The organism is Sphingopyxis sp. H053 (assembly GCF_001468225.1).
Classification (GTDB): domain Bacteria; phylum Pseudomonadota; class Alphaproteobacteria; order Sphingomonadales; family Sphingomonadaceae; genus Sphingopyxis.
The window spans coordinates 171134-401819 of sequence record NZ_LNRU01000003.1 but is presented as its reverse complement, the minus strand read 5'-3'; the positions used below and the strand labels follow the sequence as shown (position 1 = coordinate 401819).

Genomic DNA, 230686 nt, shown 5'->3' with positions numbered 1-230686 from the left:
TGCGCAAATTGCTCGCCGACATTGCCGCAAAGCAGGCCGAAATGCTGCCGCAGTCGCGCTGGGTGGGGCGCGAGTTCGCCGATGCGGCGCGCGCGATGCACGAAGGACGCGCGGCCGAAGACCTGATCCACGGCCAGGCCTCGCCCGAAGAGGCGCGATCGCTGCACGACGACGGGATCGCCGCGATGCCCCTGCTCGTACCGATCGTTCCGCCCGAGGCGGCCAATTGATCCATCCCGATTGACGCTTTGCGCGCTGCACCGCTACACGAGCGGCGGCGCACCCGTAGCTCAGCAGGATAGAGCATCAGATTCCTAATCTGGGGGCCACTGGTTCGAATCCAGTCGGGTGCACCACTTTCGGCCTGCCCGAATTCGATCCCCGTCAGCAGCGCTACCGACGCTTCGAAACGCGTTGCTGGCCTGCACCGGCCTGCCAGCACCTCTCCGAATGTGCCCCACGCGGCCGGCAAGGCCCGCATTTCGCCATCGAGCGAGGCGGTCAGGTCGATCGCGCCGCGCATCGGCGCTTCCGCCTCTTTCGTTCCGCCCGTCAGGTAGAGGATGTTGGATCCCAATGCGAAGGGGTGATCGGTCTCGCGCGAGATCGATCACCCTCCAAGCGCGAATGCCTACATCTTGAAGCTGGCGCGGACGTAATAATAGCGTCCGGGCAAGTCATAGGCGGTCGGATCGAAATTGTTGATGTCGCAGCTGATGCACCCCGGCGCCTTGACGTTGAACAGATTGTTCACGCCGAGCGCGAAGCCGAAGGCCTCGGGGTCCTCCGCCGGGAACCAGCGCAGCTGGAAGTCGGTGTAGAAGCGCGCCTTCAACTTGTTGTCGTTGGCCAGCGGTTCGCGGATCGCCGAAACATAACGGCCGGTCAGCGTCGCGCCGATCGATGCGCCGTCCCAGTCGAGGATCCCGACCGACTTCCATTTGGGGAAGGCCTGGCTGGGACTGCCCTGTTCGGTCCCCTCGCGGCTGACGACCAGCGAGCCGTCGGCGGTCGGCACGATCACGTCATATTGGGTGAGGAAGGTGTTGTTCCAGGTGAAGCCGAACCGCCCGGCGGACGTTTTCTGTGTCCGGTAGGTCAGGTTGGCGTCGATCCCCTTGGTACGGATGCCGGCGATATTCTGGAGCAGCCCTTCGACGAAGGTCAGCTGTCCGCCGCCCGCGCGGGTGACAAGCGCGCAGGCGTCGGCATCATTCTGTCCGGCACACTGCGCCAGCGTGATCTCGGCATTCACCGCCTGGATCGCGCCCTTGATCTTGATGTCGTAATAATTGGCCTCGATCGACAGGCCGGGGATGAAACCGGGACTGTAAACGCCGCCGAAAATCCAGCTCTTCGAACTTTCGGCGGCCAGATCCTGATTGCCGCCGACGAGCACCGAAATCTGTGGATTGGCCTGCGCATAGCCGGCGGCCGGAACCCCCTGGGCAATGCAATTGGTCCGAACGGTTGTGTTATTGTTCCAGTTCTGGCCCGTGGTCGTCGAGGTCGAGCAGGGATCGTTGATCTGCTGGTCGAAGCGCGACTGGGTGCCGAACAATTCGCCGATCGACGGCGCTCGGAAGCCTTCGGCATAGGAGGCGCGGAGGCGCAGGTCCTGGATCGGTTTCCAGTTGACCCCGCCCTTCAGCGTCGTCGTCGAGCCCGAGGTCGAATAGTCCGACCAGCGCACCGCGCCGGTGAATTCGAGCAGGTCGAAGAAGGGGGTGTCGGACAGCACCGGAGCGCTGAGTTCGACATAGGCTTCCTTGACGTCATAGCTGCCGCGCGTCGGCAGCGCCGGGATGTCCGAACTGAAGCCCGCGGCGACAATCGGGTCAGGATCGAAGCTGCCCTTGAGCTTTCGATATTCGGCCCCGATGGCGATACCGAGCGGCCCGCCCGGCAGGTCGAAAAGGCTGCCTGTGATGTTGGCCGAGGCGCTGAAGGTCGACTGGCGGCTGCGGTCGCGCTGGGTGAACATGACATAGTCCATCATCGGCTGGGTGATCGAACCGACCCCGCCGAAGATGTTGAACGGCACGCATTCGCCGGTGCAGGCGGCGACCGGGCCGAGCGCGCGGCGCAGGCGATCCGAATTGATGTTGCCGAACATCGTCTGCTTGGCCTTGTTGCGGCCATAGGCGGCGTTGACGTCCCAATACCATTTGCGCCCGCCGCCGATGTCGAAGCTGCCGTCGAGCGTCGCGACGCCATAGAGGGTGGTCACGGTCTGGTTGAAGCGGCGCGGGCCGCCCTCGACGAAGCGGCGATAGACCAGATCGGTGTTGCTCGCGTCGAGCGTTACCCCGAACGGATTGAAGGGGTTGGTCGCATCGACGGTGATCGCGTCGAGCACCGGCGTCAGCCCCGCGGCCGGGCCGAAACCAAAGGGCAGCGGCGCGGCCTGGTTCTTCGATTTGCGCTGGTTCCAGATCCCGCGAACCGAGAAATTGATGCTGTCGGAGATTTCCTGGCGGGCGTTGACGAAGGCGCCATAGCGCTCGACCGGGATCTGGAGATAGTTGAACGGGCCGAAATTGAAGCGGTCGGCGTTGCCAAAGGCCTTGAAATCGCTTGCCGGATCGGTTGGATTGCCCGCGTTGTACACGGGGTTGCGGCCGATTACCGGGCCGCGCAGGGTCAAATCATTTCTTACTATCTGGCCTTGCGCATCGGGCGTCCCGAACACGATAAAGCGTCCGAGCGGCACGAAGCCCGAACAGCCGCCATCGAGGCAGGTGTTCGAATAGGGCGCCGGGAAACGCGAGATTGCGCGGCTGCCCGCGAGGACGCCGTCCTGCTGGACATAGTTGGCGCCGACGACGATCTGCGTCGGGCCGCGGCCGTTGCCCCAGCTCACCTGCGCGCTCTTGGTAAAGCCGTCGCCCTGGCCATAACCGCCGACCTGCGCGCTGGCACGCAGCCCCTCCTGGCTTTTCTTGGTGATGATGTTGACGACGCCCGCGATCGCGTCCGAACCGTAAATCGCCGAGGCACCGTCCTGCAGCACCTCGATGCGCTCGATCGCGCTTTCGGGGATCGAGTTGAGGTCGGTCGATCCGGGGACGCCGCTTGCCGAAGCCCCGTTCACATAGCGGATGCCATCGACGAGCACGAGGACGCGGCGTGAGCCGAGGTAGCGCAGGTCGATTTCGGCCGCGCCCGCGCCGACGCCGCCGCCGTCGGGCGGGTTGCCGAGGTTGCCGCTGTTGTTGAACTTGCTGTTGAGACCGCCGCCCGAACTGGGCAGCCGCTGAAGCACGTCGTTGACCGAATTGAGACCGGTCTTCGCGATATCCTCCTGACCGATGAACGCGATCGGGGCTTCCTGATCCAGCGGGTCGCGGCGGATGCGCGAACCGGTGACGACAATGGTTTCCCCCGATGTTTCGGCCGTGCTGTCCTGCCGAAGCGGTTCCGATTGCTGTGCGTTGCCGGGGGCGGCGCTTGCCAGAGCTGCCGCGACGGCGATGACGGCTGTTCCCGACCGAGCAAATTGCTGGAATTGGGTCATTATCCTCTCCTCCTGTTGTTTTCAGGCATATGTGTGCGGTCGCCGAAATCCGGCAGCCGCGTCAGCAACGCTCGGGAAAAGGGTTAGGATGAACGCGAAGCTCCCGCCGGATACGAATCATGCGGCGCTGTGGCCCTACGGCCACAGTCCGGATGGAGCGCGAAATCCTTACGTGATTGGGCCGCCGCGCTCACAATTTCCGAAGTGAAAGCTGACAGGCCGCTACCGGCCAGAACGCCTCCATGCATACGCGCTCAAGTCGTCGGTTGCCAATTTGATCATACTTATATTATAAATAATGATCAGAGCGATGAGGAGAGGTGCATGCTTTTTTCGGGTTCGGCCAACCGTCTTGCGCGCCGTTTCGTCCGGCGGGTCGCGTGGGGTGTTGCTGTCGCGGCAATCGGCGGTCTCGCATTGCCTGCGGCGGCTGAGGAGGCGGGTGTCGCCACCTTCGCCAACCCGCTGCTTCCCTCGGGTCCCGATCCGTGGATCCTGCAGGTCGGCGGATATTATTATTACACCCATACGCTCGGCGACCGGATCGCGCTGTGGCGGACCGACAATGTCGCGAGGCTGGGCGAGGTCGCGCCGGTGACCGTGTGGACGCCACCGAAGGAGGGGGCGAACGCGCATTCGATATGGGCACCCGAACTGCACCGGATCGATGGCAAATGGTTCCTCTATTATTCCGCGACCGCCAGCGGGTTCACCGACGACGATCATCGCGCGGTCTTTGTCCTGGAAAATGCGGGCGCCGATCCGTTGCGCGGAAAATGGATCGACCGCGGCCGCGTCAATACGGCGCACGCCGGGATCGACGGCACCGTCTTCGATCACGGCGGCAAACGCTATTTTGTCTATTCGCCCTATATCGGGCCCGACAGCGCGATCGCGATTGCCGAGATGGAGAGTCCCTGGACCCTGAAAGGACGCGAGGCGGTGATCGCGCGGCCCGACCATGTCTGGGAACGGCAGGGCGGGCGGCAGATTGTCGAGGGGCCCGAATTTCTGCCCGGCCCGAAGGGTGATCTTTTCCTGACCTATTCGGCCAGTGCCTGCTGGTCCGACGATTATTCGCTGGGGCTGCTCCGCGCGCCGCCGGGCGCCGATCCGCTCGACGCCGCCGCGTGGAACAAGTCGCCGCAGCCCGTCTTCAAAAGCGCCAACGGCGTTTATGCGACCGGGCACAACGGCTTTTTCCGGTCGCCCGACGGCCGGGAGAACTGGATCATCTATCATGCCAATCCGGCCGCGGGCATGGGCTGCACGGCGAAACGGGCGCCGCATATCCAGCGTTTTGGATGGACTGGCGCGGGCTGGCCGGATTTCGGCGCGCCCGTCGCTATCGGAAAAAGGCTTCCGGTGCCGTCGGGTGGCCGCGAGCGCTAGGCGCGTCCGGCACTGGCTTCATTCCAGAAGCCCGCGGGCGGCGGCAAAGGCCAGAAGCAGATCGGGCCAGCGCGACGCGGGGCTCGCGGCGGGCAAGTTCGGGCCGAAGCCATGCCCGCCGGTTTCGAACAGGTGCATCGATACGCTGCGCCCTCGCGCGAGCATCGCCCGATAGGCGAGGATGCTGTTTTCGACCGGCACGATGTCGTCATCGCCCGCCGCGACGAGGAACATCGGTGGGGTATCGTCGGCAATGCAGCGGTCGACCGAATATCGGTCGACAAGCGACGGACGCGCGTCCGCGCCGATCAGCGCCGCGCGTGAGCCGGAATGCGTGATCTCCGCCTGCATCGAGATGACGGGATAGAGCAACGCTGCCAGATCGGGCCGCGCCGATTGTCGGTCGGCGGCATCGACAGGGGAATAGACGTCTTCGCCGAAACGCGTTGCGAGCGATCCCGCGAGGTGGCCGCCCGCGGACGAGCCGAGGAGCATGATACGGTCGGACGCAATGCGATAATCGTCGGCGCACGCGCGGATCAGCCGCAGCGCCCGCTGCGCATCCTGCAACGGAACGTCCGAATGCCGGACCCAGCCTTCGCCGGGCAGGCGATAGACCAGGATGAAAGCGGTAATGCCCCGGGCCGTCCAATAGTCGGCCTCGCGCAGGCCGTCGTTGTCGACATATTCGACCCCATAACCGCCGCCGGGCATCAGCAATATCGCCGTGCCATTCGGTCTGGCGGGACGGCAGACGATCATCGCGGGATCCGCGATCCCGCTCACGACGCGGTTGAGGAAGGTCGGGGTGCCGCGGTCCTCGATCTTGAACGGCGGCAGGCGCGCGGGCGTGCCCGGTGCCGCGCCGGGCCAGAGCCGGACAAGTTCGCGGCCCGGCCAGATTTGCGCGACATCGGTCGGCGCGGGACTCGCAGCGAGCGCGGGGGACGCTCCCATCGCCAGCGCCGTTCCGCTGGCCAGCCGGAGGAGGGTTCGGCGGTCGAGGGCTTCGCTATCGTTCCGCATCACGAGCTCTCCTGCCGGTTTCCTCTCAAAATTCAAACGGCGGCGCGCTGCGGCGCGTGCCGAGGTCATAGGCTTGTTCGACGAGTTCGAGCGGAGCGGTGTCGGCGTCGATTTCGGCGGCTTCGACCAGCGCGTGGAAGCGATCATAGAGGCGGGGATATTCGCAATTTTCGCCGCTATGCGGCGCGGCGCCGGGCAGCTCGATCGTCGCGCCGCCGTCGCGCAGGATCAATCGCCCGGCATCGGTCGCAACTTCGATGTCCCAGCTTGGCGCGCCGGCGAACAGGAAATCGAGATCGGCTTCGATCTGATAGCCTTCGGCGCTGCGCAGAGTGCAGGCGGCGGCGATCGCGGCCGACCGGTTGCTTGGAATGTCGAGGGTGGCGGCTTCGACGTCGAAGCGTGCCGGGAGGATGCGGGTCAGGATCGAGAGCGCGTTGATCGCGGGATCGAAGACGCCCATGCCCGCGCGCTCGAGGATCCACTCCTGCCCGGGATGCCACTGGCGGATATCCTCCTTCCATATGACCCGCCCGCCGGTGACGTCGCGACCCGACAGCCAGTCGCGCGCGGTGTCGACCGCGGCGGCTTCGCGCGAGTGCCAGGAGGCGAACAGCGTGACGCTCTTTGCCGCGGCATAACGCGCGAGCGCGCGGACCTCCTCGGCGGTTACTCCCGGCGGCTTTTCGAGCATGACGTGCAGACCGGCATCGATCGCGCGGCGCGCGATATCGGCGCGCCCTTCGGGCGGCGTACACAGCGACACGGCGTCGAGCGGCAGGCCGGAAGCAAGCAACTCGTCGATGTTGCGATAGCCCGGCACGCCGTCGACCGAATCGTTGCGGCTTGCCGTTGCGGCCAGCCGGTAGCGCCGATCGGCCGCGATCGCCGGCAGGTGCTGGTCACGCGCGATCTTGCCGATGCCGACCAGCGCAAGGCGGATTTCCGCGCCTTCGCTCGCTCCCGAAAAATCTTTCTTCTCGCCCATCGCGTCCTCTTTATTTATCATATATATCTGCTTATACGAGATCGAAGCATATGCAAGGGGCCGCGCAAGGTCCGCAGAGGGGAGAGTTTATGCCGCTTCGCAGATTGTCGATGGCTTGCCTTGCATTCGCCGCGCTGATCGCGCCCGCACTGGCGCAGGATAACACGCAGCCTTCCTCGGCGCCCGACACCTATGTCCATCCCGACAAAGCCTATCTGTTCGCGCATATGAAGACGGGGCATTACGGCATCCTCTATTATTCGGTCAGCCGCGACGGCCTCTACTGGACTGAGCTCAATGGCGGAAAGCCTGTGTCGAAGGATTATCACGGCCACGCTTCGATCGCACAGGGTCCCGACGGGCGCTATTATCTGGTCGGCAACAAGAGCGACGAGGATCCGCTGATCCGTTTCTGGGTGTCGGACGATCTGGTCAACTGGGCGCCCTATGGCACCTATCAGCCCGACCTGCAGTCGGCGGTCGGTCTCGCCAATCCGCTGCAGCGCATCGGCGCGCCCAAGCTTTATTTCGACAAGCCGTCGAAGCGCTTCCTGCTGAGCTGGCATACACCGACCGTGCCGGGATCGGCGAGCGACCCCGAGCGCTATTGGGAAAGCCAGCGCACGCTTTATGTCCTGTCGCCCGACCTCAAAAGCTTTGCCGCGCCGCCGCGGCGGCTGTTCGAATGGGAGATGGCGACGATCGACACGGTCATCCAGCCGAACCCCGAGGGCGGCTATTGCGCGATCCTCAAGGACGAGCGTTACCCCTCCTATGCCTGGACGACGGGCAAGACCGTCCGCATCACCTGCGCGAAGGACCTGACCGGTCCCTATCCAACGCCCGGCCCGGCGCTCAGCCCCAATTTCCGCGAGGCGCCGACGATCATCCGCGCGCCGAACGGCGCCGACTGGCTGCTCTATTATGAGCAATATGCCGGCACCAGCTATGGTCTGTCGAAGGCGCCGCGGCTGCAGGGGCCGTGGTTCCAGATGTCGGGGAACAGCGGGGTGACCGAATGGAACCGCTACGCAGTGCCCGCCGGCGCGCGGCACGGATCGATGATCGAGATCAGCAAGGCGCAGTATGACCGGCTGGTCGCGGCCTTCAAATGACATTGAACCAAGTCAGGAAATGAAGTGACGGACGACAAGCACGACGGCGGATCGAAGCGGCCGGCCCTGAGGTCGCGATCGTGGTTCGACAATCCCGACAATCCCGACATGACCGCGCTCTATGTCGAGCGCTATCTGAACTATGGCCTGTCGCTCGAGGAGTTGCAGTCGAACCGTCCGATCATCGGGATCGCGCAGACGGGCAGCGATCTGGTGCCGTGCAATCGCCACCACATCATTCTCGCCGATCGGGTGAAGCAGGGGATTCGCGATGCGGGCGGCATCCCGATCGAATTTCCGGTGCACCCCATTCAGGAAACGGGCAAGCGGCCGACGGCGGGGCTCGACCGCAACCTCGCCTATCTCGGGCTCGTCGAGACGCTCTATGGTTATCCGCTCGACGGCGTCGTGCTCACCATCGGCTGCGACAAGACGACCCCCGCGTGCCTGATGGCCGCGGCGACGGTGAACATCCCCGCGGCCGCGCTGTCGGTGGGGCCGATGATCAACGGCTGGTACAAGGGGCAGCGCACCGGGTCGGGGACGATCGTGTGGAAAGCGCGCGAGATGCTCGCGGCGGGCGAAATCGACTATAAGGGCTTTGTCGAGCTCGTCGCCTCCTCGGCGCCGTCGACCGGCTATTGCAACACGATGGGCACCGCGACGACGATGAACAGCCTGGCCGAGGCGCTGGGCATGGCGTTGCCGGGATCGGCGGCGATCCCTGCGCCCTATCGCGACCGCCAGGAATGCGCGTGGCAGACCGGCCGCACGATCGTCGAGATGGTCCATGCCGATCGCAAGCCCTCCGACATCCTGACCCGCGCCGCGTTCCTGAATGCGATCAAGGTCAATGCCGCGCTCGGCGGGTCGACGAATGCGCCGATCCATCTCAATGCGATCGCGCGTCATATCGGCGTCGAACTGACGATGGACGACTGGCAGCGCGAGGGCGAGGATGTTCCGCTGCTCGTCAATCTGCAGCCCGCGGGCGAATATCTGGGCGAGGATTTCTATCGCGCCGGCGGCGTCCCGGCGGTGATCGGCGAACTGCTGCGCCAGGGGCTGCTTGACGGGACTGTGCTGACCGCCAACGGCCGCACGCTCGCCGAAAATTGCGGCGAAGCCGTGACGCAGGACGCGGCGGTGATCCGGCCCTTTGCGTCGCCGCTTCGCGAGGATGCGGGGTTGATGGTGCTCAGCGGCAATCTGTTCGATTCGGCGGTGATGAAGGCGAGCGTGATCTCCGACGCCTTTCGCGCGCGCTATCTGTCGGACCCCGATCGGCCGAATGTCTTTGAAGGCCGTGCAATCGTCTTTGACGGCCCCGAAGATTATCACGCGCGCATCGACGATCCGGCGCTCGGCATCGACGAGGATTGCATTCTTGTCATCCGCGGCGCCGGACCGATCGGCTATCCGGGCGGCGCCGAAGTCGTGAACATGCAGCCTCCCGTCGCACTCATCAAGCGGGGAATCCATACATTGCCCTGCATCGGCGACGGGCGGCAGTCGGGGACGTCGGGCAGTCCTTCGATTCTGAACGCATCGCCCGAGGCCGCCGCCGGCGGCGGGCTGGCGCTGCTGGCGACGGGCGACATCATTCGCGTCGATCTGGTCCGCCGGACCGCCGACATGCTGGTCGACGACGCCGAGCTTGCGGTACGCCGCGCCCGGCTTGAGCAAGCGGGCGGTTATGCCTATCCAGCTTCGCAGACCCCTTGGCAGGAAATCCAGCGCCAATTGGTCGGTCAGTTCGATAGCGGCGCCGCGCTGGAGGACGCGACCAGATTTCAGCGCCTCGCCCAAAATGCCGGCCTGCCGAGGGATAGCCATTGAGCGCATTCGAGATCGTCGAGCGCGGCACGCGCGACCGGCTGGGCGAGGGGCCTTTGTGGTCGCCGCGCGACAATGCGCTGTACTGGGTCGACATCCTCGGCTGCGCGCTCAATCGCCTCGACCTCGCGGGCGAGGAAGTGACCCGCTGGACGCTCGCCGAGCCGATCGGCTGGGTGATCGAACGCGCGTCGGGTGATGGTTTCATCGCCGGTTTGCAAAGCGGTTTCGCCGAACTGCGGCTCGATCCCTTCACCGTGACGCCGTTCCACGACCCCGAGCCCGACCTGCCCGTCAACCGGATGAACGACGCCAAGGCCGACGACGCGGGGCGCATCTGGGCGGGGACGATGCCGTTCGATTGCGAGGGTGCGAGCGGAAGCCTCTATCGGCTCGACCCCGACCGCCGCGTCACCCGCGTCGATACCGGCTATACGATCGCGAACGGCCCCGCGCTGATGCCCGGCGGCGAGCATCTGTTCCACACAGACAGCAAGCTGGGGCAAGTCTATCGCTATCGCATCGCCGACGACGGCCGTCTGTACGATCGCAGCATTTTTCTCGATTTTTCGGATGGCGACGGCACTCCCGACGGCATGACCTTCGATGCCGAGGGCGGGCTGTGGATCGCGCTCTGGGGTGCGGGGCGCATCGAACGCTATGCCCCCGACGCCAGCCTCGACCGCAGCATTGCGCTGCCCGCGGCACAACTCACCAGCTGCGCCTTCGCGGGCCCCGATCTGGACCGCCTGTTTGTCACCTCTGCCGCCGAAGACGACACCGCGTCGCTGCACGCCGGTGCCTTGTTCGAGGTCGATGCCGGCGTCCGGGGATTCGCTCCACGCCAATTCGCAAGTTAATTATCATATTAAACGGCTTTACTCGCAAAAGGGTGCGTGATAGACCATGAAAAGGGAGAGATCATCATGAAGGCGAAGCTTGCGGCATCGCTCGCAATCGGGGCGGCCGGCTGGGCGCTGGCCCTTGCCCCCGCGGGCGCGGCGGAAATCCAGCGCAAGCCTTTTGGCGCCCTCCCCGACGGGCGGCAGGTCGAGGCGGTGGCGCTGACCAACGCCAAAGGCGTTTCGGCGACGATCATCAACTGGGGCGCCGCGATCCAGTCGCTGATGATGCCCGACAAGCAGGGCAAGGTCGCCGACGTCCAGCTCGGTTATCCCTCGATCGACGGCTATCTCGCCAAGTCCGAATATTTCGGTGCGACCGTCGGCCGCTTCGCCAACCGCATCGCGAAGGGCAAGTTCAGCCTCGACGGCAAGCAATATCAGACGCCGGTCAACAACATCGGCAATTCGCTCCATGGCGGCACCGCGGGTTTCGACAAGGTGTTGTGGGAGGTTGTCGAGGTCAAGAAGGGCGACACGGCGTCGGTCACGCTGCGCTATGTCAGCCCCGACGGCGACCAAGGCTATCCGGGCAAGCTCACCGTGCTGGCGACCTATTCGCTCAACGAGCAGAATGAGCTCGGCATCGAATATCGCGCGACGACCGACAAGCCGACGATCGTCAACATCACCAACCACGGCTATTGGAATCTTGCCGGCGAGGGGTCGGGGCAGGGGGCGATGGGGCATGTGCTGACCATTCCCGCAGCGGCTTATACCCCGGTCGACGAAACGCTGATTCCGACCGGTGTGTTCCAGCCCGTCGCGGGCACGGTGTTCGATTTCAACACGCCGCACGCGGTTGGCGAGCGGGTGCGCGACGCGAGCGATCCGCAGATCGTGATCGGCAAGGGCTATGACCATAATTTCGTCGTCGCGAAGACCGTGTCGAAGGCGCTGCGCCAGCTCGCGCGGGTCGAGGAACCGGTTTCGGGCCGCGGCTTCGAGCTCTGGTCGAACCAGCCCGGGGTGCAATTTTATTCGGGCAACTTCCTCGACGGCACCGTCGTCGGCAAGGCGGGCAGGCTCTATCGTCAGGGCGATGCGATCGTCCTCGAGCCCCAGATTTTCCCCGACACGCCGAACCAGCCCGCGCTCGGTTCGGCCCGGCTGGCCCCGGGCGAAACCTATATAAACAAGATGGTTTACCGTCTCTTTTTCGGAGAGTGAGATGCTTCGCACATTGATGGCGCTCGTCTGCGCCGCGCTGTTCCTGATATCGCCCGCGCATGCCGCCGAACGCTGGACCAAGGCGCAGGCGCACAGCTGGTACGAGGCGCAGCCGTGGCTCGTCGGGGCCAATTACAACCCCGCGACCGCGATCAACCAGTTCGAGATGTGGCAGGCGGAAACCTTCGATCCCGCAACGATCGACAAGGAACTCGGCTGGGCGTCGGCGATGGGCATGAACACGATGCGCGTCTATCTGCACAATCTGCTCTGGGAAAATGATCCCGAGGGGCTGAAGCAGCGGATGGACCAGTTCCTCGCCATCGCGGCGAAGCACAAGATCAAGCCGATGTTCGTGCTCTTCGACAGCTGCTGGGATCCGGACCCCGTTGCGGGCCCGCAGCATCCGCCGATCCCCGGCGTCCACAACAGCGGCTGGATGCAGGCGCCGGGCGCCGCGCGGCTTGCCGACAAATCGCAGCATGGCAAGCTTGAAGCCTATGTGAAGGACGTCGTCGGCCGTTTCGCGAACGATGATCGCGTCCTCGCCTGGGACGTCTGGAACGAGCCGAACAACGACGGCGGCGGCAATTACAAACCGACGCCGAACAAGAAGGCGATGGTCGCCGGACTGCTCGGTCAGGTCTTCGATTGGGCGCGCAGTGCAAAGCCGAAACAGCCGCTGACCAGCGGGCTGTGGATCGGCGACGACTGGTCGGACATGAAAAAGCTCGATGCGGTCGAGAAGATCCAGGTCGCGCAGTCGGACGTCATTTCCTTCCACGATTATAATTGGCCGGAAACTTTCGAAGGCCGCGTCAAGCAGCTGCAAGTCTATGGCCGGCCGCTGCTGTGCACCGAATATATGGCGCGCGGCAATGGATCGACCTTCGACGGCTCGCTGCCGCTGGGCAAGAAATATGGCGTCGCGATGATCAACTGGGGCTTCGTCGACGGCAAATCGCAGACGCGGCTGCCGTGGGATAGCTGGAAAAAGCCCTACACCGGCGATGAGCCGACGATCTGGTTTCACGAGGTTCTGCGCAGCGACGGCACGCCGTATCGCCAGGCGGAAGTCGACCTGATCAAGCGCCTGACCGCCGCGCCGAAGGGTGTCGTGCCGACGAAATAACGCCCTTCCAATCCTTCAAATTTTTGTGCCTGAATAATTTGTATTACAAATAAGATATTTAAAATCAACAAGATCGGGTGAACACCACCTGGCAGCTCTATGGGGAGACGACCGATGAAGACCAGATTGTTCATGTTTACGAGTGCGTCGATGGCGGCCTTGCTCGCATCGGCGTCCGCCGCGGCGCAGACGGCGGACGAGCAAGTCGAAACCGGCAGCGTGGCCAGCGAAGGCACCGCGCCGACCGATCGCGAAATCGTCGTGACCGGCCAGCGTGCCAGCCTGCAGGCCGCCCGCAACATCAAACGCAATTCGGACCAGGTGGTCGAGGTCATCGTCGCCGACGACATCGGCAAATTCCCCGATTCGACGGTCGCCGCGGCGCTGCAGCGCGTGCCCGGCATCCAGACCGTCAACGGCTTCAACAACGAGGTCGTCAGCCCGCTGGTGCGCGGCATCGGCGATATCCTGACGACGCTCGACGGACGCGAGATTTTCACCGGCGTCGGCCGCGGCTTCGCCTTTCAGGACCTGCCCGCCGAGGCGCTGGCGGGTGCGGAAGTCTACAAGTCCAACTCGGCCAACCTGCTCGAAGGCGGAGTGGCCGGGGTCATCAACCTCAAGCTGCAAAAGCCGTTCAATTTCAAGGAAGGCGTCAGCGTCGCGCTCAACGCGCGCGGCACTTATGGCAAGGAAGTCGACAAGTTCAGCTATACGCTCGGCGGGTTGATCAGCGGCCGCTGGAACGTCGGCGACGGCGAATTCGGCGCGCTCCTCAACATTTCCTACTCGGATCAGAATTTCAACCGGCCGATCTCGTTCAACTGCGATCCGCGCTCGGGCTCCAACGGGCCTCCGGGCGCCGCGGGGATCGTGCTGCCGACGTGCGTCGGCGGGTTGACCGACACCGGCAGCTACAGCCGTCCGCAGGCCAATCTCGCGCTCCAGTGGAAACCGACCCCCGAACTCGAGCTGTATGTCGACGGTCTCTACAGCGGCTATCGCTCGCGTTTCGCCACCAATTTCATCTTCTCCGACATTTTCGCGGCGCAAAGCATCACCAATGCCGTGGCGGGCGACGAATGTTTCACGGCGCAGGTCGACGGCGGCGGCTTCCCGACCAGAAACGGCGGGACCACGCAGAATCTGTGCCTCGGCGAAAGCGCGACCTTCAACAATGTCCCCGGCCTCACCAGTACGCAGGCGAAGCGCGACAAGACCGACCAATGGCTGATCGCGGGCGGCATGCGGTACGATAACGACCGCATCCATTTCGAAACCGATCTTTCCTATTTTGACACGACGTTCAAGGCGCGCAACATCATCGTCGATATCGGCAAGACGATCCCCGCGGTGAATGTCATCATCAACGACAACGGCCATGGGACGACCGTGATGACGGGCGATCCGCTCAGCGATCCGAATGATTTCCGCTTTGCGAACAGTCTGTTTCAGGACATCAACACATCGAAAAGCTCGCTGAAGGCGTGGCGGACCGACTTCAGCTACGACGTCGAAAGCTTCATCGACCAGATCCAGCTCGGCTTTCGCTATGCGGACCGCAAGGCGTCGTTCGAAGGCTTCGCCGGCGGCCCCGCCGCGCCCGGCGGCAACCGCGTCACGCAGGTCAATTCGGTCGGGCTGCCGTCGGATTTCCTGATCCTGTCGCCGGCGTCGATCCCGTTCATCAACAACGGGGCGAACTGGTACACCCCCGATCCTGACTTCCTGCGCGAAAACACCGACCTCCTGCGCCAGCTCTATGGCGCGCCGACGGGCGACCCGGCGCCCGATCCGTCGCGCAGCTACCGTGCGAACGAAAAGACGATGTCGGGCTATGTGCAGGTCAAATATGCCGCCGATCTTGGCGGCGACATGCTGGTCGACGGCCTTGTCGGCGTGCGCTGGGTAACGAACGACCGTGACCTGCAAGGGACGGGCCGGGTGAGCGGCGTGCTGACGCCCGTGCGGCGGTCGAGCACCGAAACCGACTTCCTGCCGAACGCCAGCGTCCGGCTGAAGCTGACGCCCGAACTCCAGCTGCGTGCCAGCTATGCCAAGACGCTGTCGCGCCCGGCGTTCGGCGACCTTAATCCCGGCCTTTTCTATCAAGTGCCGAACAACGCGAATATCCGCCCCAATGGCAATGGCGGCAATCCGGATTTGCGGTCGCAGAAATCGGAAGCATGGGATGCGACGGCGGAATATTATTTCGGCCCGTCGAGCTATGTGTCGGCCGCGGTCTATTATCGCGAGATCAAGGATCGCGTGGCGATCGGCGTCGAGCCCGAGGTTATCGACGGCATCACCTATAATATCTCGCGTCCGCGCAACCTGGGCGGCGCGCAGCTGAAGGGCGTCGAGGTCAGCGGCCAGATGTTCTTCGATTTCCTGCCCGAAGGGCTCGACGGCCTCGGCATGTTTGGAAACTTCACCTTCGCCGACAGCAAGATCAAGACCCCGACCGATCCGCTCGTCGGCGAACCGCTGCTCGGCGTGTCGAAATACAGCTATAATATCGGCGGGCTGTACGAGAAATACGGCTTCACCGCGCGCGTCGTTTATACCTGGCGCGGCAAGTTTAACGAGGGTCTGTTCGGCGGCGGCCTGCTGGTGCCGGGTGACGGCGCGAAGTTCAATCGCGTCAAGGCGAACGGCCGGCTCGATTTCTCGGTCAGCTATGACATCAACGAGAATCTGGCGCTCAGCGTCGACGGCGTGAACGTCCTCAAGAGCAAATATTACAGCTATTTCCACACGCCCGCCTTCCCGCACGACATTCGCGTCGACGACAGCTTCTATGGAGCGAGCCTGCGCGCGCGCTTCTGATGATATCCTCCCGCCCTCGGTGGGCGTGGGCGGCCGCGGCAGCGATGATGCTGCCCGGCCCGATCACGCCCGCCGCGGTTTCCGGGACGGAATCGATTGTCGGGGCCGACCCGCATGCGATGGCGATCGGCGACGAACTATGGGTCTATCCGACCGGCGGCGGAGATCGGCTGTCGGCGTGGACGACGCGCGATTTGCGGCACTGGCGGTTTCGCGGCGTCATCCTGCGTCGTGACGCGATCGGCTGGATCGACGATGACGGCGCTCCTCGCCACTATCTGTGGGCACCGGCGCTGATCGCGGCGAACGGTCGCTACTATCTCTTTTATTCGGTCGGTCCGCAAAATCCCACGCCCAGCCGGATCGGCGTCGCGGTCGCCGATCGGCCGCAGGGCCCGTTCGCGGACTCCGGCCGCCCGCTGCTCACTGGCGGTGAGGGTTTCGAGGCAATCGACCCGATGGCATTTCGCGATCCCGCGAGCGGCCGTTTTTACCTCTACGCCGGTGGCAGCGCCGGATCGCGCCTTCGCATCTATCGGCTGACGGATGATCTGCTGTCGATCGCCGACGAGGTCGCCACCGAACAGCCGCCCCATTTTACCGAGGGCGCCTTCATGCACGAACGCGGCGGGGTCTATTATCTTTCCTACAGTCACGGCGGATGGAACAGCGCCGGTTATTCGGTTCATTATGCGACCGGCCCGTCGTCCGTCGGCCCCTGGCGCTATCGCGGGGTGCTGCTGCAGTCCGATGCGGACCATCAGGGTCCGGGACATCACAGCTTCGTGCGCGACCCCGCAAGCGGCGACTGGCTGATCGTCTATCACCGCTGGCCGACACGCGACAAAAGCGCGCCGTTGCAGGGCAAACGCCGCATAGCGGTCGAGCGCGTCGGCTACGCGCCCGACGGTGCGATCCTGCCGATCGCCATGACCGACTAGGTTTCGCTCGTTTCGATGAGGTCGAGGACGTCGCCGATGATCTTCTTCATCGCCTTACGCGCGCGGTCGGGGTTGCGGCGCGCGATCGCCTCGCTGACCGCGGCATGATCGGGAACGCTCGCCGACCGTCCCTTGATGCGGTTCGTGAAGCGGATCGAACTGCGCAGCGCGGTCGTCACCACGTCGCGAAACTGGACGAAGAACGGGTTGCCCGACGCGCGCAGGATCGCGACGTGAAAGGCGATGTCGGCGTCGAGCGGGTCGTCGAACCCGCGTTCGGCCGCTTCCATGCGCTTCAGGCCGGCGAAGATCGGTTCGAGATCGGCGTCGCTCGCATTGACGGCGGCGAGCGCGGCCGCCTCGGGCTCGATCGCGACGCGCAGCTGGTTGAACTGGCGCAGCAGGTCGACCGAGAATTTGCGTTCGAGAAGCCAGCGCAGCACGTCGGTGTCGAACAGGTTCCACGTCGTCGCGGGCTGGACGATAGTCCCTTGGCGCGGGCGCGCGCTGAGCAGCCCCTTGGCGGTCAGCATCTTCACCGCCTCGCGCGTCACCTGCCGGCTGACGCCATGCTGCTTCGCCAGCTCGGCCTCGGTCGGAAAGGGCTGGTCTTCATAAGCGCCGATGACGATCGCGCGGCCCAGCGAATCAAGGAGGCCATAGGTCAGGTTGCGCCCCAATCGGGTTCGCAGTTCCGCCGGATCACCTGGTTGCACGCTCTTCCCTCTCTTGTCCGCTATGCCAAATCGGGCATTTTACAGCATCCTGCCGCGCGCGGCTCCCTCGCGCTTCGTATCGCTCGCAGCTAGGCTCTAGACAAGTGGCATAGATCATATAAATATAAAGCCTATAAATCGTATAAATAGACGATCGCGCGTTTTTCGGCGCGGCGTTTGCGGGACACCGCGGGAAAGGGGATGCCGAATATGACGCTGACGACTCTCGATGTGGCGGTGATCGTCGCTTATGCGATCGGGATTTTCGGGCTCGCGCAGTGGGTCAGCCGCGAAAAGGGCGGCAAGGCCAAGGACAGCGCCGACTATTTCCTCGCGTCGAAGAATCTGCCCTGGTGGGCGATCGGCGCGTCGCTGATCGCCGCCAATATTTCGGCCGAGCAGATCGTCGGCATGTCGGGATCGGGCTATGCGATCGGTCTGGCGATCGCCTCCTACGAATGGATGGCGGCGCTCACGCTGCTGATCGTCGGCAAATTTTTCCTGCCGATCTTCATCCGCAACGAGATCTTCACGATGCCGCAGTTCCTCGAACAGCGCTACGGCACCAACATCCGCACGCTGATGGCGATCTTCTGGCTCGCGCTCTATATCTTCGTAAACCTCACCTCGATCGTGTGGCTCGGTTCGATCGCGGTCAACAAGGTCGCGGGGGTCGATCAGGATGTCGCGCTGTTCGCGCTCGGCGGCTTTGCGCTGCTCTACCAGCTTTACGGCGGGTTGAAGGCGGTCGCGCTCACCGACATCGTCCAGGTCACGTTGCTCGTTCTGGGCGGTCTGCTCATCTCGGGCATCACGCTCAGCGAAATCGGCGGTGACGCGGGCATCATCGGGGGCTTCAGCCGCCTGGCCAGCGAACTGCCGGGGCATTTCGACATGATCCTGACTGCCGACAACCCCTTCTACAAGGATCTGCCCGGCATCTCGGTGCTGATCGGCGGCATGTGGATCGCGAACCTGTCCTATTGGGGGTTCAACCAATATATCATCCAGCGCGCGCTCGCGGCGAAAAGCCTGGCCGAAGCGCAGAAGGGCATCGTGTTCGCCGCCTTTCTCAAGCTGCTGATGCCGGTGATTGTCGTGCTGCCGGGCATCGCCGCGGTGATGCTTGCGCCCGACCTCGCGAAACCCGACGAAGCCTATCCGACGATGATGCGGCTGCTGCCCGCGGGGATATTGGGCCTTGTCTTTGCCGCGTTGATGGCCGCGGTGGTGGCGTCGACCGCGTCGAAGATCAATTCGATCGCGACGATCTTCACGCTCGACCTCTATGCCAAATTCTCGCCCGCGCATGCCGGCGAACGGAGCGAGGCGGGCGAGAAGAAGCTGGTGCTCGTCGGGCGCATCGTCGCGGTGGTCGCGACTTTGCTCGCGCTGGTCACGGCGCGTCCCTTGCTCGGCGGTTCCGACCAGGCTTTCCAGTTCATCCAGGAATTTTCGGGCTTCTTCACGCCGGGTATCACGGTGATCTTCCTGCTCGGCCTGTTCTGGAAGCGCGCGAGCGAGGCGGGCGCGATCGCCGCGGCGGTAGCGTCGGTCGGTTTCTCCTATCTGTTCAAGGTGCTCGCGCCTTCGATCCCGTTCATGGACCGCATGGGGATTGTGTTCCTGATCGCGCTCGCGCTGGCGATCGGCCTGTCGCTGCTGATGCCCGCGACCGCCGACAAGGACCGCATCACCGCCGAAGGCGTCAGCTTTCGCACCACGACCGGTTTCAACGTGGCAAGCGGCGCGGTGATCGCGATACTGATCGCGCTCTATGCGACCTGGTGGTAGGTCGGACGGCGCATGGACGGACATTTTCTCGCCGTAGACTGGGGCACCACCAACCGCCGCGTGTACAGCATCGACGCGGGCGGTGCGGTGATCGAAACCGAACGTGACGACCGCGGCGTGCTGGCGATTGCGCCGGGCAGTTTCGATGCCGAGGCGGCGGGCATTCGTGCGCGCTTTGGCGATGCCCCGATGCTGTGCGCCGGCATGGTCGGGTCGAAGCGCGGCTGGCACGAAATTCCCTATGTGCCGGCGCCCGCCGATTTTGCCGCCATCGCGCGCGGCACGCAGTGGATCGAGGCGCGGCGCACCGCGATCGTCCCCGGCGTGTGCCGCCTCGACGACAGCCGCGCCGACGTGATGCGCGGCGAGGAAGTGCAGTTTCTCGGCGCGCTCGAGGCGGGGCTGGTGCCCGATGGGGCGATGCTCTGTCAGCCCGGCACTCATTGCAAATGGGCGCGGGTCGCGGACGGCCGGCTTGTCGATTTCACCACGACGATGACCGGTGAATTATTCGCGCTACTCAAGCAGCACAGCCTGCTCGCCGATCTGCTCGACGGCGATGTTGGACCGAACGAAGGGTTTCTGGCGGGCGTCCGCCAGGCGCAGGGGCAGGATCTGCTGTCGCTGCTCTTCTCCGTCCGCGCGGCCCGCCTGCTTGGTTCGCTGCCGCTCGAACAAAGCGCGTCCTTCACCAGCGGGTTGCTTATTGGCAGCGACGTCCGCGCGCGCCTCACCGACCCGTCGGAGCCGGTACATGTGCTTGCCGACGCCCATCTTGGCGGGCTTTACCGCTGCGCGATCGAGGAACTCGGCGGCTCGGCGATCCTTGTCGACAGCCATGCCGCCTTTGTCGCCGGCATCACCCGAATCTGGAAGGAGCTATGATGGATTTCGCTGCGGCGCTGGCGCAATGCCCGCTTATCGCCATTCTCAGGGGCATCCGGCCGGAAGAGGCGGCGGCGGCGGGCGAGGTGCTCGTCGATGCGGGGTTTACCCTCATCGAAGTCCCGCTGAATTCGCCCGACCCGCTGCGCAGCATCGCGATTCTGGCCGACGCGGTCGGCGATCGTGCGGTCGTCGGCGCGGGGACGGTGTTGTCGTGCAGCCAGGTGGCCGATGTCGCCGCGGCGGGCGGGCGGCTCGTCGTGTCACCCAACACCGACCCCGCCGTGATCGCCGCGACAGTGGAAGCGGGCCTCGCGTCGGTCCCGGGCTTCCTGACCCCGTCGGAGGCGTTCGCGGCGCATGCGGCCGGGGCGACGGCGCTGAAATATTTCCCCGCCGAAGCCTCGTCTCCGCCTATCTTGAAAGCGTTGAAAACGGTCTTGCCTTCCGGTGTCCCCGTGATCGTCACGGGGGGCATCACCCCCGATAAACTGGCGCTGTGGAGAGCGTCGGGCGCGTCCGGGTTCGGGCTGGGCGGCGCGCTCTATCGCCCCGGCATCGCGCTCGGCGAGCTGAAACGGCATGCCGGCGATTTCGTCTTGGCGAGCCGGTAAGCACAGACTTCGACGACACCCTGTCAATGGGCCGCGCCGAAACATCGATACCAATGATCGCGGCAAGCCCATTTCACTCTCCGCGTTACGCCGCGATATTGGCGATCGCGGCGTCTTCCTCGACGCAGAACAGGGCTCGCGCTTTCCCTCCGGCCTTCGCGCGATAGAGCGCGGCATCGGCGCACGAGAGGAGCCGTTCCAGTTCGACGCCGAGTTTCGGGGCGGTGGCGATCCCGACACTGACCGATACCGACATCGATATATCGTCCACGAGATAGGGTTTGCTGATCTCGCGGATGATCCGGCGGGCCAGGAGTTCGGCTTCGCTTTCGTCGCTCAGGTCGACCTGCAGCACAACGAATTCGTCGCCGCCGAGCCGGGCGACGACATCGTCGCTGCGCACCATCCCTTCGAGCCGCCGCGCGACCTGTTCGAGCAGCGCATCGCCCGCCGGGTGGCCGTAGCGATCGTTGATCGCCTTAAAGCCGTCGAGATCGAGAAAATGCAGCGCGACGAGATTCTTCGCGCGCATCGCCGTCGCGGCGCGATCCTGGAAAAGTTCGCGCAGCAGCAGGCGGTTCGACAGGCCGGTGAGGGCATCGGTCCGGGCGAGCTTCGCCATGTCGTGCCGCGCCGTGTGGTGCTCGACCGCAGAGCGATAGAGGTGGGCAACGGTCTGGAGGCTGAGCCCGGTTATCATGGCGACGATGAAGGCCTCGATCAGAAACAGCTCGGCATGGAGGGGCATCGCATGCGGCTGCATCGGGTGCCAGGCCAGCGCGGCGACGGTCGGCACGGTCGCGATCAGCAGGCTGGTTACGCAGATTTTCGGCCGGATCGAGGTCCGCGAAACGATGCCCGCACCAAAGCCGAAGACGAGGCTGACGGTGATGAGGTGGAGCAAGGGATAATGAGCGGCGATGGCTACCAGATTGAGGAGCGCAAGCAGCACGGCCGACGCATAATTGCCGATCGCATAGCGGCGCTCCCAGCGCCTCAGCTCGTCGAAATCGCGGACCGGACGAGCCCGGGAATAAGCGCGAAGCGTGGCGAGCCGCAGAAACGTCGTCAGCATCCCCAGCGCTCCGAGGACGAGAAGAAAGTTGCTGCCTAGCTCGCGGCCGACAAGGATGCACACACCGACGAACACCGCGCCGAGGCCGAATATGGGAAGCCGCATGCTGAACAGCATGTCGACGAAGTCGCGATAGACCGATAGCGGAAGAGTCGCCGGGCTTGGGAAAATCCGCAAGCGCCACGGCGACTCGATCGGTATGGGGGTGTCCGATCGTTTCATGTCGAGATCATGTCCCAATATCGTTAACGTCTCGTAATTCGAGACTTCCTCATAGGTTGCGTTTGGCCGCCGAACGGCGGCGGGGCTTGCGGCGCTCGACTGGCTTTGCGACCGCCAGACGGGCGCGGGCGGATGGTTCCGCCCGGCGGGGTCCGAGGGTTTCGGTCTCGCCGGCGAAACCTTGCCCTTCGACCAGCAGCCGCTCGAGGCGTGGGCGACGATTGCCGCTTGCGGCGAGGCTTTCGTCTCGACCGGGCTGCCGCGCTGGAGTGCGCGCGCCGATTTGGCCTGGCGCTGGTTCCACGGTGACAACGACCGGTCGCTCGCGCTCGCGAACGCCGCGACCGGGCGCTGCTGCGACGGACTGACCCCGCGGGGCGTCAATACGAATGTCGGCGCCGAGTCGGTGCTGGCATTTCACCTTGCCTATCACGCGATGGACGACCTATTCTGGCAGGCAGGGATCACAGAAAAGGCGGGCCTTATCGATGCTGATCTGCAGACCCGACCAGTCGCCGCTGCACATACTCAATGAAAAGCTCAGCGCCGATCCCGCGCGGGTCGTCTTGCGACCCTTCCACCTCGCATGGGCGTCGAATGTATCCGAACCGCCGCGCGCCGCGCAACTCGTCGCCGACGTCGTCGCGCTCGACGAGGACCAGGCGGAGCTCGAGCTTGGGCTGATCTGGAAGGATTTTTCCGAGCGGCACTGGCAGATCGGCCGCATTTTCGACGAACGCTTCGCCGAGATCGCCGAGGATCTGGCGCTTGCCGTCAGCAGCGTCTCGCCGGTCAAGCGGCGCCTGATTGGTGCCTATTTCTGCCACGAATATAGTTACGCCGCGGCGGCGCTGATGAACCCGAGCGTCGTGCCGCATCCCGACCAGACGGGGCTCGCCGCGCACCAGCAGCGCTTTCTGATGTCGATGCGCGCGGTGGGCGAGGGGCATATCAGCTCGGTCGCCTTTCGAGAGGGCATCATCGGCCCCGGCGGCGATTTCCATCTCTGGCCGCAATCGGGGCCGGCGATGGCGGCGGTTGCCGACGACCGCCATCATATCGGTCCCGACGATGCCGTGACCGTGCACCGCCAGCCCGACAGCGCGATCTCGAACAGCGTCCTCTTTCCCGTGACCGAGGCGCAGCGTAACGGGCTCGAGGATCTCCGCCTCGTGCGCTTCGTTCACGACGATGGCAGCACCGAATATATCGGAACCTACACCGCCTATTCGGGGCAGGCGATCCGCTCCGAACTGCTGCGCACCCGCGACTTCACAAGCTTCAGCCTCGCCCCGCTCACCGGACGGGCCGCGCGGCACAAGGGCATGGCGCTGTTCCCGCGCAAGATCGACGGACGCTATCTGATGATCGGGCGGCAGGACGGCAAGAATATCACCCTGCTCGCGTCCGATACGCTAACGCGCTGGGACGAGGAAGGGTCGATCCTGATGCGCCCAGAATTTCCCTGGGAATTCATCCAGATGGGAAATTGCGGCAGCCCGATCGAGTGCGATGCGGGTTGGCTCCTCCTCACCCATGGCGTCGGGGCGATGCGCAAATACAGCCTGGGGGCGGCGCTCCTCGATCGCGACGACCCATCGCGCGTCCTCGCGCGCACGTCCTGCCCGATCCTCGCCGCCGCCGAGAGCGATCGCGAAGGCTATGTGCCCAATGTCGTCTATACCTGCGGCGCGATGCGCGTCGGCGACGAGCTTTTCATTCCGTTCGGCATATCGGACAGCGCGATCGGCTTCGCGACTGCCTCGATCGACGACCTACTTCGCCACCTCGCCTGAGGGGCGGGCGTTCCCGGATCCGTAAGTTGCCGGCGGGTCGCTCGCCGGAAAGGACTCATCGATTGCCTGATCGATCGCCTCCCATGGCCGGCGGATCCCGTCGCGCATCGCGTCGGGGCCGGCCGATCGTGTCTGATCGAAGTTTTCAGCATCGGTCTCGCGGTCGCGAAAAGCGGCCGAATGGCGGTCGGCCTTCGCCGGCCGGGCCCGCTGGCGTATCGCGCGTGCTGCGAACCACGCGAGCGCGATGCCGCCGAGCATTCGGGCGAAGCCCCGAAGCCGGGGTGCGCCCGGATGCGATTCCGCCACCTTTGGCATATGTTTTTCCTCTCGAAGAATGCAACGGCGCGACGCGGCGATAGTTGCAGGCCGGTGATGGTGTCCGGACTTTTTCGATGCCAGCCCGACCGTCGCACCTCAGGCGGCGAAAATCGCCTTCGGAATATGGGTAATGCGGCAGGCGAGGTCGGCTTCACCCGAGGCGACGACATAATGGTCGCCTCCGTCGGCGATCCCCGTCGTGAACACAACGTCGCGGACGTAGAGCCGGTCTTCCAGCGGGCGCGTGAGCTCGGCATTGGCTTCGATCAACGGCCGGTCGCCGGTTCGCAGGATTTTGGACGGATGGCGCCGGTCGAGCAGCGACCAATAGGTGCGGTAGATACCGACAATTTCCTTGGGTTCGACCCCGTGCCAGAGCGTCAGCCAGCCATCATCGGTGAGGATCGGCGGGGTGCCGCCGCCGATCCGCGCGGTTGCGAGCGTATCGGCATGCGGACGGATGCCCGGCGCGAGATGCGGTTTCCAGTGAAGGGCGTCGGGCGAGGTCGCCAGGTTGATCGACGGCCCCGCGCGCCACTCCGAGCCCGGCGGATAGGCGAAATAGAGGTCACCCAGCGGGCGCGTCTGTGCCCAGTAGCGCCCGTCGATGCGGCCTTCGAAAATGAGCATGTCCTTGTTCTGGTGATCGAGGACGATGTCCTCGAAGCGCCAGTCGATCCCGTTCGTTGAGCTGTAGAGTGTTGTCGAATGCCGTTCGGGGCTTACCGAGCAGGTCGTCATCAGCCAGCGGCCATCCACCCGCGAAATGCGGGCATCCTCGACGCCATAGCATTGGTAGCTGCCTTGCGGCGCCACCGCCTTGTCATAGTGGATCGCGACGCGCTCGAGCCCGTCGGGCGAAAGTTCGACGGGGAGGAGCCAGGAGAGCGAGGTCAGCGCCATCACCCGCCACGCGCCGCCGTGCACCATGAATTTGCGCGGATCGGCGGTATCGCAAAGATCGAGCGGCCAGGCGTCGAGCCGATAGCCGCCCTCGGTCCAGCGGATGGCGCGCACATGGCCATCGGCGATCGGATCGCGCAATGCTTCGGCGACGCGCACCATCATCAGCAGATTGCCGTTTTCGAGCCGGGTAAGGCCGGGGTTGAAGGCGCCGAGCGCATAGGTTTCGGCATCGAACGCGCCGGCGAGCGGCGAGCGTCCGAGATCGACGTCGTCGGGGCCGAAGATGAGGTGATCTATCGCAAAGTCCATATGGCGGCGCTCCGGTCTGCTACACCGCGCGCTCCGGGGTCTGTGGCGCGCTGGCGCGGGTGACAATCTCGCTATGCTGCTGATGCCGGATGACCCAATAGTTGCCAGCGCCCAGGTTTTCGCGCCCGAGCAGGCAGATCGGCCGACCGTCCGCGCTGAGTTCCGCCCAGCGTCCCTCTGCCTCGCCTTGCGCGATCAACAACGCCTGCGCCGGCGTATCGGCCTCGAATTCGACCCGTTTTTCGATGCCGATCCCGTCGTCCTCGTAACGAAGCGCATAGGTAATCACGTCGACTCCTTTCGCGTCCCATCGTTCACGCAATGAGCAACGAACGGCGCGCCGCGAGGTTTCCGTGACGGCAGGTGGGGCCGGCAATTTTCATCGAGAATTGTGTCCGTCGGCGGTTGCAGGCGGCGGAACAAAGCAGTTTCGATTACGAACGGCGCCGACCTGCAACCCGGCGGCAATGCGGACGTTGAGTTCATGTCACGAAAAGGAGATCCACGATGTCGCACGGCAACCTCGACCATGCAGCGACCGCTCCCGTCGAGCGTGTCGCGCGCGCGCTCGCCGGTCATGCACTGAGCAAAAATGCTGAAGGCGAACTAACGTCGGCGGGTCCGGCGGTCGATGCATTATGGCCCGACTATACCGATGCCGCACTCGCCGCGCTCCGTACACCGCGTGAGCCGAGCGGGCGGATGCTCGCGGTCGGCGACGCCGATGTCTGGGACCGGATGATCCGTGCGGCGATCGAGGATGAAACGATCTCGGAATTTTGATCGAATAGCGCCGCGGGCGCCAGTCTGTCCGGAAGATGGACTCCCCGCTCGATGGATCGTTTGTATTTACGATGCGTTGAACCGAAATGGCGAGCGTCCCCGAAGCCACGCCGCAGGAACGGCTGTTGCGCTATAATAATGGCGCGGTTCTCCTGCATTGGCTGATGGCGCTGATCATTGTGGCGCAGGTGGTCGTCGGCTTCACCTTTTCCGGCATGGACCGCGGCCCGGCGCGCGGCGACCTCTTCACCGTGCACAAGACGCTCGGGGCAACAATCCTCTTGCTTGCGCTTGTCCGCCTTGCCTGGCGCATCCGCCGCCGCCCTTTCCGGTCGAACTGCCGCGCTGGGAACGTCTGGCGAGCGTCTGGACGCATCGGGCATTTTACGTGCTTCTAATCGCCCTGCCGCTTACCGGCCTGATGGCCGTGTCGGGCGGTGCGAGCGCGGAGGGCAAATCGGTGACGCCGATGCTTGGCGGCATACCGCTCCCGCTGATCCCCGGAATTTCCGAAGAAGCCGGCGAACGGCTTGGCGGCGTTCACGAACTCTTGGTGTTCGTCACGCTCGCACTCCTCGTCCTGCATGTCGCGGCCGCGTTCAAGCACCAGATCGTGCGCCATCGAGCGGCGGGCCGGATGCCGCCTTTTCAAGCGGCGGGCGAACACCCCGTCGCTTCGCCCTGACAATTTTCTGTCGCGTCAGCGCGGGCGCGGCTTGCCCGACGGGTACGGTCATCGCCGCCCATATCGCGGGCATGCAGACACGCCCCACGATATGGGCGCGCTCGAATCGTCGTTCGGGCACGGCGGCATCGAAACGAGCGAGCCGGCGCGAATTGCGATGAACGGTGGAACATGCGGTATCGCGCTCCGTTGATCGGGAAGTGGGAGGGCACGGCCGATCCCGATCGGCCGTGTGCGCAGCCTCAATGGATCAAGGAGAGATTGTCATGGCCGACACCCTCGAAACAAACGAAACGCATCGTCTCATCGCTTCGGACAAGGTCGAAGGGACGAAAGTCTATAACCCGGAAGGCGAGAAGCTGGGAACGGTGGCAAATGTCATGATCGACAAAAGATCGGGCAAAAGCGAATATGCGGTGCTGGAGTTCGGCGGCCTGTTCGGGCTCGGCAGCGACCATTATCCGCTGCCATGGGACATGCTGACCTATGATATCGACCAGGGCGGCTATGTGGTCGACGTCGCCAAGGAACAGCTCGTCGATGCGCCGCGCTATGGCACCGACAATGTGCCCGAATATACCGACGACTACGGCCGCGGCGTCTATGGCTATTATGGCGTGACCTATCCGTTTATTTGACAGCTGATAGAAATGAGGGCCGGGACCGGGCGAGGCGCTTGTTCCCGGCCTTCATCAGCATTCACCGGTCTGATCGATGGTCAGCATCTGCTTTCGCTATCGGTGCCCAGAAGCGTTCACGCTGGATGCACCATCATTTGAGTTCGAAGAGCGTCGGTTCGTCGGGCGACGGTGTTTCGATGACCAGCAGGCCCAGGTGCATGGCCTGGGTTATCAGATGCGCGCGGTTGCGCGCATTGAGTTTCAGCCGCACATTTTCGATGTGCCGTTCGACGGTTCGTGGAGCGATGTTGATCTCGATCGCGATCTGCTTGGCCGAGCAGCCGACGGCGACCAGTTCGAGTATCTGATGCTCGCGAAAGGTCAAATGCGGTTCGACGTTCAAAGCGTTTTGATGCACGGCGCAATCCCCTGACACCCAAGGCGTAGACACAGTGCGACCGACGAGCATCTTTTGCGCGGCAATTGCCGCAACCCACCTGCTCTGCCTTCGATGATATATGTTTGTGCGCTGTTTATCAATTAACCGAAGCTAATTAAGCATATAACGGCACGGCGCATGTCAATATAGCTATGATACTGAAATTCAGCCTTAATATATCCTGAAATGCTAAGGAAATTTACGTAAGTGATTTTCCTAGGCTGTTCATACACACGAATTCCTTGGTTTTTATGCGGATGGATTCAGCACCCGCAAAGGCAGATGAGACTCGCAAACGGGGTCGCCGCAAATACCAATTCCAGATTGGAGACGTGGCGTGCAAGGTCTGTCGGCAGAATTTCAACGCGGGGCGATTCCGCAGGACACCATCCTAAAATTCCGGAAAGGCGAGATTATTTTCTCGCAGGGTGATCCCGGCGATTGCTGGTTCGAAGTCATCTCGGGCACCGTCAGGACCTGTCATTTCCATGTCGACGGGCACCGTCAGCTGACGGGGTTTTTCTATCAGGGCGATGTGTTCGGCGTCGGATATGGCGCGCGCGACGCGGCGGCCGAAGCGGTCACCAACACGATCCTGACCCGCCGCCCGGCGCTCAATGGCGATCCCGATTCGCTCGGGCAGAACCGCGCGCTCGAACGCGCGCTGGACAGCGCGAACCAATGTATATTCCTGCTCGGCCGCCGCAACGCCAATGAACGCGTCGCGGCGTTCCTGTTGATCGCGGCGAAGCGGCTGTCGGCGCTCGGCAGCATTCCCTTGCCGATGACGCGCGGCGATATTGCCGACCATCTGGGCCTGACGATCCATACGGTCAGCCGGACGATCTCGGGCTTTGTTCGCCAGGGCCTGATCGAACTTGAAGGGCCGCAATTGTGCCGGCTGGTCGACCTCGACGGGCTGCGCGCCATTGCCGGCGAAGAAATGGGCGTCGCGATCGACAATATGCGCGCGATGCAGCCGCGGCGAACCTTCACCGGGCAGGGGGCAGGCGCATGACCAATCTGTCAGCGCCGCCCGTGCTGCGCCATATGGGTGTGGCAGCCGTTGGCCTGTCGGCCGTTTTTGCGCCCTCGCAAGCGAAGGCGTATGAAGCGCCGCCGCTCGAATGTCTGTGCGATGCGCTTCCCTTTCTCGATACCGCGCCGACGTGGAACGCGGCGGCTGCAGCCCCGGACGGCGCCCCCGAAAACCCGCCCGCCGCGAGCGTCGAGAACGAGATCGACGCGCAGCGCCGGATCATCGCCGAGCAGCGCGCGCTGATCGACCAGCAGAATGTGATGCTCGCCGAGCAGCGGCAGCATATCGTGAAGATGCAGGGACAGCTTATCACCCAGCAGGCGCAGATCGACCGGCTCTCGTCCTTCGCGCTCGCCGAGGCGCCGCTCGACATGTTCCGCGGGACCGGCATGGGGCAGGGCATTGCCGGCCCCGCGCTTCCGGGCCCTGGCAGCGACGCGGTCGCGCTGCCCGATGCGCCGGTCGGCGAGGCGCCGCCGCCGAGCGAGTCGACCGCGGAACGCGTCGCCGCGGTTCCCGAAGGACAGGGCGTGCTGACGCGCGCCGGCAACCTCATTTTCGAACCCTCGTTCGAATATACGCGTTCGTCGACCAATCGTCTCGTCTTTCGCGGGATCGAGCTGATCCCGGGGATCCAGATCGGGCTGATCGAGGCGACCGACGCCGACCGCGACACGCTCGTCGGCACGGCCTCGCTGCGCTACGGCATCAGCGACCGGCTCGAGGCCGAGGTGCGCATTCCCTATCTCTATCGCAACGACCGGATCGAGGTCGTCCAGCAGCGCGACGAAGGCATCGTCCGGTCGATCGCGCTGCGCGAGGACGGGGTCGGTGACGCCGAATTCTCGCTGCGCTATCAATTCAATCGCCCGGTCGGGCAAAAGCCGATCTTCGTCGGGACGCTGCGTGTAAAGTCGGACACGGGCAAGGGGCCGTTCGAGGTCGGCTACGACGAATTCGGTGTCGCGACGGGACTCGCCACCGGGTCGGGTTTCTGGGCGGTGCAGCCGGGGCTCAATTTCCTGATGCCGTCGGATCCTGCGGTAATCTATGGCGGCGTGGCCTATCTCTATCATATCCCGCGCGACGTGAACAAACTGGTCGGCGAGGTGCTGATCGGGCGCGTCGATCCGGGTGACGCGGTTTCGGCCAATATCGGCTTCGGTTTCGCGCTCAACCCGCGCTTCTCCTTCTCGCTGGGTTACCGGCACAATTATATCTTCCCGACCAAGACCGAGATCGGCGATACGAACCAGAAATCCAACTATATCCATGTCGGTTCGCTCAATTTCGGCATGTCGTACCGCCTGACCGAGCGCGACGTTCTGAACATGGGTTTCGAGATCGGCGTGACCGAGGATGCGCCCGACGTGTCGATCACGCTGCGCATGCCGTTCGGCGGGAAACTATGATCCGGGCGGCCGAGCCCAACCCGATAAGAACCACATAAAGAAGCCCCGCCAAAAGAGGCGGGGCGAGGTGAACCGTCCCTGTCGAAACAGGGGCGGGGGGTCGTTCAGTTGCCGAGCGCGCCGACCGTCTGCGCGCCCATCACAGCGCCGATCGCATCGCTCATCCGCGTCGACGCCAGCGCGTCGCGGAACCCTTCATAGCCGCTGATGTCGAGCACGGCGTCGACCTGCTGGTTCAGCGAGACGTTGCTGGCGGTGTTGATCAGGACATTCTGGATCGCGTCGGTGCGCTGGATCAGCGCGGTCTGGCCATTGTTCGCGAGGAATACCGGTTCATCGCCGACGCGCATGGTGATGCCGCCGCTGGTCAAGATGCCGCCCTGAATCTGCGCCGCGTCGACCGCGGTCAGCGCCGGCGACACGAAGCGCTCGATCGAGGACCCCTGGGGGGTCCAGCTGACGATCGTGCGGAGCGCAAGTTCGTCGTTCACGAAGCTGCGAATATCCGCACCGAAGGCGATCACCATGCCCTGAAAGGCAAAACCGCCGCGCTGCGTCGCAAGCACCTCGTCCGATACCGTCTCGGCGTCCACAAGCGGATCGTCGGCCGCGGGCTCGCTCGCCGCGAGGAGCACGGGCGCGAAGGCGAGCAGGAGGATGCGGGGGGACATCGTCGGCCTCATTTCACGGTGCCGACGCGCACGTCGAGCAGGATCTGCGGCGTCAGCTGATATTGCGGGGGAAGGTTGGTCGTCAGATCGCTGATCGAAACGCGAAGCGCGCCCTCATCTTCGAGCGGCGCCTGCGACCAGGGGCCCCAGTCGCCGGCAAGGTTGAAGGAAGGACGCTTTTGTCCGCCCTCGACGATCGCCAGCGCGATGCCGTTCCAATGCTTCTCGAAATCGCTGAGCGAATATTCGTTGAGGCCGAGGACCGAATCGCCGGTGAGCACGCGGTCGCCGCGGACGCCTTTGACGACCACGAAATGCTTGAAGCCCTTGAGGTCCATCAGAACGATCGTCGGGCGCTTCACCTGCTTCAATTGCTCGGCGGTGATCCGGAAGCCCTCGGCGCGAAAGCCACGCGAGGCGAGATAGTTTTTCATGTCGAGCATCGAGAAGCCGACCTTGCGGATCGCCTCGCGGTCGCCTGTTTTCCACATCGCGCGGAAAGGCATCGCCTCCGATGTCGGCGCGCCATAATGATAGGTGAGCAAGGTCGCGATCGCGGCGGAACCGCAGCTGAAATCATAGCGCTGGCGAACGACCGAGCGGAAAGGAATATCCCACCAGGTCATCACCTGAAGCTGGTAATTGCCGCCCGTTTCGGGTCCGGTCAGCCGGACCTCGGCGGCGGCGGGCGCCGCAGCAAGGGCGCAGAGCATGCCCGCGATCAAGGCGCGCATGGGCCGCATGGCGAATTCAATCGCCGAGGTTGATGGTCAGGTTCATGCCGCTCTGGGCACTGACCTGCGCACCGGTGTTGATCAGCAGATTGCCGACACCGTTGAAATTGGAAAGCGCGAAATCGCTCAGCGTGACGGCACCCGCGGTATAGTCGCCCTTGAGGACGTTGCCGCTGACGATCGAGTCCATCGTCTGATTGGTGATGACGAGCGACTGGCCGCCGCGCAGCGTGTCGAGCTCTTTGTCTTTCAGCATCGGCGATTTGCGTTCGGACCGCACCGCGATCGCCGGGGCTGCATAGGCTTCGGCCGGGACGGCCTCGACCACGTGCGGGGCCGCAGCTTCGGGCGGGGGCAGCTGCGCCGATACGGGCACGGACAGGCCTGCCAGGACCAGCAGGGCCGGGACGATCGGGGGTTTCATGACGCGGGCGCTCCTTGAAAGCGAAAATTTGGGAAATGGCCGGCCCGCCAGTGGTGCCGGGCCGGCCATCCGGGGGGACTCTTAGTCGCCGCCAGCGCCGCCGCCGGCACCACCGTTGCCGCCGCTGTCGCCGAAGCTGACAGTGCCGCTCGCCGCGATGTTGGTCGCTGCTTGGGTGTTGGCGTTGATGCCCGTGTTCCAGGCGGCGTTCAGAATGCCGGCATAGGCCGCGAAGGCGCTGCCGGTCACCGAGTTGTTGCCGCTCTGATAGCCGACATTCGTGTCGCTGTCGTCTTCACCATCCATGTCGACGACTTCGTCGAGATTCTGGTTGGTGTTGGTCGCGCTCAATGACTGGGTCGCAACAACGAAGCTGTTGCCGTTGAACGAACCATTGCCGTCATTGTCCTGATCGTCATCCGAGAAGGTGTCGGCGGCATTGTCCTGGACGAACAGGTCGATCAGGTCGTTGACGACGACGGTGTCGCTGTTGTTGCCAGAGGCACCGGTCGTGGTGTTGTCATTGTCCTGGTCTTGACCCTGCGCGATCGCAGGTGCGGCCGAGACGGCAAGCGCCAGCGTCGACACCGCCAGCATGACTTTCTTGATCATGGCTACTCTCCTTACAAAAGGGGATGGCGCGCGATGCCGATCGGCATGGCTGATGCGGATCCTCCCCGACTCCGTCCGCATCGGTGCGAACAAGGCGATCATGGTCCGCCGCGGCATGACCCGCTTTGCGAATTGGCAATGTCGGGGGCGGAGAAATACCCAGATGATCTCGGTGGGTGGATTTGCTTGGGCCGGGTCCCGCTATGCGACGTCGGCACGCATCGTCGTGCGTCCCGCCGCGTCGCGTGCCCACAATCGCGTCGCATCGCCATCGCGGGCGAGGCAGAGGTCGAAGGGCGCGCCGTCGATCAGCGGTGCCTCGGCGCGGAAGCTGAAACGGCGGGGGTTCGCACCGGGCGCGGTGCGCAGGAAGTGATCCATCAGCAAGGTTGCGATCAGCGGGCCGTGGACGACGAGCCCCGCATAGCCCTCGACACGCTGCGCATAGTCGCGGTCGTAGTGGATGCGGTGGGCGTTGAAGGTGAGCGCCGAATAGCGGAACAGGAGTACCGGATCGGGCGATAGGCTGCGCACCGCGTCGGCGGGCTCGGGTTCGATTGCTGCGGCCGGCGTGGGCGCGGGCGCTGTTGTCGCGGGTTCGCGAAAGACGATGTCCTGCTCCTCGCGGATCGCGGCGACGCCATCCGCTGCGATGTCGTGGCGCAGCGTCACGAAGAGCAGGTCGCCGCTCGCGCCGCGCTTGGGCTTGATCGCGTCGATCGTGGTGACACGGGTCAGCGCCGCACCGACCGCGATCGGTGCGAGGAACTCGATGCGGCTGCCCGCCCACATGCGGCGCGGGAGCGGGACGGGCGGGAGCAGGCCCGCGCCGTCGCGGCGCGGGTGACCGTCGTCGCCGATCGCCGACTGGCGCGCGGTGGGCAGGAAATAGAGCCAATGGGCCAGCGGTGGCACGGTGCCGGGCGCCCAAGGTGAAATGTCATGGTCGAGCAATGCGGCAAGGCCGGCGAGCGGTGCCGCAGCCGCGACATCCTCGCGCGTTTCGCTGCGGCCGACCCAGGCGGAATAATCGTCCACCGGCTCAGAAGCTCTTGGGCAGGCCGAGCGCGTGCGTCGCGACATGGCTCAGGATCAAATTCGTGCTGATCGGTGCGACCTGATAGAGCCGCGTCTCGCGGAATTTGCGCTCGATGTCATATTCCTCGGCAAAGCCGAAGCCGCCGTGCGTCTGCACGCACATGTCGGCGGCATACCAGCTCGCCTCGGACGCCAGCATCTTGGCCATATTCGCCTCGGTCCCGCCATCCTGCCCGGCGTCGAACAGGCGCGCGGCCTTGTCGACCATCTCGGCGGCGGCGGCGATCTGCACATAAGCGCGCGCGATCGGGAACTGGATGCCCTGATTGGTGCCAATCGCGCGGCCGAAGACCTCGCGGTCCTTGGCATAGGCGGTCGCGCGGTCGATGAAGAAGCGCCCGTCGCCGATGCATTCGGAGGCGATGAGGATGCGTTCGGCGTTCATGCCCGAGAGGATGTAGCGAAAGCCGTTGCCCTCCTCGCCGATGAGGTTCGCGGCGGGGACCTCGAGGTCGTCGAAGAACAGCTCGGTCGTCGCATGGTTGAGCATCGTGCGCACCGGGCGGATCGTCAGGCCGTTGCCCTGCGCTTCGCGCATGTCGACGAGGAGGACGCTCATCCCGTCGGAGGGCTTGGCGCATTCCTCGCGCGGCGTGGTGCGGCAGAGCAGGACCATCAGGTCCGAATGCTCGGCGCGGCTGATCCAGATCTTCTGTCCGTTGACGATATATTTGTCGCCGACCTTACGCGCGAAGGTGCGGATGCGCGTCGTGTCGGTGCCCGCGGTCGGTTCGGTGACACCGAACGCCTGCAGGCGGAGCTCGCCGCGGGCGATGGCGGGCAGATAGGCCTGTTTCTGCGCCTCCGACCCGTGTTTCAGCAAGGTGCCCATCGTGTACATCTGCGCGTGGCAAGCGCCGCCGTTGCAGCCCGAACGGTGGATTTCCTCGAGCACTGCGGTCGCCGCGCCGAGGCCGAGGCCCGACCCGCCATAGGCTTCGGGGATCAGGACCGACAGGAAACCCGCCTCGGTGAGCGTGCGGACGAACTCGGTCGGATAGATGCGGTCGCGGTCGAGCCTTTGCCAATATTCGCCGGGAAAATCGGCGCACAGGCGGCGCACCGCGTCGCGGATTTCGGGATGGCTCTGCGGCTGGGCTTCGGACATCGGCGTCTGGCTCTCCCCTGATCGTCGGGGAGAGCCTTAGGATGCGAAGCTGTTTCGGTGCAACTGAAACAAGCGCTAGATGCTCGGCAGGTCGAGACCCTTCTCGCGCGCGCAGTCGATCGCGATGTCGTAACCCGCGTCGGCGTGGCGCATCACGCCGGTGCCCGGGTCGTTCCACAGCACGCGCTCGAGGCGTTTCGCCGCTTCGGGGGTGCCGTCGGCGACGATTACCATGCCGCTATGCTGCGAATAGCCCATGCCGACGCCGCCGCCGTGGTGCAGCGACACCCAAGTCGCGCCCGACGCGGTGTTGAGGAGGGCGTTGAGCAGCGGCCAATCCGAAACCGCATCCGATCCGTCGCGCATCGCTTCGGTCTCGCGGTTGGGCGAGGCGACTGAACCTGAATCGAGATGGTCGCGGCCGATCACGATGGGGGCTTTCAATTCGCCCGACGCCACCATCTCGTTGAACGCGAGACCAAGCCGGTGGCGATCGCCGAGCCCGACCCAGCAGATGCGCGCGGGCAGGCCCTGAAACTGAATCTTCTCGCGCGCCATGTCGAGCCAGTTGTGGAGATGCTTGTTGTCGGGAAGCAGTTCCTTCACCTTGGCGTCGGTCTTGTAGATGTCCTCGGGATCGCCCGACAGTGCGACCCAGCGGAAGGGGCCGATACCGCGGCAGAAGAGAGGACGGACATAAGCGGGGACGAACCCCGGGAAGTCGAACGCATTTTCGACGCCCTCGTCCTTCGCCACCTGGCGGATATTATTGCCATAGTCGGTGGTCGGCACGCCCGCCGCCTGCAGGTCGAGCATCGCCTGGACGTGCACTGCCATCGACGCCTTTGCGGCCTTGGCGACCGCAGCGGGGTCGCTCTCGCGCTTCGAAAACCATTCGTCGAGGGTCCAGCCCGCGGGGAGATAGCCGTTGACCGGATCATGCGCCGAGGTCTGGTCGGTGAGCAAGTCGGGGCGGATGCCGCGGCGGACGATCTCGGGCAGGATTTCGGCGGCGTTGCCGAGCAGGCCGACCGATACGGGTTTGCCCTCGGCATGGCTCGCCTCGATCATCGCGATCGCCTCCTCGATGCTCGATGCCTGCTTGTCGAGGTAGCCGGTGCGCAGGCGCATCTCGATGCGGCTCGGCTGGCATTCGATCGCGAGGCAGCTCGCCCCCGCCATCACCGCCGCGAGCGGCTGCGCGCCGCCCATGCCGCCGAGCCCGGCGGTGAGCAGCCAGCGGCCGGCAAGGCTGCCGCCATAATGCTGGCGGCCCATTTCGACGAAGGTTTCGTAAGTTCCCTGAACGATGCCCTGGCTGCCGATGTAGATCCAGCTGCCCGCGGTCATCTGGCCGTACATCATCAGGCCCTTTTTATCGAGCTCGTGGAAATGGTCCCAGTTCGCCCATTCGGGGACGAGGTTCGAATTGGCGAGCAGCACGCGCGGCGCATTCTCGTGCGTGCGGAAAACGCCGACGGGCTTGCCCGACTGGATGAGCAGGGTTTCGTCGCCTTCGAGCCGCTTCAGCGTCTCGACGATCCGGTCATAGCTTTCCCAATCGCGCGCGGCGCGGCCGATGCCGCCATAGACGACGAGTTCGTGCGGCGCCTCGGCGACGTCGGGGTGGAGATTGTTCATCAGCATCCGCATCGGCGCTTCGGTGAGCCAGCTTTTCGCGCTGATCTCGGTGCCCGTCGCTGGGCGGATCACGCGGCTGTTGTCGAGCCTCTGATTGAGGGGGCGGGTGGTCATGCTTTTCCTTTCGCAAAATCGAGGGTCGCGGCGATCACTTGCTCCAGAACGGGCCGGATCGCGGGATTGGAGTCGAGAGGGGACGGCCAGTTGGCGTGGGTGATTTCGGCGGGCTCGGCCATGTAACCGCGCTGCGCCAGCTCCATCTGGATCGCGTGGATGCCGTCGTCGGGCTGGCCGTAATGGCGTGTCGTCCAGCCGCCCTTGAAGCGGCCGTTGACGACATGGCTCTTGCCGCTCGCGGCGCAGATATTCGCGACGATGGTTTCGAGTTCGGGGGCTGAGGTCGCACCGCCGTTGGTGCCGATGTTGAACTGCGGCAGCTCGCCGTCGAACAGGCGCGGGACGTGGCTACGGATCGAATGCGCGTCGTAGAGGACGACTTTACCGTGCGCCGATTTCAGGCGGTCGAGTTCTTCGGCCAGTGCCTCGTGATAGGGCCGGTGGTAAGAGTTCAGCCGTTGCAAGATCTCGGCCTCGTCCGGTACATCAAAGCGATAGAGCGGATCGCCGTCGAAGGTCGTCGTCGGGCACAGCTCGGTCGTCGCCTGCCCCGGATAGAGCGAGGCGCCCGACGGATCGCGGTTCATGTCGATCACGCTGCGCGAGATATCGGTCGCAACCAGCGTCGCGCCTCGATCGGCAGCGAAGGCGTAAAGTTCGGCGATCCACCAGTCGGTGTCGATCTGCGCATGCCAAGGCGAGACGAACTGCTCATCGAGCCCCGCGAGGTCGGTGCCGCCGTGTGGGAACGCGATGACGAGCGGCGCGTCGCCGCGATGGACGCGCAGCCAGTCCATCAGCCGACACCCGGCAGGGTGGCGGGAACCGCGGTGACGAGGCTGCCCGTGCGGACCAGCGCGGTCGCGGCCTCCATGTCGGGGTGGAAATGGCGGTCGTCTTCGAGCGTGGGCACCTCCGCGCGCAGATGCTTGTGCGCCGCCTCCAGCGCGTCGCTCGATGTCAGCGGCTTGTGGAAGTCGATGCCCTGACACGCGGCGAGCAGTTCGATCCCGATCACCGCGCTGACATTGTCGGCCATTTCGAGCAGGCGGCGCGCACCATGCGCGGCCATCGAGACATGGTCCTCCTGATTGGCCGAGGTCGGGATCGAATCGACGCTTGCGGGATAGGCGCGCTGCTTGTTCTCGCTGACCAGCGCGGCGGCGGTGACCTGCGGGATCATGAAGCCCGAGTTGAGCCCGGGGCGCGGCGTGAGAAAGGCCGGCAGGCCCGAGAGCGCGGGGTCGACGAGCATCGCGATGCGGCGCTCCGAAATCGAACCGATCTCGCACAAGGCCATCGCGATCATGTCGGCGGCGAAGGCGACGGGCTCGGCGTGGAAATTGCCCCCCGACAGCGCCTCGTCGGTGTCGGCGAAGATCAGCGGATTGTCCGAGACGCCATTCGCCTCGATGCCGAGCGTCGTCGCGGCCTGACGCAGCAGGTCGAGCACCGCGCCCATCACCTGCGGCTGGCAGCGGAGGCAGTATGGGTCCTGCACGCGCGGATCGTCGACCGCGTGCGAGGCGCGGATCGCCGATCCCGCCATCAGATTGCGCAGCGTATCGCCGACCTCGCGCTGGCCCGCATGGCCGCGCAGCGCATGGATGCGCGCATCGAACGGCGCGTCCGAGCCTTTGGCGGCCTCGGTCGAGAGCGCGCCGGTGATCAATGCCGAGCGGAAGACGGTTTCGGCGCGGAACAGGCCCGCGAGCGCATTGGCGGTGGAGAATTGTGTGCCGTTGAGGAGCGCGAGGCCTTCCTTGGGGCCGAGATCGAGCGGGGTGAGGCCGGCCTGTGCGAGCGCGTCGGCTGCCGGAACCACCTTGCCGCCGACCTCGATCGCGCCGACGCCGATCATCGCCGCCGCCATATGCGATAGCGGCGCAAGGTCGCCGCTGGCGCCGACCGAGCCCTGCGACGGGACGACCGGAGTCAGCCCCTTCGCGAGCATCGCTTCGAGCATTGCGACGGTCTCGCGCTTCACGCCCGACGCGCCCATGCCGAAGCTCGCGAGCTTCAATGCCATCATCAACCGCACGATCGGGGCGGGCGACGGCGCGCCGGTGCCCGCGGCGTGGCTGAGCACGATATTGCGCTGGAGGATCGAAAGCTCGTCGTCGGCAATGCGCACGCTCGCGAGCTTTCCGAAGCCGGTGTTGATGCCATAGACGGGCGCACCCTTGGCGACGATGCGCGCGACCGCGGCGGTGCTCGCGTCGATCGCATCCCATGCATCGGCACTCAGTTCGGCGCTCGCGCCCTCATAGATTTCGCGCCAGTCTGCGAGCGTCATGGCGCCTGGGGTGATGATCATTGTCCGTCCTTGATGCGTTGGTGAAGCGGGTTGAAGCCGATGCGGTAGACGAGCTCGGCGGGGTCGGTGACGTCCCAGATCGCGAGGTCGCACGCCTTCCCTGCTTCGAGTGTGCCGACCTCGGCGGACAGGCCGAGCGCGGCGGCGGCATTGACCGTGACGCCGCGCAGCGCTTCGACCACCGTCAGCCCGAACAAAGTCGCGCCCATGTTGAGCATCAGCAGCAGCGAGGTGGTCGGCGAGGTGCCGGGGTTGTTGTCGGTCGCGAGCGCGATGCGCGTGCCGTGGCGGCGCATTGCCTCGACCGGCGGCAATTTGGTTTCGCGCATGAAATAATAGGCGCCGGGAAGCAGCACCGCAACGGTGCCCGCCGCGGCCATCGCGCGGACATCGTCGTCGGTCGCATGTTCGAGATGGTCGGCCGAGAGCGCGCCGTGCTGCGCGGCGAGCGCGCTGCCGTGGAGCGCCGACAATTGTTCGGCGTGGAGCTTGACTGCGAGGCCGTGGGCCTTCGCGGTTTCGATCACGCGCGTGCATTGCTCGGGCGAGAAGCCGATGCCCTCGCAAAAGGCGTCGACTGCGGTCGCGAGCGGCGCGGCGGCGGGGATCATCTCGCCCACGACGAGGTCGATATAGGCGTTGCTGTCGCCCTTATATTCGGGAGGGAGCGCGTGCGCGCCGAGGAAGGTCGGCTCGACGCGAATGTTGCGGTGCTCGGCAAGTGCACGCGCGGCGCGCAGCATCTTGAGTTCGTCTTCTGTCGACAGGCCGTAACCCGACTTGATCTCGATCGTCGTCACGCCCTCCGCGATCAGCGCGTCGAGACGGGGCAGCGCGCTCGCGACCAGTTCAGCCTCGCTCGCTTCGCGCGTCGCGCGCATCGTCGAGACGATGCCGCCGCCCGCGCGGGCAATCTCTTCATAGCTCGCACCGGCCAATCGCATCGCCCATTCATTGGCGCGGTTGCCGCCGTGCACGAGGTGGGTGTGGCAGTCGATCAGGCCGGGGGTGATTAGCCGGCCCTTGCAATCGGTGACCTTCTGCGCGGGCGCAGGAGCGCCATCGGCCGGTCCAGCATAGACGATCCGGCCGTCCTTCGCCGCGACGACGCCATTGTCGATCAGGCCGAGGGTATCATCGGCCATCGTTGCGATTCGGGCGTTCGTCCAGAGCTGCTCCATCTGGACAGTCTCGCGCCGATGCGCCATTATGTCTAGACATAATATGAGGACGGATGATGACTTCTCTCTGGTTCGAACGCGCATGGATCGAAAATCACTGGGAAAAGGACGTGCGGGTGCGCCTGGTCGACGGCCGGATCGCGTCGATCGAAACCGGCGTCGCGGCCGAACGTGAGGACGATCGTCACCGCGTCGGCTTGCCGGGTCTCTGCAACGTCCATAGCCACGGGTTCCAGCGCGGCATGGCGGGGCTGTCGGAGCGGCGCAGCCGGCCCGACGACAATTTCTGGAGCTGGCGCGAGATCATGTACCGCTTCCTCGACCGGCTGACCCCCGAGGATGTCGCGGCGATCACCGCGCAGGCCTATGCGGAGATGCTCGAAACGGGTTTCACCCGCGTCGGCGAGTTTCACTATCTGCACCATGACCCGGCAGGCGCGGCCTATGCCGATCGCGCCGAGATGGCGGGTGCGATTGCGCAGGCGACTGCGGCGACCGGCATCGGTTTGACGCTGCTCCCGGTTTTCTACGCGCACGGCAATTTCGGTGCCGCTGCGCCGAGCCCGGGGCAGCGGCGCTTCCTCAACGACGTCGACGGCTTTGCGGCGCTGCTCGACGCATCGCGGCCCAAGCTCTCGGGCGACGCCAATATCGGCGTTGCGCCGCATTCGCTGCGCGCGGTGACGCCTGACGAACTCGCGGCGCTGCTGGCGCTCTCGCCGACGGGTCCGGTGCATATCCACGCCGCCGAACAGGTGAAGGAGGTTGCCGACTGCGTCGCGTGGAGCGGCGCAAGACCGGTCGAATGGCTGCTCGACAACGCCAACGTCGACGAACGCTGGTGCCTGATCCATTCGACCCACCTCGACGCGAATGAAGTCCAGCGGCTCGCCGCGAGCGGCGCGGTCGCGGGGCTGTGCCCGATCACCGAGGGCAATCTGGGCGACGGCATTTTCCCCGCGGTCGATTACCTCGCCGCGGGCGGTCGCTTCGGGATCGGCACCGATAGCAATATCCTCGTCGATGCGGCGCAGGAGCTCCGCGCGCTCGAATATTCGCAGCGTTTGGCGCAGCGGGCGCGGGCGTTGCTGGCGGACGAGGCCGCGCCCTTCGTCGGCGCGAATCTGTTTGCACGCGCGGTGCAGGGCGGAGCGCAGGCGCTGGGTGTATCGGCGGGGCTGGCCGTCGGCCACGCCGCCGACATCGTCTCGCTCGACCTCGATCACCCTGCCTTTGCCGGAACCGACGATGCGACGCTGCTCGACCGCTGGATCTTCGCTGCACGCGCGGGCGCGATCGACAGCGTCTGGCGCGCCGGGGTCAAGCGCGTCGCGAACGGACGCCATGTCGACGCCGATGTCATTGCCGCCGCCTATCGCACCTGCGTCGCGCGGCTGCTCGCGTGAACCCCGCACGGCGCATCCGCGAAGAAATCGCCGCCTCGATCCAGTCGGGCGAATGGCGTCCCGGCGACCGCGTGCCGACCGAACAGGAACTCGCGGCCCGCTACGGCTGCGCGCGCGCGACGGTGAGCAAGGCGCTCGGCGAACTCGCCGCATCGGGGCTGGTCGAACGCCGCCGCAAGGCGGGGACGTTCGTTGCGCATCCGCCGGTTCATTCGGCGGTGATGACCGTGCCCGACCTTGCCGAACTGATCGCAGCGCGCGGCGAGGCCTATCGCTGGGAGCTGGCGTCGCTCGAAACCGCGGACGCGGGCGACGACCTTGCGGGACCGGCGCTGCGCATCGAGGGCGTGCATATGGCGGCGGGCGAAGCCTTTGCGCTCGAGCGCCGCTTCATCGCGCTCGGCGAGGTGCCCGAGGCGGCGGACGCGGACTTTGCCAGGGTGGCGCCGGGAACGTGGCTGCTCGGCCATATCCCGTGGACCCAGGCGCGCCATGTGATCCGCGCTGTGAACCCGACGCGCAAGGAGGCGGCGCTATTGACGACCGGTGTGGGCGCCGCCTGCCTCGAACTCGATCGCACGACATGGCGCGCGGGTCGCGTCGTGACGCATGTGCGGCAGCTGTTTCGCGGCGACCGCTTCGACCTGGTGGCGGAATTCAACGCCGGCCCGTGACCGTTACGCGGCGCGGGTTGAGGGGGCGCCATCGTCCATCCAGGGGGCAAGTCGCTGCCGTCGGACCTGATGCGCGGCCATTCGCTCGCTGACCGTTGCGTATCGATTGTCATCGACCAGCACTTCGGGCGCGATCGCCCGGCAATTATACGTCGATGCCATCGACGCGCCATAAGCGCCGGCGGTCTGGAACATCGCAAGATCGCCCTCCTGGACCCGATCAATCTCGCGCTCTCGCGCAAATGTGTCGCCGCTTTCGCAGATCGGCCCGACGATATTGGCCACGAACTTTTCGCCGCTGGGGCTGACCGCCGCGAACTCGTGCCACGCGTCATACATCGCGGGACGCGCGAGGTCGTTCATCGCCGCATCGACGACGACAAAGGGGTGGCGGGCAGGCGTGCCGACCGCCGCGGCAATCGAGGCGAGGGGAACCGCCTCGGCATGCATTTCGCCGCCGAGCAAATGGAAAGACGACATGAAGCTAATCCTTGGATGGTGAGGGGTCAGGGTTCCTCCCGACGAGCCCGGCGCGAGGCGCGGATCGCGCCCGGCAGTTCGCGGTGGCGGCTCCGCTCGACGCGCAGCGCGAGCACGGCCTTCTTTCCCGCGAGCACGAGAAGCAGGCCGGCTGCGGCGACGAGGAGGCCGGTGATGCCGACAAGGTCGGCGCCGGCCTCGGTGGCGAGACGCGTCAGGACATAGCCCGCGCCGATGAGGGCGGCCCCGGCGGTGCGCCAGAAGAGGTCGCGATGGGTCATTATCCGTGCTCCGGTTTCGCCGTGCGGTCCCACAGGACGGTGTCGGCCGCGGTCCGGGCCAGCGCTTTTAGCTCGCGTGCGCCGGTATCGGACGCCGGGCAGAGCAGCAGGTCGGCCGGATATTCGGCCTCTTCGCGCATCGCTTCGTCCGGGTCGCCCTGTTCGAAGACGAGGCCGATGGCCGGATCGCCCTGCTGCGCGGCGGCGCGGCGCGCGCTGGCGATCAGGCGCGGATCGGCGTCGATGCCCCGGCCTTCGATCGCGACGAAACCCATCTCGCGCGCGCGCCGGACGGCGTGGATCAGCAGCTCGCCGGCGCCGCAATCGGCATCGACGATGCGGATGCTGCGGCGCCCGCGCTTGCGCAGATCCTTGAGCTTGCGCAGCATCGCGGGCCAGCGTCGGTCCTTCTCGGCGCGGTCTTGCGCGCCTTGCACCAGCGCTCCCCACCCGCTTGTGGCGGGTGCCATCCAGACGATGCCGGCAGGGGCGCTATAGGAATAATGCATGACGAGCCTCCTCAAGCCGCGCGGTCGATCGCACATTCGTCGGGCCGCAAAGGCTCGAACGAGACGGTGGAAACCAGCGGACGCAGCGCGTGGACTATCCGCGCACCCGGAAGGCCGCGGCACTCGGCGCGGGCAAAAGCCCAGGCGGCGTCGCGGGAAATGCAACGGCCTTCAAGCTGTCCTTTACAGCCCTGAACGAGCCAGTGGCCGGCCGCGTCGCGGCCAACGAATACTATCGACCCGGCTGGGTCGGGCTCCGCGGAAATCGCAGAAATCATGGTGAGATGCTCCTTGGCTACTCAATCGATGCCCGAAGATCGGAACTCGATGCCCGCAATATATTGGGAGGCGCATAGGGATTCGAGATCGAGGAAGGGCGCCGCCCATTGTATTTTCATTTGTTTTCGCGGCCCGCGCTCACCGGCCAGAAAATCTGCAAAATCATATGAGAATACTATGCGAGCCGCACTTTCGGTCTCTCGCATTCAAACGCGTGCCTCACCTATTTGGGAGTCCGCAGACGACTCGTGCCACCTCCCGTGGCCGGCGCCTTGCTGGAGCAAACCCATGCAGGATCTAATCTGGGTCGGCATCATCCTCGCCCTGCTCGCCGCGAGCCTCGGCTACGCGCGCCTGTGCGACGACGCATAAGGAATGATGTCCATGACTCTCGACCTCTGGCTCGCGGGCGCCACCGCGCTCGGCCTTCTCATCTATCTCGTCGCCGTGCTCGCACGGCCCGAACGCTTCTAAGGGAGGCGAACCCATGACCTTTCAGGGATGGTTTCTCATCATCGCGTTCATCGCTATCCTGCTCCTGCTCTGCAAGCCGATGGGCCAGTGGCTCTTCGCGCTCTACGAAGGGCGGCGGACGCCGCTCCATCGCATACTCGGCCCGGTCGAGGCCGGCTTTTACCGCCTGTCGGGGATCGACCCGACCGAAGAGCAGGGCTGGCGCCGTTACGCGGTCCACATGCTGATCTTCAACGCGGCGCTCGCGCTCTTCACCTATGCGATCCTGCGCCTGCAGGGCGTGCTGCCGCTCAATCCGCTCGGTTATGACGGGACGAGCGCGGATCTCGCGTTCAACACGACGATCAGCTTCACCGCCAACACCAACTGGCAAAGCTATGGCGGCGAATCGACGATGTCGAACCTCAGCCAGATGCTGGGCCTGACCATCCACAACTTTCTGTCGGCGGCGACGGGCATCGCGCTCGCTTTCGCACTGTTCCGCGGTTTCGCGCGGCGCGAGATGAAGACGATCGGCAACTTCTGGGCCGATATGACGCGCGTGACGCTCTATCTGCTGCTCCCGCTCTGCGTCGCCATCGCGATCTTCTATATCGCGAGCGGCGTGCCGCAGACGCTGGCGGGATCGGTCGACGTGACGACGCTCGAGGGGGTCAAGCAGACGCTGGCATTGGGTCCGGTTGCTTCGCAGGAAGCGATCAAGCTGCTCGGCACCAACGGCGGCGGCTTCTTCAACGCGAACAGCGCGCACCCGTTCGAGAATCCCACCGCGCTCACCAACCTCGTCCAGATGCTGTCGATCTTCGCGATCGGCGTCGGGCTCACCTGGACCTTCGGCAAGGCCGTCGGAAATCAGCGCCAGGGCTGGGCGATCCTTGCCGCGATGATGACGCTGTTCGTTGCGGGCACCGCCATCACCTATTGGCAGGAAGCTGCGGGCAATCCGATCCTCCACAACCTTGGCGCCATGGGCGGCAATATGGAAGGCAAGGAGGTTCGCTTCGGCATCGCGCAGACGGCGCTGTTCGCGGTCGTCACTACCGCCGCCTCGTGCGGGGCGGTCAACGGCATGCACGACAGCTTTACCGCGCTTGGCGGGATGATCCCGCTGTTTAACATGCAGCTCGGCGAAGTCGTGATCGGCGGCGTCGGCGCGGGCATCTATGGCTTCCTGCTCTTCGCGATCCTCGCGATCTTCGTCGCGGGGCTGATGGTCGGGCGCACCCCCGAATATGTCGGCAAGAAGATCGAGGCGCGCGAGGTCAAGCTCGCGGTGCTCGCGATCGCGGTCTTGCCGCTGATCATCCTTGGCATGACGGCGATCGCGTCGGTCACCGAGGCGGGGTTGGCGGGGCCGCTCAACAAGGGGCCGCATGGTTTCTCGGAAATCCTCTACGCCTTCACCAGCGCCGTCGCGAACAACGGGTCGGCCTTTGCGGGCCTCACCGCCAACACGCCTTTCTATAATGGCATGCTGGGCGCCGCGATGTGGATCGGCCGTTTCTTCATCATCATCCCCATGCTGGCCATCGCGGGCGGCCTGGCGGCGAAGAAATATACGCCGGAGTCGGCGGGCAGCTTCCCGACGACGGGGCCGCTGTGGACGGGCTTGCTCGTCGGCATCGTGCTGATCGTCGGCGGCCTGACCTTCCTTCCCAGCCTCGCGCTCGGTCCCATCGCCGATCATCTCGCGATGATCAACGGCCAGCTCTTTTAAGGATCCATGCAAATGGCTCGGTCCGAAACCAAATCCCTGTTCACGGCAGAGCTGATCGTTCCGGCGATCGGCGACGCCTTCCGCAAACTCAACCCCAGGGAGCTGATCCGTAACCCGGTGATGTTCACCACCGCGGTCGTGGCGGCCTTGCTGACGGTGCTGCTCGTCGTCGGTCAGGACAGCCTCGCGACGGGCTTCAAGCTGCAGCTTGTGATCTGGCTCTGGCTGACGGTGCTTTTCGGCACCTTCGCCGAAGCGCTCGCCGAAGGGCGCGGCAAGGCGCAAGCCGCCTCGCTGCGCGCCACCAAGGCCGAACTTACCGCCAAGAAGCTGAAGGGCGAAGGGAAGGCGTATGAAAGCGTTCCCGCCAGCGCGCTACGGGTCGGCGACATCGTGCTCGTCGAGACGGGCGACCTAATCCCATCGGACGGCGAAGTCGTCGGCGGTGTCGCGTCGGTGAACGAAGCGGCGATCACCGGCGAAAGCGCGCCGGTGATCCGCGAGGCTGGCGGCGACCGCTCGGCGGTCACCGCGGGCACGCGCGTCATCTCCGACGAAATCCGCGTCCAGGTGACGGTCAATCCGGGGCAGGGCTTCCTCGACCGGATGATCGCGCTTGTCGAGGGCGCCGAGCGGCAGAAGACGCCGAACGAAATCGCGCTGACCCTGCTACTCGTCGGCCTCACGATCATCTTCCTGATCGCGGTCGGCACGATCCCCAGCTTTGCAAGCTATGCGGGCGGCAGCATTCCCGTTGCGATCCTCGCGGCGCTGCTGATCACGCTGATCCCGACAACGATCGCGGCTTTGCTCTCCGCCATCGGCATCGCCGGCATGGACCGTCTCGTGCGCTTCAACGTGCTCGCGAAGTCGGGCCGTGCGGTGGAGGCGGCGGGCGATATCGACGTCCTGCTGCTCGACAAGACCGGCACGATCACCGTCGGCGACCGTCAGGCGACCGAGTTCCGCCCGGTGGGCGGCCAGTCGATGACGGTGCTTTCGGAGGCCGCGTTGCTGGCGAGCCTCGCCGACGAAACCCCCGAGGGCCGCTCGATCGTCGCTCTGGCGCGCGAGAAATTCGGTCAGACGATGACCGATCTGCCTGCCGGGGCCGAGATCATTCCCTTCACCGCGCAGACCCGCATCTCGGGAATCAAGCTCGCGGGCAGCGTGATCCAGAAGGGCGCGGTGGACTCGGTGCTCAAGGCCAATCCGGGTGCGGAAGCGACCGCCGCCGCGACCGAACTGCGCCGCATCACCGACGAGATCGCGCGCGCCGGCGGCACGCCGCTTGCGGTCGCGAAGGACGGGCAATTGCTCGGCGCGATCTTCCTCAAGGACATCGTCAAGGCGGGCATCCGCGAACGTTTCGGCGAACTGCGCGCGATGGGTATCCGCACGGTGATGATCACCGGCGACAATCCGCTCACCGCCGCGGCGATCGCCGCCGAGGCCGGAGTCGATGATTTCCTCGCGCAGGCGACGCCCGAGGACAAGCTCGAACTGATCCGCAAGGAACAGGCGGGCGGGCGGCTTGTCGCGATGTGCGGCGACGGCACCAACGACGCCCCGGCGCTCGCGCAGGCCGACGTCGGCGTCGCGATGAACACCGGCACGCAGGCGGCGCGCGAGGCGGGCAATATGGTCGATCTCGACAGCGATCCGACCAAGCTGATCGAGGTCGTCGGCCTCGGCAAGCAGCTGTTGATGACGCGCGGGGCGCTGACGACTTTCTCGGTCGCCAACGACGTCGCCAAATATTTCGCGATCATCCCGGCGATGTTCATCACACTCTATCCGGGGCTGGGCGTGCTCAACGTGATGGGGCTGACCAGCCCCGAGAGCGCGATCCTGTCGGCGATCATCTTCAACGCGCTGATCATCCCGCTGCTCGTGCCGCTTGCGCTCAAGGGCGTTACCTATCGTCCGATGGGCGCGGGGCCGCTGCTCGCCCGCAACCTCGCCGTCTATGGCCTTGGCGGCCTGGTGGCACCTTTTGTCGGCATCAAGCTGATCGACCTCGCGGTCGGCGGCCTGGGTCTCGTCTGAGGAAATGACAATGAACAAGGATCTCATCAGCGCGCTGCGTCCGGCGCTCGTCATGACGCTGCTTTTCGCGCTGCTTCTCGGGCTCGCTTACCCGCTGGCGCTCACCGGCATCGGGCAGGCGCTTTTCCCGAGCCAGGCGAACGGCAGCCTCGTCGAGGAGAATGGCCGGGTTATCGGTTCGACCGTGGTCGGCCAGGCCTTCTCGTCGGAACGCTATTTCAACACGCGTCCTTCGGCGGCGGGCAAAGGCTATGACGGGCTCGCCTCGTCGGGGTCGAACCTCGGCCCGACGTCGCAGGCGCTCGTCGACCGGGTGAAGGGCGATGTCGGGAAATTGAAGACCGCCGAACCCGGCAAGGCCGTGCCGTCGGACATGGTGACCGCCTCGGGTTCGGGGCTCGACCCCGATATCACGCCGGAGGCCGCGCTCTATCAGGTCGACCGCGTCGCAAAGGCGCGCGGGCTCGATGCGGCGGCGGTTCGCGGGCTCGTCGAACAGAGCGTCGACCAGCCGCTGCTCGGCTTTCTTGGCGAGCCGCGCGTCAATGTGTTCAAGCTCAATCGACGGCTCGATGCTTTTGGGGCTAAACCCGCCGCGTGACAGGAAATGATCGACCATCTCCCGAAGCCTTCCTGCGTCAGGCGGCGCAGGAAGGCCGCGGCCGTCTGAAAGTGTTTCTCGGCGCGGCGCCCGGTGTCGGCAAGACGTGGGAGATGCTCACCGACGGACGGCAACGGCGCGAGGCGGGGGTCGATGTCGTGATCGGGGTGGTCGAGACGCACGGCCGGCGCGAGACCGAGGCGCTGGTCCACGGCCACGAGATCATCCCGCGCCGCGACGTCGACCACCAGGGCCATAGTCTGGGCGAAATGGACATCGACGCGATTCTCGAACGCCGCCCCGCGCTCGTGCTCGTCGACGAGCTTGCGCATACCAACGCGCCCGGCAGCCGTCACCCCAAGCGGTATCAGGATGTCGAGGAACTGCTCGATGCGGGGATCGACGTCTATTCGACAATCAATATCCAGCATGTCGAGAGCCTCAACGACGTCGTCGCCTCCTTCACCCGCGTCCGCGTCCGCGAAACCGTGCCCGACTCGATCCTTGAAAATGCCGAGATCGAGGTCGTCGACATCCCGCCCGACGAGTTGATCGAGCGGCTGCGCGAGGGCAAGGTCTATATCCCGCAGGAAGCGACGCGCGCGCTCACCCATTTCTTCTCCAAATCGAACCTGACCGCGCTGCGCGAACTCGCGCTCCGCCGCGCCGCGCAGGCGGTCGACGCGCAGATGCTCGAACATGTGCGCAGCCATGCCCTCGCCGGCAGCTTCGCGGTCGGCGAGCGGATCGTCGTTGCGGTCAGCGAACTGCCCGTCGCGGCCGAGCTTGTCCGCGCGGGCAAGCGGCTCGCCGATGCACTGAGGGCGCCGTGGAGCGCGGTCTATATCGAGACGCGGCGCAGTCAGGGCATGACCGACGACGATCGCCGCCAGCTCGCCGACACGCTCGCGCTCGCCTCGCGGCTCGGTGCCTCGACCGCCACCGTCCCCGCGGCGAGTGTCGTCGAAGGGCTGCGCGCCTTTGCCGGCGACGCGCGCGCGACGCAGATCGTCATCGGCAAGTCGAGCCGTCCCTGGTGGTTCGAGATGCGTTACGGATCGGTCGTCGACCAGCTGGTGCGGACGATCGACGATGTCGCGGTGCATGTGCTGCCCGGCGAGCCCGCCGCAAAGCCCGGCGGGCCGCGCAACCGGATCGTCGCCCCCGGACGCTGGGGCCGCCCGGCCGACTATATCTGGTCGCTGGCCATGGTCGCCGCGATAACATTACTCGCGCGCCTGCTCCTCGCCGCGATCGACCTAGGCAATATCGCCTTGCTCTTTCTGGTGCCGGTCATGTTCGCCGCGGCGACCTTCGGGCTGCGCGCGGGCCTGTTCGCGGGCCTGGCGTCGAGCCTCGCCTATAATTTCTTCTTCCTGCCGCCGACCGGCACGCTGACCGTCAACAATCCCGAAAATGTCGTCAGCATCCTCGTGCTGCTCGGGGTCGCCGTCGTGACCAGCCAGTTTGCCGCGCGCGTGCGGGCGCAGGCCGACCTTGCCCAAACGAGCGCGCGGCAGAACGCCGCGCTCGCCAGCTTCTCGCGGCTGCTGACCGCGGCGCCCGACCAGGACACGCTGATGCACGCCATCTGCGCCGAGGTCGGGCGCCTTCTCGATGTCCGCACCGCGCTGCTGCTGCCGTCGGCCGACGGCCCGATGCTGCGCGCCGCGGTTCCGCCCGAAGACCGGCTCGAGCAAATCGAGCGCGCGGCGGCGCAGTGGGCGATGGACAATGAACAGCCCGCCGGGCGCGGATCGTCGACCCTCACCGCGTCGGACTGGCTGTTCCATCCCTTGCGCACGACGCGCGGCGTGCTCGGCGTGCTCGGCATGACGCGCGACGACGCGCGCGAGCCGGTGCGCTCGGATCAGGTGCCGCTGCTCATGAGCCTCCTCGACCAGGCGTCGATCGCGCTCGACCGCATGGAGCTTGAGGAAGAATCGCTTCGCACGCGGCAGGTCGACGAACGCGATCGCCTGCGCTCGGCGCTGCTGTCGTCGGTCAGCCACGACCTTCGGACCCCGCTCACCACGATCCTCTCAGCCGCGCAGGAAATCCGGCGCAATCCCTCGGCGTTGCTGGCCGAGACGATCGAGACCGAAGCGCTTCGCCTCAACCGTTTCGTGTCGAACCTGCTCGACATGGCGCGGGTCGAAGCGGGTGCGCTGCCGATGAAGGTCGAGGCGACCGACCTGTTCGATGCCGCCGCCAGCGCGGCGCACGATACGCGGGCGTCGCTGCTGGGGCATGAGGTCAAGGTCGATATTTCGCCCAATATCCCGCTGGTGCGGGTCGATCCGGTGCTGCTCCACCATTGCCTGATCAATCTGCTCGACAATGCCGGGCGCTATGCCGACCCCGGCACTCCGATCGTCATTCGCGCCCGCCGTGCGGCCGATGCCATATCGATGTCGATCATCGATCAGGGGCCGGGGATCGCGCACGGGAACGAGAAGCGCGTCTTCGAAACCTTCACTCGGCTCGAGGGCAGCGATCGCGCGAAGCACGGCACCGGCCTCGGGCTCGCCATCGTCAAGGGATTTGCCGAGGCGATGGGCCTGTCGGTCGAGGCGAGCAACAATGACGATCCGCACGGCGCCTGCTTCACCATTCGCATCCCCGAGCGGCTGATCATCACGCATCTGGACGACAAGGAACAGCCATGAAAGTGCGTCACAAGGTATTGGTCGTGGACGACGAGCTGCACATCCGCCGCCTGATCCATGCCGCGCTGGCGCGCGCCGACTATACGATCGTCGAAGCCGAGAGCGCCCGCGAAGCGCTCGAAATGCTTCGCGACGAGCGCCCCGATATCGTGCTGCTCGATCTGGGGCTGCCCGATCGCGACGGACTGGAACTCGTGCCGCTCGTCAAGCAACAGTCGGACACGACCTTGATCGTCGTCTCGGCGCGCGACGCGACCGACCAGAAGGTTGCCGCGCTCGATCTGGGCGCCGACGACTATCTGACCAAACCCTTCGACACCGACGAATTGCTCGCGCGCGTGCGGGTCGCCCTGCGCAACCGCATGACCCGCGACGGCGGAATGCTGGCAGTGACCGCGGGCGACGTGACGATCGACCTGATCGCACGCACCGTCGTCAAGGCGGGCCGCGAGGTCCATCTGACGCCGAAGGAATATGCGGTGCTGGCGCAGCTCGCGCGGCACCCGGGGCGCGTCATCACGCACAAGCAGATCATGGCAGAGGTCTGGCCGCACGAGGTCGAGCATCATGTCGAATATCTGCGCGTCCTCGTCCGCACCCTGCGCCAGAAGCTGGAGAGCGATCCGCAACAGCCGCAGATCATCAGCAACGAACTCGGAATCGGCTATCGCCTGCGGTCGGTCAGCGACGCGCCGGGCGACGAAGCCGAGCAGAGGCAATAATCGCGCAAATTCTATGCCGATCATATGGACTTGGGGCTGACCTGCTCTCGATTTCAAATGGCGTGAGCGCCTATCTAGTTCCGATGACAAGCGACGATTTCAAACGGCCGTCTGATGCTTCGCGGCCGTCGCGGCACGACCGGGTCATCGACTGGCTGGGCGCGCAAGGGCCCTCGGCACTCACAATCTATATGTGCGCGACGGTGGCTCTGGTCGCCTTTCTTGCCGACAAGTTGAGCTGAGCCTGGCTCGCCCAAATTATACGCAATCTCAATGCACCGCGCCGTTTCCCGATCTCGAATTCATACGCGATGATGCGTAATTGGTCGGCCTCCCTGCTGGAGGTTGCACGATGAAGAAATGGCATGAAAACCGAGCCGCCGATATCGGCCTGCGCGCCGGGGGCGCCGCCTTGCTCGGCATCGGCTGGCTGCTTGCCCTGAGGCTCCATCATATGGCCCAGACGATCGGACCGCGCGATGCGAGTTCGCTGATGATCCTGTTGTCGGCGGTGACCTTCCTCTGCGCGAGCGCCGGAAGCGCCCTGCTGTTCGTCGGCGCGGGCCTTTGGGAGAGTGTCGAGGTTTCGGCGCGATGGAAACGCGTGCCTCCGCTCGCTTCCAATGCGTCGTTTTCCGTCGAACGCGATCCGGGGAATGACGCCGAGCCGGCGATGCACAGTCGATCCGCCGCATAACGAAAACACTATGCAATTGATCGCCCGCCACTCTCGATTTCCAATGCCGCGCTGATCTAGTTGGGCGTCCTCGCCAGCCTCCCCACTCCGGAAAGAGGCCAGTTCAAGAGGACAATATGAAGACCATTATCTCAGCCGCCGCGCTTCTCGCGGGACTTTCTCCGGCCGCCGCTTTCGCACAAGATGAAGAAGCAAAATCCGTCACGATCACGGGATCCGCGACCATCGCGTCCGATTACCGTTTCCGCGGTGTGTCGCAGTCCGACGAGGAAATGGCCGTTCAGGGCGGCCTGACGCTGACCCATCAAAGCGGCCTTTATGCGGGCGTCTGGGCGTCCAACCTCGGCGGCTGGGGCACTTTCAGCGGCGCGAACATGGAACTCGACCTGATCGGCGGTTATAAATTGCCGCTGAGCGACAAGGCCGCGCTCGATGTCGGCCTCGTCTGGTACATGTACCCGGGCGGCGCCGATGAATCGGATTTCGCCGAGCCTTATGTGAAACTGTCGGGAACGGCCGGACCGGCGACTTTGACCGCCGGCGCCGCCTATGCGCCCAAGCAACATGCGCTCGCCAATGTTTCGAACGCGCCGAACAGCCGCGGGCAGAGCGACGATAACCTCTATCTGTGGGGCGACGGCGCGGTCGCGATTCCCGGCACGCCCTTCACCGCAAAGGCGCATATCGGCCATTCGGACGGCAATCCCGGCCTCGGCCCCAACGGCACCAGCGTCGCCCCGACGGGGAGCTACTGGGACTGGTCGCTCGGCATGGACGCCAGCTGGCGCAACCTGACGCTGGGCGTGTCTTATATCGATACCGACATCAGCAAGTCGGAGGCGGCGCGCCTGCAGCCCAATTTCAGCAAGGGCGGTGACGGGACCGGTTCGATTGCCGACGCCGCGGTGGTGGCCAGCCTGACCGCAGCCTTCTGATATGCGAATGGCTCGGGCGGCCGCGCTGCCCGAGCCGTTTTGCTCGCACGGACCATATCGCACGGATCATCTTGTATCCGGCACGTGCCCGCGCGGCCCGCTTGTATTCCCTGGCGTCCAAGACATGTTGCATTGCAACAATATAGCCAACCCCAGGGAGCTCCCCATCCCATGACCAAGATCGACTTGGCGCTCCAAGGCGCACCCATTCGAACGCCGCTCGCGAAGGCGGCGCGGCGCGATGCCAAGATATGGCTCTGTTTGGGACTGATCGCCTTGGACGCGGCGGCGCTCGCGGTGGGCTTCGCCGTGACGTTGATGATCGAGCAGCCCCGGATCATTTCGGAAGGATTGTTGACTGCGATGCTGGGCGCACTGTTCGTCCATTTCGCGATCGCCTTTCAGAATCAGGCCTATAATCCGCGCTGTCTGACCCGTCCGGTCAAAAGCGTTCGCCAGACATTGCTGTCGTTCGCGACGACCCTGTTCGTCTTCCTGCTCGTCGCTTTCTCGCTGCGGATCACCGGCAAGGTGCCGCGTTTGGCGATCGGCATGGGCATGGTGACCGCGGTGACGCTATTGGTGGCGCAGCGGCTTTTGATCTGCCGCATCGTGCGCCGGGCTTTCGGCGACATGACCGCCGAACTGGTCATTGTCGACGATGCGAACCTGCCCGCGTCCTACCTCGATCGCGAGATCATCGACGCGCGCGAGTCGGGGCTCCGTACCGATCTCGACGACCCCTATATGCTCGATCGCCTCGGCACCGTGCTGCAGGATTACGACCGGGTGACGATCGTTTGCGCGCCCGGGCGTAAGGTCGAATGGGCCCGCGCGCTGAAAGGCGTCAACATCGTCGGCGAGATCGTGATGCCCGAGATTGCCGAGCTGGGGCCGCTCACAACGCGCCAGCGCGGCGGGGTGACGACGCTGGTTGTGTCCTGGGGGCCGCTCAACCGCGCCAACCGGGTGAAGAAGCGTGCGCTCGACCTCGCGGTGACGATTCCGGCGCTGATCCTGCTGTCGCCGCTGCTGTTGATTGTGGCGCTGGCGATCAAGCTCGATTCGCCGGGGCCGGTCTTTTTCCGGCAGGAGCGGATGGGGCGCGGCAACCGCATCTTTCGCATCCTGAAATTCCGCAGCATGCGCGCCGAGACGACCGACGCGAATGGCGCGCGTTCGGCGAGCCGCGACGACGACCGGATCACGCGCGTCGGCCGCTTCATCCGCGCGACGAGCATCGACGAGCTGCCGCAGCTGATCAACGTGCTGTCGGGCGAAATGAGCCTCGTCGGGCCGCGCCCGCATGCGCTGGGCTCGACCGCCGGGAACGAGCTGTTCTGGCGCGTCGACCGGCAATATTGGCACCGTCACGCGCTCAAGCCCGGGATTACGGGCCTCGCCCAGATCCGCGGGTTTCGCGGGGCGACCAACACCAAGCGCGATATTCTGGACCGGCTCGAATCCGATCTGGAATATCAACACGGCTGGTCGCTGCTGCGCGACGTTTCGATTTTGGCGCGCACCGCGCAGGTGCTCGTGCACCGCAACGCCTATTGAGCGGCGCCCTTTGGACGGCGCTTAGCCGTCCACGATCTGCGGGGCGCGGCAGGCCAGCGCGGTGTCGAAGGCTTCGGCGCGGTGCGTCGCGCGCATCAGCCCCGCATAATCGCCCGTCCATTGATCGGCGAAGCCCGCGACCTTGCCATAGCTGTTGTCGAGCAGCACGTGCGGGATGTCGAGCAGCAGCGAGAGAATGTGCGCGTGCAGCCGGTCGGTGACGACCAGCTCGCCGGTGGACAGCATCGCAAGGCCGCGCTGGAATCGCCAGTCGGCCAGACGCTGCTGCCGCGCGGCGCGCTGCGCCATCGGATCGCGGGTTAGGAGGCGGCCGAGCCCCAGCGACAGGCGCAGGCGGCGTTTCTGGCCGGCATCCTCTTCGAGCCAGTCGTCGGCGACGACCCCCGCGGGCAGCGCGGCATCGCCGGCGGCGCGTTCATGATCGGTGCGGAGCAGCGCGAAGACCGGCGCGGTGGCGGGGTCGCGGCGCTGGCGGCCGAGCATCAGCGCGGCATCGGGGCAAAGCCGGATATCGCAATCGAAATGCTGCTCGGCAAAGGCGAGCGAGCGCGCATCGCGGACGAGCAGGGTGAATTGCCCGTGCGCGCGGATCGCCTCGGCCATTTCGGCCGCGGCGGCGGGATCGGCATAGTGGAGCGACTGCGGCATCTGGACGATCGGGTGGCCGCGATGCGTGCGAAGCAGGTGCAGCCGGAATGCTTCATGCTTGGGCCAGAGCGTCCCCATATTGCCGCCGCCGTGGATCAGGATCGGCCCGTCACCGATCGCCGCGCGGCACGCCGCGTCGTCGAAATCGGCGATCGCCGAATAATAGGCGGGAAGGCGGCCGGACTTGCGCAGATACGCCATTTCGCCGAGCCAGATCGCCGAATCGCCGACATTGGAGTGGTCGGGGAAGTCGACCAGCGCGAGCGGGCCCGGGGGGATCACAGCATCGAGCGTGCGCGTGAAACGCTGGGCGAGTTCGCCGACGAGCTGGTCGGCGGTCTTCTTGGTCATATCGGGCTCTTTCTGAAGCGTTTGAACAGGAACAGGAAACGGCCGCGCCACGCGCCCGAGATGGCGAGCAGCGCGATCGCGTAGAAGAGCGCGCCGATCGCGGTGAGCAGCAGCAGCGATTGCCAGCCCGCCAGATGCGTATCGAGCAGCCGCATCGCGATCGCGAGCGCGACGCCCATCACCGACGAGGCGATGAGCGGCGCGCCGACCGCGCGCAAGCTGTCGACCGGACGGATGCCCGAGGCGCGGCGGAGCAGCCAGATCTGCAATGGCAAGGTGAGATAGGCGCGCCCGACGTAAGAGACGGCGACCGCGAAAAGCCCGTAAGGGAGCGCCGCGAGCGTCAGGATCACGCCGAGGACCAGCTGCGTCGTCGAGAGCGAGATCAGGCTGCGCGACGCGCCGAGCACGCTGAGCGAGGGCGAGGCGAAGAAGTTGAGCGTGAAGGGCACGGCCATGAAGGCGAAGATCTGGGCGAGCTGGCCGGCTTCGGCCCATTTGGCGCCGAACACGGTGGGGATCGCGACCGGCGCGAGGGCGCCGAAGCCGACAAGCGCCGGGAAGGAGAGCGCCGACGCGCGCGCAATCATCCAGCGATAGGCTTTGCGCAGTTCGGCGGGGTCGTCCTTGACCCGCGCGAGCGTCTGCACCGCGACCTGCGTGAAGGGCTGGATCGCGCCGCGGCCGATCAGCTCGACGGTGCGCCAAGCGGTGCGATAGACGCCCACCGCGGCGAGCCCGATCCCGGCGCCGATCGCCATCTCCTGCACGCGCACCGTAGCGAGAAATGCGAGCTGGACATAAATCAGGCTGGCGTTGAGCATGATGTTGCCGCGCAGGATAACCCAGTCGAATTGCCAGCCCGGTTTCCAGTCATAGGAGGCGCGCGAGAGCACGACCCCGACGATCTCGGTCACGAGGCGCTGGATGACGAGGCTCCAGAGGCCGAGCCCGGCAAAGGCCGCGGCGACCGCGCAGGTGCCGCCGATCAGCCCGCCGACCACCGAGCGCAGCGCGGTGGTGCGATGCCCGAACTCGCGCAGGCGCAGCGCCATATGGGTAGCGCCGAAGGAGGAGATCGGCAGCGCGAGGCTCATCACCGCGAGCGGCAGCGCGATATCGGGCGCGCCCATCCAGTTCGCGATCGGCTGCGCCAGCGCCATGATCAAGAGGGCGGAGAGGAAAGAGAAAGCCTGCTGCGACCGATAGATGGTGTCGAGGAAGGCGGGAGTGATCTCGCGCTTGCGGGCGATCGTCTGCACGAGGCCCGCGGTCGCGATGATACGGAAGGCTTCGGCGGTCACCGCCATCACCGCAAAGGCGCCGATGTCGGCGCGCGTGAGCAGGCGCGCGAGGATCACGAAGACGACGAACGAGAAGATCTGGTCCGACAGGAAACGCGTGATCGTCCAGCCGATCGAGCTGCGGCTGCGTGCGCGTAACCCGTCGTCGAAGCGGGCAGGAAGATCAGCGCTCAAGCAGGCGTCTCGCTTTCAGCATCCGCATGCGTGCGCGTTCGAGAGCGCGCCAGGCCTTTTGCCTTATCGAATGATAGAGCGGATCGGCCTTCGGCCCGAAGCGCGAATTTCCAATGTCCGAGACGATCGCGGCTTCGAGGATCGGCGCGGGATAGAGCGCGAGATTGGGCAGGCCGTGCGCCCACGACCGATCCATTTCGTCATCGATCGGGCGGCGGACGATGCGGCAATGCCCGGCGAGCCGCCGCGCCCCTTCGAGCGTGATCGCATAGCCCTGCGTGCCATAGGCGAGCCCGACCAGCTCGACGATCGCGCGCGAATGCTGGAGGAAGTCGCGCCGCACGACGCGCTGCCACGTCGGGCGCTTGGCGTAGAGCCGAAGATAATCGATGCCCTCGGCGTGAAGATCGGTGCGCGCGAGCGGTTCGAGATAGGCCCAGTCGACCACCGTATCATCCTCGAGGACGATCGCCTGCCGCACGCCGCGTGCGACCATGTCCTGCCAGATCGAGAAATGGCTGGCGTAGCAGCCGATCTCGCCCTTGCTCATTGGCCGGCCCTTGTTGCTGCGGATCGCAGGCTCGTCGATCGTCATCCCCGGCGCCGGGCCGGTGCAGGCATCGAAGAAACGCCACGCAAGCGAGGTGTCTGCCGCGCGCGCGGCAAAGGCCGCGCGGCGCGCCGAGGCTGATTCGAGGGACACCACCAGGACTTCGGTGGTTTTGCCCGATTCGGGTAGGGAATCACCCACTTGGATCGCCTTTTTGCTTGCGGTTGCGCATGGCTGCGCGGTTCAGAACCAACGACGGGCCGACGCGATCCTTGGTAGCGGGCAATTATTTGAGAGCGAAGGCACCGGCGCTCCGGTCGTCCGGTCAACGGGGCAACTCGTCTTCGCAGGTGCAGCATATTGTTGACCGGCATGCCGTCGGCAGCCGATTGGACCGTCGCGGGGGCACTGGACAGGCGTATCTATGTTTCAAGTCGCAGTCGTCATACCCGTATGGAACGGCGAAGCCGTGCTGGGCCGCTGTCTCGCCGCGCTCGCGCGCCAGACGCTCCCACGCGCGGCCTATCAGGTCATCGTCGTCGACAACGGATCGAGTGACGCAACGCGCGAGATTGCGCGTAGCTACCTGGGTGTCGAGCTGCTCGAAGAGCGCCGCCCGGGCTCCTATGCGGCGCGCAACCTCGCAATCGGGCGCGTCCGCGCGCCGATCATCGCGTTTACCGACGCCGATTGCGAACCCGCGCCCGACTGGCTCGAGCAAGTGCTGCGCGCGGCGGCCGCCAATCCGGGGTTCGGCGTGCTCGCCGGCAAGATCGAGCTGTTCGACGAAATCGCGCAGGAGCGCGAAGTGTTCGGCGATTACGAGCGGCTGTTCAGCTTTCCGCAGGCGCACGCCGCGCGCGGCAATTGCGCGACCGCCAATTGGGCGAGCGAGACGGCGTTGCTGAAGGCGCTCGGCGGGTTCGACGCGGCGCTCAAATCGGGCGGCGACCGCCAGATGGCGCTGCGCATTCGCGAAAGCGGTCATCCGCTTGTCTATGTGCCCGCGATGGTGGTGCGCCATCCGGTGCGCGCGAGCCGCGCCGAGCTGGTGCGCAAGCGGCAGCGATTGAGCGGTGGGCGCTGGGATCGCACCCGGCGGCGCCCGCGCCTTGCCCATGTGCTCGGGATTACGGCGGTCGATACAATCCGGCGGCTGCGCCGCGCGGCGATCTCACGCGAATTGTCGTTCCGGCGCCGGCTGGCCGTGATGTGGCTGACATTGGAACTCGCCGGGGTGGCGGTGAGCGAATATCTCAATCTGGCGGGGGGACGAAAGGCAGCACGCGACTGATGACTCCTCCCCATGACGCTCCACGATTTTCCGTGGTGATGCCGCTCTATAATAAGGCCGCGCATGTGCGCGCCGCGATCGAGAGCGTATTTGCCCAAACGTTTCCGCCGCACGAAATATTGGTCGTCGACAATCGTTCGACCGACAGCGGGCGCGAGATCGTCGCCGCGATCGGCGACGCGCGGATCCAGCTGCTCGACCTCTCGACGCCGGGGCCGGGCGGCTATGCCGGACGCAACATCGGCATCCGCGCGGCGCGCGGCGACTGGATCGCTTTTCTCGACGCCGACGACTTGTGGCAGCCCGACCATCTTGCGGTGCTGGCCGAGGGCATAGGCGCCGACCCGAGCGCGCGTGCGGCGGCGACGCGGTTCGATCATGTGTTCGAGAATCGTTCGCAGCCGCAGCGGATCGCGCCGGAACTGGAGCGGCCGCAAAGCTTGGACCTAGCCGGCTTTCTTGCCGCCTGGCTGGCAGTGCGCGAATGCCCGATGTGGACCGGCGCGATCGCGATCCGGCGCGATACTTTGTTCGAGGCAGGGCTGTTCCCCGAAGGGCGCGCGGTGCGCGGCGGCGACAAGGATTTGTGGTTGCGTGTGCTCGCCAAGGGAGCGCTGCGATACGATCCGCGCGTCACCGCGGTCTTTCACCGCGACAGCGACAACAAGGTCAGCAAGTCGACGACGACGCTCGACGTACCCTGCCTGGTCGAGACTGCGCGCGGGATGCTTGCCGGCGCGACGACGCGCGAGACGGCGTTGCTGCGGCGGCTCGTGAACCAGGAAATCGCGCATTATGCGCGTTATGCGATGAAATATCCGGGCCGCACGGCGATCCGGGTGGGCGATCTGTATCTGCCCGAGGGGGCTGGCACCGCGGCGCTGCTGCTTGCGGCGAAGCTGATCCCCGCATCGGTCCGGCAATCGAGCTATGCCCTGCGCAACCGGCTGCGCGCCCGCGCGTGAAGCTGGTACGCATCTTTGGCACCCTGCTGGCCGGCGGGGCGAGCCTCGCCGCGTGGCTGTCGCTCGCTTGCGGGTTGCTACCGATGCTCGATGTGCTGGCGTCGTTCCTGCCGCTATTTGGCGTGGCGGTGCTGGTAGGATTGCTGCTCGCCCGGCCGCGCCTGCGCAGGGCTGTCGTCGCAGCCCTGGTTGGCCTCACGCCGGTCGCGATTGGCGTGATGCCCGAACTGACGCGCGCGATTCCGGCCGCGCAAAAGAGCACGACCCGGATCCGGCTGCTCACCCACAATGTCTGGCAGAGCAATCGCGATCCCGCCGATACCGCGCAGGCGATCATCGACGCCAAGCCCGATGTCGTGATGCTGCAGGAGGTGGATGGCAGTTTCCGCCCGATGCTAGCGGCGCTGGATCAGCATTTCGCTTTTTCCACCAAATGCCCGCCGGGCTGCGACCTCGCGATCTTCTCGCGCTGGCCGATCGTGGACAGCGATTATTTCCTGAAGGATCCGGGGGGGCGCAAATTCGGTCCCGCGATGCTCTGGGCGCGGGTAACGGAGCCCGGCGGCGATCCGTTCACCGTGGTGACGCTCCACTATCCCCGCCCGACATCGCGCGATCAGACGGTGCGCAGGCGCGATGTAGCGCGTGCATTGGCACGGATCGAACGCGGGTCCTTGATCGTTGGAGGCGACATGAACCTGACCCCTTGGGCCGCGGCGATGCGTGAGCAGGACCGCGCCTTCGCTCCGCTCACCCGCATGACGCGCGCGCTGCCTAGCTGGCCGCGCGCCTTTCCCGTGCTGCCGATCGACCAGCTTTATGCCGGACCCGACTGGGGACTGGTGTCGGCGCGGCGGTTTCCCGCCACCGGATCGGACCATCTGCCGCTGCTCGTAACGCTGGCCCGCCGATGAAGCGCGCGATCACCTTTGCGCTGCTCGGCAGCTGCGGTTTCGCGGTGCCTGCGCTCGCCCAGCAATCGGATGCGACCGACGGGCTCGGATCGGTTTCGAGCGAGAACAGCTTCGGGCGCGACCGCAATATCGGTGTGCTCGAACGCCGCCGGCCCGATTATACGCCCGAACCGATCCAGCTCGGCGTCCTCGAACTGATGCCGCGCATGGCGATCGGTGCCGGCTATGACGACAATCTCTATGCGCAGGAGAATGACCGCATCGGCGACGCCTATCTGCGCATTCGCCCGCGCGTCTCGCTGGTGCGGCCTTCGCCGACGCTCAAGCTGTCGCTCGACGGCGAGCTCGACCTCTTGCGCTACGCCGACCGCGCAAGCGAGAACGCCACGCAATATTCGGTGAATGCGGGCGCGCTCTACACGATCAGCAAGTCGGACACGCTGAACCTGACGCTGCGCAACGGGCGCTACAGCCAGGAACGCGTCTCGCCCGATAGTCCGACGCAGGCGTCGCGGCCGGTCCGCTTCACGCTGAGCGGGGGGACGGCGACCTATACGCATGTCTTCAACCGCCTGCGTGTGCGCGGCGTGGTCGATGTCGAGAACCGCAATTACAGCAACAGCGTGACGCCGCTCGGCGATCCGATCGACCAGGATTTTCGCGACCACACGACTTACACCGGCACGGCGGTCGGCGAATATGCACTGAGCCCGAGTATCGCGCTGTTCGTCGCGGGCTCGCTCAACAAGCGCGATTATCGCGAGCGCATCGGGCCGGTGGCGGCGCGCGATTCCAAGGGTTTCGAGCTTGCCGGCGGCGCGAGTTTCGAACTGGGCCGCAAGGCGCGCGGGGCGCTGCGGCTCGGCTATTTCCAGCAGGATTACCGGCCGGTCGAGTTCGAGGACGTCTCGGGCCTCCTCGTGCGCGGCGAGCTGGCCTATTTCCTGACGCCGCTGGTGACGATCACCGGCACGGTCGACCGCGGCATCAAGGAAACCGGCGTCAATGGCGCGACGGGGTATCTCGCGACCAACATGACGCTGCGCGCCGATTATGAGTTGCTGCGCAACCTGATCATCAGCGCGGGCGGCGAACTCGAGAAGCGCGACTTCAACAATATCGACCGGCGCGACGACCGCTGGACCTGGCGCGGCAGCGCGTCGTACCTCGTGAGCAAGCGGATGGCGCTGCGCTTCGACGTCCAGCGGCGCACCCAGTCGAGCTGGGGCGCGACGGCGGGCCGCGAATTCACGGACAATCGCGTTTCGGTGGGGCTGACCTTCTCGGGCCTGTAAGGCCCGGTCAGCCGGGCTTTGTCCGCGATCCGTAAAGCGCACCCTCGCACGCTGCGAGCAGTTCGGGCGGCGCGAGGCGGTTGATATAGCCGTCGGACCCCTGGTCGGAGAGCAGCTTCGCGGGGATGCCGCCGACGACGCCGCGCGCGGGTACGTCTTTCGTCACCACGGCGTTGGCGCCGATCGCGGCCTCGGCGCCGACATGAATGCCGCCGATTACCTTGGCGCCCGACCCCAGAAAGGTGCGATCGCCGATCACCGGTGCACCGCGCCGGCTGCCGCGGTTCATATAGCCGAGCACGACGCCGTGGGTGATGTTGACGTTGCTGCCGAGCACCGTGTCGCCGTGGAAATAGAAGCCGCCGAAACGGTTGAGGAACAGGCCGGGCCCGATCTCCATATATTCGGGGATCGCGAAGCCATATTTATAGCGCGCGCGCAGCAGCAGCCATTTGGCAAAGGGATAGAGGCCGAACGCCTTGGAGGGCTTGAGCTTGAGCCAGCCCGTCGTGCGCATCAGCACCGTATATTTATAGCCCGGGGTGAAGGCATAATGCTTCGCGAAGGCGCCGAAGCTGACGCGTCCCGCATAGCGATAAAGATCGGCGGCGAGCAGTGCCTTGAGCTTAGCGAAGCTCACCGGACAGCCGCGAAGATGCGGCTTTCCCGTCTCGTCGGACACGGGTTCTTCGAACGCCGGAACGGGCGTCAGCGATGCGGTCGCCATATCCATCAGAAATAGCGTTCGCCGAAGCGGATCGTATCGCCGGGAAGCACCGCGAAATCGGCGCTCATCGGATATTCCTGCTCGCCGGCCTCGCCCGCGCGCTTCAGGAAGACGCGCTTTTCGTTCGCACGATAGGTGAAGCCGTCGGCCTTCGCGACCGCGCCGCGGATGGTGAGGCCCTGCGTATAGGGATATTCGCCGGGCTTGTTCACTTCGCCGAGGATGTAGACGGGGCGGAAATTGGCGACCTGGACCGAAACCTGCGGCTCAAGCAGATAGCCGTCGCCGAGCTTTGCCTCGATCGCTTTGGACAGTTCTTCGGTCTGGAGCCCCGCGGCCTTGACCTCACCGATCAGTGGGAAGGCGATCGTGCCGGCGGGCGAAACCTCGAAATCGCCGGTCAGCTTCTCTTCGCCATAGGTTGCGACCTTGATCTTGTCGCCCGGCGAAAGGACGAAAGCCGTCGCGGGGGGTGGCGCGGCGCCGCTGCCCGCGAGCGGGGTTTGCCCGGCGCATCCGCCAAGAGCGATCAGCGCCCCCGCCAGTGCGATCTGCATGTGCCATTTCATGAACTTACTCCCGGACGATAGGCTGATATGTCTTCGATTTCGGACGCGGCGGACAGCGCGCGCAGCGCCGCCTCGATCCGCGCCCAGTAATTTGCCGCCGCCTGTTCGACGCCATAAGCCAGCGAGCGCTCGCGCGCCTTCGCGCCGCAGGCGCTGCGGCGCGGCTCGGCGAGCACGTCGACCAATGCCGCGGCAAAGGCTTCCACGTCATCGGTCGGCACCAACGCACCGGCATCGACATCGATCCGGCCGCTGATCGCATCGCGCGACCGGCCGGCCAGAATTTCGGATGGACCCGACGCGCAATTCGTCGCGACGACGGGGATGCCGCACGCCATCGCCTCGACCAGTCCGTTGGGGAAGCCCTCGGCGTTGGAGGGCAACGCGTAAGCTTGCGCGCGCGCAACCACTGCGAAGGGGTTGGCGACGAAGCCGGGCATGTCGACCCGGTCGGCGATTCCAAGCGAGGCGGCGAGTGCTTGAAGCGCGCCGCGCTCGGGCCCTTCGCCGAGTATGACGAGACGTTCGCGCGGCGAAGCCTGCGCATAGGCGCGCAGAAGGAGCGGAAAATTCTTGTTCGGCATAAGCCGCCCGGCCGAGACGATATAGGGATCGGCAGGCACGAAGGCGGGCGGCTCGGCCGCCAGTTCGGCGATGCGCCGATGGTCGACCGGATTGGCGATCGCGGACATGCGTACGCGCGCGACGCCGAAATTGGCGGCGAGATCGTCGACCACGCCCTCGGACACCGCGATGACATGCGCGGCGCGCGGATAGACGATGCGGACCATCGCCTTGGCGGCGCGCGCGTCGCCCAGATGGGCGCTGGTGTTGACCCGCTCGCTGATCAGCCACGGCCGGCCGCGCCCCGCCATCGCCCAGGCGTTGGCGATATTGGCGCGGGTCAGGAAGCTGAGCGTCGCATCGGGCGATACGCGTCCAACGAGCGCGCGCAGCTGCGTCAGGCTCGGCAGCAATTTGTGCCGGGCATCCAGCTGATGAACCTCGACCCATTCTGGTACGTCATAGGCGCGCGGTTCGTCGTCGAGCAGCGCGAGATGGATGTCGTAGCGCGCGCGCCAGGGAACGGATCCGGCCAGCAGCGTGGCGAGGACGCGCTCGGCGCCGCCCCCCGCGAGCGAGTTGATCGCGAATAAAATCCGCTTTCGGTGCAGCATGGTTCCTCGCTGGAGTTTCGGGCGGAATTCGCCTCGGGAGAACGCTTACCACGGGCATTTGTTGCAGTGCACACAGGTCCGCCCGCTTCATCGTCTCGCAGGGGCAACTGGCCGATTTAAAGGGGTTTCACGCCGCGAGGCGTCTATCAGGCGAGCATCGACGGACGATCTTGCGGAGGTATTTAATGGACATTCGGCGAGTCGAGTGTCTGGACGGCCTGCGCGGCGTCGCGGCCCTCTGGGTGCTCATCGGGCATATGATGATCCTGACCGGTTTCCGCTTGCCGCTGATCGGCAAGCCGGATCTGGGGGTGGACCTTTTCATCCTGCTCTCGGGCTTCCTGATGATGTACCAGTACCGGCTGCGCGCGGGCAGCGAAGACTGGGATGCGCCCGGCACCTGGGCGGTGTTCTGGACGCGCCGCTTTTTCCGGCTGGCGCCGCTTTTCTATGTGACGCTCGCGGCGGCGCTGATCGCGGGGCCGTCGATCTATGCCGACCGCGTCGCGATCGACAGCTTCCTCGGGCAAGCGCTTCAGCCGGCCGAGCGCTATACCGACGCGAGCCTCACCAATATCGTGATGCATCTGACCTTCCTGTTCGGATTGCTGCCCGAATACGCCTTTCGCACCCCGTTGCCCGACTGGAGCCTCGGGCTCGAAATGCAATTCTATCTGCTCTTTCCCTTCCTCATCCTGCTCGGGCGGCGGATCGGCTGGATCCCCGCGGCGCTGGTCGCGGCGGGGGGCGGTGTGGCCATCGCCCTGCTCGCCGGAGCAGCCGGGCTCGACTATCCGATGCCGTCCTTCCTGCCGTTGAAGCTCCAGCTTTTCCTTGCTGGCATGCTGATCGCCGCCGATCCGGGGGAGAGCCGCGCGCGGCTATGGTGGCGGCTTGGCGCCGCGATGCTGCTCGCCGCGATCCCGATCGGGGGCGACCAGGATTTGCTCCATTTCGCGGTGCGCGAACTGCTCGTGTTCGGCTTTTTCGCGCTGGTTCATTGGCGTTCGCTCGGGGTGATCGGCTGGGTCTCGCGCCTGCTCGGCAGCCGCCCCTTCTATTGGCTGGGCGAGCTTTCCTATGGCACCTATCTGATCCACCTGCTGATCCTGCAGCCGGTCGCGGCGGCGGTCATCGGGCAGTTCGGCATCGGGCTCGGCGCCGCCGGGCGGTTCGCGCTGACCGGAGCGGTCGTGGTGCCGGTGACCTATGCCCTTGCTTTTGTGACCTATAGACTGGTCGAGCTGCCCGGGCAGCGGCTGGGCAAGGCGATGATCAAGCGCGTGGCCGGGGGCAGCACGTCGCGCGCGCTTCAGACCGCGCCCGAAAAGATCGCGGCGCCCTAGCTATAGGATATGGAAATGGATCGACGAACGCTTCTGACTTCGATCGCGGCCGCGGCCGCCGGCAGCGCATGCACCGCAAAGGACGACGGGTCCGGGTCCGAAAAGGCCGGGCGGCCAACGCTCGCGATCGATTCTGACGGGCCGGGGCGTTGGCGAATTCGCAGCTGGGAGTGGCGGGAGAATGTGTGGCGCCCGCGGATCGCGCGGGCGACGCGGACCGGTGCGGGTATCGAAGTCAGTGGGCCGATCGATGCGGCGGACCGGGCGAAAGTCGTCGCCCGGCTCGGCGCCTAAGCTTCCACCGCGTCGGAATAATTGGACGTGCGCGGCGCCGTCCGGCCCTGCGCGAGCGTGGCGCGATAGACGTCGAGCGTATCCTCCGCCGCCTTGTCCCAGCTGAAGCGCGCGCGCACGGCGTCGCGATCGACCTGAAAATCCGCGCAATCGGCGTTCAGCCGCTCGGTGAGCGCCGCGACATCGCCGACCGGGAAATAATTCTGCCGGTCGAGCGCGATGTCGAGATTGGCGGGGATGTCGCTCAGCAGCATCCGCGCGCCGCAACTCGCCGCCTCTAGCGCCGCGATCGGCAGGCCTTCGTGATAGGAGGGCATCACGAACAGCGCGCAATGCTCGTAGAGACACTTCAGCGTCGCGCGTGACTGGACGCCGGCGAAGATCACGCGGTCGCTGGCGCGTGCGAGCAGTTCGCGCGCATATTCGCTCTCGTGATCGGCCGAACCGGCGATCACCAGCTTGGCGGTGCAATTCGAGCGCTCATAGGCGTCGATCAGGTCGTGCAGGCCCTTCTCCGGGACGAGTCGGCCCACGGCGAGGAGGAAATCATTATCCTTGAGGCCCAACCGTTCGAGCACGAGCGTCGGGTCGGCATCGCCGGGCAGGTCCGATGTGCCGTTGGGAATATAGGAGATCGCGTGCGCGCGTTTCGGAAAGCTCTGCCGCAGCTGCGCGGCGAGCGAGGGCGAGACGGCGATGACGCGATTGGCGAAGCTCAGCGCCAGCCACTCGCCGGCGCGCAGCGCGGTGCGCGCGACGAGGCCCCATTTCGCGCGGTGATAATCGGTGCCATGGTGCGTCACGATCACCTTCAGACCGAGCAGCCGGGCGAGTGGCGCGAGCAAACCGGGGCCGATGGCATGGATATGGATCAGCCCGGCGCCGCGCTTGCGGGCGGAAAGGACCGCGAGCAGGGTCGACACCACCGCTTCGAGATTTTGCGAGCGCGGGCAGGGGATGCCGACAATCTCGACCCCGCGATGCTCGCCCACCGGCTCGGGCAGATAGGGTGCGCGGCCGAGCACCACCGAACGGTGATCGGGCCAGATCGCCTTGATGCGCGGGAGAAGCTCCTCGCAGTGGCTTTCGATGCCACCCATCACATGCGGGAAACCGCGGAGGCCGGTCACGCAGATGATGGGCGCGCCCGCGGGGGCGCTGGAAGACAGACTTGTCCGTTGCAGCATTGTTAAACTCCATTAGCGCCCGGCCGGATTTTCCGGCTCAGGCCACCGCTGCCATCGGCCCTCTTCCACCATTTTCTATTTCGCCCAGATACCAGTCGACGAACCGCTCGATCCCCCGCGCAAGCGGGACCTTGGGGCTGTATCCGGTGAGCGCGTTGATCGCCGAGATGTCGGCGTAGGTCGCGGTCACGTCGCCCGGCTGCATCGGCCGCATCAGCTTGATCGCTGGCCGGCCGAGCGCGCGTTCGAGCACCGCGATCATGTCCATCAGCCCGACGGGATTGCAGTCGCCGATGTTGAGCAGCCGGTTTTCACCGCCCGCCGGCGGCCGGTCGAGCACACCGACCACGCCGTCGACGATGTCGTCGATATAGGTGAAATCGCGCGCCATCCGGCCTTCGCCGTAGACCTCGATCGGCTGGCCGAGCAGGATCTTCTGCGCGAAACCATAATAGGCCATATCGGGCCGGCCCCAGGGGCCATAGACGGTGAAGAAGCGCAGCCCGCTGAGCGGCAGATGATAGAGTTTGGCATAGCTTTCGCTCATCAGCTCGCAGCTGCGCTTGGTCGCGGCATAGAGCGAGACCGGCGCGGTGCAGGGCTCGTCCTCGCGAAAGCCGGTGCCGCCGAGCGGGCGGTCGCCATAGACCGAACTCGACGAGGCATAGACAAGATGTTCGATATTGCCCGCGTGGCGCGCCGCCTCGAGCACCGCGAGATGCCCTTTGAGGTTGCTGTGCTCATAAGCGAAGGGGTTTTCGAGGCTGTAGCGAACCCCCGCCTGCGCGGCGAGATGGACTATCCGGCGGATGCCGTTCGCTTCTACCAGTTCGCTGATTAGCCCGGGGCTCGCGATGTCGCCGTCGATCAGCCGGAAGTTGAAATTGTCCGTCAGCCGCGCGAGGCGCGCCTTCTTGAGCGCGACGTCGTAATAGTCGGTGAAATTGTCGAGCCCGAGCACGCGTTCGCCGCGCGCGAGGAGCCGTTCGGACACCGCATGGCCGATGAAGCCCGCGGCGCCGGTTACCAGGATGGGGCTCTCGTCGGTCACGCGGCGTGCCTTTCGTTCGCGGCTGCGGCATCGTCCGCGGGCTGGCCCGGCCGACCGATGCCGACGTAGCGCAGGCCCGCTTCCTCGGCCCGCGCGGGCGGATAGATGTTGCGCAGGTCCACGAGGACCGGGTCGGCCATTGCGGCCTTGAGGCGCTTAAGGTCGAGCGCGCGGAACGCGTCCCATTCGGTGACGATCACCGTCGCCGCCGCGCCTTCGGCGGCGGCATAGGCGGACGATACATATTCGACGTCGCTCAGCACCGCTTTGGCCGCGTCCATGCCCTCGGGATCATAGGCGCGGATCTTGGCGCCGGCATCCTGCAGCGTCTGGATGATCGCGATCGACGGCGCGTCGCGCATGTCGTCGGTGTTGGGTTTGAAGGTCAGGCCGAGCACCGCGACGGTACGGCCGCGCACCTGTCCGTTCATCGCGGCGATAACCTTGCGGCCCATCGCGCGCTTGCGCTGATCGTTCACCGCGACGGTCGCCTCGATCAGCCGCAGCGGCGCGTCATGATCCTGCGCCGTCTTCATCAGCGCGAGCGTGTCCTTGGGGAAGCAGGAGCCGCCATAGCCGGGGCCGGCGTTCAGGAATTTGGCCCCGATCCGGTTGTCGAGCCCGATGCCGCTGGCGACCTCCTGGACGTCGGCACCGACCTGTTCGCACAGGTCAGCCATCTCGTTGATGTAAGTGATCTTCATCGCGAGGAAGGCGTTGGCGGCATATTTGATCAGCTCGCTGGTGCGACGGCTGGTGAAGACGATCGGCGCCTTGTTGAGCGAAAGCGGGCGATAAACCTCTTTCATGGGCGCGCGCGCGCGTTCGTCCTCAATGCCGATCACGACGCGGTCGGGGCGCTTGAAATCCTCAATCGCGGCGCCTTCGCGCAGGAATTCGGGGTTGGAGGCGACGGCGAATTCGGCGGCGGGGTTGCACTCGCGGACGATGCGCTCGACCTCGTCGCCGGTGCCGACGGGCACGGTCGATTTGGTGACGATCACGGTGAAGCCGGAGAGTGCTCCGGCGATCTCGCGCGCCGCGTCATGGACATAAGACAGGTCGGCATGGCCGTCGCCGCGGCGGCTGGGGGTGCCGACCGCGATGAACACGACATCGGCGGCGCCGACGGCCTCGGACAGCTCGGTGGTGAAGGCGAGATTGCCCGCCGCGACGTTGCGCGCGACCAGGTCGTCGAGACCGGGCTCATAGATGGGAATGCCGCCGGCCTGAAGACGGGCGATCTTGTTCGCGTCCTTGTCGACGCAGGTCACATGATGGCCGAAATCGGCAAAACACGCGCCCGAAACGAGACCGACATAGCCGGACCCGATCATTACGATACGCATTACGCGTTGCTCCCTTTTTATATGAAGTCGGCTTTTTGCTGCACATGCGAACAATCGCGTCGCAACGGTTAACGGTCAACTTGCCAGCTTTGAGCGGAGGCAATTGAAAGGCGAAATGATCGTTCCCAAAATCCCGACCCAGAACGGGACAGGGTAAAAAAATGCGATATATTAGAAGTGGATAATTCGGGGCTTTGCCTAAACGACGGCCGGGCGAATTGGCTGCAATGCGACGAAACGCTTCGACTTGAACTTGCCACGGCTCGGCGTCGGAGTAGAAGCTGGACAGGATAAAATGCGGGGAAGGGTGAGATGCTGGAAGCGCAACGTGGGGCATTTTTCGCCGACTTGCCGGTGTCGTTGGCCATTCGCCGCGACCGGCTGCGGCGCGCGGTGCTGATGATCGAAAAAAACGCCGACGCGCTCTGCAACGCGCTCGCCGCCGACCAGCCGAATCAGGATTCGGACTCCGCCAGGCTTATCGAAGTGGTGCCGGCGCTGGCGGCGCTGCGGGCATCGATCGGCGGGGTGGGGCGCTGGATGCGCGCCGAAAGCAGGGGCGGACTGCTCGCGCGGCTGCGCGGGGATAGCGACTATGTGGAATATCAGCCGGTCGGGGTGATCGGCATAGCGGCGCCGGCGTCGTTGCCGCTGCTCCGGACGGCGGGCATCCTCGCGGGTGCACTTGCCGCGGGCAACCGGGTGACGCTGAAATTCGACGCGGCCTCGGTGCAGCTGGGCCGGCTGATCGGCGAACTCGCACCCGACTTTTTCGATCCGCTCGAACTGGCGGTGGCGTCCGACGGTGACTTTGCACGGCAGGCGTTCGACCTGCTGGTGACCAGCGAACCGCAGGAAGGCGATGCGGCGATGCTTGCGCGTTCGGACAAGTCGCCGGTCATCCTGGGGCGCTCGGCCGATTTTGCCAAGGCCGCCGACAATGTGATCGCACGCAAGCGCCTCAAGGGCGGACGCGCACCGCTCGCGCCCGACTATCTTCTCGTGCCCGAAGAGCAGGAAGAGGCGATCGCTTCCTGGCTGTGGCGCGCGGCGATGCAGCCCGGGGCGAACGAAGCGGCGCTGCCCGACGCCGAACAGCAACGGCTGACGCGGCTATTGGATGACGCGCGCGCGCGCGGAGGCGAGGTGATAACGGCGGAGCCGCGCGGGACGCGAGTGCCGATCCACATCATTCGACACGCCAGCGAGGACATGCTGGTGATGCAGGAAGAGTTTCGGGGGCCGATCCTGCCGCTGCGCAATTATGCGCGGATCGAGGATGCGATCGCCACGATTCACCGGCGACCGCCGCCGCTCGCCATCACTTATTTCGGCCGCAATGCCGCCGAGCGCCGCCACGTGCTCGAACACACGCTGTCTTCGGCGATTGCGATCGACGGGCGCATTCCGTCGGCGACGAAGGCCGATGCGGGCATGACGCTCAACATCGACCATGGCGAAGCCGGCTTCCGCCGGTTCAGCCGGACGAGGCACGTCTGTCGTCAGCCTTTGGCCGGCTTCGCGCGGGCATCCGCGCGCGACGGTGGCGACGATTTGGGGGGAGCTGCGCCCGCGCTGCACTGACCCCGGACGCGCCACGCCGCGCCGCATCGCGCTGGCCTTGATCGCTGCGCGCCGATTAGCGCGGCCGCATGGACGATCCATCCTCTCGCTTCGCCGCCAAGCCGGTTCAGATCAATGCAGGGGGCGAGCCGGTCTATTTCGTGGAGTCGGGCGCCGTTTATCGCGGCGTGCGCGCGCGCGATGTCGGCAACGGCCTGTTCGTGATTCGCGAGCCGGTTCGCAATGTGCAGATCGCCAATATCCGGGTCGAGGGCGGCTACCGGGTGATCGAGAACAAGGCGGCACCCGAACTGGCAGGGGCGGGCAGCGTCGGGCTCCGCGTGCGCGGGGCCAACGCGACCAATCTCGAACGCAGCTTCGCCCGCATCCGGTATGACAGCCATGACGGGGTGATCGAGGATGTCAGCGCGAGCGGCATGCTGACCACAGGCGCGACCGACCTGCCGGTCGGCATCGCCTTCGACGGCACCGCGCACGACTTTCGGATCGAGCGCTGCTCGATGCGCGGCTTTCAATGGCAGCGCAAAGCCAGGCAATATTGGAACGGCGACGGTTTTTCGACCGAGCGGGGCAATGCGCGGATGCTGTTTCGCCAATGCGCCGCGTGGGACAATAGCGACGGCGGATTCGACCTGAAGTCGACCGAGACTTTGCTCGACGATTGCGTCAGCGGCCGCAACGCGCGCAACTTCCGGCTGTGGTCGAGCATCCGCGCGACGCGGCTCACCAGCCTCGATCCGGTCAAGATCGGCGGGATCGGCGACACCAACCATTTCACGATCATGGCGGCGAAAGGCGCAAGTGAGCCGGTGGTCATCCATATCGAGCATCTGACGGTAAAGAGCGACCGGGGCTGGCCGATCTTCGACGTGCATCACGGGCCGGCGAAAATCATCATCGGTTCGCACGATATCCAGGTGCCGCCGGGCACACCGCTGGTCCGCCCGCGTGGCGGCGGATCGGTGCCGGGCGGAGTGTCCTTTGCCGGGACACCGCCCAAGCTCTGAATGGCTTGGCGCACTTTGGACACGTTTCGACGCCGGGCTCTTGCTGCAATGCAGCGTAAAGGCGCAGGTCGCTCCTCGGCAGCACGCGGCGATCGTGCCCGCCGATCCAATGCTGGTTAATTGGGGGGGGAACCCAGCGACCAGAAAAGGGTGAAAAGATGCGAAAAATACGCAAGGCCGTGTTCCCCATCGGCGGCCTTGGAACCCGGTTCCTTCCGGCGACCAAGTCGATGCCCAAGGAAATGCTGCCGGTCGTCGATCGGCCGCTCATCCAATATGCGGTCGATGAGGCCCGCGAGGCGGGCATCGAGCAGTTCATTTTCGTCACCAGCCGCGGCAAGAGCCTGATCGAGGATCATTTCGATCATGCCTTCGAGCTTGAGGAAGCGATGGCCCGGCGCGGCAAGTCGCTCGCCGCGCTGGACGGCACCCGCCCCCCGCCGGGCGACATCAACATCGTGCGGCAGCAGGAGCCCCTCGGGCTGGGCCATGCCGTATGGTGCGCCCGCCGCCTCGTCGGCGACGAGCCCTTCGCGGTGCTGCTGCCCGACGATCTGATGGTCGGCGAACCCGGCTGCCTCAAGCAGATGGTCGAGGCCTATGCCGACCTCGGCGGCAATCTGATCTGCACCGAGGAAGTCGCGGCGGAGGACACGCATAAATATGGCATCGTCACGCCGGGCACGAGCTCGGGGGCGATCACCGAGGTCCGGGGGCTGGTCGAGAAGCCGGCGCCGGACGTCGCGCCGTCGCGGCTTGCCGTCATCGGCCGCTACATCCTCCAGCCCGAGGTGATGAACGTCCTCAGCAATCAGGAGGAAGGCGCGGGCGGCGAGATCCAGCTCACCGATGCGCTGGCGCGGATGATCGGCCAGCAGCCGTTCCACGGCGTCACCTTTCAGGGCAAGCGCTATGATTGCGGCGACAAGAGCGGCTTTGTGACCGCGACGCTCGCGCTCGCGCTCGCCCGTCCCGACATCGCGCCCGCGGTGCGCGCGTTCCTGGCTGCCGCATAATATGGACGCAGTGTCACGGCACATACCGCGCGGCCGGGAAGCGGACCCTGAGGTCGATCGCGGCGCACTGATCGACCTGCGCCGGGTCGGCGGCGTGCTGCGCCGGCGATGGATGATCTTATGTGCGGCGATGGCCGCGGCGATCGTCATCGCCGCGGCCGCCTATCTCGCCGCCGAACCGCGCTACCTCGCCACCGCGCAGGTCGCGCTTGAGCGGACGGCCGAGCAGGTGATCAAGGTCGATTCGGTGATCCCGACGACCGATCCCGATTCGGCGGCGGTCGATACCGAGGTGCAGGTCTTGCGCTCGCCCGAACTCATCGGGCGGGTGGTCGATCGGCTGAAGCTCGAACGCGACCCGGCGTTCAACGAGGCGGCCGGACAGGGCCAGCCGACGGCGCAGCCCGACCTGATCGGGCGCCAGCGCGCGATCGGTACGCTGCTGAACGGGCTGACGGTGAAGCGCGACGGGCTCTCTTATGCGATCAGCGTCTCGTTCGAGGGCGCCACGCCGGTGCAGTCGGCGCAGATCGCCAATGCGCTGGTCGACGATTATGTATCGGGGCAAGTCGGATCGAAGACCGAGGCGACGCATCGCGCGCGCGGGTTTCTTGAGCAACGGCTTCAGGATCTTCGCGCGCAGGTGGTCGGTGCCGAGCGCGCAGTCGCTGATTATCGCGCCGCGCACAATCTTTTCGCGGTCTCCGAAGCGAGCAGCGTGACGCAGCAAGAGCTGTCGGGGCTGTCGACCCAGCTTGCCCAAGCCAAGGCCGAGAATGCCGCGGCGCAGGCGCGCCTTTCGGCCGCGCGCGCGCAGCTGAGCGACGGCCGGACCGGCGAGGAGCTTGGCGATTCGCTCGATTCACCGGTGGTCAGCCAGCTGCGCGCCCAGCGCGCCGAGGTGGCGCGCGAGGTTGGGGCGCTCGAAAAACGCTATGGCCCACGGCATCCCGATCTCGTCCGCGCGCAGAGCCAGCTCCGCGTCGCCGATCAGCAGATCGCGGCCGAGGTGCAGCGCATCGTCTCCAACGTTGCGATCCAGGCGAGCATCGCCAACCAGCGCGCGGGATCGCTCGCGGGTTCGGTGGCGCAGTCCGAGGGCAAGCTCGCCAGCGACAATGCGGCGTCGGTGCGGCTGAACGAGCTGGAGCGTAACGCCGAATCGGCGCGGACGCTCTATCAGGCGTTCCTCGATCGCTATCGCCAGACGGTCGCGCAATCGGGGCTGGAGCGCAGCGATGCCTATATCGTCAGCCGCGCGCGCGTTCCCGGCGCGCCGAGTTCGCCCAACATGCTGATCTATGCGGCGATGGCCGTGGTCGGCGGGCTGGGTATCGGCGTGCTGCTCGTTGTCCTGCTCCAGCTGCTCGAACGCGGCATCGAGACGAGCGATGCGATCGAGGAGTCGCTGGGGCTGTCGACGCTGGCGTTGATCCCCGACGCGAACACGCTGCCCGGCTATCGCAAGCTGGGCCCGCCGGCGCCGCCGGCGGAACTCCTGCTCAAGCGGCCGCAATCGACCTATGCCGAAGCCTTCCGCACGCTCCGCACGTCGATCCAGTTCGCCGAGGCGGCGGGCCCGATCCGCGTCGTCGCGATCACCTCGGCGGTGCCGGGCGAGGGCAAGACCACGACCGCGATGGGGCTGGCCCGTGCGGTCGCGGCGGCGGGCGGCAAGGTGCTGCTGATCGACGCCGACGCACGGCGGCGCGCATCCAGCCGGCAGTTCGCCGACGGTGTAAAGCTGGGGCTCGACGAAGTGCTGGCGGGGCAGGCGACGCTGGAGCAGGCGATCGTCAAGGACAGCATGTCGGGCGCCTTCCTGTTGCCGCAGCGGCTCGATTCCAAGGGTGTCGGGCTGACCGAGAGTCCGCGGCTCGCCGAGCTGATCGAGGAAGTGCGCGGGCGTTACGACCTCGTGATCCTCGACACGCCGCCGGTGCTGCCGGTCGACGAGGCGCGCGTGATCGCGAGCATGGCCGACGGTGTGGTGTTCCTCGTGCGCTGGCGCAAGACGCCGACCAAGGCGGCGTCGGTCGCGCTGCGACGGCTATACGACGTCCATGCCGAAATGCTGGGCGCGGTGCTGACGCTGGTCGACGTGGGCGAGCAGGAGCGGGCTGGCTATGAAGATGGCGGCACCTTCCTGAAGGCGTACCGTCCTTATTATGCGGATTGATCAGGCGGCGCCGTGACCGCGCAGGCGCTACCTTACGGCCCGGCGTTCGGGCTCGGCATCCTGTTGCCGGTGACGGCGGTGCTGCTCGTTGCGCTCGTCATCGCGGCGCGGCGGGCGGGCAGCGTCGCGGGTGCGTTCGTCGTGGTGGCGCTGTGGATGCGCTACACGGCGGGCGCCTATCATCTCTATATGTTCCAGCCGCTCGCGGGCGGGCTTTCGGGCAATGCCCTGCTGTCGATCGGGGTGACCGGGTTCGGGCTGCTCTTTGTGGTGCGGCCCGCCAATCTGGCGCTCAAATGGCTGCTGCCCGTCTACGCGCTGGTCGGGCTTGCGCTGTTCAGCGCCGCGCTCAATGGCGATGCGGCCGGCGGGATCAACGTGGCGGTCAAATATGCCTATATGATCGTGATCATGATCGCGGTGTTCCAGGCGCTGCGCAGCGATCCCGACGCGCGGTTCCTGAGCTGGGCGATGGTTTCGTTCCTGCCGCTGCTCGTGTTTCAGGCGCTGTCGCTCGCGCTCAATCTGCCCAAAGGGTCGGAGGATGGCGACGGGCTGGTGTGGATCGGCGGCTATAATCACGAAGCGGCCTTCTCGGTCGCGATGATGACGGGGTTCCTGGTCGGTTGCTTCGCCAAATCGGCGCCGCGTGCGGTGCGCGTGGCCTTCCTGCTCGCGACATTGATCGGCATCCTGCTCGCGGGTTATCGCACGACGATCCTCGCGTTCGCACCGCTTGCGCTGGCCGCCTTCCTGAGCGGGCTGACGCTGAGCGTGCGGCGCGACCAGCGCGCATCGATGGCGGTGACCGCGATGGTTGCGGGCGTGCTGCTCGTCTCGGTCGCGGCCTTGTCGTACAGCGCGAGTTTCGCGGACCTCGCCGCCTTCCTCGCGGACCCTGCTGGGCTGATCAAACCACCGCGCGATTTCGACCTGCTCGAACGGCAGGTGATGTCCGGCCGGCCGCTGATCTGGAGCAGCTATATCTATGCCTGGGCCGCGGGCACGCCGCTCCAGCATCTGTTCGGCCTCGGGCCGGAGAGCTGGGAGGGCGTGTTCAAAGTCTATCCGCACAACACGCTGATCGCGACGCTCTACGAACTCGGCTGGTTCGGCGTGGCCGCGATGATCGCGCTGTGGACGGTGATGTTCGCCGCGGCGGCTTCGGCGCACGGCGAGCGCTTCAAGCTGCTCGCGGCGCATTTCGCCTTCTTCCTGCTCAACATGGCGACGATGCCCTTCTGGCAGGTCGAGGGACTGGCGCTCTACGGGCTGCTCTGCGGCTACACCATCTATGCCGCCCGTGCGGCGCCGCGACCACGGCCGCTGCGCGCCGCCGAGGCGCGGCGGCGACTGTCGGCCGGCCCCTAAAGGCAGCGCACCTCCGCTACGTTGGAGACGTCAGGCGACCTTTATCGGCCGAACCGCGTCCGCCGGGTTTCGGAGGTTCGCTGTGCCCTTCGGGCTTTCAGGAGATCCTGCCGCGAGAGGATGCCGACGACCTTGTGCGTTTCGGGGTCGACGATCGGCACGCGCGCGACGCCCGTTTCGACGATGAGGTCGGCGATCGCGCCGCAGGGCGTCTCGGGGTAGGCGACGGTCTGGGACGCGTCGGAAAGGGTTTCGGCCAGCGTGACCTCTTCGTCGAATGCGCCGATTTTCCATCGCAGCGCGTCCGATCGCGATGCCAGCCCGACCAGCCGCCCATCGGCGTCAACGACCGGGTAACTGCGGTGGACCGCCTTTTCGGTGAAAAAGCGCAAGGCCGCCTCGACCGTCATATCCGCGGGCAAGGTTGCCGGTTCGGGCGTCATGAGTTCGCGCGCCTGCTGCGAATCGAGCGGATCGACCGTATATTCCTGCAATATATGCCGGCCGCGGCGGGCGATCTTCTCGGTGAGGATCGAACGCCGCATGCAGAGGACGCTGACCGCATAGGCCAATCCCGATGCCGCGATCACGGCGGGAAGCGCGTCGAACCGTCCGGTCAGTTCGGCCGCGAAAAATGCGCCGGTAATCGGTGCGCGCATCGCGCCGCTCATGATCCCCGCCATGCCGATCATCGCCCAGAATCCGGCCGGGCCCGGCAGCCAGAAGCCCGCGATATAGCCCGTGGCGCCGCCGAGGATGAGAAGCGGGGCAAGAACCCCGCCCGATGTTCCGGAGCCCAGGGCGACGAGCCAGACGGCCGCCTTGACGACCAGCAATATGATCGCGGCCCGCACGACCATCGTGCCATCGACGAGCGACTGGATGTTGGAATAGCCTGCGCCCAGAACCCGCGAATCGATCAGTCCGCCGACGCCGACGACGACCGCGCCGATCGCCGGCCACCACATCCAGTGGACGGGAAGGCGATGAAACAGGTCCTCGATCCGGTAGAGGAGGCTCGACAGGAGCGCCGCCTGCAATCCCACGACCACGCCGATTCCGGCGGCGGCAGCGACAGTCCACCCGGACCCGGGCAGCGGCCAGGTGGCCGGAAACATCGGGCCGTCGCCGATCAGCTCGGGTCTCCATGCCGCGGCGACCAGCACGCTGACGACGACCGGGACAAAGCTTCTTGGCTTCCATTCAAACAGGAGAATCTCGACCGCCAGCAGGATCGCCGCCATCGGCGTGCCGAATATGGCGGTCATCCCGGCGGCGGCCCCGGCCACCAGCAGCGTCTTGCGTTCCGCCGCGCTCAGCCGGAAGCATTGCGCAAACAGCGATCCGATGGCGCCGCCCGTCATGATGATCGGTCCCTCGGCCCCGAACGGCCCGCCGCTTCCGATCGAGATCGCCGCCGATACCGGTTTGAGGACCGCGACCTTCGGCGACAGCCGGCTGTCGCCGAACAAGATCGTCTCGATCGCTTCGGGAATGCCGTGTCCCCTGATCTTTTCGGAGCCGAAGCGTGCCATCACGCCGATGATCAGGCTGCCGATCACGGGTATCATCACGATCGCCAAGCCGACCGTCGAATCCGATATTTCGGTTTCCTGTGCCGAAAGGCGGCCGAACCAGAAGGCGTTTGTGGCGATCGCAATCGACTTCAGCAAAAGCCAGGCGCCGAACGCGCCGCCCGTCCCGACGACTGGCGCCATGCAGGATAGAAGGATCATTCGGCGATCGACGCTGTGGTCGGCCAGTTGATGGCCGGCGATCGCTCGTGCAGGGTGAAGGTTCACGCAATGCCTCATTCGATTGGGGATGGCCAATTATATCGTAGCGCGATATAATTCAACTCGAGGATTTCATGACGTCCGACTTGACCGACACCGACTATGCGGCGCTCGCCGAATTCCGGTTTGCGCTACGACGCTTCCAGGTTTTCAGCGAAGCGAAAGCAGCGGACGCGGGGCTGACGCCGCAACAGCATCAGGCGTTGCTGGCGATCCGCGCGGCCGATCCCGATGATGCGACGGTGGGATATGTAGCGCAGCGCCTGATCGTGAAGCCGCATACGGCGTCGGGACTGATCGATCGGCTCGAAACGCTCGGGCTGGTTCGGCGCGAGGCAGCGCCGTCGGATCGGCGGCGCGCGCTGCTCAGGCTCACGGCGCACGCAACCGGAATATTGTCCGAGCTGTCCGCGGTGCACCGCGAAGAGATTCGCCGGCTCCAGCCCTTGCTCGTCGAGCATCTCACGCGATTGACATGAGCATGGAAACGCCTGCCGATGCATGACATCGGCAGGCGTCCGGCGAATGTCCGTTCGTCAGTGCCGCCCCAGTTCCTCGCGGCCGACCACCATATAATGAACCTCGTCAGGACCGTCGGCGAAGCGCAGGTGGCGCACATCGGCGTAAAGATCGGCGAGCGGGGTCCATTGCGAGATGCCCGTCGCGCCGTGGATCTGGATCGCCTGATCGATGATCTGGCACGTCCGTTCGGGCACCATCGCCTTCGCCATGCTCACCCAGACGCGCGCTTCGCGGTTGCCAAGCAGGTCCATCGCCTTCGCCGCCTTGAGCACGATCAGGCGCATCGCCTCGATCTCGATCCGCGCGCGCGCGATCACTTCCAGATTCTTGCCGAGCTGGGAGATCTGGCGGCCAAAGGCGGTGCGTGAATTGCCGCGCTTGACCATCAGGTCGAGCGCGCGTTCGGCCTTCCCGATCGTGCGCATGCAGTGATGGATACGACCCGGCCCGAGGCGCATCTGCGAGATCTCGAACCCGCGGCCCTCGCCGAGCAGGATATTGTCCTTGGGCACGCGGACATTGTCGAAGCGCATGTGCATATGCCCCTGCGGCGCATGGTCGGCACCGAAGACGTGCATCGGGCCGAGGACCTGTACGCCGGGCGTGTCCATCGGCACGAGGATCTGCGAATGCTGCGCCTTCCGCGCCGCTTCGGGATTCGTGTTCACCATGCAGATCAATATCTTGCAGCGCGGATCGCCGGCACCGCTGATGAAATATTTCTCGCCGTTGATCACCCACTCATCACCTTCGAGGCGCGCGCGCGTTTCGAGGTTGCTGGCATCCGACGAGGCGACACCGGGTTCGGTCATCACATAGGCCGAACGGATTTCGCCGTTGAGCAGCGGTTTGAGCCACATTTCCTTCTGTTCGGGCGTGCCGACCATTTCGAGCACTTCCATATTGCCCGTGTCGGGCGCCGAGCAGTTCAATGATTCCGATGCGAGCGGCGACTTGCCGAGCTCTGCGGCAATATAGGCATAGTCGAGATTGCTGAGCGGGGTCCCCGTGTCGCCGTGCGGGAGGAAGAAATTCCACAGGCCCGCGGCCTTCGCCTTGTCCTTCGCACCTTCGAGCAGTTCGAGCTGGCCCGGCGCCCAGCTCCAGCGGTCGGCGCGGCCTTCGCCGAGGCGGAAAAATTCCTCGGTGATCGGATCGACATTCTCGGCGATGTGGCGCTTGACCGCGTCGAACAGCGGCTGCGCTTCCTTCGACATCCTGAGGTCGTTGAGTTCGGCTTCGAGTTCGATCTCGGTCATGGCAATTCTCCGCTGGGTTTCTCCCACAGCTTAGCCGCGCCATGTCATCAAGGAAAATGATAGGAACGAATATAGGATATTCGCGAAGCGAATGACTATGCGGACTGCGCCAGCTCGTCGGTGATGATCGAGCGCAGCCAGCCGAGACCCGGATCGACCTGCGCGGCCTGATGCCAGTAAAGATAGCTCCCGCCCTGTTCGACCGGCAGCGGCAGGTCGACGAGCTGCATCGGCCACATCGCGCCCAGCACTTCGGCATGCGACCGCGGTAGCGAAAACAGCATGTCGGACGATGCGACGATCTGCCACGCGGTGATCGCATGCTGGCAGCGGACCGCGACGCGCCGGGCGAGGCCCATGCGGCCGAGAGCGATGTCCTCGATCCCGGGACCATAAGGCCGCGACGTCGCGATGATATGCTCGAGCGAAAGATAGGTATCGAGATCGATCGCGCCGTCGACGCGCGGATGCCCCTTGCGCGCGACGACAACGATGGGCTCGGTCCCGAGATAATGGCGCTGGAGCCGGTCGTCGGCGGGTAGCGCGACGTCGAGCGCGAGGTCGAGATCGCCGCTCGCGAGCATCATCACGAGGTCGCGGCGGCGGAAGGTCACGCTCGCGAGTGCGACATGCGGGGCTTCGCGCCGCACGCGCGCGACGAGCGAGGAGAAGCGCGGCATCTCACCCGACAGGCGCACGCCGATGCGGAACTCGCGCGTCGCCTCGGCGGGGTCGAACGACGCGGCGGCGTCGAGCGCCGCGTCGAGCCCGCGCAATGCCTCGCGCACCGGTCCCGCGATCGCACGCGCCGCCGGGGTTGGCACCAGCCCGTTGCCCTGCCGCACGAAGAGCGGATCGTCGAACTGCGCTCGCAAACGCGTCAGGGCATGGCTGATCGCCGGCTGCGACAGGTTCAAGTGGCGCGCCGCCGCCGACACGCCGCCCTTGACGAAGATCGCGTCGAATATCCGCAGCAGGTTGAGATCGAATCTGGCGAGCTGCCGCAAGACGTCCTCCTCTGCGAAATCGGCGTGTGACGGATTATCGGCCTAATCGCTAATGATGCGGAAGTGAACCCGCGGGTGCGGCCGCCCTCCCGCTCAGGATGATGCGACCGTGATGCCTATCCGGACGCCTTCGAGGCCCAGCCATGCCGCCATCCGGTCGAGTTCGAGCCCGAGACGCTCGAGGGTTTCGGCGGGAGCGCCCGGTTCGAGGGTGATCCGGTGCGCGAGCAGGACGCCGGCCTGACGGTCGGCCTTGAGATCGACGCGGGCCACCAGCGCGTCGTCCATCAGGAAGGGCAGGACGTAATAGCCATGGGTGCGCTTGTCCTGCGGGACATAGATTTCGATGCGGTAGCGGAACCCGAACAGACGTTCGGTGCGGCTGCGCTCCCAGATCAGGGGGTCGAACGGAGCGAGCAGCGCCGCACCGTTGATGCGGCGGGGCACGCGGGCGTCGCGGTGCATCCAGACCTTCTGGCTCCAGCCTTCGATCCGCGCGGGGATAAGGACGCCCGCCTCAGCCTCGGCAGCGATCGCATGATCGGCTTCGTCGGGCTTCAGGCGATAATAGTCGCGCAAATCCGAAGCGGTCGCTACGCCGAGCGCGCGGGCGCTCCGTTCGATCAATGCGCGCTGCGCGCTTGCGGCATCGGGGGTGGGCAGGTCGAGAACCGCATTGGGCAACACGCGCTCGGGCAGGTCATAGACCCGCGCAAAGCTGCCGCGGCGCGTCGCGGTGGTGATGCTGCCCGACCAGAACAGAAATTCGAGGGCGTGCTTGGTGTGGCTCCATTCCCACCAGCCACTTTTGCTCGACCCATTCTCGAAATCGGCGGCCGTCAGCGGCCCTTCGGCGGTGATCCGGTCGAGCACGGCCTGTGCTTCGGGGCGGTGCTCGGTCGCAAAACGCTTCAAGGCCTGATAGCCGATCTCGCCCCGCTCGGCGCGCGCCATCCGCCAACGCAGCAGCGGATGAAGGTCGAGCGGAAGCAGCGAGGCCTCATGCGCCCAATATTCGAACAGGCGCCGCTGGCGGGTGGGGCCCCAGGCATCGCGCTCGAGCAAAGTCCGATCATAGCCGCCGAGCCGCGAGAAGGCGGGAAGATAGTGCGCGCGCGCCAGAACGTTGACGCTATCGATCTGGAAGAGCCCCAGGCGGCCCAGCGATTTGCGCAAATGGAGGGCCGTCGGCTGTTCGGGGCGACCGACGCCGAAACCCTGCGCGGCGAGCGCGATCCGGCGCGCTTCCTTGAGAGAGAAGGTGATCGTCACTTGCGGAGGCTTGGCGCCAGCTGCGGGGAGCGTCAACCGTCATGGATGCACAGCCGGGATGGCGACCCGACACAGATGCCCCCGACTGCGAAGCGGCTTGTGAAAGCCGGCCGTCGGGCGTTAGGGGTGCGCTATGGCTCAGCGCATCGATTCTCGCCATCCGTCACCATGCGATGCTGCGGGTGAGTAAAGGAAAGCCCAACGACGGCGCGCGGCCGACGATGGCGGATGTGGCTCGCGAGCTGGGCGTCGCGAAAATCACCGTTTCGCGTGCGCTGTCGGACCATTCGACGGTGAAGGACAGTACGCGCACGCTGATCCGCGAGACCGCCGAGCGCATGGGTTACCGGCTCAATGTGTCGGCGCGCAACCTGCGGCAACAGCGCACGCGGACGATCGCGGTCGTGATCGAAATGACGCCCTCGCACGAGCGTCTGATGAGCGAGCCCTATCCGTTGCTGCTGCTTGGCGGCATCCTCCAGGAACTGACCGCGGCCGGGCAGAATATGGTGCTCACCACCATCGACCTCTTTTCCCAGGCGCCGCCCTCGGCCGACGGCGTGATCCTGCTGGGGCAGGGGGTGCATGACGATGCCGCGGCCGTGATCGAGGCGACCGGGCTGCCCTATGTCGTGTGGGGCGCTGAACATGGGCCGCCCGAACGGATCGTCGTCGGCAGCGACAATCGCGAGGGCGGGCGCCTTGCGGCCGAATATCTGCTGGGCCGCGGATGCCGCCGCCTTCTGTTCCTCGGCGATGCCGAACATGGCGAGGCCGAGGATCGGCTGAGAGGGTTCGAAGCGGGGCTCGCGAGTTCGGACGCGATCATCGCCGGCAATATTCCCTGCGCCTTCACGCTCACGGCCGGCCGCGAGGCGGTGGCGCCGCTGCTGGACGGGCAAAGCCTCGATTTCGACGGCATCTTTGCGAGCAGCGACGCGATTGCGATGGGCGCGATCGAGGCGTTGCAGGCGCGGGGCCATGCGGTTCCCGGCGATGTGTCGGTCGTCGGATTCGACGATTCGCCGGGGGCGGCTCTTTTTTCGCCGCGCCTCACGAGCATCCGACAGGACTGGGGCGTCGGGGGCGAATTGCTGGCGCAAAAGGTTCTCGACAAAGTGGCCGGGAAGGCCGTTGCGTCGCGCGCGATGCCCGTCGCGCTGATCATCCGCGAAAGCTAGGATAACCGCGCTTCCATTGCGATACGCCGTCGGTTTCCCTCAAAATGGTATCGATATCTTGACATCGATACCATTTTGAGGGAAACCGACGATCGAGAGCGAGGGCCGAGGAGTCTTCGCCATGGGTGAGGACGGCGTGGCGACTATCGAACATTCCCCCGAAGCGATGCGGCTCGTCCGGCGCGGTGCGTCGGCGACCGGTGCGCAGGCGCATGCGCTCTTCGCGCTCGCCAACGGGCTGGTCGGCGTCGAAGGGGTGATCGACGAATGCGCGGCGATGCCCTGCGCCTATCTTCCGGGCGCCTATGTCCGCCGGCCGATCGCCTATCATGAAAGCTTTCCCGGTTACGCGACCGCGACCGATACGCGGATCGCATGCCCCAGCCCGGTGCTGCTGCGCCTCCATATCGATGGCGCGCCGGTCGATTTCGGTACGGCCGAACTCGTCGACACCGAAAGCGCGCTTGATTTCGCTTCGGGCCAGCTGCGTCGCGCGTCGCGCTGGCGCCTTGAAAATGGCCGAACCCTCGAAATCGCGGCCGATCGCATCGTCCCGCTCGCCGGCGCCGCCGCCGTCGCCTCGCGCATCCGCATCCGGCCGCTCGATTTCGGCGGCGCGTTCGAACTGTCGCTGACCTACGGTATCGAAAGCGCGGGAACGGGCGGCGCCGAAGCCGATGACCCGCGCATTTCGGCGCGGCTGCGGCCGGCTTGGCGCGCTATGCCTTCGCTGCCGGGCGACCCGCCCTCGGTCACGCGGTTCGCGCAGGATGCCGTCGAGCTCGCCTATCGCCAGCATGTCGCCTGTCCCGCCGCCGACGTTGCGGCGGTCGATATGGGGCATGAAGTGCGCGGCGCGCTGGTCGCCGGCGGCACCCTCACCATCGACCGGGTGGTTGCGCTCGCTTCGGCGCGCGGCCGCTCGGTCGAGCTGGCCGCGTTGGACAGCACGGAGGCCGATTTCGACACGATCGCCAAAGCGCAGCGCGATGCTGTTCGCGTGCTGTGGGACGGCGCTGCGTTGGCGATCGACGGCGACGAGGCGATGACCGCGGCGCTGCGGTTCGACCTGTTCCAGCTCCATCAGTCGGCGAGCCGCGATCCGGGCCATAGCATCGGCGCCAAGGGGCTGACCGGCGAGGGCTATGAGGGCCATTATTTTTGGGACGCCGAAACCTTCATGCTGCCGGTGCTCGCGCTGCAGGCGCCGGGCAAGGCGCGGACCTTGCTTGCCTATCGCATCGGCAAGCTCGACCGCGCGCGGGCGCATGCAAAGGCGCTCGGCCATGCGCGCGGCGCGCTCTATCCGTGGCGGACGATTGCGGGTGACGAATGTTCGTCGCACTATCCGACGGGATCGGCGCAATATCATATCAATGGCGACATCGCCTATGCGCTCGCGCTCTATGTCGCGGCGACCGGCGATGAGGAATTTCGCGCGCGCGCGGCCGAAATGCTGTTCGAAACCGCGCGCATGTGGATCGAGATCGGCGCGTTCGATGCGCGGCGCGGCGGCGCCTTCGGCATCCATGGCGTGACCGGGCCCGACGAATATTCGGCGCTCGTCGACAATGATTTCTACACCAACGCGATCGCGCGCCGGCACCTCGGCTATGCCGCCGAAACGGCGGACTGGCTGCGTGCGCGGGGCGATCTCGCGGCGCTGGCAGGCGCGATCGGTCTCGACGACGACGAGATCGCGACGTGGCGCAAGGCGGCGGACGCGATGTGGCTGCCGGTCGACGCGATGCTCGGGATCAATCCGCAGGACGACGCCTTTCTGGGACGCCCCGAATTGCCCGGGCTGAAAACGCGCGGTCACGACGGACCGCTGCTGATGCGATATCATCCGATGATCCTGTTCCGGCATCAGGTGGCGAAGCAGGGCAATGTCGTCCAGGCGATGGCGATGGACCTCGTGTCGATGCCGGTGTCGCGGCAGCGGCGCAACCTCGACTATTATGGCCGCGTCACGACGCATGATTCGACGCTCTCGTCGGTGTCTTTCGCGATCAGCGCGGCACGGCTCGGCGAAGAGGCGGCGGCGCTCGATTTCATGCGCGAATGCGCGTTCGTCGATCTCGAGGATCGCCACGGCAACACCTCGCACGGCCTCCATATGGCCGCGCTGGCGGGAAGTTGGCTGGTCTTGGCGCAGGGATGGGGCGGATTGCGGCTCGACGGACCGGTGCCGGCCTTCGCTCCAACGCTTCCGTCGGCCTGGAAAGGATACCGCTTCCGCCTGCAATGGCGCGGCAGCGTGATCGAGCTCGCGGTGGACGCTGCGGGCTGCACCTATCGTCTGTTGTCGGGGGCGCCGCTCGACATTCTCGATCATGGGCGCCCGCTGCGCGTCGGCGCGGCCCCCTCGACGCTGGCGCGGCCGACGGTGAAGGGTGCGATCTTCGACCTCGATGGCGTGCTGACCGACACCGCCGAGGATCATTATCAGGCGTGGCAAGCGCTCGCCGACACATATGGCTTTGCTTTCGACCGCGCGGTGAACGAGCGATTGAAAGGGGTCGACCGCGCGGGGTCGCTGCGGCTGATCCTTGATCAAGCCGGCGCCGCGGTCGACGCCGGGGCGTTCGACGCGATGCTGGCGGAAAAGAATGCGCTCTATCGTGCGCGGCTGGCCGATTATTCTCCCGCGAATCTTTTCGCGGGCGTCACCGGCCTGTTCGCCGAGCTGCGCGCCGCCGGGCTGAAAATCGGCCTTGCGTCGGCGAGCCGCAACGCCGGTGACGTCGTGCGACTGCTTGGTATTGCCGACCAGTTCGATTTTATCGCCGACGCGGGCGCGGTCGCGCACGGCAAGCCGGCGCCCGACATCTTTCTGGCCTGTGCCGACGGCATGGGCCTCGCCGCGAACCAATGCGTCGGGATCGAAGACGCCCAAGCGGGAATTTCGGCCATCCATGCGGCGGGCATGGTGGCCATTGGCATCGGGTCGGAAGAGGCGCTGCCCGATGCCGAGATCAACGTCACCGCCATAGGCGATCTGACGCCCGGCCGGATCCTGTCAGCAGAACAGGAAGCGACGGCGCGCGGACGCCTTTCAATCAGAACAGGTAAAGTGGAGGATATGCCATGTTGAAACGAACCTATTTGCTATCGTCGATTGCGCTGATCGCGCTGCCGGCCACGGCTTTCGCCCAGGAAGCGCCTCAACCCGACGACGCGGCTGCGGCCAATGAAGAGATCATCGTCACCGGCACCGCCGGCGGCGGGGTCAACCGCCAGGATGCGGCGTTCGCGATCACCAGCATCAATTCGGACGCGATCGATCGCGCCGCGCCGAACAGCACCGCCGACCTGTTCAAGGTCATCCCCGGCGTGTCGGCCGAAAGCTCGGGCGGCCAGAATGGCGCCAACATCTTCGTGCGCGGCTATCCGTCGGGTGGCGACGCCGAATTTGTCACGCTGATGGTGCAGGGCGTTCCCTTCTTCTCGCCCCCGACCTTGTCGTTCCTCGAAAACACCCAGCTGATCCGCATCGACGAGACGATCGAGCGCGTCGAGGCGGTTCGCGGCGGCACCGGCGCGCTGTTCGGCAGCGGCCAGCCCGGCCTCACCGTCAACTTCGTCCAGAAGGAAGGCGGGCGCGATTTCGAGGGGCTCGTGAAGGCGAGCATCACCGACTATGGCGACCTGCGCGGCGACATGCTGCTGTCGGGGCCGCTCGGCGAAAATACCAGCTTCATGGTCGGCGGCTATTATTCGAGTGGCGAGGGTATTCGCAGCCCGGGCTTCACCGCCGAAAAGGGCGGCCAGATCACCGGCAATATCCGCCACGATCTCGACAAGGGTTCGATCCTCGTCTTCGCGCGCTACCTCAATGATCGCGGCCAATGGCTGCTGCCGATCCCGGTGATCCGCGACGGCAACAAGGTGCGCCAGTTCGGCAATATCGATCCCGGCACCGGCGTGCTCGCGGGTCCCGAAACGCGGCTCAGCACGCTTCCCGACGGGACGCGCGCAGACCTTGCCGACGGCCGCGGCGCAAAGCTGATCAACCTCGGCACCAATTTCGATTACGAGATCGGTGAGGGTTTCCAGCTGCGCTACCGCGCGAGCTATCTGAAGGGCGATGCCGACACGACCGGCCTCGTCCCCGCCAGCACCGCGACGACGGCGAACGCCTATGCCGCCTCGCTCGGCAGCACGGTGGGCAGCCTGACCTATGTCAACGGCGGGCAGGCGGTCGCCGGCACGCAGCAGGTGATCCGCGCAGGCACGTGGATCGTGCGCAAGCAGATCGAGGATTTCACCAACGACCTCGCGGTCGAATGGGAAAGCGGCAACAACAAGTTCACCGTTGGCGCCTATTATTCGGACTTCTCGTCGGACGATCAGTGGAACCTCGGCAACGTCCACCTGCTGACCGCCGAAAATCACGGCCGTCTGCTCAACCTGACGCTCGCCAACGGCCAGGTCGCGTCGAGCAACGGCTTTACCCAAGGGTCGTTCTTCAACGTCAACGCCGCCTATGACGGCCGCGAATATGCCTTTTATGCGGTCGACGAATTCCAGATCACGCCCGAACTGCGCTTCGACGCCGGGCTGCGCTACCAGAATTACAAGGCGACGGGCACGATCGAGAACAACAGCTCGGTCGACACCGATAACAACCCCAATACGCTGTATAACAACGGCACGGCGGTGCTCAACGGCACCTTCCGCAACATCGCGTACAAGAAGGGCGCCTGGTCGTGGACCGCGGGACTCAACTATGACGTCTCGTCGTCGGTCGGCGTCTATGCCCGCTACAACCGCGGCAACACGAACCCCTTCTTCGACAATCTGCGCGACGGGATTTTCGTGTCGCCGCGCGTCGATAATTTCGAGGGCGGGGTTAAGGTCCGCACCGATCTCGTGTCGCTCTATGCCACGCTGTTCCATACCAAGTTCAAGGGGCTGGTGACGACGGTGATCCAGAATGGCGCGCCGGTTGCCGACATCGGCGGCGCGCGCAGCACCGGGGTCGAACTCGAAGGGCAGATCCGTCCGATCGACAATTTCGCCATCGCCTTCTCGGGCACCTGGCTCGATGCGAAATACCGCGATTTCTTCGCGGGCGGCGGGACGATCGACCTCAGCGGCAATCGCGTGCAACGCCAGCCGAAGTGGCAATGGCGCGTGACGCCGTCGTACGACATCGAGTTCGGCGATAATAGCAAGGTCTCGCTCTATTCGACCTTCAGCTATGTCGGCGACCGCTTCTCCGACACCGCGAACACCCAGTCGCTGCCGCATTATTTCAAGATCGATGCGGGGGTGACGGTCGACGTCAACGACGCGTTGCAGTTCGCCGTGACCGCCGACAATCTGACCGACAAGGTCGGGCTGACCGAAGGCGATCCGCGCACCCTGGGGCAGGCGGGGGGCGAAGTCGTCAACGCGCGCCCGATCCTCGGCCGGTCGTTCCGCTTCAGCGCCGCGTATAAATTCTAAAAGGATCATCCCTCCCTGGGTGGCCGCGGCCTCTTCGCGGCCACCCCCCTTTTTTCTGCTAAGGACGGCTGATGGCGCGCACTCGACTGATCGCAGCACTGATCCTGACTTACGTCGCCTTTGCGATGCTGCTCAACAGCGTCGGGACCGTGATCCTTCAGTCGATTTCCAGTTTCGATGTCACCAAGCCGCAGGCGAGCACGCTAGAGGGGTTCAAGGACATCACGATCGCGGTCGTGTCGTTCGTGACCGCGAGCTATCTGCCGCGTCTTGGCCTTCGCAACGCGCTGATCGGCGCGCTCATCCTCGCGATCGCCGGCTGTATCGTCATGCCGCTGGTCGGCAGCTTCGGCGCCGCGCAGCTCCACTTCGCGATGGTCGGCGCGGCCTTTGCGGTTGCCAAGGTCGTCGTCTACTCGATGATCGGCCTCGTCACCGACAGCCCGCGAAAGCACGCCAGCCTGACCAGCCTGATCGAAGGCATGTTCATGGTCGGCGTTCTCTCCTCCTATTGGGTGTTCAGCGCCTTCATCGACCCGACCGGCCTCCGCTGGCTGAACGCCTATTGGGTGCTTGGCGCGATTACGGCACTGGCGCTCGCGCTGTTACTCACAGCGCGGGTCGACGAACATCGCACGCATGAGGGCGAAGAAGCGGCCGCAAGCGAGGGGCCACCGTTCGTCGCGATGCTCAAGCTCGCGGCGCTGCCGCTGGTGCTGGTCTTCGTCGCCTGCGCCTTTCTGTTCGTGCTGATCGAACAGGGAATCCAGAGCTGGCTGCCGACCTTCAACAACGAGGTGCTGCACTTGCCTGCGCAGATGAGCGTGCAGGCGGCCAGCCTGTTCGCTGCGTGCCTTGCGATCGGGCGCTTCGGCGCGGGCGCGGTCATGGCGCGCTTCGACTGGTATCCGGTACTGAATGTCTGCCTCGCATCGCTTGCGGCGCTGATCATCCTCGTGCTGCCGCTTGCCGACGGCCTCGCCCCCGGGGCGATCCATAGGTGGGGCGACGCGCCGATCGCGGCCTTCCTCTTTCCGCTGATCGGCATCGCGCTGGCGCCGGTCTATCCAACGATCATCTCGGTGATGCTGAGCGCCATGCCCAATCGCCAGCACCCGTCGCTGATGGGGCTCGTCGTCGTCTTCTCGGCGCTCGGCGGGACGACCGGATCGGTCATTACCGGCGCCATCTTCGCGCATCTCGACGGGCGCACCGCGTTCACGCTGATGCTTGTCCCGACGGCGATGCTTGCTGGCGGGCTCTTTTTGCTCCGCCGCAGGATCCAGGTCATAGAAGCCTGATTCCAGAGGAAGGCGAGCCATGGTCGCCAACCGATTGGGTACACCGAGAGGGGCGGCCTGCGTTTTCCTGCGAGCGATTCCGATGTCCGCTATGCGCTCCCGGAAGTCCAGTTCGCCGGCGATCGGACCCTCTTAAAGCAGCTCGAACACATCGTAGCGTACCGCGCCGCCGATGCTGGCGCCGAGTCCGACGGCGACGATGTCGTTGAGCCATAGATAGCGCTCGTCCCCGGTCTCGAACATCGGGGTGGTGCGGAAATAGACTTCGGCCTTTTCCTCCGGCGTCCGCGGGCCGCCGTTCCGCGCATGTTTGTGCGCGGCCGACAGCGGGCGCAGCACGCCGCGATAGGAGACATAGATCAAGGCGCCATCGTGCGTTTCCATCGTGATGCGCGCGTCGAGCCGTAGCGTGTCATTGTCGTCGATCGTCGCCCAGTCGCCGCCGCTTGGCATCACGCGGCCGTGCAGCCGCTCGCCCTCGACTTCGCCGCCGGTCAGCGCGGCGATCATCCGGCGCCCGAAATGCGCCTTGCCGATCATCTGCTGCGGCTCGGTGAAGCTGGCCTTGTAGGAGCAGAGATAGCGGAAACGGGGTTCTTCCATCGGTCATCCTCTCTCTAGTGCAGGGGAGCGGGCGCGGCGGCGAAAGGGGTGCCGCCGCGCCCGCGGGTCAGATCTTGAATGCGACCGTTACGCCATAGGTGCGCGGCGGCGCGTAAGGCGTCAGAATCTGGCGGAAGGGGCCGAAATAGGTGACGTAAGTCGGCGTCAGCTCGTCGGTCAGATTCTTGCCCCACAGCGAGACTTCCCAGCGATCGCCCGGCCCCGAAAGCGAAAGGCGCGCATCCAGATTATCGTGCGAAGGCCAGAGCTGCTGCGGAATATTCGATGCCTCGAAAAACGCGTCGTCGACCCAGCTGTAATCGACGCGCAGCTTCGCCGACAGGTCGCCGACAGGGGTTTCGAACTGGCCGCCGATGTTGAACTTGTTCTTCGGCGAGCGCGGCAGCTGGTTGCCGGTATAGTTCAGACCCGGAATCGTATATTCGGTGAACTTCGCATCGAGATACGCATAGCTGCCGTCGATTTGGAATCCCTCGAACGGCCGCGCGACGGCTTCGACCTCGATCCCCTTGATCCGCGCCTTCGCCGCGTTGCTGACGACGACGCAGCACAGCGGGACGAGCTGCGAGACCTGGAGGTCCGAATAGTCGGTACGGAACGCCGCGACGTTGAGCCGCAGGCGCCGGTCGAGCCAATCGGTCTTTGCGCCGACCTCATAGCCCCAGGCGAATTCGGGATCATAAGGAGTCGAGGCGCCCGCGGCGGTGCCCGACAACCCCTGAAAGCCGCCGCTCTTGTAGCCGCGCGCGACCGAGGCATAGAGCAGCACGTCGTCGGTCGCCTTCCAGTTGAGCGCGAAACGCGGCGTGAAAGCTTTCCAGCTCTTCTTGCCGGTCACGTCATAGCCGGCGAGCGATCCGAGCGGCGGCGGCAGGCCGGGTCCGCTGTCGGCCTTGAAGCCCGCGAAACGGCCGCTCTTGCGCTCCCATGTCATGCGCGCGCCCACCGTCGCGGTCAGCGAGGGGACGATCTCGACATCGACCTGCCCGAAGATCGCGACGCTGCGCGCATTGACCGACTGCGGATAGATGCCGATCCCCGAATTGGCGGGGCTCGGGAAGTCCTGAATCTGCCCTTCGACGCGGTCGTTATTCTCCTTCAGGAAATAGACGCCCGTCTGGCCCTTCAGGCGCCCGCCCCATGCGTCGAAGGACAGGCGCAGTTCCTGGCTGAACTGGCTGTTGTCCTCTTCGCCGAAGCTCGTCGATTCGATCTGTGCCGGCGGGTTGACCGGGTTGCTGAAGAAGGGGGTGACGAAATTGAACTTCACCTTGCGGAGCGCAGTGAGCGAGGTCAGCGTCCCGAACGGCAGGTCGAGGTTAGCTTCGGCCGAATAGGTCTGGATCGTCCGTTTGACCTCGCCGTCGATATAGGCGTTCACGACGCGTGGATCGGGGTTGATGCCGACGCAATGGATGCCGCCCTGAAAGCTGGTGTCGCAATTATTGTGGCGTGGATTGCCCTTCTGGTCCTGACGCGCGATGTCGGCGCGAAGGATGATGTCGAGCGTGTCGGTGGGCACGAAACGCAGCGCAACGCGGCCCGTCGTCAGGTTGAGGTCGTTGACGTCATTGCCCGTCGTCTCATTATATTCGAAGCCGTCGCGCTGCTTGTGCGACAGCCCTGCCGACAGATACACCTTATCGGTCAGCGCCATATTGCCGCGCGCGATCACGCCGACGCGGTCGTAATTGCCGTAGGTGCCCTCGAAAAAGAAGCTTTCCTCATCGGTCGGCTTGCGGCTGATGAACTGGACGAGGCCGCCGATCGCATTCTTGCCGAACAAGGTGCCCTGCGGTCCGCGCAGCACCTCGACGCGTTCGAGGTCGAGCGCGTCGAGGTCGGGGGTGCCGCCGCGTCCCGCATAGACGCCGTCGATGAAGACGACGACCGAGGGATCGCCGCCGGCGTTCTGGCTGATGCCCGGCGCGCTGCCGATGCCGCGCATCGCGAAGTTGGTGTTGATCGGGTCGACCGCGCTGACCGCAAGGCCCGGAGTGCGGATCGCGATGTCCTGCACCGTTTCGATGCTGTTGTCACGAAGCTGCTCGGCGCCGAACGCGGTGACCGAGACCGGGACGTCCTGAAGCCGCTGTTCCTGTCGCTGCGCGGTGACGATGATGTCGCCGCTCGTGTCGTCGGTGGCGTCCTGCGCCGCAGAGGCCGCGGGCAGCGCGGCGATCGCCGCGCCGGCCAAGAAGAGGATGGACTGCTTCCTTCCGAAATTTGTCATATCGCGTCTCCCAACACGTTGTTTTTTCGTGCGTCCCGATCATGCTTGACTCGGTCGGCAATTTACTTAGTTTGCTAAGTAACTGTTTCTATATAACAGGCCGGCTTGCGGTGCAAGAGCGAGCGGCGATCGGGAGGACAGGATCGATGGCGACGGAGATCGCGACAGGCGCGCCGCAAGGCGAACTGGGCGGGGAAGCGGATGCAGAGCCGGGCTGGCCGCGCCCCGCCTATAGCTGGTACGTCGTCGGCGTCCTGCTGCTCGCCTATACGCTGTCCTTCGTCGACCGGATGATCCTCAGCCTGCTCGTCGCGCCGATCCGTGCCGCGCTGAACATTTCGGATACCGAAGTCAGCCTGCTCATCGGGCTCGCCTTCGCGCTCTTCTATACCGTGCTAGGCCTTCCGATCGCGTGGATCGCCGACCGGTGGAACCGCCGGAACCTGATTGTGTCGGGCGTGGCGCTGTGGAGCGTTATGACCGCAGCGTGCGGCTTCGCCGGAAGCTATGCGACCTTGTTTCTCACGCGCATGGGAGTCGGGGTCGGCGAAGCGGCGCTTTCGCCCGCCGCCTATTCGATGCTCAGCGACACCTTCCCGCGCGACCGGCTCGCTCGCGCGATGGCCGTCTATTCGATTGGTGTGCCGCTCGGCTCGGGAGTCGCGATGATCCTCGGCGCCTTTGTCGTCCAGGCGGTGCTCGCGGAGCCGATGATAGAGCTGCCGCTGTTCGGCCCGGTCGAGGCGTGGCGGACGATCTTCATGTGGGTCGCGGCGCCGGGACTGCTGATCTGCCTGCTGCTCCTGACGATCCGCGAGCCGCTGCGGCGGGGGCTGGTGCAGGCCGGATCGCAGGGTGCCGCGGCGCCCGGCTTCCTCGCGCATCTGAAGGCACACCGCGCCGCGCTCGGGGCGCTGTTTGCGGGCATGTCGCTGATCGGGCTCGTCATGTACGGTGTGATCGCATGGGTGCCGACCTTCTTCGCGCGCACCTATGGCATGGACGTGGCGCAAGCCGGCCTGTGGTTTGGTATCATCATGGCAACAGGCGGCGCGGCGGGGCTGGTGGCGGGTGGGACGCTCGCCGACCGGCTGTTCGCAAAAGGGGTCGCCGATGCGCATCTGCGCGTGATGCGGCTGTCGATCCTGCTTGGCGGGCCGCCCTTGCTCGCGGCGACGCTGATGCCGGATGCGACGCTTGCCTTCGTCATGCTCGCGCTCGCCTTTCCGATGCTGACGATGCACGGCGTCGGAACGGTGGCGTTGCAGTTCATCACGCCGAACGAATATCGCGCGCGCGTCACCGCGCTCTATTTCTTTGTCGTCAACCTTGTCGGGCTCGGTTTCGGGCCGATGCTGATGGCTTTGCTCACCGATCATCTGTTCGGCGACGACGGCGCACTGCGCTATTCGATTGCGCTGGTGACGGGCATCGCGCTGCCGCTCGCGGCGATCATCCTCACTGCGGGCTTTTCGGCTTTCGCGCGCGATCTCGCCAAAATGACGGACGCCGGTTGACCCTGACCGGACCGGGCTCCATGCCGCTGCGGATTGCGCGGAGATCGTGGCGGACCTTATGACAGGCCCGCCCCGCGGCCAAAAGGAAGACGACGATGGATAGCCCGTTCCTGATGATGAACCTGCTGAGCGCCGTCTACTGGTTTGACGAGGCGCTGCAGGCGGCGCTCAAGGAGGCCGGCATTCCCAACGTCAGCCGTGCGCAGTCGATGTTGATCGCGAACATATCGGCGGGCGAACATCGCGCGACGCGCATCGCCCGCAATCTCGGCGTCACACGGCAGGCGATCAGCCTGATGCTCAGCGAGCTCGAGGCGCGCGGCATCGTCGAACTCGTCCCCGATCCCGCCGACCGGCGCGCGCGGATCGTCCGTTTCGCCGAACAGGCGAACGACACCCGCCGCGCCGCCGCGAAGGCGTTGCAATATCTCGAAGTCAAACTCGTCGAACGGATCGGCCTGCCGGCCTATCACGGCCTTCGCGATGCGATGCGCATGGACTGGGGCGATCCACCGCGCGTGCCGCCCGAAGCGCTCGAAGGGCCCGAGGCGGCGACGGCCCGGCCTTCGTCAATTTAGTTAAGTTTCTTGACATTATTTCCGGGTGGCCTAATCTGGCCGCATAAGCCGATTCCGGCTGCCGGGAGAAAGGATGTCATGAATATCGCCGTTCAAACGCGCCGGGCGGAGGATGCCGCCGAGCCTTTCGCCGATCGCCGGATTCCGAAAGGCGGCGACTGGCTGTCGCGCGAAGAGCTCGCGGCGCTGACGCCCGAGGAGCTGGTGCGCCGCACCACCGCGCTCAAGCCGCTCGTCGCCGCGCACGCGCTCGAATGCGAGCAGCTGCGCCGTCCGGTCGATGCCGTGTGGGACGCGATCCGCAAGACCGGCGTCTTCTATCATTTCGTTCCCAAGCGCTATGGCGGGCTGGAATTCGACATCGACAGTTTCATCGACGCGATGCTGCCGATCGCCGAAGGGTGCGGTTCGACCGGCTGGGTCACCGCTTTCTGCGTCGAGCATAACTGGATGCTCGCGCAATTCCCCGAAAAGCTGCAGGACGAGACCTTCGGCGGCGACTTTCCCTATGTCATCGCGCCGGGCGCGACCAACCCGCCAGGTATCGCCGAGCCGGCGGACGGCGGCTATCGCCTGACGGGCCGTTGGAAATGGGGCACGGGCGTCATGCACGCCGACTGGGTGATGGTGACCGGCATGATTCCTGGCGAAAACCCGCCGCGCCAGCTTTTCCTGGCGTTGCCGGCGGACGAGGTCGAGGTGCTCGACACCTGGCATGTCGACGGGATGATCGGCACGGGCAGCAACGACATCCGCTGCGACGACATTTTCGTCCCCGAACATCGCGTGATGGACATGGGCGAAATGCGCATGGGCTGCGCGCCCGGCGCGAAGATCCACGCGCACAATCCGATCTACCGGATGCCGATGACGCCCTTCCTCGCGATTACCGCGGCGATCGGCGCGGTCGGCGTCGCCCGGTCGGCGGTCGATCATTTTCGCGAACGCATCGGGGTTCGCACCATGCTCGGCACCACGGTCAAGCAGAACGAAAAGGCCTCGGCGCATATGCGGCTCGGCGAGGCCGCGGCGAAGACGCAGACCGCCGAAATGATCCTGCGCGAGGTCGGGCGGCGCAATGTCGCACTGACCGAAGCGGCCGGAGACGGGCTGGTGAGCAACGAGGACCGCATCGCGCTCCGCGCACAGGTCGCGCTCGCGATGGATCTGTGCCGCGACGCGATCCGGCTGCTGGTCGAAGGCGCGGGGTCGAGCGCGCATATGACGAGCAGCCCGCTCCAGCGCGCGCTGCGCGACGTCAACGTGATGGCCAGCCACGTCGTCTACGACTTCGACGGCGCGACCGAACTGCTCGGACGGTCCCTGATCGGCTTGCCGCCCAACACCCCGGTTTTTTGAGATCGGCGAAAATTTGCGCAAGCAACTTGACAAATATTTTTTGCCTGCCATGATCTTAGTATACTAAGAAACTTCGGCACGACCGGCTTTGGGAGGTACGGGATGCGCGATACGGGAGAGATCGACCGGCGGACATTGCTCGCCGGGGGCGCTGCGGCCCTGGCGGCGGTGCAGGGCGCGAGCGCGACGGGGGCTGCCGCCGCCGAACGCGCCGCGCCGGTGCGGGCGGACCCGAAGCGGCGCGGCGGCCGCCCGAACATCCTCTTGGTGGTCAACGACCAGGAACGGGCGCTCGCCGACATTCCCGCCGGCCTGCCGCTGCCCGCGCACGACTGGTTGCGCGAACGCGGCATTCTCTTCGATCGCTTCCATGTGAACACGACGCCGTGCGGTCCGTCGCGCTCGAACATCTATACCGGGCTGCACACGCAGCATAGCGGCGTCTATGCCAATCCCAACTCGCCGCCGCACCCAGAGCTCAGCCCGCAGATTCCGACGGTCGGGACGATGTTGCGCCGCGCCGGTTATCGCACGACCTACAAGGGCAAATGGCATCTTTCGAACATCAACGAGGGACTGAACCTGCGCGGCGTCGCCGGCGGGATATTTCCCAACACGCGCGACATTCTCGAGCCCTTTGGTTTTTCGGGCTATAATTTCAACGGCGAGCGCGAGGGGCTTTCGTGGGAAGGCTTTATGAGCGACGGGGTGACCGCCGCCGAGGCCGCCAGCCAGCTCCGTGCCTTTGCCGACGACGATGATGCGGCGCCGTGGTTCATGGCGGTCAATTTCGTCAATCCGCACGACATCATGTTCTATGACCCGAGCGGCGAGGGCGAGGCGACGCGCGCGCGGCCGAACCTTGTCGCGCCGCTGCTCGCCGCGCCGGGCGACCCGGTTTACGGCCGCGACTGGAATTTCCCGCTGCCACGCAGCTTTTATGCCGACGACCTGTCGCGCAAACCGCGCGCCCACGCCGCGATCAACGCCAGTTCGGGCGCCTTCTACGGCCGGATGCGGCACGCGGATGAGGCGGTCTGGCGCCGCAACCAGAATTATTATTTCAACTGCATCCGCGACGTCGACCGGCACATGCAGACGGTGTTCGACGCGCTCGTCGCCTCGGGGCAATTCGACAATACGATCATCCTCTTCACCTCCGACCATGGCGAACGCGCCGGCGCGCATGGGATGCGGCAGAAGGGCGGCACGATCTATAAGGAGGATGTCGGCGTCCCGCTGATCGTCGTCCACCCCGACCTTCCCGGCGGGCGCACGACCCACGCGCTCGGCAGCGCGGTCGACCTGGTCCCGACGATGCTGGCGCTCGCCGGCGTCGACGAAGCGGCGGGTCGCGAAATGCAGCCGAAGCTGGCCGGTCACGACCTGTCGGCGGCGATCGCTGCGTCCACCGCGCGGACAAGACGTGACGAGGCCGGGATCCTCTTCAACTATGCGGTGCGCTACGGGTGGAACGCCCCCGATGTGCCGAAGGGCGTCGCCGAAACGAAGCCGCTGCCCGAAAACGACCTGATGTTGCGCCGCCTGCACCGCGGCGTCCACGACGGCCGCTACAAATTCGCACGCTATTTCGCGCCCGCGCAGCATCATTTGCCTGCGCGCTGGGACGACCTCGTCGCCCATAACGACCTCGAACTCTATGACACGGCGGCCGACCCCGACGAGATCGACAATCTCGCCTGGCGACCGGACGCCCACAAATCGCTCATCGAACGCCTGAATGCCAAGACCAACAAGCTGATCGAAGCCGAGGTTGGCGAGGACAAGGGCGCCGAATATCCGGGTCCGGCCACACAATATGAGACGCTGAAACTCGCCTGACCGTCACCTTGGGAGAGGGACTATGAAAATGAAAACACTGCTTTGCGGCGGCGCGATGACGCTCGCCCTCGGAACACCGGCCTTTGCGCAGGAGGCGGCGGCAGACGGCGCCAGCGCGCGCGATGACCAGACGATCATCGTCACCGCGACCCGCCGCGAGCAGACGCTGCAGGAAGTGCCGATATCGGTCGCGGTGGTTGGTGGTAAACAGCTCGAGGAAAAGGGCACGCTGTTGTTCGACGATGTCGCCGATAGCGTCCCCAACCTCCAGATCGACCGCACCAATGGCAATTTCGCGATCACGATGCGCGGCCTTGGCGCCGGGACGGGCAATCTGTCGTTCGAGCAGTCGGTCGGGCTGTTCATCGACGGGGTCTATCTCAGCCGTTCGCGCGCCTTCCAAAACCCGCTGCTCGATATCCAGCGCGTCGAGATCGTGCGCGGGCCGCAAGGCGCGCTGTTCGGCAAGAATACCAACGCGGGTGCGATCAGCGTCGTCACGCGCCGCCCGACGCGCGAGTTCGAGGGCTTCGCCCGCGCGAGCGGTGAGGTCGAGCAAGGCGGCTGGAACCTCGACGGCGCGGTGTCGGGACCCGTATCGGACACGATCAGTGTTCGCCTGACCGGACGCGCCGGCGCGATCGGCGACTATATGAAAAATACGCTGACCGGCCGCGACGAATTCGGATCCCGCTATGAAGCGGTGCGCGGCCAGATCCTGTGGGAGCCGAGCGACGATTTCGAGGCGCTGGTCAAGGTCGAGCATTCGTCGAACCGCGTCGATGGCGGCGCGCTGGTGTTCAATTATATCGGCGATGCGAGCTGCTTCCTTTGCAACAAGGTGCGCAATTCGGGTGCCAACGTCCCCGAATATCCGTCGTTCCGCCGCGCGTCCGCGGGGACCAATCCCGAATATGACGACACCAAAACGACGATGGCGCAGCTGACGATGAACCTCGATGCCGGCGACTGGCGCTTTACGTCGGTTACCGCCTGGCAGGAGCTGAAGGGCGGCGTGAATATGGACTATGACGGTCCGCTGACCTTTTTGGAATCGGACATCACCGAACAGTCCAATTCGCTGTTTCAGGAAGTGCGCGCGCAGCACCCGATCGGCGACGATGGCGCCTTTATCGCCGGGCTGACCTATATCGACACCGATTTGCACATCCAGCAGGCGTCGACCTTCAACGCAGCAAGCGCGGGATTTCCCGCCCCGCTCAACGGCCTGTCGCTCCGTCAGTTCAACCAGACCGGCGAATCCTGGTCGCCCTTTGTGTCGGTCGAGGTGCCGGTCAGCGAGCGGATCATGCTCAGCGGCAGCCTGCGCTATTCGAAGGAACGCCGCGTGGGCAACGCGATCTCGAGCAATATCGGCGTCTTTCCGCCGACCTATCTGCCCTATGATCTGACCGAAACGCGCAAGGAGAGCCTGTGGGACTATTCGGCGCGCATCCGGTACGAATTTTCGCGCGATGCCTATGTGTACCTCAGCTATGCGACGGGCACCAAGGGCGGCGGTTTCGTGTCGAACGATGCGCTGCTCCTTTTCAACATCCAAAGCGGCGTCGCGACCTTCCAATATGATTCCGAACGGGCGAGGTCATGGGAGCTCGGCGGGAAATTCCGTTTCCTGGGCGGCAAGGGGCAATTCAACGTCGCGCTGTTCCGCACCAATTTCGCCGACCTGCAGGTGTCCGAATATAATGGCACCGCCTTCATCACCGGCAACGCCGCGTCGGCGATCGCCCAAGGGGTCGAGATGGACGCGAATATCGGCCTCGGCGACCATTGGCGCGTCGGCGGCAGTTTTGGGTATCTGGATGCCCACTACAAGGATTATCCGGGCGGCGCCTGCCTCTATAATGCACCGGCGACGTGTAACCCGCGAACCAATAATCTGGCAGGGGTTCGCCTTGTCCGCGCGCCCGAATGGACGGGCAATGCGTTCATCGAGGCCAAATATCCGGTGTCCGGCAGCCTGTATGTGCTCGGCAATGTCTCGGCGAATTATCAGTCGCGTTCCTTCTTCCAGCCCGACATGAGTCCGCTCAACTCGCAGCCCGCTTTCACCAAATATGACGCTCGGCTGGCGGTGGGCCGCGAAGACGGCCGATGGGAACTCGCGCTGGTGGGCCGCAACCTCACCAACAAGGTCACCACCAGCCAGGGATTCAATACTCCGGTATTTGGCGGCAACAGCCACATGGCGCTCGTCGGATCGCCGCGGACGGTGACGCTGCAATTGTCGCTCGACTTCTGATTGCGCGGACGAGGCAGGATGGAGCGGCCCGAACTCTTGCTGCTCGCCGGGGGCATTCGCCCGGGCTCGCTCAACGAGAAGCTGATCGGCTGCGCGGTGCAGGCGGCGCGCGATCGCGGGCTGCCCGCGACGCGCCTGTCGCTGGCGGACTATCGCCTGCCGCTGTTCGGCGCCGAAGCGCTGTCGATCGACGAGGTGCCCGAGGCGTTGGCGCTCAAGGCGATGTTCCGGCGCCATGACGCCGTGATCATCGCGAGCCCCGAGCATAATGGCTCGGTCACCGCGATGCTGAAGAACGCGCTCGACTGGATTTCCTGTCCCGGGGAAGGCGAGGCGGCGCAGCACTATGGCGCCTTTCGCCGCAAGCCTTTCGCGCTGCTGTCGGCGTCATCGAGCCCGTTCGGAGGGTTGCGCGGCCTGTCCCAGCTTCGCCAGATTCTGACCACCGTGAACGCCTGGGTGGTGCCCGAACAGCTCAGCGTGCCGCACGCCCATCGCGCGTTCGACGCGACCGGCAAGCTCGCCGATCCCCTCCTTCGGACCCTGCTGGATGAACTGGTCGACACGGTGGCAGGTGCGGTCCGCCACGAAGCGGTCGAAGGGAAATGATGAGCGAGCGGCTGCCTGCCGGGAATTACTGGGCTTTTGATGACAGCCTCGGCTATCTCGCTCGCCTGATCTTCCGCTCCTTTTCCCGGCTACGCGAGCAGCACACCCGCGAATATGACATATCCTCGGGTCAATGGACGTTCCTCCGCCAACTTTGGAGAGACGACGGGATCAGTCAGCGCGAACTCAGCCGCCGGCTCGCGATGCGCGATGCGACGACTGCGGTTACGCTCCGGGCGCTGGAACGGGCGGGTTTGGTGCGCCGCGCCGTCAACCGCCGCGACCGGCGTGAAATACTGGTTCATCTGACTCCGCATGCCAGGCGTCTGGAAAAGCTGCTCATGCCGAGGACCGCCAAAATCCAGGCGCTTGCCACCCAAAATTTATCGGATGCCGAAGTCGAGACCCTCAGGCGGCTGCTGCTCCATGTGATCGACAATCTCGCTTCCGCCGATCCCGAGCTTCAAGACAGTCGGCGAATCATTCCTCACCCCAAGCAGATCGACAGAGGGCAATCGCGAAGTGCGCACGAAGTGACAACTTCGCGGGAAGCGCTGCCGAGTTAATCTTATTCGGCGGAACGCCCGTGCGGTGGAGGGATTGGCTTGCCGATCAATCGCTGACCTAAGCCGACAACGTCGCGCGATAGTCGTCGACGGCAAGCAAGAGCCCTTCGATCTCGGCCGGAACGATCCGGATCCGGAGGTCATCTCGGCCATTCGGCCGCCCCTTGAATTTGAGATCCCAGCCTTCCGCGCGGGTCATGGCGGCCCTGAGCTGGGTCTCGTCGACCGAGAAGACCAGCTTCATCGTCAGCGCGCAATCGCCGTTGAAGTCGCTGTTCGGGCACATGGTGTCGTCGCCGCGCCGCGCGTGATCGAGCCGCTGTGCCACGAGGTTGCCATCGCGATCCGCGAAGTGGACCGTATCATAGAGACGCTGCGAGCCCCAATAGCGCAGGGACTGGTGCACCTCGAACCGGGTTTCGCCGGTGCGCTTGTCGACATGGGCTTCGACATGGCTGTCGAACGAGGTCGAGCCATTCAAGCGCCGTTCTTTGCGAAAACCGTTACGGGTCGAGATAATTGTTGCGAACTCCAGATCGTCGTCGTCGATCGTGGCTTTGGAGCGGAACGCTTCCGCATCCATCTTCGCGAGCTGTCTCGGCACCGCGGGCGCGTTCGCCACCGCGGGCGAAGCCAGGACAACTGCGACCACGCCAAGGGTCAGGCTGGAAAAACGCACGAGTGAAACTCCTTGAAAACCATGAAACCGGCGGGGGGACGCCGCCATGGCTCGAGCAAATACCGGCCGAACAATGCACTCAGGTGTCGCCAACGTAAGGAAACATTGCTGAACTGCGCGGGTGGTCTCAGCCATCAAGCAGCTCGATCGGATTTTTCCGCAGCCTCTGCTCTCCCGCTGCCGACCGTCTGTCTTGTCAACAGGCCCAAATCTCGTTGTCGCGAAGCACGGGCGCGTGCCGGGTATGTTGTAAGAAAATGTTTCTGCGCCCACGCGCGCACTGGAAGGGCGGCGCGTCGTCCCTATCTGGAGCTGGCGGGTCGCCTGACCATTTGCCCTCCGGGCTTTCATCACCAGAGACTACGAACGAACGGCGTATATTTCCCAATGACTGCCTCCACAATTTTGATCGTTGAGGACGATCCCGCCTTGCGCACGCTTACGGCTCGCGCGCTTCAGCAAAATGGCTATCAAGTCCGGCCTGCAGCTTCCGCTCCCGAAATGTGGCTGGCGCTGGATGTCGGGGCCGTCGATCTTGTGCTGCTCGACGTCATGCTGCCCGGGACCAGCGGCCTCGATCTCTGCCGTCAGCTTCGCCAGCAGAGCGAAGTGCCTATCATCTTCGTGAGCGCCAAAGGCGGCGAGACCGATCGAATCGTCGGGCTCGAACTGGGTGCCGACGATTATCTCGCCAAGCCATTCAGCACCCGCGAGCTGACCGCTCGCGTGCGTGCCGTGCTTCGCCGTGGGCGTCTGGACCGTCAGCATGGAAAAGGCGGACAGCAGGTCGCTGAATTTGCTGGCTGGATAGTCAATTTTTCGAGGCGCGAGCTGCATTCTCCGACGGGCGCGATCGTCGAGTTGACGGGTGCAGAGTTTGATCTGTTGTCTAGCTTTCTGGAGAACCCTCAACGTGTGATTGCCCGTGAACGGTTGATCGAACTGTCGCGAACGCGGCTCGGCGACGCTTCGGATCGCAGCGTCGATGTGCTGGTCAGCCGCTTGCGGCGCAAGCTTTCGCACAAGGATGCGAGCGCGCCGATCATCACTGTTCGCGGCGTCGGCTATATGTTCAACGTCGAAGTGTCGCGTCGGTGACCGACGCCATGCGGCCGTCGCTCGGGCTGGTCGGGCGGATCTTTCTGATCCTGCTATTGGCGATGACGATCGAATTCACCGTCAGCACCTTCCTTCACGAGCGAGCGGGGCAGTTGCGCGTCGAAGAGGATGAGGCGCACCGCGTGGCCGAGCATCTCGCCGCTGCCAGCCGTTTGCTGAACGCGAGCCCGCGCAGCGAACGCCCGGCCCTCGCGGCCCGCCTGTCGAGCGAAACCTTCATCGTCGAATGGCATCCTACCAGCCTCCCGCTCATGCCAATGGCGGCGCCGCTGAACGAAATGCGCATGCAGATCATCGGATGGGAGCCAGCTCTGGGGCATGAGAATTTGCGCCTGCATCTGAAGGAGCCGGGACGTAACGGCAAGGTCACCGGCCAGCTGTCGCTTGCCGACGGAAGCTCGCTGGAGTTCAAGGCGACGCAGCTCGTCGATCCCTCGCGGCTGCGGATCAACCGGTTCCTGTTGGCGCTGGTGCCCGCGATCGCGCTGATCCTCATCGGCGGACTGCTCATGCGCCGCGTGCTCTCCCCGATGCGAATGCTCGCGCGCGCCGCGGTACGGATCGGCGAAGGCGACGCCGTGGTTCTTCCCGAGGTCGGCGTATCGGAAATCCGGCGCGTGATCGCCGCCTTCAACGAAATGCAGGCGCGCATCCATCAGCTGATCACCGATCGCACGGAGGCGCTTGCCTCTGTCGGCCACGACTTGCGCACGCCGCTCGCAAGGTTGCAGCTTCGCACCGAGGCAATCGACGATCCGTTTTTGCGCCTTTCGATCGAGAAGGACGTCGGCGAAATGGAAGCGATGGTGGCTTCGCTCCTCGCTTTCTATGGCGGCGACAGCGATCCTGAAAAGCCCGTACAGACGGACATAGCGGTCTTGGCGGCGACAATCGTCGACGATGCTTCGGACATGGGCGATCTGGCGGCCTATCAAGGACCGGACCATCTCGAGATCGTTGTGCGTCCGTTGGCGCTCAAACGCGCTCTGTCCAATCTCGTTGAGAATGCGATCAAATATGCCGGCGGGGCGCAGGTCAGTATTCGAACGGAGGATGGCCGGGTCGTCCTCTGCGTCGAGGACGACGGCCCGGGCATTCCCGAAGATGAACTGGAGCATGTGCTCGAACCCTTCGTCCGGCTGGACCTTGCGCGGAGCCGCGATACGCTCGGGTTGGGATTGGGAATCCCGATCGCGCGGCGCGTTGCGCACCGGGAGGGCGGCATGCTGCGTCTGTCGAACCGGCCAACAGGCGGGCTGCGCGCCGAGATTGATATTCCGCTAGGCTGAGCGGGCGGAAACACTTCCTTACAAGCGGAAACATTTGCTTACACAATTGCTGCGTCGCAGCAAAGTTCGGGGCCTAACTCCGGGTTCGCGCCGCCTCTCCCTTCGGCGCCAATCAAGGAGTCCCCTCGGTGAACGAGCTGATCGGTCGCGTCTTTTCTTTCGAAAAGCAAACTTTTCCCAATCAAAGCACACTCTATGGACGTCTCGCCAGCGACGGACAAAGTCCGAAGGCGCTGATGATATCCTGCGCGGACTCGCGCATCGTCCCGGAGCATATCATGCAGGCCGAGCCTGGCGATCTGTTCGTGTGCCGCAACGCGGGCAACATCGTGCCTCCCTTCGCCACGCAAAATGGCGGTGTCTCTTCGACCGTCGAATATGCGGTCGCCGCGCTTGGCGTTCGAGACATCATCGTGTGCGGGCACTCGGATTGCGGCGCGATGAAGGCGCTGGCCGTCAATCAGGACCTGAGTAGCATGCCGAATGTCGCGGCATGGCTGCGTCATTCGCACGCCGCGCACAAGGTTGTGACCGATAGTTATCCGGCGATGAACGACATCCAGCGGATCCGCGCGGTCTCGCTCGAAAATGTGGTCATCCAGCTTGCCCATCTGCGCACGCATCCCGCGGTGGCGGCGGGTCTCGCGCGCGGGGAAATCGCGCTGCACGGCTGGTTCGTCGATATTCATGCCGGCTGCATACTCGGCCTGGATGGAGCGACCGGCCGTTTCATGCCGCTGCGCGAGGACGCTCCGCTGCCCGTCGCTCTGCCGCATGCCTCGCGGCGCGCCGCCGATTTCGCGGAAGCGGTGTGATGAACGTCGCCGTGCCGTCACTCGGCAAGACCTTTTCGCGCGATTTGACCGCGTCGATCGTCGTCTTTCTGGTTGCGATGCCATTGTGCATGGGGATCGCGATCGCCTCGGGAGTGCCGCCCGAGAAAGGGCTGATAACCGGAATTATCGGCGGTATTGTCGTCGGTGCGCTTGCCGGATCTCCGCTTCAGGTGAGCGGGCCGGCGGCCGGACTGGCCGTTATCGTCTTCGAAATCGTTCGTGACCAGGGGCTTTCGGCCCTTGGTCCTATCCTCGTTCTTGCTGGGCTCATCCAGATCGCGGCCGGCGTTTTCCGGCTCGGCGGCTGGTTTCGCGCAATCTCGCCCGCCGTCGTTCACGGAATGCTCGCTGGCATTGGCCTGTTGATCGTGCTCGGCCAATTCCATGTTCTGTTCGATGCCAAGCCGCTTCCCGGTGGGATCGACAATCTCGTGGCGATGCCCGGCCGCATCCTTGGGCTCACGCCCGGTGGCGGAGCGCTGGCCGCCTTCGCTGTGGGCGTGCTGACGATAGCGGCGATGCTCGGGTGGGAACGCGTGCGTCCGCAGAGCCTGCGCCTCGTGCCCGGCGCACTCATTGGCGTGGTGGCTGCCACTCTGGTCGCCTATGGTTTCGGGCTCGAAGTTATCCGCGTCGATGTTCCGCAATCGATCGTCGGCGCGATTGCTCTACCCGATGCGGGCATGCTGCAGCGTTTTGCCGAGCCCACGCTGATCGCCACGGCGGTTGCGATCGCCTTTATCGCAAGCGCCGAGACATTGCTCTCCGCAGCGGCGGTGGATCGGATGCACGACGGCGTGCGGACAAACTACAACAAGGAACTGCGCGCGCAAGGTATCGGCAATCTGCTCTGCGGCGTCGCTGGCGCGCTTCCGATGACCGGCGTGATCGTGCGCAGCTCGGCCAATGTGCAGGCTGGCGGCGTCACGCGGCTTTCGACGATCCTGCACGGTGTGTGGATCCTCGGGTTCGTCGCGCTGCTGCCCTGGCTTCTGCGCGAAATCCCGATGGCGGCGCTTGCCGGTGTCCTCGTCGTCACCGGCGTCAAGCTCGTCAGCCTCGATCATGTAAGGCATCTGTTCGACCGCTATGGCCCGCTTCCCGCGCTGATCTGGGCGGGCACGTTCCTGATGGTCGTGACGACCGATCTGCTGACCGGCGTGCTCGTGGGTCTGGCGCTGTCGACGCTCGAACTCGCGCCGCACGTCCGGAGGCTGCGGCTGCGCACCGATCAGCGGCAAGAGGGTGAGACGCGGGAGATCGTGCTCGACGGCACAGCGACCTTCGTTGCGCTGCCCAAGCTGACCGCGCTCCTGGATGACCTCCCGGCGGCGGGACGACTGAAACTCAATGTCGAACGGCTGAAGCACATCGACCATACCTGCGCCGAAATGCTCGAAGAGTGGATCAAGCGGCGGCGTAGCTCCGGCCTCATTGTCGAACTCGAGGGTGCAACGGGAAGGCTCGAACGACTGGCGGCCGCGGCATGATCGGTGCCTCGCCAGCGCGTGCCGTACCGGAGCGAGGAGGCGAGGCACCCCCTGGAAAATGGGTCGCATGCGGGAACGGGGAGGATTCGTTGCTGACTCTCCCGGTTAAGATCCGCGGCGTCGAAACGAGAGCGGTTCTTGACAGCGGCGCCACCCGCTCCGCGGTGGATGCTGGCTTTGCGGCTCGCCATCGGCTGCATGGCGTGCGGGATCATCGCGTTACGGCGCTCACACGAGAGACCGTAGCCAGAGTGACCGGACCGTTACGCATCGAGGCTGGCGCCGAGCATTTGCTCACGACGTCAGCCTTGATACTCGATCTGGCACCGATGGCGCGCGCGGCACGAATGTCGATCGAACTGGTGCTCGGGCAAGAATTCTTTGCGCGCAACATGGTCGAGATAGACCCCGATCGGGCCGCGCTCCGGTTTTGGACCAATGGCGGCGGTAACATAAATCACTGGCTGCCGGTGGTGCAGACGGCCGACGGGCTGTTCTGCACCACCATCTCGCCGAAGGAGGGTTTGGAGGCCGCAGCGATCATCGATCTGGGCTGCTCGACGCCGCTCTACGTCGACCCCGAATATGCCGAGGCAAATGATCTGTTCGGCGGCATGAGGCGAGGTTCCAGCGCAAGCCTCGGGGTCGAAGGCGTCGCTATCAGCCAGCTCGGCCGTTTGGAAAGCTTGCGTGTGGGCGACGTCGTTCTCCATGACGTGCCCTTCGCGGTTCCACCCGTCTGGCGTTTCGCTGCGCCCATGATAATGGGCCTTCCGCTTCTCATGCGCTTTCGTTGTCGTCTGGCTTTCGGGCGCGCCCGGATGCAGCTGGTTCGGGCAAGCCGATCGAAGAGGCCATTTGTGCGAGACGCGTCCGGGCTCAGCGTGCTTCACGCGGGCGATCACCTGCAAGTCATCCACGTGGCCAAAGACAGCCCGGCAGCAAAAGCAGGCCTCCATGAAGGAGACAGCATTATCGCAATCAACGACGAGCAGGTCGGCCCGGGCAGCGTCCAGAGCCACCGCAATCTCGGCAAGCGGCCGCCAGGGACACGCTATGCGCTCTCGATGCTTGCCAAAGACGACGTGGAATTGGTTCTCGAGGACTATTATTGATTGGCCGCGCCGCTTTTTTCCCGGCGGGCCGAAATCGCAGGCGCGCTGGCGGTTATGCGAAGTCGATTTTCCCTTACGGTGCGGAGGCGACCTACGATATTTTGCTCTGCGATAAGAGTTGAGGCTCTTTTCATCGCTGCCCCGGAGTACGGGGGGCTGTCGGCGAACGTCGCGCAAAGCAAGAGTGCTTTGGCGTAGGCTTTCGTATGTCTGGAAAGAAATGGCTCCCCGGGTAGGATTCGAACCTACGACCGATCGATTAACAGTCGATTGCTCTACCGCTGAGCTACCGAGGAACACGCCGCCGAAGCGGACAAGGCGGCCCCTTTGCCGCCAACCGACAACTTTATCAAGGGGCTTTTATGGCCTTTTATGACTCTCAGACGATAAATTGTTCCATCGCGATGCGTTCGTCGAGGCCCTGGTCGGGATCGAACAGCAAAGTCAGCGGCCGGCTGCGGTCGGTGGTGACCAAAACCGTCTTCACGTCGCGGATCTCGCGCTGGTCGGCAACCGCGCTGACCGGGCGCTTCGCGGCCTCGCGGACGTTGAAGCGGATGCTCGTCGATTCGGGGACGAGCGCACCGCGCCAGCGGCGGGGGCGGAAGGGGCTGATCGGCGTCAGCGCGAGCATTTCGGATTCGAGCGGCAGGATGGGGCCGTTGGCGCTGAGGTTATAGGCGGTCGATCCCGCGGGGGTCGACACGAGCACGCCGTCGCACGCCAGTTCCTCGAGCATCGTCTTTTCGTTGATCATCACCTCGAGCTTCGCCGCCTGACGCGTTTCGCGCAGCAGCGAAATCTCGTTAATCGCGGGCAGGATGTGGCGCTCGCCGCTGATCGTCGTGATGTCGCCCGACAGCGGATGGATCAGGAAGGGGCGCGCCGCGGCGAGCCGGTCGACCAGACCCTCGATCCGGAACTCGTTCATCAGGAACCCGATCGTGCCGCGGTTCATGCCGAAAACGGGCATGCTACGGCGCTGATCGAGCAACTGGTGCAGCATGTGGAGGAGGAAACCGTCGCCGCCGAGCGCGATCAGCAGGTCGGCCTCGCCCAGCTCGACGAAGTCGTAGAGCGGGCGCAGTTCGGCTTCCGCTTCCATGGCGGCGGGCGCGTTCGATGCGACGAGCGCGATCTTGCGATGCATATTGGTCCGGTTCCCCTAGCGGGCTGCCTGTCAGCCGCCCGTTGCACTCATATGACGCGCGACCGCCGGTTTGGACTTTCCATCGATATGAAAGTCATGCGCGCGGGGTTTGCCAGCCAAAGCGGCATCAATCAACCCATCGACGTCGCCGCCGTCGCGCAAGGCGGTGCGCAGGTCGACATGATCGTCCTGGCCAAGGCACATATAGACGCGCCCCTCGACGGTCAGGCGGATGCGGTTGCACGTCGCGCAGAAATTGTCGCTGAGCGGGGTGATCAGCCCGAGCGTCACCGGACTGCCCTCGACCGCGAAATAGCGCGCGGGGCCGCCTGTGCGCTTGTCGACCGGATAGATGGCGCGCGCTTCGCGAAGCGGCGCAATGAAATGGTGAAGCGGGATATAATGATCGCTGCGGTCGCCCTCGACCTCGCCGAGCGGCATCGTTTCGATCAGCGTGAGGTCGCAGCCGGTCGCGGCGCAATAATCGAGCATCGGGACGAGTTGGTCTTCGTTGAGCCCGGCGAGCGCGACCATGTTGACCTTGACCGCCAGTCCGGCGGCGCGCGCCGCATCGATCCCGCGCAGCGCGACGGCAAGGTCGCCAACGCGGGTGATATGATGAAAGGCGGCGGGGTCGAGCGTGTCGAGACTGACATTGATGCGGCGCACCCCCGCCGCGGCCAGCATCGGCGCATGCTCGGCGAGCCGCATCGCGTTGGTGGTGAGCGTCAGTTCGTCGAGGCCGTCGCCGATCATCGCCCCCAATCGCATCGCGAGCGTGTCGATCCCGCGCCGCACCAGCGGCTCGCCGCCGGTCAGGCGGATGCGGCGGATGCCCCGCGCAACGAAGCGCTCGGCGATTTCGCCCATTTCCTCTATGCTGAGCACCGCCGATTTGGGCAGGAAGGTCATGTCCTCGGCCATGCAATAACGGCAGCGCAGGTCGCAGCGATCGGTGACCGAAAGCCGTAAATAGCTGATCCGACGGCCGTGTCCGTCGATGAGCGGCGCCGCGGGCGCGGCGCTATGGGAAAATGTGGCAGCCACGTACCTATATTGATGCAAAAGGCAGGAACTTGGCAAGCAAAGCCTGCTAGAGGAATGCGATGAATCGCCTGTCCGACTCCCTTTCCGCCTGCGCCCGCAAACTCGAAGCCCTGCACACGCGCTATGATGCCGACGCGGGCGTCATCCTGGTCCAGGTCGACCAGATGGCGCGCATCAACAACAGTGCGGGCACGGCAACGGGCGATTCGGTGCTCGACGAGATCGGGCGGCGGCTCGAAAATTTCGCGAGCGACGAATTCGGGCAGGGTTCGTGCGTCGACCGGCTCGACGGCCCGCGCTTCCTGATCGTCCCGTCGACACCGATGTCGCTCGGCGCTCTCCGCGCGCAGGAGCGCGCGCTCCACGTCGCGCTGGCCGAACCGATCGTCGGCGATCCGAACGGCCGCCTGTCGATCCGCATCGCGGCGGCGCTGATCACGCGCGATGATTCGGTCGCCGAGCAATTGCGTTCTGCGTGCGATCAGCTGGCGCGGCCGGCGTCTGCCCGCGACGGCGTGATGGTCCACGCCGCGCTGTCGCAGAATGAGGTCGTGATCCATTACCAGCCGCAATATGACGTCGCGACGGGCGAGATGACCGGGGTCGAGGCGTTGCTGCGCTGGCAGCATCCCGAACTCGGCCTGCTCGGCGCCGGGCCGCTGGTGACCGCGGCGCGCGCGGCACGGCTCGAATGCGAGCTTACCGAACATGCGCACCGCGTTGCGCTCGCCGAAATGGCGGCGTGGCCCAAGGCGCTCGCGAAGCTGCGCGTGTCGCTCAACATCACCGCCGCCGATCTCGGCGACCCCGAATTTGCCGGCCGCTTCGCTGCGATGGCAAAGGCGGCGAAGATAGATCCCGACCGGCTGACGCTCGAACTGACCGAACAGGCGATGCTGAGCGACCCCGCGAGCGCCGCCGACCAGCTGGCGCAGATCCGTGCGCTGGGCGTCGCGGTCGCGATCGACGATTTCGGCACCGGCTATTCCAGCCTGTCGCTGCTCGCGCGGCTGCCGATCGATTATCTCAAGATCGACAGCGGCTTTACCCGCACGATCGACGGCAGCGACCGCGACCGCATCGTCGTGCGCGCGATCGTCGACCTTGCGCGCGCGCTGGGGCTGCTGGTGGTCGCCGAGGGGATCGAGAATGAGCGCCAGCTCGCCCGATTGACCGAGTTGGGGGTTGCGACCTGGCAGGGATTTTTGAAGTCGGGGCCGGTGCCGGCGGATCAGTTGCTGGCGTTGATGGAAGCATAGAAACACGTCGCCCCTGCGAAGGCAGGGGCCGCTACCGGCTTGGCGCAAGGTTGCCAGCGGCCCCTGCCTCCGCAGGGGCGACGATCAAGCCACTTGTCTCGCCAATTTCCCCAAACCTTTCGATAGCTGCAGCGCGCCGTTGAGGCGTGCGCCGATGCTGACCCAATCGCCGCTGATCGACAGCTTGTTGTCGGGGCGGATGCGCGCGCGGCCCTTGAGCCGTTCGACATAGGCGATCAGCCCCGGGACGTTGGCGAACTGGTCGCCGTGGAAGCTGACGAGCGCGCCCTTGGTGCCCACGTCGAGCTTGGCGATGCCCGCGAGCTTGGCGTTCGCCTTGATCTCCATCAGCTGGACGAGGTTCGCGGTCTCGGGCGGAAGCGGGCCGAAGCGATCGATCATCTCGGCCGCGAAGGCGTCGAGCGCCGGGCGATCGACGGCATCGTTGAGGCGGCGATAGAGCGCCATGCGCAGCGGCAGGTCGGGAACATAATCCTCGGGGATCAGGATCGGCGCGTCGACGGTGATCGTGGGCGACAGGGCTTCGCGCGGTGGCAGCTTGCCGGCGCCTTCGGCCTTGGCGACCAAAATCGCCTCTTCGAGCATCGACTGGTAGAGTTCGAAGCCGACCTCGCGAATATGCCCCGACTGTTCGTCGCCGACGAGATTGCCCGCGCCGCGAATGTCGAGATCGTGGCTCGCGAGCTGGAAGCCCGCGCCGAGGGTGTCGAGATCGCCGAGCAGCTTGAGCCGCTTTTCGGCGGTGTCGGTGATCGCGCCATGCTCGGGGGTCGTGAGATAGGCATAGGCGCGCGTTTTTGCCCGCCCGACACGCCCGCGCAGCTGATACAGCTGCGCGAGGCCGAAGCGGTCGGCGCGGTGGATGATCAGCGTGTTGGCGCTCGGAATGTCGAGCCCGCTTTCGACGATCGTCGTCGACAGCAGCACATCATATTTGCGGTCGTAGAAGGCGCTCATCCGGTCCTCGACCTCGGTCGGGGTCATCTGGCCGTGGGCGACGACATATTTGATTTCGGGCACCCGGTTGCGCAAAAATTCCTCGATGTCGGGCAGGTCCTTGATCCGCGGCACGACAAAGAAGCTCTGCCCGCCGCGGTCATGCTCGCGCAGCAACGCTTCGCGGAGCACCACAGCGTCCCAGGGGGCAACATAGGTGCGCACGGCGAGGCGATCGACCGGCGGCGTCTGGATCACGCTGAGTTCGCGCAAACCCGACATCGCCATCTGCAACGTGCGCGGGATCGGGGTCGCGGTGAGGGTCAGGACATGGACGTCGGTCTTGAGCTGCTTCAGCCGTTCCTTGTGAACGACGCCGAAGCGCTGTTCCTCGTCGACGATGACGAGGCCGAGATTCTTGAACTCGACCGATTTGGCGATCACCGCATGGGTGCCGACGACGATGTCGATATGACCGCTTTCGAGTCCGTCGCGCGTCTTCTGCGCTTCACCCGCCGGAACGAGGCGCGAGAGGCGGCCGATGTTGACCGGGAAGCCTTTGAAGCGCTCGGAGAAATTGGTGTAATGCTGGCGCGCGAGCAACGTCGTCGGCACGACCACCGCGACCTGCACCCCCGCCATCGCCGCGACGAACGCGGCGCGGAGCGCAACCTCGGTCTTGCCGAACCCGACATCGCCGCAGACGAGCCGGTCCATCGGGCGGCCCGACGCCATGTCGGCGAGCACGTCGCCGATCGCGCGGTCCTGATCGTCGGTTTCCTGATAGGGGAAGCGGTCGGCAAAGGCGGGATAGGCGGCGTCCTGCGCGAGCAATTCGCCCGAGCGTAGCGCGCGCTGCGCCGCGGTCGCGAGCAGCTCGCCCGCGATTTCGCGGATGCGCTCCTTCATCCGCGCCTTGCGGCGCTGCCATGCCTCGCCGCCCAGCTTGTCGAGGCCGACGCCATCGCTCTCGCCGCCGTAGCGCGAGAGGACGTCGAGATTTTCTACCGGGACGTAGAGCTTGTCGCCGCCCGAATAGGTGAGCGCGACGCAATCGTGCGGGCTGCTCCCGACGGGGATCTGGGTCAGTCCCTCGTAGCGCCCGATGCCGTGGTCGAGGTGGACGACAAGGTCGCCGACGCTGAGCGTCGCGAGTTCGGCGAGGAAGGCGTCGGCGCTCTTGCGGCGTTTCTGACGGCGGACGAGGCGTTCGCCGAGAATATCCTGTTCGGTCAGCAGGCTGACCGCGTCGCTCGCGAAGCCATGATCGAGCGGAAGGACGACCATGGCAGTCGCGCCGCCACTTTCGGCCGAGGCCGTGCCGAGCGCATCCTGCCAACTGTCCGCTGGCGCGAGCGAGGTGACGCCATGGTCACGCAGCAGCCCGGACAGACGCTCGCGCGCACCGCCCGAATAGCTCGCGATAATCGTGCGCCGGCCCTTGCGGCGTTCGTCGGACAGGTGGTCGGCGACCTTGTCGTAGACGTTGAGATCGGCGGTGCGTTCGGGCGTGAAATCGCGCGCGGCGAAGGTTTCGAGATCGACGATGGTCGCGGCAGGCGGGACGTCGAAGGGCGTGACGATATGGATCGGCCGGTCCGACGAGGCTCCAGCCCATTCCTCTTCGGTCAGATACAGCGTCTCGGGGGCTAGCGGGCGATAGCTGCCCGGCGATTCGCGCTCGGCGGCGACGCGGTTGGCGTGATAGTCGGCGATCGCGGCAAAGCGTGTTTCGGCGGTCGCCTCGGTGCGGTGGCCGCGCAGCACGGGGGTCGCGGGATCGATATGATCGAACAGCGTCGCCAGCCGTTCCTCGAACAGCGGCAGCCAATGGTCCATGCCCGCCTGCCGGCGCCCGTCGCTCACCGCCTGATAGAGCGGATCGCCCGTCGACTGCCCGCCGAACAGGTCGCGATACGCCGAGCGGAAACGCTTGATCGTCGCCTCGTCGAGCAGCGTTTCGGACGCGGGGAGCAGTTGCAGCGCCTTGGCGGGACCAAGGCTGCGCTGGTCGGCGGGGTCGAAGCGGCGGATGCTCTCGATCTCGTCGCCGAAGAAATCGACGCGCAGTCCCGTCTCCTCGCCCGCGGGGAACAGGTCGAGGATACCGCCGCGCACCGCAAACTCGCCCTGGTCGGCGACCGTGTCGACGCGGCTGAAGCCGTTCGACACGAGCAGTTCGGCGAGCGCATCGCGGTCGATCCGCTGCCCCGCGGCGAGCGTCGTCGCGAGCTGGCGGATGCGGAAAGGCGTCAGCGTGCGCTGGGTGATAGCGGCGACGGTGGTGAGGATCAGTTCGCCGCGCTTGGCGGGCTGTTGCAGCGCGGACAGCGTCGCAAGCCGGTCGGCGCTGACGCGCATCGACGGCCCCGCGCGGTCGTAGGGAAGGCAATCCCATGCCGGAAAGCGATGGACGATCAGGTCGGGCGCAAAGAAGGGCGCGGCGTCGGCGATCGCCTGCATCGCGGTATCGTCGGTCGCGACATAGACGAGCCTTTTGTCGCTCGCCCGCGCCAGATCGGCGAGCAGCAGCGGCAGGAAGCCGTCGGCCGCGCGCGCCAACGTCAGCGGCGCCGACGCCGATCCGATCGCGGCAAAAATGTCGGCGGCGGGCATCGTCATGGCAGCGGGATATAGTCCAGGCGGCGCATCGCGGCGATCATCTCCGGTCGGTCGAGATGCGCGGGCGGCTGGCCCGTGCCGAGCGCCCACGCCATGATGTCGACGTCGTCTTCCTCGACAACGGCTTCGTACCAGCTGAGTTCCGCTTCGCTCCATTCGGCCGAGTAGCGGTCGAAGAAGCCGCCGATCATATAATCGGCCTCGCGCGTGCCGCGGTGCCAGGCACGGAATTTCAGGCGTTTGAGGCGGTCTTGCATGGCGGGCCTTTTAGAACGGTCGAAAGTGGCATCAACGAACTTCATCCCGTTCCGTTCGTGTCGAGCGAAGTCGAGACACCCATCGGCCTTGCGCTACTCCGATGGGCATCTCGACTTCGCTCGATGCGAACGGAGATGAAGGGCTGGGCAAGATGAAGGGTTCAGGTTTAGACACGCCCTAGCCATGCGACCCGAGATACTCAATCCGCTCTTTGCCGCGCTCACCGACTTGAAAGGCGTCGGGCCGCAGCTTGCCAAGCCGCTGACGCGGCTGGGGCTGGAGCGCGTCGTCGATGTGCTGTTCCATTTGCCGACGGGATTGATCTCGCGCTTTCCGGTCGATCGGCTCGATCAGGCGCAGGCGGGGCAGACGATCATCGTCGAGCTGACCGCGCAGGATTACCGCGCCGGCCGTAGCCCGCGCGCGCCGTTCGGGGTCGAGGCGTTCGACGATGCGGGCGATCATGTCCGCCTCGTCTATTTCGGGCGCACGTCGGGGCTGGCGCGCAAGCTCTTTCCCCTGGGCGAGAAGCGCCGGGTGTCGGGCCGGCTCGACCTTTATGGCGAGATGCGTCAGATCGTGCATCCTGATCAGGTCGTCGAGCCGGGCGACGAGGCGGGCATCGCCGAGCACGAGCCCGTCTATCCATTGACAGAGGGCCTCACCAACGCGCGGCTGTCGCAGCTGGGGCAGGTCGCGCTCGAACGACGGCCCGAACTCGCCGAATGGATCGACACGGCCTTGCTTGCCAGCCGGAATTGGCCCGCGTGGCGAGAAGCGATGGAGCGTGCGCACGCGAGCCCGCGCGACGAGGCGGCGCGCGACCGGCTCGCCTATGACGAGATTTTCGCAAGCCAGGTCGCGCTGATGCTGATCCGCCAAGGCCTCAGGACGCGCAAAGGCCGCCCGATCGTCGGCGATGGCAGGCTGACCGATGCGCTGAAGCTGCCCTTTGGGCTCACCGGCGCGCAGGAGCGCGTCGGGCGCGAGATCGCCGGCGACATGGCGCAGGACACGCCGATGCTGCGCATGCTGCAGGGCGATGTCGGGTCGGGCAAGACGCTCGTCGCGCTGCGCGCGATGCTCGCGGCGGTCGAGGCGGGGACGCAGGCGGCGCTGCTCGCGCCGACCGAAATCCTCGCGCGCCAGCATTTTGCGACCTTGCAGCGGATGCTCGGCGGCCTGCCGGTGAATCTTGCGATCCTCACCGGGCGGGACAAGGGCAAGGCGCGAGAATCGACTTTGATGGGGCTGGCCGACGGCAGCATCGATATCCTCGTCGGCACCCACGCGATTTTCCAGCAGGCGGTGACCTACAAGGATCTCGCGCTCGTCGTCGTCGACGAGCAGCATCGTTTCGGCGTCGCGCAGCGGCTGATGCTCACCCAAAAGGCGGCGCGCCCGCCGCATCTGCTGGTAATGACCGCAACCCCGATCCCGCGCACGCTGCAGCTCGCAAATCATGGCGAGATGGACGTGTCACAGATCGACGAGATGCCGCCGGGGCGCACCCCGGTCGATACGCGCGTCATTTCGCTCGACCGGCTCGACGACGTCGTCGACGGCCTCGACCGCCATCTCGCGAGCGGCGCGCAGGCCTATTGGGTGTGTCCGCTCGTCGCCGAGAGCGAGGTCAGCGAACTCGCGGCGGCCGAGGAGCGCGCCGCCCTGCTGCGCGCGCGGCTCGGCGAGCATCGCGTCGGACTCGTCCATGGGAGGATGAAGGGGCCCGAAAAGGATGCCGTCATGGCGCGTTTCCAGGCGGGCGAGATCGGGGTGCTCGTCGCGACGACGGTGATCGAGGTGGGGGTCGATGTGCCCGCCGCCAGCCTGATGATCGTCGAGCATGCCGAGAATTTCGGGCTCGCGCAGCTCCATCAGCTGCGTGGCCGCGTCGGGCGCGGCACCGCGAAATCGGTGTGCCTGTTGCTGCGCTCGCAAAATCTGTCCGAAACCGCGCGCGAGCGGCTCGCGTTGATGCGCGATACGAACGACGGTTTCGTGATTGCCGAAAAGGATCTCGAGCTGCGCGGCGGCGGCGAACTGCTCGGGCTCAAACAGTCGGGCGATGCCGACTACCGGCTGGCAACCCCCGAACAACTGGTGCGGCTGCTGCCCGTCGCGCACGACGACGCGCGGCTGTTCGTCGAACGCGACGGCGGGATGGATGGCGCGCGCGCGGAAGCGGTGCGGCTCTGCCTCTATCTGTTCGAGCGCGACGCGGCGGTGCCGCTGCTGCGGAGTGGTTGATAGTCCCCCTCCCGCTTGCGGGAGGGGTTAGGGGAGGGCATGTCCTTCCACCGTCGGCAGTTTGCATAGACAGACCCTCCCCCGACCCCTCCCGCAAGCGGGAGGGGGGGGGAAGAACGTCCCGCTGCTTGCAATGTTCTTAGTTGACGTCGCCCCGTGCACCCATGGCGCGGATCATCGGCAGATAATCTTCGACCGAGATCGACTTGTCGAACTGCACACCGGTCTTGCCGGCGAGCGACCAGACGACCTTCGCCGAGGTGCGGCCGATGATCGGCATGCGGAAAACGACGAGATCGCCGATCTCCAGTCCGCGTTCGAAGCGCATCAGCATACCGTCGGCGCTGATGTTGACGCAGGTGCACATTTCCTGCCGTCCGTCGGGCATGACGAAGGGGAGGCGGCAATAGACGTCGCTACGCGGAGCGATCCGCTGGTCGAGGCCGACATAATGGGCCTTGCTCGTGTCAATCTTGCGCATATTCGTGGACCTTGTTGATTTGGCCATGACGATCCATCCGATTGCTGAAGAAGTCGTAAATGCGTCTGTGCGCGTTACCGGGTCACAAGGCCATGTTTTTTTGACCCGAGGCTGAGCGGAACGGGGTTCGCACCGGGCTGGATCAGGTGCTGCGGGTCGCGAACGACCGCGCCGTCAACCTTCACCGCGCCCTCGTCGAGCTTGCGGCGTGCCTCTTTGTTCGAGCCGGCGAAGCCCAGTTCGCGCAGCGCATCGACGACGCTGATCCCCTCGGCGGGCGCGACGGCTTGCGGAAGGTCGCCGCCGATCTGCCCCTTTTCAAAGGTTTGCGTCGCGGTCTCGGCGGCGGCTTTCGCGGCGTCGGCGCCGCGGCACATCGCGGTCGCTTCGTTCGCGAGGATCTTCTTGGCCTCGTTGATCTCCGCGCCCTCGAGCGCTTCGAGCCGCGCGATCTCGTCGAGCGGCAGGTCGGTGAAGAGCTTGAGGAACTTGCCGACGTCGCGGTCGTCGCAGTTGCGCCAATATTGCCAATAGTCAAAATGGGACAGCTGTTCGGGATTAAGCCACACCGCGCCGGCGGCGGTTTTGCCCATTTTGGCGCCCGCCGCGGTGGTCAGCAGCGGAGTCGTCAGGCCGTAAAGGTCGGCGCCATCCATCCGGCGGCCCAGCTCCATGCCGTTGACGATATTGCCCCACTGATCCGATCCGCCCATTTGCAGACGGACATTCATGTCCTTCGACAGGTGGCGGAAATCATAGCCCTGCAGGATCATATAGTTGAATTCGAGGAAGGTCATCGGCTGTTCGCGCTCGAGCCGTAGCTTGACCGAATCGAAGGTCATCATGCGGTTGATCGTGAAGTGTGTGCCGACTTCCTGCAGCAGCTCGATATAGCCGAGCTGGCCGAGCCAGTCCTGATTGTCGACCATCACCGCGTCGGTCGGCCCGTCGCCGAAGCTGAGGAATTGCTGAAAGATGCTGAAGATCGACGCGATGTTCGCCGCGATCGTTTCGTCCGACAGCATCTTGCGGCTTTCGTCGCGGCCCGTGGGGTCGCCGATCCGCGTCGTCCCGCCGCCCATCAGCACGACGGGCTTGTGCCCCGTCTGTTGCAGGCGGCGCAGCATCATGATCTGGACGAGGCTGCCGACATGCAGGCTGGGCGCCGTCGCGTCGAAGCCGATATATCCCGGGACGACTTGTTTGGCGGCGAGCGCATCGAGCCCTTCCGCGTCGGTCGTCTGATGGATATAGCCTCGCTCGTCGAGCAGGCGCAGCAGGTCGGATTTGTAACTGGTCATAGCGGGCGGGCGCTTAGCATGGGGTTTGATATTTGGATAGCATGCGCAGGGAATTGATCTGTCACCCCGGCACCCCGGGAAAGGCCGTGCGCGCCGTCGCGGTCGAGGTCTCGCTGTCGTTCGAGGACGGTTTTGCGCTGCGCTTCATCGTCGACGGTGCGATCGCCGCGCTGGTGCTGCCCGACGGACAGGGCGAACTCGTGATCGCCGACAGCGCGACCGATGGCCTTTGGGAAAGCACTTGCTTCGAGGCATTCCTGACCGAAGAGGGCGAGCCCGATTATACCGAGTTCAACTATTCGCCCGACGGCCGCTGGGCCTGCTACCAGTTCGACGATTATCGCTCGCTTCTCCGCACGGACGATCTCGCGCCATGGGAAATGGCGGCGGAGAAGGGCGATCAAAGCTATGCGCTGCGCGTCGAGCCCGGCATTTTTCCCGATAATGGCGCAAAATTGGCGCTGTCGGCGGTGATCGAGGAGCTCGACGGCACCAAAAGCTATTGGGCGCTCGCGCACCCGCCGGGCAAGCCCGACTTCCATCATCCCGATTGCTTTGCGCTCACGCTTGGGGCACCCGACGCGGCATGACTGTTCACTTCGGTATCGACCGCCTGCTCGCCGATCCGGCGCTTCGCAAACCGCTCGAAGGAAAGCGCGTTGCGCTGCTCGCGCACCCGGCGTCGGTCACCGCCGACCTGACGCACAGCGTCGACGCACTCGTCGCTTCGGGGCTCGACATCACCGCGGTGTTCGGGCCGCAGCATGGCGTTCGCGGCGACCTTCAGGACAATATGATGGAGTCGCCCGACTTCACCGATCCGACCTATGGCATGCCGGTGTTCAGCCTCTATGGCGAAGTGCGCCGGCCGTCGGGGCAGTCGATGCACACCTTCGACGTGATGCTGGTCGACCTGCAGGATCTCGGCTGCCGCATCTACACCTATGTCACGACCCTGCTCTACATCCTCGAGGCCGCGGCGCAGCATGGCAAGGCGGTGTGGGTGCTCGACCGGCCCAATCCGGCCGGGCGTCCGGTCGAGGGCACGCGGCTTCTGCCCGGCTGGGAAAGCTTCGTCGGCGCGGGACCGATGGTGATGCGCCACGGCCTCACGATGGGCGAGATCGGGCACTGGTTTATCCGCCACTTCGGGCTCGATGTCGATTATCGCGTGATCGAGATGGAGGGATGGGACCCGAAAGGTCCGGGCTTCGGCTGGCCGGAGGGCCGCGTGTGGATCAACCCGAGTCCGAACGCCGCGAACGTCAACATGGCGCGCGCCTATGCCGGCACGGTGATGGTCGAAGGGGCGACTTTGAGCGAGGGCCGGGGGACGACGCGTCCGCTCGAACTGTTCGGCGCGCCCGACATCGACGCCAAGGCGGTGATCGCCGAAATGCAGCGCCTCGCGCCGCAATGGCTCGGCGGGTGCAAGCTGCGCGATATCTGGTTCCAGCCGACCTTTCACAAGCATGTCGGCCACCTCAACAGCGGCGTGCATATCCATGCCGACGGGCCGTGGTACGACGATGCCGCATTCCAGCCGTGGCGCGTGCAGGCATTGGGCTTCAAGGCGATCCGCAGCCTCTATCCCGACTATCCGATCTGGCGCGGCAAGGATTTCAAATATGAGTATACCGACGATGTGCTCGCGATCGATGTGATCAACGGCGGACCGGGCCTGCGCGAGTGGGTCGACGATGCGGGTGCAGATGCGGGCGATCTCGACGCGCTGGCGCTGCCCGACGAGGCGGCGTGGCGCGCGGAAATCGCGGATTTGCTGATTTATTGAGGGGCGAACAAATGCTGACGATCTGGCGGCAAAGCTTGACGGCTGCGATCAGCATTGCCCTTGTGTTCCCGATCGCAAGCTGCGCGGCCGAGCCGTCAGCAGCATCCTTTGTCGAGCGTGAAATCATTACGCTGCCGTTCCCCGGCGGGACCGATATCGAGCGTCTGAAGCAGTCCCATCGTGATGTCGTCGGCCTGCTGCGGAAATGGGCAGCAGAAGAAGCGCGCGACAAAAAATATCAGCCTCATGTCGGCGTTTATACCGTTTTTCCTGCCAACCCTGCGCGCCCGCGGACCATCATTGGCGCCGTGACACCCCGCAAGGGTGTGTTTTACGCCGTGCCTTATGGCCATTATGTATCGCTCGACGATTACAATAATGGCCGGGTCGAGCGGAAGGACAAGATCGATGTGTGCCGAATGGAAATGCGATGGGACCGGCTTCCGGACGGGCCGATCGCGCCGGGGTTCGTCTGGGCGCGCATGTATATGCCGGACCTCGATTGCAAGCTGCCGCCGGCCGACCAGTTGGCCCTGCTGGATGAGTGGAAAAGCCGCAAGGCAAGGCCGGACTATATCGTCGAAGACAAGGTCTCGGCAGGCGAGGTCAGCGTTACGCTGATCCGGGAAGTTCGGCCGAAAGGCTCGGCATATCGGCCCTACGATGCCGTCGCGGCGTCGGCGAAGATGATGAAAGCCGGGGATGGTGTGACGTGGGCGATACCGTTGATCGAGGATAACGAGACCGCATCGGTCGTTGCTACGCGGCGCGGACGATTGTTTGCCTATTTTTCTGACGTAATTTACGCGCGGGACTTCCAAGACCTGATGTGCGTTGCTGATGGACTGTCATGGGCCGATATCGTGGCAGAGCCGGGCCTGCTCGGGACACAGACCGCCCGGCGGTTCTGCCAAGACCTGATGAGGCAATATAGTGATCGCCGCAGCGAAGAGATGCAGCGCATCAATGAAAAATTGCCGCCGCCCTTAAGTATACCCATGACGCCCCGAAACTGACGGAGAGAAAGCAATGATGCAGCGACGGCAATTTCTGGGCACCGCGGCGATCGGCGGACTGGCGGCGACTTTGCCCGCGCCGGCGTTCGCCGCCGATACCGCCGGTCTCCCCAATCTCGCCGCCAAGGCGGTGCCGATCGGCAAGGCCGAGCGCATGGCACGGATCGCCAAGGCGAAAGAGCTGATGCGCGCGAACGACATCGGCGCGCTGTTGATCGAGCCGGGGTCGAGCCTCATCTATTTCACCGGGGTCGAATGGTGGCGCAGCGAGCGGCTGACCGCTGCGGTGCTGACGCGCGAGGGTGAGGTCGCGATCGTCACGCCCTTTTTCGAAGAACCGTCGGTGCGCGAAAGCCTTGGGATCGAGGCCGAGGTGCTGACGTGGAACGAGGATGAGAATCCGCTCGCCGCGGTCGCCGCCTGGCTCGGCAAGCGCGGACTGACGAAGGGCAAGATCGGCGTCGAGGAAACGGTGCGCTATTTCGCCGTCGACGGCCTTGAGAAAGCGATGCCGCAGGCGACCGTCGTCAACGGCGCGCCCGTCGTGCGCGGGTGCCGGATGCACAAGTCGCCCGCCGAAATCGCGCTGATGCAGATCGCCGCCGACATCACGCTCGCCGCCTATCGCCACACCGCGCCGCGCGTCGAGGCGGGGATGACGCCGTCCGACATCGGGGCGATCATGAAGGCCGCGACCATCGCGCTTGGCGGCAAGAGCGAGTTCGAGCTGATCCTGCTCGGCGAGGCGAGTGCCTATCCGCACGGGTCGGGCAAGCCGCAGGCGGTGAAGAACGGCGAGGTCGTGCTGATGGACTGCGGCGCGACCGTGCACGGCTATCAATCCGACATCTCGCGCAGCTTCGTTTACGGCAAGGCGAGCGCGCGCCAGCGGCAGGTATGGGACCAGATGCGCAAGGGACAGGACGTCGCCTTCGCCGCGGCAAAGCTCGGCACGCCCGCGGGCCAGGTCGATGACGCGGTGCGCGCCTATTATGAGAGCCTCGGCTGGGGCCCCGGCTACAAGCTGCCAGGCACCTCGCACCGCACCGGCCATGGCATTGGCCTCGACGGGCACGAGCCGGTCAATCTGGTGCGCGGCGAGACGACAAAGCTCGCGCCCGGCATGTGTTTCTCGAACGAGCCCGGCATCTATATCCCCGGCGAGTTCGGCATCCGGCTCGAGGACTGTTTCTATATGACCGACAGCGGACCCAAGTGGTTCAGCGAGCCGCCGCCGTCGATCGACAAGCCGTTCGGTTAATCGGGCGCCCTCGGCCGCTGGACGAGGCTGACGAGCACGAACGAAATGATCATCAGCAGATACCAGCTGCCGAGCTTTTCGACGCCGACCATGTGCCAGCCGTCGTTCTGGCTCGGATAGGTCCAGGCGCGCGCGAAGGTGCCGATATTTTCGGCGAACCAGATGAACAAAGCGACGAGCCCCCAGCCGACGAGCAGCGGCATGCGGCGGTGGATGTGGAGCGGGCGGAACCACACCTGACAGCGCCAGAATAGCAGCGCGGTCGCGGCGAAAAGGAACCAGCGGATGTCGTATACCCAATGGTGCGCGAAGAAATTGACGTAGATCGCCGCCGCCAGCGCATAGCTCGCCCACGCGGGTGGATAGCCTGAATAGCGGAAATCGAAGATGCGCCAGACGCGCGCGATATAGCTGCCGACCGCGGCATACATGAAGCCCGAAAAGAGCGGGACGGCGCCGATGTGGAGCAGGCTCGCCTCGGGATATTGCCACGACCCCGCGGCGGTCTTGAACAATTCCATCACCGTGCCGACGATGTGGAAGATCAGGATGACGAGCGCTTCCTTCGGCGTCTCGAGCCGGAAGGCGAGCATGCCGAGCTGGATCAGCACGGCGCCGATCGTGATCGCGTCATAGCGGTGGAGCGGCGCATCGTCGGGCCAGAAAAGATGCGTGCCGAGCAGCAGCGCAAGCATCAGCGCGCCGAACAGGCATGCCCATCCCTGCTTGAAGCCGAAGACGAGAAATTCGAGAAACCAGCCGCGCGGCCCCGGTGTGACCGCCAACGCCTCCAGCCGCGCTCGTACGGCATGGAAGCGGCTGTGGCCGCGCTGCGTGTCAGACATGCACGGCGACGTAAGCGATCAGCAGCGCGGCGGGCAGCAGCAGCGCCTGTGCCAGGACCGTGCCCGCGAGGCGGCTCAGCGAGATCAGCGTGATCGCGCGGCGGAAATCGGCCTCGTCGACTTTGCCCTCGACCGCATCGTCGGTCATTACCGACAATTGCGGGTCGATGAAGGCAAACAGGAGGATCGTCGCAAAGCCGTTGATCAGCGCCGAGAGCTGCGACGCGGTGACGCGAAATTCGGGAGCGAGATAGCCGGCGTAAAGCGACGCGACGACGCCGACCGCGAGCAAGGATTGCGCGAGGCAGTTCGCGATGAGGACGCCCCAGCCAATCCCCTTGGGCATGCGCCAGCTCTTGAGGTGCGACAGGCTGGGGAGGGTCAGCGAGCGGCCCAATGTGCGCAGGCCACTCGGGCTCGCGGCCTTGAGCGCAAGCTTCGTCGTCGATCGGTTGTTCTGATACCAGCCGATCGCCGCGGCGAACATCCGCTGCCCGGTGGGCACCAGCAGGATGCCGATCAACGTCGCGACGCTCGCCGCCGCGAGCACGAGCTGCATGTCGATGAAGAGCTGGGCTCCGCTGCCGTCGTGGATGCGCGTCTCGATGCGCTTGGCGAGGAAAGGGCCGAGGAAGCTGTTCGAGGTGCGCGAGAAGAGCACGAGGATGTTGAACAGCGCGAACGACATCGCGATGCGCCGCGTGCGGACCCCGGCGATGCGCGCGGCATAGGCGAGCGCACCGATCAGGTTGATGAAGCCGGTGAGGAGCAGGATGGTGACGAGGGGGAGGTCGATCATAAAGTCACCTTAGATCGGAATTTACGGTGTGTATCTCTCAGGCGCCTAGGCGACGCTCTTCGAGACGGCCAGTATTTTCCACGGCGGCTGGTGAGTGCGACTATACGACTTCCATTTCGCCGACTTTCTCGGGGGCAAACGCCTGTGGTTTGTCCTGCCAAAACCACTGTACCTTTACGTTCACACCAAATTTGCGAGCCACTCGGGCAGTTTCTGCCCACGCCCGATCGCTGTTCAGTTGCTGAAACGATATCCCCGCTTCTGGAATAAATTTGTATCCTGGGCCATCTGAAGCATGTTGCGCTGTAGGTGTTTGCATAGAAGATGAAATTTCTCCAGCGCTAGCTCCGCCTTTTGCGGCCTCGCAAATCACAGCTTCGAGGACCGAATTCCAAAAAAAATGAGACTTAAACACCTCTCCGTTTACGGAAGCAGACTTTAACGTCGTATATTTCAAGCTAGGTGCTTTGATTGGATCAAAGGTCAAGGTGTCAGAATCTTTGAGCTTTTCTGGCGGCGCAGATATTTTTTCCAACGCGTCCAGTGCCCGCTCGACAACGTCATCGATAGAATCGACAAACGGCTTGGCATGCTCCTGAAGGCGCAGGAATGTGGCCGATGAAAAGGTGTGAGTGTGCATGATTGCCTCCTTGCACGACCGATATGCCGCTGCTGGAGGGCGCTGTCAACCCTGTAGCGCTGTAGCGCTGCAAAGCTCTTGCTAATGCTTTCGCGTCAGCTCGCGCATCGCATCGTCCAGCCCGGCGAGGCTGAGCGGGTACATGCGGTCGTTCATCAGCTGTTTGATCAGCTTCACCGACTGGGTGTAGCCCCAATGCGCCTCGGGCACCGGGTTCAGCCACACCGCGGCCGGATAGACATGGGTGATCCGCTGGAGCCAGACCGCGCCCGATTCCTCGTTGAAATGTTCGACGCTGCCGCCCGGATGGGTGATCTCATAAGCGCTCATCGACGCGTCGCCGACGAAGATCACTTTATAATCATGGCCATATTTGTGGAGGATATCCCACATCTGATGGCGTTCGGACCAGCGGCGCTTGTTATCCTTCCACACGCCTTCGTACGGGCAGTTGTGGAAATAGAAGAATTCGAGATTCTTGAATTCGGTCGTCGCGGCGCTGAACAATTCCTCGCAGAGCTTGATGAACGGGTCCATCGATCCGCCGACGTCGAGGAAGAGCAGCAGTTTGACCGCATTGCGCCGTTCGGGGCGCATCTTGATGTCGAGCCAGCCCTGCCGCGCGGTGCCGTCGATCGTGCCCGGAATGTCGAGCTCGTCGGCCGCGCCCTCGCGCGCGAACTTGCGCAGGCGGCGAAGCGCGATCTTGATGTTGCGGGTGCCGAGCTCCTTGGTGTTGTCGAGATTCTGGAACTCGCGCTTTTCCCAGACTTTGAGCGCGCGCTTGTGCTTGCTCTCGCCGCCGATCCGCACGCCCTCGGGGTTGTAACCCGAATTGCCGAAGGGCGAGGTGCCGCCGGTGCCGATCCACTTGCTGCCGCCTTCGTGGCGCTTCTGCTGTTCTTCGAGCCGCTCCTTTAGCGTCTCCATGATCTTGTCCCAGTCGCCGAGCGACTCGATCGCGGCCATTTCCTCGGGCGTCAGGAATTTCTCGGCAACCGCTTTCAGCCAGTCGGCGGGGACGTCGACGGGGTTCTGGCCATAGTCGGAGATGATGCCCTTGAAGACCTTGTTGAACACCTGATCGAAGCGGTCGAGCAGGCCCTCGTCCTTCACGTAAATCGCGCGGGACAGATAATAGAATTGCTCGGGGCTGCGGTCGATCACCTCGCGGTCGAGCGCCTCCAGCAGCATCAGATGCTCTTTCAGGCTGGCGGGAATGCCCGCGGCGCGAAGCTCGTCGAGAAAGCCGAAAAACATGGGGTAGGCGTATCGCGTTCGCGCGGCGCGTGCAATCACTTTACGTGAACGTAAAGCTGTCCCCGCCGATGAATATCGGCCCGAACCTCAATCGGGCGCGTAGGCGGCCGCATCGGCCGGCGCGATGAAGGCCGATGTCTCGGGATGCGCGACGAGGCCGTCGACCGTCGCGGCGAATGCTTCTTCGTTGGGTTTGCCAGCAAAGAAGCGGACGACGCCGCTTTCCTTCTTCGCCGACCACGACAGGCTATAAAGCGGCGCGCGCGCGGAAATCCGGCCGAATGCCTCCGCGAACAACGGTGCTATCTTTTCGTCGAGCGGATAGAGCGTCCAGCGTTTACCGCCCGCTTCGCGCGCATAAATGGGCTCCGCCGCATCGCCCAGCAACGCCTTGCCCTGACCGCTCGCGACGATCTTCGTCAGGAACATCTCTGCCATATGGTTGTTGAAGGGCATTGCCTGCTCACCGTCGCAGGCCGAACCGTTGCAGGCGCCGTTCGCGGCGAGGATCGATGCCCAGGGAAGCGCGCGGACGAAGGCGTCGATCTGGCCCTCCTCGGCGGGTACCTTCGATGCCGGGAGCGTCGCTCGCACTTTCGCGGTCCATTTCCCCAATTCGATGAAATAGAGATATTCGAGCAGGGTGTCGCCGCCGATGCCGACCTTGTAGGTGGCCTTGAAGCCCCGCAGCTTCTGCGGTGCTTCGATATCGAAGGGGCCATCGGCCCACAGAAATGTCATCACGTCGCGGCCATGGCCGAGCGAGGCAATCGCCCCCTTCAGCCGATGCTCGGCAAGATCGCCACGCTGGAACAGGAACGCCGAAATCTCGGTCGAGGCCGCTTCGCGCTTCAGCCGATAATGCAGCATGACGTCATTGCCATTGTCGACCGCCATAAGGCTGGTGCGCTGAAAGCCGTCGATGCTTTCGGAAAAGACGGTGCCCGTCGCGATATGGGTGATCGGCCCGCTCGTTTCGCTGCCCGACCAGATTGCGGGGTCCGCGGTACGGATGATGCGATGTCCGCCGACCATTTCCTGCGCCCCTGCGGGCAGCGCGGATATTGCGGCGACCGCCGCCAGAACCGGCCAAAGACGCATGATATTCCCCCCGTATTCCCCAACAGCCCGTCCGAAGGCGTAACGCGTCGCCGGGCGGTGTGCAATGCGCCTTCGATCCCGCGATCGGGCCGCGAAATTGACGCCGCGTTAACCATTGTCCGCCATATCTCCTCGATCATTCAGGGACGTGGGCAAGCCAATGAAATATGATCCGATCAATCCGGCGGCGCAGATACTCGACCAGTCGGTCGCAAGCGACTGCGGCGAGCTGGCCGTTGGGTGCAGCGACGCCGCGGGCCGCATCGAGCGGGCGACCGACCAGATGGATCGCCAGATCGCCGAACTCGGCCGGCTCGAGGAATATGTCGTCAGCCTCGAGGCCGACCAGCGCCAGATCGCCGATTCGACCGACGAGGCTAAATTGCTCTCGGCGCGCGCGTGCGAACAGCTCGACACCGGCGCCGAGCGCGTCAACGCCGCGGTCTCCGAATTCCGTTCGGTGATCGACCTTGTCGCGCGGCTTGGCACACATGTCACCAATTTCGCCGCGGTGATGGAACAGGTGCAGCAGGTCAGCCAGTCGATCGAACAGATCGCCAAGACCACGAACATGCTGGCGCTCAATGCCGCGATCGAGGCCGAGCGCGCCGGCGATGCCGGGCGCACCTTCGCCGTCGTCGCCGCCGAGGTGAAGAAACTGGCGCAGAACACGCGCGGCGCGACCGATGAAATCCGCCGTAGCATCGGCAGCCTCGCCGCCGAAGCGAGCGGGCTCGTGACCGAAATCCAGTCGGGGGTCGAACAGTCGAGCCGCGCCGAGGCCCAGTTCGAAACGATCACCGACGCGCTGCACGATGCGACGCACCTCGTCGCGCTGCTCGACGACCAGAGCGACCGTATCGCGCAATCGAGCGCGATGGTGCATGCGAATGGCGCGAAGGTGCGCGAGGCGCTCGACGGCGTCGTCACCTCGGTGCGCGATAACAGTTCGACTTTGGTCGGCACGCGCGATTCGATCCTGTCGATGGAGCATGTGTCGAACCGTATGTTCAACGCGGTGATCTCGGCGGGCGTATCCCCTCAGGATTCGGCGATCGTCGCCCTGGCGGCGAAGGTGCGCGACGAATTCGTCGGGCTGGCCGAACGCGCGGTCGCACATGGCGAACTGTCGATGGAGCAGCTGTTCGACACCGATTATGTGCGCGTGCCGAATTCGAACCCTGAACGCTTTCGCACGTCACTCTGCGACTGGGCCGACGCGCACTGGCGCCCGCTGTTCGACCGCATCGTGGCGCAGCATCCCGAGATCAAGATGTCGTCGGCGGGCGACATGAACGGCTTCCTGCCGACGCATATCACCGAATGCTCGCGCGCGCCGACCGGCGAACTTGAGCATGACACCGCGCATTGCCGCAACGGCCGCATCCTCTATGACGGGGTTGACGCCGCGGCGAAGCGCAGCACCGCGCCCTTTTTCATGACGGTCTATCGGCAGGAAGGCGACGGCATCAATTATGTGACCGTGCGCAACGTCTATATGCCCGCGATCATCAACGGCCGCCGCTGGGGCGACGTCGAGGTGGCGTATCAGCTTTAATTAGATCCTCCCTGTCGCGAAGCGATGGGGAGGGGGACCGTCCGCGAAGCGGATGGTGGAGGGGCCGCGACGGTGCGCCATTGGCCCCTCCGTCAGCGCTTCGCGCTGCCACCTCCCCATGGCTTCGCCACAGGGAGGACAAGAATCAGCTACCCTGACGGCGCGCCATAAACGCCAGCTTTTCGAACAGCATGACATCCTGCTCATTCTTGAGCAATGCGCCATGGAGCGGCGGGATCGCCTTGCCGACGTCGCGGTTCTGCAGGACCTCGAGCGGCATATCCTCGTTGAGCAGCAGCTTCAGCCAGTCGATCAGCTCGCTCGTCGACGGCTTTTTCTTGAGGCCCGGGACGTCGCGAACCTCGTAGAAGATATCCATCGCGCGGCTGACCAGCGTCTTCTGGATGCCGGGGAAATGGACTTCGACGATTTCGGCCATCGTGTCGCGGTCGGGGAATTTGATATAGTGGAAGAAACAGCGGCGCAGGAAGGCGTCGGGCAGTTCCTTTTCATTGTTCGAGGTGATGACGACGATCGGGCGTTCCTTCGCGGTCACCGTCTCGTCGGTCTCATAGACATGGAAGGCCATGCGATCGAGTTCCTGGAGCAGGTCGTTCGGGAATTCGATGTCGGCCTTGTCGATCTCGTCGATCAGCAGCACGGGGAGCTTGGGCGACGTGAATGCCTCCCACAATTTGCCCTTGCGGATATAGTTGCGGATGTCGTGGACGCGCTCTTCGCCGAGCTGGCCGTCGCGCAGGCGCGCGACCGCGTCATATTCGTACAGGCCCTGCTGCGCCTTGGTGGTCGACTTGATGTTCCAGGTGATCAGCGGCGCGTCGAAGGCCTTGGCGATTTCCTCGGCGAGCACGGTCTTGCCGGTGCCGGGTTCGCCCTTCACGAGCAAGGGGCGGCGCAGCAAGGTCGCGGCGTTGACCGCGACCTTCAGGTCGTCGGTGGCGATATAGGCGCTGGTGCCTTCGAAACGCATCGGCTCTTTCCCTTAACGTGAACGTCAAGCTGGCATAGCGGGGCGAGGGGGAGGGTGCAAGCGTGCCGGGTGTGGGGTCCTCCCTGTCGCGTAGCGATGGGGAGGTGGCAGCGCGAAGCGCTGACGGAGGGGCTATGGCGCCGGCCCCTCCACCACTCGCTTCGCGAGCGTTCCCCCTCCTCATGCCTGCGGCACAGGGAGGATCAAATTTTACGGATGCGCCCGGCTCGCGGCGCGCGCGGCCATCAGGTCCCACAGGCCGCTGTGCTGGGTGATCAGCTGCTGCGCACCGAACACCATTGCGCGCTCGACCGCTGGGGTATCGGCGACCGTGGCCGCGAGCCGCGCGGTGTCGCGGAGGTCGGGGAGGGTGCAGGTCGGTGGGCTGAGGTCGAGCCGCAGCGCGCTGATGTCGAGCAGGACGCGGATCGTCCGCCAGTCGAGCGTCAGCGCGATCGCGGCGCCCAGCGCGCAGCCGTGGCGGTCCGACTCGGCGAGCATGTCGATCGCCTTGCGCTGCGCGGCGACCGCGGCCTCGCACTGCGCCTGCCCCTGGGTGCTCGGCACCGGGCCGACCGCCGAGGCGATCTTGGTCAGGAAGGCGCGTTCCTGAACGAAAGCGTCGGCCGCTTCGCCCATCCACCGGCGCGACGCGGGGTCGACCGCCTTGCGCGCGGCATTGTCGATCACGCCCGGATAACGGCCGTGGAGCAGGCAGAGAAAATGCACCGCGTCGGCGAGGTTGCGCATCGCTTCGGGCCCGCTCGACAGTGCGCCCGAGCGGACGTGCGGATGCGCGCCGGTGCCGTCGCTGGCGACCAGCGCATCGAGCAATTCGGCGACGCCGCGCGTCTGTGCTTTGGGCTGGGGCGACTGGCTCAAGGCTTGATCCTCGCTGTGGCGGGGCGCCGGAGCCCAAGCCAATGGAATTACAGCGATCGGTCATAGATCAACGTCGTAAACGACGCGTTTATGCGCGGCGATTGATTTGCCCCCGATTTGCCCATGTCTGTTCCAGCCGGGGACAAAAGCGCTCGGGGATCAAGGCAATCGGGAACAAAAAGCAAAGGGACCGGCAAGCCCCGGGGAGAAGCTTGCCGGTCCCATCTATGGCGCCAGTGGACGCCATAAAGGACGGGGTTGGCCGGACTTGGAGGGAGAGAGCGTCCGGCCGTTCCGCTTAAGCTGCGAGGGCGAGTTCCCCGGCTTTTTCAGCCTGCGGCGCGGCGACGTCGATCGCGTTCGGCGCGGGCTGGACCGCCGCTTTGGCCGGGAAGATCAGGCGCGATGCAAGGACGACCAGGCCAAGGGCGAAATAGCCGATGAAGGTCTGGACCGGGAAGAAGAAGAGCGGCGCGACGAAGGCGAGGCGCAGCCACAGCGGGTTGAAGCCAAAATCCTGGCCAACGGCCTCGCAGATACCGAAGAAGGTATCGCGGCGGCGGAAGAGGTTGGTGGTTTCGTTTTCCATCTTTTTTGTCTTTCCCTTTGGCTGCAGGCACTGCCCCGCGCCGATGCCGAATGCATCGCAAAGGTCGTGCCAATTTTTGCGAGCCCCAGATTTCCGAGCTTTTTTATATCAGCCGCGTTGGGCGGCCTGCTCTGGATCGTGAATCAATCCCATCTTGTGGGAATGATTGCCATTTGATGGGTGGCGCCTGAACGGCTGATGAAGCCCCCGCATCGCGTAACGAGCGCTATCTGGTGGGCAAATATGAAGATTTAAAGATCAAGGAGCAAAAAAAATTGTGCAGCGCAGCATTTGGGCGTGGCTGGTCTCAACCTGAAGGGACTTATCAATCATCGTCACCCCGGACTTGATCCGGGGTCCAGCTTGAAGTCGAAGCCAGTCGATGGCTCAAAAAGCGGGATCCCGGATCAAGTCCGGGATGACGAAGGAGGTGAAGCAACGACGGCTTCCAATCTCGCAAAGGCATGGAAAAGGGGCGGCCCGTCACCGGACCGCCCCTCAAATTTCGCCGTCTTCGGCCTTACTGGTCGAGGAAGCTGCGCATCTTGCGGCTGCGCGACGGGTGCTTCAGCTTGCGGAGCGCCTTCGCCTCGATCTGGCGGATGCGTTCGCGCGTCACGCTGAACTGCTGGCCGACTTCCTCCAGCGTGTGATCGGTGTTCATCCCGATGCCGAAGCGCATGCGAAGCACGCGCTCCTCACGCGGCGTAAGCGACGCCAGAACTCGCGTGACCGTTTCCTTGAGGTTCGACTGCACCGCGGCGTCGACGGGAATGACCGCATTTTTGTCCTCGATGAAATCGCCGAGGTGGCTGTCTTCCTCGTCGCCGATCGGCGTCTCGAGGCTGATCGGCTCCTTGGCGATCTTCATCACCTTGCGGACCTTTTCGAGCGGCATCGACAGACGCTCGGCCATTTCCTCCGGGGTCGGCTCGCGGCCGCTCTCGTGGAGGAACTGGCGGCTGCACCGGACCAGCTTGTTGATCGTCTCGATCATATGGACCGGGATGCGGATCGTGCGCGCCTGGTCGGCGATCGAGCGGGTGATCGCCTGACGAATCCACCAGGTCGCATAGGTCGAGAATTTGTAGCCGCGGCGATACTCGAACTTGTCGACCGCCTTCATCAGGCCGATATTGCCTTCCTGGATCAGGTCGAGGAATTGCAGGCCGCGGTTCGTGTACTTCTTCGCGATCGAAATCACGAGGCGCAGGTTCGCCTCGACCATTTCCTTCTTGGCGATGCGCGCTTCGCGCTCGCCCTTCTGGACCATGTTCACGACGCGGCGGAATTCGGTCAGGCTCATGCCCGCGGCTTGCGCGATTTCGCTGATCTCGATGCGGATGCGGTCGACCGCACCGGCTTCATTCTCGGCGAAGGCGGCCCATTTCTTGTCGAGCCCGCTGACGCTCTCGATCCAGTTTTCTTCGAGCTCGCGCCCGACATAATTGTCGAGGAACGACTTGCGCGGCACCTTGTGGCGCTCGGCCAGGCGCAGCATCTGGCCGCCGAGTGCGGTCAGGCGGCGGTTATAGCTGTAGAGCTGGTCGACGAGATATTCGATCTTGGTGCCGTGGAACTGCACGCTCTCGACCTGCGCGGTGAGTTCCTCGCGCAGCTTGTGGTACTTCTTTTCCGACGCCGCGGGGAATTCCTCGCCGCCCGAGAGCGCTTCGAGGCGCGCTTCCTGCAGCTTCGAGAAGGCCTTGAAGCTCTTGGTGATGTTCGCGAACTTTTCGAGCGCGTCGGGCTTCAGCAGCTCTTCCATCGCCGCGAGGCTGAGAGTGTTGTCTTCCTCATCCTCTTCGAAGCTTTCGCGCTTGCCCGACGAGCCTTCGCCATCCTCGTCGTCGCCGTCGGCCGCGGGTTCTTCCTCGACCTCGTCCTCGTCCTTGAACGAAACGCCGGCGGTCTTCTCACTGATTTCGCCGTTGTCGTCGGCGCCTTCTTCCTCAAGATTCTCGGGCGCCGGGTCCTTCGACAGCATCGCTTCGAGGTCGACGATCTCGCGCAGCTGCATGTCGCCATTGTTCAGCGCGGTCGACCAGTCGATGATCGCGTTGAAGGTCAGCGGGCTTTCGCAAAGCCCGAGGATCATCGTGTCGCGGCCCGCCTCGATGCGCTTCGCGATCGCGATTTCGCCTTCGCGGCTGAGCAGCTCGACCGCGCCCATTTCGCGCAGGTACATGCGAACGGGATCGTCGGTGCGATCGACCGTTTCCTTCTTCTTTTCGATCGCGGGGTTCGAAACCGAACCGGTCCCGGCGCTGACGTCGACTTCGTCGTCGGGCTCCTGGTCGGCCTCTTCCTGCACATCCTCGTCGCTTTCGACGATGTTGATGCCCATGTCGGAGATCGCCGACATGATATCCTCGATCTGCTCGGACGACATCTCGTCCTGCGGCAGCGCCGCATTCAGCTCGTCATAGGTCAGGTAACCGCGCTTCTTGCCGCGCGCGATCAGCTTTTTGACGTCGGCCTCGTTGAGGTCGATCAGCGGGCTGTCGGTGTCGGTATCGGTGTCGGCGGTGCTTTTGGTGGCCATTCGTGGTTCCTGCCTAAGGGCGTAATCGTTCAGCTCTGGTTGCTGTCTTCGGACAGCGCAGCCAGGCGGCGGGTCAATTCTTTATCCATGGCGGACAGCTTCTGCTGCCGCGCGAATCCTTCGTCGTCCATCGTGCGCTGGAAATCCGCGGTGGCTTCGGCAAGCCGCTCCCGGATTTCGGGCTGGGTCACCAGCACGCCGATATATTCGTCAAGGTCGCGAAGCGCCGTTTCCCGCGCCGCTGCGGCCTCTTCCTTGCTTTCCAGCCTGCGATTGAACGAGAAGTGCATTCCGTCGGCTCTGAGCAATGTCATCGCCCTATTATACACTTTCATTGGCTCCAATATGGCAAGCAACCCCTCGCAATCAAGCCCTTCCTGACGCATTGCGCTGTCAAGCATTACGCCGAGCAGTTCGGCGTCGCCTGAATCGCTCACCGGCAGCCGCGTCAGCGCCTCCTCGTTGCGCCTGAGCGCTTCGGGGTAACGCAGCAATCCGCCGATCAACGCCGCGACATAAGGCGCCGAAATCCCGGCCTGTCCGATGGAACGCGTCTCGTCGGCCGGAGGTTGCAAGCGCGGGTCGGGGCCGAAGCGGCGATTGCCGCCTCCACGCGGCGGGTTCGGCGTCCACGGCTGGCGCTGCGCGCGCTCGGGCTGCTTGCGCGCGAACAGCAGATCGAGCCGCTCGCGGAACGCCTCGCGATAATGGTGGCGGACGTCGGCGTCCTCGATCGCATCGGCGTGCGCGAGGAGGCGCGTCTTGAGCGCGGCGCGTTCCTCGGGGGTCGCGAGCGGCCCCGCCGCGACCTCATGCGCCCAGAGGCGCTCGACGAGCGGCTGCGTTTCGCTCAGGATCGCGTTGAACCCCTCCGCACCGCGTGCACGGACGATATCGTCGGGATCCTGCCCCGCCGGCAGCGTTGCGAAGGCAAGGCTGAAGCCCGGGCGGAGCAGGGGCAGCGCGCGCATCGCGGCGCGCATCGCCGCCTTCTGCCCCGCGGCATCGCCGTCGAAGCATAGCACCGGCACCGGCACCATCCGCCAGATCAGCCCAAGCTGCGCTTCGGTCAGCGCGGTGCCGAGCGGCGCGACGGCGTCGGCGATCCCCGCTTCGGCGAGTGCGATCACGTCCATATAGCCTTCGACGACGATAATCCGGTTCGTCTGCCGCGACGCCGGGCTCGCTTTGTCGAGGTTGTAGAGGACGCGGCCCTTGTCGAACAAAGGCGTGTCGGGCGAGTTCAGATATTTGGGTTCGCCATCGCCCAATATGCGTCCGCCGAACGCAATCACGCGTCCGCGCGCGTCGCGGATCGGGATCATCAGCCGGCCGCGGAAGCGGTCGTAGGGTTCCTTGTCGTCGACCGCGATGAGCATCCCCGATTCGACGAGCATCGCAGTCGGGAATTTCTTGAGCGCCTCTTTCAGTGCACTCCGGCTCTCGGGGGCGAGGCCGAAGCCGAAGGCCTTGCGCGTGGCGTCCGAAATGCCGCGTTTCGTCAGATATTCACGCGCCGGCGCACCGTTGCTGCTGCCGAGCTGTTGCGTGAACCAATCGGCCGCGCCCTGTACGACATCGCGCAGGCTGGCCGCCTCTTCGGCCTTTTTCGCGGCGCGCGGATCGGCGGCGGGGACCTCCATCCCGGCCTCGGCGGCAAGCTCCTTCACCGCGTCCATGAAGCTGAGGCCGCGCTGGTCGGTCATCCAGCGGATCGCGTCGCCATGCGCGCTGCAGCCGAAGCAGTGGTAGAAGCCCTTCTCGTCGTTGATCGTGAAGCTGGGGGTCTTCTCGTTATGGAAGGGACAGCACGCCTTATACTCGCGACCCGCGCGCGTGACCTTCACCGTCCGCCCGATGAGCGTCGACAGCGTCACGCGCGAGCGCAGTTCGTCCAGCCATTGCGGGGTAAGGCTCACTTAACTCCCCTCCCGCTTGCGGGAGGGGTCGGGGGTGGGCGGCAGGGCAAGAGTGCGTTCGATCTCGCTCACGACGCCTTCGACGTTCGCCATCACGTCACTGTTCGTGAAACGAAGGACTCGAAACCCGTTTTCTGTAAGCCAATGATCCCGATGCTGGTCATAGGCTTGGCGCATGTCGTGCGAGTATCCATCGAGTTCGACTATCAGTTGCGCTTCGCGGCAAAGAAAGTCGGCGAAATAGGGTCCGACAGGCATCTGTCGGCTGAATTTCCAGCCGCCGATTTTTCGGCCGGACAGGCAGCGCCATAGTGCCCGCTCCGCCGGAGTAGCGGCATTGCGCAACTCCCTTGCACGCGACGTGTCGCGGGGCTGAAACTGTCCGTCCATCATAGGTCGGTATGCCCACCCCCGACCCCTCCCGCAAGCGGGAGGGGAGAGGTTAGATCGCGCTCGTCAATCCCCCGCCTGCTTGCGGGAGGGGTTAGGGGTGGCCAGCGCCGCTAGTTGATCAGCTCAAAGCCGCCTTAACCCACCCGCTCGCCTTGCTCATATCGAGTTGGCTCCCAAGCCGGTCCTTCACCGCCGCCATAACCTTGCCCATATCCTTCAGGCTCTCGGCACCCAGCTCCACCACGATCGCCTTGATCGCCGCCGCCGCGTCATCGTCGCTCAGCTGCGCGGGCAGGAAGTCCTCGATCACGGCGACTTCGCTCGCCTCGATGTCGGCGAGCTCCTGACGGCCGCCCTGTTCGAACATGGTGATCGATTCGCGGCGCTGCTTGACCATTTTCTGGAGCACGTCGGTGACGAGCACGTCGTCGTCGGCCGGCGCGGTGCCGGTGCGGAGCTCGATGTCCCTGTCCTTGATCTTGGCCAGCATCAGCCGGATGGTGCCGAGCCGCGCCTTGTCGCCGGCTTTCATCGCGGCGACCTGCGCAGCCTTGATGTCGTCACGAATCATGCGTGTCCCCATGCGCTGCAAATTTCGGAAAGGCCCTCTCTAGCGAGAAGTTTCCTAATCCGATAGCTTGTGAATCACTTTTTTGCCTCCTACTTGGTCGGCCGTTTAGCCCCCCGTCCGGAGCATGTTGAATGGCACCTGCCAACCCCTCTGCCGCGCCCAAAAGCCAGCCATCTGGCGCGACTGGCGTCCTCGTCCTTGCCGATGGCACGATCCTGTGGGGCGTCGGCTATGGCGCTGCGGGCGCCGCGGTGGGCGAGATTTGTTTCAACACGTCGATGACGGGCTATCAGGAAATCCTGACCGACCCCAGCTATGCGGGGCAGATCGTCACTTTCACCTTCCCGCATATCGGCAATGTCGGCGCGAACCCCGAGGATATGGAGCGCGGCGTGCACGGCGCGCTTGGCTGCATCACGCGCGAGCTGCCGACGCTGCCGAGCAACTTCCGCAGTGTGCAGACGCTCCCCGAATGGATGATCGAACAGGGCGTCATCGGGCTTGCGGGCATCGACACGCGCGCGCTGACGCGCCGCATCCGCGATGCGGGTGCGCCGAACGGCGTCATCGCGCACAGCCCCGACGGCAAGTTCGATATCGACGAGCTGCTCGCCATGGCGAGCGGCTGGGCAGGGCTCGAGGGCATGGACCTTGCGAAAACGGTCAGCCGCACCGACACCGGCGACTGGACCGGCGGCGCGTGGACGCTGGGGCATGGCTATGCGACCGAGGACGACGGCGAACGCCCGCATGTCGTCGCGATCGACTATGGCGCGAAGGACAATATATTCCGCAATCTCGTCAAAGCCGGCGCGCGCGTCACCGTGGTCCCCGCGACCGCGAGCCTCGACGAGGTGCTGGGGCACAAGCCCGCGGGCGTGTTCCTGTCGAACGGCCCCGGCGACCCCGCGGCGACGGGCGATTATGCGGTGCCGGTGATCCAGGGGCTGCTCGAGCGCGACGTGCCGATCTTCGGTATCTGCCTCGGTCACCAGATGCTGGGCATCGCGGCGGGCGCCAAGACCGTTAAGATGCATCAGGGCCACCGCGGCGCGAACCATCCGGTGCAGCGTGCCGAAGACGGCGTGGTCGAGATCACCAGCATGAACCACGGCTTCGCGGTCGACGCCTCGACGCTGCCCGCCGGCGTGGTCGAGACGCACAAGAGCCTGTTCGACGGATCGAACTGCGGCATCGCGATCACGGGCAAGAACGCATTCTCGGTGCAGTATCATCCCGAGGCGAGTCCGGGGCCGCAGGACAGCTTTTACCTGTTTGAGAAGTTCGTGGGCGGGCTGAAGTGAGGCTTATTGCTCCACTTTGCTTGCTTTTTCTCGCGGGGTGCGGGCCTGGAAGCACTTTTTCTTCCGAAGAAGAACTGCAAGCTCAGCTTGATCGAATTGAAGTCCAATGTGGCGGTCTCGATGGCTATCATTTGAAGGCTCTAAGCCCGACCGCCGCAAAAATCACCGTCGTCGGCCCAGTGCTGCTGCCACCACTCGACGAAGCAAAAGAAAAATGCGTCCGCGACGCGATAACGAAATTTGGAATTGAGCTCGTATAATGCCCAAAAGAACCGACATCCAATCCATCCTCGTCATCGGCGCCGGCCCGATCGTTATCGGTCAGGCGTGCGAGTTCGATTATTCGGGGACGCAGGCGATCAAGGCGTTGAAGGAGGAGGGCTATCGCATCGTCCTCGTCAACTCCAACCCGGCGACGATCATGACCGATCCCGACCTCGCCGACGCGACTTATGTGGAGCCGATCACGCCCGAGATCGTCGCGAAGATCATCGCGAAGGAGCGTCCCGACGCGGTGCTGCCGACGATGGGCGGGCAGACCGCGCTCAACACCGCGCTGGCGTTGTTCAACGACGGGACGCTCGAGAAATATGGCGTCGAAATGATCGGCGCCGATGCCGAGGCGATCGACAAGGCCGAGGACCGGATCAAGTTCCGCGATGCGATGGACAAGATCGGGCTGGAAAGTGCGCGCTCGGGCATTGCGCACACGCTCGACGAGGCGTTCGCGGTACTCGAACGCACCGGCCTGCCGTCGATCATCCGCCCCAGCTTTACCATGGGCGGCACCGGCGGCGGCATCGCGTATAACCGCGAGGAATTCGAACATATCGTCCGCGGCGGCCTGATCGCCTCGCCGACCACCGAAGTCCTGATCGAGGAATCGCTCCTCGGCTGGAAGGAGTTCGAGATGGAGGTGGTGCGCGACCGCAAGGACAATTGCATCATCATCTGCTCGATCGAAAATGTCGATCCGATGGGCGTCCACACGGGCGATTCGATCACCGTCGCGCCGGCGCTGACGCTGACCGACAAGGAATATCAGATCATGCGCAACGCGAGCATCGCGGTGCTGCGCGAGATCGGGGTCGAGACGGGCGGGTCGAACGTCCAGTTCGCGGTCAATCCCAAGGACGGCCGCCTGATCGTGATCGAGATGAACCCGCGCGTGTCGCGCTCGTCGGCGCTCGCGTCGAAGGCGACGGGCTTCCCGATCGCCAAGGTCGCTGCGAAGCTCGCGGTCGGATATACGCTCGACGAAATCATGAACGACATCACCGGGGTCACCCCCGCGTCGTTCGAACCGACGATCGACTATGTCGTCACCAAGATCCCGCGCTTCGCCTTTGAAAAGTTCAAGGGCGCCGAGGCGACGCTGTCGACCGCGATGAAGTCGGTCGGCGAGGTGATGGCGATCGGCCGCACGATCCATGAGTCTTTGCAAAAGGCGCTGCGCGGGCTGGAGACGGGGCTTAGCGGCTTCAACTTCGTCGACCGCCTCAAGGGCGCAACGCACGACCAGCTCCGCAGCGAACTCGCGAAGCGCACCCCCGACCGGCTGCTCAACGCCGCGCAGGCGATCCGCGAGGGGCTTCCGCTCGCCGAGATCAACCGCGTTGCGGGTTACGACATGTGGTTCCTCGAACGCATCGCCGAGATCGTTGCGGCCGAGGTGGACGTCTGCACCAACGGCCTGCCGCGCGATGCCGAAGCTCTGCGTAAATTGAAAGCGATGGGCTTCTCCGACAAGCGCCTTGCCTATCTCGCGCTCCAGTCGGCGAACCTCCATCCCGGCACGCGCCGCGCGACCGCGCGCGGCAGCGGGCTGATCCACGACGCGGTGAAGGCGATGACCGGCGGCGTCACCGAGGCCGAAGTGCGCGCGCTGCGCCACAAGCTCGGCGTGCGTCCGGTGTTCAAGACGATCGACACCTGCGCCGCCGAATTCGCTGCAAAGACGCCCTATCTTTATTCGACCTACGAAGCCCCGACCTTCGGCGAGCCCGAATGCGAGGCGAACCCGAGCGACCGCAAAAAGGTCGTCATTCTCGGCGGTGGTCCGAACCGGATCGGGCAGGGGATCGAGTTCGACTATTGCTGCTGCCACGCCTGCTTCGCGCTCGAAGAGGCGGGGTATGAAACGATCATGATCAACTGCAACCCGGAGACGGTGTCGACCGATTATGACACGTCGGACCGCCTCTATTTCGAGCCGCTGACCGCCGAGGACGTCCTCGAAATCCTCCACGTCGAAATGTCGAAGGGCGAACTCGTCGGGGTGATCGTCCAGTTCGGCGGGCAGACCCCGCTGAAGCTCGCGCAGGCGCTTTCGGACGCAGGTATCCCGATCCTCGGCACCTCGCCCGACGCGATCGACCTCGCCGAAGACCGCGAGCGGTTCGCGGCGCTGGTTAACAAGCTCGGCCTGAAACAGCCCGAAAACGGCATCGCGCGCAGCCGCGAGGAAGCCGTGGCGGTCGCGGCGCGCATCGGGTATCCGGTGCTGACGCGTCCGTCCTATGTGCTCGGCGGCCGCGCGATGGAAATCGTCGACGATCAGGCGCAGCTCGAAAATTATATCGAGACCGCGGTCCAGGTGTCGGGCGATTCCCCGGTGCTGATCGACCGCTATTTGCGCGACGCGATCGAGGTCGATGTCGACGCGCTCTGCGACGGCACCGATGTCGTCGTCGCGGGCGTGCTCCAGCATATCGAGGAAGCCGGGGTCCATTCGGGCGACAGCGCCTGCTCGATCCCGCCGTACAGCCTGTCGGCCGACATCGTCGCCGAAATCGAGCGCCAGACCGAAGCGCTCGCGCGCGCACTCGAAGTTCGCGGCCTCATGAACATCCAGTTCGCCGTGAAGGGCGACGAGGTTTATCTGATCGAGGTCAACCCGCGCGCCAGCCGCACGGTGCCCTTCGTTGCCAAGGCCGTCGGTTCGCCGATCGCCAAGATCGCCGCGCGCGTGATGGCGGGCGAAAAACTCGCCGACCTGCCGAAGATCAACCGCGACATCGCGCATGTCGCGGTGAAGGAAGCGGTCTTCCCCTTCGCGCGCTTCCCCGGCACCGATCCGGTGCTGAGCCCTGAGATGAAGTCCACTGGCGAAGTCATGGGAATCGACAGCAATTTCAACCTTGCCTTTGCCAAGGCGCAGCTCGGCGCGGGCGACCGCCTGCCGACCGAGGGCCGCGTCTTCGTGTCGGTCAAGGACAGCGACAAGCCGCGCATCATCGGCGCGGTGAAGCAGCTGACCGACTGGGGCTGGAAGGTGATCGCGACCGGCGGCACCGCCGACTATCTGATCGAGCAGGGCATCGAGGTCGAGCGCGTCAACAAGGTTGCCGAAGGCCGCCCGCATATCGTCGACCGGATCAAGGACGGCGATGTGCAGCTGATCTTCAACACGACCGAAGGCTGGCAGAGCCTGCAGGACTCGCAATCGATCCGCGCGTCGGCGTTGGCGGCCGATATCGCCTACTACACGACGGCTGCTGCGAGTGATGCATCGACGCAGGCGATCGGGGCGCTCCGCTCGCACTCTCTTGAAGTGAAGCCGCTTCAGGACTATTATTGAACCACCGCTCCACCCCCCGACATTGACGGATCAGCGGCGCAGCCGCCCGGCGAAACTTCGCTGGCGCTGGATTATTGACGAAGGACAACAGGATAATGGCAAGCGTTGAAAAGGTGCCGATGCTGGCAGAAGGCTATGAGAAGCTGAGCACGCAGCTCACCGCGCTCAAAGCCGAGCGACCGCTGATCGTCGATGCGATCGAGGAAGCGCGCGCGCATGGCGACCTTTCGGAAAATGCCGAATATCACGCCGCGAAGGAACGTCAGGGGCAGGTCGAAGCGACGATCGGCGACCTCGAAGACAAGCTTTCGCGCGCGCAGGTGATCGACCCGACGATGCTGTCGGGCGACCGCATCGTGTTCGGCGCGACCGTCACGCTCGCCGACGAGGACGACAAGCCGATCCGTTACCAGATCGTGGGTCAGGCCGAAGCCGACGCGAAGGATGGCAAGATCAGCTATAATTCGCCGCTTGGCCGCGCGCTGATCGGCCGCCGCGTCGACGACGAGATCGAAGTCACCGTGCCCGCGGGCGACAAATATTATCTGGTGAAGAAAATCGAATTCATCTGATGGGTTTTTGACGATGAAGCCGCACGAAGCGCCGCTGGTCACGGGCTATGCGCTCGTCTGCGTCATCGTCTTTGTCCTGCTGTCGATCACGGGATTTCAGGTCGACGCGATCGTGCGCGCGGGGTTTATCCCTGCGCGTTTCGGCAACGAGCTGATCCTTCCGCCGGGGACGATGGTGCCCTTCATCCTGACCCCGCTGACGTCGGCCCTGCTGCACGGCGGGGTGCTGCACATCGTCTTCAATGTCATCGTGCTACTGTTCATCGGGCGCCAGCTCGAAGCTCCGCTCGGGGCGAAGGCGATGGCGGTGGTGCTGCTCGCCGGCGCTTATGGCGGCGCGCTCGCGCAATTTCTTTCCGACCCGCAGTCGGCGGTGCCGATGATCGGCGCCAGCGGCGCGATCTCGGCGCTGATCGCGGTGTACGCGCTGATCTTCAGCCGCTCGCAGGCGCCCGCGATCGGACCGATCCCGGGGCATTGGGTGCGCGCTTTATGGCTCGCCGCGGCGTGGATCGGGCTTCAGCTGCTGCTTGGTTTCGCCGGCGGCGGCGGTTTTGGCGCGGTCGCGATCTGGGCGCATGTCGGCGGGTTCCTTGCCGGATTGCTGCTTGCGCGCCCGCTGCTCCGCTGGCGTTTCGGGGCGAGATAGCGGGTCCTAAAATTCCGCTCGCATCGAGCGAAGTCGAGATGCCCCTCGGGGTAGCGCAAGGCTGAGGGGTGTCTCGACTTCGCTCGACACGAACGGGTTAGAGGTTCCCCAGCAATCCGCCCGCCAGCAGCATCGCGACGCGTACATCGATCCCGCAGCCTTCGGCGCGCTTTGCCGCGACGAAATCGGCGACACTGTCCAGCGGGACACGGTGGACGATGATATCCTCCCCATCGACCCCGCCGCCTTCGCTTATCTTCGTCAATCCGGTCGCGATCAGCAAGGTGAAGCTTTCGCTGACCATGCCCGGCGAGCTGTAGAATTCGCCGACGACACGCCAATGGTCGGCGCGATAGCCGGTCTCTTCTTCGAGTTCGCGCTGCGCCGCGATCTCCGATGCCTCGCCGGCGGTGTCGTCGCCGACCAGCCCCGCGGGTAGCTCAAGGCAATTCACCTTCAGCGGCACGCGATATTGTTCGACCAATATGACGTGACGCCCGTCGCTATCCTCGTCGATCGCGAGGATCACCGCGGCGTGGATGCCGCGGGCGCGCGAGACATATTCCCACGTCCCCTGCTGCTTGACGGAGATGAAGCGGCCTTCCCATCGCGTCTCGATGGGGGCGTCGGGGGAGGGGCGGGTCATATCTGTCCTTATCTTCATTGTGACCCCGGCGAAGGCCGGGGGAAGCAATCCAGAGCGGCCTTGCACCGCTCTGGATTGCCACGGGCCTTCGGCCCTCACAATGACGATGGGATTAAATCTCGATCAGGCGGTCGGGAAGTTCGTTGGGATTTTCATCGCCCTTGGGGAAATGCTGCGCGAGCACGATGCCCATCTGGCGCACCGCCTCGGCCATGCCTTCGCCGGGCTTGCCGACGCGCACGCGCTCGATCAGCGCGGCCATCGCATTGCCCCAGATTTCGGGGGTGACCTTTGCGGCGATCGCTTCGTCGGCGACGATGTCGGCGCGATGCTCTTTCAGGCTGAGGTAGAGGAGGACGCCGGTGCGGCCGAGCGTCTTGGCCTCGGTCCCGACCTTGAACAGGTCGATCGCGCGGGCGCGGACGCGCTGCGCCTTGATCGCGCGAGGGGTCAGCGCCATCCGGAGCGGGCGCCACAGCAATATCAGCCACATGCCGATCCATTTGAGCACGCCCACGGCAATCACCGTTCCAAGCCACTGATTGGCGGTGAGATCGTGCCCCCAGCCGCCGGTCAGGCGGTCGTACAGGCCGCGGTAGAATTCGGGGAACAGCGCGATCACCGACATCGCGATGAACGCGATGACGCTCGCCCAGACGAGCGCGACATCGTCATAATCGTTCGACTTCGCCGCAACGACAGTGACGATCTCACCGCTGGTGTGCGCCTCGGCCGCGGCGACCGCCGCGGTCACGATGTCGTGATCGGCCTCGCTCACATGGCTGACTTTATGTGGCATATCCTGCGTCCCCTACCAGCCGCCCGAGGCGCCGCCCCAGATGATGATCGGCGCATCCCATGGCCGGCCCTTGCCCCGCTTCTTGCCCCGCCGCCCGAGGCGCGAGAGCATCGGCAGGACGAAGAAGATCAGGATGATGAAGCCGACGAAGAAAAGTCCGCCGAAATTGCCGTCGTCGGCGCGGTCGCGTTCGGCGGAATCCGCTGCTTTCGCCCGTGCCGCGGCCTCCTCGGGCGGCAGCTGGATCTGCTGCGCGATCGCATTGACGCCGTCCTGGATGCCACCCGGCATGTCGCCCGCCTTGAACTTGGGCGTCACAACGTCGCGGATGATCCGCCCCGACAGCGCGTCGGTCAGCACCGGTTCGAGCCCGAGGCCCACCGCGATATTCATCCGCCGCTCGTTCGGCGCGATCAGGAAAACGACGCCGTCGTCCTTCGCTTCGTCGCCGATCCCCCAGGCGCGGCCCAGCTTGTAGCCATATTCCGAAACATCATTGCCTTCGAGGTCGCTGACCGTCGCGACGACAAGCTGGTGCCCCGTCGTCTTCTCGAGTTCGAGGAGCTGCGTGTTGAGCGCCGCTTCCTCGGCCGCCGGGATGATGTCAGCCTGATCGACGACCGGATTGCCCGCGAGCTTGGGAAAGGTCTGCGCGGCGGCGGGTCCCGCCAGTACCAGCAGCCCGGTCAGGGCCGCTGTTACCAGTGGACGCAAAAGGGCGGTCAGGGCCACCTTATTTGCCGAAATCGACCTTCGGCGCCTGGTTGGCGTTGGGCGTGATCGCCTTGTAGGGGGTCATCGGCTGCGCGCCATGGACGATCTTGGCGCCGATGATGTCGGGGAAGGTGCGGATCGTCGTGTTATAATCCTGCACCGCGCCATTATAATCCTGAACCGACACGTTGATCCGGTTTTCGGTGCCCTCAAGCTGGGTCATCAGGTCGGCGAAGCGCGCCTGGCTCTTGAGGTCGGGGTAGGCTTCTACCGTGGCAAGAAGGCGGCCGAGCGCGCCGGACACATTGCCCTGCGCTTGCTGGAACGCCTGCACCTTCGCGGGATCTTCGAGGTCGTCGGTGCTGAGCTTGACCTGCGTCGCCGAGGCGCGCGCCTGGATCACGCCTTCGAGCGTCGACTGCTCGATCTGCGAGGCACCCTTGGCGGTTTCGACGAGATTGGGGATCAGGTCGGCGCGGCGCTGATACGCGGCTTCGACGTTCGCCCACTTGGCTTTGGCGGCTTCTTCCTTGGTGGGAACGCTGTTGATGCCGCAAGCGGACAGCGACATCGCGGCAACGGGCACAATCAACCAACGGGCGGAACGCAAAGTCATGGTCGGACACTCCCTCCGCGCGGCAGGGCGCCGCGCCAACTGGTTTAATATAGTAAGACGCTTCGCACCCCGCAATCATTGACGCGGATAATCGTGTCATGCAGTCTGGAATGACAGGCGCAGCGACCAAAGGGGTTGGTACATGATCAAGGATTTCAAGGCATTCCTGAACCAGGGCAATGTGATGGGGCTGGCCGTCGGCGTCATTATCGGCGCGGCGTTCGGGACGATCGTCAAGTCGCTGACCGACGATGTGCTGATGCCCTTCATCGGCTTCGTCACTGGCGGCGGGGTCGATTTCACCAACCAGTATCTGGTGCTGTCGGGCGGCGACAAGGTGGCCGCGGGCATGACGCTGGCCGCGGCGAAGGCGACCGGCGCGAATGTGATGGCGCTCGGCAGCTTCGTCACCGCGGTGATCAATTTCATCCTGCTCGCCTTCGTGGTGTTTCTGCTGGTGCGGCAGGCGGCCAAATTCATCAAGCCGGCCGAGGAGACGCCTGCCGGCCCGACCGAGATTGATATCCTTACCGAAATCCGCGACGAGCTGAGAAAGAAGGCGTGACCTATCCGCGATGAATTGCACGCGCGCCCTTTCCATCGGCGCGCGGGCACCCTATATCACTCGTGCCGGTTTCGGCCGGCTATGGTGATAAATGGTGTCGTGGAATAGACACAGCGGACCCGGGGGCAGTACCCGGCGGCTCCACCACAAACCCGCGTTTCTTTGATGGGCGCGCGGGTTTCTGACGGGGCCGAACCAGGATCGACGTGTGTTCAAAGACGATATTTTTGCCCGGGCTGAGTAACCCGTTCAAGGCTCAAAACCAATAGGTGCTAACGATAACGAAGCACTCGCTCTGGCTGCCTAACCGATAAGCCTCACGGCCTAAGGTTAGACAAATAGAACGCGGTTCGGACCGAACCGGGCAACAGAATCGGATACCAGCGGCTGGGGACGAGCCGGGCAACAGAATCGTCCCACCTTATTCCCCAAATCAGTGCGCGCTTTCGCAGTGGCTATGGTCGCCGAGCGCCTCGATCACGCGGCAATCGGCGGCAACACCCCCGCGGCAGCGCCCGACGATGCGCGTGAGCTCATCGCGAAGCAGCGTAAGCTGCGCGATCTTTTCCTCGACCTGTTCCAGATGCCGCGTAGCGATCCGGTCGGCCTCGCTGCAGTCGCGCGCCGGATCGTCCGACAGATCGAGGAGCGACCGGATCTCCTCGATCGTGAAGCCCAGATCGCGCGAATGGCGCACGAAGCTCAGCCGCGACCGGTGCGCATCGCCATAGCTGCGGTAATTCGCCGCGGTGCGATCCGGCGCGGGAAGCAGCCCGATGCGCTCGTAATAGCGGATGGTTTCGATATTGGTCCCGGTCGCCCGCGACAGTTCGCCGATTTTCATCGCTTGACCCTGTAGTTGCTACGGGGTGCATATAGGGTGCCGACTCGAAGATAACAGGAGCTTTCGACGTGGCCGATCAATGCTGTGCCGGCAAAAGCGGCAAGACCGCACTCAATGACCCCACATGGCGGCGTATCCTTTGGATCGCGCTCATCATCAACGCGGCGATGTTCGGCGTCGAAATCGTCGCGGGCGTCGCGGCGGATTCGCGCGCGCTGCAGGCCGATGCGCTCGATTTCCTTGGCGACAGTGCCAATTATGCGATCAGCCTCGGCGTCGCGGGCATGGCGCTCGCCTGGCGCGCGCGCGCCGCGTTGCTGAAGGCGGGGACGATGCTCGTCTTTGGCCTGTGGGTGTTCGGGTCGGCGGTCTGGGGGTTCATTACCGGATCGGCGCCGCATGCCGAGACGATGGGGCTGATCGGGGCGCTTGCGCTCGCCGCCAATGTCGCGGTCGCGCTGATGCTCTATCGCTACCGCACCGGCGATGCGAACATGCGTTCGGTGTGGATCTGCTCGCGCAACGACGCGATCGGCAATATCGCGGTGATGGGCGCCGCGCTCGGTGTGTTCGGCACGGGGCGCAGCTGGCCCGACCTCGCCGTCGCGGCGATCATGGCCGCGCTCGCGATCTGGGGCAGCGTCGAGGTGTTCCGGCAGGCGCGCGGCGAACTCGCCACCACGCCTGCCTAGAACGCTACGCGAGGCTGTTGCCGAGCCCGATCACGACGGTCGAGGTCATGAGCACCGCGATCCCCAGCCACACCAGCGCGCGCGTGCGCTGGCCCGCGGGCGCCCATTCCTTGAGCGCGAAGCCCCAGAGCGTCGAGAAAAGGATGATGCTCGCCATGTGGAGCGTCCAGCTCGAAAAGCCGAAGCGCCCCATCTGGCTTTCGCCCATCGTGTAGAAAAAGAACTGGAAATACCAGAGCGTGCCGCCGAGCGCGGCGAGGCCATAGTTGAGCGCGAGCGGCGGCCTTTCGGTCGCGCCGGGCGCGGCCTCGCCGGCGAACTGGCGCACGCTGCGGTTGCGCGCGATCAATATGCCGCACCAGATCAGGTTGGTCGTCAGCCCGCCGAGCAGCACGACGCAGAGCACGGGCAGCCCCTGCCATAGCGGATCGGTCCCGGCCTTGAGCGTCAGCTCGCGGATCGGCGCGCCGGCGTCGAGTCCCCAGGCGAAACAGCCCGACATGATGCCCGAGAAGACCGCGATCGCGAGGCCTTTGCGCAGGTTGAACTCGGACTTGTCGGCCTCGGCGATCGTCGCGCCCATCTCGCGTTCCTTGCGCCGCCCCGCCTGCGCGACAATGACAATCCCTACAAGCGTGATCGCGATGCCGAGGAACACCGTCTGCCCGCTGCTCGTCGCGAACAGCTCGCCCAAGGTGCCGCGAAAGATCGGCGGTCCCATCGTGCCGATCACCGTCGTCAGTCCGAGCGCCACAGCCATGCCGAGCGAGAGGCCGAGGTAGCGCATCGTGAGCCCGAAGGTCAGCCCGCCAAGCCCCCACATCGCGCCCCAGAACCAGCACCAGAACCAGATATCGCCGGGCGTGCGGCTGAGCACGCCGATCAGGTCATGCGTCTGGATCGACGCGAACAGCCAGGGCGCGAGGAGCCACGAGAAGATGCCGCCGGTGATCCAGAAAATCTCCCACGACCAGGCGCGGATGCGCTTGTACGGCACATAGAAGCTCGCCGACGACAGCCCGCCGAGCCAGTGAAAGAACACGCCGAGCAGCGGGTTCGCATCCATCCTCTTTCTCCCCTCGTCCTCATCAGGCGGCTAATGTCTCCGGCCCGATCCTGTCCACCCCGGTCACCCCGGTAAGCGCCATCGCGACGCGCATTTCGGCCTCGATCAGGTCGAGCACATGACGCACGCCGCGTTCGCCGTCCGCGGCCAGCGCAAACGCCCATGCGCGGCCGAGCAGCACGCCTCGCGCTCCGAGCGCGAGCATGCGCACGACGTCGAGCCCCGATCGTACCCCGCCGTCGGCCAGCACCGTCAGCCGGTCGCCGACCGCATCGGCGATCGCGGGCAGCGCACGCGCGACCGACGGCACCCCGTCGAGTTGGCGCCCGCCATGGTTCGACACGATGATCCCGTCGACCCCGGCCTCCGCAGCGCGGCGCGCGTCGTCGGCGTCGAGAATGCCCTTGACGACGATCGGCCCTTTCCAGTGCGAGCGCACGAAATCGAGGTCGGCCCACGTCACGCCCGGATCGAAATTATCCTTCATCCAGCCGAGGAAATCCTCGAGCCCCGATTTCGGCCCGAGAAGCGGCGCGACATTGCCGAGCTGGTGCGGCCGGCCGTTGAGCCCCACGTCCCATGCCCAGCCGGGGCGGGCCATGGCCTGACCGACGCGCCGCGCCTGTCCGCGCCAGTTTGCCGCGCCCGAAAGCCCCGAGCGAACGTCGCGATAGCGCGCGCCGGGGAGCGGCATATCGACGGTAAACACCAGCACCGGGCAGCACGCGGCACTCGCCTCGTCAAGCAGCGCCCGCATGAAGCCGCGGTCGCGCACCATATAGAGCTGGAACCAGAAGGGCGTCGGCGAGCCCCGCGCGACCTCGGCGAGGGAGCAGGCCGAAACGGTCGACAGCGTAAACGGCACGCCCTTCGCTGCCGCCGCGCGCGCCGCCTGCACCTCGCCGCGCCGCGCCGCCATCCCGGCGAGGCCGATCGGGCCGAGCGCAACCGGCATCGCGAGTTGCTGGCCGAACAGGCTGGTCGACAGGTCGATCGCCGAGACGTCGTTCAGCACCCGCTGGCGGAGCGAAATATCCTGCAGATCCTCGATATTCGCGCGCAAAGTGCGCTCGGCATAGGAACCGCCGTCGAAATATTCGAAGAGGAAAAGCGGCAGCCGCCGCCGCGCGGCTTCGCGATAATCGCCGATCGAAGCAGGTCTCACGCGGCTTCTTCCACCCGTTCGGCTTCGCGCCGCCAACGATCGCGATAGGGCGCGAGGTCGACGTCGAGCGGCGCCACCAGTTCGAGCGGTTCGGCCGGCGGCAGCGCGGCATCGATCAGGCGGAGCGCACCATAGGACACATCGTTGTGCGCCTTGCCGATATAGATGCGCAGGTCAGGCCGCAGCGCCGCGAGCGCGCGCACGAAAACCTGACCCTCGGCAAAGCGCCCTTCGATCAGCAGCCGTTCGCGGGTGCCGATCAGGCCCAGCGACGCGTCGGTGACCAGCGCGGCATAGAGCGACACCGCGGCGCGGCGTGCGGCGTGATCGTCGGGCCTGGCGATCCACCGCCCGCGTCCGTGCGCGAAGGGGCCGAAGCCCGGCGCGAAGGTCGGCAACACCATCGCGCCGCTTGCCAGCACGTCGGGAAGCGCCGCGAGCAGCGCGGGCTGGTCGGGCGCGATATCGATCTGCCGCGTGTCGAGCCCGATCAGCGTCTCGATCTCGCGCCCGCCCATGAAGCGCGCCGACGGGATCGGTTTGCCGAACGCATCGACATTGATCAGGCAGTCGCGCGCCTCGTCGAGGCCGCTTATATCGATCGACGCGGCGTCCTTGGGCGATCGCATCGCAACGAACCAGGTGCCCGTCGACAGCACCGTCGATTCCTCTTCGGCAATCTCGGCAAAGCCGCGCGCCGCGAGCAGCGCCGCGTTCGAATCGTGCAGCCCGCAATGGACTTCGGTATCGGCGGGAAGGCCGGTGCGCTGGACCCATGCAGGCGTCAGCGTGCCGAGCACATCGCCGGCACGGCGAAGCGGCGCGAGCCGCGCGGCCCATCCGCGGCGTTCAGCAAGCGCCGAAGCCGTGCCGGTCAGCGGGTTCCAGAGATCGGTGTGGCAGCCAAGGCTCGTCAATTCCGACGCTGCGACCCCGCTCAGCAGCCAGCTCCAATATTGCGCCCACGGCAGGATTTGCGTTGCGCGCGCAAGGTCAGGATCGAGCGCCTCGAGCCGGAAGATCTGCGCGCCGAGGTTCAGGCCATCGGGAAGGCAAGGCGAGCCGCTGTCCGAAAAGGCGTCGCGCTCGGCGTCATAGCGCGCGCGCAGGTTCGCGGGCATCGCATCTTCATAGTCGAGCGGCGGGCAGGCGAGGCGGCCGCCGCGGATGATCGCCGCCGCGGCGCCGTGCCCGACGGGGATGATCGCGCCGACATCGGCCAGCCTGGCGAAATCGCGCAGCGCCTCGGCGACCCACGCTTCGATCCCCGCGGCGTCGAGCGCGAGATAGGCGCTCGTTTCGATGCGCGCATTGGCGTGGACGCGGCGTTCGATCATCACGCCATCGGCGGACCAAAGGCTCAGCTTTGCCAAGGTTTTCCCGCTATCGAGGACTATGGTTGCGCGACCCTTCATCCCTCTCCCTTTGCTTCGTTGCGACCGAATTTGATCGAACTTTATCGAAACTGATTGCAGAGCGCCAGCGATTTCGATACACATCCTCGCATAGTCGAAACAACGAGTTTCCTTCATGCCCGATCTTATGGACGTCACGCCCCGATCCAACGCCGCCGCGCTGCTGTTCGCCATTCCGGCGAATCGCTGGTCGGACGAAGAGGCGCGGGGGAAGGCGCCCGAAGATCTGCTCCTCTATCGCTCGAACCGCCTTGGCTTGGACCTCACCGTCACCAATTTCGGCGGCGGCAACACCTCGGCCAAGCTCAAAGCGCGCGATCCGCTGACCGGCGAAACCGTCCCCGTCCTGTGGGTCAAGGGTTCGGGCGGCGATATCGGTTCGATGAAGCTCGACGGGTTTTCGACGCTCTATCAGGACAAGCTGCTCGGCCTCGAAAAACTCTATCGCGGGCTCGACCATGAGGACGAGATGGTCGGCTATCTGCCGCACTGCACCTTCGCGCTCAATCCGCGCGCGGCGTCGATCGATACGCCGCTCCACTCTTATCTGCCCTTCGCGCATGTCGACCATGTCCATCCCGACGCGATCATCGCGCTCGCCGCTTCCAGTGAGGGCGACGCCGCGACCAGGGCGATCTGGGGCGGCGCGGTCGGCTGGTTGCCCTGGCAGCGCCCGGGCTTCGATCTCGGGCTGAAACTGCGCGATTATGTCGCCGCGCATCCGGGCCTCCGCGGCGTGATGCTCGCCGGGCATGGCATCATCTGCTGGGGCGACAGCGCCAAGGCCTGCTATGACAACACCATCGCGCTGATCACCGACGCGGCGAATTATCTGAACGCAAAACTGGCCGGGGGGCCAGCGTTTGGCGGCGAGGTCGCACCGCCGCGCTCCGCCGCCGACCGCGCATCCGCCGCAGCGAAGTTGATGCCGTTGCTGCGCGGGCTGATGGGTGGCCGCCGCGTCGGGCATTTTGCCGACGATGCCGAAACGCTCGAGTTCACCGGAAGCCGCGATTTCGCGAAGCTCGCCGCGATCGGCACCTCGTGCCCCGACCATTTCCTGCGCACCAAGATCGCGCCGCTCGTGCTCGACCCGGCGCGGATCGACGACAGCGCCTATCTCGCCGAACGGATCGAGGCATATCGCGCCGACTATGCCGCCTATTACCAGCGCTGCGCGCGTCCCAATTCGCCCGCGATGCGCGATCCCAATCCCGTGGTCGTGCTCGTCCCCGGCATCGGCCGCATGACCTTTGCCGGCGACAAGACGACCGCGCGGCTCGCGGGCGAATTCTACGCGAACGCGATCAACGTGATGCGCGGCGCCGAGGCGATCGGCGCTTATGTCGGGCTCGACGAACAGGAAGCGTTCGACATCGAATATTGGCTGCTCGAGGAAGCGAAGCTCCAGCGCATGCCCGAGCCGAAGCCGCTCGCGGGGCGCATCGCGCTCGTCACCGGCGGCGCGGGTGGCATCGGCGCAGCGACCGCCGAGCGGCTTGCCGCCGATGACGCATGCGTCCTGCTCGTCGACCGCGACGCCGACGCGCTGACCAAGGCGGCGCACGAACTCGAAGGCCGCTTTGGCCGCGACCGCATCCGCTCGGCGGTGTGCGACGTGACCGATGAGGCGCAGGTGGCGGCGGCGTTCGCGGCGTGCGCGCGCGAATTTGGCGGGCTCGATATTCTCGTCGCCAATGCCGGGATCGCCTCGTCGGCGCCGATCGAGGATACGACGCTCGAGCTGTGGCAGCGCAATTACGACGTGCTCGCGCAGGGCTATTTCCTCACCGCGCGCGCGGCCTTCCCGCTGATGAAGGCGCAAGGCAGCGGGTCGATCGTCTTCATCGGGTCGAAAAACGGCATTGCCGCGGCGACCAATGCGTCGGCCTATGCTTCGGCGAAGGCGGCGGCGCTGCACCTCGCGCGCTGCCTTGCGCTCGAAGGCGCGCCGTTCGGGATCCGCGTCAACACGGTCAATCCCGACGCGGTGATCAAAGGGTCGCGCATCTGGGACGGCGACTGGCGCCGCGAACGCGCGGGCGCGCACGGGATTGATTCGGGCAGCGAGCTCGAGGAACATTATCGCAACCGGTCGATGCTCAAGCGCGACGTGCTGCCCGAGGATGTCGCCGAAGCGGTCTATTTCCTCAGCAGCGATATGTCGGCAAAGTCGACCGGCAACATGATCAACGTCGACGCGGGCAACGCGCAAGCATTCACACGCTAAGGTACGGAGAGTTTTATGGCTGGCGACCTGCCGCTCGCACAGGATGACATCGAGCGGCTGAACGCCGGTCTGACCGACGCGCTCGACGATGATTATGGCAGCCTCGGCCGCCAGCTCGGCCGCCGCGGGATCGACATCGATGGCGTGAAGGCGAAGGTCGCGGGCTTCTCGGTCGCGGTGCCGAGCTGGGGCGCGGGGCGCGGCGGCACGCGCTTCGCCAAATTCCCGATTCCGGGCGAGCCGACCAACATCCACGAAAAGCTCGAGGATTGCGCGGTGATCCAGCAGCTCGGCCGCGCCACGCCGCGCGTTAGCCCGCATTTCCCGTGGGACAAGGTCAGCGATTATCGCGGTTTGCGCGAAGAAGCCGCGGCGCTTGGCCTCGGTTTCGACGCGGTGAACAGCAATACATTCCAGGACCAGCCGGGGCAGGCGGTGAGCTATGCCACGGGCTCGCTCTCCTCGACGCGCGCCGAGGTGCGCGATCAGGCGGTCGCGCATAACATCGAATGTATCGAGATCGGCAAGCAGCTCGGCGTCACCGACCTGACGGTGTGGGTCGGCGATGGCACCAATTTCCCGGGGCAGCAGGATCTTGGCCGGAGCCTCGATCGCTATCTCGACGCCGCGGCGGAAGTCTATGCCGCGCTGCCCGCCGACTGGCGGATGCTGATCGAGCACAAGATGTTCGAACCCGCCTTCTATTCGACCGTGATTTCGGACTGGGGCAGCTCGATCCTCGTCGCGCAGGAACTTGGCGACAAGGCGAAATGCCTCGTCGATCTGGGCCATCATGCGCCGAACGTGAACATCGAGCAGATCGTCGCGCGGCTGCATCGCTTCGGCAAGCTCGGCGGATTCCACTTCAACGACAGCAAATATGGTGACGACGATCTCGACAGCGGCTCGATCAATCCGCACCAGCTGTTCCTCGTCTTCAACGAGTTGATCGAGGCCGAGATGAACCCGCGCGGCGATTTTCGCCCCGCGTACATGATCGACCAGTCGCACAATGTCACCGACCCGATTGAGAGCATGCTCTCGTCGGCCGAAGCGATCGTCGCGGCCTGTGCCAAGGCGCTGCTCGTCGACCGCGAGGCTTTGCTCGCCGCGCAGGAAGCGAATGACACGATGATGGCGTTTCAGGCGCTGCGCACGGCGTACCGCACCGACGTCACCCCGATCCTCGCGGCGGCGCGCGCCGAAGCGGGCGGGGCGATCGACACGATCGCGGCTTATCGTGCGAGCGGCTGGCGGGATCGCAAGGCGCAGGAACGGCGGGCAGCGGGGACCACGGCGGGGATTGTCTAATCATTCGATTGCAACTCGGCGCAGCTCCCGTCAAATAGAGGCATAGAGACAGGGGCCCAAATGCACGCAGCCGAACGCGAAAAAATGATCCTCGACAGCCTGGGCGAGAGCGGTTTCGTCTCGTTCCGCGATCTCGAAAGCCGCGTTGCCGCGTCACCCGCGACCATTCGCCGCGATCTCGACCGGCTCGAAGAAGCGGGTGTGATCACGCGCGTGCGCGGCGGGGCGAAGCGCATCGGAGGAGGGAGCGCTTCGCCGACTGGGTCCGAAGACGGCCTGTCGGGCATTCCCTTTCACGAAAATATCGGCCGCAATCGCGCCGCGAAGGAAGCGATCGGGCGCGCGGCAGCGGGGCTCTGCATCCCCGGCGAGGGCGTGATGATCGACGGCGGCTCGACGACGCTCCAGATGTGCCCGCATCTCGACGGCCTCGCGCTGCAGGTGCTGACCAACTCGCTGCATATCGTCAGCGCGCTGCTGCCGCAGCCGACAACGCGCATCCTCGTTCCCTCGGGGCAGGTGTTTCGCGAACAGAATATCGTCCTGTCGGCGGCCGGCGACGACGGCATGCCGCGCTTTCACGCGCCCAAGCTGTTCATGGGCGCGGCGTCGATGGGCCCCGCCGGGCTGATGCAGGCCGATGTCATTCTCGTCGCCGCCGAGCGCCGCCTGATCGAACGCGCCGACGAGATTATCGTGCTCGTCGACAGTTCCAAATTCTCGGGCCCCTCGGGCAATGTCGTTTGCTCGCTCGACGAGATCGACGTCGTCGTCACCGACTCCGGAATCGAACCGCACCATGTCGCGATGATGGAAGCCGCCGGTATCCGCGTCATCATCGCCTGAAATTCCCAAAGCCTTCGAACCAAAACCGCGGCCCGCCGTGGCGTTCGGGTTCGAATGATTGAATTTGATCGTTGACGTGATTGATAAAGACAAATAATGAGCAGTGATGCAGAAACGCTCATCGAAGCGTGGCATCGGAGGAACAAGATGGCCGGACAGGCACCTCCGTCAAAAGGGACAACTCGCGAGGGCGAGTGCAGGGAGGATGCGATGAAGGCGATGACGACGGCGGGTCTGGATTTTGCGGCGCGGCGGAACGCGTGGCGGCGGGGCATTTCGGTACTGGCGTGCGCGGGTACGCTGTTCGGCGCAGCGAGCGCCCATGCGCAGGAGGCCGATTCCGACGCTCCGGCCGATGCCGACATTGTCGTCACCGGCACCCTGCTGCGCGGCGTCGCGCCGGTCGGCACCAATGTCGTCGCGGTCAGCGAGGCCGATGTTGTCGCCTCGGGCGCCGCGTCGGCAAACGACCTGCTCGCCTCGATCCCGCAGGTTGGCAATTTCGGGACGATCCCGGCGGGGCTCGGCAATTTCGGCAACCCGATCGTGCGCCCCAATATCCGCAACCTCGGCAACAGCGGTGGTTCGACGACGCTCGTGCTCGTCGACGGCCACCGCATGGTCGGCGCGGGCATCCTGCAGACGAGCTTCGATCCCTCGGTCATCCCGCCCGACGTGATCAAGCGCGTCGATGTTATCCCCGACGGCGGTTCGTCGATCTATGGTTCCGACGCGATCGGTGGCGTGATCAACTTCATCACGCGCGATCGTTATGACGGCATCGGCGTCAACGCGCGCTATGGCTTTGCCAAAAATTACCAGACGATCGACGCGAGCGTCATCGCGGGCAAGGATTGGGGTTCGGGCTCGGCCTATATTTCCTATTCCTACGCCTGGCACGACGATCTGATCGGGCTCGACCGCGATTATGCGACCGCGAACCAGACCGACCGCGGCGGCGGCGATTTCCGCAGCACCGCCTGCGCGCTCGCCAACATCACCGTCGGCACGACGACCTATGCGCTTCCGGGCCGCGCGCCGGGGGTCAACCGCTGCGACCAGACCGATTATGCCGCCATCTATCCGCGCGAGGAACGCCACAGCGTCTTCGCCGGACTGACGCAGGATCTCAGCGATTCGGTCGCGTTCAAGCTGTCGGCCTATTGGTCGAAGCGCGACACGCTGCACCGCAGCGCGCAGAGCAGCATGAGCGGGACGATCACCGCCGCGAACCCCTTCTTCCGCCCGATCGGGACCGAGCTCGCGCACAGCGTCGCCTTCGCATTCGACGATGTCTTCGGGCCGAGCAACGACAGCCCGTCGAGCTTCACTTCCTATGGCATCACCCCCAGCTTCGATTTCGAACTCGGCGGCGGCTGGCAGCTGCGCACAATGGCCAACTTCGGACGCAGCGAGAATGAATCGACCGAGCGCTCGTTCAATTCGACCGCGGCGACGATCGCGCTCGCCGGCCGAACGACGGCCACCGCGCTCAACCCCTATAATCTCTCGGCGACGTCGCCCGCGGTGCTCGCGGCGATCGACGATTTCGTCAACTATGGCGAAGCGACGCAGGAGCTCGCCGAAGGGCGCGTCGTGCTCGACGGCCCGCTGTTCGCGATGCCCGGCGGCGACGTGCGTCTCGCGGTCGGCGGCGAATATCATTATGAGAATATCCGCTCGTTCACCGGCAGCGGCCCCGAAGCGGCGGTTACCGGCTCGAACGCCTATGCCGCGCGCAATGTGAAGTCGCTGTTCGGCGAATTGCTGATCCCGATCTTCGGCGCCGACAACCGCACGCCGGGTTTCTACAGCCTCGAGCTGTCGGGATCGGTCCGCTACGACGATTACAGCGACGTCGGCGGCACGACCAATCCCAAGATCGGCGTGACCTGGCGGCCGTTCGAGGCGCTGACGATCCGCGGCAATTACGGCACGTCGTTCCACGCGCCGAGCCTTGCCGACCTCGGCAATTCGGTCGACGCGCGCGTCCAGGTACTGCCGTTCAGCCCCTTCCGCGCGCCGAACAGCTCACCCTTCGACGCGCTGCGCCCGACGATCGCGATCGCCGGCGGCAATGCCAATCTGAAGCCCGAAACCGCCGACACCTGGTCGCTCGGCTTCGATCTCAAGCCCGCGGGGCTCGAAGGCTTCGTCGCCAGCGCGACCTATTTCAACGTGAAGTTCAAGGACGCGATCGCGGTGCCGCCGTTCACGTCGCCCTTGCTGTTCACGACGCCTGCCTATGCGGATTTCTTCATCCTCAACCCGACGCTCGCACAGGCGCAGGCGGCGGCGGGGAACCTCCGCGTCGACGGCGTGCCGAACCTCGCGACCCTGTTCGCGATCAGCTCGCCCTATGTGCTCTTCCTCGCGCAGCGTGCGAACCTCGGCGCGGTGAACGTCGATGGGATCGACTTCAACCTCGCCTATAATCGCCCTACCGGCTTCGGCTCGATCCATGCGAATTTCACCGGCAGCTATCTGCTCAATCGCGAGACGCAGGTGGTGCAGGGCGGCCCGGTCAACGACGATCTCAAGAACGGGACGGGCCGCTTCCTCTTTACCGCGGGGCTCGGCGCGACGGTCGGCGATTTCACCGCGCGCGCGTCGCTCAACCATCGCAGCGGCTATCCGATCATCGGCCTTCCGCCGCAGACGCGCATCGCGGCGTTCGATACGGTCGATCTCTTCTTCAGCTATGATCTGGGCGACATGCTCGCAAACACGCTGCTGACGCTGAACGTCGACAATGTCTTTGACCAGGATCCGCCTTACTTCAACAATGCGGCGGGCTATACCAATGGCAGCACGCTGGGCCGGCTCGTGTCGTTCGGTATCCGTACCAAATTTTAAGGGAGTAGGGTGTTGCCGCTGATCGGAAGTCTGCGAAGCCTGCTATTGGGCGTGCTCGCGGCGGCAGGTCTGGTGGCGACACCGCTCTATGCCGCCGATCAGGCGCCGGCGGAGCTGCGGACCGAATATGCCGCGGCGCCGCTGGGCCTCGACACCGCCGCGCCGCGTCTCGCGTGGCGGTCGCCGGTGGCGCGGCAGAGCGCATACCGCATCCGCGTCGCAACGTCGGAAGCCGGCCTCGAGCGCGCGCCGCTCTGGGACAGCGGTAAGGTCACCTCGGCGGACAATGTCCAGATCGCCTATGCCGGGCCTGCGCTCGCATCGCGCCAACGCTATTGGTGGCAGGTGCAGGTATGGGACGAGGGCGGCAATGCCACCGGATGGAGCATTCCCGCCTGGTGGGAAACGGGACTGCTCGGCGCGTCCGACTGGCAGGCCCAATGGATTTCGGGACCCGCACGGCGCGACCATGACTGGGGCGACCTGACGCTCGACGCCGATCTGACGCTGACCGGCAAGAGCGTCGACGTGCTGTTCCGCGCGCTGCCTAACGGCAAAACCTATGGCGACGCCTATGTCTGGACGCTCGCCGACGACAAGAACGGGCCCGAGCTGATCCAGACCGTCCGCCGCTATCCGGGCGGGATGAGTTCGGCGATCAAGATGGAGCGGCTGGGGCAGGTCAAGCTCACGGCGCCGCTGAAAGGACGACGCATCGCGCTGTCGATCCGCGCCGAGGGCGGGCATATCGTCACACGCATCGACGGCGCGGTTGTCGCGACGGTCGACAATGACGCGCACAAGCATGGCACGATAGGCTTTGCGGGCAAGGAGGCCGGCGCCGCTACAATTCACGCCGTCCGGGTATCGGGCACCCAAAGCCCCGCAGTCGCCTATGATTTCGCGGGCGGCGACAATCCCTTTTCCGGCGGCAGCGTGTCGAGGGACGGGCTCGTCGTCGCCAGCGGCGTTCCGGGGGTCGATCTCGTGCTTCCGATCGAAGCGCCCGCACCGCTCGTCCGGCGCGCCTTCCGTCTCGCCAAGCCGGTGGCCAGCGCACGGCTCTATTATGCGGGCGCGGGCATGCCGCGTCTGTCGGTCAACGGCAGTGTCGTCGGCTCGTCGCTCGGTGCGGGGTTCACCGCCTATGACAAGCGCGTTCTCGGTTATGCCCTCGACGTCACCAGCCTGCTGCGCCGCGGCGAGAATGTGCTCGGCGCCGAACTCGGGCGCGGCTGGTACGGGCTGACCGATCCGAACGAATGGTATTTCCACGCGGCGCCCTGGCACGCCGAACCCGCGCTCAAGGCGCAGCTCGAAGTCACCTACACCGACGGCACCCGCGAGACGATCGCGACCGACGGCAGCTGGCGTACCCTGTCCGGCCCGACGCTGGGTGACTCGGTCCATCGCGGCGAACGCTTTGACGCGCGACTGGTGCCGGCGGGCTGGGACCGCGCAGGCTTCCGCGACCGCAAATGGCAGGCTGCGCCGGTTGTTGCAGGACCGGCGGGGCAGCTTGTCGCCGCCAACTCCGAAGCGATCGAACCGGTCGAGAATATCGCCCCCGTGGCCGTCAAGGAAGTCGCCCCCGGCGTCCACGTCTATGACTTCGGCCGCATCGTCGCGGGCTGGCCGGTGCTCAAGGTCAGCGGTCCGCGCGGGCTCACCGTGTCGATGGTGGCGAGCGAGCGCGTCGCCGAGGACGGCAGGGTCGTCCCCGCCGCGGGCCTGATCGATGCGCAGCTCCAGACCGACCGCTACACGCTCGCGGGCAAGGGTGCCGAGCAATGGGAACCGCGCTTCGGCTACCGCGGCTTTCGCTATGTACAGGTCGACGGGTTCCCGGGCACACCGGGTGAGGGCGCGCTGACCGCCCGTATCGTCCATTCGGCGGTCGCGCACACCGGCAGCTTTGCGAGCGCCGATCCGCTGCTGAACCAGATCGATTTTGCTGCGATCGCGTCGATCCTCAACAATCTCCACGGCTTCCAGACCGACACGCCGACTTACGAGAAGAACGGCTGGAGCGGCGATGCGCAGGCGTCGGCAGGCGCCGCCGCACGCAGCCTCGACGTCGCGCGCGTGTGGACGAAGTGGCTTGCCGACTTCCGCGATGCGCAATCGGAAAAGGGTGAGGTGCCCGAGATCGCACCGACGACGCCCTTATACGGCTATGAGAATACCCCGGGGTGGAACGTGATCTGGGGGCCGACGACGCCTTGGGACGCCGCGGCGATGATCCTGCCGTGGGAGCTTTACACGACCTATGGCGACACGCGCATCCTTGCCGACAATCAGGACATGCAGCGCCGTCTCGTCGATTATACCGCGACCTTCATCAAGGCGCCCGATTTCCAGCGTTCGGCGGGGCTCTCCGAATGGGCGTCGGCGGGCGGGATGGATTACAGCAACTCGCGCGGCGGCGGGATCGACGCGGTGACCACGGCCTATTTCTTCCATCAGGCCGACCTGCTCGCCAAATCGTCGGCGATCGTCGGAAAGGCCGACGATGCGGCACGGTACACGAAGCTCGCCGAGGATATCCGCACCGCCTACAACGCGCGCTATTGGGACGCGAGGCGCGGCTGGTATCGGACCGTCGATGCCAAGGGCGCCGCGGGTCCGCCGACGCAGGTGCAGAATATCCTGCCGCTCGCGTTCGGCATGGTGCCGCCGGGCCGCGAACAGGGCGTCGCCGACACTATCGCGCGCGATGTCGACAAACAGGGGCTGCGCACCGGCGTCTATGGCGCGCGCTACCTGCTCGAAATCCTCAGCGATTATGGCCATGCGAACCTTGCGTACCGGGTCGCGACGCGCACCGACGAGCCGAGCTGGGGCTGGTGGATCAAGAACGGCCACAAGACGATGTTCGAGACGTGGAGCCTGAACAGCCGCTCGCGCGACCATCACTATTTCGCCTCGATCGCCGACTGGATGCGCCAGCGGCTCGCCGGGCTGCGGCCGGGCGCGCCGGGGTATAAGGTCGTGCTGGTCAAGCCCGCGATCCCCGATGGCCTTGCGAGCGCCGAAGCTGCGATGGACACCGCCCACGGTCGCGCCTTTTCGGGCTGGAAGGTCGATGCGGGCAAGCTGACGCTGACCGCCGAAGTGCCAGCGAACACGACGGGCGAGATCTGGGTGCCCACGCGCTTCGGAACCGTGGTTCCGCCTGCGGGCGCCCAGCGGCTGCGTGAGGACAAGGGCTATTCTCTATACCGTACCGGCCCCGGCCGTTTCACCTTCACCACCGGAGGCAAATAATGATCCGCGGCATATTGGTTTCGGCTGCACTTTTGGCTTCGCCGGTCGCTGCGCAGCAGGTGGCGATCGATGGTGGCGCCGTGGTGGGTGCGACTACCGAAGGCGTCGCGGCGTTCCAGGGCATTCCTTATGCCGCCCCGCCGGTTGGCGCCCTTCGCTGGAGCGCACCCGCGCCGGTCCAGCCGTGGAGCACACCGCGCGAGGTGGCGAGCTACGGCCCTGACTGCATGCAAAATCCGCTGCCGGGCATTCAACCCGGGTCGCGGCCGATGAGCGAGGATTGCCTGACGCTCAACGTCTGGACGCCGAAACCCGTCAAGGGCGCAAAGCTGCCGGTGATGGTCTGGATTCATGGCGGCGGCTTCGTCGGCGGATCGGGCACGCTGCCTGAAACCGACGGCAGCCTGCTCGCGAAGCGCGACGTCGTGATCGTCAGCTTCAACTACCGCCTCGGCCGCTTCGGCTTTTTTGCGCATCCCGCGCTGGGGCAGGACGGAAACTGGGGGCTGATGGACCAGATCGCTGCGCTCAAATGGGTTCAGCGCAACATCGCGGCATTCGGCGGCGATCCGGCGAAGGTCACGATCTTCGGTGAAAGCGCGGGCGGGGAGTCGGTGTCGCGCCTGATGGCGTCGCCCGCTGCAAAAGGCTTGTTCGCGCGCGCGATCGTCGCGTCGGGAGGCGGCCGCGACGACTGGCCGACGCTGGTTGATGCACAAGCGAAAGGGCAGGCATTCGGCACGCGGGCGGGCGCCGTGGACGCTGCAGCGTTACGCGCGCTGCCCGCCGACAAGGTTCTCGGCAGCCTCGCTCTGATGAGCAAGGAAGAGGATCGCTATTCGGGGCCGATGACCGACGGGACGATCGTTCCCGCAGGTGCTGAGACCATCTTCGCCGAGGGCAAGCAGGCGCGCATCCCCTATATCATCGGCAGCAACGACGACGAACTCGGCTTCATCCCCGCGCCGTTCCGCGCAATGGTCAACGGCCCGGTCGAAAAGGCGCTGGGTGCTGCTGCCGCAACCGTAAAGGCGGCTTATCCAAGCGAAGACGAGGCAAACCGGCGGCTGGGCGGCGACGCGATCTTCGCCGAACCCGCGCTCGCCTTTGGTCTGCTGCAGGCCCGCGCCGGGGTGCCGACCTTCCTCTATCGTTTCGGCTATGTCGCCGAGGGCCAGCGCGAACCCGATGTCGGCGCGGTGCATGCGTCGGATGTCGCCTTCCAGTTCGGCAACCTGCCCGCCGATGCCACCGCCGCCGACCATGCGGCGGCGAAGCAGCTCGGCGATTACTGGACCAATTTCGCGAAGACCGGCGATCCGAACGGCAGCGGGCTGCCCAATTGGTCGCGGCTCAATCCCGCGGCGCCGCAACTGCTGTCGATGGGGATCGAGACAACCGTAATGGCGCCGGCAACCACGCCCGCGCTGACCGCCATCGCCGCCGCACGGGACGGAAAATAATGAAAGTCATGACCATGCGCCTCTCCGCCGCCATCGCCGGTGCGCTTGCCATCGTCGCAATCCCCGCCTGCGCGTGGGAGGTGATCCGTCTGTCGTCGGACCCGGTGCCCGCGACCTCGAAGGAGGTGCGCGAAACAGGGCCGTTCGGCACGATCGTGCGCAACGTGTCCGACGCGACGCTCACCCCCTATGTCGCCGAAAAGCCCAACGGCACCGCGGTGATCGTCGCGCCCGGCGGCGGCTTTCACATGCTGTCGATTGACAATGAGGGCGAGGCGGTTGCCAAATGGCTGAACAGCCAGGGCGTCACCGCCTTCGTGCTCAAATATCGCCTGCTCGAAACCGGCGCCGATTTTCCGCTCCAGATGATGCGTTACCTCGCCAATCTCCCCTCCTTGCGCACCGCGGTCGAGCCGCTGCGCCCGCTCGCGACCGCCGACGGCGAGAATGCGGTGAAGTGGGTGCGCAAGAACGCCGTTCGCTATGGCATCAAGGCGAACCGAGTCGGGCTGATGGGCTTTTCGGCGGGCGGCGCGGTGACCGTGTGGACGCTGGCGGCGAACAAGCCCGCCAGCCGTCCCGATTTCGCGATCGCCATCTACCCCGGCCTGCTGCCCCACGCGATCGCGGTACCCAGGAAGGCGCCGCCGCTGTTCGTCGCGGCGGCGAAGGACGACAAGCTGGCGTATGCCGATAGCGTCCGCCTTGCGGCAGCGTGGAAGGGCGCGGGCGCGAGCAGCACGATCGTCACATACGAGAGCGGAGGCCATGGTTTCGGCATGAAGAAGAGCGGCAAACCGAGCGACGCGTGGACCGACGCGATGGCGACGTGGATGCGCGGCCAGGGACTGATCGGCAAATGAGGGCCGCATCATTCCTCCTGCTCGCTGGCGGATCGCTGCTCGCGGGCTGCACCGCGAACGAACCTGCACCGGCCCCCACGCCGGTCGCCCAAAAGGTCGGAAGCTGCGAAGCGCTGAACGGTCTTGCGCTGAAGGACGGCAAGGTCGATGCCGCGACCTCGCTTGCGGGCGGCGCGATGGTCAATTTGGAGGCCGGCAAACCCGGCCTTCCGGCCCCCGCCGCCTTCTGCCGCGTGCAGGCGACGCTGTCGCCGGTGCCCGGATCGTCGATCAAGGTCGAGGTGTGGTTGCCCGAACGCGCGGGCTGGAACGGCAAGCTGCTCGGTGCGGGCAATGGCGGCTTCGGCGCGAACATGCTGCTGCCCTCGCTGTTGATGCGCGGCGCGGTGCAGAAAGGCTATGCCGCGGTCGGCACCGACATGGGGCATGTCAGCGAGGCCGATGTCGACGCGAGCTGGGCGCTGAACGCGCCCGAAAAGATCCGCGACTATGGCTGGCGCGCCAATCATGTCGGCGCCGAGACCGCGAAACAGGTGATCGCGGCCTTTTATGAAAACCCGCTCGCCGCGAGCTATTTTCACGGCTGTTCGGACGGCGGGCGGCAGGCGCTGACCCTCGCGCAGCGTTACCCCGCCGATTATGACGCGATCATCGCGGGCGCTCCCGCAATGCCATGGACGCGCATGGCGAGCGCCTTCGCGAATAATGCGGTCGCAGCGAACAAACCCGGCGGCGACCTGTCCATGGCCAAGCTCAAGCTGCTCCAGACGGCATCGCTCGGCCAATGCGACGCGCTCGACGGCGTGAAGGACGGCGTGATCGACGATCCGCGCGTCTGTCACTTCGATCCCGCGCAGCTCGCGTGCAAGGGCGGCGATGGGGCCGATTGCCTGACGCCGGGCGAAGTCGCGACCGCGAAGCTGTTCTACGAGGGTGCGAAAAGCGCCGATGGCAAAAGCTTCTACCCGGGCTTCGCGCCGGGCGCCGAGGCCGAAGCCGGAACCTGGTCGCAATGGCTGACCGGCAAGACGTCGCAGCATGTAAAGTTCGGCACCGCCTTTTTCCGTTATTTCGTCCACGCCAATCCCGACTGGCAGCTCGCTGACTTCAATCTCGAGCGCGACTATGCGCTGGCGAAGACACGCGTCGGCGGCGATCTCGACGCCGACCGCACCGACCTCGGCGCCTTCTACAAGCGCGGCGGCAAGCTGATCCTGTACCACGGCTGGAACGACGCCGGGATTCCGGCGCAGAACACCGTCGATTATTATGAGCGTCTCGTCGCGGCGAACCCGAAGGCTGCATCGACCTCGGTGCGCCTGTTCATGGTTCCCGGCATGTCGCACTGTCTTGGCGGGCCGGGGCCAAACAACTTCGATCCGCTGGCGGCGCTCGACGGCTGGCGGCAGGGCGGTGCTGCGCCCGAACGGATCATCGCGACCAAATATGACAACGACCTGTTCGCCTATATCGGCCTCCCCGCAAAGGCAGGGCGGACGCGGCCGCTCTGTGCATTCCCCAAGGTCGCGAAATGGGACAGTAAGGGTTCGACCGACGATGCGGCGAGCTTTACATGCGAGGCACCCGGAAAATGACGAGCCATGTTCACGGAGCAACCGAACCCCCGTTGATCGAACACACAATCGGCGACGCGCTCGCGCTCGCCGCGGCGCGTTGGGGGACAAGCGACGCGCTCGTTTCGGTCACGCAGGGCATTCGCTGGAATTTCGCCGAACTGCTCGAACGATCCGACGCCTTCGCGGCGGGGCTGCTCGCGCTCGGTCTCAATCCCGGCGACCGGATCGGCATATGGGCGCCCAATTGCGTCGAATGGACGCTGACCCAGTTCGCCGCGGCGCGCGCCGGGCTGATCCTCGTCACGATCAATCCCGCCTATCGCCTCTCCGAAGTCGAATATACGATCAACAAGGTCGGGCTGTCGGCGCTGGTCGCGGCTACCAGCTTCAAGACGAGCGACTATCCGGCGATGATCGAAGAGCTCGCGCCCGAAGTTGCCGCGAGCACGCCGGGCGAGCTTCGCGCCGCGCGCCTGCCGACGCTGCGCTCGCTGATCTTGATCGGTGCGGACGCGCGTGCGGGCTGGCTGCGCTTCGACGATGCGGCGGGGCTGGCGACCGAAGCCGACCGCCAGCGCCTCGCCGCGATCGGGCCGACGCTCGACCCCAACGACGCGATCAACATCCAGTTCACCAGCGGCACCACCGGCCTGCCCAAGGGCGCGACGCTCAGCCATCGCAACATCCTCAACAACGGCTATTTCGTCGGCCGCACGCAGGGGCTGGGGCAGGGCGACCGCATCTGCATCCCGGTGCCGCTCTATCATTGCTTCGGCATGGTGATGGGCAACCTCGCCAGCATCACCCACGGCGCCGCGATGATCTATCCGTCGGAGGGTTTCGATCCCGATGCAGTGCTACGCGCGGTCGAGGCCGAACGCTGCACGGCGCTCTACGGCGTGCCGACGATGTTCATTGCGCTGCTCGCGCATCCCGATTTCGACAAATTCGACGTCTCGTCGCTGCGCACCGGCTGCATGGCGGGCGCGATCTGTCCCGAGCCGCTGATGCGGCAGGTGGTCGAACGGCTCAACATGCGCGACGTGACGATCGCCTATGGGATGACCGAAACCAGCCCGGTGAGTTTCCAGACCGCGCCCGACGATCCGTTCGAGCGCCGCGTCGGCTCGATCGGCCGCGTGCAGCCGCACCTCGAATGCAAGATCGTCGATGCGGGCGGCAACATCGTCCCCTCGGGCGAACCCGGCGAGCTCTGCACGCGCGGCTATTCGGTGATGATCGGCTATTGGGACGAGCCCGAACGCACCGCGGATTCGATCGACGCCGACGGCTGGATGCACTCGGGCGACCTCGCGACGATCGATGCCGAAGGTTATGGCAATATCGTCGGCCGCCTCAAGGATATGGTGATCCGCGGCGGCGAGAATATCTACCCGCGCGAGGTCGAGGATTATCTCTATCGCCACCCCGCGGTCGAGGACGTCGCGGTGGTCGGCATTCCCGACGAGCGCATGGGCGAAGAGCTGTGCGCATGGGTGCGTTTGAAGCCTGGGGCGGACGTCGGCGCGGACGATATACGCGAGTTCTGCCGCGGCCAGATCGCCCACTATAAAGTCCCGCGCTACGTGCGTATCGTCGGTGAATTCCCCACCACGGTGACGGGAAAAGTCCAGAAATATCTGATCAGAGAGGCGATGGTCGCCGATCTCGGAAAGGAAGAAGCACAATGAAAACTGCCATATTTGTTGCGGCGCTGATGGCCGCCGCCCCCGCTTTTGCCCAGGCGACCCCCGCGCCTGCGCCCGCAGCGCCCGCACCGGCTGCGCCAGCAAGCGACGCGAAATTCAACCTCGACACCCCGCTGCAGGACATCGTCGCCGACGAAAAGGGCAAGGCGGTGATCGAAAAGCATTTCCCCGGTATGATCGCATTGCCCGAATATGAGATGTTCAAGGCGATCAGCCTGACCCAGCTCCAGCCCTATTCGAACGGCAAGATCACCGACGAGATGCTCGCCGCGACCGCCAAGGATCTGGCGGAGATCAAGTGATGAAGAGCCGGACAGCCTATCTGGCGGCAAGTTTGCTGTCCTCCACGGTGGCGCTGTCCGGCGCACAGGCGCAGGATATGATCTACAAGGACAAATCGGCGCCGCTCGAAGCGCGCGTCGACGACCTGATGGCGCGGCTGACGCAGGACGAGAAAATCCTGCTGCTCGCGGGCGAATCGTCGATGACGCTGAACCCGATTCCACGGCTCGGCATCCCCTCGATCCGCATGACCGACGGGCCGACCGGGGTGCGCTCGCCCGAGGGCAAGCCCGCGACGGTCTTCCCCGTCGGCGTCGCGATGGCGGCGACGTGGAACCCCGATCTTACGGCGAAGGTCGGCGCGGCGATCGGCAAGGAAACGCTCGCGCATGGCGCCGACGTGCTGCTCGCGCCGACGGTCAACATCGTGCGCACCCCGCGCTGGGGCCGCAATTTCGAAACCTATTCCGAAGACCCTTATTTGGCGGGTCAGATCGGGCTCGGCTATGTGAAGGGTGCGCAAGGTGCGGGCATCGGCGTTTCGCTCAAGCATTTCGCCGCGAACAATCAGGAAACCAACCGCTTCATCGTCGACTCGGTGGTCGACCCGCGCACGCTGCGCGAAATCTACCTCCCGGCGTTCGAGACCGTGATCAAACAGGGCGATCCCTGGTCGGTGATGGCGGCGTACAACAAGATCAACGGCACCCACGCGGCCGAGAACCGCTGGCTGCTCACCGACCTGCTCAAGAGTGAATGGGGCTATAAAGGCTTTGTCGTCTCCGACTGGGGCGCGGTCCATTCGACCGCGACGACGGTCAATGCCGGCATGGATCTCGAAATGCCGGGGCCGCCGAACCATTTCGGGCCGAAGCTCAAGAAGGCGGTCGAGGAGGGCAAGGTCACGGCGGCGCAACTCGACGACAATGCGCGCCGTATGGTGCGGCTGATCGTGCGCAGCGGCGCGCTCGAACGCGGTGTCGCGCGTCCGGTCGCCGAACAGATGCCGCGCAATGCCGCGCTCGCGCAGAGCGCCGCCGAAGAGGCGATCGTCCTGCTCAAGAACAGCGGCGTCCTCCCTCTGCCGGCGTCGATCAAGTCGCTCGCTGTCATCGGCCCGAACGCCGACGTCGTACGCATCCAGGGCGGCGGCAGCTCGGCGGTGGTGCCGTTCGAGACGAGCACACCGCTCGCGGCGCTCAAGGCCGCCCTCCCGGGTGTGAGGATCGACTACGCGCGCGGCGTCGACAATGAAGAGACCCCGCCGGGCGCAAACGCCAAGCTGTTCAGCCCCGGCAACGACCGCAGCGTCACCGGCCTCGCGGCGACCTATTACGCCAACGCCGATATGAGCGGCGAGCCGGTGAAGCGCGAAACCGCGACAAGTTTTCTCAAGCGGATCAGCGGCAATATCGCCGGACCGCAGGTGACGGGTTATGCGGCGTTCCGCTGGGAAGGGCTGTTCTGGCCCGACAAGAGCGGCACCTATGAATTCAGCACGCGCGGCACCGGCAATGCGACGATCACGCTCGACGGCAAGACCGTGCTGTCGAAATCAAGCGCGTCGAAGCCCGATATCCGCGACGTGCTCGGCTTCCCGATCCCGCGCCGGACGGTGTCGGTCCAACTCGAAGCGGGGCGGAGCTATCCGATCCGGCTCGATTATGTGAACGGCCAGACACCCTATGAATATCTGAGCTTCGGCATTCGCGAGCCGCTGCCCTCGTTCGACGAGGCAGTTGCGGCGGCGCGCGGCGCGGATGCCGCGCTGGTGTTCGTCGGCTCCTCCTCGACGACCGAGGGCGAGGGCTATGACCGCACCTCGCTCGACCTGCCGGGTGAGCAGAACAAGCTCGTCGACGCGATCATCGCCGCCAATCCGAAAACCGCGGTCGTCGTCAACGCCGGCGCCGCGATGACGATGCCCTGGTCCGGCAAGGCACCGGCGATCGTCGACATGTGGTTGCCGGGCGAGGGCGGCGCGGCGGCGCTCGCGAACGTGCTGACGGGCAAGGTCAATCCGTCGGGCAAGCTGCCCGTCACCTTCCCGGCGCGGACCGAGGACGATATGATCAACCTCAAGGGCGCCAAGACGCCCTATTCCGAACGGCTGCTCGTCGGCTACCGCGGCTATGTCGCGAAGGGCGTGACGCCGCTTTTCGCCTTCGGCCACGGGCTCAGCTACAACAGCTTCGCCTATTCGGCGCTGTCGGCCCCCGCGCGCGCTAAGGGCGGCGACGCCGTTTCGGCGAAACTCACGCTGCGCAACACCGGCAAGCGCGCCGGCAAGGAAGTGGTGCAGATCTATGTCGCACCGCTCGCGCCCGGCGCCGGCGATCCGCCGATCGCGCTGCGCGGCTTTGCCAAGGTCGATCTCGCGCCCGGCGCCCGCCGGACGGTCAACGTGACGCTCGACCCCCGTGCCTTTTCGCAATTCGACGCCGAACGCGGCCAGTGGCGCGTCGTCCCCGGCCGTTACCGGATCATGGCCGGATCGTCCTCGGCCGATATTCGCCAGCAACGCGAGATCGACGTGACGGCCGATTGAGGAGATTTCCGCGGCCGGGCCATGCGGAAATCTCCCTGATGGTCAGTCCTCAACGTAGAGATATTGGGTCTGCTGGCCGTCGTTGATGTTCAGCGTGCGCTTGCCGTCCTTCGTCCCGACGAGTGCATCGACGCCGATATTGCCCGGGCCGACCGAGACGATCGACATGCTGCCGTCGGCGTTCTTGCGGGTGGCGATCGGTCCCTCGACGAAGCCCGCCTTGATCCATTTCTGGCCGTTCTTCTCGCTGACCGTGATCTGACCGACCGACGGATCGCGATAATGGCCTGCAAGATTGGCGAGCACCGCGGGATCGCCCGGATAGGTCAGCCGCTCGCGCTTCGCACTGGCCTGCGCCTTGATCCGCGTCGCCGCCGCGGTGATGTCGCGCGCCGCCTCGGGCTGGCCGTCATAGAGTATTTCGAGCAGGCGGCGGAGTGTCGGCGCCAGCATCGACGCGCCCGGATCGCTGTTGGTCAGGATCACCATGCCGACGCCCGACTCGGGAAGCGCAAACCAGGTGCTGTGATAGCCCAAAAGCGTCCCGCCATGGGTGACGACCTGCACCCCCGAAGCGTCGCGCTGGAACAGCCCCATGCCGTACCAGCTGTCGGGTCCGACCTGCACGCCCTTCTCGCGCCGCGCGAGCAGGTTGGTTTCGCTCACCACGCGCTTGCCGTCGAGCATGCCCTTGCCGAGTTCGAGCTGGACATAGCGGACCATGTCGGCGGTCGTGGAGAAGGCCGCGCCGGCAGGACGGTAAGGATAGGGCGACCAGTTGAAGTCGTTCGACATCAAAGTCACCTTGCCGTCGATGTCGAGGCCGTGCGGCGCCGCCCAGTTGCCCGCCATGCCCTCGGCATAATCGAAGCTGCTGTCCTTCATGCCGAGCGGCTTGAAGACCTTTTCTTCCATCGCGCGGTCATAGGCGGCGCCGAACTCCATCTTCGGATAGAGAATATGCCCGCCGACATAGCCCGCCGCCGAGGCGAGCTGATTGTTATACTGGAACAGGTCGCCGAACTTGCTGGTCGGCATCGTCGCGGCGAGCTGCTTGAAGGTGTCGGCGGCGGGCTGGCCCTTGTCGGCGAGGATGAAGCCGAAATCCTTGCGCGGCAGGCCGGTGCAGGCGCAGATCAGATGCTTGACGAGCACCGACTTGGTGACCTCGTCGTTGCCGAGCCGGAATTCGGGATAGAGGTCGACGACCTTCTCGTCCCATCGCAGCTTGCCCTCGTCGGCGAGCGTCGAGAGGAGTAGCGTGGTCATCCCCTTGGTGTTCGAGGCGATCATGAACTTGGTGTGCTCGTCGACCTTTTCGGGCGAGCCGAGCGCGCGGACGCCAAAGCCGCCCTGCCACAGCACTTTGCCGTCATCGATCAGCGCGAAGCCGACGCCGGGAACCTCAAGCTCCTGACGGCTCGCCTCGACAAAGTCGGTGAGCAGCTTGACGCGCTCGGGGGTGAGTTCGTGCGCGGTCTTGCCGGCGAAGCTTTCCTTCTGGAAACCCGCGGGGCGAAGCCCCTGCGAAACCACCGACATCGCGGCGGACCGCTTGGCGGCGGTGCCCGCCGACCCGTCGACGATCAGCACGGTCCAGGCACTGCCCTTGCGCAGCGCGGATGCGGAGCGCGCGGCGCGCTCGGTCGGCAGCGTTTCATAGGCGAAGCTCACGCGTTCGTCCCAGCCGTCGGCCGGGGGCGCGGCGGTGCTGGTGCGCTGCGTCGGCACGGCGCCCGGACGGATGACCGCCCACGCCTTGGCGGCCGCATCCGCGGCATCGGCGGCGGTTCCGATCTCGGCGACGACGATGCGCAGGTCACCTTCGGGCGAGGTGAAGACGAGCGCGGGGCCCTGCGTCGACGCGGTCCAGTCCTTGGGCTGGACATATTGCACGCCGCTGGCGAGCTTGCCGGGCGTATCGGCCGCGACGGTCTGCGCAAGGGCGGCGACGGGCGCGCAGGAGAGCGCGAGGGCGATCAACAGCTTCATGATGGCTTCTCCTCAGGGCTGAACGAAATGATAAAGAACATGCGGTTGCGACGTGAAGGACAGGCGCCAGCGCCCCTCGGCGCCATGGAATAGCAATTGCTCATAAGGGCCGCCGGCGCGGGCGCCGGTCGCCTGTTCGAACCGCATCGGGCCAATACGTTCCCAATAGCTGGTTTTCCCGTCGTTGGTGACGGTGACGGCATTCGGGCCCGCCCCGGCGATCTTCAGGTCGCGCTCGGGATCGGGCGCGCGCGCATAGTCGCGCCGGTTCACGCGATAGGCGCCGAGCGGCAATGTTTCGTTCGCGGGCGCAGCGACGCGCGGGGCTGGGGCGACGGGGAACAGCCGGCCGATGAGTGCCTCGGTCAGTTCGGTGCGCCCGCCATAGCTGCCCTCGCCGCCGGTTTCGGAGATGAAGAAGCCCAGCCCCGCCTCGGGCGCCAAAATCATATTCGAATGGAAATCGCCGGTGTTGCCGCCATGCCCGACCATGCGCGGGCCTTTCTCGCGGACGACGAAAAAGCCGTGCGCCATGCCGGGCAGGCCGGGGGCGTTGGCGACCGAATTGGTCATCAGATATTTGACCGAGGCGGGCTTCAGGATGCGCGCGTTGCCGAGCGCGCCGCCGTTCATCATCGCCATCATGAAGCGTGCCATGTCGGGCCCGCTGCTCGTTCCCGATCCCGCGGGCATCACCGGGCTGAACAGCTCGAACGGGTCGGCGACGAGCCGCCCGTCCTTGACCTGATAACCCGACGCCATGCGCGGCGCGAGCGCGGCGGGCAAAGGTTCGCGAAAGGTCGTCGCATTCATGCCGAGCGGCGCGAAGATGTGCTTTTCGACATAGTCGGGAAAGGCTTCGCCCGACACGCGCTCGACGATATAGCCCGCGAGAACCGAGCCATAGTTCGAATAGGAGGTCTCGGTCCCCGGGGCCCAATGGCGCACCGGAATATGTGTCTTCATCCATTCGACATAAGGCGTGATCTTGTCGGGCGTCGGCGCGGTCAGCCCGCCGACGTCGCTCATCCCGGGCGTGTGTGATAGCAGGTCACGCACGCGGATCGGCTTGCCTTCGAACTCGGGGATTTTGAAATCGAGATATTTGTTCACATCGGCGTCGAGATCGACGCGGCCCGCCTCGACCTGTTGCAGCAGCGCGCTCCAGGTGAACATCTTCGACACCGACCCCGGCCGGAACAAAGTCTGCTGCCCGTCGACCGCGATGCCCTTGTCGATATCGGCAAAGCCGTAACCGCGGGAGAAAAGGACCTTGTCGCGATAGACGACGGTGACCACCGCACCCGCGACCTCGCGCGTCGCGATCTGCTGCGCCATCACGCCATCGACGAAATCGGCGAGCCCGCTGATGCGGTCCTGCGGGATGCTGTAGCTGGTTTCGGCAGCGGCCTGCGCCACGGCGGCGGAGGGCAGGGCGATCGAGCCGAGAAGCGCGGCGGCGAATGCGGTGCGGCGCAGGGCCGGAAAACGGGTCATGCAAGTCTCCGTAAAATCGGTGGATATCGCGCCGGTCATGCGAGGCAGCTGTCGACGAGTGCGTCGAATGCGGGTCCGCCGCGGACCGGATCGGCGACCGGCAAGCCGAGCCGCACGCTCTCGCGCGCCATCAGCTCGGTTGCCGCCGCTTCGCCCAGCGCCGAGGTGTTGAAGGCAAAGCCTCCGCATCGGATCGCGGGATTGGTCCGCCGGCCGAGCAACATCGTGAGCTCGACGATCTCCTCGACGCTGGTCAGCGTATAGCCCGCGGTGCCGAGCATCTCGGTACGGCCGGGCTCGTGGCAGACGACGAAGACATCGGGCTGGCTGCCGTGGAGCAGGCCGAGCGACACCGCGGCATAGGATGGGTGGGTCAGCGCGCCCTGGCCCTCGATCACGTCCCAATGGCCCGCGGGCGCGTCGGGCGAGAGCAGTTCGGCCGCGCCCGCCTCGAAATCGGAAACGACGGCGTCCATCGCGATGCCGCCGCCCGCGATCATGATGCCCGTCTGGCCGCTCGCGCGGAAATCGCTGTCGATGCCGCGCGCCATGAAGGCGCGGGCCAGCGCCAGCGCGGTATATTTCTTGCCGAGCGCGCAGTCGGTGCCGACCGTCAGCAGCCGCTTGCCGCTGCGCTTGCGGCCCGTACCGACGGGGATCTGCGGCGGCGGCACACGCACGTCGATCAGCTGGCGGCCGAGCCGATGCGCGGCTTCGGCAAGTTCGGGGATGTCGGAAAGGCGCATGTGCATGCCCGCGATCAGGTCGAGCCCCGCCTCCAGCGCCTCGATCAGCGACGTGCGCCAGTTCGCGGGGATCACGCCGCCGAGGTTGGCGACACCGATCACCAGCGCCCGCGCGCCGCGCGCCCGTGCTTCGGCGGCGGTGAGCGCCTGCAGCCCGGTGGTGACCGTGGCGCCGGGCAGCCGCAGCTCGCCGACACATTTGTCGGGCGCCCAATCCTTCAGCCCGAAGGCGGTCTTTGCGAAACCCGGGATGGTCGTGTCACCGAGGAACAGCACATAGGGCTGCGGCAGGACGAGTGCGCCCGCGATGCGGTCGGTCATCGCGTTCATCAACCGCCCCACGTCGCGGTGAGCAGCCGCTGGAAATTGCCGCCGAGCACCGCGAGGATATTCGCGTCGGAATATTTGCGGCGCAGCAGTTCTTCGGTCAGGTCGAACATCTTGAGCGGGTGGTCGAACCCGTCGACGTCGATCTTCTCGCGAAAGGCGTAGCTGTCCTTATAGGCCCCGCGCAGCATCTTGTTCATTTCGGGCGAGGTGTCGTCATAGCCATAGAGGTCGGAATCGGTGCCGACGCCGACATGGTCGATCCCGACGAGCTTCACGACATGGTCGATATGGTCGACATAATTCACGATCGTCGTCGGATCGGTCTTGCTCACGAAGTTCCGCACCCCGGTGATGCCCATCACCCCGCCCTTGGCGGCGAGCGCCTTGATCGCCTCGTCGGTCTTGACGCGCGGATGATCGATCAGCGCGCGGCAATTGCTGTGCGTGATCGCGATCGGCTTGGGCGAAATCTCGATTGCATCCAGGGTGGTGCGGTCGCCGCTGTGCGACACATCGACCAGCATGCCGACCTCGTTCATCGCCTTGATGATCTCGACGCCGAAATCGCTGACGCCGCCATCGACACGCTCGGTCGATCCCGATCCGATGCGGTTCTGCGAATTATAGGTGAGCTGCGCACAGCGCTGGCCGATCTCGTAGAAGGTCTTGACGTCGGCGGGGCGGTTGAAATGGTCGGCGTTCTGCAATCCCATGATCACCGCGACCTTGCCGTCCTTCTTGGCGCGCAGGATGTCGGCGAACTTGTCGACCCCGGTGAAGACATGGCTGTTGCGCGCGACGAAATTGCCCCAGATCGCAAAGAAGCTGAGCGCCTGTTCCTTCGCCGTCGGGCCGCCGATGCCGACCGCGTGGTGGATGGCGTTGATGCCGCTGGCGCGAAAGTCTGCGGTTTCCTTTTCGCTCAGCGCCTTGGTGTAATAGCTGGGGTCGAAGTCGATCTTGATCGGCGCGAGCATGTCGACGACGACCGCGCGCTGGACCAGCTCGATCGCGCGCTTCGAATAGGCGCGGTTCGTCGCCGGATTGATCTGGAAATGCGCGCGCGCGACATAAGGCGCGGCGAGGGGAGTAGCGAGCGCCGCGCCCGCGGCGCAAATCGCCTGCCGTCGAGAAAATAGCATCATCATCCCCTGTCTATTTTTGATTTTCTGATTAGGACGATATTATCCTGGCAGGGCTTCGTCAATCCATCGCTTTCGAATCCTGAAAAACCTCCGCGCGTTCCAAGCGAGCGGCGAGCGCGTGCGCCATGGCCGCACCGCCGTCATCCCGATTTTCGGCCCGATTCGACACCCGAGGCCGACGGGCGTCAGGGGAGCGCATGGCAGTTATGAGCCTAATTTCTCTCAAAAGAAATATATTGTCCTAAATAGGACATTGTGGCAGCTTCCATGGGGGGAACCAAAAAAAGGCCGCCATCGAGCGGCTCAGCACAAAGGGGTGGATGAGATGCGTAAGGACAGTGATAAGCTCGGTTACCGGCTCGCGCGCGGCAGCAGCATTGCGGCGTTGGCGGCCGGATTATGGCTCGCGGTGCCGGCCGCGGCGCAAACCGTCGCCGAGACCGAGGCCACCGCCGATGAGGAAATCCTCGTCACCGGATCGCGTATCGCGCGCGCCGGTTTCGATCAGCCGACCCCCACGACGGTGATCGGCGAGGATGAATTGCGCCTCGGCGCGCGTCCGAACATCCAGCAGGTGCTGAACGACCTGCCGCAAATCCGCCCCACCACGACGCCGACCGTGTCGAACGGCAACACCTCGACCGGCACCGCGCCCGTCGACATGCGCGGCCTCGGTTCGAACCGCACGCTGGTGCTGCTCGACGGCCGCCGCTTCGTCGGCGAGGGCAATCTGAACTTCATCCCGACAAATCTGGTCGAGCGCGTCGAGGTCGTGACCGGCGGCGCCTCGGCCGCCTGGGGCTCGGGCGCGGTCGCGGGCGTCGTCAACATCCTGCTCGACAAGGATTATGACGGGCTGTCGATCGGCGGCAATGTCGGCGTTTCGTCGCGCGGCGATGGGTTCCGCTATGGTTTCGACGCGAAATTCGGCTCCGGCTTCGCCGACGGGCGCGGCCATTTCATCATCGGCGGCGAATATGTCAAAGACAGCGGTGTAATCAACCGCAGCACGCGCCCGAACCTCAACAGCCCCGATTTCATTCCGTCGGGCACGGGGTCGGAACTGGTCCGCGATGTGAACTTCGGCAATGTCACGCTGGGCGGCCTCATCACCAGCGGTGTGCTCGCGGGGCAGACGTTCAACGCCGACGGCACGCTGCGCGCTTTCGGTCGCGGTACGAGCGTCGGCGCGGGCGCTTTCCCGCTCCGGATGGTCGGCGGCGCCGACGGCATCAACCTCTATGATACGATTCCCGTCTCCTCGCCTTTCGAGCGGCTGAGCACCTACGCCCGGCTGAGCTATGAGGTCGGCGACGCGACCTTCTGGGTCGATGGCAGCTATGCGCGCTCGCTGTCGAACGCGCCCTTCTTCGGCGACTATACGGTCGGCGGGGCGCTCGGCCTGCCGTACCTCACGATCCAGGCGAACAACCCCTATCTGTCGACCGCGGTCCGCGACCGGCTCGCTGCCGCGGGCGAGACGAGCTTTACCTTCGGCCGCTATTTCAACGACATCCTTCAACTGCAGTTCCGCGGCGAGCGGGTCAGCAAGGAAGGCGCGATTGGCGTCGACGGCACGTTCGGCAACGGCTTCCGCTACAAAGCCTGGTACAGCCATGGCGAGGTCGAGAGCGAACAGTCGATGGGCAACTCGCGGCTGGTCCGGCAGTTCAGCAATGCGATCAACGCGGTGTCGAGCGGCGGGCAAATCGTCTGCGCGATCAATGCCGACGCCAACCCGGCGAATGACGATCCGGCGTGCCGCCCGCTCAACCCCTTCGGCGCCTTGAACGCGTCGCCCGAAGCGCGCGACTATGTTACGGGGGCGCAGCAATCGTTCGGCACCACCAAGCTCGATTCGGTGGGCGCCGAAGTGCAGGGTGATCTCTTCTCCTTGTGGGCCGGCCCGGTGACCGTCGCGATCGGCGCCGAGGCGCGCTGGGAAGAACAGATCTCGTCGCGCGATGATTTCACGATCGCGAACGCCAGCAACTTCGGCATTCTCGTCTTTTCGACGCCAACCTCGGGCGGGTTCAACGTCAAGGAAGCGTTCGGCGAAGTCCTGTTCCCGCTGCTCAAACTCGAAAATGCGGTCGAAATCGACCTGAGCGGTGCGGCACGCTATTCGGATTACAGCACCAGCGGCGGCATCTGGACGTGGAAAGCCGGCGGCACCGCGCGGCTGTTTGGCGACCTGCTGCTGCGCGCAACGCGCTCGCGCGACATTCGCTCGCCGGGCATCGGCGAATTGTTCGCGCTCCGCGCGATCAACATCGGGCCGCTCAACGATCAGGACAGGGCCGGGCGAGCCGCGGCCAACCCCGCCTATAATCCGCAGCCCTCGACCGTGACGACATTCACCGGCGGCAACCCCAATCTGGTGCCGGAAGTGAGCTACACGACGGCCATCGGCGCAACATATTCGCCGTCCTTCCTGCGCGGCTTCAGCGCTTCGGTCGATTACTACAAGATCAAGATCGACGGTGCGGTCACCGCGCTGAACGGATCGAACCTCACGCTCTTGTGCTCGCGCGGGGTCACATCCGCCTGCGACAGCATCACGCGTGATGCGACGGGGACGGTTACGCAGGTGGCCGCCACCCAGCAGAATATCGCGAGCTTCGAGACGAGCGGGCTCGACATGGAGGCATCCTATGTCGTCAACCTGTCGAACGTCAGTGCGGGCCTGCCGGGCAGCCTGCGCATCCGCGCGCTGGCGACCTATGTCGACAAGCTGGTGTTCGATACCGGCGTTACGCGCGTCGAGACCGCGGGCGATGTCGGCGATTCGGTGCTGCGCGCGACGCCGAAATGGCGCGGGACGCTCAGCGCGACCTATGAGGATGACAATGTCGGGTTCGACATCCGCGCGCGGTACGTCGATGGCGGCAATTTTGACCGGACGCGCACGACGCTGATCAACAACAAGATCGCCTCGCGGACCTATGTCGACCTCGGCGCGCGGTTCAAGATCGACGATCGCTTCATGCTGTTCGGCAATGTAAACAATGTGTTCGACCGCGATCCCCCGCTCATCACCGTCAACAGCACGCTGTACGACGTCGTCGGCCGCTACTTCACCGTCGGTGCGCGGGTCGATTTCTGATCGGATCCGTTTTCGGGGCAGTTCGAAGCAACGCCACGCAGTCCCGGCCTTGCTTCGACTGCCTCGAGAAGTTTCTGCGTCAGGGCCGGGCGGCGGTGACGATGATCTCCACCCGGTAGTCGGGGGTTGCCAGACGAACTTCGCCGGTCGCCCGCGTCGGCGCATTGGCGCCGCCAAGCCATTCTTCCCAAACCACGTTCATGGCGGCGAAATCGGCCATGTCGGCCAACCAGATCATGGCCGTGAGCAGGTGCGACCGGTCGGTGCCGGCCTCGGCGAGCAATTCGTCGATCGATGCGAGAATGGCGCGCGTTTGCGCGGTCGCGTCCTCGCCCGGTGCGCCAACCTGGCCGGCAAGATAAACGATGCCGCCATGGATCACGGCCTGGCTCATGCGCGGGCCCGAATGCAGGCGTTCGATGCTCATATAAATCTCCTTCGGTGGGGTCGGGTAAAATGAAATCATGGCTGTGAGGCGGCCGCCGGGAAAGTGATTCCGCGCCAGCTCGCCGAGGGGCGGATGACAGGTCAGGGCCGCTTCGGCAATTTGATCGTGCGCACGGTGCCGTCGCGTCGCGCACCGGCGGCGCCTGTACGGCGCTTCTGAAGGCACTGAAATATGCTGATGGTGCCGGCTACAGGATTCGAACCCGTGGCCCCCTGATTACAAATCAGGTGCTCTACCAACTGAGCTAAGCCGGCACGGCTGACCGCCCCTTAGCATTTTTCGGCCGGATGGAAACATCCGACGTTGGGAAAATGCGGCAAGCAGGAAATCGTCAGATGATGCCAAAGGTCCAGCCCTCGGTTCGCGCAAGGCGGTCCGTCAGCGGCGACGGCGACCAGGGGGCGGCGTCGCCGGCGATCGCGCGCAGCCAGGCGGCGGTCAGCAGCGCGTCGCTCGCATGGTCGCTGACCGGCCCTGTCAACCGGCACGGCGGCGAGCCCAGCGCCGCGAGCGCCGCATCGAGCGCCGCGCCGTCGCGGATCTTGCTGCGCCCCGGGGGCAGCCCGGCCGCGCGCGCGGCCAGGCTGGTGTAGATTTCGACCAGCATCGGTCCCGTGGCGGGCACGGGATCGCCGGGCCACAACGGGATGCGGCGCGACAGCCGGTGGAGCAGGCGCATGCCCGACAGGCTGGCCTTGCCGACCTGCGCCGCACCGACGAGGTTGAAATTGCTGACGCTCGCCGCCTGCTTCGTCGCGCGCTGGTGATGCTCGACGACGCGCAGCCGCCCGGCGCCCGCTTCGAACAGGTCGCCCGCCTCGCCGCGCTGCCGGAAATGCCGCCGCACCTCGGCGTGCGCCAGAAATCCCCCCGCTTCATAATGCGGATCGCCGCCCGCCAGCCGTTCGACGAGTGCCCACAGCATGCGCATGTCGGCGGGGCTCTCCGCCCAGCCGGGGAAATAGGCGCCATGGTCGGCAAAGGCGAAGGCGGCCGAAAAGTCGAAACCGATCAGCATATTCTCGCCCGCCGCCACAACACCCTCCAGCCATTCGAGAATTTCGCTCCGCGACCAGATATGCCCCGGCCGCACCAGCGCGGGCGCCACGTTGCCGCTCGCGACCGCCAGGGCGATCCCGCGCTGGCGCGGGCCGCGTGCGCCCGACCAGTCGAGCGCGGCAAAATGGGTGAAAGGACGCATCGCCGCGCCTTAGCGCATCCATGTCGTCTTGCACAAAGCCTCGCTCGGCCCCACATGCACCCCATGCTGATCGAAACCGAATCGACGCCCAATCCCGCGACGCTCAAATTCCTGCCCGGCCGGGCGGTGATGGAGGCCGGAACCCGCGACTTTGCCAGCCCCGAAGAGGCCGAGGCGTCGCCCCTCGCCAGCGCGCTTTTCTCGCTTGGCGACGTGACGGGGGTCTTTTTCGGCCGCGATTTCGTGTCGGTGACGATCGCGCCCGGCGCCGAATGGGCCGATGCAAAGCCCGACGTGCTCGGCATCGTGATGGATCACTTTCTCGCCGACGTGCCGCTGTTCAACGCCGCAAGCGCGGGTTTTTCGGTGCCGCCCGAGGATGAGGCCGGTTTTGCCGACGATCCCGCCGACGCCGACATCATCGAGCAGATCAAGGAACTGATCGAAACGCGCGTCCGCCCCGCGGTCGCCAACGACGGCGGCGACATCGTCTATCGCGGTTTCGACAAGGGCAATGTGTATCTGAAGATGCAGGGCGCGTGTGCGGGATGCCCATCCTCGACCGCGACGCTCAAGAATGGCATCGAGTCCCTCTTGAAACATTATGTGCCTGAGGTAACGGCAGTCCACGCCGTCTGATCAAAAATCATTTCAGGAGATGCCCCATGAGCGAGCCGCTTTCCGACAGCGCTCTCGACCAGCTGTTTCGTACCGCGCGAACCTATAACGGCTATCTCGACAAGCCCGTTTCGGAGACGCAGCTGCACGCGATCTGGGATCTGGTGAAGTTCGGCCCGACCAGCGCCAACAGCCTGCCGGCGCGGATCGTCTGGTGCGTGACCGACGAAGCGAAGGCAAAGCTCGCCGCGCACGCGATACCGGGGAACGAGGAAAAGATCCGGAAGGCGCCGGTCACCGCGATCATCGCGAGCGACAATGAATTTTACGAAAATCTGCCCGAATTCTTCCCGCATACCGACGCGCGCAGCTGGTTCGCGGGCAACGAGGCGCTGGCGCAGACGACCGCTTTCCGCAATGCCACCCTCCAGGGCGCCTATTTCATCCTCGCGGCGCGCGCGCTCGGGCTCGATACCGGGCCGATGTCGGGGTTCAACAACGCCGGGGTGGACGAGGCCTTCTTTGCCGATCAGCCGAATGTGAAGAGCAACTTCATCTCGACCCTCGGCTATGGCGATGCTGCAACGATCTTCGATCGCAGCCCGCGCCCCGATTTCGCCCGCTTCAACCGCATCGTCTGAGCGAGCATCCTGCCTCGATGCGGTATCTGGTCATCGATTCGGCGAGCGAAGCCTGTTCGGTGGCGTTGCTGGAGGCCGGGGCGGTCGTCGACCATCGTCACGAGGTGATCGGCCGCGGCCACGCCGAACGGCTGGTTCCGCTGATCGCCGAACTTGCAGGCGGCGGCCGCGCCGACGTCATCGTCGCGGGATGCGGCCCGGGCAGCTTTGCCGGGGTCCGGATCGGCGTTGCGGCGGCGCGTGCGCTGGCGCTCGGGTGGCAGGTGCCCGTGCATGGCTTTTCGACGCTCGCGCTGGTTGCGGCCGGCGCCGCCGACGAGATCGCAGCCGCCGGCGGCGCGCTGGTGGTGATGGAGGGCGGCCACGGCCAATACTTCGTCCAGCCGTTCGCGGCGGACCTGACGCCGCGCGGCGAGATTCGCTCGCTGCTGCCCGACGACGCCGTCCTGATCGGCGACGAACTGGTCGTCGGCAATCGCGCCGAGCCCTTTGTCGCGCGCCGCGGCACCGGACGCGCGCTGGCGGCGCTGCCCGACGCGCGGGCATTCCTGCGGTTGCCGCCCGCTTTGCTGATCGATGGGCCCAGCCCGATTTACGGTCGCGCGCCCGATGCCAAGCCGATGGCGCCGGCATGAGCAGCGCCATCCGCCTCGCGACCGCCCGCGTCGGCGATCTCGCCGCGGTGATGCGCGTGATGGAGGCCGCATTCGAGCCCGCTTATGGCGAAGCGTGGAGCGGCGCGCAGCTTTTGACCTTGTTCGCGCTGCCCTCGGCGCGCGTGTGCCTCGCGTGGGACGGCGATCACGCGTGCGGTTTCTCGGCGGCGCGCATCGCCGGGCCCGAAAGCGAATTATTATTGCTCGCGGTCGACCCGCAGTTTCGCGGCCGCGGTATCGGTGCATTACTGATCGACGACTGGCGGGCATGGGCCGCCGAACAGGGTGCCGAAGACTATTTTCTTGAAATGCGCGCCGATAATGACGCGGTTCATCTCTATGAGAGCGCAGGTTTTGCAGAGTGCGGCCGACGGCCGGCCTATTACCGCGGTAATGATGGGGTGGTTCGCGACGCAATTACGATGCGCCGGTCGGCACGCGGTGAAAAGGCGGACTGATCGGTCATTGCGGAATTCCATCCAAAGTGGCAGTATTCTGGCTGGCGGAAGAACAAATCCAATATTCGCCGGCATGTCTTCTGGGTAATAAGAATCAAGGAATAGTCTCATGTCCGACCAAGCCGATACCAACGAGATGCTCGTTACGCTTACCGCTGACATCGTCGCCGCACATGTCAGCAACAACAGCGTCGCGATTTCGGATCTCTCCATTTTGATAAATAATGTTCACGCCGCCTTGTCGGGTCTCGGCAGCGAACCGGTCGTCGAGGAAAAGCTGGTGCCGGCGGTGTCGATCCGTACCTCGGTCAAACCCGACTTCATCGTCTGTCTCGAGGACGGCAAAAAGCTTAAAATGCTGCGCCGCCACCTGATGACGCATTATGGCATGACCCCCGACGATTATCGCGCAAAGTGGGGCCTGCCCGCCGACTATCCGATGGTCGCGCCGAACTATGCCGAAAAGCGCCGCGCGCTGGCCAAGGAAATCGGCCTCGGCACCAAGGGCCGCGGCGGCGGGCGCAAGCGCAAGCCCAAGGTCTGAACCTTAGGGTCAGGGCCCAAGATAAATCGCTCCATCCGGAGCAGGGGAGGGCGGCGTCGTAGGGGTGCCGCCCTTGTCCTATCCGCGGGGCGTGCCTATACAGTTTGTAACAAACACAGACACGGCTGCATCTGCAGGAAAGGCAAGCATGTCCGGCAATATCGATCTCGAAGCATTGTGCCACGAAAAGGGGCTCCGCATCACCGAGCAGCGCCGCATCATTGCGCGCGTCATTTCGGATTCGGAGGATCATCCCGACGTCGAGACGCTGTATGAGCGCGCGTCAAAGGTCGACAGCGGCATCTCGATCGCCACTGTCTACCGCACCGTCCGCCTGTTCGAAGAGGCGGGCATCCTCGACCGCCACGATTTCGGCGACGGCCGCTCGCGCTACGAAGCCGCGCCCGAGGCGCATCACGATCATCTGATCGACGTCGAAACGGGCAAGGTGATCGAATTCGTCGATCCCGAGCTTGAGGCGTTGCAGAAGGTGATCGCCGAACGGCTGGGCTTCCGCCTCGTCGACCATCGCATGGAGCTTTATGGTGTCGCCATCGATCGCAAGCGCGACTGATCGCGCCTCGATCACCTGGCGGACGGTCGCCCGTCTCGCCTTGATGGTGCTGACGCTGCTTTTCCTGATCGTCCCGCACCTCCTCTACCGCGCCGCCCGTCGCCCGTCGCCGATGGTGATGGCCTTCCTCAACGCCGTGGGCTGGATCGCCGGGCTGCGCATCCGCACGACGGGCACGCGGCTCCGGCGCAACGTCCTGTTCGTGTCGAACCATGTCAGCTGGCTCGACATTCTCGCGCTCGGCGGCGCCGCGCGCTCGGCGTTCGTGTCGAAGGCCGAGGTCGGCACAACCCCGCTCGTCGGCTGGCTCGCCGACCAGAACCACACCGTCTATGTCCAGCGCGAGGCGCGGCGCGAGATCCACAATCAGGCGAACGAGCTGCGGGGTGCGCTCGCGCGCGGCCGCCCGGTGACGCTCTTCCCCGAAGGCACGACGGGGCCGGGCGACGGCCTGCTGCCCTTCCGCGCCTCGTTGTTTCAGGCGGTGATCCCGACGCCGCCGAACCTGCGCGTCCAGCCGGTGTTTCTCGATTATGGGCATGAGGCGAACGATATCGCCTGGCTCGATCCCGAATCGGGGCTCGACAATTTCAAGCGGCTGCTCGCGCGCAAGCGCCCGGTCCACCTGACGATCCACTATCTCGACCCGCTTCCTGACATCGTCGAGGCCGACCGCAAGCTGCTCGCCGAGGCCGCGCGCGCCTCGATTGCGGAGGAAATTGCGCGGTCTTCCGCCGGCGCGCCGCATCGCCTATAGCGCGCCGATGAAATCCGACTCTCCCCCAAGTCCTCAAAAGACTTTTCACGTCAAATCCTTCGGCTGCCAGATGAACGTCTATGACGGCGAGCGCATGGCCGAGATGCTGGGTGCCGAGGGCTATGTCGCCGCCGCCGACGGCGCCGACGCCGACCTCGTCGTGCTCAACACCTGCCACATCCGCGAAAAGGCGGCCGAGAAAGTCTATTCGGACATCGGCCGGCTGAAGCGCGCCGACGGCAGCCGTCCGACGATCGCGGTCGCGGGCTGCGTCGCACAGGCCGAGGGCGCCGAAATCGCGCGCCGCGCTCCGACCGTCGATGTCGTCGTCGGCCCGCAGGCATATCACCGCCTTCCCGATCTGATCGCCCGCGCCGCGCGCGGCGAAAAAGCCGTCGACCTCGACATGCCCGCCGAGAGCAAGTTCGGCGCGCTGCCCAAACGTGCGGGCGGGCAGCGCCCGACCGCCTTCCTGACGGTGCAGGAAGGCTGCGACAAATTCTGCACCTATTGCGTCGTGCCCTATACGCGCGGCGCCGAGATCAGCCGGCCCTTCGCCGACCTGATCGCCGAGGCGCGCGCGCTCGTCGCGGGCGGGGTGCGCGAAATCACCTTGCTCGGCCAGAACGTCAACGCTTGGGACGGCGAGGACGCCAAGGGCCGGGCGATCGGCCTCGACGGGCTGATCCGCGAACTCGCGCGCGAGGACGGGTTAGAGCGCATCCGCTACACGACCAGCCACCCCAACGACATGACCGACGGGCTGATCGCCGCGCATGGCGAGATCGACAAGCTGATGCCCTTCCTCCACCTGCCGGTGCAGGCGGGCAGCGACCGCATCCTCGCCGCGATGAACCGCAGCCATTCGGTCGAAAGCTATCTCAAGATCATCGAACGCGTCCGCGCCGTGCGTCCCGACATCGCGATCTCGGGCGACTTCATCGTCGGCTTCCCCGGCGAAACCGACGCCGATTTCCAGGCGACGCTCGATATCGTCCGTGCGACCAATTATGCGATGGCGTACAGCTTCAAATATTCGCGCCGCCCCGGCACCCCCGCCGCGACGATGGACGATCAGATCGACGAAGCGGTGCTCAATGAGCGCCTCCAACGCCTGCAAGCGCTGCTCAACGAACAGCAGCAGGCGTTCAACGAGGCGACCGTTGGCCGCACGACGCGCCTGCTCCTCGAACGCAAGGGCAAGCTCGACGGCCAGCTGATCGGCAAGTCGCCCTGGCTCCAGTCGGTGCACGTCATCGCGCCGGGGCTCAAGATCGGCGATATGATCGACGTGCGGATCACGTCGGCCGGTGCCAACAGCGTTGGCGCCGAAGCGCTGATGGAAGAGGTCGCCTAGTGGGCAGGACGGAAGCTGTCTCCCCGAAGACACACTCCGTCTCCTTCCGTCCTATTCGCAGTCCGCAAGTCATGGACTCCCGCCTTGACGGGGCTACAGTCATGTCGTCGATCGAAGGAGCCTTGCTTATATGTCCAAACGCCCGCTGACCGCCTCCGCCCCCGCCGAACCCGGCGACCGCGTCCGACTGACGGCGGAATTTGAGCGAACGCAGCTTTTGGGCATCCTCTTCGGCGAGTTCGACCGCAACCTCGTCGCGATCGAAAACCGCCTCGGCGTCTATATCTCGGCGCGCGGCAACCGCGTGCAGATCGAGGGCGAGGCCGAGGCCGCGGCGCGCGCGCGCGACGTGCTCACCGAACTCTACAACCGGATCGAACAGGGGCAGGAGGTCGACACCGGCCTCGTCGACGGGGTGATCGCGATGTCGGCGCAGCCGACGCTCGCGGGCATCATCCGCCACGACAAGGACGAAGCGCCGCCGATCATGATCCGCACGCGCAAAAAGACGATCGTCCCGCGCGCGCCGTCGCAGGTCCCCTATATGCAGGCGCTCGCCCGCGACGACGTGATTTTCGCGCTCGGCCCCGCGGGCACCGGCAAGACCTATCTCGCGGTTGCGCAGGCGGTTGCGCAGCTGATCACCGGCAGCGTCCAGCGCCTCATCCTCTCGCGCCCCGCGGTCGAAGCGGGCGAGAAGCTCGGCTTCCTTCCCGGCGACATGAAGGAAAAGGTCGATCCGTACCTCCGCCCGCTCTACGACGCGCTCCACGACTGCCTGCCCGCCGAGCAGGTCGAGCGCCGCATCGCGTCGGGTGAGATCGAGATCGCGCCGCTCGCCTTCATGCGCGGGCGCACGCTCGCCGACGCCTTCATCATCCTCGACGAGGCGCAGAACACGACGATCCCGCAGATGAAGATGTTCCTCACCCGCTTCGGCATGAACAGCCGCATGGTGGTCTGCGGCGACCCGAAACAGGTCGACTTGCCGATCCCCGCAACCTCGGGCCTCGCCGACGCGGTCGGCCGGCTCGAAGGGCTGGAGGGCATCAACGTCAGCTATTTCACCAGCGCCGACGTCGTCCGCCATCCGATCGTCGGGCGGATCGTCGATGCCTATGAAGGGCCGGGGGCTTAGCGCGCGGACAGCGTCGGCTTTGGGGTGGGAAGCGGACGTTACTTGATTCCCCTTCGTCCTCCCGGACTTGATCCGGGATCCCGCTTTTTTGACGCACTCACTGTCTTTGACCTCAAGCGGGACCCCGGATCAAGTCCGGGGTGACGATGAGTGATGGAGCGCTCCCGGTCGCTGCCCGCCTTTCATCATTCCGAGCTTGTTTCCGCGTTCACGGCACTTGCGGTCGGATCGTCGCGCGCTGCCACCTGCTGCTAATTTTCGAGAACGATTCTCAATAGCATATTGACCCTCTGAAATTCCCCGCCTAGACGGCCGCTATTGCGAGTCAGTCGCAATCAATCAGGGGAAGAAAATTGAACATCCGAAATTTGCCGTCGATATCCCGCCTTGCCGCAGGCAGCGCGCTGGGCCTCGCGCTCGCCGCGACCGCTTCGCCGGCCTTCGCGCAGGACAATGACGGCGAATATTGGGTGTCGCTCAAGAATCGCATCGTCGTCACCGCGACGCGCACCGCGGTGAAGGCCGAAGACGTCCCGGTCACCGTCACCGTGAAGAGCGACGAGCAGATCGCCGACGAGATGGTCACCGACATCCGCGACCTCGTCCGCTTCGAACCCGGCGTCAGCGTCCAGCGCCAGCCCGCGCGCTTCGGCGCCGCACTCGGCGCCACCGGTCGTGCGGGTAACGACAGCTTCAACATCCGCGGCATCGGCGGCAACCGCGTGCTGATCCAGGTCGACGGCGTCCGCGTTCCCGACGGCTTCAGCTTCGGCGCACAGGCATCGGGGCGCGGCGACTATGTCGACCTCGGCCTCGTCAAATCGGTCGAGATCCTGCGCGGCCCGTCGTCGGCGCTTTATGGCAGCGACGGCCTTGCCGGCGCGGTCAGCTTCATCACCTCCGACCCCGGCGATTTCCTCGAACCCGGCAAGAGCATCGGCGGCCTGCTCCGCGCCGGCTATAACAGCGCCGACGAGGAATTCAGCGAAACCGCGATCCTCGCGGGGCGCAGCGGCGACTGGTCGGTGATGGCGGCCTATACGCGCCGCGATTACAAGGAGCTGGAGAACCAGGGCAGCCTCGGCACGGCGAACGGCATCGGCGCGTCGCGCACGCGCGCCAACCCGCAGGACGGACGCTCGGACGCCGCGCTCGCGCGCATCGTCTACGACCCCGCCAACGGCCACAAGCTGCGCCTGACCGGCGAATATCTCGACACGCGCCTTTATACCAACGGGCTCAGCGGCCTCGGCCCGAACGGGCTCGGCGCGACCGTCGACCGCCTCGAAGGCTTCGACACCGGGACGCGCAAGCGCGTCTCGTTCGACTGGAGCTGGGAAGGCGAGGGGGCGATCGATTTCGCGCGCGTCGCGCTCTACTGGCAGGACGGCGAGGATCGCCAATATACCGAGGAAGACCGCACCCCGTCGGCCGACCGCACGCGCCTCAACACCTTCGAGAACCGCGTCTTTGGCGCCTCGGCCGACGCGCGCGCCGATTTCGCGACGGGTGCGATCACGCACCGTCTCGTCTTTGGCGGCGACATCAGCCAGACGCGCCAGCGCGGCCTTCGCGGCGGCACCGTCCCGCCGGCGGGCGAAACCTATCCCACCCGCGCCTTCCCGAGCACCGACTTCACCCGCGCGGGACTGTTCGTCGGCGACGAGATCGCGATCGCCGACGGCCGCTTGCTGCTCTACCCGGCGCTGCGTTTCGACTGGTACGACCTGTCGCCCGACAACGACCCGCTGCTGCCGACCTTCCGCGGCGCCAAGCAGGACGGTTCGCGCGTCTCGCCGAAGTTCGGCGCGGTGTGGAAAATTACCGACGATGTCCGGTTGTTCGCCAATTATGCGACCGGCTTCAAGGCGCCCGAGCCGGGGCAGGTGAACCAGTTCTTCGAGAATCTGACTTCGCCCTTCTTCTCGTACCGCACGCTCCCGAACCCCGACCTGGGGCCCGAGCGCAGCGAAAGTTTCGAGGGCGGCGTGCGCTTCTCCAATGACACGGTCAGCCTCGACGTCACCGGTTTTTCGGCGCGGTACAAGGACTTCATCAGCCAGGAACAGGTCGGCGGCGTCGGCACGATCGCCAACCCCATCCTCTATCAATTCGTGAATCTCGATCGCGTCCGGGTCAAAGGGGCCGAGGCGCGGTTCGAGGGGCGAGCGTCGTCCGGCCTGTATACGACGCTCGCCCTATCCTATGCGAAGGGGGACATCATCGACCCCGACGGCGTGCGTTCGCCGCTGTCGTCGATCGATCCGCTCAAGCTCGTCGCCGGCGTCGGCTATCGGGAATCGTCGGGTCGCTTCGGCGGCCAGATCATTATGACGCACGCGGGCCGCAAGGAAGCGTCGCGCACGACGGGGCTCTGCACCCCCACATGCTTCCGCCCCGATGCTTTCACGATCCTCGACGCGACGGCGTTCGTGCGGGTGATGGATGCGCTCACGCTGCGCGCGGGCGTCTTCAACATCCTCGACAAGAAATACAGCTGGTGGAGCGATGTGCGCGGCCTCGCGATGGGCGGAACGGCAACCGCGCCCACCGTCCCGGCGAGCGCCGACGCCTATACCCAGCCCGGCCGCAACGCGAGCGTGTCGCTGAGCTTCCGCTTCTAAAACAGAAAGAAGGACTGCACCGATGAAAAATTATCGCAAGATCGCCGCCAGCCTGTTGCTGCTCTCCGCCGCGCTGCCGGTCGTCGCCTCGGCGCACCCGCCGATCGCCGCCGAGGCCGCCGCCGCCAATTTCGAACAGGACCGCGCCGACATCCTCGCGATGGCGGGCAATTACCGCGTCAGCTTCAACATGCAGGAATCGACGCGCTGGGATCCGGCGTACGAGGTTCTCGAACCCAAGCGCTCGGGCGGCAACGAGGTCGTCCGCGTGATCGAGGACACGGGCCGCAAGATCAGCCTGCAGCATATGCTCGTCATCACGGGCGACGACGACAAGAGCATGATCATCAAGCATTGGCGGCAGGACTGGGAATATGAGCCCGCGAAGGTGCTCGTCTATTCGGACCGCAACGCGTGGACGTGGGAAGATGTGCCTGAAAAGATGCGCACCGGCCGCTGGTCGCAGACGGTGTATCAGGTCGACGACAGCCCGCGTTACGGCGGCTGGGGCCAGTTCGAGACGCAGGGCGGTGTCCGCCGCTGGCGCTCGAACTGGACCTGGCGCCCGCTCGCGCGCCGCGATGCGGTGCGCAATCCGGTCTATGACCGCTACCTCTCGATCAACCGCCACCAGCCCTCGCCCGATGGCTGGGTCCACTGGCAGGACAATACCAAGATGGGGACGAAGGACGGCAAGCTGGTGCCGATCGTTCAGGAATATGTCCTCAACACCTATATCAAATATGACCAATATGACGTGAAGGCGGCCGACGACTATTGGGCCGCGACCAAGGATTATTGGGCCGCCGTGCGCGCCGAGTGGGACCGCGTTGCGGCGACCAAGGGCGGCATCTCGATCGAGGAAAAGGCCGATACCGGCACCGTGATCAGCGGCCGCCTGCTCGAAATGGCCGACGACATCCAGGAAAAGAAGCTGACCACCGCCAAGGCGATTACCGAGGCGAAGAAGCTGATCGAAACGAACACACGCAAGCTTTGACGACCTTCACCATGTGAAGCCCGAAACTGGGGGCGGTCCGAAAGGGCCGCCCCCTATTTTGTTGTGTGGGCGGTGAGACAGCAAAGGGGTGGGAAGCGGACGTTGCTTCATTTTCCTTCGTCACCCCGGACTTGATCCGGGGTGACGATAAATAGGATCTGCAACTAGTGGCCGCGAGATAATGATGGAACCTCTATTTCCTCGCGCCGTCGACGCTCCAGATGCCCGCGCCGCGCGTCGCGATGAACAGGAAGATGAAGCAGTAGAGGATGATCGTCTCGCCGCCATTGACGATCGGATAAAGCCCTTGCGTTGCGTGTGCGGTCCAATAGCCGACAGCCGCCATGCCGCTCGCGATGAAGGCCGCGGGGCGGGTGAACAGGCCGATGACGATCAGGCCGCCCGCGATCAGCTCGATCGCCCCAGCGGCTTGCAGCATCGGGGTGAGTTCCATCGGGAACTTGACCGGGAAATTGAAAAATTTCTGCACGCCATGCGCCATGAACAACAGGCCCGCGACGATGCGCAGCAATGCATAGGCCTGTTCGCCGAAACCATCGAGAAACTTCATGATTTTCCCCCTCATTCCGATTGTCGAGGCGGGCAGGCTAACCGATTTTCCGTCCGGTGCGAATTTTTTTCGCATATCATGTCACACGCGCCGATCCTGTCTCGTCATGTCGGTACAACCCCTTAAAGGAGACATGACATGACCAAGGTAACCGACCCCTTCGCCGCCTCGCCGCAGCTCATGAAGCAGTGGATGGCGGTCAGCCTCGCGGCCGAAAAAAGCCTTGAGACGAGCCTGATCGAGCTGGTGAAGATCCGCTCGTCGATCCTCAACGGCTGCGCCAACTGCATCAACATGCACACCGCCGACGCGCGCGCGAAGGGCGAGACCGAGCAGCGCATCTATCTGCTCGCGGCGTGGGCCGACGCCCCGGTTTATACGCCGCGCGAGCGCGCCGCACTCGCGTGGACCGACGCCTTGACCCGTCTTTCGCAAGCACACACGCAAAAGGAAGCGCACGCGGCGCTCGACGAGCATTTCACGGCGGAGGAACAGATGAACCTGACCGTGATGATCAACGTCATCAATGGCTGGAACCGCATCGCGGTCGGCTTCGACCTCTGGTACGAAGGCGGCGCGCCCGCGAAGGCCGCCTGATGACCCCCGAAGGCATCCGCGGCGACACCGGTGCGGCGGCGGACGCGGCGGCGAGTTTCGACCCGCTGCGTCCGCTGCTCACGCGCGTCGCGTACCGCATGCTCGGCTCGGTCGCCGACGCCGAGGATGTGGTGCAGGATGCCTTCATCCGCTGGCTCGCCGCCGACCGCGATGCGGTGCGCGAGCCCGCGGCGTTCCTCCGCCGCACCGTGACGCGGCTCTGCCTCGACCAGATCAAGTCGGCGCGAAACCAGCGCGAGACCTATGTCGGCCCCTGGCTCCCCGACCCGCTGGTCGAGGAGGAGGAAGCGGACGACGTCACGCTGCCGCTGATGCTCGCGCTCGAACGGCTCTCCCCCTTGGAGCGCGCCGCCTTCCTGCTCCACGACGTCTTCGGCGTCGAGTATGACGAGGTCGCGAAGACGATCGACCGCGATCCCGCCGCGACGCGCCAGCTCGCGGCGCGCGCGCGCACCCACGTCCGCGACGCGCGCCCGCGCTACAAGCTCGAGAAAGAGCAGGGGCTGCAGATCGCCAACGCCTTTTTCGCGGCCTCGCGCAGCGGCGATATGGGCGCGCTCGGCGCGCTGCTCGCCGCCGATGTCGGCATGTGGGCCGATGGCGGCGGCAAGCGCCCCGCCGCGATGGGACCGGTAATCGGATACGACATCGTGCTGAAACTGCACCGCAGCCTTGCGGTGCTGTTCGGCAAATATGGCTCGACGCTCGTCCACGCCGGCATGATCAACGGCCTGCCGGGTTTCGTCACGCGCGAGGCCGACGGCGAGCTCCAGACCACCGCGCTCGAGATTGCCGACGGCAAGGTCACCGCCATCTATGTCATGCGCAACCCCGACAAGCTCAAACACATGCACTGACGCTCAGGCGGCGCGGCATACCCCCGCGGCGACGAACAGGATCGCGGCGGCAAAGCTCGCCGCGGTGCGCACCGAGTTCCAGAAGGTCCAGTCCTTGAGATAGCGCGTCCACAGCGCCGCGCCCTCGGGCGTGCCCACCGGCGCCCTGGCGAGCGCATTGTTGAGCGGGACGTTCAGCGCCATCGTGACCCCGTCGCAGCCGATGACATACAGCAGCGCCGCGGCGAGGATCAGCTTGCCGTCGAGCGAACCGAGCGATCCCAGCGCCATCGCCGCCGCGATCAGGCACAGCAGCCCGGTGCCGAACAATGCGGTCATGAAGCCCGGATTGATCACCGTGACGTTGATCGAATTCATCGCACTCGCGCCCTGCTCGGGCGCGAGCCGTCCAAGCCCGGCCATGATGAAGCTGGAAAAGCCGAAGAAGACCCCGCCGACCAGCGCAGCGCCGCCCGCGGCGGCGAAGCTGAGGCCGGTCAAAAGATTATCGGCCATGCTGCCCTCCCGAAATCTTCGTTGATACAATATGATAGGTGATGCGGTACAATTCCATCGATTGCGCTCCTCCGCGCTGGCTCGAAAAGGTCAGCCGATCCGGCGCCGACCAGTCGAGCATCGGGCCGTAACTATCCCTGACCGGATCGTTCACCGCGAGGGGCAATATCATTCCCGCACCGTAGCGGCCACTCTGCGATGTCGCGGCGAACAGGTCGATGCGATCGTCCTTCATGCTCGGCGCGCGCGCGAAGACCAAGGTCCGGCTGTCGGCCAGAAAGCTCGCGTCGAATTCGTCGGCGGGGGTGTTGATCGCGCCGGGCAGCGGCACGGCGGCAGCAAAATCGCGCCCTTTCGACCTTGCGGTGTAAAGGTCGTGGCGTCCGGCGCCGCCCGGCCGGTCGCTCGAAAACAGCAGCCGCCGGCCGTCGGGCGACAGCATCGGCGCATATTCGTTCGCCGCGCTATTGACCTGCGGCCCCAGATTTTCGGGCGTGCCGAACCCCGTCGCGGTCACGGCAACGCGGTAGAGGTCATCCTTGCCCATCCCGCCGGGCCGGTCCGAACAGAAATAGACGAAGCGTCCGTCGCGCGAGAAAGCGGGGTCGAAATCGCGCCCCGGCGAATTGAACGAAACCGGCGTCGCGGGCGCCCACTCGTTTCCCTCGCGGCGTGCGATCCAGATGTCGTAGCCGCCGGGCCCGCCCGGCCGGTCGCGGCTGAACCACAAGGCGGTTCGGCCATCGGGGCTGATCGTCAGGCGAATTTCCGAATGACCGGTCGAGGCGATCCCCGGCGCGAACAGCTCGGCCTCGCCGACGATTTCGACCGCGGGGCTCGCGGCGAGCAGCGAAAAGGCGAGGGCAAACGCCGTCATTTTACGCGGTCCGATCGAAATCGCTGATCCAGTTGGTCTCCCAGCTCTGGCCGCCGTCGGCCGACGATGCCTGCTCCCAGCGCGCCGAGGTCGCGGTGATGCGCGACCATAAAACGCGCGTCTTGATCGGCCGCCCCTCGAAACTGTCGTCGCCGATGAAGGTGCCGACCCCGCCCGCGAAGCCGCCGCGCACCGGCGGCGCGATGCTCGTCGGACTGCGCCCGTCGAGCCACCAGCTCAGCCATTCGCCCGTCGCCGGATCGAGCGCGCGGATGCCGACCCCGCGGAACGGCGCGCCGGGAAAGTTCATCACATTGTCGCCGACATTGCCGCGCCCGCCGAGCACGGGCCAGTTCACCAGCGTCCCGTCGAAATCGATCCAGTCGCGGCTTCCGGCGAGCCGCGTCTTCAGCTTGCGGTGCCTGACTTTCCATGCGCCGACGAGAAAAGCGAAGTCGTCCGCATTTGGCGCCTTTTCCGCGAGCAGCGGCAATGGCTTTGGCGTTGCGCCGGTGCGGGTAAAATAGTTGCGCCAGTTGATCTCCCACGTTTTGCCGCCGTCGGTCGAAAATCCCTGGTCCCAGTGCGGGCGGGCGCCGTCGATCTCGTGCCAGCGAAACCGGACCGCGATATCCTGACCCTTATATGTGTCGCGTCCGGTAAAGACGCCCTCGTCGCCGTCCAAACGTCCGATCACCGGCGGCTCGATATGCGTTGGGTTTCGCCCGTCGACCCACCAGATCGCCCATTGCTGCGCCTTGGGGTCGAAAGCCCGGATTCCGAAGCCGCGATATTCGCCGCCGGGGAGGTCGAGGATATTGTCGTCGATCGTCCCGAGCCCGCCCAGCGTCAGCCAGCACGCGCTCTTGCCGCCGAACTCGGCCCAGTCGTCGCTGCCCGCGAGCCGTTCCTTCAATCGCCGGTGCCAGACGTCCCAATTGCCGACCAGCCATTGCCAGTCGCGGTGATGCGCGTCGTGGCCCCGTGCTGGCACACCGAAGGCCGCCGCGCCACCGGCGAGGATCATCGTTTCGATCAGGCGGCGGCGGTCGAGCGAAGTGGGAAGATGGGTCATCGGGCCTCCAGCGAATGGGTGGCTTGGTCTGCCCCGCGCGCGACGCTTTGAGGATGCGAAGAATGGCTGTAGAGGCTAAGTCATATTTATGGTCCGCGCCGACAAGCTTCCGCCCTTGCCCTCGATCCGCGCTTTTGAAGCGGCGGCGCGGCTGGAGAGTTTCGCCCGCGCCGCGCACGAACTCGGCACCACCGCCGCGTCGGTCAGTTACCATGTCCGCCAGCTCGAACAGCAGACCGGGCTGCACCTGTTCGTCCGCCATCCGCACAAGGTCGTGCTGACCGCCGCCGGCGCCGCGATCGCGCGCGAGGCGACGGCCGCCTTCGCGGCGCTGCATGCGAGCTTCGTAAAGGCGCAGGACCGGGACGAGGCGCGGCTCTCGCTGACGACGCTCCCGACTTTCGGGACGAGCTGGCTGACCCCGCGGCTTGGGCTGTTCCGCGCGCGCCATCCCGACATCGCGATCGAACTCGAATTGTCAGCCGAGCCGCAGGCGCTCGGCGATGGCCGTTTCGACGCCGCGATCCGCCACGGGCTCGGCGACTGGCGCGGCCTGCGCAGCGTCCGGCTGTTCCCCGTCCTGTTCACGCCGCTTTGCGCGCCCGCACTGAAGGTCGCGGCCGCCGGGCTGGAGAATCCGGGCAAAGCGCTCGATGTCGCGCTGCTCGGCCGGCCCGACTGGTGGGGACTGTGGTATCGCGCGCTCGGTGTCGCCCCGGGGCCGCCACCCGACCGCTTCGGCACCAGCCTCGCCGCCGAGCATATGGATATCGCCGCCGCGATCGCGGGGCACGGGATCGCGATCGGCTCGCCGATCCTGTTTCGCGACGAAATCGCCGCCGGCCGCCTCGTCCCCGCGCACGAGCTCGTCGCGGGCGACGGCCGCGCCTTCTGGTTCGTCTATCCCGTCGCGCGGCTGCAGCGCCAAAAGATCGCGCACTTTCGCGATTGGCTAGCAGAAGCGGCGGCCGCCGAGGTGGCGGCTGCGCAGACCCATATCAGCGATGCAATCATCCTTGAGCCGTGACCATGAGCAAATATCGCTGTCCTACAAAATCGTGGCGCGATAGCGTGGCGGCTATGACACGCCCTTGCCCCATTCGCGCCGTTGGCGCCCCGTCTCCCGGACAATATATGCGATTCCAGTGTGAAGTTACCCAGTTTTCTGCCGATTTTTGCGCAGAGCCGATCCGATGCTGAGCGTCGAAACCCACGCCGCGACGCCCTGGCCCGATCCGCTCGACTGGGAGGTGCGGGCGGGCGAGGCGGTCGCCGCCGCGCTCGCGCTGACGCCCTATGCCGAGCTTGCCGACGCCGCGCCGCTCGTCGAGGTGTCGGTGCGGCTGACCGACGATGCGGAGGTCCACACGCTCAACCGCGATTTTCGCGGCAAGGACAAGCCGACCAACGTTCTCTCCTTTCCGCAGGTCCAGGAGGATCTGCTCGAAAGCCTCGCGAACAGCGACGATGGCGAAATCCTGCTCGGCGACATCGTGCTCGCGCGCGAAACCTGCGCGCGCGAGGCGGAGGAGAAGGGGATTTCGGTTCCCGATCACGCGACGCATCTGATCGTCCACGGCACGCTGCATCTCGTCGGTTACGACCATATGGACGATCACTCGGCCGCCGCGATGGAGGCGCTTGAGGTGAAAGCGCTTGCATCGCTGGGCATCGCCAATCCATATGCGGAACTCGACTAGCAGGGAAACGACACGCACATGCCCGACGACCAGGGATCTTCGAGCCGATCGGAAGAGGACAGTAGTAGACCCGGACTATTGTCCGGGCTGAAGAATCTGTTGTTCGGCGGCGACAAGGAACCGTCGCTGCGCGAGCAGATCGAAGAGGTCATCGACGAGGCCGAGGAAGAGGGGCAGGAACGGCGCGGCAGCAGCGTCGTCGGCGACCTGTCGCAGATCGAGCGCAAGATGCTGCGCAACCTCCTCCACTTCGGCGAACAGACCGTCGACGATGTCGCGGTGCCGCGCGCCGACATCATCGCGATCCCCGAAAGCGCGAGCTTTGCCGAGATCGTCGCGTCCTTCGCCGAAGCCGGGCACAGCCGCCTGCCGGTCTACCGCGAGAATCTCGACGAGGTCGTCGGCATGATCCACGTCAAGGACGTGTTCGCCGTGCTCGCCGAGGGGCGCACCCCGCCGCCCTTGCTCGACCTCATCCGCCAGCCGCTTTACGTCCCGCAATCGATGGGCGTGCTCGACCTGCTCGCCGAAATGCGCGCGAAACGTACGCATCTGGCGATCGTCATCGACGAATATTCGGGCACCGAGGGGCTGCTGACGATCGAGGATCTGGTCGAGGAAATCGTCGGCGAGATCGAGGACGAGCATGACGACGAGCCGACCGCGCTGTTCGCGCCCGGCGAGGGCGGTTGCTGGGAAGCCGACGCGCGCGCCGAGCTCGACGATGTCGGCGAGGCAATCGACCCGCGGCTCGCCGAGATCGAGGAAGATGTCGACACGCTGGGCGGCCTCGCCGCCGTGCTCGCGGGCCATGTCCCCGAGGTCGGCGAAATCCTCGTCCACCCGAGCGGCTGGCGCATCGAGGTCATCGAGGCCGACGAGCGCCGCGTCCACCGCCTGCGCCTCCACCCGCCGGTGGTCGTCGATCTGGAAGCGCCGTCGGAAACCGGGGACTAGGTTCTTCCGCTAATCCGGGTCGATGTTGACCACATTATATTTGAGCGCCTCTTTCCGCGTCAGGCATCGCCGTGTCGACCGGTCTTCGCCGGTCGCGATCGCTTTCTGCCGGTACATGATATCGGACAGCAGGTCGCGCGAGACATCGAGGCGGATCAGCAGATCGTTATCCTCGGTCGCCATCAGCGCCGCCTCCCGCTCGACATCGCTGATCAGCTCGGTGGTGGACTCGGCGCCCATCGCGACGCTCGACTGAATGGCGTTCTTGTCGCCGGTCATGGTGAACATATGGACCATGAAATATCCGCCCGGGTCGATCGTGCGCGCGCGGCCCCCCATGAAGACGAAATTGCACGCGCTGAAACAGGTCCACCCCGACGGAATGCGGGTCACCATCTGGCGCTCCTTGCTGAATTTGCGGATCAGCAATCCCGCGGCATTGCCGGCGCGCGCATCGCCGCCCGGCGACCGGATCCAGATTTCGCTGATCGACGGATTGTCGGTCAGCACCTTTTCAAGGCGGGCCGGAAGCTCGCTATCGACGCGGCCCTCGGCCAGCAGCACGGTTTCGCCGCTACGCTGGAACGGAGTCAGCACCATCGTCTTATAGTCCGACCAGCTGGGATTGGCGGGGCAGGTCGGATTATCGGGGTCCATGCCGGGCGGCGTCGCGGCGGTGCATACGAGCGCCCCGACAAGCGCTGTGACCGATTTGATCCAATGGTTCATACGATCATCCCCACATAAGGCGGACCCCTAACCGCAGATGCGATCATGCTATGTCATCACCACGGCCAAAACAATATCACGGCATGGGCATTTGGCGGTGTGATCCGCGTCATTGACCCCGCTTGTGAGGCCGTCCATTCGGGCTTAGCCTTGGAGACAAGGGATGGGAGTCAGATATGCGGGCAAAACTGCGATATCGGTCAGGGGTCGGCGCCATTTTTTTGGTGCTGCTGTCGAGCAGCGCTGTCGCCGCGGCCTGGCAAGGCGTGCCGAGCGAAGGCGAGAAGGCCTTTGTCCCGGCGCCGGTCGCCGAACCGGCGCTGCCCGCTCTCCCGGATCGGCCTGTGCTCGATACCCGTAGCTACCCCAAGTGCCGCGAGGATTATAAAAAGATCGACGCGCCGTTCGACAAAGCGGCTGCGATCAACCGCTGCACGGTGGCGATCGACACCTATTATACGCAAAAGATGCTTCCGTATCGCGAGGCGATGATCGTCTATCAAAACGCGTTGTCGTCGCTTTATACGGCCAGGGTCGGGGGCAATATGCGTTATTCTCCGGCGACCCAGGACCGTTTCTATAAAGCCGTGATGGCGGAACACGCCGCCTCCGATCCCGAGGGCGCGAACCTCGCCGCCTATCGCGGGCTTGAAGCGCAGTATCAGACCGATCGCGCCTACCTGGCCGACCGGTTCTGCTTCAACACCGGCTGCAACGGCTATCCGGTTCCCTCCTCGGGGGTCAAAGTCGCCTCACCCGAAGCCACAGGGACGCCGTCTAAAAAGAAAAGCGACGAAACGAAGCGCGCCAGCAGCGACGCCCCCGATCCGAAATGCAAGCGCGCGCGCAAGCGGGGCGGCGCGCTGGGCGGGCTGCTTGGCGGTGTTGCGGGCAGCGCCGTGGGGCTCAAGGGCGTGGGTACGCTCGTGTCGGGGCTGGTCGGCGCAGTGCTCGTCGCCGAAATCGCCTGCCAGCTCGACGAAAAAGAGCAGAAAGTCGCCGCCGAGGCGACCGTGGCGGTCACGAAAAAGGAAGAGGTCGGCGCGACCGCCAACTGGACGAGCCCGACGCGCGAAGGTGTGGCGGGATCATCGACGATCACCGCGCTCAACACCGAGCCCAATGGCAGCAAATGCCTGTCGATCACCGACATCGCGATTGTCGAGGGCGAAGAGACGCGCGTCTCGAAACGCATGTGCCGTTCGAAACCGGGCGAACCCTATAGCATCATGGCCTGACGGCGGCGTTGCGTTTGCACCGCAAGGGGATTAGCGCAGGCGCGATGGACGTCTCCGACCTTCGCATCGCCCTGTTCAGCGGCAATTATAATATGACCACCGACGGCGCGAACAAGGCGCTGAACCGTCTGGTCGGCTATCTTCAGGACCATGGCGCCGCAGTGCGAGTCTATTCGCCGACCGTCGCCCACCCCGCTTTCGAGCCGACGGGCGATCTGGTCAGCGTGCCGTCGATCGCGATTCCGGGCCGCAGCGAATATCGCGTTCCGGTGTCCTTCTCGTCGCGCGTCCGCGAAGACATCGTCAATTTCGCGCCCAATATCGTCCATATCTCCAGTCCCGACCGCGTCGCGCGGCAGGCGGCGGCGTGGGCGCGGCGCCGGCGACTGCCGGTCGCCTGTTCGGTGCACACGCGCTTTGAAACCTATGTCCGCTATTATAATCTGTCGTTCCTCGAACCCGTTATGGTCGCCTGGCTGCGCAAGCTTTACCGCAAATGCGATGCGCTGATCGCGCCGTCCGAAAGCTTTGCGCAGGTGCTGCGCGAACAGCGGATGAACTACGACATCGGCATCTGGACCCGCGGCGTCGAGCAGTCGGTTTTCAATCCCGCCCGCCGCGACATGGCATGGCGCCGCTCGCTCGGGATCGAAGACGATGTGCCCGCGATCGCCTTCCTCGGCAGGCTGGTGATGGAAAAAGGGCTCGACGTCTTTGCCGACGCCATCGACGTGCTTCAGCGGCGCGGCGTGCCGCACAAGGTTGTCGTGATCGGCGAGGGTCCCGCGGGCGAATGGTTCGAATCGCGCCTGCCCAACGCGAACTTCGTGGGTTTCCAAGGCGGCGCGGATCTCGCGCATGCGCTCGCCTCGTGCGACATCTTCTTCAACCCGTCGGTGACCGAGACGTTCGGCAATGTGACCCTCGAAGCGATGGCGTGCGGCCTGCCCGTCGTCGCGGCGCGCGCGACCGGCAGCGCCAGCATCGTCAAGCATGGGCAGACCGGTTACCTCGTCGCGCCCGGCTCGATCACGAGCTTCGCCGACCATCTCGAGCGCTATTGCCGCGATATCCAGCTGCGCGCCGAACATGGCGCGGCGGCGGTGCTCGAAAGCGGCTCCTATCAGTGGGATGCGATCAACCAGGCGGTCGCCGACACCTATATCCGCCTGATCCGCCAGAAACAGCGGCGCCGGAGCTGAGCGTCCGATGGCCGGGGACCTGTTCGGCGAGGATGCACCGGCGCAGCGCGAAGGCGCCGCCACCGGGCCCGTGCCGCTCGCCGAGCGACTGCGACCCCGCACGCTCGCCGATGTCGTCGGGCAGGAACATCTGACCGGTCCCGAAGGCGCGATCGGCCGTATGGTCGCGGCGGGGCAATTGTCGTCGATCATCCTTTGGGGTCCGCCGGGCACGGGTAAGACGACGATTGCGCGGCTGCTCGCCGAAGCCGTCGGTATGCGCTTTGCGCCGCTGTCGGCGGTCTTCTCGGGCGTCGCCGACCTCCGGCAAGCCTTCGCCGATGCAGAGAAGATGGCAGCGGCGGGCAAGCGCACGCTGCTGTTCGTCGACGAGATTCATCGCTTCAATCGGGCGCAACAGGACGGCTTCCTGCCCTATGTCGAACGCGGCACCGTCGTGCTCGTCGGCGCGACGACCGAGAACCCGAGCTTCGCGCTCAATGCGGCGCTGCTGTCGCGGGCGCAGGTGCTGGTGCTGGGCCGTTTGGGTGAAGAGGCGCTGGCAACGCTGGTCGAGCGCGCCGAGGCCGAGGTCAGACGCAGCCTTCCCGTCACCGACGACGCCAGAGCGGCGTTGATCTCGAGCGCCGATGGCGACGGCCGCTTCCTGCTCAACCAGGTCGAAACCTTGTTCGCGACGGCGATCGATGCGCCGCTCGACCCCGCCGAACTCGCGCAGTTCCTGCATCGCCGCATGCCCGTCTACGACAAGGATCGCGACGGCCATTATAATCTGATCTCGGCGCTGCATAAGGCGCTGCGCGGATCGGACCCGCAGGCGTCGCTCTATTGGCTCGCGCGCATGCTCGTCGCGGGCGAGGAGCCGCTTTATGTCCTGCGCCGAATCGTCCGCTTCGCGAGCGAAGATATTGGCCTCGCCGACCCGCAAGCGCTGGTACAGTGCCTCGCCGCCAAGGATGCCTATCAGTTCCTCGGCTCGCCCGAAGGCGAACTCGCGATCGTGCAGGCGTGCCTCTATTGCGCGACGGCGCCCAAGTCGAACGCCGCCTATGCGGCACAGAAAGCGGCATGGGCGGCGGCACGCGAAACCGGCAGCCTCGCGCCGCCCGCCAATATCCTCAACGCCCCGACCAAGCTGATGAAAGACTTGGGTTATGGTGAAGGCTACAGCTACGACCATGATGCGCCCGACGGCTTTTCGGGCGACAATTATTGGCCCGACGATATGGCGCCGGCCGATTTCTATCGCCCCGTCGACCGCGGTTTCGAAAAGCGGATCGCCGAACGCCTCGCCTGGTGGGACGAACGGCGCCGCGCGAAGGGCTGACGCCGGCCTTGCCTCGATGGGCGCATGAGTATAGTTTTGGGACAAGTCGGGTCGCGCCGGAACTGGGGTAGTCATCATGGCATTGGCGCTTGTCCTTGCCGCTGCAGCGACACCGATCCTGTCCTGTCCAGGCGGCACGATTGAAACCAAATGCACCGCTGCGGAGGTGACGGCGAAGATCGCGCTGACCCGCGCGCGCGTCACCAATATCGCGCAGCGATGCCTCTACGACTTCGGCGGGAAATGCAGCGTCGAAGCGAGCGGACGGATCAACGGCCGTGATCCCGGCACCAGCTTGCTCTGGCAGAAAATGCTCCTCGCGCCGCGCGACGGGCCGCAGGCGCGGATGCTTGTGCTGCTGTCGCAGGACAAGGCAGGGAAGGCGGCGCTTGCGGGGTTCGCCGAAAGCTCGGGATCGATCGGGCCGCCCGATCTGGTGGTGGACGATGGCAAGCGCCGGCTGATCCATGTCGGCGGCACGCTCGCCGGAAGCGGCGGCGGCAACGCCGATGCGCTGTTCGTCAGCGAGGCCGCTGCTCCCAGATGGCGCCGCGTCGACCTGTCCGACTGGTCGGAGCAGGGCGGCAAGCTGCTGCCGACGGGCTATTGGCTCCGCGGTCCGGCGCAATTCGCCTTCGACGAGATGTTCGCTTTGGTGCCTGTGGCGCGCGACGGCGACGGCGAGTGCTGCCCGCGCGGCGGCAACGCCTTCTACGATCTCGATATTCAGGGTGACCGGCTGGTGTTGACGCGCCTTCGCTTCCAGCCCATGCAGCCACTGGGGCGCGACATAGAGGTCACCGCCGGGACATTGGAAGACTGATCTGCACCGGGATATGGCGCTGACTTTCGACAGCTGGGACGATGTGGTCGCGTTCGCGTGCGCGCTTCCCGATGTCGAAATGCTTTCCTTTTATGGAACCCCCTGTCCGAAGCTCAACGGCAGGGCGCTCGCCTCGCCGGGGCGCGAGTCCGGCAGCTTCGCCGTGATGTGCAAGCCCGACGAAAAGGAAATCCTGCTTGAAACCGATCCCGACACCTTCTGGCAAACCCCGCACTATGAAGGCTGGCACGCGCTGCTCGTCCGCTTCGGATCGGACGATCCCGATCGCGTCGCCGATGTCATCCGCCGGGCCTGGTGGGATCGCGCAAAGAAAGCGCAGCGGCAGGCTTTCGGCGATCGCCCCTGACCTGCTGCGCGTCCTCGGCGCTGCGCTCCTTGCCGGTGCCGTGCCCGCAGCGGCGCAGGCGCCGAAACCCAATGCCGAGCTGAACCGCGCATGGGCGGCGGGCTATCGCGCGGCCTTCGTCTGCTCCTCCTTGTGGAACGGCGCGGGCAAGCCGGTCGAGGCGATCGAACGCGACGAACTCACGGGCATCTACCCCGAGATCGAGGCCGATGTCCGTGCGCTGAAGGCCGATGTCGACGCCGGGGCGAAGCGGGTGAGCGTGCGCTATCGCGACGACATGCCGCCGCGGATCGCGGAATGGAGCGGGCGCGAGGGCTGCGTCACCCTGCCGATCGGCGCGCAGCCGGCGGCGATGCCCGCCACCGACCGCCGCGCTGACCTCGACGCCCGGCCGTGGCCGATCGGCGACAAGGATGCGCGCCGGCCGGTGCCAAAGAGCAAGAGCCGGTTCGAGCAGACGGCAATGAATATCCACGGTTTCGGCGGCCGCACCAGTTCGCTGCTGATCGTCAAGAGCGGCCGGATCGCATTCGAACATTATTGGGGCGGGCACGATATCCACACCGCGCAGCGCACTTTCTCGGTCGCCAAATCGATGGCCGCGACCTTGATCGGCCATGCGGTGCAGCAAGGCTCGATCGACGTGACGAAACCCGCCTTGATCGCCGAATGGCAGTCGCCGGGAGACCCGCGCGCGGCGATCACGACCGAGCAACTCATGCGCATGGCGAGCGGCCTCATCAGCGACACCGCGGGCAACCGCAGCGATGCCATCTATATGGGCGGCGCATCGGTGCGCCAGTGGACCACGCAATGGCCGCTGCTCGATCCGCCGAACACGCATTATCGCTATGCGAACAACGACACGCTGCTCGCGACGCTGTCGCTGAAGGCGGCGCTGCAAAAGGCGGGTACGCCGCTCGACCCCGCCGCCTTCTTCGACCGGCTCGGCATGACGCGCACCTTCGTCGAACACGACAAGGATGGCGACTATATCCTGTCGAGCCAGGTGTGGACGACGGCGCGCGACCTCGCGCGGCTTGGCCTCCTCTATCAGAACGACGGGATGTGGCAGGGCGAGCGCCTGCTCCCCGCCGACTGGCGCCGCTTCGTCACGACGCCCAGCGGGCCGCAGCCCGACGGCGCGTTCGGCTATGGTGCGGGCTTCTGGCTGCTCAATAAGTCGGAGGGCATCCCCGCCGATGCCTTCGGCGGCTTTGGCAACCGCGGCCAATATGTCATCGTCATCCCGTCGCGCGAACTGGTGATCGTGCGGCAGGGTTATGACGACGACAAGAACCGGCTCGACATCGCAAAGCTCGTCAAGGCGGTCGTCGCCGCCGACAGCTGATTATTCGAAGGGCGGGTAGCGCTCGAACGCGGGCAGTTCGTTCAGCTTCTCCATCCAGCCGATGCGCTCGGCGGTCTGGATCTGCGCCTGCGCGGGGATGAGGTCGGGATCGTCGAGCGTCGCGGTCTGCACGTCGATCTGGCCCGGAAAGATCGCCTCGTTCGAATAGAAGAGCCCGGTGCCGCAATCGGCGCAGAAATGGCGGCGGCCATGCTCGGACGAGGCGTAGACCTTCGCCGTGCCATCGATCTCGATTTCATCGTTTCCGACGAGCGCCCAGCCGACGAGCGGTGCGCCCGAATGGCGGCGGCAGTCGCTGCAATGGCACAGCGCATGATGCTGGACCGCGGTGGTCATCGAATAGCGGATCGCGCCGCAATGGCATTGGCCGCTGGCACGGGGGGCTTGCTCGCTCATCACTCTCTCCTCGTGGAATCGAATGGAGAACATAACATAAACATATACGCCGTGACAATGGCGGTGCCGGCGAAAATCGGCTTAATCGCCCAGATCGACCTGATGCTGCTGCGCCCATGCCTGATACTGGCCGCGCGGGTCGGATGACGGCTGGGCCAGGATCGCCGCCATGTCGGCGCGCAGCGCGCCGAGGTCGAGCGAACGGATCATCGCCTTCACCGGGCCGACGCCGGCGGGGGTGATCGACAGGCGTTCGATGCCGACGCCGAGCAGCGCCATCGCCTCGAGCGGGCGGCCGCCCATTTCGCCGCAGACGCCGAGCGCAACCTTCGACCCCGATACCGTCCGCACGACGCGCGCGAGGTAACGCATGACCGTTGGCGACAGCCAGTCATAGCGTTCGGCGAGCCGCGGGTGCGCGCGGTCGGCGGCGAACAGGAACTGCGTCAGGTCGTTGGTGCCGACCGACAGGAAGTCGAGGTGCGGCAGCATCAGGTCGAGCGTTTCGAGCAGGCCCGGCACTTCGAGCATCGCACCATAGCGGATCGCGACCGGCAATTTCTTGTTGTGGCTCGCAAGCCACGCCCGCTGGCCGACGAACAGGTTGCGCGCGGCCTCATATTCCCACGGCTCGGACACCATCGGGAACATGACGTTGAGCGTGCGCCCCGCGGCCGCCTCCATCAGCGCGCGCGCCTGGACCTTCAGCAGTCCTTCGCGCTCGAGCGCCAGGCGCAGCGCGCGCCAGCCCATCGCCGGATTTTCTTCCTGCGCGCTGCCCTCGACATTCATATAGGGCAGCGCCTTGTCGCCGCCGATGTCGACGGTGCGAAAGATCACCGGCCGGTCGCCGGCGGCGTCGAGCACGTCGCGATAGAGCCGCTGCTGGCGGTCGCGTGAGGGCAGCGTTGCCGACACAAGGAACTGGAATTCGGTACGGAACAGCCCGATCCCGCGCGCGCCGGTCAGGTCGAGTGCGGCGACGTCTTCGCGCAGGCCCGCGTTGATCATCAACTCGATCGGTACGCCGTCCTTGGTGACCGCGGGCAGATCGCGCAGCGACGCGAGGTTGGCGCGGCGCTTTTGCGAGATCTCCAGCTTGGCGTCGAACGCATCCTGCACCGCCTGCGTCGGCCGGACGTGCACCGATCCCGCCGCCGAATCGAGCAGCAGCAAATCGCCTTCGCGGATCGACGCGCGCACGTCGGCGACGCGGCCGATCACCGGCACCCCCATCGCGCGCGCGACGATGATCACGTGCGCCGTCAGCGATCCTTCCTCGAGCACGACACCCTTCAGGCGGCGGCGGTCATATTCGAGCAGCTCGGCGGGGCCGAGGTTGCGCGCGATCAGGATCGAATCCTGCCGCAGTCCGCCCATCTGCGCCGCGGTGCCCATCTGCCCCGAAACGATGCGGATCAGCCGGTTCGACAGATCTTCCAGATCGTGCATGCGGTCGCGCAGCAGCGGATCGTCGATCTGGCGCATCCGCATGCGGGTGCGCTGCTGGACGCGTTCGATCGCCGCCTCGGCGGTCAGGCCGCTGTCGATCGCCTCGTTGATCCGGCGCGACCATCCCTCGTCATAGGCGAACATCTTGTAGGTCTCGATGACCTCCTCATGCTCGCCGCCGACGCCGAAATCGGCCGAGCTCGCCATGCGGTCGATCTGCTCGCGCATCTTGTCGAACGCGGCATAGACGCGGTGTCGTTCGGCCTCGGTATCGTCGGCGACGGTGTGCTCGATCGTGATGCGCGGCTGGTGGAACACCGCGACCCCCGCGCCCATGCCGTCGACCAGCTTCTGGCCGTTCAGCCGCTGTGCCGACTGATCGGCGGCGGCGGCATCGGTGCGCGCGGCGGTATCGACCAGGTCGGCGTTGGCGATCAGTTCGGACAGCACCATCGCGACGGTCTGCAGCGTTTCGATCTCGATATCGTCATACCGGCGCGGATCGCTGTGCTGGACGCACAGCACGCCGACCGCGCGCTCGCGGCGGATGATCGGCACGCCGGCAAAGCTGTGGAACAATTCTTCGCCGGTTTCGGGGCGATAGGAAAAGTCGGGGTGCGCGGCGGCTTCGTCGAGGTTCAGCGTCTCGATCTGGTCGGCGATCATGCCGACCAGCCCTTCGCCAAGGCCGAGGCGCGTGACGTGCACCGCCTCCTGCTTCAGCCCGCGGGTCGCATAAAGTTCGAGCGCGCCATCGCGCAGCAGGTAGATCGAGCAGACTTCGCTATCGAGGCATTCGCCGATAATGCCGACGACCTGATTGAGCTTGCCCTGCGCATTGGAACGCGATGCCATGACCTCGTGCAACCGGGTCAGGATGGTGCGCGCCGACTGGGCGGCCGACGAGGGCGGTGGCGGGGCGTTGGTCATCGCAATCCTGCTAACAGAAGGATGCGGTGCGCGCCAATACCCCGCGCGCGATTGTCGAATTGATTCCGATGCCGTTCGAAGCCGGCGTCAGTGGTTACCCGGCGGAACAGTCACGGAAGCGGTCGGTCCGACCGGCGATACTGGCGCCGGGGTGTTCATGATCGCCGGCCTCGGCGCATATTTCGCATCCCACGCGACGGCGTCGACCTGATACTGGGCATAGGCTTGATAAAATTCGTTGAACGGCTCGTCGAGCCGCGCGAGATGTGCGGGTGCCTGTTCGACGAGCTGCGCGGTCGGGGTCGACGACACGACCTGCGCGATTTCGTTGGCGCGCGCGCAGAAACCGCGCTGCGCCGGCGGCTGCGCGAAATAGTTGAACAACTGCGTCGACAGGCGGTCGCGCGGCGCGATGCCGTTGTTCTTATTTTCCTTGCCGAGCTGGCTGATGACGCTCTTCTCGGTCGACTTGATCACCTTGCCGTGCGTCTTGATGATGTTGTTGTACGCCGAAATGAGCGTCGTTTCCTCGAGCCCGCGGCAGCCGATGGCGGCGACGTTGAGGCCGATCTTGAGCTGCCAGAAGGCACGGTCGCCGGTCACGCCGCTGTTCGCGGTGACGAAGCGCCCGTCGATCCCGCGGCCGGGCAGGATCTGCGTCACTGCAGCATTGCCCGGCGGCATCGGCCGCGGCGGGATGACGACCGCGACGGGCGGCGGCGGGGGCGGGGGAGGCGGCGGGGGCTTCGGCGCACAGGCGGCGACGCTCGCCAGCAGACCGGCTACGATGATCTTACGCGACAAATTCATGACCCACTCCCCATCCGCATATTATGCGGGATCAACCCCGAGCGTGCAACGCCGCTTCGGCCTGTTGCACCAGAGATGCGACGATTGCTGCGGCGCTCTCTTCTTCGGATACCATACCGACAGATTGCCCTGCCATTAACGAACCATTTTCGACGTCGCCGTCGATCACCGCGCGGCGCAGCGCGCCCGCCCAATAATGCTCGATTTCCAGCTGCGCTTCCATCATGTCGACCTGGCCGCTGTCGAGTTTGTTCGCGACCTCGCGCTGCTTGGCGGTGAAGGCTTCGGTCCCCGCATTCTTGAGCGCGCGGACCGGAATCACGGGCAGGCGCGGGTCGATCTGGACGCTCGCGATGGCTTCGCGCGCCGACGCGCGCATGAACGCCTTTTTGAAATTGGGATGCGCGATGCTCTCGGTCGCGCAGACGAAGCGTGTGCCGAGCTGGACCCCCGATGCGCCCATCTCCAGATAGGCGGCGATCGCTTCGCCGCGGCCGATCCCGCCCGCGACAAAGACCGGAACCTCATCGGCCAGGGTGGGCAGGATTTCCTGCGCCAGCACGCTCGTCGACACCGGGCCGATATGGCCGCCGGCCTCCATCCCCTCGATCACCAGCGCATCGACGCCCGAACGGACGAGCTTCTTCGCGAGCGCGAGCGTCGGGGCGAAACAGATGACCTTCGCGCCCGATGCCTTGATCGCCTCGAGGCTGCCCTTGGGCGGCAACCCGCCCGCTAGCACGACATGGCCGACCTTATGCTTCGCGCACACGTCGATCAGTTCGAAGAGCTGCGGGTGCATCGTGATCAGGTTGACGCCGAAATTGCGCTTTGCCAGCGCCTTGGTCGCCGCGATTTCGGTGTCGAGAAGCTCAGGCGTCATCGCGCCGCACGCGATCACGCCGAACCCGCCGGCATTGCTGATCGCGCTGACCAGATGGCGTTCGGAAACCCAGCTCATCGCACCGCAGAGAATGGCGTAGTCGCTGCCGAGAAGCTCGGTTCCGCGGGCCATCAGATCGTTAATTTTGCTCATTGAGCCAGCCTTTGCCAGCACTGGGACTCGCGCGCAATCCCTAGCGTCGTTGCGCCGGTCCGCCTGTCGCACACTTGAATCCGTTCGCCGCGGTCCGTTTGGCGCAACAACCCAACCTTTCGGCGCAGAAAGCAAATCAATCATTGTCTACTAAATTACTTGGCATATGCTTGGCCGGCGAATCCACGAGGGAAAGGAAATATCATGAGCGCTATCAACGAAGTCGCCAAAGGCGGCTCCGAAGACGTGCCGCGCGCCATTCAGACCGTGCTCGAAGCACTCGACAAGCTGAAGTTCGGTGCGATCCAGCTGACCGTGCATGAGGGCCGTCTTGTGCAGGTCGATGTGACCGAGCGGCACCGCTACCCCAACTGAATTTTTGAGCTCCCAAAGGGGACATGCGTCCCCACCTGCCGCAGACCGGACCGCCGGATGTGGTGATTTCTTATGCAACAGGAAATGACCCATGACTGCGAAATATCCTTCGGTCCGCCGCCGCGTGCGGGCCTCGTCGCTTACCTTGTCCATCTTGCTCGCGTGTGCCGCGACGCCCGCCGCGGCGCATGAGGCTGCGGCGTCCGACGATGCCGGGGCGGCAACGTCGGCGGCCGCTGACGATGCCGCAGCGCAGGCCGAGGGCGGCAGCTATGGCGGCGAAATCATCGTCACCGCACGCCGCCGCCAGGAAACCGCTCAGGACGTCCCGATCGCCATCTCGGTCGTCGCGGGCGAACAGATCGACAATACGGGCAGCTTCAACGTCGGCCGCCTGACCCAGCTGGCGCCGACCCTGCAATTCTACTCGTCGAACCCGCGCAACACGGCGGTCAACATCCGCGGTATCGGCGCGCCGTTCGGCCTGACCAACGACGGGATCGAACAGGGCGTCGGCATCTATGTCGACGACGTCTATTATTCGCGCGTCGCCTCCTCGACCTTCGACTTCCTCGATGTCGCGCAGATCGAGGTGCTGCGCGGGCCGCAGGGCACGCTTTATGGCAAGAACACCACGGCCGGCGCGATCAACATCACGACCAACCAGCCGACCTTCGATTTCGAGGGCAAGGCCGAGGTCAGCATCGGCAATTTCAATTTCAAACAGGCGAAGGCCGCGATCTCGGGCCCGCTGTCGGACACGCTTGCGGCGCGCATCGCGGTGTCGTCGACCAGCCGCCGCGGCACCATCTATAACGTCACCAGCGACCGTTGGACCCAGAGCCAGGACAATATCGGCATTCGCGGGCAATTGCTGTGGCAGCCGAACGACGACCTCAGCGTTACCCTTTCCGGCGACTGGAACAAGCAGGACGCGGTGTGCTGCAGTTCGGTATTCGTCCGCACCGGCGCGACGCAGCGTCCGCTGAACCGTCAATACGCCGCGCTCGCGGCGGCGCAGGGCTATGTGGTGCCCAGCACCAATCCCTATGACCGGCTGACCGACCTCGACGCGAACCTCAATGCCGGCAACGAGATCGGCGGCGCGGCGCTGCGCGTCAAATGGGACATCGGCCCCGGCACGCTGACCTCGGTCACCGCATGGCGTTATTGGGACTGGCAGCCTGAAAACGACCGCGATTTCACGGGCCTGCCGATCGTCACCAAGTCGCAAAACCCGTCGCAGCAGGACCAGTATACGCAGGAATTGCGTTACAATTACACCGGCGACCGCTTCGATTTCGTGCTCGGCGGCTTCTATTATTACCAGCGCATCGACACGCAGGGCACCGAAGCGCACGGCCCGGCGTCGAGCCGCTGGACGCTCAACCCGACCAGCGCGCTCGCCAACAATCCGGCGGTGCTGAACGGGCTGACCGCGATCAACACCCAATATCTGAAGAACACCAGTGCGGCGCTGTTCGGTCAGGTCAGCTGGAAGGTCACCGACCAGTTCACGATCCAGCCGGGCGTTCGCCTGAACTATGACAAGAAGGACGGATTCTATCAGCGCCGCGTCTTTGCGGGCGACGGCACCCCCGTCGTTTTCGGTCCGACCGACGCGATCACCGTCGCGCGGCTCGGCGTATTCGCGCCGCAGGAAATCTCGCCGTCGTTCAGCGACTGGAACTTCAGCTATGACCTGACCGCGACGTACAAGGCGACGCAGGATCTGCTGTTTTACGCCACCTATGCCAAGACGTTCAAATCGGGCGGCATCAACCAGAATGGCGTACCGAGCGACGCCGCGAACAACCCGATCCTCGACGCGGCGACGGTGAAGCCCGAATCGGTCAACCATTATGAAGCAGGGGTGAAAGCCGAATTCCTCGACCGCGAGGTGACGCTGAACCTCACCGCCTTCCGCACCGACATCAAAAATTATCAGGCCAATGTGAACAATGGCCAGTTCGGGGTGCTGCGCGGCTATCTCGCCAATGCGGGCAAGGTGCGGACGCAAGGCGTCGAGTTCGACTTTTCGGCGCGGCCGAGCGAGCGGTTCCGTTCCTATGTCAACGGCGCCTACACCGACGCCAAATACAAGCGCTTCGTCGACGCGCCGTGCCCCCCCGAACTTTCGGGCGGCACCACCGTCGGCGCGGGGCAGACGCCGGGCGCGCCCGGCCGGCCGGGACTCAGCCCCGCGAATTGCGACATTTCGGGCCAGCGCCTGCCGGGCGTGTCGAAATGGGCTTTCTCTTTCGGGGCCGAAGCGAACGCCGAATCGAAGCTGTTCGGGCAGGATGGCCAATTCTATCTGGGATATGACGGCAGCTACCGGTCGCGCTTCTCGTCGAACCCGTCGCCGTCGGCCTACACCTGGATCGAGGGCTATTCGCTGTCGAACTTCCGCGCGGGTTTCCGCACCGAGAACGGCATCGACATCTTTGGCTGGGTCCGCAACGCGTTCGACAAGAAATATCTTGACCAGTTGAGCGTCGGGCCGGGCAACACCGGTTTGATCGTCGGCCTGCCGGGCGACCCGCGGACGTGGGGCGGGACGATCAAGGCGAGCTTCTGAGTCTCCAATTATCAGCGCCCAAATGAAAAGGGGCGGCCCGCGGGCCGCCCCTTTCTCATGCAGCCTGTGTCAGCGCTGCTGCGGGTTCTGGCGGCCCTGATCGGGACGCTGGTCGCTGCCGGGCTGGCGGTTCTGGCCGCCCTGCTGCTGTTGCTGGCGGCGCTGTTCTTCGTCGCGGTCCGCCTGCGGTTTCTTTTCATTCGGTTGGTTGGGGGTGTTAGCCACTTTCCATCTCCTTTTGCCGCTTAAAACATAATCATGCGGCATGGGGTCAACCCGTCCCGCCAAGCCGATGTTCCGCCACTCGTCGCATTTTCGCCGGGCCGTGGCGGTTGCGCGACAAGGCCAGCGAACATCTTCGCGGCCGCGGCGTTGTAATCGGACCACTCAATCACTGAATTCACCTTATTCGTTTAGGTCGATTGGCCGGCGCGGCCTATCCTCCCCTGGTCAGAGCGAAAGGATGGTGTGACCGACTCGGTGCTTGCCTGCGCCGAAACCACCCGGCGACCTTGAAGTCGTCGGCTCGTCATGCGCCGGTCATCCGGCCGCGTCAGCATTCCCAAACCATAAAAGGCCCGAACCATAAAAGGAGAGACTGCATGAACGACCCCACCCCCATCGATCCCGCGGGCGGCTGCCCGGTTCACCAGCCCGGCGGCGCGCGCGCGCTGCTCGGCCGCACCAACAAGGACTGGTGGCCCGAGATGCTGGCGACCGAGATCCTCAACCCCAATGGTTCGTCGAACCCGCTGGGCGACGATTTCGATTATGCCGCGGCGTTCAAGTCGCTCGACTATCAGGCGCTGAAGGCCGACCTGACCGCGCTGATGACCGATAGCCAGCCTTGGTGGCCGGCCGACTATGGCCATTATGGGCCCTTCTTCATCCGCATGGCGTGGCACGCCGCGGGCACCTATCGCACCGCCGACGGCCGCGGCGGCGCGAACAGCGGGCAACAGCGCTTTGCGCCGCTCGACAGCTGGCCCGACAACGGCAATCTCGACAAGGCGCGCCGCTTGCTGTGGCCGATCAAGCAGAAATACGGCAACAAGATCAGCTGGGCCGACCTGTTCATCCTCGCCGGCAATGTCGCGATCGAAAGCATGGGCGGCCCGGTGTTCGGCTTCGGCGGCGGCCGCGCCGACGTGTTCGAGCCCGAGCGCGACATCTATTGGGGCAGCGAAGACAAATGGGTGAACCAGGGCGTGCAGACGCGCATCGCCCCCGAACATGGCATGCACGAGATCGAAGGCCCGCTCGCCGCGATCCAGATGGGCCTGATCTACGTCAATCCTGAAGGGCCGCAGGGCAATTCGCACGACAATGAAGGCATGGCGCGCGACATGAAGGAAACCTTCGCGCGGATGGCGATGAACGACGAGGAAACCGTCGCGCTGACCGCGGGCGGCCATACCTTTGGCAAGGCGCACGGCAACGGCGACGCGTCGCTGCTCGGCGCCGCGCCCTCGGGCGGCGACCTCGCCGCGCAGGGCTTTGGCTGGGTCAGCGGGCATGAGAGCGGGGGCATTGGCGAACATACCGTCACCAGCGGCCTCGAAGGCGCGTGGACGAACACGCCCGACAAATGGACCGACAATTTCTTCCGCCTTCTGTTCGACTATGATTACGAACTGGTGCAGTCGCCCGCGGGCGCCAACCAGTGGCAGCCGATCGACCAGAAGGAAGAGGATATGGCCCCCGCGGCCTGGGATCCGAACATCAAGGTCCCGACGATGATGACGACCGCCGACATGGCGCTGAAGCGCGACCCGGCGTACCGCAAGATCAGCGAGAAATTCCGCGACGACCATGACGCGTTCCGGGACGCCTTCGCGCGCGCCTGGTTCAAGCTGACCCACCGCGACATGGGGCCCAAGATCCGTTACCTCGGCCCCGAAGTCCCTGCCGAGGACCTGATCTGGCAGGACCCGATCCCCGCGGGCACCCGTCCATCGGACGCCGATGTTGCGGCGGTGAAGGACAAGATCGCCAATAGCGGCCTGACCGTCAGCCAGCTGATCAAGACCGCCTGGGCGTCGGCGAGCACCTATCGCAAGTCCGACTTCCGCGGCGGCGCCAACGGCGCGCGCGTCCGGCTCGCGCCGCAAAAGGATTGGGAGGTCAACGAACCTGCCATGCTCGCCAAGGTGCTGGATACGCTCGACGGGCTGCGCGGCAATCTGTCGATCGCCGATGCGATCGTGCTCGGCGGCGTGGTCGGGCTTGAAAAGGCGATCAAGGATGCGGGCTTTAGCGTCGCGGTGCCCTTCACCGGCGGCCGCGGCGACGCGACCGCGGAACAGACCGACGCCGACAGCTTCGCGGTGATGGAGCCCGAGGCCGACGCCTTCCGCAACTATCTCGGCAAGAAGAAGCTGGCGGTGAAGACCGAAGAAATGATGCTCGATCGCGCCTCGCTGCTCGGCCTGTCGGTGCCCGAAATGATCGTGCTGATCGGCGGGCTGCGCGTGCTCGGCGCCAATCACGGCGAGCGCGGGCATGGCCATTTCACCAAGCGGTCGGGCCAGCTGACGAACGACTTCTTCGTCAACCTGCTCGACATGACCAATGTGTGGAAGGCGGTCGAGGGCTCGGACGATCAGGAATATGTCGCGACCGACCGCAAGGGCGGCGGCGAGACGTGGCGCGCCACCCGCGCCGACCTGATCTTCGGCTCCAACGCCGAACTCCGCGCGGTCGCCGAGGTCTATGCCGAGACCGGCCATGAAGAGAAGTTCGTGAAGGACTTCGTCAAGGCCTGGACCAAGGTAATGAACGCCGACCGTTTCGACCTCGCCTGATCTTCTGGCGCCGCTGTCCCCGCATCATGCAGCGGGGACAGCGGCGGCCGCTCAAGACGACGGGTCGCGACCCGCCCCCGGGGACATGGGCCCGGGGGCGGGTCTTTCTTTTTTGGGTGAGGGTGCGGCTCCGCAGCTGATCGACGCAACGCGACGTTTCACCGCAACCAATGTTAACAATGTCAATTTATTCTTGACGCCGACGCGATCTGCAACCAATGTTTACGTCGATAACATTGAGTCGGAAAGGACAGGCGGATGAAAACCTTGCTCTACGCTCTCGGACCGATGCTGTTCGACTCGCTCGGCGTGCTCGTCTTTGCGGTGCTGCTGGTCGCCGGTGCGGGGATCGTGCCCGCGACGATTGCGGGCACCGTCGTCGCGCTCGGCGTCGTCGGTTTTGAACTCGCGCGTGGGAAGAAGGTCGCGGCGCTGCAGTGGATCAGCCTGGCCTCGGTGCTTTTCACCGCCGCGGCGACGCTCTTTACGGGCGATCCGCGGTTCGTGATGGCGAAGCCGACGATCGTCTATCTGATCGTCGGGTCGGTGATGCTGCGTCGCGGCTGGCTCAACCGCTATATCTTGCCCGAGCAGTTGGAACTCGTCGGCGATGTCATGGACCGCTTCGGGATGATCTGGGCGGCGCTGATGTTCACGAGCGCGGGGCTGAACCTCGTCATCGCGCTCTTCTTCACCGCATGGTGGCCGCTGTTCATCGGGATATTCCCGCTGGCGTCGAAATTCGGGCTGTTCGCGATCCACATCGCGGTGGTGCATTTCATCGGGCAGGCGCGGCTGCGCCGCCGCGCGGGCGGCGAGCTGCAGCACATTTCGCCCGTCATCCCAGCGAAAGCCGGGATCGCTGGCGGCGTGGAATGACGACAGCGGCTCCAGCTTTCGCTGGGGCGACGTAACCTATTACTCGGCGTCGAGCCCGTAAGCGGTGTGGAGGACGCGCACCGCGAGTTCGGTTTCGTCCTCGTCGATCAGCACGCTGACCTTGATCTCGCTGGTCGAGATCGCCTGGATGTTGATGCCGCGGTCGGCCAGCGCGCGGAACATCGTGCTCGCGACACCGGCGTGGCTCTTCATCCCGACGCCGACGACGCTGATTTTCGCGACCTTGTCGTCGCTGATGATGCGGTTGAAGCCGATCTTGTCCTTCGCGGCTTCGAGCAGGTCGATCGAGCGGATGAGGTCGATGGCGGGAACGGTGAAGGTCACGTCGGTCTCGCCCTTTTCGCGGCCGACGTTCTGGATGATCATGTCGACGTTGATCCCGGCCGCGGCGAGCGGGCCGAAGATGTTCGCGACCGCGCCCGGCTTGTCGGGCACGCGCGTGACGATGATCTTCGCTTCATTCTTGTCGTGGGCGATGCCGGTGATCAGCTGCCGTTCCATCTGATGTTCCTCTATTTCCTCGTCGCTGACGATCATCGTGCCTTTTTTGGGAGCCTCGTCGCCCTCGACGAAGCTCGAGAGCACCTGCACGCGCACGCCCTCTTTCATCGCGAGCCCGACCGAGCGCGTCTGGAGCACCTTGGCGCCGACGCTCGCGAGTTCGAGCATTTCCTCATAGGTCACATAGTCGAGCTTGCGCGCACGCGCGACGATGCGCGGGTCGGTCGTGTAGACGCCGTCGACGTCGGTATAGATGTCGCAGCGGTCGGCTTTGAGCGCCGCCGCCACCGCGACCGCACTGGTATCCGATCCGCCACGGCCGAGCGTCGAGACGCGGCCGTCGTCCATCAGGCCCTGGAATCCCGGGATGACCGCGACCTCGCCCTTCGCCATCGCGGCGCCGAGCGCGCCGGTGTCGATGTCGGCGATGCGCGCGCGCGCGTGCGCTTCTTCGGTGCGGATCGGGAGCTGCCAGCCGAGCCAGCTGCGCGCTGGGGTGCCCATCGCCTGCAAGGTGAGCGCGAGCAGGCCCGAGGTGATCTGTTCGCCCGCGGCGACGACGACGTCATATTCGGCGGGGTCGTAGCGCGGGTTCGCCTCGCGGCAGAAATTGACGAGCCGGTCGGTTTCGCCCGCCATCGCCGAGACGACGACCGCGACCTCGTTGCCTTGTCCGACTTCGCGCGCGACGAGTTTCGCCACGGTGCGAATCCGCTCGGTGCCCGCCATCGACGTGCCCCCGAATTTCATCACGATCCGCGCCATGTCGCCCCGCTTTCTCAATCTGGTTTCGGCCGCAACTTTTCCAAGCATTTCCGCGGCGCTCGCGCTGTTAGGCAAGGGGGAGGGCGATGGCAAGGCCGGCATCGTATGCGCGCGATAGAATTTCTTGCATGGCGCGAGGCACGGTGCCACATCGCAGGGCATGAGTGCCGCCACGATCAACCCGCACGAAGCCGCCCATTTCGGTGCGCTCGCCGCCGACTGGTGGGACCCGCATGGGTCGTCGGCGATGCTGCACAAATTGAACCCGGTGCGGCTGTCGTACATCCGCGACCAGATTGACGCGCATTGGCACGTCGATGCGCGCGAGCGTTATGCGCTGGCGGGCCGCGCCGCGCTCGATGTCGGTTGCGGCGCCGGGCTGCTCGCCGAACCGCTGGCGCGCATGGGCGCGAAGGTGACGGGCGTCGATGCGGCGCCCGAAAATATCGCCGCGGCGCAGGGTCATGCGGCGGGGCAGGGGCTTTCGATCAGCTATTTCGCCGGCGAACTGGCCGCGCTGCCGCCTTCGACCTTTGATCTCGTCACCTCGATGGAAGTCGTCGAGCATGTCACTGACCCCGCGGCTTTTATCGGCGAACTCGCGGCGCGGCTCGCGCCAGGCGGGCTGATGATCCTGTCGACCCCCAATCGCACGATGCTGTCAAAGCTGCTGCTCGTCGAGGCGGCCGAGCGCGTCGGCGCGGTGCCGCGCGGGACGCACGACTGGGACCAGTTCCTGAAGCCCGAGGAGCTCACGAAATTGCTCGAAGGCGCGGGGCTGGAGGTCGTCGACCGCACCGGCCTGTCGCCGTCGCCTGCCAAGGGCTTCAAGCTCGGCGGCAGCGAGGCGCTCAACTATCTGGTCGCGGCGCGGTGGCCGGGCTGAGCCGCGACCCGCGCGTCGATGCCTATATCGCGAAGGCGCAGCCCTTCGCGCAGCCGATCCTCAATCACCTTCGCGAACTGGTCCACAAATACGCCCCTGGCGCCGAAGAGACGCTGAAATGGGGCGTGCCGGCCTTCGTGCTGAAGGGGCAAAATCTCGCGGGCATGGCGGCGTTCAAGGGCCATGCGACCTTCGGTTTCTGGCGCGACGAGGAGGTCACCGGATCGCCGCGCGATACCGGCGCGATGGGCAGCATGGGACGGCTGGCCTCGCTGGCCGATCTGCCCTCCGACACGGAGATGGCAGCGTTCATAGCCAAGGCGGCGGCGCTCTGTGCCGGGGGCAAGCCGAAACGCCCGGCGCCGAAGCCCAAGGCGGCGCTCGATCTGCCGGCCGATCTCGGCACGGCGCTGAAGGCCAATACCGCGGCGCAAGGCCATTGGGACGCCTTCTCGCCCGGCAAGCGGCGCGATTATATCGAATGGGTGCTCGAGGCGAAGCGCGAGGAAACGCGCGTCAAACGCATCGAAACGATCGTCGCGCAGGTCGCCGAAGGCAAGGACCGAAACTGGAAATATAAGGGCTGCTAGTTAATCGATCACCCTGCTGAATGCGGGGGAGGGCTTCGTGCGTCGTTGTCCGTCGCGATAGGTTCCATAGGCCATGCAGGCGAGCGCTGGCAGCGACCAGAAGGCACTGGCCGCGAACACGATGAACGGGTTGAGGTTACGGAAAACCAATATGCTCACCGACGCCGCCATACCGACCACTAGAAAGCCGGCAAACCAAATGGGCCAAAAGCGATTTCTCATTAATGCAAGGTAGAGCGAGTATGTGAAAATCGAAGCATCGATCGGAATGATATAATAAAGGTAGGAAGGAAAGGGAAAATTTGCTTGAATGGCATGGGTTATTATTGATGAAATCAATAGATATAAGCAGAATCTACGCTCGACAGTTTCACCGAAAATCGATGATATGGCGAGCGTAGATAGAAGGTAGAAGTAGAATAATGCTTGTATCATTGAATCCCGTTGAATCTAAGGCGTGATCTGTTCGTTCTGCGCCGCCAGGGACGCTTGGCTCGGGAGGCCGCCGGGGCAGCCGAAGCCGACTTCCCGCAGATTGCTCTTGCTCTGTATCTGCTGAAGCTGGCTAAGAGCCTTAATCAGTTTGGTTCGGCCCGCCACGACTTGTGTCATGCTGTCGGTCACCGCTTCCAGCAATTCTTGCGTCGCGCCTGCCGGCAGATCGGAGGCCGTGGCTGCTTCGACGATGCTGGCCGCCATCCGGGCTTGGGCGAGATAGGTGGCATCCACCGACGCCATCGTTGTCCGCGTATCCGCTGCAACCACGCTCCCGACCCCTTGTTCTATCTTGTGCATCACATGCCTCCTCCATCGATTGGTCATGGATGCTTCCGAAAAATGCTACTTGCTGAACAGCTCAATTACCCCCGCAACGGTTATTGTGATGGCGGCGAACGCCATTGTGGCGGCAATTGCTATCAAGCCGATATGTGTAATCCGGCGCGCCGCCGTTTCCTCATTCGGCGAGCCTCCAAACGGCGGTAGAAAATAGCTGCGCCGCGGCCTTGGATGAGCGGTCATATCGCCGGAATGTTCTGATTCATTGCTGCTGGTTTTTGTTTCGTTCCCGATGTGGGATTGATCGCCAAATTGCTCCGCCATCTCCAGGATTTGAGCTGCGATGGCGCGCGATGAACAGCCAAGCCTTTCGGTCGCCGCGTTCAGATGATTGTCGACCGTCGACGGAGCAAGCGACAGCAAGCGCCCGATCTCTTTGGAAGTAAGGCCATTTCTGACAAGTATCAGGCATTCACGTTGACGTCCGCTAAGGCGCGCGGCCAGAGCGGCGGCTTCGGGCGGCAAAGGAAAATTCTGCTTCACTTTGGATTCAATTGCTGAGTCGTGGGGCGATGGCCGAGCCTAGTACCTATGCTTAATGCCGCCTAGGCAGATTGGCCGGGTAATTGGTGCCAATGGTGTAACGATCTTTGTTGCGTCAATTCGGTACGCAGAACGACACGGCGGATTTGCCATAGCTCCGGAGGGTCATTGGGTGCGGGGGCGTGCCAATGGCTGCTTACTGTCCAGTCGGGTGGCGCCGACTGCACCCGCCATTACCCGGTCGTTCAGGATGTGGGTTAGAGAAAGGGGGGCAGCTGCGGATTTAAAAATCCACATCCTCATAATATTTCGGCGGCGTTACGATCTCCATCCGCTCTGCCAGTAGCGGGCGAAAGCTCGGGCGCGATTTCAGCCCCGAATACCAGCCCTTCGTCTGCTCGTGCCCCGTCCAGTCGATCCCGCCAAGATAATCGGCGACCGAGATATGCGCCGCCGCCGTCAGGTCGGCGAGGCTCATCGTCGCGCCCGCGAGCCAGGTACGGTGGTCGATCAGATAATCGACATAATCGAGATGGTTGTTCGCCGCCTTCATCGCCTCGCGCAGCGCGCCGCCGTCGGGCGGCTGGCGGTGGACGATGCGCTTTTGCATGCGTTCGAACAGCAGGGGGCCGGTGACTTCATAATAGAAGTCGTGATCGAACCACGACGTCAGCCGGCGGATCTCGGCGCGGTTCGCCGCGGTGCCGTTGATCATCGCCTTGCCTTCGACGGTTTCCTCGAAATATTCGGCGATCGCCATGCTGTCCATCAGCACCTGGCCGCGCGCCTGATCGACCATCACCGGGGTGCGCCCCGCCGGGTTCAGATCGATGAACTCGTCGCGGCGCTCCCACGGCGATTCGCGCACCAATTCATAACCGACGCCCTTTTCGCCCAGCAAAAGGCGAACCTTGCGCGAAAAGGGACAGAGCGGGAATTGATAGAGTTGCCACATGCATCTGGCATAGCGGCAGCGGGGCGCCGCGCGCAACGCCTATGGCGCGCGCCGGCCCAGCGATTGTGGATTAAGCGTCAGCGGCGCGAGGCTTCGCGCTCGCGTTCCCACTGCGCAGCAAAGTCGCGCGCCATGTCCTTGAGCACCGGCGCATAAGCCGCGAGCGCCGAGGCGGCGTGGCCTGCCATGCGCGTTCCGGCGCGGACGTCGGCGCCCATGCGCTCGGCATATTCGGGGTCGCGGCCGGTCACCTCGCCGAGCGTGGCATCGGGCGGGATATAGGCGGCGTCGGATTCGGGGTCGATCTGCGCCACGGCTTTCGCGAGCGGGCCGACCTGCATTTGCATCAGCGCGCCCACCATCGCCGTGATCGTGTCGGCCATCCGGTCCTGCGTCACGGGGTCGTTGAGCGTCGCAACGGCGCCCTGCATTTCATTGGCGGCCGCCGGCAGCGGCGCGGCAAGCGCGAGCAGGGGGAGGGCGATCAGCGCGAAACGGTTCATGGCTCCATCCTTTCGAAGGACGTCAGGTTCAGCAAAGCGGCGTTTATAGGGAAGCGACGCTTTCGCTGCGGTGAACGCGTTTGACGCGTGCGACAGGCTGATGCGATGACGCGACTAGCCGTCGCCCCCGCGAAGGCGGGGGCCGCTGGCAACATAGCGCTAGGCCGATGGCGGCCCCCGCCTTCGCGGGGGCGACGGATATTACTCCGCCGCCACCACCTCGGCTTGCGTCTCGCTCAGCGGATGCGCGAGGCGGGTCAGCATTTCCTTCGGGCAAACCTGCCAGAACTGGCCCTGCCAGCGCTCCCAGTCGGCGAGGACTTCGCTCGACCATTTGCTGCCGGTGGCCTTGGCGTGGTCCTCGACAAGTTCCTTCAGCACGCCTTCCCAATGCGCGCTGTCGATCCGTTGCCAAACGATCGATTCGGCGTTGGCGCGGCGTTCGAACTGGCCGTCGGTGTCGAGGATGAACGCCATACCGCCGGTCATGCCCGCGCCGAAGTTCGACCCGACGGGGCCGAGGATCACCGCGGTGCCGCCGGTCATATATTCGCAGCCATTGGCGCCGCAGCCCTCGACGACGACCTTCGCCCCCGAATTACGGACCGCAAAGCGCTCGCCCGCCTGACCCGCCGCGAGCAGGGTGCCCGCGGTCGCGCCATAAAGCACGGTGTTGCCGATGATGCTGTTATGCTGGCTGACGAGCGGGCTCGACACCGTCGGGCGCACGACGATGCGGCCGCCCGACAGGCCCTTGCCGACATAGTCGTTCGCGTCGCCGAACACTTCGAGCGTGATGCCCTGGCACAGGAAAGCGCCCAAGGACTGGCCCGCGGTGCCGCGCAGGCGCACCTGCACATGATTGTCGGCGAGTCCCTTCATTCCGAAGCGCGCGGTGACCTCGGCCGATAGTCGCGTGCCGACGGCGCGGTGCGTGTTGCGGACGTTGTAGGTGAGCTGCATGCGCTCGCCACGCTCGAACAGGGGCTTCGCGTCATTGAGGATCTGCGCGTCGAGGCTGTCGGGCACCGGGTTGCGGAAGCTCGGGCCTTGCGAACGGCGCTGATCGTCGGGGGCGTCGACCTTGGCGAGGATCGGGTTCAGGTCGAGGTCGTCGAGATGTTCGGCGCCGCGGCTGACCTGACGCAGCAATTCGGTGCGGCCGATCACCTCGTCGAGGCTGCGACAGCCGAGCTTCGCGAGGATTTCGCGGACTTCCTCGGCGATGAAGGTCATCAGGTTGATGACCTTCTCGGGCGAGCCGGTGAACTTCTGGCGCAGCTTCTCGTCCTGCGTGCAGACGCCGACGGGGCAGGTGTTCGAATGGCACTGGCGCACCATGATGCAGCCCATCGCGACGAGGCTGAGCGTCCCGATGCCATATTCCTCGGCGCCCAAGATGGCGGCGATCACGATATCGCGCCCGGTCTTGAGCCCGCCGTCGGTGCGGAGGCGGATGCGGTGGCGCAGGCCGTTGAGGGTGAGGACCTGATTGACTTCGGACAGGCCCATTTCCCACGGCGTGCCGGCGTATTTGACGCTGGTTTGCGGCGAGGCGCCGGTGCCGCCGGTGTTGCCGGCGACGAGGATGACGTCGGCGTGCGCCTTGGCGACGCCCGCCGCGACGGTGCCGATGCCCGCCGAGCTGACGAGCTTGACGCAGACGCGCGCCTTGGGGTTGATCTGCTTCAGGTCATAGATGAGCTGCGCCAGATCCTCGATCGAATAGATGTCGTGGTGCGGCGGCGGGCTGATCAATGTCACACCCGGCGTCGCATGGCGCAGGCGCGCGATGAATTCGGTGACCTTGAAGCCCGGAAGCTGGCCGCCTTCGCCGGGCTTGGCGCCTTGTGCGACCTTGATCTCGATCTCGTCGCACGCGCCGAGATATTCGGCGGTCACGCCGAAACGGCCGCTCGCGATCTGCTTGATATTGCTGTTGGCGTTGTCGCCGTTCGCATAGGGGCGATAGCGTTCGCTCGCTTCGCCGCCTTCGCCCGACACCGCTTTCGCGCCGATGCGGTTCATCGCGATCGCCAGCGTCTCATGCGCCTCGGGCGAGAGTGCACCCAAGGACATGCCGGGGGTGACGAAGCGCTTGCGGATCTCGGTGATCGCCTCGACGCTGTCGAGCGCGACGCCTTGCGCCGGATAGTTGAACTCCATCAGGTCGCGCAGATAGATCGGCGGCAGGTCGGCGACCCCGCGCGCGAATTGCAGATAGGTCGAATAGCTGTCGGTCGCGACCGCGGTCTGGAGCAAATGCATCAGCTGCGCCGAATAGGCGTGCGCCTCGCCGCCCGCGCGCTGGCGGTAAAAGCCGCCGATCGGCAGCGTGGTGACGCGCTTGTCGAACGCCGCGCTATGCTTGTCGGTCGCGTTGATGAAGAGCGACTGATAACCTTCGCCCGAGATCTTTGCCGGCATGCCGGGGAACAGGTCGTTGACGAGCGCGCGCGACAGGCCGACCGCCTCGAAATTATAGCCGCCGCGATAGGAGGAGATCACCGCGATCCCCATTTTGGCGAGGATCTTGAGCAGCCCGTCGTCGATCGCCTTGCGGAAACGCAGGCGGCAGTCGTCGAGGCTCAGTTCGCCGAACAGCCCGCGCGCCTGACGGTCGGCGATCGCCGCTTCGGTCAGATAGGCGTGGACGGTCGTCGCGCCGACGCCGACGAGCACCGCGAAGGCGTGGGTGTCCAGAACCTCGGCCGAACGGACGTTGATCGAGGCGTAGCTTCGCAGTCCCTTGCGGACGAGATGCGTGTGGACGGCGGCGGCGGCGAGGACCATCGCCATGCCGACGCGGCCTTCGCCGATCGACTGGTCGCTCAGGAACAGTTCGGAGCGTCCCGCACGCACCGCATCCTCGGCCTCGCGGCGGACGCGCGCGATCGCCTCGCGCAGCGTCGACGCATCGCCGCCCGCGGCGAAGGTGCAGTCGATGTCGGCGACCGCATCGCCGAAATAGGCGCGGAGGCGATCCCAGTCGTCGCCGACGAGCACGGGGCTGTCGATCACGAGGACGTGGTCGCTCTGGCCTTTCTCGTCGAGGATGTTCGCGAGGTTGGCAAAGCGCGTCTTCAGGCTCATCACATGCCGTTCGCGCAAGCTGTCGATCGGCGGGTTGGTGACCTGGCTGAAATTCTGGCGGAAGAATTGCGCGACGTGGCGCGGCTTGTCGGAGATGACCGCGAGCGGCGTATCGTCGCCCATCGAGCCGATCGCTTCCTTGGCGTCCTCGACCATCGGCGAGAGGATCAGCTCCATATCCTCCATGGTCAGCCCCGCGGCGACCTGACGGCGCAGCAGTTCGCTCCGGTCCCATTGCGGCAGCGACGCCTTACCGCCCTTGGGCAGATCGGCCATCGTGCGGAAACCCTTGACGCGCGAGCGATAATCCTGCGCGTCGGCGATCTTGTCCTTGATCGCGAGGTCTTCGTAGAGCGTGCCGTCGTCGAGATCGACCGCGATCATCTGGCCGGGGCCGAGGCGACCCTTCTTGCGGATGCTCGCCTCGGGCAGCAGCACCATGCCGCTTTCGGAGCCGACGACGAGCAGATTGTCGGCGGTGAGCGTATAGCGCAGCGGGCGCAGCGCGTTGCGGTCCATGCCCGCGACCGCCCAGCGGCCGTCGGTCATCGCGAGCGCGGCAGGGCCGTCCCACGGCTCCATCACGCTGGCGAGGTAGGAGTACATCGCGCGGTGGTTATCGGGGACGTCGCATTCGGTCGTCCACGCCTCGGGAACGAGGATCAGCTTCGCGGTCGGCGCGTCGCGGCCGGCGCGGCACAGCGCCTCGAACACCGCGTCGAGCGCGGCGGTGTCCGACGCGCCCGCCGGGATCACCGGCTTGATGTCTTCGCTGTGCTCGCCGAACGCGAGGCTCGCCATCTTGATCTCGTGGCTCTTCATCCAGTTCTTGTTGCCGCGGATCGTGTTGATCTCGCCATTATGCGCAAGGCAGCGGAACGGCTGCGCCAGCCACCATTGCGGGAAGGTGTTGGTCGAATAGCGCTGGTGGAAGATCGCGACGCGGCTCTCGAACAGCTTGTTCGTGAGGTCGGGGAAGAAGTCCGCAAGGCTTTCCGCGAGGAACAGGCCCTTGTAGATGATCGAGCGCGCCGACAGGCTGCAGATATAGAAGTCGGCGATCTGCGCCGCGATGACCTTTTTCTCGATCCGGCGGCGGACGAGATAGAGCTGCTTTTCGAACTCGGCGATCGACTGTTCGTCGGGCAGGGGGCCCGCGATCATGATCTGCTCGATCTCGGGGCGCGTGCGCTGCGCCTTGTCGCCGATCACCGACACGTCGACGGGCACCTGGCGCCAGCCGTAGATGGTGAAGCCCGCGTCGATGATCTCGGCCTCGACGATCGTGCGGCATTCCTCCTGCGCGCCCAAATCGGTGCGCGGCAGGAAGACCATGCCGACGGCGAGGCGGTTCGGGCGCACCTTGTGCCCCGACGCCGCGATCGCATCGTCGAAGAAGCGGACCGGCAGGTCGACATGGATGCCCGCCCCATCCCCGGTCTTGCCGTCGGCGTCGACCGCGCCGCGGTGCCACACGGCACGCAAGGCTTCGATCGCCGCCTCGACGACGCGGCGCGACGGCTTGCCGTCGGTCGCCGCGACCATGCCGACGCCGCAGGCATCGGATTCCATGTCGGGGCGATACATGCCTTCGGCTTCGAGCCGCGCGTGATCGGGGGTGGGATAGTGGGTCATCATTGTCGTCCTGACGGGTAGGTGTCTAGTTGTTGGGCAGTTTTGAACGCTTGCTCGCATTCGCCTCCGCTTCCTCGGCGGCTTGCTGCGCGGCGAGCGAGGCGTTTTCGTAAGCGGTTTCGAGTTCCTCGACGCGCTTCAGGTCGGCGGCCGACCAGTTGCCGCGGTCATAGGCGGGGTCAACGACCGCAGCGTCCACGGCTTCGGCGGCGGCAGCTGCAGTCGCCACATCGGCAGCCGCAGCATCGGCAGCCGCATCGACAGCATAATCGTCGGCAGCTTCAACCGCGACCGCCTCGGTCGCTTCGACGGCATCGTCGGTCGCGCTGTTCCACTGGTCGCGCTGTTCCTTCAGCAGCTTCACATCGACCTTCATCAGCTTGGCAAGCTTGGCGAGTTCCTTGTCGTCGAAGTCGGAGAGCTGCTTTTCCTTCGGCAGATCCTTGAAATCCTTCTCGAGCTCGGGCGCGCGGTCGATGAATTTGGTGATCAGCGGCGGCACCGCCTTGATCACCGCGAGCATCACCTCGGGATCGGCCTGCAGCGCCATCCATTCATTGGCGTAGAGTGTGCCGGTGGGCGTCGCGAGGAAGCCGTTGATGTCGGTGAGCTGCGCGCCGGTGAACTTGCGCGCATAGGCTTTGGCGAGGCCGCTCCGCATCGGCGGTTCCATGTCGCCCAGCACTTCGCTGATCAGCGGCTTGATCACCTTGGTGATCTGGTCTTCGCGTTCCTTGCGGTGCGGGTCGAACATGTCGGCGACCTTGGCCTTCGTCGCTTCGTCGAGCTTGGCGATCTGTTCGCTTTCGACGCCGGTCTGGATCGAGAGCATCAGGTCCGACTGGCCGCCGAACTCGCCCATGATCGTCTTGAACATCTTGCCGTAGAGATTGTCGACCATCTTCTCGATGCTGCCGGCGGGGATCAGCGCGGCGGTCGTCTGCTCTGCGAGCGTCAGGCGGGCGGGGTCGATCGGCGGCAGGCTGCTCGTGTCGAACATTTTTTCGACGAGCGCGATCGCCTCGTCCATTTCCTTCTGCATCTTCGCCTTGGCCTCGGCGGCAGCGGCTTCGCTGTCGTACGGGGCGGCGGTCTCATCCTCGACGGGCGCCGCGACGACCTCGGCGACCGGCGCTTCCTTCTGCGCGGCATGGGCGGATGCGCCCAGCGGCAGCATCGCGGCAGCACCGGCAAGCAGGATCGATTGGAACGACGGCATCATATATTTCCTTCCCTGTTGGTCATGCCGCCTTCTTTTCGCTTTTCGCTTTGGCTTTCAACCACTTTGCCATCTGTTCGCTGACGTCGCGTCCGTCGCGGATGCCCCAGACGACCAGGCTGGC

General features: G+C 65.3%; 201 protein-coding genes, 3 tRNA genes, 1 other RNA gene and 2 pseudogenes (2 of these 207 cut by a window edge). 115 read left to right on the top strand and 92 right to left on the bottom strand.

Going from position 1 to position 230686, the window contains the following annotated elements; all coding sequences use genetic code 11:
• Together ATE70_RS07640 and ATE70_RS07635 are read left to right on the top strand one after the other, a co-directional pair.
• Positions 1–230: the 3' portion of a DUF1178 family protein gene (locus ATE70_RS07640; RefSeq protein ID WP_058537330.1), read on the top strand. It extends 238 nt beyond the left edge of the window; 230 of the gene's 468 nt are visible here — the last part of the coding sequence; its start codon lies off the left edge, out of view; it ends in the stop codon at positions 228–230.
• A gap of 49 nt (positions 231–279) precedes the next feature.
• Positions 280–356 (top strand) — tRNA-Arg (locus ATE70_RS07635).
• A gap of 275 nt (positions 357–631) precedes the next feature.
• Here the strand turns inward: ATE70_RS07635 and ATE70_RS07630 are convergent.
• Entirely contained in the window at positions 632–3517 is a 2886-nt protein-coding gene (locus tag ATE70_RS07630) for a TonB-dependent receptor domain-containing protein (RefSeq protein WP_058537329.1), read from the bottom strand.
• A 324-nt stretch (positions 3518–3841) separates the two neighbouring features.
• On the opposite strand from ATE70_RS07630, the gene ATE70_RS07625 reads away from it, so the two are divergent.
• Positions 3842–4909 (top strand): glycoside hydrolase family 43 protein, encoded by a 1068-nt coding sequence (locus tag ATE70_RS07625; RefSeq protein WP_058537328.1) that lies wholly within the window; start codon positions 3842–3844, stop codon positions 4907–4909.
• A gap of 18 nt (positions 4910–4927) precedes the next feature.
• On the opposite strand, the gene ATE70_RS07620 is transcribed toward ATE70_RS07625, so the two are convergent.
• Together ATE70_RS07620 and ATE70_RS07615 are read right to left on the bottom strand one after the other, a co-directional pair.
• Entirely contained in the window at positions 4928–5935 is a 1008-nt protein-coding gene (locus tag ATE70_RS07620; protein ID WP_058537327.1) for an alpha/beta hydrolase, read from the bottom strand.
• Positions 5936–5960: 25 nt separating this feature from the next.
• The gene (locus ATE70_RS07615; RefSeq protein WP_231732620.1) at positions 5961–6944 is read right to left on the bottom strand and encodes a Gfo/Idh/MocA family protein; all 984 of its coding nucleotides are present in this window, start codon (positions 6942–6944) and stop codon (positions 5961–5963) included.
• A 68-nt stretch (positions 6945–7012) separates the two neighbouring features.
• Between ATE70_RS07615 and ATE70_RS07610 the strand changes: the two genes are divergently transcribed.
• The 7 genes from ATE70_RS07610 to ATE70_RS07580 all read left to right on the top strand — a co-directional run bounded on the left by ATE70_RS07610 (position 7013) and on the right by ATE70_RS07580 (position 16848).
• The gene (locus ATE70_RS07610; RefSeq protein WP_156419633.1) at positions 7013–8038 is read left to right on the top strand and encodes a glycosyl hydrolase family 43; all 1026 of its coding nucleotides are present in this window, start codon (positions 7013–7015) and stop codon (positions 8036–8038) included.
• A 108-nt stretch (positions 8039–8146) separates the two neighbouring features.
• Complete coding sequence (locus ATE70_RS07605) at positions 8147–9877, top strand: IlvD/Edd family dehydratase (RefSeq protein ID WP_231732627.1); 1731 nt, start codon at positions 8147–8149, stop codon at positions 9875–9877.
• Positions 9874–10734 (top strand): SMP-30/gluconolactonase/LRE family protein, encoded by an 861-nt coding sequence (locus tag ATE70_RS07600; RefSeq protein WP_058537324.1) that lies wholly within the window; start codon positions 9874–9876, stop codon positions 10732–10734. The genes ATE70_RS07605 and ATE70_RS07600 overlap by 4 nt, the downstream gene beginning before the upstream one ends.
• A 66-nt stretch (positions 10735–10800) precedes the next feature.
• Positions 10801–11946 carry an aldose epimerase family protein gene (locus ATE70_RS07595; protein ID WP_058537323.1) on the top strand — a complete coding sequence of 382 codons (1146 nt, stop codon included), beginning with the start codon at positions 10801–10803 and terminating at the stop codon, positions 11944–11946.
• Position 11947: 1 nt separating this feature from the next.
• Entirely contained in the window at positions 11948–13078 is a 1131-nt protein-coding gene (locus ATE70_RS07590) for an endo-1,4-beta-xylanase (RefSeq protein ID WP_058537322.1), read from the top strand.
• A gap of 114 nt (positions 13079–13192) precedes the next feature.
• Positions 13193–15907: a TonB-dependent receptor gene (locus tag ATE70_RS07585; RefSeq protein WP_231732619.1), complete on the top strand. Its 2715-nt coding sequence runs from the start codon at positions 13193–13195 to the stop codon at positions 15905–15907.
• Entirely contained in the window at positions 15907–16848 is a 942-nt protein-coding gene (locus tag ATE70_RS07580; RefSeq protein WP_231740060.1) for a family 43 glycosylhydrolase, read from the top strand. The genes ATE70_RS07585 and ATE70_RS07580 overlap by 1 nt, the downstream gene beginning before the upstream one ends.
• Here ATE70_RS07580 and ATE70_RS07575 read toward each other — a convergent pair.
• Positions 16845–17528 (bottom strand): FadR/GntR family transcriptional regulator, encoded by a 684-nt coding sequence (locus ATE70_RS07575; RefSeq protein WP_443028826.1) that lies wholly within the window; start codon positions 17526–17528, stop codon positions 16845–16847. The two genes, ATE70_RS07580 and ATE70_RS07575, sit on opposite strands and share 4 nt — an antisense overlap.
• A 246-nt stretch (positions 17529–17774) precedes the next feature.
• Here ATE70_RS07575 and ATE70_RS07570 point away from each other — a divergent pair, with 246 nt between their 5' ends.
• The 3 genes from ATE70_RS07570 to ATE70_RS07560 are packed head-to-tail and all read left to right on the top strand — an operon-like array spanning position 17775 to position 20857.
• Positions 17775–19358: a sodium/sugar symporter gene (locus tag ATE70_RS07570; RefSeq protein ID WP_058537433.1), complete on the top strand. Its 1584-nt coding sequence runs from the start codon at positions 17775–17777 to the stop codon at positions 19356–19358.
• 12 nt (positions 19359–19370) lie between these two features.
• A complete protein-coding gene (locus ATE70_RS07565; RefSeq protein WP_058537319.1) occupies positions 19371–20243 on the top strand; it encodes a 2-dehydro-3-deoxygalactonokinase in 873 nt (290 codons plus the stop codon).
• Positions 20240–20857, top strand: coding sequence for a 2-dehydro-3-deoxy-6-phosphogalactonate aldolase (locus tag ATE70_RS07560; protein ID WP_058537318.1), 618 nt, complete (start codon positions 20240–20242; stop codon positions 20855–20857). Before ATE70_RS07565 ends, ATE70_RS07560 begins: the two co-directional genes overlap by 4 nt.
• 85 nt (positions 20858–20942) lie before the next feature.
• Here the strand turns inward: ATE70_RS07560 and ATE70_RS25630 are convergent, their stop codons facing one another.
• Positions 20943–22154, bottom strand: coding sequence for a GGDEF domain-containing protein (locus ATE70_RS25630; protein WP_269433258.1), 1212 nt, complete (start codon positions 22152–22154; stop codon positions 20943–20945).
• A gap of 181 nt (positions 22155–22335) precedes the next feature.
• Between ATE70_RS25630 and ATE70_RS07550 the strand changes: the two genes are divergently transcribed.
• Positions 22336–22689, top strand: a complete 354-nt coding sequence (locus ATE70_RS07550; RefSeq protein WP_058537317.1) for a hypothetical protein — start codon at positions 22336–22338, stop codon at positions 22687–22689.
• Positions 22643–23950 (top strand): glycoside hydrolase family 130 protein, encoded by a 1308-nt coding sequence (locus ATE70_RS07545; protein WP_058537316.1) that lies wholly within the window; start codon positions 22643–22645, stop codon positions 23948–23950. The genes ATE70_RS07550 and ATE70_RS07545 overlap by 47 nt, the downstream gene beginning before the upstream one ends.
• Here ATE70_RS07545 and ATE70_RS07540 read toward each other — a convergent pair.
• The 3 genes from ATE70_RS07540 to ATE70_RS07530 all read right to left on the bottom strand — a co-directional run bounded on the left by ATE70_RS07540 (position 23930) and on the right by ATE70_RS07530 (position 25775).
• The gene (locus ATE70_RS07540; protein WP_156419632.1) at positions 23930–24211 is read right to left on the bottom strand and encodes a hypothetical protein; all 282 of its coding nucleotides are present in this window, start codon (positions 24209–24211) and stop codon (positions 23930–23932) included. The two genes, ATE70_RS07545 and ATE70_RS07540, sit on opposite strands and share 21 nt — an antisense overlap.
• Positions 24212–24367: 156 nt before the next feature.
• Complete coding sequence (locus ATE70_RS07535; RefSeq protein WP_058537315.1) at positions 24368–25486, bottom strand: glycosidase; 1119 nt, start codon at positions 25484–25486, stop codon at positions 24368–24370.
• A 19-nt stretch (positions 25487–25505) separates the two neighbouring features.
• Positions 25506–25775 carry a hypothetical protein gene (locus tag ATE70_RS07530; protein WP_058537314.1) on the bottom strand — a complete coding sequence of 90 codons (270 nt, stop codon included), beginning with the start codon at positions 25773–25775 and terminating at the stop codon, positions 25506–25508.
• A gap of 218 nt (positions 25776–25993) precedes the next feature.
• Here ATE70_RS07530 and ATE70_RS07525 point away from each other — a divergent pair, with 218 nt between their 5' ends.
• The 3 genes and pseudogenes from ATE70_RS07525 (at position 25994) to ATE70_RS07510 (ending at position 27592) form a co-directional block, all read left to right on the top strand.
• Complete coding sequence (locus ATE70_RS07525; RefSeq protein WP_058537313.1) at positions 25994–26269, top strand: hypothetical protein; 276 nt, start codon at positions 25994–25996, stop codon at positions 26267–26269.
• An 86-nt stretch (positions 26270–26355) separates the two neighbouring features.
• Positions 26356–26954, top strand: a pseudogene (locus ATE70_RS25740) (cytochrome b).
• A gap of 266 nt (positions 26955–27220) precedes the next feature.
• Entirely contained in the window at positions 27221–27592 is a 372-nt protein-coding gene (locus tag ATE70_RS07510; RefSeq protein ID WP_058537310.1) for a PRC-barrel domain-containing protein, read from the top strand.
• A 133-nt stretch (positions 27593–27725) separates the two neighbouring features.
• Here ATE70_RS07510 and ATE70_RS07505 read toward each other — a convergent pair whose 3' ends face one another.
• Complete coding sequence (locus ATE70_RS07505; RefSeq protein ID WP_052187702.1) at positions 27726–27992, bottom strand: response regulator transcription factor; 267 nt, start codon at positions 27990–27992, stop codon at positions 27726–27728.
• A 358-nt stretch (positions 27993–28350) separates the two neighbouring features.
• Here ATE70_RS07505 and ATE70_RS07500 point away from each other — a divergent pair, with 358 nt between their 5' ends.
• A complete protein-coding gene (locus ATE70_RS07500) occupies positions 28351–29031 on the top strand; it encodes a helix-turn-helix domain-containing protein (RefSeq protein WP_058537309.1) in 681 nt (226 codons plus the stop codon).
• On the top strand, positions 29028–30464 hold the full coding sequence (locus tag ATE70_RS07495; protein WP_058537308.1) for a hypothetical protein: 1437 nt from the start codon (positions 29028–29030) through the stop codon (positions 30462–30464). The genes ATE70_RS07500 and ATE70_RS07495 overlap by 4 nt, the downstream gene beginning before the upstream one ends.
• Before the next feature lie 104 nt (positions 30465–30568).
• Here the strand turns inward: ATE70_RS07495 and ATE70_RS07490 are convergent, their stop codons facing one another.
• The 10 genes from ATE70_RS07490 to hutI form a co-directional block, all read right to left on the bottom strand.
• Entirely contained in the window at positions 30569–31135 is a 567-nt protein-coding gene (locus ATE70_RS07490; protein ID WP_058537307.1) for a hypothetical protein, read from the bottom strand.
• An 8-nt stretch (positions 31136–31143) separates the two neighbouring features.
• On the bottom strand, positions 31144–31869 hold the full coding sequence (locus tag ATE70_RS07485) for a C39 family peptidase (RefSeq protein ID WP_058537306.1): 726 nt from the start codon (positions 31867–31869) through the stop codon (positions 31144–31146).
• Between the two features lie 16 nt (positions 31870–31885).
• Positions 31886–32293, bottom strand: a complete 408-nt coding sequence (locus ATE70_RS07480; protein ID WP_058537305.1) for a hypothetical protein — start codon at positions 32291–32293, stop codon at positions 31886–31888.
• Positions 32294–32374: 81 nt separating this feature from the next.
• Positions 32375–32905: a hypothetical protein gene (locus ATE70_RS07475; protein ID WP_037516455.1), complete on the bottom strand. Its 531-nt coding sequence runs from the start codon at positions 32903–32905 to the stop codon at positions 32375–32377.
• A 201-nt stretch (positions 32906–33106) separates the two neighbouring features.
• Positions 33107–33943, bottom strand: coding sequence for an FAS1-like dehydratase domain-containing protein (locus tag ATE70_RS07470; protein ID WP_156419631.1), 837 nt, complete (start codon positions 33941–33943; stop codon positions 33107–33109).
• A gap of 4 nt (positions 33944–33947) precedes the next feature.
• The gene (locus ATE70_RS07465; RefSeq protein ID WP_058537303.1) at positions 33948–35111 is read right to left on the bottom strand and encodes an acyl-CoA dehydrogenase family protein; all 1164 of its coding nucleotides are present in this window, start codon (positions 35109–35111) and stop codon (positions 33948–33950) included.
• Positions 35112–35186: 75 nt separating this feature from the next.
• Entirely contained in the window at positions 35187–36866 is a 1680-nt protein-coding gene (gene hutU, locus ATE70_RS07460; protein WP_058537302.1) for a urocanate hydratase, read from the bottom strand.
• Entirely contained in the window at positions 36863–37666 is an 804-nt protein-coding gene (hutG, locus tag ATE70_RS07455) for an N-formylglutamate deformylase (protein WP_058537301.1), read from the bottom strand. Before hutG ends, hutU begins: the two co-directional genes overlap by 4 nt.
• Positions 37666–39186 (bottom strand): histidine ammonia-lyase, encoded by a 1521-nt coding sequence (gene hutH, locus ATE70_RS07450; RefSeq protein WP_058537300.1) that lies wholly within the window; start codon positions 39184–39186, stop codon positions 37666–37668. The genes hutG and hutH overlap by 1 nt, the downstream gene beginning before the upstream one ends.
• Entirely contained in the window at positions 39183–40394 is a 1212-nt protein-coding gene (gene hutI, locus ATE70_RS07445; protein WP_058537299.1) for an imidazolonepropionase, read from the bottom strand. Before hutI ends, hutH begins: the two co-directional genes overlap by 4 nt.
• A gap of 29 nt (positions 40395–40423) precedes the next feature.
• Between hutI and ATE70_RS07440 the strand changes: the two genes are divergently transcribed.
• Both ATE70_RS07440 and ATE70_RS07435 read left to right on the top strand, forming a co-directional pair.
• The gene (locus tag ATE70_RS07440; protein WP_082639688.1) at positions 40424–41773 is read left to right on the top strand and encodes a formimidoylglutamate deiminase; all 1350 of its coding nucleotides are present in this window, start codon (positions 40424–40426) and stop codon (positions 41771–41773) included.
• Positions 41770–42447: a UTRA domain-containing protein gene (locus tag ATE70_RS07435; RefSeq protein ID WP_058537297.1), complete on the top strand. Its 678-nt coding sequence runs from the start codon at positions 41770–41772 to the stop codon at positions 42445–42447. The genes ATE70_RS07440 and ATE70_RS07435 overlap by 4 nt, the downstream gene beginning before the upstream one ends.
• Positions 42448–42450: 3 nt before the next feature.
• On the opposite strand, the pseudogene ATE70_RS07430 reads toward ATE70_RS07435, so the two are convergent.
• From ATE70_RS07430 to ATE70_RS24740, 4 genes and pseudogenes are all read right to left on the bottom strand, one after another.
• Positions 42451–42843: pseudogene (locus tag ATE70_RS07430) on the bottom strand (diaminopimelate decarboxylase); the annotation flags it as partial.
• A gap of 110 nt (positions 42844–42953) precedes the next feature.
• Positions 42954–43208 carry a hypothetical protein gene (locus ATE70_RS07425; protein WP_058537295.1) on the bottom strand — a complete coding sequence of 85 codons (255 nt, stop codon included), beginning with the start codon at positions 43206–43208 and terminating at the stop codon, positions 42954–42956.
• A complete protein-coding gene (locus tag ATE70_RS07420; protein ID WP_058537294.1) occupies positions 43208–43717 on the bottom strand; it encodes a hypothetical protein in 510 nt (169 codons plus the stop codon). Before ATE70_RS07420 ends, ATE70_RS07425 begins: the two co-directional genes overlap by 1 nt.
• A gap of 11 nt (positions 43718–43728) precedes the next feature.
• Positions 43729–43995, bottom strand: coding sequence for a hypothetical protein (locus ATE70_RS24740; protein ID WP_058800994.1), 267 nt, complete (start codon positions 43993–43995; stop codon positions 43729–43731).
• A gap of 385 nt (positions 43996–44380) precedes the next feature.
• Between ATE70_RS24740 and kdpF the strand changes: the two genes are divergently transcribed.
• From kdpF to ATE70_RS07375, 10 genes are all read left to right on the top strand, one after another.
• Entirely contained in the window at positions 44381–44470 is a 90-nt protein-coding gene (gene kdpF / locus ATE70_RS07415; protein WP_039576313.1) for a K(+)-transporting ATPase subunit F, read from the top strand.
• Between the two features lie 13 nt (positions 44471–44483).
• The gene (kdpA, locus tag ATE70_RS07410) at positions 44484–46187 is read left to right on the top strand and encodes a potassium-transporting ATPase subunit KdpA (RefSeq protein WP_058537293.1); all 1704 of its coding nucleotides are present in this window, start codon (positions 44484–44486) and stop codon (positions 46185–46187) included.
• A gap of 12 nt (positions 46188–46199) precedes the next feature.
• A complete protein-coding gene (gene kdpB, locus ATE70_RS07405) occupies positions 46200–48236 on the top strand; it encodes a potassium-transporting ATPase subunit KdpB (protein WP_058537292.1) in 2037 nt (678 codons plus the stop codon).
• 10 nt (positions 48237–48246) lie between these two features.
• Positions 48247–48837, top strand: a complete 591-nt coding sequence (gene kdpC, locus ATE70_RS07400) for a potassium-transporting ATPase subunit KdpC (RefSeq protein WP_058537291.1) — start codon at positions 48247–48249, stop codon at positions 48835–48837.
• The gene (locus tag ATE70_RS07395; protein WP_058537290.1) at positions 48834–51506 is read left to right on the top strand and encodes a sensor histidine kinase; all 2673 of its coding nucleotides are present in this window, start codon (positions 48834–48836) and stop codon (positions 51504–51506) included. The genes kdpC and ATE70_RS07395 overlap by 4 nt, the downstream gene beginning before the upstream one ends.
• Positions 51503–52228 (top strand): response regulator, encoded by a 726-nt coding sequence (locus ATE70_RS07390; RefSeq protein WP_058537289.1) that lies wholly within the window; start codon positions 51503–51505, stop codon positions 52226–52228. The genes ATE70_RS07395 and ATE70_RS07390 overlap by 4 nt, the downstream gene beginning before the upstream one ends.
• A gap of 62 nt (positions 52229–52290) precedes the next feature.
• Positions 52291–52470 (top strand): hypothetical protein, encoded by a 180-nt coding sequence (locus ATE70_RS25135; protein ID WP_156420162.1) that lies wholly within the window; start codon positions 52291–52293, stop codon positions 52468–52470.
• A 110-nt stretch (positions 52471–52580) separates the two neighbouring features.
• Positions 52581–52925, top strand: coding sequence for a hypothetical protein (locus ATE70_RS07385; protein WP_058537288.1), 345 nt, complete (start codon positions 52581–52583; stop codon positions 52923–52925).
• Positions 52926–53041: 116 nt separating this feature from the next.
• Positions 53042–53860 (top strand): TorF family putative porin, encoded by an 819-nt coding sequence (locus tag ATE70_RS07380; RefSeq protein ID WP_058537287.1) that lies wholly within the window; start codon positions 53042–53044, stop codon positions 53858–53860.
• Between the two features lie 171 nt (positions 53861–54031).
• On the top strand, positions 54032–55420 hold the full coding sequence (locus ATE70_RS07375; RefSeq protein ID WP_058537286.1) for an exopolysaccharide biosynthesis polyprenyl glycosylphosphotransferase: 1389 nt from the start codon (positions 54032–54034) through the stop codon (positions 55418–55420).
• 21 nt (positions 55421–55441) lie between these two features.
• Here ATE70_RS07375 and ATE70_RS07370 read toward each other — a convergent pair whose 3' ends face one another.
• Genes ATE70_RS07370 through ATE70_RS07360 form a run of 3 tightly spaced genes read right to left on the bottom strand, consistent with a single transcriptional unit; the run spans position 55442 to position 58669 of the window.
• Positions 55442–56440 (bottom strand): polysaccharide pyruvyl transferase family protein, encoded by a 999-nt coding sequence (locus tag ATE70_RS07370; RefSeq protein WP_058537285.1) that lies wholly within the window; start codon positions 56438–56440, stop codon positions 55442–55444.
• On the bottom strand, positions 56437–57918 hold the full coding sequence (locus ATE70_RS07365; RefSeq protein ID WP_058537284.1) for a lipopolysaccharide biosynthesis protein: 1482 nt from the start codon (positions 57916–57918) through the stop codon (positions 56437–56439). Before ATE70_RS07365 ends, ATE70_RS07370 begins: the two co-directional genes overlap by 4 nt.
• Positions 57908–58669, bottom strand: coding sequence for a glycosyltransferase family 25 protein (locus tag ATE70_RS07360; RefSeq protein ID WP_082639666.1), 762 nt, complete (start codon positions 58667–58669; stop codon positions 57908–57910). The genes ATE70_RS07365 and ATE70_RS07360 overlap by 11 nt, the downstream gene beginning before the upstream one ends.
• A 223-nt stretch (positions 58670–58892) precedes the next feature.
• Here ATE70_RS07360 and ATE70_RS07355 point away from each other — a divergent pair, with 223 nt between their 5' ends.
• From ATE70_RS07355 to ATE70_RS07340, 4 genes are read left to right on the top strand one after another with little or no spacing between them, the layout of a single operon-like run.
• Entirely contained in the window at positions 58893–59762 is an 870-nt protein-coding gene (locus tag ATE70_RS07355) for a glycosyltransferase (protein ID WP_058537283.1), read from the top strand.
• Entirely contained in the window at positions 59762–60727 is a 966-nt protein-coding gene (locus ATE70_RS07350) for a glycosyltransferase family 2 protein (RefSeq protein ID WP_058537282.1), read from the top strand. Before ATE70_RS07355 ends, ATE70_RS07350 begins: the two co-directional genes overlap by 1 nt.
• Complete coding sequence (locus tag ATE70_RS07345) at positions 60724–61641, top strand: endonuclease/exonuclease/phosphatase family protein (protein ID WP_058537281.1); 918 nt, start codon at positions 60724–60726, stop codon at positions 61639–61641. The genes ATE70_RS07350 and ATE70_RS07345 overlap by 4 nt, the downstream gene beginning before the upstream one ends.
• A complete protein-coding gene (locus ATE70_RS07340) occupies positions 61638–62936 on the top strand; it encodes an outer membrane beta-barrel protein (RefSeq protein ID WP_058537280.1) in 1299 nt (432 codons plus the stop codon). The genes ATE70_RS07345 and ATE70_RS07340 overlap by 4 nt, the downstream gene beginning before the upstream one ends.
• Before the next feature lie 7 nt (positions 62937–62943).
• On the opposite strand, the gene ATE70_RS07335 is transcribed toward ATE70_RS07340, so the two are convergent.
• The 3 genes from ATE70_RS07335 to ATE70_RS07325 are packed head-to-tail and all read right to left on the bottom strand — an operon-like array spanning position 62944 to position 65410.
• Positions 62944–63663, bottom strand: a complete 720-nt coding sequence (locus ATE70_RS07335) for a serine acetyltransferase (RefSeq protein WP_156419639.1) — start codon at positions 63661–63663, stop codon at positions 62944–62946.
• A gap of 5 nt (positions 63664–63668) precedes the next feature.
• The gene (locus ATE70_RS07330) at positions 63669–64232 is read right to left on the bottom strand and encodes a polysaccharide biosynthesis/export family protein (protein ID WP_058537279.1); all 564 of its coding nucleotides are present in this window, start codon (positions 64230–64232) and stop codon (positions 63669–63671) included.
• Positions 64229–65410, bottom strand: coding sequence for a glycosyltransferase (locus ATE70_RS07325; RefSeq protein ID WP_058537278.1), 1182 nt, complete (start codon positions 65408–65410; stop codon positions 64229–64231). Before ATE70_RS07325 ends, ATE70_RS07330 begins: the two co-directional genes overlap by 4 nt.
• A gap of 185 nt (positions 65411–65595) precedes the next feature.
• On the opposite strand from ATE70_RS07325, the gene ATE70_RS07320 reads away from it, so the two are divergent.
• On the top strand, positions 65596–66756 hold the full coding sequence (locus ATE70_RS07320) for an acyltransferase family protein (protein ID WP_058537277.1): 1161 nt from the start codon (positions 65596–65598) through the stop codon (positions 66754–66756).
• A 15-nt stretch (positions 66757–66771) separates the two neighbouring features.
• Positions 66772–67050, top strand: coding sequence for a hypothetical protein (locus tag ATE70_RS07315; RefSeq protein ID WP_058799865.1), 279 nt, complete (start codon positions 66772–66774; stop codon positions 67048–67050).
• Here ATE70_RS07315 and ATE70_RS07310 read toward each other — a convergent pair.
• The 3 genes from ATE70_RS07310 to ATE70_RS07300 are packed head-to-tail and all read right to left on the bottom strand — an operon-like array spanning position 67047 to position 70637.
• A complete protein-coding gene (locus tag ATE70_RS07310) occupies positions 67047–68237 on the bottom strand; it encodes a glycosyltransferase family 4 protein (RefSeq protein WP_058537275.1) in 1191 nt (396 codons plus the stop codon). The genes ATE70_RS07315 and ATE70_RS07310 overlap by 4 nt on opposite strands.
• A 37-nt stretch (positions 68238–68274) precedes the next feature.
• Positions 68275–69288 carry an NAD-dependent epimerase/dehydratase family protein gene (locus ATE70_RS07305; RefSeq protein ID WP_058537274.1) on the bottom strand — a complete coding sequence of 338 codons (1014 nt, stop codon included), beginning with the start codon at positions 69286–69288 and terminating at the stop codon, positions 68275–68277.
• Positions 69285–70637, bottom strand: coding sequence for a UDP-glucose dehydrogenase family protein (locus ATE70_RS07300; protein ID WP_058537273.1), 1353 nt, complete (start codon positions 70635–70637; stop codon positions 69285–69287). Before ATE70_RS07300 ends, ATE70_RS07305 begins: the two co-directional genes overlap by 4 nt.
• A 312-nt stretch (positions 70638–70949) precedes the next feature.
• Here ATE70_RS07300 and ATE70_RS07295 point away from each other — a divergent pair, with 312 nt between their 5' ends.
• The 5 genes from ATE70_RS07295 (at position 70950) to ATE70_RS07275 (ending at position 77794) form a co-directional block, all read left to right on the top strand.
• On the top strand, positions 70950–72221 hold the full coding sequence (locus ATE70_RS07295; protein ID WP_058537272.1) for an aldehyde dehydrogenase family protein: 1272 nt from the start codon (positions 70950–70952) through the stop codon (positions 72219–72221).
• A 68-nt stretch (positions 72222–72289) separates the two neighbouring features.
• Entirely contained in the window at positions 72290–73228 is a 939-nt protein-coding gene (locus ATE70_RS07290; protein ID WP_058537271.1) for a hypothetical protein, read from the top strand.
• A gap of 158 nt (positions 73229–73386) precedes the next feature.
• Positions 73387–74244 (top strand): UTP--glucose-1-phosphate uridylyltransferase GalU, encoded by an 858-nt coding sequence (galU, locus tag ATE70_RS07285; RefSeq protein WP_058537270.1) that lies wholly within the window; start codon positions 73387–73389, stop codon positions 74242–74244.
• Position 74245: 1 nt separating this feature from the next.
• On the top strand, positions 74246–76423 hold the full coding sequence (locus tag ATE70_RS07280) for a GumC family protein (RefSeq protein ID WP_082639662.1): 2178 nt from the start codon (positions 74246–74248) through the stop codon (positions 76421–76423).
• A gap of 12 nt (positions 76424–76435) precedes the next feature.
• On the top strand, positions 76436–77794 hold the full coding sequence (locus ATE70_RS07275; RefSeq protein ID WP_058537269.1) for a hypothetical protein: 1359 nt from the start codon (positions 76436–76438) through the stop codon (positions 77792–77794).
• 41 nt (positions 77795–77835) lie between these two features.
• Here the strand turns inward: ATE70_RS07275 and ATE70_RS07270 are convergent, their stop codons facing one another.
• The gene (locus ATE70_RS07270; RefSeq protein WP_058537427.1) at positions 77836–79596 is read right to left on the bottom strand and encodes a chloride channel protein; all 1761 of its coding nucleotides are present in this window, start codon (positions 79594–79596) and stop codon (positions 77836–77838) included.
• Positions 79597–79664: 68 nt separating this feature from the next.
• Between ATE70_RS07270 and ATE70_RS07265 the strand changes: the two genes are divergently transcribed.
• A complete protein-coding gene (locus ATE70_RS07265) occupies positions 79665–80069 on the top strand; it encodes a MarR family winged helix-turn-helix transcriptional regulator (protein WP_058537268.1) in 405 nt (134 codons plus the stop codon).
• A 57-nt stretch (positions 80070–80126) separates the two neighbouring features.
• Here the strand turns inward: ATE70_RS07265 and ATE70_RS07260 are convergent, their stop codons facing one another.
• The 3 genes from ATE70_RS07260 to ATE70_RS07250 all read right to left on the bottom strand — a co-directional run bounded on the left by ATE70_RS07260 (position 80127) and on the right by ATE70_RS07250 (position 83650).
• Positions 80127–81371, bottom strand: a complete 1245-nt coding sequence (locus ATE70_RS07260; protein ID WP_058537267.1) for an acyl-CoA dehydrogenase family protein — start codon at positions 81369–81371, stop codon at positions 80127–80129.
• A gap of 95 nt (positions 81372–81466) precedes the next feature.
• Positions 81467–82378 (bottom strand): LysR family transcriptional regulator, encoded by a 912-nt coding sequence (locus tag ATE70_RS07255; protein ID WP_058537266.1) that lies wholly within the window; start codon positions 82376–82378, stop codon positions 81467–81469.
• A 93-nt stretch (positions 82379–82471) separates the two neighbouring features.
• Entirely contained in the window at positions 82472–83650 is a 1179-nt protein-coding gene (locus tag ATE70_RS07250; protein WP_058537265.1) for a winged helix-turn-helix domain-containing protein, read from the bottom strand.
• A 182-nt stretch (positions 83651–83832) separates the two neighbouring features.
• On the opposite strand from ATE70_RS07250, the gene ATE70_RS07245 reads away from it, so the two are divergent.
• The 4 genes from ATE70_RS07245 (at position 83833) to ATE70_RS07230 (ending at position 91586) form a co-directional block, all read left to right on the top strand.
• Complete coding sequence (locus tag ATE70_RS07245; protein ID WP_197411412.1) at positions 83833–84831, top strand: substrate-binding domain-containing protein; 999 nt, start codon at positions 83833–83835, stop codon at positions 84829–84831.
• A 121-nt stretch (positions 84832–84952) separates the two neighbouring features.
• The gene (gene pgmB / locus ATE70_RS07240; protein WP_231732618.1) at positions 84953–87928 is read left to right on the top strand and encodes a beta-phosphoglucomutase; all 2976 of its coding nucleotides are present in this window, start codon (positions 84953–84955) and stop codon (positions 87926–87928) included.
• Positions 87922–90285, top strand: coding sequence for a TonB-dependent siderophore receptor (locus ATE70_RS07235; protein WP_058537263.1), 2364 nt, complete (start codon positions 87922–87924; stop codon positions 90283–90285). The genes pgmB and ATE70_RS07235 overlap by 7 nt, the downstream gene beginning before the upstream one ends.
• A 71-nt stretch (positions 90286–90356) precedes the next feature.
• On the top strand, positions 90357–91586 hold the full coding sequence (locus tag ATE70_RS07230) for an MFS transporter (RefSeq protein WP_058537262.1): 1230 nt from the start codon (positions 90357–90359) through the stop codon (positions 91584–91586).
• A 132-nt stretch (positions 91587–91718) separates the two neighbouring features.
• Here ATE70_RS07230 and ATE70_RS07225 read toward each other — a convergent pair whose 3' ends face one another.
• On the bottom strand, positions 91719–92189 hold the full coding sequence (locus ATE70_RS07225) for a DUF3237 domain-containing protein (RefSeq protein ID WP_058537261.1): 471 nt from the start codon (positions 92187–92189) through the stop codon (positions 91719–91721).
• 67 nt (positions 92190–92256) lie between these two features.
• The gene (locus ATE70_RS07220; RefSeq protein WP_058537260.1) at positions 92257–94443 is read right to left on the bottom strand and encodes a TonB-dependent receptor; all 2187 of its coding nucleotides are present in this window, start codon (positions 94441–94443) and stop codon (positions 92257–92259) included.
• A gap of 146 nt (positions 94444–94589) precedes the next feature.
• On the opposite strand from ATE70_RS07220, the gene ATE70_RS07215 reads away from it, so the two are divergent.
• The 7 genes from ATE70_RS07215 to ATE70_RS07185 all read left to right on the top strand — a co-directional run bounded on the left by ATE70_RS07215 (position 94590) and on the right by ATE70_RS07185 (position 103177).
• Positions 94590–95960, top strand: coding sequence for a spinster family MFS transporter (locus ATE70_RS07215; RefSeq protein WP_058537259.1), 1371 nt, complete (start codon positions 94590–94592; stop codon positions 95958–95960).
• Between the two features lie 95 nt (positions 95961–96055).
• On the top strand, positions 96056–96538 hold the full coding sequence (locus ATE70_RS07210; RefSeq protein ID WP_058537258.1) for a MarR family winged helix-turn-helix transcriptional regulator: 483 nt from the start codon (positions 96056–96058) through the stop codon (positions 96536–96538).
• Between the two features lie 78 nt (positions 96539–96616).
• Positions 96617–97897, top strand: coding sequence for a hypothetical protein (locus ATE70_RS07205; protein ID WP_058537257.1), 1281 nt, complete (start codon positions 96617–96619; stop codon positions 97895–97897).
• Between the two features lie 102 nt (positions 97898–97999).
• Entirely contained in the window at positions 98000–99739 is a 1740-nt protein-coding gene (locus ATE70_RS07200; protein ID WP_058537256.1) for a sulfatase-like hydrolase/transferase, read from the top strand.
• 28 nt (positions 99740–99767) lie between these two features.
• Complete coding sequence (locus ATE70_RS07195; protein WP_058799867.1) at positions 99768–102002, top strand: TonB-dependent receptor; 2235 nt, start codon at positions 99768–99770, stop codon at positions 102000–102002.
• An 18-nt stretch (positions 102003–102020) separates the two neighbouring features.
• Positions 102021–102611, top strand: coding sequence for an NADPH-dependent FMN reductase (locus ATE70_RS07190; protein ID WP_058537254.1), 591 nt, complete (start codon positions 102021–102023; stop codon positions 102609–102611).
• Positions 102611–103177, top strand: a complete 567-nt coding sequence (locus tag ATE70_RS07185) for a MarR family winged helix-turn-helix transcriptional regulator (protein ID WP_231732617.1) — start codon at positions 102611–102613, stop codon at positions 103175–103177. The genes ATE70_RS07190 and ATE70_RS07185 overlap by 1 nt, the downstream gene beginning before the upstream one ends.
• A 58-nt stretch (positions 103178–103235) precedes the next feature.
• On the opposite strand, the gene ATE70_RS07180 is transcribed toward ATE70_RS07185, so the two are convergent.
• Complete coding sequence (locus ATE70_RS07180; protein ID WP_058800993.1) at positions 103236–103856, bottom strand: hypothetical protein; 621 nt, start codon at positions 103854–103856, stop codon at positions 103236–103238.
• 387 nt (positions 103857–104243) lie between these two features.
• Here ATE70_RS07180 and ATE70_RS07175 point away from each other — a divergent pair, with 387 nt between their 5' ends.
• The 5 genes from ATE70_RS07175 (at position 104244) to ATE70_RS07155 (ending at position 109705) form a co-directional block, all read left to right on the top strand.
• Positions 104244–104954 carry a response regulator gene (locus ATE70_RS07175; protein ID WP_058537252.1) on the top strand — a complete coding sequence of 237 codons (711 nt, stop codon included), beginning with the start codon at positions 104244–104246 and terminating at the stop codon, positions 104952–104954.
• Entirely contained in the window at positions 104951–106264 is a 1314-nt protein-coding gene (locus ATE70_RS07170; protein ID WP_156419630.1) for an ATP-binding protein, read from the top strand. The genes ATE70_RS07175 and ATE70_RS07170 overlap by 4 nt, the downstream gene beginning before the upstream one ends.
• 128 nt (positions 106265–106392) lie before the next feature.
• Positions 106393–107079: a carbonic anhydrase gene (locus tag ATE70_RS07165; protein WP_058537251.1), complete on the top strand. Its 687-nt coding sequence runs from the start codon at positions 106393–106395 to the stop codon at positions 107077–107079.
• Complete coding sequence (locus ATE70_RS07160) at positions 107079–108590, top strand: SulP family inorganic anion transporter (protein WP_058537250.1); 1512 nt, start codon at positions 107079–107081, stop codon at positions 108588–108590. The genes ATE70_RS07165 and ATE70_RS07160 overlap by 1 nt, the downstream gene beginning before the upstream one ends.
• A gap of 89 nt (positions 108591–108679) precedes the next feature.
• Positions 108680–109705, top strand: coding sequence for an aspartyl protease family protein (locus ATE70_RS07155; protein ID WP_197411405.1), 1026 nt, complete (start codon positions 108680–108682; stop codon positions 109703–109705).
• Between the two features lie 221 nt (positions 109706–109926).
• On the opposite strand, the gene ATE70_RS07150 is transcribed toward ATE70_RS07155, so the two are convergent.
• The 3 genes from ATE70_RS07150 to moaA all read right to left on the bottom strand — a co-directional run bounded on the left by ATE70_RS07150 (position 109927) and on the right by moaA (position 111902).
• Positions 109927–110001 (bottom strand) — tRNA-Asn (locus tag ATE70_RS07150).
• Positions 110002–110084: 83 nt separating this feature from the next.
• Positions 110085–110855 carry an NAD kinase gene (locus tag ATE70_RS07145; RefSeq protein WP_058537248.1) on the bottom strand — a complete coding sequence of 257 codons (771 nt, stop codon included), beginning with the start codon at positions 110853–110855 and terminating at the stop codon, positions 110085–110087.
• A gap of 30 nt (positions 110856–110885) precedes the next feature.
• Positions 110886–111902 (bottom strand): GTP 3',8-cyclase MoaA, encoded by a 1017-nt coding sequence (gene moaA / locus ATE70_RS07140; protein WP_058537247.1) that lies wholly within the window; start codon positions 111900–111902, stop codon positions 110886–110888.
• Between the two features lie 59 nt (positions 111903–111961).
• Between moaA and ATE70_RS07135 the strand changes: the two genes are divergently transcribed.
• On the top strand, positions 111962–113161 hold the full coding sequence (locus ATE70_RS07135) for a GGDEF domain-containing phosphodiesterase (RefSeq protein ID WP_058537246.1): 1200 nt from the start codon (positions 111962–111964) through the stop codon (positions 113159–113161).
• Between the two features lie 84 nt (positions 113162–113245).
• On the opposite strand, the gene mfd is transcribed toward ATE70_RS07135, so the two are convergent.
• Both mfd and ATE70_RS07125 read right to left on the bottom strand, forming a co-directional pair.
• The gene (mfd, locus tag ATE70_RS07130; RefSeq protein WP_058537245.1) at positions 113246–116740 is read right to left on the bottom strand and encodes a transcription-repair coupling factor; all 3495 of its coding nucleotides are present in this window, start codon (positions 116738–116740) and stop codon (positions 113246–113248) included.
• On the bottom strand, positions 116737–116997 hold the full coding sequence (locus ATE70_RS07125) for a succinate dehydrogenase assembly factor 2 (protein WP_058540030.1): 261 nt from the start codon (positions 116995–116997) through the stop codon (positions 116737–116739). The genes mfd and ATE70_RS07125 overlap by 4 nt, the downstream gene beginning before the upstream one ends.
• Positions 116998–117181: 184 nt before the next feature.
• Between ATE70_RS07125 and recG the strand changes: the two genes are divergently transcribed.
• Positions 117182–119248 (top strand): ATP-dependent DNA helicase RecG, encoded by a 2067-nt coding sequence (gene recG, locus ATE70_RS07120; protein WP_058537243.1) that lies wholly within the window; start codon positions 117182–117184, stop codon positions 119246–119248.
• A gap of 139 nt (positions 119249–119387) precedes the next feature.
• Here recG and ATE70_RS07115 read toward each other — a convergent pair whose 3' ends face one another.
• A complete protein-coding gene (locus ATE70_RS07115; RefSeq protein WP_058537242.1) occupies positions 119388–119729 on the bottom strand; it encodes a PilZ domain-containing protein in 342 nt (113 codons plus the stop codon).
• Positions 119730–119803: 74 nt separating this feature from the next.
• Positions 119804–121030 carry a tyrosine--tRNA ligase gene (tyrS, locus tag ATE70_RS07110; RefSeq protein ID WP_058537241.1) on the bottom strand — a complete coding sequence of 409 codons (1227 nt, stop codon included), beginning with the start codon at positions 121028–121030 and terminating at the stop codon, positions 119804–119806.
• Between the two features lie 41 nt (positions 121031–121071).
• Between tyrS and ATE70_RS07105 the strand changes: the two genes are divergently transcribed.
• From ATE70_RS07105 to ATE70_RS07090, 4 genes are read left to right on the top strand one after another with little or no spacing between them, the layout of a single operon-like run.
• Entirely contained in the window at positions 121072–121620 is a 549-nt protein-coding gene (locus tag ATE70_RS07105) for a DOMON-like domain-containing protein (protein WP_058537240.1), read from the top strand.
• Positions 121617–122822, top strand: a complete 1206-nt coding sequence (locus ATE70_RS07100; RefSeq protein WP_058537239.1) for an exo-beta-N-acetylmuramidase NamZ family protein — start codon at positions 121617–121619, stop codon at positions 122820–122822. The genes ATE70_RS07105 and ATE70_RS07100 overlap by 4 nt, the downstream gene beginning before the upstream one ends.
• 11 nt (positions 122823–122833) lie before the next feature.
• Positions 122834–123838: a hypothetical protein gene (locus tag ATE70_RS07095; protein WP_058537238.1), complete on the top strand. Its 1005-nt coding sequence runs from the start codon at positions 122834–122836 to the stop codon at positions 123836–123838.
• Between the two features lie 16 nt (positions 123839–123854).
• Positions 123855–125099, top strand: coding sequence for a M24 family metallopeptidase (locus tag ATE70_RS07090; protein WP_058537424.1), 1245 nt, complete (start codon positions 123855–123857; stop codon positions 125097–125099).
• Here ATE70_RS07090 and ATE70_RS07085 read toward each other — a convergent pair.
• From ATE70_RS07085 to ATE70_RS07070, 5 genes are all read right to left on the bottom strand, one after another.
• The gene (locus tag ATE70_RS07085; protein WP_058537237.1) at positions 125096–125944 is read right to left on the bottom strand and encodes a DUF817 domain-containing protein; all 849 of its coding nucleotides are present in this window, start codon (positions 125942–125944) and stop codon (positions 125096–125098) included. The genes ATE70_RS07090 and ATE70_RS07085 overlap by 4 nt on opposite strands.
• Positions 125937–126743: a lipid II flippase Amj family protein gene (locus ATE70_RS07080; protein WP_082639656.1), complete on the bottom strand. Its 807-nt coding sequence runs from the start codon at positions 126741–126743 to the stop codon at positions 125937–125939. The genes ATE70_RS07085 and ATE70_RS07080 overlap by 8 nt, the downstream gene beginning before the upstream one ends.
• 100 nt (positions 126744–126843) lie before the next feature.
• Complete coding sequence (locus ATE70_RS24735) at positions 126844–127383, bottom strand: T4SS efffector SepA family protein (RefSeq protein WP_156419629.1); 540 nt, start codon at positions 127381–127383, stop codon at positions 126844–126846.
• A gap of 81 nt (positions 127384–127464) precedes the next feature.
• Positions 127465–128643, bottom strand: a complete 1179-nt coding sequence (locus ATE70_RS07075) for a vWA domain-containing protein (protein ID WP_058537236.1) — start codon at positions 128641–128643, stop codon at positions 127465–127467.
• 87 nt (positions 128644–128730) lie between these two features.
• Positions 128731–129744, bottom strand: coding sequence for a hypothetical protein (locus ATE70_RS07070; protein ID WP_058537235.1), 1014 nt, complete (start codon positions 129742–129744; stop codon positions 128731–128733).
• A gap of 160 nt (positions 129745–129904) precedes the next feature.
• On the opposite strand from ATE70_RS07070, the gene ATE70_RS07065 reads away from it, so the two are divergent.
• Positions 129905–131302, top strand: coding sequence for a methyl-accepting chemotaxis protein (locus tag ATE70_RS07065; protein WP_058537234.1), 1398 nt, complete (start codon positions 129905–129907; stop codon positions 131300–131302).
• Between the two features lie 145 nt (positions 131303–131447).
• On the opposite strand, the gene ATE70_RS07060 is transcribed toward ATE70_RS07065, so the two are convergent.
• The 7 genes from ATE70_RS07060 to ATE70_RS07030 all read right to left on the bottom strand — a co-directional run bounded on the left by ATE70_RS07060 (position 131448) and on the right by ATE70_RS07030 (position 139192).
• Entirely contained in the window at positions 131448–132293 is an 846-nt protein-coding gene (locus tag ATE70_RS07060) for an AAA family ATPase (protein WP_037516322.1), read from the bottom strand.
• 210 nt (positions 132294–132503) lie between these two features.
• Positions 132504–133175 carry a DUF6975 family protein gene (locus ATE70_RS07055; protein ID WP_058537233.1) on the bottom strand — a complete coding sequence of 224 codons (672 nt, stop codon included), beginning with the start codon at positions 133173–133175 and terminating at the stop codon, positions 132504–132506.
• 298 nt (positions 133176–133473) lie between these two features.
• Entirely contained in the window at positions 133474–133764 is a 291-nt protein-coding gene (locus tag ATE70_RS07050) for a PspC domain-containing protein (protein ID WP_058537232.1), read from the bottom strand.
• Between the two features lie 520 nt (positions 133765–134284).
• Positions 134285–136309, bottom strand: a complete 2025-nt coding sequence (gene rpoD / locus ATE70_RS07045) for an RNA polymerase sigma factor RpoD (protein WP_058537231.1) — start codon at positions 136307–136309, stop codon at positions 134285–134287.
• 29 nt (positions 136310–136338) lie between these two features.
• Positions 136339–138228: a DNA primase gene (dnaG, locus tag ATE70_RS07040; protein ID WP_058537230.1), complete on the bottom strand. Its 1890-nt coding sequence runs from the start codon at positions 138226–138228 to the stop codon at positions 136339–136341.
• Positions 138229–138621: an endonuclease domain-containing protein gene (locus ATE70_RS07035; protein ID WP_058537229.1), complete on the bottom strand. Its 393-nt coding sequence runs from the start codon at positions 138619–138621 to the stop codon at positions 138229–138231.
• A gap of 118 nt (positions 138622–138739) precedes the next feature.
• Complete coding sequence (locus ATE70_RS07030; protein ID WP_058537228.1) at positions 138740–139192, bottom strand: GatB/YqeY domain-containing protein; 453 nt, start codon at positions 139190–139192, stop codon at positions 138740–138742.
• 131 nt (positions 139193–139323) lie between these two features.
• Here ATE70_RS07030 and carA point away from each other — a divergent pair, with 131 nt between their 5' ends.
• From carA to ATE70_RS07010, 5 genes are all read left to right on the top strand, one after another.
• A complete protein-coding gene (carA, locus tag ATE70_RS07025) occupies positions 139324–140496 on the top strand; it encodes a glutamine-hydrolyzing carbamoyl-phosphate synthase small subunit (protein WP_058537227.1) in 1173 nt (390 codons plus the stop codon).
• Between the two features lie 20 nt (positions 140497–140516).
• Positions 140517–140756 carry a hypothetical protein gene (locus ATE70_RS24730; RefSeq protein WP_156420161.1) on the top strand — a complete coding sequence of 80 codons (240 nt, stop codon included), beginning with the start codon at positions 140517–140519 and terminating at the stop codon, positions 140754–140756.
• Positions 140756–144076: a carbamoyl-phosphate synthase large subunit gene (gene carB / locus ATE70_RS07020; protein WP_058537226.1), complete on the top strand. Its 3321-nt coding sequence runs from the start codon at positions 140756–140758 to the stop codon at positions 144074–144076. The genes ATE70_RS24730 and carB overlap by 1 nt, the downstream gene beginning before the upstream one ends.
• Positions 144077–144171: 95 nt before the next feature.
• A complete protein-coding gene (greA, locus tag ATE70_RS07015; protein ID WP_058537225.1) occupies positions 144172–144648 on the top strand; it encodes a transcription elongation factor GreA in 477 nt (158 codons plus the stop codon).
• A gap of 13 nt (positions 144649–144661) precedes the next feature.
• Positions 144662–145297 (top strand): rhomboid family intramembrane serine protease, encoded by a 636-nt coding sequence (locus ATE70_RS07010; RefSeq protein ID WP_058537224.1) that lies wholly within the window; start codon positions 144662–144664, stop codon positions 145295–145297.
• Positions 145298–145394: 97 nt separating this feature from the next.
• Here ATE70_RS07010 and ATE70_RS07005 read toward each other — a convergent pair whose 3' ends face one another.
• The 4 genes from ATE70_RS07005 to ATE70_RS06990 all read right to left on the bottom strand — a co-directional run bounded on the left by ATE70_RS07005 (position 145395) and on the right by ATE70_RS06990 (position 148072).
• The gene (locus ATE70_RS07005; protein ID WP_058537223.1) at positions 145395–145943 is read right to left on the bottom strand and encodes an NUDIX hydrolase; all 549 of its coding nucleotides are present in this window, start codon (positions 145941–145943) and stop codon (positions 145395–145397) included.
• 112 nt (positions 145944–146055) lie between these two features.
• On the bottom strand, positions 146056–146742 hold the full coding sequence (locus ATE70_RS07000) for a TPM domain-containing protein (protein WP_058537222.1): 687 nt from the start codon (positions 146740–146742) through the stop codon (positions 146056–146058).
• A 12-nt stretch (positions 146743–146754) separates the two neighbouring features.
• On the bottom strand, positions 146755–147474 hold the full coding sequence (locus ATE70_RS06995) for a TPM domain-containing protein (protein ID WP_231740059.1): 720 nt from the start codon (positions 147472–147474) through the stop codon (positions 146755–146757).
• Position 147475: 1 nt separating this feature from the next.
• Positions 147476–148072 carry a LemA family protein gene (locus ATE70_RS06990; protein ID WP_058537221.1) on the bottom strand — a complete coding sequence of 199 codons (597 nt, stop codon included), beginning with the start codon at positions 148070–148072 and terminating at the stop codon, positions 147476–147478.
• A gap of 142 nt (positions 148073–148214) precedes the next feature.
• On the opposite strand from ATE70_RS06990, the gene mscL reads away from it, so the two are divergent.
• On the top strand, positions 148215–148637 hold the full coding sequence (gene mscL, locus ATE70_RS06985) for a large conductance mechanosensitive channel protein MscL (RefSeq protein WP_058537220.1): 423 nt from the start codon (positions 148215–148217) through the stop codon (positions 148635–148637).
• A gap of 25 nt (positions 148638–148662) precedes the next feature.
• Positions 148663–149019: a transfer-messenger RNA gene (gene ssrA / locus ATE70_RS24175) on the top strand.
• Between the two features lie 51 nt (positions 149020–149070).
• Here the strand turns inward: ssrA and ATE70_RS06980 are convergent.
• Positions 149071–149481, bottom strand: a complete 411-nt coding sequence (locus ATE70_RS06980; RefSeq protein ID WP_056369136.1) for a MerR family transcriptional regulator — start codon at positions 149479–149481, stop codon at positions 149071–149073.
• A 68-nt stretch (positions 149482–149549) separates the two neighbouring features.
• Here ATE70_RS06980 and ATE70_RS06975 point away from each other — a divergent pair, with 68 nt between their 5' ends.
• Positions 149550–150173: a cation transporter gene (locus ATE70_RS06975; protein WP_058537219.1), complete on the top strand. Its 624-nt coding sequence runs from the start codon at positions 149550–149552 to the stop codon at positions 150171–150173.
• A gap of 4 nt (positions 150174–150177) precedes the next feature.
• On the opposite strand, the gene rhaT is transcribed toward ATE70_RS06975, so the two are convergent.
• From rhaT to ATE70_RS06960, 3 genes are read right to left on the bottom strand one after another with little or no spacing between them, the layout of a single operon-like run.
• Positions 150178–151239, bottom strand: a complete 1062-nt coding sequence (rhaT, locus tag ATE70_RS06970) for an L-rhamnose/proton symporter RhaT (protein WP_058537218.1) — start codon at positions 151237–151239, stop codon at positions 150178–150180.
• Between the two features lie 22 nt (positions 151240–151261).
• A complete protein-coding gene (gene lldD, locus ATE70_RS06965; RefSeq protein WP_058537217.1) occupies positions 151262–152404 on the bottom strand; it encodes an FMN-dependent L-lactate dehydrogenase LldD in 1143 nt (380 codons plus the stop codon).
• Positions 152401–153741 (bottom strand): FGGY-family carbohydrate kinase, encoded by a 1341-nt coding sequence (locus ATE70_RS06960; protein WP_231740058.1) that lies wholly within the window; start codon positions 153739–153741, stop codon positions 152401–152403. The genes lldD and ATE70_RS06960 overlap by 4 nt, the downstream gene beginning before the upstream one ends.
• A gap of 193 nt (positions 153742–153934) precedes the next feature.
• Between ATE70_RS06960 and ATE70_RS06955 the strand changes: the two genes are divergently transcribed.
• The 11 genes from ATE70_RS06955 to ATE70_RS06905 all read left to right on the top strand — a co-directional run bounded on the left by ATE70_RS06955 (position 153935) and on the right by ATE70_RS06905 (position 172771).
• A complete protein-coding gene (locus tag ATE70_RS06955; RefSeq protein WP_231732614.1) occupies positions 153935–156049 on the top strand; it encodes a bifunctional rhamnulose-1-phosphate aldolase/short-chain dehydrogenase in 2115 nt (704 codons plus the stop codon).
• Between the two features lie 15 nt (positions 156050–156064).
• Entirely contained in the window at positions 156065–157360 is a 1296-nt protein-coding gene (rhaI, locus tag ATE70_RS06950) for an L-rhamnose catabolism isomerase (RefSeq protein ID WP_058537214.1), read from the top strand.
• A 60-nt stretch (positions 157361–157420) separates the two neighbouring features.
• Positions 157421–158206, top strand: a complete 786-nt coding sequence (locus ATE70_RS06945) for a DeoR/GlpR family DNA-binding transcription regulator (protein ID WP_058537213.1) — start codon at positions 157421–157423, stop codon at positions 158204–158206.
• Between the two features lie 210 nt (positions 158207–158416).
• Positions 158417–161062 carry a TonB-dependent receptor domain-containing protein gene (locus tag ATE70_RS06940; protein ID WP_058537212.1) on the top strand — a complete coding sequence of 882 codons (2646 nt, stop codon included), beginning with the start codon at positions 158417–158419 and terminating at the stop codon, positions 161060–161062.
• Between the two features lie 12 nt (positions 161063–161074).
• Positions 161075–164329: an alpha-L-rhamnosidase gene (locus tag ATE70_RS06935; RefSeq protein WP_156419769.1), complete on the top strand. Its 3255-nt coding sequence runs from the start codon at positions 161075–161077 to the stop codon at positions 164327–164329.
• Entirely contained in the window at positions 164329–165792 is a 1464-nt protein-coding gene (locus ATE70_RS06930; protein ID WP_058537210.1) for a carboxylesterase/lipase family protein, read from the top strand. The genes ATE70_RS06935 and ATE70_RS06930 overlap by 1 nt, the downstream gene beginning before the upstream one ends.
• Positions 165792–166655 (top strand): alpha/beta hydrolase, encoded by an 864-nt coding sequence (locus ATE70_RS06925; protein ID WP_058537209.1) that lies wholly within the window; start codon positions 165792–165794, stop codon positions 166653–166655. The genes ATE70_RS06930 and ATE70_RS06925 overlap by 1 nt, the downstream gene beginning before the upstream one ends.
• On the top strand, positions 166652–168250 hold the full coding sequence (locus ATE70_RS06920) for a tannase/feruloyl esterase family alpha/beta hydrolase (protein WP_058537208.1): 1599 nt from the start codon (positions 166652–166654) through the stop codon (positions 168248–168250). The genes ATE70_RS06925 and ATE70_RS06920 overlap by 4 nt, the downstream gene beginning before the upstream one ends.
• The gene (locus ATE70_RS06915) at positions 168247–169923 is read left to right on the top strand and encodes an AMP-binding protein (protein WP_058537207.1); all 1677 of its coding nucleotides are present in this window, start codon (positions 168247–168249) and stop codon (positions 169921–169923) included. The genes ATE70_RS06920 and ATE70_RS06915 overlap by 4 nt, the downstream gene beginning before the upstream one ends.
• Positions 169920–170243, top strand: a complete 324-nt coding sequence (locus ATE70_RS06910) for a hypothetical protein (RefSeq protein WP_058537206.1) — start codon at positions 169920–169922, stop codon at positions 170241–170243. Before ATE70_RS06915 ends, ATE70_RS06910 begins: the two co-directional genes overlap by 4 nt.
• Entirely contained in the window at positions 170243–172771 is a 2529-nt protein-coding gene (locus ATE70_RS06905; RefSeq protein ID WP_058537205.1) for a beta-glucosidase, read from the top strand. The genes ATE70_RS06910 and ATE70_RS06905 overlap by 1 nt, the downstream gene beginning before the upstream one ends.
• Positions 172772–172813: 42 nt before the next feature.
• Here the strand turns inward: ATE70_RS06905 and ATE70_RS06900 are convergent, their stop codons facing one another.
• From ATE70_RS06900 to ATE70_RS06885, 4 genes are read right to left on the bottom strand one after another with little or no spacing between them, the layout of a single operon-like run.
• Positions 172814–174763, bottom strand: coding sequence for a serine hydrolase domain-containing protein (locus ATE70_RS06900; RefSeq protein WP_058537204.1), 1950 nt, complete (start codon positions 174761–174763; stop codon positions 172814–172816).
• Positions 174764–174775: 12 nt separating this feature from the next.
• Positions 174776–176260, bottom strand: a complete 1485-nt coding sequence (locus ATE70_RS06895) for a serine hydrolase domain-containing protein (RefSeq protein WP_058799870.1) — start codon at positions 176258–176260, stop codon at positions 174776–174778.
• Between the two features lie 35 nt (positions 176261–176295).
• Entirely contained in the window at positions 176296–177336 is a 1041-nt protein-coding gene (locus ATE70_RS06890; RefSeq protein WP_058537202.1) for a DUF1611 domain-containing protein, read from the bottom strand.
• Positions 177336–178484 (bottom strand): dipeptidase, encoded by a 1149-nt coding sequence (locus ATE70_RS06885; protein WP_058537201.1) that lies wholly within the window; start codon positions 178482–178484, stop codon positions 177336–177338. Before ATE70_RS06885 ends, ATE70_RS06890 begins: the two co-directional genes overlap by 1 nt.
• A 322-nt stretch (positions 178485–178806) precedes the next feature.
• Here ATE70_RS06885 and ATE70_RS06880 point away from each other — a divergent pair, with 322 nt between their 5' ends.
• Positions 178807–181587: a TonB-dependent receptor plug domain-containing protein gene (locus ATE70_RS06880; protein ID WP_058537200.1), complete on the top strand. Its 2781-nt coding sequence runs from the start codon at positions 178807–178809 to the stop codon at positions 181585–181587.
• A gap of 79 nt (positions 181588–181666) precedes the next feature.
• On the opposite strand, the gene ATE70_RS06875 is transcribed toward ATE70_RS06880, so the two are convergent.
• The 3 genes from ATE70_RS06875 to ATE70_RS06865 all read right to left on the bottom strand — a co-directional run bounded on the left by ATE70_RS06875 (position 181667) and on the right by ATE70_RS06865 (position 183236).
• Entirely contained in the window at positions 181667–182014 is a 348-nt protein-coding gene (locus tag ATE70_RS06875; RefSeq protein ID WP_058537199.1) for a RidA family protein, read from the bottom strand.
• Positions 182015–182213: 199 nt separating this feature from the next.
• Positions 182214–182289: transfer RNA gene (locus ATE70_RS06870), tRNA-Thr, on the bottom strand.
• A gap of 77 nt (positions 182290–182366) precedes the next feature.
• A complete protein-coding gene (locus ATE70_RS06865; RefSeq protein ID WP_058537198.1) occupies positions 182367–183236 on the bottom strand; it encodes a hypothetical protein in 870 nt (289 codons plus the stop codon).
• 63 nt (positions 183237–183299) lie between these two features.
• On the opposite strand from ATE70_RS06865, the gene ATE70_RS06860 reads away from it, so the two are divergent.
• The 11 genes from ATE70_RS06860 to ATE70_RS06810 all read left to right on the top strand — a co-directional run bounded on the left by ATE70_RS06860 (position 183300) and on the right by ATE70_RS06810 (position 193603).
• Positions 183300–183875, top strand: a complete 576-nt coding sequence (locus ATE70_RS06860; RefSeq protein WP_058537197.1) for a NifU family protein — start codon at positions 183300–183302, stop codon at positions 183873–183875.
• A gap of 26 nt (positions 183876–183901) precedes the next feature.
• On the top strand, positions 183902–184495 hold the full coding sequence (locus tag ATE70_RS06855) for a malonic semialdehyde reductase (RefSeq protein ID WP_058537196.1): 594 nt from the start codon (positions 183902–183904) through the stop codon (positions 184493–184495).
• 17 nt (positions 184496–184512) lie between these two features.
• A complete protein-coding gene (gene tsaB / locus ATE70_RS06850) occupies positions 184513–185130 on the top strand; it encodes a tRNA (adenosine(37)-N6)-threonylcarbamoyltransferase complex dimerization subunit type 1 TsaB (RefSeq protein ID WP_058537195.1) in 618 nt (205 codons plus the stop codon).
• A complete protein-coding gene (locus ATE70_RS06845; RefSeq protein ID WP_058537194.1) occupies positions 185127–185609 on the top strand; it encodes a GNAT family N-acetyltransferase in 483 nt (160 codons plus the stop codon). The genes tsaB and ATE70_RS06845 overlap by 4 nt, the downstream gene beginning before the upstream one ends.
• 109 nt (positions 185610–185718) lie before the next feature.
• On the top strand, positions 185719–186153 hold the full coding sequence (locus tag ATE70_RS06840) for a MucR family transcriptional regulator (protein ID WP_058537193.1): 435 nt from the start codon (positions 185719–185721) through the stop codon (positions 186151–186153).
• Between the two features lie 148 nt (positions 186154–186301).
• Positions 186302–186727 (top strand): Fur family transcriptional regulator, encoded by a 426-nt coding sequence (locus ATE70_RS06835; protein ID WP_056369183.1) that lies wholly within the window; start codon positions 186302–186304, stop codon positions 186725–186727.
• Positions 186696–187484 carry a lysophospholipid acyltransferase family protein gene (locus ATE70_RS06830; RefSeq protein ID WP_231732613.1) on the top strand — a complete coding sequence of 263 codons (789 nt, stop codon included), beginning with the start codon at positions 186696–186698 and terminating at the stop codon, positions 187482–187484. Before ATE70_RS06835 ends, ATE70_RS06830 begins: the two co-directional genes overlap by 32 nt.
• Positions 187485–187491: 7 nt before the next feature.
• Complete coding sequence (miaB, locus tag ATE70_RS06825; RefSeq protein ID WP_058537421.1) at positions 187492–188841, top strand: tRNA (N6-isopentenyl adenosine(37)-C2)-methylthiotransferase MiaB; 1350 nt, start codon at positions 187492–187494, stop codon at positions 188839–188841.
• Positions 188842–188971: 130 nt separating this feature from the next.
• Positions 188972–189979 (top strand): PhoH family protein, encoded by a 1008-nt coding sequence (locus ATE70_RS06820; protein WP_058537192.1) that lies wholly within the window; start codon positions 188972–188974, stop codon positions 189977–189979.
• Positions 189980–190347: 368 nt separating this feature from the next.
• Entirely contained in the window at positions 190348–192603 is a 2256-nt protein-coding gene (locus ATE70_RS06815; protein WP_231732611.1) for a TonB-dependent hemoglobin/transferrin/lactoferrin family receptor, read from the top strand.
• 22 nt (positions 192604–192625) lie between these two features.
• Positions 192626–193603, top strand: a complete 978-nt coding sequence (locus ATE70_RS06810; RefSeq protein ID WP_058537191.1) for a DUF6607 family protein — start codon at positions 192626–192628, stop codon at positions 193601–193603.
• 193 nt (positions 193604–193796) lie between these two features.
• Here the strand turns inward: ATE70_RS06810 and ATE70_RS06805 are convergent, their stop codons facing one another.
• Complete coding sequence (locus tag ATE70_RS06805; RefSeq protein ID WP_058537190.1) at positions 193797–194174, bottom strand: DoxX family protein; 378 nt, start codon at positions 194172–194174, stop codon at positions 193797–193799.
• Between the two features lie 138 nt (positions 194175–194312).
• Here ATE70_RS06805 and ATE70_RS06800 point away from each other — a divergent pair, with 138 nt between their 5' ends.
• Complete coding sequence (locus tag ATE70_RS06800; RefSeq protein ID WP_058537189.1) at positions 194313–194771, top strand: carboxymuconolactone decarboxylase family protein; 459 nt, start codon at positions 194313–194315, stop codon at positions 194769–194771.
• Positions 194771–195649, top strand: a complete 879-nt coding sequence (locus tag ATE70_RS06795; protein ID WP_058537188.1) for a sigma-70 family RNA polymerase sigma factor — start codon at positions 194771–194773, stop codon at positions 195647–195649. The genes ATE70_RS06800 and ATE70_RS06795 overlap by 1 nt, the downstream gene beginning before the upstream one ends.
• 3 nt (positions 195650–195652) lie before the next feature.
• Here the strand turns inward: ATE70_RS06795 and ATE70_RS06790 are convergent, their stop codons facing one another.
• From ATE70_RS06790 to ATE70_RS06780, 3 genes are read right to left on the bottom strand one after another with little or no spacing between them, the layout of a single operon-like run.
• Positions 195653–196144: an anthrone oxygenase family protein gene (locus ATE70_RS06790; protein ID WP_058537187.1), complete on the bottom strand. Its 492-nt coding sequence runs from the start codon at positions 196142–196144 to the stop codon at positions 195653–195655.
• Positions 196134–197021 (bottom strand): TolB family protein, encoded by an 888-nt coding sequence (locus ATE70_RS06785; RefSeq protein WP_058537186.1) that lies wholly within the window; start codon positions 197019–197021, stop codon positions 196134–196136. The genes ATE70_RS06790 and ATE70_RS06785 overlap by 11 nt, the downstream gene beginning before the upstream one ends.
• Before the next feature lies 1 nt (position 197022).
• Positions 197023–198096 (bottom strand): hypothetical protein, encoded by a 1074-nt coding sequence (locus ATE70_RS06780; protein ID WP_058537185.1) that lies wholly within the window; start codon positions 198094–198096, stop codon positions 197023–197025.
• Positions 198097–198184: 88 nt separating this feature from the next.
• On the opposite strand from ATE70_RS06780, the gene ATE70_RS06775 reads away from it, so the two are divergent.
• The 3 genes from ATE70_RS06775 to ATE70_RS06765 all read left to right on the top strand — a co-directional run bounded on the left by ATE70_RS06775 (position 198185) and on the right by ATE70_RS06765 (position 200753).
• Positions 198185–199123: a LysR substrate-binding domain-containing protein gene (locus ATE70_RS06775; protein WP_058537184.1), complete on the top strand. Its 939-nt coding sequence runs from the start codon at positions 198185–198187 to the stop codon at positions 199121–199123.
• A gap of 166 nt (positions 199124–199289) precedes the next feature.
• Positions 199290–199796, top strand: coding sequence for an rRNA maturation RNase YbeY (gene ybeY / locus ATE70_RS06770; protein ID WP_058537183.1), 507 nt, complete (start codon positions 199290–199292; stop codon positions 199794–199796).
• 18 nt (positions 199797–199814) lie between these two features.
• A complete protein-coding gene (locus ATE70_RS06765; RefSeq protein ID WP_058537182.1) occupies positions 199815–200753 on the top strand; it encodes a hemolysin family protein in 939 nt (312 codons plus the stop codon).
• Positions 200754–200762: 9 nt separating this feature from the next.
• Here the strand turns inward: ATE70_RS06765 and ATE70_RS06760 are convergent, their stop codons facing one another.
• A complete protein-coding gene (locus tag ATE70_RS06760) occupies positions 200763–201482 on the bottom strand; it encodes a hypothetical protein (protein ID WP_058537181.1) in 720 nt (239 codons plus the stop codon).
• 224 nt (positions 201483–201706) lie between these two features.
• On the opposite strand from ATE70_RS06760, the gene ATE70_RS06755 reads away from it, so the two are divergent.
• The 6 genes from ATE70_RS06755 (at position 201707) to ATE70_RS06730 (ending at position 207790) form a co-directional block, all read left to right on the top strand.
• Positions 201707–202720, top strand: a complete 1014-nt coding sequence (locus tag ATE70_RS06755; protein ID WP_156420160.1) for a hypothetical protein — start codon at positions 201707–201709, stop codon at positions 202718–202720.
• 44 nt (positions 202721–202764) lie between these two features.
• Entirely contained in the window at positions 202765–203922 is a 1158-nt protein-coding gene (locus ATE70_RS06750; protein ID WP_058537179.1) for a glycosyltransferase family 4 protein, read from the top strand.
• Between the two features lie 7 nt (positions 203923–203929).
• Positions 203930–205249 carry a replication-associated recombination protein A gene (locus ATE70_RS06745; protein ID WP_156419767.1) on the top strand — a complete coding sequence of 440 codons (1320 nt, stop codon included), beginning with the start codon at positions 203930–203932 and terminating at the stop codon, positions 205247–205249.
• Between the two features lie 76 nt (positions 205250–205325).
• The gene (locus ATE70_RS06740; protein WP_058537178.1) at positions 205326–206072 is read left to right on the top strand and encodes a hypothetical protein; all 747 of its coding nucleotides are present in this window, start codon (positions 205326–205328) and stop codon (positions 206070–206072) included.
• A 13-nt stretch (positions 206073–206085) separates the two neighbouring features.
• On the top strand, positions 206086–206439 hold the full coding sequence (locus ATE70_RS06735) for an MmcQ/YjbR family DNA-binding protein (RefSeq protein ID WP_231732610.1): 354 nt from the start codon (positions 206086–206088) through the stop codon (positions 206437–206439).
• Positions 206369–207790 carry a serine hydrolase domain-containing protein gene (locus ATE70_RS06730; protein WP_082640015.1) on the top strand — a complete coding sequence of 474 codons (1422 nt, stop codon included), beginning with the start codon at positions 206369–206371 and terminating at the stop codon, positions 207788–207790. The genes ATE70_RS06735 and ATE70_RS06730 overlap by 71 nt, the downstream gene beginning before the upstream one ends.
• On the opposite strand, the gene ATE70_RS06725 is transcribed toward ATE70_RS06730, so the two are convergent.
• From ATE70_RS06725 to ATE70_RS06710, 4 genes are all read right to left on the bottom strand, one after another.
• Positions 207791–208207 (bottom strand): GFA family protein, encoded by a 417-nt coding sequence (locus ATE70_RS06725; protein WP_058537177.1) that lies wholly within the window; start codon positions 208205–208207, stop codon positions 207791–207793.
• Positions 208208–208288: 81 nt separating this feature from the next.
• Positions 208289–210589, bottom strand: coding sequence for a phosphoenolpyruvate--protein phosphotransferase (gene ptsP, locus ATE70_RS06720; RefSeq protein WP_058537176.1), 2301 nt, complete (start codon positions 210587–210589; stop codon positions 208289–208291).
• An 87-nt stretch (positions 210590–210676) separates the two neighbouring features.
• Positions 210677–211399, bottom strand: a complete 723-nt coding sequence (locus ATE70_RS06715; RefSeq protein ID WP_058537175.1) for a hypothetical protein — start codon at positions 211397–211399, stop codon at positions 210677–210679.
• A gap of 31 nt (positions 211400–211430) precedes the next feature.
• Positions 211431–212435, bottom strand: coding sequence for an NAD(P)H-dependent flavin oxidoreductase (locus ATE70_RS06710; protein WP_058537174.1), 1005 nt, complete (start codon positions 212433–212435; stop codon positions 211431–211433).
• A 204-nt stretch (positions 212436–212639) separates the two neighbouring features.
• Between ATE70_RS06710 and ATE70_RS24170 the strand changes: the two genes are divergently transcribed.
• Entirely contained in the window at positions 212640–212810 is a 171-nt protein-coding gene (locus ATE70_RS24170; protein ID WP_081940683.1) for a YezD family protein, read from the top strand.
• Positions 212811–212901: 91 nt separating this feature from the next.
• A complete protein-coding gene (locus ATE70_RS06705) occupies positions 212902–215391 on the top strand; it encodes a TonB-dependent receptor (protein WP_058537173.1) in 2490 nt (829 codons plus the stop codon).
• 69 nt (positions 215392–215460) lie between these two features.
• On the opposite strand, the gene ATE70_RS24725 is transcribed toward ATE70_RS06705, so the two are convergent.
• On the bottom strand, positions 215461–215616 hold the full coding sequence (locus ATE70_RS24725) for a hypothetical protein (protein WP_156419693.1): 156 nt from the start codon (positions 215614–215616) through the stop codon (positions 215461–215463).
• Between the two features lie 377 nt (positions 215617–215993).
• Here ATE70_RS24725 and katG point away from each other — a divergent pair, with 377 nt between their 5' ends.
• A complete protein-coding gene (gene katG / locus ATE70_RS06695) occupies positions 215994–218195 on the top strand; it encodes a catalase/peroxidase HPI (protein WP_058537171.1) in 2202 nt (733 codons plus the stop codon).
• Positions 218196–218453: 258 nt separating this feature from the next.
• Positions 218454–219074: an inner membrane-spanning protein YciB gene (locus ATE70_RS06690; RefSeq protein WP_082639823.1), complete on the top strand. Its 621-nt coding sequence runs from the start codon at positions 218454–218456 to the stop codon at positions 219072–219074.
• A 39-nt stretch (positions 219075–219113) separates the two neighbouring features.
• On the opposite strand, the gene ATE70_RS06685 is transcribed toward ATE70_RS06690, so the two are convergent.
• Positions 219114–220361 carry an aspartate kinase gene (locus ATE70_RS06685; RefSeq protein ID WP_058537170.1) on the bottom strand — a complete coding sequence of 416 codons (1248 nt, stop codon included), beginning with the start codon at positions 220359–220361 and terminating at the stop codon, positions 219114–219116.
• 160 nt (positions 220362–220521) lie between these two features.
• Between ATE70_RS06685 and ubiG the strand changes: the two genes are divergently transcribed.
• Positions 220522–221247 carry a bifunctional 2-polyprenyl-6-hydroxyphenol methylase/3-demethylubiquinol 3-O-methyltransferase UbiG gene (ubiG, locus tag ATE70_RS06680; RefSeq protein WP_058537169.1) on the top strand — a complete coding sequence of 242 codons (726 nt, stop codon included), beginning with the start codon at positions 220522–220524 and terminating at the stop codon, positions 221245–221247.
• A complete protein-coding gene (locus tag ATE70_RS06675; RefSeq protein WP_331458511.1) occupies positions 221235–221837 on the top strand; it encodes a YdeI/OmpD-associated family protein in 603 nt (200 codons plus the stop codon). Before ubiG ends, ATE70_RS06675 begins: the two co-directional genes overlap by 13 nt.
• On the opposite strand, the gene ATE70_RS24720 is transcribed toward ATE70_RS06675, so the two are convergent.
• The 8 genes from ATE70_RS24720 to ATE70_RS06635 all read right to left on the bottom strand — a co-directional run.
• Positions 221838–221996: a hypothetical protein gene (locus tag ATE70_RS24720; protein WP_156419692.1), complete on the bottom strand. Its 159-nt coding sequence runs from the start codon at positions 221994–221996 to the stop codon at positions 221838–221840.
• A gap of 291 nt (positions 221997–222287) precedes the next feature.
• Positions 222288–222632 (bottom strand): hypothetical protein, encoded by a 345-nt coding sequence (locus ATE70_RS06665; RefSeq protein WP_058537167.1) that lies wholly within the window; start codon positions 222630–222632, stop codon positions 222288–222290.
• Between the two features lie 45 nt (positions 222633–222677).
• On the bottom strand, positions 222678–223157 hold the full coding sequence (locus tag ATE70_RS06660) for a response regulator transcription factor (protein WP_197411404.1): 480 nt from the start codon (positions 223155–223157) through the stop codon (positions 222678–222680).
• 283 nt (positions 223158–223440) lie between these two features.
• A complete protein-coding gene (locus ATE70_RS06655) occupies positions 223441–224112 on the bottom strand; it encodes a glutathione S-transferase family protein (RefSeq protein ID WP_058537165.1) in 672 nt (223 codons plus the stop codon).
• A gap of 77 nt (positions 224113–224189) precedes the next feature.
• On the bottom strand, positions 224190–224615 hold the full coding sequence (locus ATE70_RS06650; protein ID WP_058537164.1) for a hypothetical protein: 426 nt from the start codon (positions 224613–224615) through the stop codon (positions 224190–224192).
• Positions 224616–224816: 201 nt separating this feature from the next.
• On the bottom strand, positions 224817–229346 hold the full coding sequence (gene gltB, locus ATE70_RS06645; RefSeq protein WP_058537163.1) for a glutamate synthase large subunit: 4530 nt from the start codon (positions 229344–229346) through the stop codon (positions 224817–224819).
• 22 nt (positions 229347–229368) lie between these two features.
• Positions 229369–230565: a hypothetical protein gene (locus tag ATE70_RS06640; RefSeq protein WP_058537162.1), complete on the bottom strand. Its 1197-nt coding sequence runs from the start codon at positions 230563–230565 to the stop codon at positions 229369–229371.
• 19 nt (positions 230566–230584) lie between these two features.
• Positions 230585–230686 carry the 3' end of an NAD(P)-dependent oxidoreductase gene (locus ATE70_RS06635; protein WP_058537161.1) on the bottom strand. It continues 1341 nt past the right edge of the window, so 102 of the gene's 1443 nt are visible here — the last part of the coding sequence; its start codon lies off the right edge, out of view; its stop codon occupies positions 230585–230587.

Excerpts from the sequence above, each read along its gene's own strand:
- ATE70_RS06655 (WP_058537165.1), bottom strand. The coding sequence starts at position 224,112 with ATGTGGCAACTCTATCAATTCCCGCTCTGTCCCTTTTCGCGCAAGGTT.
- ATE70_RS07315 (WP_058799865.1), top strand. The coding sequence starts at position 66,772 with ATGGATCGACGAACGCTTCTGACTTCGATCGCGGCCGCGGCCGCCGGC.
- ATE70_RS07425 (WP_058537295.1), bottom strand. The coding sequence starts at position 43,208 with ATGACCCATCGCGACCTCTTCTGGCGCACCGCCGGGGCCGCCCTCATC.
- ptsP (WP_058537176.1), bottom strand. The coding sequence starts at position 210,589 with ATGACCAACGCCCCGCCACCGCCCTCGTCGGCCGCCCAGTCGGCGCGC.
- ATE70_RS07625 (WP_058537328.1), top strand. The coding sequence starts at position 3,842 with ATGCTTTTTTCGGGTTCGGCCAACCGTCTTGCGCGCCGTTTCGTCCGG.
- ATE70_RS06835 (WP_056369183.1), top strand. The coding sequence starts at position 186,302 with ATGTCCGGCAATATCGATCTCGAAGCATTGTGCCACGAAAAGGGGCTC.
- ATE70_RS07385 (WP_058537288.1), top strand. The coding sequence starts at position 52,581 with ATGAAGAAATGGCATGAAAACCGAGCCGCCGATATCGGCCTGCGCGCC.
- ATE70_RS07370 (WP_058537285.1), bottom strand. The coding sequence starts at position 56,440 with ATGACCAAGAAGACCGCCGACCAGCTCGTCGGCGAACTCGCCCAGCGT.
- ATE70_RS07355 (WP_058537283.1), top strand. The coding sequence starts at position 58,893 with ATGTTTCAAGTCGCAGTCGTCATACCCGTATGGAACGGCGAAGCCGTG.
- ubiG (WP_058537169.1), top strand. The coding sequence starts at position 220,522 with ATGAGTGCCGCCACGATCAACCCGCACGAAGCCGCCCATTTCGGTGCG.
- ATE70_RS06890 (WP_058537202.1), bottom strand. The coding sequence starts at position 177,336 with ATGAACGCGATGACCGACCGCATCGCGGGCGCACTCGTCCTGCCGCAG.
- ATE70_RS06800 (WP_058537189.1), top strand. The coding sequence starts at position 194,313 with ATGACCAAGGTAACCGACCCCTTCGCCGCCTCGCCGCAGCTCATGAAG.
- ATE70_RS24170 (WP_081940683.1), top strand. The coding sequence starts at position 212,640 with ATGAGCGCTATCAACGAAGTCGCCAAAGGCGGCTCCGAAGACGTGCCG.
- ATE70_RS07630 (WP_058537329.1), bottom strand. The coding sequence starts at position 3,517 with ATGACCCAATTCCAGCAATTTGCTCGGTCGGGAACAGCCGTCATCGCC.
- ATE70_RS06885 (WP_058537201.1), bottom strand. The coding sequence starts at position 178,484 with ATGATGATGCTATTTTCTCGACGGCAGGCGATTTGCGCCGCGGGCGCG.
- ATE70_RS07215 (WP_058537259.1), top strand. The coding sequence starts at position 94,590 with ATGGCGACGGAGATCGCGACAGGCGCGCCGCAAGGCGAACTGGGCGGG.
- ATE70_RS07335 (WP_156419639.1), bottom strand. The coding sequence starts at position 63,663 with ATGGCGACCGCATCGCTGACGCCCGTTCCGGCGTTCGAAGAACCCGTG.
- ATE70_RS07580 (WP_231740060.1), top strand. The coding sequence starts at position 15,907 with ATGATATCCTCCCGCCCTCGGTGGGCGTGGGCGGCCGCGGCAGCGATG.
- ATE70_RS06760 (WP_058537181.1), bottom strand. The coding sequence starts at position 201,482 with ATGAACCATTGGATCAAATCGGTCACAGCGCTTGTCGGGGCGCTCGTA.
- ATE70_RS07265 (WP_058537268.1), top strand. The coding sequence starts at position 79,665 with ATGACGTCCGACTTGACCGACACCGACTATGCGGCGCTCGCCGAATTC.
- carB (WP_058537226.1), top strand. The coding sequence starts at position 140,756 with ATGCCCAAAAGAACCGACATCCAATCCATCCTCGTCATCGGCGCCGGC.
- ATE70_RS07320 (WP_058537277.1), top strand. The coding sequence starts at position 65,596 with ATGGACATTCGGCGAGTCGAGTGTCTGGACGGCCTGCGCGGCGTCGCG.
- ATE70_RS06945 (WP_058537213.1), top strand. The coding sequence starts at position 157,421 with ATGCACGCAGCCGAACGCGAAAAAATGATCCTCGACAGCCTGGGCGAG.
- ATE70_RS06690 (WP_082639823.1), top strand. The coding sequence starts at position 218,454 with ATGAAAACCTTGCTCTACGCTCTCGGACCGATGCTGTTCGACTCGCTC.
- ATE70_RS07010 (WP_058537224.1), top strand. The coding sequence starts at position 144,662 with ATGAAGCCGCACGAAGCGCCGCTGGTCACGGGCTATGCGCTCGTCTGC.
- ATE70_RS06820 (WP_058537192.1), top strand. The coding sequence starts at position 188,972 with ATGTCCAAACGCCCGCTGACCGCCTCCGCCCCCGCCGAACCCGGCGAC.
- ATE70_RS07440 (WP_082639688.1), top strand. The coding sequence starts at position 40,424 with ATGACTTCTCTCTGGTTCGAACGCGCATGGATCGAAAATCACTGGGAA.
- ATE70_RS06640 (WP_058537162.1), bottom strand. The coding sequence starts at position 230,565 with ATGATGCCGTCGTTCCAATCGATCCTGCTTGCCGGTGCTGCCGCGATG.
- carA (WP_058537227.1), top strand. The coding sequence starts at position 139,324 with ATGGCACCTGCCAACCCCTCTGCCGCGCCCAAAAGCCAGCCATCTGGC.
- ATE70_RS07300 (WP_058537273.1), bottom strand. The coding sequence starts at position 70,637 with ATGCGTATCGTAATGATCGGGTCCGGCTATGTCGGTCTCGTTTCGGGC.
- ATE70_RS06955 (WP_231732614.1), top strand. The coding sequence starts at position 153,935 with ATGCCCGATCTTATGGACGTCACGCCCCGATCCAACGCCGCCGCGCTG.
- ybeY (WP_058537183.1), top strand. The coding sequence starts at position 199,290 with ATGCTGAGCGTCGAAACCCACGCCGCGACGCCCTGGCCCGATCCGCTC.
- hutI (WP_058537299.1), bottom strand. The coding sequence starts at position 40,394 with ATGGCGCATCGGCGCGAGACTGTCCAGATGGAGCAGCTCTGGACGAAC.
- ATE70_RS07260 (WP_058537267.1), bottom strand. The coding sequence starts at position 81,371 with ATGACCGAGATCGAACTCGAAGCCGAACTCAACGACCTCAGGATGTCG.
- ATE70_RS06855 (WP_058537196.1), top strand. The coding sequence starts at position 183,902 with ATGAGCGAGCCGCTTTCCGACAGCGCTCTCGACCAGCTGTTTCGTACC.
- ATE70_RS07050 (WP_058537232.1), bottom strand. The coding sequence starts at position 133,764 with ATGGAAAACGAAACCACCAACCTCTTCCGCCGCCGCGATACCTTCTTC.
- ATE70_RS25630 (WP_269433258.1), bottom strand. The coding sequence starts at position 22,154 with ATGAAACGATCGGACACCCCCATACCGATCGAGTCGCCGTGGCGCTTG.
- ATE70_RS06805 (WP_058537190.1), bottom strand. The coding sequence starts at position 194,174 with ATGAAGTTTCTCGATGGTTTCGGCGAACAGGCCTATGCATTGCTGCGC.
- ATE70_RS07295 (WP_058537272.1), top strand. The coding sequence starts at position 70,950 with ATGCTGGAAGCGCAACGTGGGGCATTTTTCGCCGACTTGCCGGTGTCG.
- ATE70_RS06780 (WP_058537185.1), bottom strand. The coding sequence starts at position 198,096 with ATGACCCATCTTCCCACTTCGCTCGACCGCCGCCGCCTGATCGAAACG.
- ATE70_RS07205 (WP_058537257.1), top strand. The coding sequence starts at position 96,617 with ATGAATATCGCCGTTCAAACGCGCCGGGCGGAGGATGCCGCCGAGCCT.
- ATE70_RS06665 (WP_058537167.1), bottom strand. The coding sequence starts at position 222,632 with ATGCACAAGATAGAACAAGGGGTCGGGAGCGTGGTTGCAGCGGATACG.
- ATE70_RS06705 (WP_058537173.1), top strand. The coding sequence starts at position 212,902 with ATGACTGCGAAATATCCTTCGGTCCGCCGCCGCGTGCGGGCCTCGTCG.
- ATE70_RS07065 (WP_058537234.1), top strand. The coding sequence starts at position 129,905 with ATGAAATATGATCCGATCAATCCGGCGGCGCAGATACTCGACCAGTCG.
- hutG (WP_058537301.1), bottom strand. The coding sequence starts at position 37,666 with ATGGACTGGCTGCGCGTCCATCGCGGCGACGCGCCGCTCGTCATCGCG.
- ATE70_RS07495 (WP_058537308.1), top strand. The coding sequence starts at position 29,028 with ATGACCAATCTGTCAGCGCCGCCCGTGCTGCGCCATATGGGTGTGGCA.
- ATE70_RS07480 (WP_058537305.1), bottom strand. The coding sequence starts at position 32,293 with ATGAAACCCCCGATCGTCCCGGCCCTGCTGGTCCTGGCAGGCCTGTCC.
- kdpA (WP_058537293.1), top strand. The coding sequence starts at position 44,484 with ATGACCTTTCAGGGATGGTTTCTCATCATCGCGTTCATCGCTATCCTG.
- ATE70_RS06925 (WP_058537209.1), top strand. The coding sequence starts at position 165,792 with ATGAAAGTCATGACCATGCGCCTCTCCGCCGCCATCGCCGGTGCGCTT.
- ATE70_RS06910 (WP_058537206.1), top strand. The coding sequence starts at position 169,920 with ATGAAAACTGCCATATTTGTTGCGGCGCTGATGGCCGCCGCCCCCGCT.
- tsaB (WP_058537195.1), top strand. The coding sequence starts at position 184,513 with ATGCGGTATCTGGTCATCGATTCGGCGAGCGAAGCCTGTTCGGTGGCG.
- ATE70_RS24735 (WP_156419629.1), bottom strand. The coding sequence starts at position 127,383 with ATGCACACTCACACCTTTTCATCGGCCACATTCCTGCGCCTTCAGGAG.
- ATE70_RS07125 (WP_058540030.1), bottom strand. The coding sequence starts at position 116,997 with ATGCAAGACCGCCTCAAACGCCTGAAATTCCGTGCCTGGCACCGCGGC.
- ATE70_RS06765 (WP_058537182.1), top strand. The coding sequence starts at position 199,815 with ATGCCCGACGACCAGGGATCTTCGAGCCGATCGGAAGAGGACAGTAGT.
- ATE70_RS07115 (WP_058537242.1), bottom strand. The coding sequence starts at position 119,729 with ATGCGCAAGATTGACACGAGCAAGGCCCATTATGTCGGCCTCGACCAG.
- ATE70_RS07605 (WP_231732627.1), top strand. The coding sequence starts at position 8,147 with ATGACCGCGCTCTATGTCGAGCGCTATCTGAACTATGGCCTGTCGCTC.
- ATE70_RS06715 (WP_058537175.1), bottom strand. The coding sequence starts at position 211,399 with ATGAATTTGTCGCGTAAGATCATCGTAGCCGGTCTGCTGGCGAGCGTC.
- ATE70_RS06875 (WP_058537199.1), bottom strand. The coding sequence starts at position 182,014 with ATGAGCATCGAACGCCTGCATTCGGGCCCGCGCATGAGCCAGGCCGTG.
- ATE70_RS06980 (WP_056369136.1), bottom strand. The coding sequence starts at position 149,481 with ATGAAAATCGGCGAACTGTCGCGGGCGACCGGGACCAATATCGAAACC.
- ATE70_RS06750 (WP_058537179.1), top strand. The coding sequence starts at position 202,765 with ATGGACGTCTCCGACCTTCGCATCGCCCTGTTCAGCGGCAATTATAAT.
- ATE70_RS07390 (WP_058537289.1), top strand. The coding sequence starts at position 51,503 with ATGAAAGTGCGTCACAAGGTATTGGTCGTGGACGACGAGCTGCACATC.
- tyrS (WP_058537241.1), bottom strand. The coding sequence starts at position 121,030 with ATGACCAGTTACAAATCCGACCTGCTGCGCCTGCTCGACGAGCGAGGC.
- ATE70_RS07350 (WP_058537282.1), top strand. The coding sequence starts at position 59,762 with ATGACTCCTCCCCATGACGCTCCACGATTTTCCGTGGTGATGCCGCTC.
- ATE70_RS06940 (WP_058537212.1), top strand. The coding sequence starts at position 158,417 with ATGAAGGCGATGACGACGGCGGGTCTGGATTTTGCGGCGCGGCGGAAC.
- rhaI (WP_058537214.1), top strand. The coding sequence starts at position 156,065 with ATGGCTGGCGACCTGCCGCTCGCACAGGATGACATCGAGCGGCTGAAC.
- mfd (WP_058537245.1), bottom strand. The coding sequence starts at position 116,740 with ATGACGATGCCCGCCGCCGACATTTTTGCCGCGATCGGATCGGCGTCG.
- ATE70_RS07330 (WP_058537279.1), bottom strand. The coding sequence starts at position 64,232 with ATGAAATGGCACATGCAGATCGCACTGGCGGGGGCGCTGATCGCTCTT.
- rpoD (WP_058537231.1), bottom strand. The coding sequence starts at position 136,309 with ATGGCCACCAAAAGCACCGCCGACACCGATACCGACACCGACAGCCCG.
- ATE70_RS06725 (WP_058537177.1), bottom strand. The coding sequence starts at position 208,207 with ATGAGCGAGCAAGCCCCCCGTGCCAGCGGCCAATGCCATTGCGGCGCG.
- ATE70_RS07095 (WP_058537238.1), top strand. The coding sequence starts at position 122,834 with ATGCTGACGATCTGGCGGCAAAGCTTGACGGCTGCGATCAGCATTGCC.
- ATE70_RS07005 (WP_058537223.1), bottom strand. The coding sequence starts at position 145,943 with ATGACCCGCCCCTCCCCCGACGCCCCCATCGAGACGCGATGGGAAGGC.
- ATE70_RS07175 (WP_058537252.1), top strand. The coding sequence starts at position 104,244 with ATGACTGCCTCCACAATTTTGATCGTTGAGGACGATCCCGCCTTGCGC.
- ATE70_RS07465 (WP_058537303.1), bottom strand. The coding sequence starts at position 35,111 with ATGTCCGAAGCCCAGCCGCAGAGCCATCCCGAAATCCGCGACGCGGTG.
- ATE70_RS06915 (WP_058537207.1), top strand. The coding sequence starts at position 168,247 with ATGACGAGCCATGTTCACGGAGCAACCGAACCCCCGTTGATCGAACAC.
- ATE70_RS07380 (WP_058537287.1), top strand. The coding sequence starts at position 53,042 with ATGAAGACCATTATCTCAGCCGCCGCGCTTCTCGCGGGACTTTCTCCG.
- mscL (WP_058537220.1), top strand. The coding sequence starts at position 148,215 with ATGATCAAGGATTTCAAGGCATTCCTGAACCAGGGCAATGTGATGGGG.
- ATE70_RS07235 (WP_058537263.1), top strand. The coding sequence starts at position 87,922 with ATGTTGAAACGAACCTATTTGCTATCGTCGATTGCGCTGATCGCGCTG.
- ATE70_RS07585 (WP_231732619.1), top strand. The coding sequence starts at position 13,193 with ATGAAGACCAGATTGTTCATGTTTACGAGTGCGTCGATGGCGGCCTTG.
- ATE70_RS06930 (WP_058537210.1), top strand. The coding sequence starts at position 164,329 with ATGATCCGCGGCATATTGGTTTCGGCTGCACTTTTGGCTTCGCCGGTC.
- ATE70_RS06845 (WP_058537194.1), top strand. The coding sequence starts at position 185,127 with ATGAGCAGCGCCATCCGCCTCGCGACCGCCCGCGTCGGCGATCTCGCC.
- ATE70_RS07525 (WP_058537313.1), top strand. The coding sequence starts at position 25,994 with ATGTCGCACGGCAACCTCGACCATGCAGCGACCGCTCCCGTCGAGCGT.
- ATE70_RS07570 (WP_058537433.1), top strand. The coding sequence starts at position 17,775 with ATGACGCTGACGACTCTCGATGTGGCGGTGATCGTCGCTTATGCGATC.
- ATE70_RS07090 (WP_058537424.1), top strand. The coding sequence starts at position 123,855 with ATGCAGCGACGGCAATTTCTGGGCACCGCGGCGATCGGCGGACTGGCG.
- ATE70_RS07510 (WP_058537310.1), top strand. The coding sequence starts at position 27,221 with ATGGCCGACACCCTCGAAACAAACGAAACGCATCGTCTCATCGCTTCG.
- ATE70_RS06740 (WP_058537178.1), top strand. The coding sequence starts at position 205,326 with ATGGCATTGGCGCTTGTCCTTGCCGCTGCAGCGACACCGATCCTGTCC.
- ATE70_RS06860 (WP_058537197.1), top strand. The coding sequence starts at position 183,300 with ATGCTGATCGAAACCGAATCGACGCCCAATCCCGCGACGCTCAAATTC.
- ATE70_RS07490 (WP_058537307.1), bottom strand. The coding sequence starts at position 31,135 with ATGTCCCCCCGCATCCTCCTGCTCGCCTTCGCGCCCGTGCTCCTCGCG.
- ATE70_RS07210 (WP_058537258.1), top strand. The coding sequence starts at position 96,056 with ATGGATAGCCCGTTCCTGATGATGAACCTGCTGAGCGCCGTCTACTGG.
- ATE70_RS07195 (WP_058799867.1), top strand. The coding sequence starts at position 99,768 with ATGAAAACACTGCTTTGCGGCGGCGCGATGACGCTCGCCCTCGGAACA.
- ATE70_RS06775 (WP_058537184.1), top strand. The coding sequence starts at position 198,185 with ATGGTCCGCGCCGACAAGCTTCCGCCCTTGCCCTCGATCCGCGCTTTT.
- ATE70_RS24740 (WP_058800994.1), bottom strand. The coding sequence starts at position 43,995 with ATGATTTCTGCGATTTCCGCGGAGCCCGACCCAGCCGGGTCGATAGTA.
- ATE70_RS07620 (WP_058537327.1), bottom strand. The coding sequence starts at position 5,935 with ATGCGGAACGATAGCGAAGCCCTCGACCGCCGAACCCTCCTCCGGCTG.
- ATE70_RS07595 (WP_058537323.1), top strand. The coding sequence starts at position 10,801 with ATGAAGGCGAAGCTTGCGGCATCGCTCGCAATCGGGGCGGCCGGCTGG.
- ATE70_RS07105 (WP_058537240.1), top strand. The coding sequence starts at position 121,072 with ATGCGCAGGGAATTGATCTGTCACCCCGGCACCCCGGGAAAGGCCGTG.
- ATE70_RS06840 (WP_058537193.1), top strand. The coding sequence starts at position 185,719 with ATGTCCGACCAAGCCGATACCAACGAGATGCTCGTTACGCTTACCGCT.
- ATE70_RS07030 (WP_058537228.1), bottom strand. The coding sequence starts at position 139,192 with ATGATTCGTGACGACATCAAGGCTGCGCAGGTCGCCGCGATGAAAGCC.
- kdpC (WP_058537291.1), top strand. The coding sequence starts at position 48,247 with ATGAACAAGGATCTCATCAGCGCGCTGCGTCCGGCGCTCGTCATGACG.
- galU (WP_058537270.1), top strand. The coding sequence starts at position 73,387 with ATGCGAAAAATACGCAAGGCCGTGTTCCCCATCGGCGGCCTTGGAACC.
- ATE70_RS07075 (WP_058537236.1), bottom strand. The coding sequence starts at position 128,643 with ATGTTTTTCGGCTTTCTCGACGAGCTTCGCGCCGCGGGCATTCCCGCC.
- ATE70_RS07290 (WP_058537271.1), top strand. The coding sequence starts at position 72,290 with ATGGACGATCCATCCTCTCGCTTCGCCGCCAAGCCGGTTCAGATCAAT.
- ATE70_RS07000 (WP_058537222.1), bottom strand. The coding sequence starts at position 146,742 with ATGCCACATAAAGTCAGCCATGTGAGCGAGGCCGATCACGACATCGTG.
- ATE70_RS07310 (WP_058537275.1), bottom strand. The coding sequence starts at position 68,237 with ATGCTGCAACGGACAAGTCTGTCTTCCAGCGCCCCCGCGGGCGCGCCC.
- ATE70_RS06865 (WP_058537198.1), bottom strand. The coding sequence starts at position 183,236 with ATGCGTCCTTTCACCCATTTTGCCGCGCTCGACTGGTCGGGCGCACGC.
- ATE70_RS07325 (WP_058537278.1), bottom strand. The coding sequence starts at position 65,410 with ATGCTGCACCGAAAGCGGATTTTATTCGCGATCAACTCGCTCGCGGGG.
- ATE70_RS07475 (WP_037516455.1), bottom strand. The coding sequence starts at position 32,905 with ATGATCAAGAAAGTCATGCTGGCGGTGTCGACGCTGGCGCTTGCCGTC.
- recG (WP_058537243.1), top strand. The coding sequence starts at position 117,182 with ATGCGACCCGAGATACTCAATCCGCTCTTTGCCGCGCTCACCGACTTG.
- ATE70_RS07485 (WP_058537306.1), bottom strand. The coding sequence starts at position 31,869 with ATGCGCGCCTTGATCGCGGGCATGCTCTGCGCCCTTGCTGCGGCGCCC.
- ATE70_RS07085 (WP_058537237.1), bottom strand. The coding sequence starts at position 125,944 with ATGTCTGACACGCAGCGCGGCCACAGCCGCTTCCATGCCGTACGAGCG.
- ATE70_RS06920 (WP_058537208.1), top strand. The coding sequence starts at position 166,652 with ATGAGGGCCGCATCATTCCTCCTGCTCGCTGGCGGATCGCTGCTCGCG.
- ATE70_RS07590 (WP_058537322.1), top strand. The coding sequence starts at position 11,948 with ATGCTTCGCACATTGATGGCGCTCGTCTGCGCCGCGCTGTTCCTGATA.
- ATE70_RS07340 (WP_058537280.1), top strand. The coding sequence starts at position 61,638 with ATGAAGCGCGCGATCACCTTTGCGCTGCTCGGCAGCTGCGGTTTCGCG.
- ATE70_RS07100 (WP_058537239.1), top strand. The coding sequence starts at position 121,617 with ATGACTGTTCACTTCGGTATCGACCGCCTGCTCGCCGATCCGGCGCTT.
- ATE70_RS07540 (WP_156419632.1), bottom strand. The coding sequence starts at position 24,211 with ATGCTCGGCGGCATCGCGCTCGCGTGGTTCGCAGCACGCGCGATACGC.
- ATE70_RS07160 (WP_058537250.1), top strand. The coding sequence starts at position 107,079 with ATGAACGTCGCCGTGCCGTCACTCGGCAAGACCTTTTCGCGCGATTTG.
- ATE70_RS06880 (WP_058537200.1), top strand. The coding sequence starts at position 178,807 with ATGCGTAAGGACAGTGATAAGCTCGGTTACCGGCTCGCGCGCGGCAGC.
- ATE70_RS06710 (WP_058537174.1), bottom strand. The coding sequence starts at position 212,435 with ATGAGCAAAATTAACGATCTGATGGCCCGCGGAACCGAGCTTCTCGGC.
- ATE70_RS07080 (WP_082639656.1), bottom strand. The coding sequence starts at position 126,743 with ATGATCGACCTCCCCCTCGTCACCATCCTGCTCCTCACCGGCTTCATC.
- miaB (WP_058537421.1), top strand. The coding sequence starts at position 187,492 with ATGAAATCCGACTCTCCCCCAAGTCCTCAAAAGACTTTTCACGTCAAA.
- greA (WP_058537225.1), top strand. The coding sequence starts at position 144,172 with ATGGCAAGCGTTGAAAAGGTGCCGATGCTGGCAGAAGGCTATGAGAAG.
- ATE70_RS06730 (WP_082640015.1), top strand. The coding sequence starts at position 206,369 with ATGTCATCCGCCGGGCCTGGTGGGATCGCGCAAAGAAAGCGCAGCGGC.
- ATE70_RS07190 (WP_058537254.1), top strand. The coding sequence starts at position 102,021 with ATGGAGCGGCCCGAACTCTTGCTGCTCGCCGGGGGCATTCGCCCGGGC.
- ATE70_RS07565 (WP_058537319.1), top strand. The coding sequence starts at position 19,371 with ATGGACGGACATTTTCTCGCCGTAGACTGGGGCACCACCAACCGCCGC.
- ATE70_RS07070 (WP_058537235.1), bottom strand. The coding sequence starts at position 129,744 with ATGCGTCTTTGGCCGGTTCTGGCGGCGGTCGCCGCAATATCCGCGCTG.
- ATE70_RS06650 (WP_058537164.1), bottom strand. The coding sequence starts at position 224,615 with ATGAACCGTTTCGCGCTGATCGCCCTCCCCCTGCTCGCGCTTGCCGCG.
- ATE70_RS06735 (WP_231732610.1), top strand. The coding sequence starts at position 206,086 with ATGGCGCTGACTTTCGACAGCTGGGACGATGTGGTCGCGTTCGCGTGC.
- ATE70_RS06785 (WP_058537186.1), bottom strand. The coding sequence starts at position 197,021 with ATGACGGCGTTTGCCCTCGCCTTTTCGCTGCTCGCCGCGAGCCCCGCG.
- ATE70_RS07280 (WP_082639662.1), top strand. The coding sequence starts at position 74,246 with ATGGACGCAGTGTCACGGCACATACCGCGCGGCCGGGAAGCGGACCCT.
- ATE70_RS06790 (WP_058537187.1), bottom strand. The coding sequence starts at position 196,144 with ATGGCCGATAATCTTTTGACCGGCCTCAGCTTCGCCGCCGCGGGCGGC.
- ATE70_RS06990 (WP_058537221.1), bottom strand. The coding sequence starts at position 148,072 with ATGACTTTGCGTTCCGCCCGTTGGTTGATTGTGCCCGTTGCCGCGATG.
- rhaT (WP_058537218.1), bottom strand. The coding sequence starts at position 151,239 with ATGGATGCGAACCCGCTGCTCGGCGTGTTCTTTCACTGGCTCGGCGGG.
- ATE70_RS07535 (WP_058537315.1), bottom strand. The coding sequence starts at position 25,486 with ATGGACTTTGCGATAGATCACCTCATCTTCGGCCCCGACGACGTCGAT.
- ATE70_RS07610 (WP_156419633.1), top strand. The coding sequence starts at position 7,013 with ATGCCGCTTCGCAGATTGTCGATGGCTTGCCTTGCATTCGCCGCGCTG.
- kdpB (WP_058537292.1), top strand. The coding sequence starts at position 46,200 with ATGGCTCGGTCCGAAACCAAATCCCTGTTCACGGCAGAGCTGATCGTT.
- ATE70_RS07560 (WP_058537318.1), top strand. The coding sequence starts at position 20,240 with ATGATGGATTTCGCTGCGGCGCTGGCGCAATGCCCGCTTATCGCCATT.
- ATE70_RS06810 (WP_058537191.1), top strand. The coding sequence starts at position 192,626 with ATGAAAAATTATCGCAAGATCGCCGCCAGCCTGTTGCTGCTCTCCGCC.
- ATE70_RS07185 (WP_231732617.1), top strand. The coding sequence starts at position 102,611 with ATGAGCGAGCGGCTGCCTGCCGGGAATTACTGGGCTTTTGATGACAGC.
- katG (WP_058537171.1), top strand. The coding sequence starts at position 215,994 with ATGAACGACCCCACCCCCATCGATCCCGCGGGCGGCTGCCCGGTTCAC.
- ATE70_RS07225 (WP_058537261.1), bottom strand. The coding sequence starts at position 92,189 with ATGGAAGAACCCCGTTTCCGCTATCTCTGCTCCTACAAGGCCAGCTTC.
- ATE70_RS06830 (WP_231732613.1), top strand. The coding sequence starts at position 186,696 with ATGGTGTCGCCATCGATCGCAAGCGCGACTGATCGCGCCTCGATCACC.
- ATE70_RS07060 (WP_037516322.1), bottom strand. The coding sequence starts at position 132,293 with ATGCGTTTCGAAGGCACCAGCGCCTATATCGCCACCGACGACCTGAAG.
- gltB (WP_058537163.1), bottom strand. The coding sequence starts at position 229,346 with ATGATGACCCACTATCCCACCCCCGATCACGCGCGGCTCGAAGCCGAA.
- pgmB (WP_231732618.1), top strand. The coding sequence starts at position 84,953 with ATGGGTGAGGACGGCGTGGCGACTATCGAACATTCCCCCGAAGCGATG.
- ATE70_RS07135 (WP_058537246.1), top strand. The coding sequence starts at position 111,962 with ATGAATCGCCTGTCCGACTCCCTTTCCGCCTGCGCCCGCAAACTCGAA.
- ATE70_RS07200 (WP_058537256.1), top strand. The coding sequence starts at position 98,000 with ATGCGCGATACGGGAGAGATCGACCGGCGGACATTGCTCGCCGGGGGC.
- hutH (WP_058537300.1), bottom strand. The coding sequence starts at position 39,186 with ATGATCATCACCCCAGGCGCCATGACGCTCGCAGACTGGCGCGAAATC.
- ATE70_RS07220 (WP_058537260.1), bottom strand. The coding sequence starts at position 94,443 with ATGACAAATTTCGGAAGGAAGCAGTCCATCCTCTTCTTGGCCGGCGCG.
- ATE70_RS07545 (WP_058537316.1), top strand. The coding sequence starts at position 22,643 with ATGCTGATCTGCAGACCCGACCAGTCGCCGCTGCACATACTCAATGAA.
- ATE70_RS06685 (WP_058537170.1), bottom strand. The coding sequence starts at position 220,361 with ATGGCGCGGATCGTGATGAAATTCGGGGGCACGTCGATGGCGGGCACC.
- ATE70_RS07145 (WP_058537248.1), bottom strand. The coding sequence starts at position 110,855 with ATGCATCGCAAGATCGCGCTCGTCGCATCGAACGCGCCCGCCGCCATG.
- ATE70_RS07230 (WP_058537262.1), top strand. The coding sequence starts at position 90,357 with ATGGCGCGCACTCGACTGATCGCAGCACTGATCCTGACTTACGTCGCC.
- ATE70_RS06960 (WP_231740058.1), bottom strand. The coding sequence starts at position 153,741 with ATGATCGAACGCCGCGTCCACGCCAATGCGCGCATCGAAACGAGCGCC.
- ATE70_RS06900 (WP_058537204.1), bottom strand. The coding sequence starts at position 174,763 with ATGAAGCTGTTGATCGCCCTCGCGCTCTCCTGCGCGCCCGTCGCCGCC.
- ATE70_RS06905 (WP_058537205.1), top strand. The coding sequence starts at position 170,243 with ATGAAGAGCCGGACAGCCTATCTGGCGGCAAGTTTGCTGTCCTCCACG.
- hutU (WP_058537302.1), bottom strand. The coding sequence starts at position 36,866 with ATGACCACCCGCCCCCTCAATCAGAGGCTCGACAACAGCCGCGTGATC.
- ATE70_RS06895 (WP_058799870.1), bottom strand. The coding sequence starts at position 176,260 with ATGACCCGTTTTCCGGCCCTGCGCCGCACCGCATTCGCCGCCGCGCTT.
- ATE70_RS06745 (WP_156419767.1), top strand. The coding sequence starts at position 203,930 with ATGGCCGGGGACCTGTTCGGCGAGGATGCACCGGCGCAGCGCGAAGGC.
- kdpF (WP_039576313.1), top strand. The coding sequence starts at position 44,381 with ATGACTCTCGACCTCTGGCTCGCGGGCGCCACCGCGCTCGGCCTTCTC.
- ATE70_RS07420 (WP_058537294.1), bottom strand. The coding sequence starts at position 43,717 with ATGCATTATTCCTATAGCGCCCCTGCCGGCATCGTCTGGATGGCACCC.
- ATE70_RS06795 (WP_058537188.1), top strand. The coding sequence starts at position 194,771 with ATGACCCCCGAAGGCATCCGCGGCGACACCGGTGCGGCGGCGGACGCG.
- ATE70_RS07615 (WP_231732620.1), bottom strand. The coding sequence starts at position 6,944 with ATGATAAATAAAGAGGACGCGATGGGCGAGAAGAAAGATTTTTCGGGA.
- ATE70_RS07035 (WP_058537229.1), bottom strand. The coding sequence starts at position 138,621 with ATGATGGACGGACAGTTTCAGCCCCGCGACACGTCGCGTGCAAGGGAG.
- ATE70_RS07375 (WP_058537286.1), top strand. The coding sequence starts at position 54,032 with ATGACCAAGATCGACTTGGCGCTCCAAGGCGCACCCATTCGAACGCCG.